A 186,646-nucleotide genomic window follows, 5' to 3' on the forward strand; every position below is an offset into this window, starting at 1 on the left:
CCAGCGTCTTCTACCGGGCCCGCGTCCACTTCGGCTTGTCGGGTGCCCTGGCCGTGTCCGTCACGCGCGGCACGACCCAGGTCGGCTCGGCGCCGGCCCTGCCGTACACGTACATCGCGGGCAGCGAACTGGAAGTTCGCGTGAGGCTCGTCGGGCACACCGTGCAGATGCGAGTGTGGCCCGTCGGCCAGCCGGAGCCGGTGGACTGGACCCACACGGTCACGATCACCACGGACACGATCGCCGCCGGCGAACTCGGCCTCACCGCGTCGGCGTTCAACGGCAACACCAACACGGCACCCGAGATCCGCTTCGACAACTTCGAGGTCGTCACGCCGCAGCTCGCGACGGTGACCCGCTCCGTGAACGGCGTCGTCAAGGCGCACTCGGCGGGCGCCGCGGTGGCGCTCGCCCACCCGATGCGCACCGCGCTCTGACCAGAATGGAGGGGCCATGCCGATCCTGGCAGGCCAGATCGTCACCGCGGGCCAGCTCGACCGGATGCAGCCCACGCCGTACAGCGCGGAGTGCACCGCGGCCCTCAACGGCACGACGTCGTACCAGCCGATCCCCGGACTCACGATCACCCTCGCGACCGAGACGGCGGGCGCCAGATACACGGCGAGCGGCGTGTTCGATTGCAGCGTCACCACGGTCCACGCTGCGAATCTCATGGTCGGAAAGTTGCAGGTCAACGGCACCGACCAGTCCGGGCTCGCGATTCACGCGATGGACACCCTGGACCGGGACACGGTCGCGATGTCCTGGTCCGGGACCCTGGGCGCCGCGGGGACGCAGACGTGCACCCTGCTCGGCGTCATCAACGCGACTGGTGGCGCCGGCTTGTTCCACGTGAACAGCCGACTCGAAGTCGTGATCTACGAGATCACCTGACCCCACGCCTTTCCCCTCTTCAGCCCCTCGCCGTCTGGCCTGGGGCTTTCTCGTGTGCCCTGGAGGCTCCCGTGCCGCTTGTCACCCGCGCCCAACTGGGCTGGCCTGCCTCTGCGGCAGCCACCCAGACGTCCACCCGAGGCGTGAAGATCCACTACGAAGGAACGGCGGTCTCGGCCAAGCTCGTCGACGACCACCAGCTGTGCCTCGCCGAGTGGAAGAACATCCGCCGCGCGCACCTCGCCGACAAGACGCAGGGCTACTCGGACGTGGCGTACAACTACGCCGCCTGCGTCCACGGCTACCTGATGGAGGGCCGCGGGCTGCGGCGCCGGACCGGCGCCAACGGCAACGCGACGCTCAACCGCGACCACTTCGCGATCGTCGCGCTCATCGGCTCGAAGGGGCTCACGCAGCCCACGGACGCCCTGCTGCACGCGCTCCGCGACGGCATCGAGCTGCTGCGCGAGCACGGCGCCGGCCAGGAGGTGAAGGGCCACCGGGACGGGTACGCGACTGCCTGCCCCGGCGGCCCGCTGTACGACTGGGTGGAGCGCGGCGCCCCGCGGCCCGGCGGGAGCGACCCCGTACCGCCGTCGAAGCCGGCGCCCGGGACGAAGCCGGCTCCGCGGCCGACGGTCGACCTCTCCAAGCTGATCGCCGCCGCAAAGTCGGACCCGCCGAAGAAGGGCACCCCCGTCAGCTACTACGGCACCAAGACCGTGGAGAGCGCCCTCGTCGCCGAGCGGCTGTTGGCCCGGGAGCTGGCGGACGGCCATTTCGGCAAGGCCACCATCAAGGCGTACGCGGCGTGGCAGCGAAAGCTCGGCTACAAGGGCGCCGACGCCGACGGTGTGCCCGGCGCCGCCTCACTGAAGAAGCTCGGCGACCGCCGCGGCTTCACCGTCACCCCCTGACCTGATCGGAGAACCCCCCATGTCTCGACTCGTCCTCGACACGATCGAACGCACCGCCGGCACGTACGTCGTCGCCCTCCTTGGGCTGCTGCTCGCCGACGGCTTCGACCTCACCAACCTGTCTGCGCTCAAGGCCGCGGCGATCGCGGCGATTCCGGCGGGCCTGTCGGTGCTGAAGGCCGCCGTCGGCACGGCCATCGGCGATCAGTCGACGGTCGGTTGGATACCGCGGAGGCGCGGGTGACGCCGGCTGAGTCGACGCAGGTGGCGGTCGAGCTGGAACGGATGCGCGGCACCCTCGAAGCTGGCTTCGCTCGGGTGGACGGCTCGCTCGCGCTGCTGGTGCAGCGGTCGGATCAGACGGATCAGCGGCTCGCGGACCACGAGGCGCGGCTGGATGCGCTGGAGAAGAGCAGGTGGCCGCTGCCGAGCATCATGGCCCTGGCGGGTGTCGGCGCTCTCGTCGTCGCGTTCTGGCAGACCATCGGCCGGTGAACCTCAACTGCCCCCGCTCACCCCCTTCGTGGGGCGGGCGGGGGCATCTTCGTCGTCCTCAGCCTCTTACGACTCACGCACCAGAGCGGGGAGACCCTTATCACATAACGGGGCGATCGACGCGCGTAGTTGGCACTCGGTGACATCAACTGACACGGGCAACCATGGATTGCCAGAGGACTGGAAGGGACTGCACGGGACTGGTGATACCCCGTGCCATCTGCATGTATGACTGAGGGTCAGGGTGCTGCCCTATGCTCATTGGTCATGGCCGCCTTCGAACTGAAGGTGCCAGAAACAAGCCCGCCGCGGGATCAGTCCCCGCGGCGGTTTGATCAAGACCAAGGAGGTCGCAACTCCATGGCGCAACCGCAAGGTAACAACTATCTACCCGACCCCGCTAGTGGGGGGTCTAGTCCATTCGATCGAATCATGCTCGTCGACCACAACGGCGAGGAGCGCTGGTCCGCACGGGATCTCCAGCAGCTGATCGGATACAGCAAGTGGCAGGAGTTCGAGAAGGTCATCGCCAAGGCCAAGCTGGCGCTGACGAACAGCGACCTGGACCCGCGCGATCACTTTACGGGCGCCCGTAAAGTGATTCCCGGGGGTCGGTGGGGGCGCCAAGAGGTATCGGACTACCGGCTTACCCGCTTCGGCGCGTACCAGGTGGCGCTGGCCGGCGACGCTTCCAAGCCGGAGGTCGCCTTGGCCAAGACGTACTTCACCGTGAAGACCCGTGATGCCGAGCTTGCGCAGCTGCCCTCTACCGACGTGCAGTCCGCGGAGGGGATCCTCGCGCTCGCCGAGAAGTACGTCGAGGCGGCACGGGAGTTGGTGAGCACCAAGAAGGAGCTGGCGATCGCGGCCCCGAAGGCGGGGAAGTGGGACGACTTCTGCAACTCCGAGGGCCTGATCGACATGGCTGCTGCGGCGAAGGCTCTCACGAAGCTGACAGGCGGGCTGGGGCGCACCAAGTTCATGGATCTGTTGCGCCGCGAGGAGGTTCGCTTCCTTCAGGTCCAGAACCCTCGCTTGCCGTACGAGAGCCACGTCAAGGCAGGCCGGGCTGAGGTCAAGCTGGTCGAGGCCGGATACCAGTGGGTTGAGCAGACGTTCTTGACCCCGAAGGGGTTGGACTGGCTGGCGGACAAGCTCCGTTCGAAGGGTCAGACGGCGGCCTGACGGCTGCCACCCTCGTGTCCCCGTCTGCCCCCGAGTGGGGTGGGCGGGGGCTTCTTTTGCATGAGCCTCCCCGGCTCGTTCCCAGCGTGAGAGGGTGGGAGCTATCCCTCTCCAGGGACGCTCCCGGGCCTACGGGTCCGAGTCGGGGGTGATGACCCGCGGAGCAGCTGGCGGGCCCACCTCTCCAAGGGCCCGCCAGTACTTACGCCTTGATCACGTCGGTGGTCGGCGCCCCGCCTGCTGCGGGGGTGGTTCCGTTCAGAAGCCGCTCCACGGAGGTTCGGGCGGGCAGGCCCCGCCGTCGCGGGGATGTGCTGGCCGCGCTGCGTGAGGCCGTGGCCAAGGCGGGTCAAGGGGGGCATCGTCGTCAACCCCATCGTGACCGAATCATTCATATGAGCGGCGCGCCGCACCCCGCCCCGGCCACGGGCGGTTAGCGATGGTGAAGACAAAGGTCAGGGAGCGCCGCACTGTTGTCCGACTCGTCTTGCCGGATCTGACGGGCAGCAGCGCGACGGCTCCCCTTCCATCGGAGGTCGCCTGATGCTTTCCCCCGAAAACCCGCCTTCGCAGACGGGTCGCTTCACCTTGCAAGCCCCGACAGAAGCCGCGCTAGCTTCGACGGGGCCCGGCGCCTGGGTGGCCTTGATGGCCATCGCCGAGATGCCGCCTCTGCCGGCGCTGGGCCTGGCACTGTTGATGGTCGCTGGCCTGCGTGTGGTCTTGCTGCCGCCGTCGGTCTGGGTGTGGGTGTGGAGGCGCCTGCGTCGTAGGTAGTTCACGCCGCTACTCCCTCCCGTCGAGTCTGCCCGTCGTCCCCCTGGGCGGCGGGCAGGCTGTACGCCGCCCCACAAGTGCTACATCGGTAAACTACCGACGCTAGCCGGCTGTAGTATTCAACAGGTTGAATACGACACACCTGGCGAACGATCGAATTGGCCCGGCGGCCACGCCTATTCACTCTTACGGGTGTGTCGACCACTGCGTCACGTGACGCGGTGGCCTCGTGTCAGCAGCTACTCACGTGAGTAGGTGCCGACTACTCACGTGAGTAGCTGCCGGTCCTAGGAACGTTCCGAGGATGGCCTACGCCGCGTCGTATTGGTGTTCCCTTCCGCCCCGCCACTCGATCATGTCCGAGTCCGCTGCGACGGCGGCTTCGCCGTGCTCCAGGCCGGCGCGGCGTAGGAACTCGCTCAGGTCCTCGTCGGAGTAGGCCACGCCCAGGATCTCCCCGCGCACGGTGACCCGGCGCCCGCCGCTGGGCGACGGCCGGTGGACGACGATCGGTGCGGCCATACGTCCAGGGTGCGCCCGGCCGGCTCGCGTGGCACCCCGGGGCGGTCAGCCCTCGGCGTCCTCGGCGGGGTGCCGCACCAGCTTCTTGAGCGCCTTCTCGACCTCGTACCGCGGCTGCCCGCTGTCCGTGGCGTGCGCGGTGATCGCGGCCTGCACCGCGGTGGCGGTGGGGATCGTGAGGGCGCCGGCCTGGATCTCGGTCCACGCCTGCTGCTCCAGCTTCACCAGTTCGCCCGTGAGTTCGATATCAGCCACGGCGAGGATCCTACGAGAGCCGCAGGTGGTGCAGCATCATGAGCCCGGCCACAGCGGAGGCCGACCGGATCTCGCCGCGCCCCACCAACTCGGGGACGCGTGCCAGCGGTACCCACTCCCGACGGGCGGACTCGAAGGCGTCCTCGGGGTGGCCGATGTAGGTCGCGCCCTCCGCCCAGTAGACGCGGTGGTGTGAGGTGGAGATGCCCGGCATGGGGTCGACGGCCAACAGCAGCCGCATGGGGCCTGGCCGCCAGCCCGTCTCCTCCTCGAACTCCCGCGCCGCAGCCGCCGCCGGGTCCTCACCCTCTCCGGTACCGCCAGACGGCAACTCCCAGCCCCACGCGCCGGTGATGAACCGGTGGCGCCATAGGAGCAGCACCTCGTTGTCCGCGTTGACGACCGCCGCGACGGCGACGGGCCTCAGGCGGATGACGGTGTGGTCAAGGTGTTGCCCGTCGGGCAGCTCAACGTCCGCCATGTTCACCCGCACCCAGCGGTTCTCGTACACGGTGCGCTCGGACAGGGCTCGCCACTCGGACACGGGACCGCCTTTCCTCGGGTCCCCTCATCCCACCACGCCTCCTACATCGGGATGCGCAGGGTGTCGTCGATCCTCGTCACCACGTCTGTCGTGGCGTGGCTGCGTACTCCGGCGAGGGTCCGACGGAGCTTGAGCAGCCGGTCCCGCAGGCGGCGCGACTCGACGCCTTCCATCCCGTCGAGCATCGTCGTTGCAGTGTCCGCGGCCCGCTCGGGTTCGCGGGCGCGGATCTGGCAGTCCGCGAGTGTGGCAAGTCGGTGGATCCGGCCCCGTTCGTGAGTCTGCACGGCGACGGCTTCGGCTGCGTAGGTCTGGGCGGCCCGCATGTCGCCGAGCCGCATGAGGGTATCCGCCAAGTTGGTTTCCAGCAGGCCGGCTTGCACGTAGCTCGTCTCGGCCGGCTCGACCTCGCGCCGGATCAGGCCGGCCGCGCGCTCGGCAAGGCTCATCGCCCGGTGCGCCGACGCCTGGTCGCCCATCCTGCTGTACGCCTTGGCCTGCATCGCGTACAGGTCGCACGCGAGCGCGTGGGAGATCGCGGACCCAGCAGTGCGTAGTCCGGCTTCGGCGAACGCAACGGCCTGCCGGTGCTCGGACAGGAACAGGGACTGGTTCACCAGCAGCGCTATCACGTACCCGCCGAACGCCCGGTCGCCGCTGGCCTTGGCGAGCCGTAGCGCCTGGTGGAAGTAGCGCTGCGCGAGCCCTTGTGCGTCGGAGTCGTACGCGCAGATCCCGGCGACGGCCACCAGTCCGCCGGTGGCGCGGTGTAGTTCGCGCCCTGTGGTGTCGCTGTACGAGCCGCGTAGCAGCGGCGCCGTCTCGGAGTTGAGGAACCCCAACACCCGCGATCGCGTGGCGACGCCGCCAGCCTTCCGGTACATCTGCTCGTAGTGCGTGCGTGCGGTGCGTAGAGTGCCGACGTCGCCGAGGCCGACACGGATGGTGCCTGCGCGGGAGACGTCGGTGTCCTCGGGCGGGTTCTCCCATTCCCAGACGGGTCCGACGGCAGGCAGTCCTGTGATCACGGGGGCCTCCTGGACGTCCCGTCGGTGCTGTGCGTCGCCGCGCCACATCGCGGTAGACCGTTCGATGAAGCCACCCAGAGGGGTGGAGGCTGGGGCAGCGGACGCGTTGCCCATGCCGATGTCGTCGAGGCTGAGGGTGCGTCCAACGCGGGCGCCAAGGATCTCGCAGATAGCCTCGGGTACGTGGCCGCGGGGGCGTTGGCCCTTCAGCCACCGGATGACGCTGGAGTGGTCGTACGACGCCGAGGTCCCGCGAGCGCGTAGGGCCTTGTTGACGCGGGTGGCGAGGCCGACGCGGCTCATGCCTGCCTCGTCGAGAAGGGAGTCGAGGAGGGTGTTGGCATCCATTGCGTTCCCTGTGTCGATCGGTGCACCGAGCGTAGCGGTGACCTACTCACACAGTGTGTGAAACCACCAACGCGGCTCGCACACCCCACACACTGCCGCGCAACCTTGATCACTCCCTACGGTCGTGGAACTGCTTCAGCCCACCCTTGGGAGCCCCCCGATGAAGCTCACCCCCATCCCCGCCGATGTGCTGCCGGCGTCGCAGAAGTGGCCGCCGTGCACGTGCGGGCGGCCCGTCTGCCCCGACCGGTCGGCCCCCGACGACAGCGGCAGCGACTCGGCCACGCTCGCCGAGGTGCGAGCCCGCACCCGCGAGGTCAACCGCGCGCCGCGGCGGCCCGCGTGAGCAGCGTGGCCGGCGACGTGGTCGACCTCGGCGCAGTGTGCGGCAGGTGCGGCACGAGCCGCGGCGTCACCGTCGTCGCCACCACGCCCACCAGCTCCGGCCCCGACCACCCCGTGTACGGCTGCGCCCAGCACGCCGTCGAGGTCACCGACCGCGCGGCGGAGGCGCTGGCGAACACCGAGGCACTGGCCCACCTGCACCGCCTCGGAGCCGACCATGGCTGACCCCATCGCCGCGACCCTCGTGGACATCAGCCGCGACGTGCGCCTGGCCGCCGCCCTCGGCCTGAGCCAGCCGGCGGCCGACATCATCGAAGCGCTCCGCGAGCGGCTGCGGTCGTACATCACCATGCTCGCCGTCCCCGCGGAGGAGTACGGCCGCAGCCGCAGCGGCGAGTGGTACGGGAGCCACATCCTCGACTGCATCGCGAACGCCCGCACGGCCGCGACCGGCAACATCCCCCCGGACATGACCCCCGACGAGGAACTGCTGCTCCTGGCCGAGTTCACCAAGACCCTGCTGCTGTACGCGGGGCGCTCGAAGCAGGGCACTTGATCTCCGGCTGCCGGTGTGGCGGTCCTCGCCGGCAGCCGGGCACCACCACCCCGCAGATGAACTCCGTGTGTCGGCCCGAGCGTGGGGACTCGCACCGCTGGCACACGGGCTCCACGGCCCCGGCCCTACCCAAATCCCCCGCGGCAGGGCCGGGGTCCCCTACCCCCCGATTGTCAGGAGGCACTGATGCGTGATCCTGCTCGCCACCGCCGGACCCGGTGGCGCCGTACCCGGCCCGGGCGGCACACCGCCGAGTACCTGGCCGCCGTCCCGCCGTCGCCGCCCTTCGCCCCCAGCCCGTGGACGCGGCCCTGGACCGGGCCGACGAAGGAGGAGGCGAAGGCCGTCTTCGCCGAGCAGGCCGCGCGGCGATCCCGCCGGCAGCTCGTCATCGCCCCGCACGGCCTACCCCGGGGGAGCTCGGCGTGATGATCCTGATCCCCGTCGGCCGCACGAAGCTGACCGCGACCGACGTCACGACGTGCGAGGCATGCTGGCGCAAGCCCGTCGCCGTCGTCCGCACCAGCCCCCGCGGGCGCGACCTGCTGTGCGTCCCGTGTGCCACGGAGCACAACCCGGTGCGCGTCCTGCTGTTCCCGCCGCTCGGGGTCTACGGCCTCACCGAGCGGATGGTGGAGGCGGGGAAGCACAGCAAGCCGACTCCGCAGATGCCGCCGGATCCGGGCCCGCACCTGCCACGCCCGGCACCGACACCTACACCGGGCCTGCCCCCGGTGTAGGCGCTACTCGGGTGCGTTGCCGACGCGCACCAGGTCTTCGAGGGGTACACCGATGGCGTCGGCGATGAGGATCAGCGAGTCCAAGAGGGCACTGCTGTGCCCCTGCTCGATGCGGTTGTACGTCGCCCTGTCCATCCCGGTGGTGAGCGCGACTCGCTCCTGGGTGAGGTCTCGGTGGAGGCGTGCCGCGCGGATCTGGTCGCCGATGGCGCGGCGGCGGTCGATGACCCAGGCGGGGGGTGGGGTGGAGCGTGGCACCTGTCCACGCTCGGTGGACCATGATCAAAAAACTGTAGGGCAGACCCTACATTGTTTGATCTTGGCGGGGTGTGGGCATTGGCATGCGGAACCCCCCGCCGCAGACGGAGCAGCGGAGGACTCTCGCGCGAGGTCACCCGCTCAGATGGCGGACCCGCCGCTCCGGTCGCCCCGAGGGGTACGCCCCCTCGGGGCGACGTTGCTTTCGCGTCGACCTTGCAAGGAATTTAGACCAAGCGCCTTTCCTTAGATTGGTGCGGAGCGACCAGGCGAAACGCCAGGTCAGCACATCGCTAATGCCCGCACGCCTTCTAAGCGCTTGGCCGCAGGTTCGAGTCCTGCCGGGGGCGCCACTGGTGCCCTCCCTTACGGGAGGGCGTTTTTGCTGGTCAGACGCGATTAGTGGGCATGGCGAAGCCCCCACGGGCGACATAGGAGAACGACGGGCCCGCGCCGCGCCGCCATGGGTGGCGGGCGGGTAACGGGGGTCAGTCGTCGGCGTCGTGGGGGCTTCCGCATGCAGTGGGCGCGGGGCTAGCGGGCGGGGTCGGGGCCCGCCCGGAGGGTTAGCGCTCGGGGTGGAGCAGGCCGCGTTCGTACGCCTTCGCGAGGCGCTGGGGCACCCGGTAGACGACGCCGTCGATCGTCACCGGCACCAGTTGGGGGACGGTCGCCTTCCATTGGGCGCGGCGGTGGCGGGTGTTGCTGCGGGACGTCTTGCGCTTGGGGACGGCCATGGGGGCTCCTTCGGTGTGGTGCCGCCCGGGGCGGCGGGGGGACGTGCTGGCTACCAGGACGACTTGGTGACTCCCGGGAGGAACCCGGCGTGCGCCTGCTGGCGCATCCGTACGCGGGAGAGCCCGAAGGCGCGCAGATGGCCGCGGGGGCGGCCGTCGACGCTGTCCCGGTTGCGGACGCGGGTGGCGCTGGCGTCGCGCGGTTGACGGCGCAGTTCGGTCAGGGCGGCGTCGCGGTCGGCCGGGGTGGAGGTCGGGCGGCGGATGATCTCCTTGAGTTCGGCCCGGCGGGCGGCGTACCGCGCCACGACCTCCTTGCGCTTCTCGTTCCGCGCGATCTTGCTCTTCTTCGCCATCAGACCTTCCCTCCCCGTGCGCGGATCCGGGCCACGGCGGCTTCGACGCCGATCGCGTCCACCGTCTTGATCGCCTTGGTGCTCAGCACCAGGCGGACGTACCGCCGCTCGCTGGGCAGCCAGTAGCGCTTGCGCTGGACGTTCGGGTCGAAGCGGCGCGAGGTGCGCCGGTGGGAGTGGGAGATCGAGTTGCCGAAGCCGGGCTGGGCGCCGGTCAGTTGGCAGTGGGTGGACATGGGCGGGTGCTGCCCCTCTCGCCGGGAGTGTTACTGGTAATGAAAACCATTGCCATATACTACCCCCATGGCACGCAACGAGCTCCGTCCGGTCATCAAGCTCCGCTCCACCGCGGGCACCGGATTCACCTACGTGACGCGCAAGAACCGTCGCAACGACCCCGACCGGCTGGTCCTGCGCAAGTTCGACCCAGTCGTCCGCCGGCACGTCCTCTTCCGCGAAGAGCGCTGACCCGCGGCCCCCGACCCACCCAGCTACCGAAGGACCCTGCCGTGAAGCCTGGAATCCACCCCGCCTACGGGCCCGTCGTCTTCCGCGACTCGGCCTCCGGGGTCGCCTTCCTCACCCGCTCCACCATGACCAGCGAGAAGACCGTCGTCTGGGAGGACGGCAACACCTACCCGGTGGTCGACGTGGAGATCTCGTCGGCGAGCCACCCCTTCTACACGGGCAACGCCCGCGTCGTGGACACCGCCGGCCGCGTCGAGCGGTTCGAGCGCCGATACGGAGCACGTTGATGGAGCGAGCACACCGTCTGCCCGTCGCGATCGTCGCCGGACTGCACTCCGAAGCCCGCAGGGAGGTCGTCGAGCACCTGTTGCGCAGCGTCCCGGGGAGCGCGGCCCTGCACCACGACCTGACCGCGGCGCCGGACCGCACCGTCCTGCGGACCGTTCGCGACGCTTCCGGCGTCGTCTCCCGCGCGAAGACCCCGCTGGTCAACGACTGCGCGTGCTGCGCGCTGCGCGAGGACCTGGTACCCGAGTTGGAACGGCTCGCGGACGGCGGCACGGCCCGGCTCGCCGTCGTCGAGCTGTGGGACTCGGTCGAGCCCAAGGCGATGGCGGAGGTCATCGCCGCGTGCGGCGCGGACCGGCTGCTGGTGACGAGCGTGATCACGGCCGTGGACCCGGTCCTCGTCCTGCCGTACCTCGGCAACGGCGACGACCTGGCCGAGGTCGGACTGGCTGCCGCCCCCACGGACGGACGGACCGTCGGCGACACCTGGGCCCGGCAGTTGGAGTACGCACCGGTGCTCGCCGTCGTCGACAACGCCGAGGCCGACGACGAGGACCGCGCGCTCCTCGCCCAACTGCACCCCACCGCACGGCGCGTTCCGGCGCGTTCGCTCGAACTCGTCGGCGCCGCGCTCGCCGGGTTCGACGTCGAGGCCACCGCAGCGGCCCAGCACCCCGCGTGCGCGCTGCTGCCGCAGGACGCGGACGAGGCCGGCGTCACCACGTTCGTCTGGCACCGGCGGCGGCCGTTCCATCCGGAACGGCTGTACGACGCGCTGGAGGACCTGTGCTGCGCGGCGGCGCGCAGCCGCGGGCGCTTCTGGCTCGCGGACCGCCCGGACACGCTGCTCGCGTGGGACGCGGCGGGCGGGGCGCTGTGCGTGGAGAGCGCCGGCCCGTGGCTGGCCTCGTTGCCGGACGCGGCGTGGGAGATGGTGCCCGCGGTGCGGCGCGCCGCGGCGGCGCTCGACTGGCACCCCGACCACGGCGACTGCTGCCAGCACCTCGTCTTCACCTCGCCCGGCCTCGACCGGGACGGGCTGGAGCGGCTCCTCGACTCCTGTCTGCTGACGGACGCGGAGTACGCGTCGGGGCGGGACGCGTGGAAGGAGTTGCCCGCGGCCTTCGACGCGCTCCTCGACGCCGCCTGAGCCGGCGCCCCTTCACCCACACCCCCGCAAGGAGAGAGACCATGACCCGTCGCCCCCACCCCCGCAAGCCCGCCGGCGCCCGCCCCAATCCGCTCGACACGGCCGGCATCACGTACGTCGACTACAAGGACACCGACCTGCTCCGACGGTTCATCTCCGACCGCGGCAAGATCCGCAGCCGTCGCGTCACCCGTGTGACGGTCCGGCAGCAGCGGGCCATCGCCGCCGCCGTCAAGAACGCGCGCGAGATGGCCCTGCTGCCGTACGCCGGCCGCTGACGGGTGGGTTACGGCTCGGAGTGCAGCGGGACGTGGTTGGCGCGGATGAGGCGGGCGCCGGCCACGCGGAGCGCGAGGTTGCGCAAGGGAGTGGGGAGGTTGCGGGCGCGGTCGCGGCGGTGGTTCTGGGCCAGGACCCAGTGGACGCGTGCGGCACGGCGGAGCCTGTAGGCGGCCAGGACGTCTGCGACGCGGTCCGCGGTCGGCGGCGACGCCGCACCGGTGACGAGTTCGGCGAGGAACTCGGCGAGGACGACGACGTCTTCGAGGGCCATGGCACCGCCCTGGGCCATGCTGGGCGAGCAGGCGTGCGCCGCATCGCCGATGAGGACCGTACGGGGGCGGGCCCAGGAGGTCGCGTCGACCTCGTACAGCGGGGCCATGTGCGCGTCGGCGCCCTGGGCGAGCAGGTCCGGCACCGGGCCGGTGAAGTCGGCGAAGCGGTCGCGCCAGTCCCCCACGGGTGACGCGGGGGTCGCGCTGTTGACGTCGGCGTAGCAATAGGCTCGGCCGCAGCCAATGGGGACGGTCAGGAAGGTACGGCCGCCGGGCCCGAGGCGGGCGGTCCACGCGGTGGCGGTGGCGGGGCCGCTCGCGTGGTCGGCGAGGAAGCGCCAGCAGATCTGCCCGAGGAAACGGGGAGCGGGGCGGGGGAAGGCGCTGTGGCGTACGGCGGAGTTGACGCCGTCGGCGCCGACGACCAGGTCGTACGTCTGCCGGCGGCCGTCCGAGAACGTGACGGTGCCGTCCGGTGCCGCGTGTTGCACGGCCACGCCGGTGCGTACGGCGTCGGGGGCGACGGCCGCGCGCAGGAGGGCGTGCAGGTCCTGGCGGCTGAGGGCGCAGCAGTGTCCGACCCGGCCCCAGACGTCGCCGACGCGGTAGCCGGTGAGGGGGCGTCCGCGGTGGTCGAGGACGCGCTGGTGGGTGACGGGGTGGGCGCGTTCGGCCAGGGCGGGGCCGTAGCCGAGGCGGGTCAGGGCGCGGACGGCGTTGGCGGGCAGGTAGAGGCCGGCGCCGGCGCTGCGGAGCCGCACGTCGCGTTCGACGACCTCGACGCGGATGCCGTGGTCTGCGAGGGCACGGGCGAGGGCGAGTCCGGCGATGCCCGCGCCGGCGATGAGGATGCGGAAGTCGGTCATGGCGCGATCCGAGGTCGTGTCGGCCGGTCGGCCCGCGCACCGGGCACGGACCGGGCGCGGGCCGACAAGCGGAGTGGCGAGCGGAGTGACGAGCGGAGTGACGAGCGGAGTGACGAGCGGGGTGGCGTACAGCGGTGTACAAGGGTGGGTTCCACGTTCCCGTAACACCGGCTCCGTACGCGGGAGCCGTGCCGTCGCGCCGAACGGGGGCGGCCACGGCGCCGTTGTCAGTGGCAGCGCCTACGGTGGACTTGGTCGAACTCGAAGCACCCGCACCGCACCAGTCGTACAGCAGCGCCCGCACACCACCACGGGGGAACCATGTCCGCGAGCCACGTCGTCGTGCCGGAGCACGCACTGCACCCGTCGATCGTCCACGCGCCCACGCGGCGGGCGCTCAACCGTGGTGCGGGGCTGCGCGGGCACGGGCTGGTCAGCTTCCATCCGCTCGCCGCGCCGGTGGCTCCGACGGTCCGCGAGCACCTGATCGCGCTCGGCGGGGATCCCGATGCGCTGGACGGGGAGTTGGCGGAGCTGGTCCTGCTGGGCCACCTGGTGGTGGAGGGGGACCCGGAGGGCGAGGAGGTCGTCCTCGACGGGGCGACCGGCCGTGTGCACAGCATGTGGCTGTACGAGAAGTCTCCCGGCTCGGCGGAGGTCTTCCCGCTCGCCCCCTCCGTCGACGCGCTGCTTCGGTTCCTGGCCGCGGTGGACGACTTCCGGGGCAGAAAAGGGCAGTTCGCCGCGTTGGCGGGGCGGGTGGGGCCCGAGGCGGTGCGGGAGGCCGAGGCGCTGCTCATGGGGGTGTTCGCCGAGGAGGAGTGGGGCGAGGACGGCTGGGGGCCGGCCGAGCCCCCGTCGGACGGGGAGCACGCGATACCGGCGTTCTGGCGGATCGCGGCGACGATCCGTCCGCTGGGGCTGATCGCCGGCGCGGGGCGCGGGCTGGCGCTGGACCTGCCGGCGGGGCTGCTGGAGGAGGCGTTCGGGGCGGACGAGGTGGTGCGGCTGGCGGACGACCGGCTGCCGCCGGCGCTGGTGCACGGGCCGACCCGACGGTTCCTGACCGAGGTCGGGCTGCCGGCCGACGGGATCATGTTCTCCGGGCCGGCGGACGGGCCTTTGCCGACCGTTTCGGACGACCGCCACGCGGCCGGCGGCGGGCCGCTGCCGGCCGACGCGGAGCACCTGATCGTGCTCGGCGGGCTGGTCCACGACTTCGAGGTGCTGCTCGACGGCCGCAGCGGTGCGGTGTTCTACGCGCAGGTCGGCAGCGCCGACGTCGTCCCGGTGAACGCCGACGTGTCGACGCTGGCGTTCACCCTGTGGCTGCACCAGTGCGAGCGCGAGTTGAACGAGGAGCACGACTTCACGCAGGACTTCTACCACCCCCTTGCCGACACCTTGGTCGAGGTCCTGGCCTCGGTCGACCCGGTCGCCTGTCTGCCGGCCGCAGGCCCGGACGACTTCCGGTACTGGCCGGAGGTCTTCCACGACGAGGCGGGCGGGGTGCTGTGAGTTCGGGCCGGCAGCGCCACGGGACGTAGCCGCCGTTTCCCCGCGCCCCTGTTTCGCTGCCCCCGTCACCCACCCTTCGGGCTGAGTCGAGCCCAGCAAGAGCCTTAAGACAGAGACCTACGCCCGGGTTCGCCAGAGGTCGCGGAGGAGGGCGATCTCGGCCATGTGGTGGATGAATTCGAGGTTGCTCCCGGTCAGGACGGAGGCGTACGGGTCGTCGGGTGCGGAGCCGTAGGGGTACTGGCAGAAGCCGACGGTGTCGAGTTGCTCGTCGGTCACGGTGGCCACGCCCGCGCGCCAGCGGTCGATCGTCGCCCAGAACTGCTCGACCGCCACGTCGGCGGAGGGGCTGAAGTCGACCATCTGTTTGGGGTCCTGGCTCCGCTCGCCGAAGGTCCACTCCCATTCGCCGGCGAAGCAGTAGTGCAGATGGCCCAGGCGCCAGGCGATCGTGGTGATCGGTGCGTTGTCCGGGGGCGGCGGGCCGACGTGGGCGAGGACCTGTTCGATCCGTTCGACGCTGACGCTCCAGTCCTCGGCGATCTTCGCGACCGTCATGCCGTCGGCGACCTGCCGGGCGACCTCGGCGTACTCGCTCGCCGGGATGTCCGGCGCGCCCTGGTCGAGCAGCCACTCCCCCGGTCCGAACGCCCTGGGCGTCGTCGCCTCGGCCCGGCGTCGGATGGACCAGCAGTGGGGCGCCGGCTCCCATAGGTACTCCTCGTCGCCGAGCCCCGCCAGCCGTACTTCCGCCATCTCCCTGGCCTGGTCGAACTGTTCCAGCAGCAAGCCCAGGCGGTCCATCCGCACGTGCCCGTCCCCCATGTCCGGCTCCCTTCGCGCCCGCGCGCCTCGCGGGCTCGTCTCCAGCGCAAGCTAACGGGCCGCCCCGGCCGGGCGCGACGGCTTTCCGTGCCCGTGCCCGTGCCCGCCGGCGCCGCCGTGCCGGGCCGGGACGCGCCCGGAGCCGTACGCGTACGATCGATCGGCCCGGTTCGGCCAGCCAGCCATCTATCCATCCGGCCATCCGTCCGCCGTACGAGGAGTGCTTCTGGTGAGCGTCGCCGTCCCGTCGCCCCGCGCCGCCGCCGGGCCGCTGTCGATCCAGCGGCTCACCCGCACCGAGGACGGCGAGCAGTTGCACGGTCTGCTGTGGCGGGCGGGGCCGGGCTGGCGGATGATCAGCAGCGCCGTGCTCGGCGGGGGCCTGGGCGAGCGCTCCTGGGTCCTCAACGCCCAGGTCGCCCACGGCTACCGACGCACCGACCCGGACGCCCACCTCGCCGACTTGGCCGACGCCGCGGGGGCACTCGGGCCTGGGGTCGGGCTCATGACGGCCGCCGACGTCAGCGCGTACGGGCACGGGCACGACGGCGGGGTCGACGCGGTCGCCACCGCGGGGCTCCGGGTCCGAGGATGGGCCGCCGCCCCGGACGCCGAACCGTCCACCACCCGGGCCGGTGCCGGCACCATCAACGTGGTCGTCGCGCTGCCCGTCGCCCTGACCGACGCCGCCCTGGTGAACGCGGTCGCCACGGCCACCGAAGCCAAGGTCCAGGCCCTGCTGGACGCCGGTTACGACTGCTCCGGCACGCCCACCGACGCCGTCTGCGTCGCCGCCCGCACCCCCCGCCCCGGCGCGGAGGTCCACCCCTTCGCCGGCCCCCGCTCGCTGTGGGGCGCCCGCCTGGCGCGGGCCGTGCACGAGGCCGTACGGACGTCCGTGCCGGCGCCGTGCCGCCCACCAGACGCCGCTGACCTGCGAAGCCCCACAAGCGCTCCGTGACGCGTGTTATACTCCCCGGGAAGATCATCATGTAGTCGAGGAGTGACAGACGTGTTGGTGGGTGAAGACGACATCTCCGGGTGATACCCGGATCTGACGGCCACCGGCCGATGCTTGGGAGCATCGCCGAGAGTGGCCCCTCAGTCGTCTCCCTTTCCCTCCTCTCTGCCGAGGCGGCAGCCCTCCGTGCGCGCTGTGCCGACCTCCGCACCGTCTCTTTCGAGGTGGCTCCATGTCTGTGTCTTCTGTTGCGCCTTCCGCTTCTGCTTCCGTCGTCTGCTCGAACCTGTCCTTCGCCTGGCCGGACGACACCCCGGTCTTCGAGGACCTGTCCTTCAGCGTGGGCCCCGGCCGTACGGGACTCGTCGCGCCCAACGGCGCCGGCAAGAGCACCCTGCTGAAGCTGATCGCCGGCGAGTTGCGGCCGGTCGCCGGCTCGGTGTCCGTCAACGGCACGCTGGGTTACCTGCCGCAGAGCCTGCCGCTGACCGCCGACCTCACCGTGGCCCAGGTCCTGGGCGTGGACGCGGTGATCCGGGCCCTGGACGCCGTCGAGTCCGGTGACGTGGCCGAGGAGCACTTCGCGACCATCGGCGACGACTGGGACATCGAGGAGCGCACCCGCGTCCAACTCGACCGGCTCGGCCTCGACGACCTCGCCCTGGACCGCGGCCTCGGCACGCTCAGCGGCGGCCAGGTCGTCTCGCTCGGGCTCGCGGCCCAGCTGATCCGCAACCCCGACGTGCTGCTGCTGGACGAGCCGACGAACAACCTCGACCTTGACGCGCGCCACAAGCTGTACGACGTGTTGGAGGGCTGGCAGGGCTGTCTGCTGCTGGTCAGCCACGACCGGGTGCTGCTGGACCGCATGGAGCGCATCGCCGAGCTCGGCGGCGGCGAACTGCGCCTCTACGGAGGGAACTTCACCGAGTACGAGGCGGCGGTGCGCGCCGAGCAGGAGGTCGCCGAGAAGAACGTGCGCAACGCGGAGCAGGAACTCAAGCGCGAGAAGCGGGAGATGCAGCAGGCCCGGGAGCGCGCCGAGCGCCGGGCGAGCAACGCCGCGCGCAACCTCAAGAACGCCGGCCTGCCGCGCATCTTCGCCGGCAACATGAAGCGGGGCGCGCAGGAGTCCGCCGGCCGGGCCGGGCAGATGCACTCGTCCCGGGTGGTCGAGGCGAAGGCCAGGCTGGACGAGGCGGGCCGGGCGCTCCGCGACGAGCAGCGCATCACGCTGGACCTGCCGGACACCGACGTGCCCGCCGGCCGCACGCTGTTCCTCGGCGAGGGCATGCAGGCCCGGCTCGGCGAGCGGGCCGCGTTCGGCGAAGCCGGCGTCGACCTGACGGTCAGGGGGCCCGAGCGCATCGCGCTGACCGGCCCCAACGGCGCGGGCAAGACCACGCTGATGCGGCTGATCAGCGGGGACCTGGCGCTGGACGGCGGGGATGTGCGGCGGGCGGACGGCCGGATCGCGTACCTCTCGCAGCGGCTGGACCTGCTGGCGGCGGACCGTACGGTCGCGGAGAACTTCGCCGCGTTCGCCCCGAGCCGTCCGGAGTCCGAGCGGATGAACCTGCTCGCGCGCTTCCTCTTCCGGGGCGCCCGGGCGCATCTGCCGGTGGGGGTGCTCTCCGGCGGGGAGCGGCTGCGGGCCACGCTGGCGTGCGTGCTGTGCGCCGAGCCGGCGCCGCAGTTGCTGCTCCTGGACGAGCCGACGAACAACCTCGACCTGGTGAGCGTGGGGCAGTTGGAGGGCGCGCTGGCATCGTACCGGGGTGCGTTCGTGGTGGTCAGCCACGACGAGCGGTTCCTCGCGCAGATCGGCGTGGACCGTTGGCTGCGGCTGGCCGACGGGAAGCTCGCGGAGACGGGGGCGGCGCAGGTGTGACCCGCTGACGTGTCGATGACCGGGCCCGCCCGAGGCCGTTGCCGCCCGCGGGCCGAGCGAACGATCACGTTGGACGGACACCACCATGCCGCAACCCGCCCTGCTCGCCCATGACCTCGTACGCGTCCTCGCCGGCCGGCGCGTGCTCGACGGCGTGAGCCTCACCGCGTCCCCCGGTCACCGCATCGGCCTGATCGGGGAGAACGGAGTCGGCAAGTCGACTCTGCTGCGTCTGCTCGCGGGGGTGGACGAACCCGAGTCCGGCAGCGTCGTCCGCCCCGCCGACGTGGGCTTCCTCCGTCAGGAGGTGTCGTACGAAGCGTCCTGGACGATCGCCGACGTACTCGCCGACGCGCTGCGGGAGGCCCGTGCGGACCTCGCCGAACTGGCGCGGCTGAGCGAGGAGATCGCCCTGGTACCGGAGGACGCGCCGGGCCACGCGGAGCTGCTCGACGCGTACGGCCGACGACTGGAGCGGGCCCAGGAGCGGGACGCCTGGGACGCCGACCGGCGCGCCGGCCTCGTCCTCGAAGGGCTCGGCCTGGGCGCTGTGGACCGCGTCCGGCGGGTGGATTCGCTCTCCGGTGGGCAGCGCGGGCGACTGGCGCTGGCCGCGCTGCTGGTGCGGCGGCCGTCGGCGCTGTTGCTGGACGAGCCGACGAACCACCTGGACGACGACGCCGCCGCGTTCTTGGAGGAGCAGGTGCGGGGGCTGCCGGGCGCCGTGGTGCTGGCCAGCCACGACCGGGCCTTCTTGGACGCGGTGTGCACGGACGTCGTCGATCTGGACCCGGCCGTCGAAGGGCCGGTGCGCTACGGCGGCAACTACAGCGCCTATCTCGCGCAGAAGCGGGCCGAGCGGATGCGCTGGGAGCGGCGGTACGCCGAGGAGCAGGAGGAGTTGGTCGCGCTGCGCCGCTCGGTCGGCGTCACCGCGCGGCTCGTCGCGCCGGACCGGGAGCGCCGGGACAACGAGAAGATGGGGTACGACTTCCGCGCCGACCGGGTGCAGAAGCAGATCTCGCGGCGGGTGCGCAACGCGGCGCGCAGGCTGGACGAGTTGACGCGTACGCAGGTCGACGAGCCGCCGGAGCCGCTGCGGCTACGGCGTACCGAGTTGGCCGCGGAGGCGGTACCTGACCCCGCAGCCGAGGCGGACCGACCGTTGGTGGCGCTGCGCGACGTACGGGTGCCGGGCCGGCTGGCCGTACCGCACCTGGAGGTGTCGTCGACGGAACGCCTGCTGGTGACCGGCGGCAACGGGGCGGGGAAGTCGACGCTGCTCGCCGTGCTCGCGGGCCGGCTCGCGGCGGACGGCGACGTGCGGCGCCGGGACGGGCTGACGGTGGGGCTGCTGGCGCAGGACACCGTGTTCGAGCGGCCGGAGCGGACCGTACGGGACACCTATCTGCGCTCGCTCGGTGCGGAACGGGCGGAGGCGGTGCCCCTCGGTTCGCTGGGGCTGGTGCACCCGGCGGACCTGGCCAAGCCGGTGGGGCACCTGTCGGTCGGGCAGCGGCGCCGGCTGGCGCTGGCGCTGCTGGTGGCCCGTCCGCCGGCGCTCCTGCTCCTGGACGAGCCCACCAACCACCTGTCGCCGAGGCTCTGCGACGAGTTGGAGGCGGCGCTGGGCAGCGGGCCGGGGGCGATCGTCGTGGCCAGCCACGACAGGTGGCTGCGCCGCCGCTGGCAGGGGCGGGAGCTGCGGATGGCGGCGGTGCGGGTGTAGGGGTGCGGGTACGGCGCGGTCGGGTCGGCGTGGGCTCAGTTCGTACGGTCCGCCCTGAGCTGGCGCTTGAGGACCTTGCCGACGGGAGACAGGGGCAGCGCCGCGGCGAACTCCACCGTGCGCGGCGCCTTGTACCCGGCGATGCGCTGCTTGGCGTGGGCGCGGATGCCGTCCTCGGTCGCGTCGGCGCCGGGCCGCAGCACCACGACGGCGTGCACGCGCTCGCCCCACTCGGCGTCGGGCAGGCCGATGACGGCGCAGGACGCGACCGCGGGATGGGTGTCGATCGCGGCCTCGACCTCCGCCGAGTACACGTTCTCCCCACCCGTGATGATCATGTCCTTGATGCGGTCGACGACGAAGAGGTAGCCGGCCTCGTCCAGGTAGCCGGCGTCACCGGTGTGCAGCCAGCCGTCGCGCAGGGCGGCGGCGGTCTCCTCGGGGCGGTTCCAGTAGCCGGGGGTGACGTTGTCGCCGCGGCAGACGACCTCCCCGGTCCGGCCGCGTTCGACCTCCCGACCGTCCGGCCCGACGACCTTGACCTCGCAGTGCGGGGCGGCGCGCCCGGCCGAGCGCAGTAGCCGGCCGCCCGTGCGGTGGTCGGCGGCGCTGAGCTGGGTGACGACGGCGGTCTCCGTCATCCCGTACGCCTGGCTGAACTCGCCCTGCGGGAAGACCTCCATGGCGCGCTTGAGCAGCGGTTCGGGCATGGGCGACGCGCCGTAGCCGATGGTGCGGACGCTGCTGAGGTCGCGGTGGGCGGTGTCGGGGTGGTCCAGCAGCATCCGCAGCATGGTGGGGACCACGGAGAGCGCGGTGATGCGGTGCCGCTCGACGGCGGCGAGCAGCGCTTCGGGGGTGAACTTGGGCAGGAAGACGTGGCTGCCGCCGAGGACGTTCTGTCCCATCCAGCCCACGAGGGCGGCGATGTGGAACATGGGGCCGGCGACGAGGGAGGGGCCGCCCGTGAGGGGTGGCCTGCGCACGACGAGTCCGCCGAGGGTGGAGGTCATCAGTCCGCGGTGGGTGACCATCACGCCCTTGGGCCGGCCGGTGGTGCCGCCGGTGTAGAGGAGGGCGGCGAGGGAGGTGTCGCCGGTGCGGGTGTCCGGGGCGGGGGCGGCGGATGCGATCAGCTCCTCGTAGTCGATCGCCCCGTCGACCGGGACTTCGCCGGTGCCGGCGCCCTCATGTTCGTCCCGGCAGTGGATCAGCAGGCGCAGTCGGGGGCAGCGTTCGCGCAGGGCGGGCACGAGGGCGGCGAAGGCGTCGTCCACCAGCAGGACCGCGGCGCCGGCGTCGTCGAGCGCGAAGGCGATCTCGTCCGCGCTCCAGCGGATGTTGACCGGGTTGGCGACGGCGCCGAGCCACCAGGCCGCGTAGAACGCCTCGTGGTAGCGGTCCGAGTTCAGGGCGAGGACCGCGATCCGCTCGCCGGGCTCGACCCCCCGTCCGCGCAGCCCGCCCGCGAGCCGGGCGACCCGGTCCGCCACCTCCCGCACCGAGCGAACGCGCTCCCCGCAGATGGTCGCGGGCTCGTCGGGACGCTGCTGCACGGCGCGGTGCAGCGACTGGGTGAGATACACGGGGACCGCCATTCGTCGAGTTAGGCGATATTCACGATCGAAGAGCCCTCCCCGGACTGTCAATAGTCGCGCTACCGCTACGTCGACACTTAGCCGGTTCACGATACCCTAGGCAGTTAGCCAACATTTACTTATGCTGCGCTGGTAGCCATGTCGTCTTACCCGTGGAACGGAGGTCGGGATGCGGGAGACCGTCCCTGCCGAAGCTCGGAGCCTGACCGGATTCCTCAGCCTGGAGCGCTTGGACCGCGACCTCTTCCGGGGTTGGTGCCACGAGGGGCTGCCGCTGCGCGCCTTCGGCGGACAGGTCGCGGCCCAGGCCCTCACCGCCGCCGGCGGCACGGTGGGCGGCGGCGGGTCGCAGCCGGGCGTGCACTCGCTGCACGGGTACTTCCTGCGCGGCGGCGATCCGGCCCGGCCGATCGTGTACTCCGTGGAGCGGCTGCGCGACGGCCGCACCTTCTTCTCCCGCCGGGTCACCGCCCTCCAGAACGGCGAGGTGATCTTCACGCTCTCCGCGTCGTTCAAGTCGGTGGAGAGCGGCTACGACCGCCAGCCCGCGATGCCGGCGACGCCCGACCCCGACGCCGTACCGGACCTCTTCGAGCTGTGGGCGCAGACCTCCCCCGCCGACTTCGAGCAGCTGGTCTTCCCCTACGCCCTGGAGGTGCGGCGGCTGCCGGAACCCGCGGAGCCGACGACGCCGGGGCTGACCGAGCAGAAGCTGTGGATCCGGGCCACCGATCCGCTGGGGGACGATCCGCTGCTGCACGCCTGCGCCCTGGCGTACGCGTCGGACCTGCTGCTCGCGCCGACGGCGGCGCTGTGGCTGGAGCGTCCGCGCCCGCTGCGGGAGGAGCCGTCGTCGGTCTTCATGACCTCCCTGGACCACGCCATTTGGTACCACCGGCCGTTCCGGGCCGACGAGTGGCTGCTGTTCTCCCAGCGCAGCCCGTCGGCGACGGACGGCCGGGGGCTCGCCTTCGCTGACGTGTGGGGCCACGACGGGCGGCTGATCGCCCACGTCGTCCAAGAGGCGGTGCTGCGGCCGGCGGGGCCTTCTCGCTGACCGGCCCGGGCCGGGCCGGAGCGGACCGGACCGGAGCGGGGGAAGGGCCGTGGGCGGAAGGGCCGTGGGCGAATGCACCCACGGCCCGTTCGCCGTTCGCCCCGCCCCGCCCCGTGCCGCGTGCGCCGTGCACCGCTCAGGAGGCGGTCGCGAGCTCGGACCCATCCAGCACTCGATGAGGTCCGGGGAGAGGGGAGCGTGCCGTGCACGCATCACCACCTCAAGGCCCAACGCGCCCGTCGCGTCACCCGATCGATGGATTTTCGGAGTAGTGCTATGAGCGGTGGGCAGCCCGTTGCGGAAGACAGAAGCATCCGAAGGGTGGGGGCGGGGCGATGACGCAGGAGCATCAGGAGCAGCAGGAGGCCGGGACGGGCGCGGGCCGGCGTTCCGAGGAGGCGGTCCTGGCGGTGGCCGGGGCCGTGGACCTGGTGCTCGAACAGGCCGAGGGGGCGTTACGCCGGGTGCGTGCCCTGCTGAGCAGATCCGACCTCCTCGACCTGGCGGGCGACGTGCGCGACGACCTGGTGGCCCGCGGGCGCAACAGCGGCCTGGGGCCGGCCCGCGCCCCCTCGTCCGTACCGCAGGCGGGGTTCGCCACCTTGGGCGAGCCGCACATGGAGCTGCTGGCGCGGCGCGTACGGCTGCGCGAGGCGCGGGCCGCGCGCGGCGCGACGCCCACCGCCGCACCCGAGGGCACCGGCGGATGACCGCGACCGCGACGGGCGGTGCCAGCGCGGGCGGCGCCGGCGTACGGCTCGGCGGCCCGGCCTCGACTGCGGTTCCGCTGAGCGCGCTGAAAGCGCGGGTCGATCACGAACTGAGCGTGTTCGCCCGGGACGAGACGGCCCTGTTGGAGGCGATCGACCCCGAGCTCAAGCCGCTCGGCGACCAGCTCCGTTCGATCGTGTCCCGCGGCAAGCGGCTCCGTGCCGCGTTCTGCTACTGGGGCTGGCGGGCCGCCGGCCGGGACGACGGCGACGACGTCGTACGGGCCGCGGCGGCGATGGAACTGGTGCACGCGGCGGCCGTCGTGCACGACGACATCATCGACCACAGCGCGGTGCGCCACGGCCTGCCGACCGCGCACCGGGCGCTGGCGCCGCCCCGGAAGCACTGGCCGGCCGGCCCCGGGCGGGCCGGTGCCGGCCGGGCGTCCGCCGGGCGTGCCCTCGCGCTGCTCACCGGTGACCTGCTGATCTCCTGGGCCGGGCAGCTCTTCACCGAGTGCGGGCTGCCGAGCGCGTATCTGAACCGGGCCCGCCCCCTGTGGGCGACGCTCGCCCGCGAGCTGGTCGCCGGGGAGTGCCTGGAGGTGCTGCGCACCCGCCCGGGCGTCGACGACGCCGCGGACCCGGGTGACTCCCTCCAGATCGTCCGGTACAAGACGGCGAAGTACACCGTGGAACACCCCCTCCACATCGGCGCCCTCCTCGGCGGCGCGCCGCCCGCGCTGCTGGAGACGTTCACGGCCTACGGCGTACCCCTCGGCGAGGCGTTCCAGCTGCGGGACGACCTGCTCGGGGTGTTCGGCGCGCCGGACTCCACCGGCAAGTCGAACCTCGACGACATCGACGGCGCCCGGCCGACGGTGCTGCTGGCGCTGATGAAGCAGCTGGCGACGGAGGCCGAACGGCGGGAGCTGCGGCTGTTGTTGGAGCGCAGGCCGGGCGCGGGGGCGGAGCGGCTCGACCGGTTCCGGGAGCTGGCCGAGCGCACCGGGGCCCGCCGCGAGGTGGAGGACCTGATCGCCGCGCGCGCCGAGGCGGCGGCCGAGGTCGTGGACGCGGCGCTGGTGGCGGGGCGGCTCGCCCCGCACGTCGCCGCGGCCCTGCACGAACTGGCCCGCCACTGCCTGGCCCGGGCCGCCTGACCGCGCCCGGCACCCGAGTTCGTACGAATCGAGAGGAAGCGTGCGCCATGAACTCCACCGGAGCGGAACAGCCGGGTAGGGAACAGACGTCAGGAGCCGGGCGGGTGGCAGGAGCCGGGGCCGAGAGCGGGGCCGGGGCCGTCCCTGCGTACACGGACGAATCCCTCGACGCGCTGCGCCTGGTCGGCGACGAGCTCGCGGACGCCACGGTCGCGGAGCTCTTCGAGCGCGGCGAGATGGGAAAGTTCAACACCCTCATGCGCTGGTTCTCCACCGCCGGACAGGACCTCCCCGAGGGGCTGCCCGACGTGGCCCGCGAGTACCTCGAAGCGACCGCGATGCCGCCCTCCTGGGTGGACTGGGGCGAGATGGAGCGGGCCAGACTCTTCTTCATCGACAACAACGTCCACGTGTCGACGGCGCTCTCCTTCGCCTCGATGCCCGCCTGCTACGCGGTCCCGCACGTGGCGAAGCTGCTGAGCGCGACGCATTCGCTGGAGTACCCCTCCCGGCGCATGGCGGAGACCGGGCAGTTCACCGTCTACCTCATGCAGTCCAACTCCTTCGAGGCCGGCAGCCGCTTCATCCCGGCCGCGCAGAAGGTCCGGCTGCTGCACGCGTCGATCCGCCACCACCTGCGGCGCGAGGGCCGTTGGGACGTGGCGAACCTGGGCGTGCCGATCTGTCTGGAGGACATGATCGGCGGCCAGGTCGCGTTCTCCCTCACCGTCCTGGACTGTCTGCACCGGCTCGGCATCCACATGTCGAACGAGGGCGCCGACGCGTACTACTACGCCTGGCGGGTCGTGGGCGCGATGCTCGGCATCGACCTGGCCCACATGCCGAAGGACCTCGACGAGGCGAGGCTCTTCGGCGATCTGTACCTCACCCGGCACATGGGCCCTTCGGAGGAGGGCGTCCGCCTCACCCGTCAACTCATCGACCTCTACGAGGAGGTCGTCCCCGGCACGGTCTTCGACCCGGTCGTCCCGGCGATGATCCGCTACCTCGTCGGGGACACCGTCGCCGACTGGCTGGACGTCCCCCGCTCCGCGGTGTGGGACTCCGCGATCCGCGCCGCGCCCGCGCTGCTGGGGGTGTTGGAGACCCTGGAGGACCGCTCCCCGCTGGCCGCCTGGGCGCTCGACCGCATCGGCCACTACACCAGCATCTTCGAGCTGAGTTCGCTGACGCGGGGGCGGGTGATGCAGTACGCCATCCCTGAGCAGTTGAAGAACGAGTACGGGGTCACATCGGCGAAGCCCCGGCTGGACCGCTGGAGCCCTCCGCCGCTGACCCCCACCGGGGCCACGCCGTCCTGAGGGCTTCAGGGCTTCAGGGCTTCAGGGCTTCAGGGCTTCAGGGCTTCAGGGCTTCAGGACGATCTTCCCGGAGACGCTGCCCTGCTCGCTGTCGGCGTGCGCGCGGGGCGCCTGGGCCAGCGGCAGCACCTCCGCGACCGGGACCCGCAGCCGCCCCTCGGCGGCGAGGCGCGCGTGGGCCGCGAGTTGGTCCACGCTGCGCTCGGCCCTCGACGAGTAGGTGACCCCGTACTTCGCCGCGTCCGGGTCGGCGATGGTCACGATGCGTTCGGCGGTGCCGCCGCGCAGCTCGATGGAGTCGGGGAGCGCCCCCTTGCCCGCGGTGTCGAGCACCGCGTCCACCCCGTCGGGGGCGACCGCGCGGACCCGGTCCACCAGGCCGTCGCCGTACACCACCGGCGTCACGCCGAGGGCCCGCAGCGCGGGGTGGCGGGCAGCGGACGCGGTGCCGATCACCCGGGCGCCGCGGGAGAGCGCCAGCTGCACGGCCGCCGTGCCGACGCTGCCCGAAGCGCCGTGGATGAGGACCGTCTCCCCCGCTTCCAGGTGCAGCAGGTCGAGGGTGCGCTGGGCGGTCTCGGCGGCCGTGCTGAGGGCCGCGGCCTCCTCGAAGGAGAGCCCTTCCGGCTTGGGCACGGCGACGGTGGCCAGGGCGTAGGGCGCGTATCCGCCGGTGTCGGTGAAGCCGAACGCCTCGTCGCCGACGGCGAGATGGGTCACGCCCTCACCGACCTCGTCGACGACGCCGGCCGCTTCGACGCCGGGGACCTGGGGCAGTGGGGTGGTGAACACGCCCTGGAGGGAGCCGCTGCGGACCTTGTGGTCGTACGGGTTGACGGCGGCGGCGACCACCCGCAGCCGGACCTGGCCGGGGCCGGCGTGCGGCTCTTCGACCTCCCGCAGCCGCAGCACCTCGGGTCCGCCGAACTCCTCGTACTGGATCGCTTCCACCGCTGCCGCCCTCTCCCGTCGCCGTTTGACTGGTCAGGGTAGGCCGCGGCGCCGCCGCTGGCGGGGCGGAGCGCTTCCCTCTGCGGCGCCCGGCACCCGAACGGAGGAGGAACGAGGCGGGGCAGGGGGGCGTGGGCAGGGGGGCGTGGGCACCCGGCCCCGAACGGCTCGCCTACCCTGGCGGGATGCGCACACGACCGGGAGGCGGCACGCCGTGACACGACGACGCACCGGGGCGGGGGCGATCGGCCTCGCGTGCCTGCTGGCCCTGACCGCCGGGTGCAGCACCGCGCCATCGAACGCGGACGCGTCGAAGCCGTCGGACGCGTCCGGCTCCGCCTCGCCCGTCACCACCTCCACGGCGCTGCGGGCCGAGGAGGCGCGGACGGCCTTCGAGGAGTACGCCGAGGTAAACGCCGCCGCCGACGCCGCACTGGACGACACCGCGATCGCCCGCGTCCAGACGGGCGCGCTGCTGCGGGAGTCGCTGGCGGAGTACGCGATCGCCCGCAAGGCGCAGCGGAAGGTGCCCGTCACCTCGTTCACCCGGCCCACTTTCCTCCTGCCGTCCGGGAAGGCCGACGCGTATCCCCGGTGGTTCGCCTCGGTCAGCAAGTGGCTTGGCCGCGAGGACGACCGCCAGTCCGCGCTGCACTACTTCGTGCAGGAGGAGAAGGGCGGCCCGTGGCGGGCCGCCGCGTCGTCGTGGGTGGTGACCGACCCGGGCGCGGGCCGTCCGCCCGCCGCGCCGCCGAAGGTCTCCACGGGCAAGGTGCGGACCAAGCCCCCGGTGCTGCCGACGCTGGACCGCGCGGCGACGGGCACGGTCCGGCTGTCGTCCCGGGCGTCCGAAGCCCGCGCCGCGTGCCGGGACTTCGCGGCGCGCCTGAGCTTCACGGTCCCCGACGGCCGCGCCGCCGACGGCCGCTTCGCCGCCGGGCCGTTCACCGACGACCTGGTGTCGTACGCCAACGGGCTCGCCGACGACGCCCTGGAGCGCAGCTACGCCTACCGGGCGCAGAAGGAACTCGAACCGCCGGTGTTCCGGCTGTCCACGGGCGGCTCACTGGTGCCGTGCACCCTGACCCGCGAGCACCGGGTGACCGGCCGCGACGGCGCCGCGGTGGTGTTCGACGAGGGCTCCGACACCGACGTGCTGCTGGGTGGCGGCGGGCGGCGGTGGGGGCGGGTGACGGAGGTGAGCAGCGTGAACGCGGTGATTTCGGTGCCGGCGGGTAGGGGCGCGCCGGCGACGGTCGTCTCCTGCGACTGCTACGACCCGCAGACGGTCTCGGCCACCGGCCACCCCTAGGACGTGCCCGCGGTTCCACCAGCGCCTGCTGTGGACGGCGCCGCCGTAACCCTGCGGGAGCGTTGGTCTCCACCGGCCGGTGGCAGGCTGTTCGCGCAGTTCCACCCCTATGCCCAGAGGGCATGGGGGACCCCCAGAGCCCCCAGATGCCCTCGCCGTTTCCCTGCGGGAGTCATGCCCCTGCGGCCCGTCTGTGGCTGTTCGCGCAGTTCCCCGCGCCCCTGTTTCGCTCAGCCCGTCATTTGTCTGCGGGCTCAGCGAAGGTTGTTAGGGGCGCTGGGGTCCCCCCACGCGCCCTGGGCGTAGGGGGCGGAACTGCGCGACAAGCCCACCACCGGGCCGCAGGGGCATGACTTCCGCAGGGGCAACGCAGCCGGGGTGGGGTGTAGTGGGCTACACCAGTAATAGGCCAGCCAGGCGGATCGTTCGGAGTGGGCGTTCGCCGTTGACTTGTCCTCGTCACAGCAACACGAGAGGGCAGGGCACATGACATCGGTCTGGCATCCGACCGCACACCAGGGGAACACCGGGACCGCCGCCGCCATGCGGCTGGAGGCGGTGACCAAGACGTACGGCTCCGGTGAGCAGGCCGTCACCGCCCTCAACGACGTCTCGCTCGCCCTGCCGCGCGGCAGCTTCACCGCCGTCATGGGGCCCTCCGGCTCCGGCAAGAGCACCTTCCTGCACTGCCTCGCCGGCCTCGACCGGCCCACCTCCGGCCGGGTGTACCTCGGCGACACGGAGCTGTCGGGGCTGAAGGAGGCCGCGCTGACGGCGGTGCGCCGGGAGCGCATCGGCTACGTCTTCCAGGCGTACAACCTGATGGCCGCGCTCACCGTGCAGCAGAACGTGACGCTGGTGCCGCGGCTGGCGAACAAGCCCGTCGACCGCGCCTGGCTGCGGGAGGTCCTGGAGCGCGTCGGCATGCACGGGCACGTCGACCGCAAGCCCGGGCAGCTCTCCGGCGGTCAGCAGCAGCGCGTGGCGATCGCCCGGGCGCTGGTGACCCGGCCGGACGCGCTGCTCGCCGACGAGCCGACGGGCGCCCTGGACTCCCGCACCAGCCAGGAGGTGCTGCGACTGTTCCGGCAGATCGTCGACGAGACCGGGCAGACGGTCCTGATGGTCACCCACGACCCGGTCGCCGCCTCCTACGCGGACTCGGTGGTCTTCCTCGCGGACGGCCGGCCGGCCGGCGAGCTGCACCGGCCGTCGGCGGAGCAGGTCGCGGAGCGCATGACCCACCTCGGGAACTGGTGAGGGGCGCCGTGTTCGACATCGCGTGGAGCAGCATCAAGCACCGCACGGGCGGATTCCTCGGGGCGTTCGTCGCCCTCTTCTTCGGCTCGGCCGTGGTCACGGCCTGCGGAATCCTGCTGGTGTCCGGACTGACGTCGGGAATCCCGCCCGAGCGGTACGCGGCGGCGGCCGTCATGGTCGGCGGCGAGCAGTCGAAGCCCGTCAAGGAGGACTTCGACCCGGTGCACGCGGAGCGGGCGACCGTCCCGGCCGACCTCGTCGACGAGGTCGCCGCCGTGCCGGGGGTGAAGTCGGCCGTCGGCGAGCGCACGATCGCGCTGAGCGCGGCGGACGGCCGGGGCGAGCCGGTGGGCCTGGCCGATCCGCTGTACGGGCACGGCTGGTCGTCGGCCGTCCTCGGGCCCGTTGAGCTGCGCACGGGCGCGGCGCCGCGCACCGACCGGCAGGTCGTCGTGGACGAGGAGGTGGCGCGCGCCGGCGGGCTGGAGGTCGGCGACACGGTGCGCATCGCGGTGGGGACGACCCCGGCGTCGTATGAGGTCACCGGCGTCGTCGCGGGACTGGACCGGCAGGCGTCGGTGTTCTTCACGGACGGGCGGGCGAAGGAGCTGTCGCCGCGGGCCGACCGGCTGACCGCGATCGGAGTGTTCGCCGATGCCGGCGTGGACGCGGGCGCACTCGCGGACCGGATCGCGAAGGCGGTCCCCGGCACGGACGTCTACACCGGGGACCGGATCGGTGACCTGGAGTTCTTGGACGTGGGGCAGTCCCGCGGCTTCCTGGTGGGGCTGTCCGCCGCCTTCGGCGGCACCGCGCTCGGCGTCGTCATCTTCGTGATCGCCTCCACGCTGGGGTTGAGCGTGCAGCAGCGCCGCCGGGAGCTGGCGATGCTGCGGGCCGTCGCCGCGACGCCCCGCCAGGTGCACAAGATGATCGGCAGCGAGACGTGGCTGGTGTCGGTGGTCGGCGCGTCGCTGGGCACCGGTCTCGGCTTCGTGGTCGCCGATTGGCTGCACGGGGCGTACGCCGACGTCGGCGCGCTGCCGGCCGACTTCGAGCTGTCGTACAACCCGCTGCCGGCGCTGGCGTCCGTGGTGCTGTGCGTGCTCGGCGCCCGGCTCGCCGGGTACGTCGCGGCGCGGCGGGTGGCCCGCATCAAGCCGGTGGAGGCGTTGGGCGAGTCCCTGGTGGAGGCGCCGGAGCTGGGGCGGGGTCGCTGGATCTCCGGCCTCGTGCTGATCGCGCTCGGTCTGGTGGTGTCGATCGTGGTGCCGTTGCTGATCCCCGGCGAGTTGGCGATCGCGGGCGCCGCGGGCGCCCTGATGGTGCTGATGATCGGCAGTGCGCTGATCGGTCCGGTGCTGGTGCGGGCGGTGGCGCGGCTGATGGGGCCGCTGCTGACCCGTTCGCGGGTGAGCGGCTACCTGGCCGCCGCCAACAGCACCGCGAACACCCGGCGGCTGAGCGGCGCGGTCGTGCCGCTGGCGCTGGGCGCGGCGATGGCGCTGCTCCAGGTCTCCATCCTCACCACCACGCAGGAGGAGGCGAAGGAGCAGGTCGCGGACGGAGTGGTGGCGGAGTGGGTGCTCACCCCGGCCGGCCCCGGCCTGTCGCCGGAGCTGGTGCAGAAGGTGCGCGAGATACCCGGCGTCACCGCCGCCACCCCGGTGGCCCGCTCCCAGGTGATGCTGGACTACCAGGAGATCGACCAGATGGTGACCCGGCAGTTCGGTGCGCAGGGGCTCGACCCGGCGGACCTGGACCGGACGCTCGACCTCGACGTGCGGGAGGGCGGTCTGGAGCGGCTGACGGGCGACACGATCGCGCTGAGCAGGACGGCCGCCGGGACGACCGGTCTCGACGTCGGCGACACCGCGGAGGTCTACCTCGGCGACGGCACGCCCAAGAAGCTGCGGGTGGTGGCGATGTACGGGAAGGGGCTCGGCTTCGGCGACGTGACGCTCCCCCACGACCTGCTGACCCGGCACACCACGGACGGCCTGGACGCGGCGCTGCTGGTGGCCGCGGACGGAGGGCGCCCGGCGGAGGTGTCCGCGGCGCTCGACGAACTCGCCGCGGACACCCCGGCGCTGCGGGTGGAGCGGCCCGGCGACTTCGCGGCGGCGCAGGAGGACGCGCAGAACGACCAGTCGATGACGAATCTGATCGCCAACGCGGTGCTGCTGCTGTACGTGCTGATCGCGGTCGTCAACACGCTGGTGATGGCGACGACGGCGCGGAGCCGGGAGTTCGCGATGCTGCGGCTGATCGGGACCACGGCCCGGCAGACGCGCCGGATGATGTTCATGGAGTCGTGGGTCGTGGTGGCCACGGCCCTCGCGGCGGGCGCGCTGATCGCGGTGCCGCCGATGGTGGGCGTGAGCCTGGCGATGACGGAGCAGCCGTTGCCGTACGTGCCGCCGCTGGTGTGGGTGGCGATCGGCGGGTTCGTGGCGGTGCTGGGCTGGTTGTCGATCAGCCTGCCGACGCGGGCGGCGCTGCGGCGGGCGCCGGTGGAGGCGGCGACCACCAGGGACTGAGGGCGTACGAGAGCACCGGGCCGCCCCCGCGCGACGGGGGCGGCCCGGTGCTTTCCCATGTCACGCACCTCGCATGTCGCGTACTTCGCGCGTCGCGTACTGGTCAGCTACGTGGCGGCGCGGTCATGTGGTGGAGCTGGACGGCGAGTTCAGGTACGTGAGGACGGCCAGCACCCGTCGGTGTCCGCTGTCGCTCTGCGGCGGCAGGCCGAGCTTCAGGAAGACGTTGCCGATGTGCTTGCTCACCGAGCGCTCGGTGACGCAGAGCGTGGTCGCGATGGTGGTGTTGTCCCGTCCCTCGGCCATCAGGTGCAGCACCTCGCGCTCGCGCGGGGTGAGCAGGTCGATCGGGTCGTCGCGGCGGCGGGACATCAGCTCCGTGACGACCTCGGGGTCCAGGGCCATGCCGCCGGCCGCGACCCGTTCGAGGGCGTCCAGGAACTCGTCCACCCGCCCCACCCGGTCCTTGAGCAGATAGCCGACCCCGGCGACGTCGTCCCCGAGGAGTTCGGCGGCGTACGTCTCCTCCACGTACTGCGACAGCACGAGGACGGGCAGGCCGCGGACCTCCCGGCGGGCCTGCAGCGCGGCGCGCAGCCCCTCGTCGCGGAAGCCCGGCGGCATCCGCACGTCCAGGACTGCGACGTCCGGGCGGTGTTCGAGGAGCGCGGGCAGGACCTCCGGGCCGGTGGCCGCGACCGCCACCACCTCGTGGCCCGCCGACGTCAACAGCAGGACGAGGCCCTCCCGCAGGAGGGCGTTGTCCTCGGCGATCACCACACGCACGGCAGCTCCACTTCGATCACGGTCGGCCCCCCGGTGGGGCTGGAAACGTCCACGGTCCCGTCGAGCGCGGCGACCCGGCGGCGGATGCCGACCAGCCCGCTGCCGCCGCGCTCGTCGGCGCCGCCGCGGCCCTCGTCCCGTACGAGGACGGCCAGGCCGCGGGGCGTACGGGCGAGGCGTACGGCGGCGACGGGCGAACCGCTGTGCTTGGCGGCGTTGGTGAGGGCTTCGGCGACGACGAAGTACGCGGCGGCTTCGACGGCGGCGGGGGCGCGGACGCCCGCCCGGCCGCCGTTCGAGGCGTCCGGCCCGTCCGCCGGCGTCTCCAGGCCCTCGTCGGTGACGGTCACAGCGAGGCCGCTGCCGGCCGCGAGGGCGCGGACCGCGCCGACCAGCCCGCGGTCGGTGAGGATCGGCGGATGGATGCCGCGCACCACGTGCCGCAGCTCCGCCAGCGCCTCCTCGGCCTGGTCCTGGGCGTCGTCCAGCAGCCGGCGGGCCAGGTCGGGATCGCTGTCGTACGCGCGGCGGGCCATGCCGACCCGCATGGAGAGCGCGACGAGCCGGGCCTGGGTGCCGTCGTGCAGGTCCCGCTCGATGCGGCGCAGTTCGGCGCCGTGCGCGGCGACGGCGCCGGCCCGCGTCTCGGTCAGCTGCTCGACGCGCCGGGAGAGTTCGGCGGCGCGGCGCGCCTCGGGCGAGGGGGCGAGGAGGGCGCGGGACCAGGAGGCGTCGAAGGCGGCGAGGCGTTCGATCAGCGGCAGGACGTACGGGCGGCGGCCCAGGGTGCCGCTCCAGAAGCCGTCGACCATCAGGCCGAAGTACCAGAGCACGATCAGCGCGACGAACACCACCCAGCCGAAGACGGCGTGGAGGGCGAGCCAGCTCAGGTCGCGGTAGGTGCCGGGGTCCTTGAGCGCGGTGCGCAGCCGGGCGGGCAGCGGGCCGGTGATCGGCGGGTACGCCTCGTCGATCGGTTCGCCGGTCGCCTCGGCCACCATGCGCCGCTTGACGCCGGCGATGCGCCGCTGGAGGAGCACGGTCTCGGGCAGGGCGCCGGCGCCGAGCAGCACGGCCGTGCCGATGACGGTGAAGACGAGGACGGGGAGGTAGAGGAGCGTGACGAAGGACAGAGCGACGGTCTTGCCCAGCTGGATCGTCGCCCGGAACGCCCGGCCCACCGTCTCCTCCACGCCGACCAGGTTAAACGACCGGTCGGGGGCGGGGCGCGGGCGGCACCGGGGGTGGAGCGGGCTCCACCCCGGTCCGGGGTGCGGCCCCCCTGGCACCGGACGCGGGCGCGGAGGCATCGTTGGATCAGCCCCGTCGGGGCTCGTCCGTGCTGCGTAGAAAGGCCCCCTGATGAAGCCCGTGCTCTGGTTCCTGGTCTCCGCCGGGCTCGCCGTCAGTTTCGTGAACGACTTCGTGCTCGACGGCTGGCTGCGCAACGCGGTGGACATCGGCGGCTCGGCGGTGGCGCTGGTCGCCGGTGTGACGCTGTACCTGACCCGTACGCGTAAGCAGTGACGCGGCGGAGCGAGGGCGAGGCGGGGCTAGGGGGCCGGGCGGGGCTAGGGGGCCGGGCGGAAACGCGGAAGGCTCCCTTCCCTGCACGGGGAACAGGGAAGGGAGCCCTCTAGGGCCTAGTGGGGGAAGCGTTGCCGCTAAAGGCCCTGCGGGCCGCCCACGGTCCTGGGGATGGTGTCCCGTGGGCGACGATCGGGGTGCGCGGACGTCCGGGGCCGTCCGGGTGGGGCCGGGACCTCCGCGCACCGGTTCGGGTGGCCGGGTCGAGTGCTCGGCCTACGGCGCGCGGTCGTCCTCCGCCCTGCCCTCGCGGCGGGCGGCGGCGGACCTGGCCCGCTCGTCGGCCCGTTCGGCGGCGTGGGCCACCGGGTCCTGGGGCGCCGTCAGGAACTGGTGCAGCGACTTCAGGAACAGGAACAGGGTGTCCTCGCCCGGTGGGTCGGAGGCCGACCGGTAGTCCATCCGGTGGCCGAGCCCCTGGCCGTGGCCGTCGGCGTCGCGCCGGTCGACCGCAGCGCGGTCCGGAACCCGCTGGTCGTGCTCCTGGCGCAGCCCGCACTGTTCCATCGGGCACTGCGGCGGGACCTCGTGGTCGCACAGGTGTAAGGCGTCGGCCAGGGCCGTTTTCAGGGGGCGTTTCACCGTCGCGTCCCTTCGCCGTACGCCTGCACGGCCCAGTCGTCCTCCGGGCCCCAGTGGTTGGGCCGGTCGCCCTGGCCGCGGTGCTGCTGCTGCGGGGCGGGGCCGTGCGGTTCCTGCGGTGGGTGGGCGTCGTACGGGGGTTGCTCCGACGCCTGCTGCGGCGCGTAGTGCTGGTGCTGGGTGTGCTGCGTGTGTTGTTGGTGTTGCTGGTGCTGGTGCTGGTGCTGGGTGTGCTGCTGCGAGTGCTGCGGAGCGTGCGGGTACTGCTGGTGTTGCTGGTGCTGCCCATGGCTCTGGTGGGGGATGTGCACGTGGGACTGCGCCTGCTGGGGTATGTGCCCGGTGCGTCCGTACGCCTGCTGGTGCTGGCGGCCGTGCTGCGTGCCGTGGGCCGCGGGACCGTGTGCGTACCCCTGTCCCATGCCGTGCTGGTACTGGAAGCCCGGCTGGGCCGGTGGGACGTACGGTCGGAAGGTCTCCGGCTGCGGCGGCTGGCCGTACTCCCCCATGGGCTGGTCGAACTCGACCGTGTCGCGGCGTTGGGGGTCGCCCCCGCCGACCGTCTGGTGTCCGACAGCCCGCTGACCGACGGCCTGCTGACCGACGGCCGGTGCAGCGACTCCTACGAGTACTTCTTCGCGGTGCTGGTCGGCCCCGTCGGTCTTCTCGGCGTCGGCGGTGGTGGTCGACGCGTCCTTCGGCTGGGCTTCGACGCCCGGGAGCAGCAGCTCCACCTCCTCGGCCCCGGCCTTGCGGCGCTGGTCCGCCCACTCCTCCAACTGCGCCTGGCACGCCATGTCGAGGTGCGAGATGCCGCGTGCGTCGATGACCACCCGGCTCTTGTCGGCGACGGACCCGAGCGCTTCGATCAGCTTGGGCAGTCGCAGGAAGGTCGCGTTCCCCTTCAGTTCGAGCCGGGCCGAGTCGCCGTCGGTGGTCTTGCGGATCGTCATGTGCGACATGCGCACGGCCGTGAGGACGACCGCGATGGCCAGCCCGCCGATGACGCCTTCGAGGAGGTTGGTCGCCACGATCGCGCCGGTGGTGACGAACATGACCAGGCCCTCGCCGCGGTCCTTCTTCCACATCTTCACGAAGGACGGCGGGTTGAAGAGCTTCCACCCCGCGTGCAGCAGGACACCGGCGAGTACGGCGATGGGGATCATGCCCAGCAGGCCGGGCAGCAGCAGGCCGAAGCCGAGGAGCCAGACGCCGTGCAGGATGCGGGAGATCTTGGTCTTGGCGCCGGCGTTGACGTTCGCCGCGCTGCGCACGATGACCGCGGTCAGCGGCATGGCGCCCAGCACGCCCGAGGCTGTGTTGCCGACGCCCTGGGCGAACAGCTCCTTGTTGTACTGCGTGCGCGGCCCGGTGTGCATCCGGTCCACGGCCGCCGCGCTGAACAGGCTCTCCGCCGAGGCGATGATGGTGAAGGTGACCACCATCATCAGCACCTTGGGGTCGCCGAGCCCGGAGATGTCGCTGACACCTGGAACGTTGACGGCGTCCAGCATGTTGCCGAACGCGACCTTCTTCACGTCGAACCAGGGCAGGGCGGCGAGGATGCTGCCGAGCAGCACGGCCACCAGCGGCGCCGGCACCTTGCTCAGCGGCTTGGGCATCTTGTACCAGACGAAGCAGATGACGACGGCCATGGCGCCGATGAGGAACGCACCGCTCTTGGCCGCGTCTCCGATGACGTCCTTCGCCAGTTCGGGCAGGTGCATGAAGTTCTTGGGTGCCGTGCCGTGCTGCTTGGAGTCCACCAGCGCGTAGATCTGCCCGAGGATCAGGGGGACGCCGATGCCGGCGAGCATGCCCTGGACCACCGAGAGCGAGATGGACTGGAAGACCCGGCCCATCTTCAGCGTGGCGAGGATCATCTGGAGGATGCCGCTGGCGAGGACGACCGGGCCCAGCATGCCCGTGCCGTGCTCGGTGACGAACTCCAGGCAGAGGACGGCGAGCCCGGCCGCGGGTCCACTGACCTGGAGGCTGCTGCCGGGCAGGAAGCCGACGACGAGTCCGCCGATGATGCCCGTGATGATGCCGAGGGCGACGGGGACGCCCGAGGCAGCCGCGACGCCGATGCACAGGGGCAGGGCGACGAGGAAGACGACGATCGAGGCCATGAAGTCGGCACCGAGGGAACCCGATGCCGGCGGGGATTTCAGGGTGCTCGCCGGGGGAAGGCCACTACTCCTTCGCGCGTGCCGCCCCGCACCGGGGCGAGTGCGTTCAGTAGACACAGTGTTCCTTTCGCCGCACCCGGGGCCGGGCGTCGGGAGGCGGTGCTCCCGGAGGGTCCGATTCCGGCGGTCGAGTGCGAGTGGGGGGTGTGAGATCCGGGTGGGCTCGCCCGGGCGTCAGTTGCGGTGGAACACTCCGTGGATCTCGTCGAGCTCCAGCACTTCGGCCGTGTCGACGCGGTAGTACCAGCCGTGCAGCTTCAACCGGCCGGAGTCCAGCGCCGCGCGGACGCTGGGGTAGTCGCGCAGGGTCTCCAGCTGGGCCATGACGTGGCGCTGGACGAATTTGGCGAGCGTCCCGTCGTCTGGTGGCGTGCCGAGCATCGGGGCGAGCGCCGGCCGGGCGTGGGACACCCACTGGGAGACGCAGGGCAGTTGGGTCAGGTCCTGGTCGTTGGCGAGGGCGCCGACCGCGCCGCAGTGGGAGTGCCCGCAGACCACGATGTCGCGGACCTTCAGCACCTCCACCGCGTACTCGATCGTGGCGGCCTCGGCGGACTCGCGCTCGGGCACGTAAGGGGGGATGATGTTGCCGGCGTTGCGCAGCTCGAAGACCTCGCCGGGGACCGCGCCCGTGATCAGGGCCGGGATCACCCGGGAGTCGGAGCAGCTGATGAAGAGGGTGCCGGGCGTCTGGCCGGCGGCGAACTTGCGGAAGGTCTCGCTCTCGGGGGCCACACGGTGGCGGAAGTTCCGTGCATTGGTGAGCAGTCGCTTCATGTCACGCTCCTCGCAGAGCCCAGCCGCTCGCCCGGGGCGGGCACGGCACGGGGGGCACACGCCCGCCGGGGCAGCTGGGACGGCTGAGACATCCGGGGGTGAATGTCTTGGCCGTGAAGCATGCGCCCACGTCATGAGTCATCCGTGAGATCAGGGTGAGAGAGTTCTCACCAGCGGGATGAGAATTTGACAACGATGTCAGGTGGGTGGTCGGGCCCGGTGACGGGCAGCCGACCCTTGCCGCGGCGCGGATGCGTCCCTGCGGCTGACGGGGTGGTTCCGGGAGCGTCGGCACGGGGGCCGGAAGGGGCCTATGCCGGTCCGTCTGCGGGGCTTGGCCCGCACTGGATCCGGCCAACCGGCACGTGCAGATGGTCCGTTGAGCGTACGTACTTGAGGTGGGGCTGGGGTGTTGCAGGTCTGGCTGGTTTGACTGGTCTGGCTGGTCTGGCTGGGGTGTTGCTTGTGGTGACTTGTGGTGACTCGTTACGGCTGAGCGTACGGCTGGACGTGTCGACCGGTGGACGGACCGGTCGTACGGCTACGGCTCAGGCCCGCAGGCGGTACCCGACCCCGCGGATGGTCTCCACCCGGTCCGGCCCCAGCTTGCGCCGCAGGTAGCGCACGTACACGTCCACGATGTTCGACCCGGGGTCGTAGTCGAAGCCCCAGACCCGACTGAGCAGTTGTTCCCGCGTCAGCACCTGGTCCGGGTTGCGCAGGAAGACCTCCGCCAGCGCGAACTCGCGCGCCGACAATTCGGCCACCCGCCCCTCCACGTGCACCCGGCGCGTGCGCAGGTCCAGCACCAGGTCGCCGACGCGGAGCACGGACGCCTCGGGGCCGCCCTCGCCGCGCAGCCTCAGCCGCACCCTGGCCAACAGCTCCTCGAAGGCGAAGGGCTTGGAGATGTAGTCGTCCGCACCCCCCTCCAGCCCGGCGACCACGTCCGAGACGCTGTCGCGCGCGGTGAGGATGACGACGGGGAGCGTCACCCGCAGCTCGCGCAGCTTGCGCAGCACGGTGAGTCCGTCGACCGCGGGCAGCCCGAGGTCGAGGATCATCAGGTCGCAGTCGCCGGCGCGCGCGTGCTCGTAGGCGGAAAGGCCGTCACTGACGACTGCCGTCACGAACCCGTTGCTCCGCAGTCCCTTTTCGACGAAGGAGGCGATTCCGGCCTCGTCCTCCGCTATCAGAATCCGTTGCATGGTGTCCTCTCTGCCAGGGGAAGTACGCCGGTAGGTCCAGTACGAAACGGGCCCCGCCCGTGTCTGCGTCCTCCACCCACGCGGTGCCGCCGTGGGCCTGGGCGATCTCGCGCACGATGGCCAGCCCCAGGCCGATTCCGGTGCCTGCCTGGTCGGGTGAGGTGACGCGGCCGGCCTGGACGAACCGGCCGAAGATCCGTTCGCGGTCCACGGGGCCCACCCCGGGTCCGGTGTCGCGCACCCAGAGCAGGATCCGGCCCTCGCGGACCGCCGACCCCATCTCGATGAGGTCGCCGTCCAGGGTGTGGCGGACCGCGTTCGCCGCCAGCTGGATCAGGCCCTGGGTCAGGCGTTGGCCGTCGACGAGGACCGTGGCCTCCGAGACCGCCGCGACGCGCCAGTGGCGGTCGCCCAGCGCCCGCGCCTTGGCGACGACGTCCACGATCAGATCGGTCAGATTGGTCTCGCCGACCGTCAGGAAGTCCGGTCGCTCGGCCTTGGCAAGGAGCAGCAGGTCGTCGACGATGCGGCTCATCCGGTCGAGTTCGTCGACCACCAGCGCCCGGGTGACGTCCCACTCCATGGCCCAGTCGCCGGCGCCGTTCTCCATCAGCTCCAGGTGGCCGCGTACGACGGTGATGGGGGTGCGCAGTTCGTGCCCCACCTCGTCGAGGAACCTCCGCTGGGTGGTGAAGGCCCGCTCCAACCGGTCGAGCATGTTGTTGAAGGTGTGCGCGAGGGCGGCGACGTCGTCGTCACCGCGCACGTCGAGACGCTGGGTGAGGTCCGACTCGCCGATCCGGGCGGCGGTCTGCCGCACCAGTCGGACCGGGGCGAGGATCCGGCCGGCCACCAGCCAACTGGCGAGCCCGGCGCAGATCAGTGCGCCGAAGCCGGTGGCGAGGAGCATCTTGGCGACTTCCCGCTCCTCGTGGAGTTGGCGGTCGCGGAACTCCAGGACGACCAGCCTGACGTCGCGGGTGTCACCGGCGACCTTCACCGGCACGACGCCGTAACGCACCTTGCCCACGGACGAGTCCAGCCAGCCCTCGGCCGTCTCGCTGCTGCTCTTCACGGACGACAGCAGCTTGATCACGGCGGGATCGCTGTCCAGCCGTACGGGTGGTTCGGAGGCGCTGCGCAGGTGAGCCCGGCCGTCGACGATGCTGAAGAACGTCTCGTCGCGGTTGGGGATGTTCTCGCGCAGGAACTCGCGCAGCAGGGACGCGCCGTCGGTGTAGGGCTCGCCGTTGGGCTGCACCCTGGTCTGGGCGAAGGTGCGCAGCCGCGTCGCCTCCCACTTCAGCCGGGCGTCGACCTGTTCGTCGAGTTGGGCCTGCCAGACGACCGTGATGCCGACGATGGGCGCGGCGAGGGCCGCTCCCACCAGGAGCAGCATCCAGCCGACGATGCGGGAGCGCGCACTGGCCGTACGCCGTCGCACGATCAGTCCTCGCCTTCTTCATCGTCGTCGCCGCCCCGGCCGAGGCGTCGGTGGCTCCAGAAGCTGCCGCCGGTGCCGTCGGGTGTGTCGTCGCCGTCGTCACCGCCGGCGCCGTCGTCGTCGTCACCGTCGTCACCGCCTCCGGGGACCGGGATGCCGGGGATGCCGGGGCCGTTGTCGTCGCTGCGGGGCGGTGCGATCGGGGGCACCGGCTTGCCGCCCGGGGGTCTGGCCGAGGTCGGTGGCGGTTGTCTGTTCGGCGGCGCGTACGAGGACGGCGCGCGGGAGGGGGTGGCGGGCGACGTTTCGCGGGCGCCCGACGGCTTGCCGCGGGAGGTCGCCGACGGCAGGGGGGCCGGGGTTTCGGGTTCGTCCGTGTAGGTGTTCTGCACGATCACCACGGGGCCGAGGTCTAATGGATCGGCCTCACCGATCCACACACGTCCCGCCACCATGCCGGCGCCTGCGAACGCAGCCACCGCCGTGATCACCAGATTGGCCTTCCGCAGTCTCATGCGGAGAGTGTGCGTCCTAGATCGAACAGGTGAGTGAAAGAGGAGAGCATTCTCATTTCCCGCCCTGGGCTCGGCTTTCACAGGAAGGGAAGGATCTGTTCCGGGGGTGCGGCCGGGGGTCGTGCCGAGCGGTGTGGTATGGGGGCCGCCGGCGGGGCGGGGCGCAGCTGCTCCTCGGCGGCTGCTCCGGCGCCGTTTCCCGAAGGGGAGTACGTCCGCGAGGACGGAACGGAAGGACAAGCTCCCTCACCTTCTTCCTGGGACCGGTGGGACTGGGGTGGTCGTCGGGAAGTACGGTGCGACGTCCCCGAAGTTTCAAGAGAAGGCAAAGTGCGGGCTTTTGCCCACGATCACCGCGGCCCGCGGTCACGGTCAGCGGCGCCGAGGTCACGGCCCGCGGTCCGGCAGGTACGGCCTGCGGTTCAGGCGGTACGACCCAGAGTTCAGGAGGTCGGGTCGCCTGTTTCGGGAGGTAGGGCCGCGTGGCTCGGGAGGTACGGCGGCACGGTTCGGGAGATTCAGCCGCGACGGGGCATGCGGCACGGTGCACGGAGCCGAACGCCGTTGTCCCGGCGGAAGGCCACCCGGTAGGAAGGGGGCCATGACCGTACTCGGCGCTGTCTTTCGCCCCCAACTCCCTCCGGAACGCCTACGCCCCCTCGCCCGGGCCGCCGACGCGGCCGGGCTCGACGAACTGTGGCTCTGGGAGGACTGCTTCCTGGAGAGCGGCATCGCCACCGCGTCCGCCGCCCTGGCCTGGACCGAACGGCTGCGCGTGGGCATCGGGTTGCTCCCCGTCCCGCTGCGCAACGTCGCGCTCACCGCCATGGAAGTGGCGACCTTGGACCGCCTCTTCCCCGGCCGACTGGTCCTCGGCGTCGGCCACGGCCTCCAGTCGTGGATGGGCCAGGTCGGCGCGCGGGTGGAATCCCCGCTCACCCTGCTCCACGAGTACCTGGACGCCCTGCGCGCCCTGCTGCGCGGGGAACGGGTGACCACCCGGGGCCGGTACGTCTCGCTGGACGCCGTCGCCCTCGACTGGCCGCCCGCCGTCGCCCCGGTCGTGTACGCCGGCGCGCTCGGCCCCCGCACGGTGCGGCTGACGGGCGAGGCGGCCGACGGCACCGTCCTCGACGCGAGCGTGTCGGCGGACGGACTGCGCCGGGCCCGGGCACTGATCGAGGAGGGCCGGGCGGCGGCGGGCCGCCCGAGCGCCGAACACCACCCGGTGGTGGTCTATCTGCACGCGGCCACCGGCCCCGGCGCGGCCGACCGGCTCCAGGCCGAACTGGACCGCTGGGACGTGGACCCCACCGGACTCGGCGTCGCCGGTGACGCCGCCGCCGTCGCGGAGGCCGTGCAGCGCCTCGCGGAGGCCGGCGCGGACACGGTCGTCCTCCAGCCGACGGCCGACGAACCCGACCCCGAGGGCTTCCTGCGGTTCACCGCCGAGGAGGTGCGCCCGCTGGTCCCGCGCTGATCGACGCGCCTTGGCCGGTGCGGGTCGACACAGCAGCCCGACCCGCACGCCGCGGCCCCACGAACCGCCGCCCGCCCCGCTCCCCTACGGCCGCCCGCACCGCCCGCGCCCCGCGGACACCTCACAGCACCCGGCGCCGCACCAGCAGCGCCAATACCGCGACGCCCGGCAACAACGGCAGCCACACCGTCAGGAAGCGGAATCCGATGACGGTGGCCGTCGCCACCACCAACGGCGCCCCGACCATCACGAGCGCGAACGCCAACGCCGGCTCCACGGAACCGATCCCACCGGGCGTCGGCACCAGCCCGGCCGCAATGCTCGCGGTCAGATAGGCGATCACGAGGTGCGGCCAGGGCACCCCGAGGCCGACGGCCGCCGCGACGCATATCAGCACCCCCGACTGGAGCAGGGGGAACGCCAGCGCCCCGCCCCACAGCGCCGCGGTCCGGGCGGGCATCCGGTGCAGCGTCCGGGCGTCCAGCAGCGCCGTCCGCAAGAACCGCACCACGCCCTTCCGCAGCCGTCGCGCCACCAGCAACAGCACGGTGACAGCAGCGGCCACCACCGCCAACACCAACGCCCCCACCAACACCGCCTGCCCGGGCGGCACCAGCGTCGGCAGCTCCAACGCTTCGGGGAACACCAGCACCAGCGCCAGCAACAACCCTGCCCGGGCGACCCCCTTGACGAGGCTGTAGAGCCCGAGCGCGGCGGTGGAACGGTCCAACGGCACCCCGCAGCCTCGCAGGAATCGCAGGGTCACCAGATGCGCCCCGATCCCGGCGGGCAACAGCTGATTGGCCGAGCCGGCGGCGAACTGGGTCGCCACCAGCCGCCCCGCGGGGAGGCGTTCGACGACGGTGCCCTGCCGCACGAAGGACGACGCCACCGACCACAGCCCCGTCACGATCCCGCCCAGAACCAGCCAACCGGGATGCGCGTCCTTGAGCAGCCCGACGCCCGAGGAGACGACGGACCAGTTCTCGACGGTCCAGTACGCGAGCAGCGCGAACGGCACCACGCACATCAACTGCCGCAGCGGCAGCCGCCCGAGCCCCGACGACGCCCGTCGGCCCTTGGCCCCGGGTGCGCCGGCGACCTCGGATGAGGGCTCGGACTCCGACAGGGGCTCGGAGATCACCAACCTCCCCACCGTCCTTCCCACTCCCAGCGCGTCCCTGGTGTCCGCGCGGACTCATGAACCACAACGGACGTCGCACCGTTTCGGTTCGCAGAAGCTGTCCCCTACACGCAACAACTTCATGCCGGGGTGCCCGCACTCATACTCAGGCATCTCCATGAACGCCTACTCATGGAGCGAGTAGTCACACGGATGCCCGGCCCCCTGCCGCGCCGCCAAGCTGCCCTTATGACCAGGACCAAGGGCCTCAAGAAGGCGCAGTGGGCGGCGATGCGGCTGCTGCTGGGCACGGTGGGGCGGCTCAGCGAAGGCGTCCGCATCGGCTACCGGCACGGCTTCGACAGCGGATCGATGCTCGACCACGTCTACGTCAACAAGGCGCAGGGCAGTCTCGGCATCGGTCGTGTCATCGACCGTTGCTATCTCAACGCCGTGGGCTGGCGGGCCATCCGCGCCCGCCGCGAACTCCTCAAGGACGTGCTGCGCAAGGAGATCGCCGACCGCGGCGGCCGGGCCACCGTCCTGGACGTCGCCTCGGGACCCGGTCGCTACCTCCAGGACCTGGTGGCGGAGTACCCCGAGGGCGCCCTGCGGGTCGAGTGCCGGGACCTCGACCGCGCCGGGCTCTCCCAGGGCGAGCGCCAAGCCGCGCAGCGAGGGCTGACGGGCATCGCCTTCACCCACGGCGACGCCCTCGCCCCGAAGCCGCTCGCCGACGGTGCCCCGGACGTGATCGTCGTCTCCGGCCTCTACGAACTGCTCCTGGAGGACGATGCGATCGCGGCCTCCGTCGAGCGGCTGCGCGGCCTGCTCGCGCCGGGCGGCGTCCTGGTCTTCACCACCCAGACCCGGCACCCCCAGTTGGAGTTCATCGCGAACGTGCTCCCCAACCGCGAGGGCGTGCTGTGGGTGATGAAGTGCCGCCCGGTCGAGCAGGCGGAGCGCTGGGCCCGCGACGCCGGTTTCGCCGAGATCGCCAGCCGCCGGGAGTCGGTGGGGCTGTTCACCGTCACCACGGCGCGCGGCTGAGCGTCAGCCCTCCTGCCAGCTCCCTCTTCCGACTCCGGGCGATGGCAGTGATGCGTCGAAACATGGTGAATCCCCCTTCACTCTGTGACTTCGACTTGCTTCGGGCCTACTTCGACTCGCTCGAACTGATGTGAACTGATGTGAACTGACATGAACTGACTTCGCTTGTTTTCACCTGACTTCACTTGGCTTAGCTTGACTTCGCTTGACCGGACTTGACTGTGAGTGAGATTCGAGCGACGTCGATTTCACCCGCTGTCACAATGGTGTCCCGTCGAAGCCGTCAACCAACGCGAGTGGCAATGACTCGCCACACCTCGATCAGACCCTTGTCACGTTGTGCAGTCGTGTGCATACATGGAGTTGCCCACGGTTTCGAGGGGACGACCGTGTGGCCGACAAGGAATGGCGGGGGATGATGTGCCATGTCGGTGGCGGTGGTTCCGAGTTCCGCGCTCGGACGGAAGGTGTTGTCGGGACCGGTCCTGCGGGAGTCGTCAGGACAGTCGAGGCAGCAGGTGCAGCAGATACAGCAGGCGCGGGGCGTCACCCGCGTCCTCGGGGTCAACCGCGTGCGGGCGGCCCTCGCGGGCCTGGTGCATTCGGCGCGCCAGGAGTTGCTGAGCTTTGACGACCCGGTGAGCCAGGACGGCGAGGGCGCTCCCGAGCCGTTCCTGAAACTCGGCGGTCAGGGGGACGCCGCGGGGTGCCGGTCCACGGCCCGGCCCGCCCGGGTGCGGCGGATCGCGCCTCGGCACGGGCTGTCGCAGCTCCGGGAAGCGGGCCGCTGCCTCGGGGAGACCCGGGTGACGGACTCGATCCCGTTCTCGATAATCGTCGCCGACCGCTCGGTCGCCGCGGTCCCGCTCGACCTCGACCTGCACGACAACGGCGTTCTGCTGATCCGCGATCCGGTCCTCGTGCATGCCCTGGTCCGTACGCACCAGGCGTGGTGGGAGACGGGTGACGACCCCGCCCGGCAAGCGCGCCCGCCGGGTGCACCCGCGCATCTGCGACCGGTGCTTGAGGCGATACTGGCGGGCCTCACGGACGACGCGGCAGCGGCCCGGCTCAACATGTCCGGGCGCACCTACAGCCGTCGCGTGGGCGAGTTGATGAACGCCCTCGGCACGTCGAGCCGCTTCCGGGCGGGAGTGGAAGCGGCTCGACGCGGCTGGGTCTAAGGCGTGTCACCGGCAGGGCGGGCTGGAGGAGGGCGGGCGCCCCCTGGGTTTCCCTAGGACACGATGTCCTTGCGGGCGAAGGTGCGGAAGGCGAGGGCGAAGAGCACCAGGGCGTAGGAGATCGACACCGCGGCGCCCTTGGCCATCCCGCTCCACTCCAGCTGCGGCTGCAGCGCGTCTATCCAGGCGAACTGCCAGTGAGCGGGAAGCACCTCGCGCCACGCCCCGAGGGCGGTGACCGCGTCGAGGACGTTGCCGACGATCGTCAGTCCGACCGCTCCGCCGACCGCGCCCAGCGGGGCGTCCGTCTTGGTCGACAGCCAGAAGGCGAGCCCCGCGGTGACCAGTTGGGAGACGAAGATGAAGAGGAGGACGACCCCCAGTCGCGGCAGCGTCTCGGTGGTGGCGAGGGAGCCGCCGGTGGGGAGCTTCAGCGGTCCCCAGCCGTATGCGAAGGTGCCCGCGACCAGGGCCACCAGCGGCAACAGCACCATCGCGGCGGCGCTGAAGCCGAGCGCCACGACCAGCTTCGACCACAGCAGCCGTGCGCGGGGGACCGGCGCGGCCAGCAGATAGCGAAGGGAGGACCAGTTGGCCTCGGAGGCGACGGTGTCCCCGTGGAACAGCGCCACCGGCACCACCAGCAGGAAGCCCGCGGAGACGAAGAGACACGTCGCGGCGAAGTTCGCGGCCGAGGCGGTGGCGGTGTCCATGAGGGTGATCCGGTCGTTCCCCTCGCCGCCGGGGGTGCCGATAGCGAAGGCGACGATGAGCACCAGCGGCAGCGCACCGAGGACGGCGGCCATCACCATCGTCCGACGGCGCTTGAGTTGCCGTACGGCCTCGACGCGCACCGGCAGGGTGCGTCCGGCCCGGTAGCCGGGCGCCGACACGGGGTGCTGGGCCAGCCCGCTCATGCGGAACCTCCGATCAGGGTGAGGAAGGCGTCCTCCAGGCGGCGGTGGGGGCCGACTCCGGTGAGCGGCACGTCCAGCCGGACGAGTTCACCGATCAGCGCGGTGGTGGTGACGCCGTCGAGGCGGACCAGTAGCCCCTCGTCGACGCGTACGGCGGAGCGGACCCCGGGCAGGGCGTCGATCTTCTCCACCAGGGGGTCGGACACCTCGCCCGCGGTGGTGACGAGCAGGGTGTCGCTCTCGCCGGTGATCTCCGCGACCGGGCCGGCCTGCACCAGCCGGCCGCGGTCCATGACCACGAGGTGGGTGCAGGACTGTTCGACCTCGGAAAGGAGGTGGCTGGAGACGATCACCGTGCGGCCTCCGGCCGCGTACCGGATCATCACGTCCCGCATCTCGCGGATCTGCGGCGGGTCGAGCCCGTTCGTCGGCTCGTCGAGGATCAGCAGGTCCGGCAGGCCCAACATGGCCTGGGCGATGGCGAGGCGCTGGCGCATGCCCTGGGAGTAGGTGCGCACGGCGCGGGCGAGCGCCTCGCCGAGGCCGGCGATCTCCAGCGCCTCGTCGATGTGGGCGTCATCAGCGGGTCGTCCGGTCGCACGCCAGTACAGCTCCAGGTTCTCCCGCCCCGAGAGGTGCGGGAGGAAGCCGGCGCCCTCGACGAAGGCGCCGACGCGGGAGAGGACGGGCGCGCCGGGCCGGATGGCGTGGCCGAAGACTCGGATCTCGCCCTCGTCGGGCCGGATGAGGCCCATGAGCATCCGGAGGGTGGTGGTCTTGCCTGCGCCGTTGGGGCCGAGCAGTCCGAGGACCTGGCCCTTCTCCACGCGGAAGGACAGTTCCCGTACGGCGTAGCGGTCGCTGGACTTGGCGTACCGCTTGCTGAGGCCGGTGATCTCCAGTGGGACGTCGGCTAGTTCGGGAGCGGGTGCCGGGGCGATGGCGCGTCGGCGGGCGGTCAGCAGCAGGGCGGCGGCGATCAGCGCGGCGGCGCTCGGCAGGGCCCAGGTCCACCAGGGCAGCCCGGCTGCCTGGGTCCGCACGGCCGGAGCCGTGGGGACGCTCAGCGTCGCGGAGTCCACAGCGGAGTTCGCCGCGGGCTTCGCCGCCGGGTTCGCGGTGGAATTCGTCGCCGGGTTCGCTGAGTTCGCCGTGGAGGTCGCGGGCTTCGCGTCACCGCCGGCGAGGGCGACGGTGTAGGTGGCGGGGGCGGTCGGTGAGGCGTAGCCGAGGTCGGTGGCGGAGAGCACCAGCCGCAGCCGGTGGCCGGCGTCGACCTGGTGGTCCACGGCGGGCAGGGTCAGCTCGACCTCTTTGCCCTCGGTGGCGCCCTCGACCCGGACGGGGGCGACGAGTTGGGAGGGCAGGACCTGGGTGCGGCCGTCGGGCCCGACGTCGTACACCTTCGCGAAGAGGACGGCCTCGCCGGTCGTGGAGGTGACCTTGACGCGGACGGTCGGCGCGCCGGTGATCTGGAGGGTCCGGGTCAGCGGCGCGGAGTCGAAGCGGGCGTGTTGGCCGGGGAAGTCGAGGGAGAAGCCGACGCCGACGAAGGAGAGCTGGCCGAGTCCGCCGCTGAGCCCGGGGACGGCGGAGAGCGCGGGCGGGCTGGCGCCGGCCGGGTTGGCGAAGGTCTGCGGCGGGCCGGAGAGCGCGATGGGCTCGGGGCCGTTGCGCAGGCCGGGGTAGCGGCCGGCGGTCGCGCCGCGCAGCAGGGCCTGGCCGTCGGTGGAGTCGATGCCTCCGGTGCGGCTGACCCGGAAGGCGGGGCCGGTTCCGGTGCCCTCGTCGCGCTTGAGGTGGCGGTCGAACCAGTCGGTGACGCGCTGCTCTACGCGGTCGCTCTCGCCGTCGCCGCCGTCGTGGCCGCCGGCGATCCAGTCGACGGCGACGGGGGCGCCGTTGGCCCTGATCCGTTCGGCCATGGCGTCGGCGTGGTCGAGGGGGAAGAGGGAGTCCGACTGGCCCTGCACGATCAGCGTGGGCACCTTGATCCGGTCGCCGACGGCGGACGGGCTGCGGGCCGCCAACAGGTCACGGGCGGCGGCGTCGGGCTTGCCGCTGGTGGCGACCCGTTCGTACAGGGCGCAGATCTCGGGTTGGAAGCGTCCGCACACAGCGCTTTCGCCCGGTTTCGCCGCCGCGCCGGTGGCGCCGGAGCCCGCGCCCGGGGGCCGGTCGGGTTCGGTCGCCGGCGGCGTCACGGGAGTCGAGGGAGCCGAGGGAGAGGCCCCGTCGGGTGCCTCGAAGGACCCGGTGGAGAAGAAGATGCCGGCCCACAGCTTCTTGAAGACGCCGTCGGGGAAGAGCGCGTCGGCGAGGTTCCAGTAGGTGATCGCCGGGGCGATGGCGTCGACGCGTCGGTCGTGGCCGGCGGCGAGCAGGGCGCTCGCCCCGCCGTAGGAGGCCCCGGCCACGCCGACGCGCGGGTCCCCGTCCGCGTCCTGGAGGACCTCGGGCCGGTCGGCGAGCCAGTCGACGAGCCGGGAGACGTCCTTGATCTCGTACGCGGGGTCGTTGAGACCGATCTTCCCGGTGGACTTGCCGAAGCCGCGGGCGGACCAGGTCAGCACGGCGTAGCCGTCGCGGGCGAGCTCCTCGGCCTGGGCGCGTACGTCGTCCTTGCTGCCGCCGAAGCCGTGGCCGAGGAGGACGGCCGGCCGGCGCGCGCCCCGGTCCCCCGCCGTGAAGTACGAGGTGTCGATCTGCGCCCCCGGCATCTGCCGGGTCCCGTCCTCGCGGTGCACGACCGGGCCCGAGTCGTCGGCGACCGCGGTCCAGGTGCCCGCGCCGGCGAGGGCGACGAGCGCCGCTCCGCCCGCGAGCCATCGGCCGCGCCGACCGGGCCGGGGAAGTCGGATCTTCATGGGGAAACCCTAAGCGGAAGCCCCGCGGTCCCTCCGCCCCCGTCAGTGGGAGCCGGTCAGCCTCCCAGGGAAGTACGCGGACCGCCCCGCGTACACCAGCGGTGGTACGGGGCGCTCCGCGCGCCTCCCTCGTCGCGCGCGCCCGGGAGGCCGTGCGCCGATGGCCGACCGGTCAGTTGTTGCGCGGGAAGCCCAGGTCGACGCCCGAGTGCGGCTCCGAGGGGTCCGGCCAGCGGGTCGTGACGACCTTGCCGCGGGTGTAGAAGTGCACGCCGTCGTTGCCGTAGATGTGGTGGTCGCCGAAGAGCGAGTCCTTCCAGCCGCCGAAGGAGTGGTACCCGACGGGCACCGGGATCGGGACGTTCACCCCGACCATGCCCGCCTGGACCTCCAGTTGGAAGCGGCGGGCCGCGCCGCCGTCCCGGGTGAAGATCGCGGTGCCGTTGCCGTACGGGGACGCGTTGATCAGCGCCACGCCCTCCTCGTACGTCGCCGCGCGCAGCACGCACAGCACCGGTCCGAAGATCTCGTCCCGGTAGGCGTCGGAGTCGGTGGAGACCCGGTCGAGCAGGGACAGCCCGATCCAGTGCCCCTCCTCGTACCCCTCGACGGTGTACCCGGTGCCGTCGAGGACCACCTCGGCGCCCTGCGCCGCAGCGCCCGTCACGTAGGAGGCGACCTTGTCCCGGTGCGCCCTGGTGATCAGCGGCCCCATCTCCGAGGACGGGTCGTCGCCCGGCCCGATCTTGACCTTCTCGGCGCGCTCGCGGATCTTCTCGACGAGTTCGTCGGCGACGGAGTCGAGCGCCACCACCGCGGAGATCGCCATGCAGCGCTCGCCCGCGGAGCCGTACGCCGCCGAGACCGCCGCGTCCGCCGCGGCGTCCAGGTCCGCGTCCGGCAGCACCAGCATGTGGTTCTTCGCACCGCCGAGCGCTTGGACGCGCTTGCCGTTCGCCGAGGCGGTGGTGTGGATGTAGCGGGCGATCGGGGTCGATCCGACGAAGGAGACCGCGGCCACGTCGGGGTGCGCCAGCAGGGCGTCCACGGCGACCTTGTCGCCGTGGACCACGTTCAGCACGCCGTCCGGAAGCCCCGCCTCCGCGGCGAGTTCGGCGAGCAGGTTCGCCGCCGACGGGTCCTTCTCGCTCGGCTTGAGGACGAAGGTGTTGCCGCACGCGATGGCCAGCGGGAACATCCACATCGGCACCATCGCGGGGAAGTTGAACGGGGTGATGCCGGCGACGACCCCGAGCGACTGGCGGATCGCGGCGACGTCGACCCGGTTGGAGACCTGCGTCGACAACTCACCCTTGAGCTGGCCGGGGATCCCGCAGGCCAGCTCGACGATCTCCAGTCCGCGCGCCACCTCGCCGAGCGCGTCGGAGTGCACCTTGCCGTGCTCGGCGGTGATCAGCGCGGCGATCTCGTCGCGCCGGGCGTCCAGCAGGGCGCGGTAGCGGAAGAGGACCGCGGTGCGCTGGGCGAGCGAGGAGGTGCCCCAGGTCGCGTACGCCTCCTTGGCCGCGGCGACCGCGGCCCCGACCTCGTCCGCGGAGGCCAGCGCGACGCGCGTGGTGACGGCGCCGGTCGCGGGGTCGGTGACCTCGCCCCAGGTGCCGGACGCGCCCTCGACGGTCTTGCCACCGATCCAGTGGTTGACGGTCTTCGTCATGACGAAAGGCTCCTTCACGAGTGTCGGCGCACGGGCCGGGCGGGTCGCGTACGGGCGGGCCGGACGGACGGCGGCCCACGGGTGGTACGGCCGCTCAGCTGCACGCAGGTGCAGGTGCGGGGACGCACCGGCGTACGGACGCGCAGGTCACAGATGCCGACGCCGGGCCCTGACCTGCCGCTCGTACTCCTCCCGGGCCTTGATCGCGGACGGGCGGTCCGCCGTCTGGGCCACGGGAACATCCCACCACGCCTGCGCCGGGGGCGCGCCCGACACAGTGTCTGCCGTTTCGGTCTCCACGTAGACACCTGTGGGCACGTCCGACCAGCGCGCTTCGGCCAGTGCTTCCCGCAGGTCGTGGACGGTGCGGGCGCGGATCACCCGCAGTCCGAGCGAGGCCGCGTTCGCCGCGAGGTCCACCGGGAGCGGGGCGCCGGTGTACGTCCCGTCCGCGGCGCGCAGTCGGTACGCCGTGCCGAAGCGCTCCGCGCCGACGGCCTCGGACAGCCCGCCGATCGACGCGTATCCGTGGTTCTGCAGGATCACCACCTTGATGGGGACGTTCTCCTGGACGGCGGTGACGATCTCGGTGGGGTTCATCAGGTACGTGCCGTCCCCGACCAGCGCCCACACGGGCCGGCCCGGTGCCGCCAGCGCGACGCCGATGGCGGCGGGGATCTCGTAGCCCATGCAGGAGTAGCCGTACTCGACGTGGTACTGGTCGCTGGAGCGCGCCCGCCACAGCTTGTGCAGGTCGCCGGGGAGGGACCCGGCCGCGTTGATCAGGATGTCGTCCTCGGTGACCAGCGCGTCCAGGGCGCCGAGCACCTGGGCCTGGGTGGGGCGCAGGTCCGCCTCGCCGGGCCGGCCCGGTTCGTACGCCGCGTCCACCAGGCGCTCCCAGCGCTCCTTGCCCTCACCGTACTCCCGCGCGTACGCGTCCGGGACCCGGAAGCCGGGGTGCCGGGCCGCGACGTCCTCGGTCAGCTCGACGAGCGCGGCCCTGGCGTCGGCGACCACCGACAGCCCGGCCATCTTGTGGGCGTCGAAGGAGGTGACGTTGAGGTTCAGGAAGCGGACCGCGGGGTTCTGGAAGAGGGTGGACGACGCCGTGGTGAAGTCCGACCAGCGCGTGCCGACGCCGACGACCAGGTCGGCGGTGCGCGCCAGGTCATTGGCGGCGGCGGTGCCGGTGTGGCCGATCGCGCCCACGTCGCAGGGGTGGTCGTACGGCAGGGAGCCCTTGCCTGCCTGGGTGGACGCGACGGGGACGCCGGTCGCGTCGACGAACGCCGCCAGCGCCTCCTCGGCTTCGCTGTGGTGGACGCCGCCGCCGGCGACGAGCAGCGGGCGGCGGGCCGAGGTCACCGCGTGCACCGCGGAGTCGAGGTCGCGGCGGTCGGGCCGGGGGCGGGTCACCCGCCACACCCGGTCGGCGAAGAAGTCCTCGGGCCAGTCGTACGCCTCGGTCTGGACGTCCTGCGGCAGGGCGAGGGTGACGGCGCCCGTCTCGGCCGGGTCGGCGAGGACGCGCATGGCCTGGAGCGCGGCCGGAATCAGCGCTTCCGGGCGGGTGACGCGGTCGAAGTGGCGGGAGACCGGGCGCAGTGCGTCGTTGACGGACACATCGCCCGCGTGCGCCGACTCCAGCTGCTGGAGCACCGGGTCGGCGGGCCGGGTGGCGAAGACGTCGCCGGGGAGCAGCAGCACCGGCAGTCGGTTGATCGTCGCCAGCGCCGCGCCCGTGACCAGGTTCGTCGCGCCCGGACCGATGGAGGTGGTGACGGCGTGGGCGGAGAGGCGGCGCGACTGGCGGGCGTAGCCGACGGCGGCGTGCACCATGGCCTGTTCGTTGCGCCCCTGGTAGTACGGCATGGGGGCGGCGGGGCCGGTGCCGGACTCGACGAGGGCCTGGCCGATACCGGCGACGTTCCCGTGGCCGAAGATGCCCCAGGTGGCCGCGATCAGGCGCTGGCGGCGGCCGTCGCGCTCGGTGTGCTGGTGGGCGAGGAAGGCGACGAGCGCTTGGGCGACGGTGAGCCGACGGGTGGTCATCGGGGTCCTTCCTGGGGCCGGGGCGGTGTCTGGTCGGGGTGCGCGGGGCTCGCGGACGGCGTGTGGCCCGCGGACGGCGTGGGGTGCACGGGACTTGCGGGGTGCGCTGGCTCCGGCCCGTACAACGGCAGTCGTGGGTCCACCGGCTGCTGCGGCCACGTCTCCCGGATCCAGCCGTGGTCGGGGTGGTCGCAGATCAGCCACTCCCGCTCGGGACCGGGGCCGGCCATCACGTTCAGGTAGTACATGTCGCGGCCGGGCGCGGCGATGGACGGGCCGTGCCAGCCGTCGGGGATCAGCACGACGTCACCGGTGCGGACCTCGGCCAGGACGTCCGTGCCGCCGGCCCGGGAGGGCGAGACCCGGTGGTAGCCGAGCCCGTCGTCGGCGATCTCGAAGTAGTAGACCTCCTCCAACTCCGACTCGACGCCGGGCCGGTGTACGTCGTGCTTGTGCGGCGGGTACGACGACCAGTTGCCGCCGGGGGTCAGCACCTCCACCGCGATCAGCCGGTCGCATGCGAACGTGTCGGCCGCGGCGAAGTTGTTCACCTGACGCGAGCACGTGCCGGAGCCGCGCAGCTCGACCGGTACCTCCGGCGCGGGGCCGTAGCGAGCGGGGAGTCGACGCTCGCACTTCGCTCCTGCCAGCGCGAAGCGGCCTCCCGCACCGGAGGCGATCTGTGCGTGGGCATCGCGGGGGACGTACGCGAAGTCGGTGACCCCGCTGAAGACGCCTTCCCTGCCCAGCAGTTCGAAAAACTCACCGTCGACCTCGACGGTGCACCCGCCCTGGAGCGGAAGGACGATCCACTCGCTGTCCCCGGTGGCGAGGTGGTGCACCGCTCCGGGGGCGAGCTCCAGCACGCGCACGGCGGCGTGACCCCAGCCGGCGTGCTCGGGGTCGATCCGCAGGGCGTACGGACCGTCGGCGGCGCTGCCCGCCGGCACGTACGACCGCCGGGTCGGTGCGTCGTCCTGTGTGCCCATCGTTCTCCCCACTCTCCCTCATCGCACTGACAACGGGCCCGGGGCCCAGGAGTCCGGGCCCGTCGCCTCCCGGCCCCGCCGGGTCTCGCCGGGCCCTGGCGCGCCCTACAGCAGTCCTACCGCGGTGTCGACGGCCTTGGCGACGTCCCCGTCCACCGGGTAGAGCAACGAGCGTCCCACCACCAGCCCCTGCACTGTCGGCAGTTGCAGGGCGGTGCGCCACTTCTCGTACGCGCCGTCCTGGTCGTCGCCGATCTCGCCGCCGAGGATCACCGCGGGCAGCGTCGAGGTCTGCATCACCGCGGCCATGTCGCCGGGGTCGTCGGTGACCGGGACCTTCAGCCAGGTGTACGCGGAGGTGCCGGCGAGTCCGGACGCGATGGCTATCGAACGGGTGACGGCCTCGGCGCTCAGGTCGGTGCGCAGCCGACCGTCCACCCGGTGGCAGATGAACGGTTCGACGAAGACGGGCAGTCGGCGCTCCGCCATCTCGTCGACGGCGCGGGCGGTGGCGTGCAGGGTGTCCAGGGAGCCGGGGTCCTGGTAGTCGATGCGCAGCAGCAGCTTGCCGGCGTCGAAGCCGAGTCGGGCCAGGTCCTGGGCACGGTGTCCGGTGAAGCGGTCGTCGAGTTCGAAGGCGGCGCCGGCGAGCCCTCCGCGGTTCATGGAGCCGATGACGACCTTCTCGTCGAGCGCGCCGAGCAGGAGCAGGTCGTCGAGGATGTCGGCGGTGGCGAGTACGCCGTCGACGCCGGGGCGGGACAGTGCCAGGCAGAGCCGTTCGAGCAGGTCGAGGCGGTTGGCCATGGCCAGGCGGCGGTCGCCGACGGCGAGCGCTCCGCGGGCGGGGTGGTCGGCCGCGACGATCATCAACCGGCCGCTCTCGCCGACGAGTCGGGGCCGCCGGTGGCGGCGGTGCGCCGCTTCGGCGACGGCTTCGGGGTGGCGGGTGCGGATCCCGACGAGTTCGCCGATGGACACGCGGCTCACGACAGGGCTCCGGGGGCGGTCTCGGGGGTGGCGTCTGGCGCGGTTGCGTCGGCTGTGGAGTCGGTGCGGGGGTCGGGTGCGGCTGGGGCTGCTGGGGCTGGCGGGGCTGGCGGGGGCGTGGGAGACGGCGGGACCGGGCCGCCGGCGAGGACCTGCTCGACCTCGTCCCGGTACGGCATGGCGCTGGAACAGGCGAGGCGGGCGGCGACGATGGCTCCGGCTGCGTTGGCGTACCGCATCACCCGCTCCAGCGGCCAGCCGGCGAGCAGTCCGTGGCAGAGCGCTCCGCCGAACGCGTCACCCGCCCCGAGGCCGTTGACCACCTCGACGGGGACGGGCGGGACCTGGGCGCGGGTGCCGTCGCGGTGGAGCGCCAGCACGCCCTCGGGGCCCTGTTTGACGACGGCGAGTTCGACGCCGGCGGCCAGCAGCGCTCGGGCGGCGGCTTCGGGAGCACGCTCCCCCGTGGCGATCTCGCACTCGTCGAGGTTGCCGACGGCCACGGTGGCGAAGCGCAGCGCCTCCCGGTAGTAGGGGCGGGCCGCCTCGGGGTCGCGCCAGAACATCGGCCGCCAGTCGAGGTCGAAGACGGTGGTGGCGGCGCGGTTCCGGTGGGCGAGCGCGGTCTGGGTGGCGCCGCGGCTGGGCTCGGCGCACAGCCCGGTGCCGGTCATCCAGAAGACGCGGGCCTCGGCGATCGCGTCCAGGTCCAACTCGTCGGCGCGGATCTCCAGATCGGGCGCCTTGGGCCGACGGTAGAAGTAGAGCGGGAAGTCGTCCGGCGGGAAGATCTCGCAGAAGGTGACCGGGGTGGGGTGGTCGGCCACCGGGGTCACCCAGCGGTCGTCCACGCCGAACTCGCACAGCGCCTGGTGGAGGTAGTCGCCGAAGGGATCCGCCCCGGTGCGGGTGACGACGGCGGCGCGACGGCCGAGACGGGCGGCGCCGACGGCGACGTTGCTGGCCGAGCCGCCGAGGAACTTCCCGAAGACGTCGACCTGCGCCAGTGGGACCCCGGTCCGCAGCGGATACAGGTCGACCCCGATCCGGCCCATGGTGATCACGTCGTACGGCTGGGGGTCGTACGGCTGAGGCATGCGCGTCCCTTCGGTCCTTCGGTTCGGCGCGGGGCTCCCACCAGGTCTATTGGCTTTCCCGAACCCTGTCAACATTTTGTCCTGACATTCGGACGAAGGCTTGACACCCTTCCGAACCGGCCGGAAAGCTCGATGGCATGACGCCCCGCGCCTCGTCCCCCGCCGCTCCCCTCAGCCGCATCCGGGTCGGCTCGGCCCCCGACTCCTGGGGCGTGTGGTTCCCCGACGACCCCCGACAGGTCCCCTGGCAGCGCTTCCTCGACGAGGTCGCCGACGCGGGCTACGAGTGGATCGAACTCGGCCCGTACGGCTATCTGCCCACCGACCCCGCCGTGCTCGGCGCGGAGACCGGGCGCCGCGGGCTGAAGGTCTCGGCGGGCACGGTCTTCACCGGGCTGCATCACGGCCCCGCGGTCTGGGACCGGACCTGGGAGCACGTCTCGGCCATCGCGGCGCTCGCCCGGGACACGGGCGCCCGCCACCTCGTCGTGATCCCGGCCTTCTGGCGGGACGACAAGACGGGAAGGGTACTGGAGGACAGCACCCTGACCGCAGCGCAATGGCGGGACCTGACCGGTCAGACGGAACGGCTGAGCCGTGAGGTGCGCGAGCGGTACGGGCTGCGGATCGTGGTCCACCCGCACGCGGACACCCACATCGACGGCGAGGAGAACGTCGCCCGCTTCCTCGACGGCACCGACCCGGAGCTGGTCTCGCTCTGCCTGGACACCGGGCACTACGCCTACTGCGGCGGCGACAGCGTCAAGCTGATCGAGACGTACGGCGAACGACTCGGCTACCTCCACCTCAAGCAGGTCGACCCCGCGGTGCTGGCCGGAGTCGTCGCGGAGGACCTGCCCTTCGGCCCGGCCGTGGCGCGCGGCGTGATGTGCGAGCCGCCCACCGGGGTGCCCGCCCTGGAACCCGTCCTGGCCGCGGCCCAGGCCCTCGACATCGACCTGTTCGCCATCGTCGAGCAGGACATGTACCCCTGCCCACCGGACAAACCCCTACCGATCGCCCGAAGGACCCGGCAATTCCTGCGCTCTTGCGGGGCCTGACACCCAAGTGCCTTATCTGGCAGGGTTGTCAGATGCTCATCACACATGTCCCGATTACGCGGGTCTTCCGTCACAGCTGATCAACATCACCGCCCTTCCCCTCCTCTTCGACCGGCTCCAGGCGCCAGGCTCAGTGATCGACAGGCGTTTCCGCCGCAGGTCCCTCACGGTCCCCCAACCGTGACTGCGGCCACGCAAGGAGGTGCCACTCAGATGTCGGACAGAAGGCTCTGGTCGTACAAGGAGATCGCCGCTCACATCCGGGTCCAACCGGACACCGTCCGCTCCTACCGCAAGCACGGACATCTCCCGCCCCCCGACCTCGTCGAGGCCGGAAAGCCCTATTGGTACGCCGACACCATCCGTGCCTGGGTGGCCAACCGCCCGGGCAACAGGGGTCGCCGCTGACCGTGCGTCGTCCTGGGTCCCGCACTTCGACCAGGGGTGCGGGACCTCCGCACGTCATATTGGATTGCCGAACGCTTCCCGCGCTTTCGACAATGCCCCCATGAACGCCACCTCCGGTTTCTCCCTCAAACCGACCCTGCACGGGGAACGGGTCACGCTCCGCCCCTTCACCGAAGCCGACGTCCCCACGATGATCGAGATCCTGGGCGATCGCGACGTCCTCCACTTCACCGGGGCTCCCGAGGACGACGAGACGGCGGACGCAGCCCTGCGCGCCTGGTACACCTCCCGCAACGACCAGTCCGACCGCCTCGACCTCGCGGTCGTGAACCGGGCGAACGGCGAGGTCGTCGGCGAGGTCGTCCTCCACGAGTGGGACCCGGCCAACCAGAACTGCCGCTTCCGCACCCTGATCGGCCCCAAGGGGCGCGATCGCGGCCTCGGCACCGAGGCCACCCGGCTGATCGTCGGCCACGGCTTCACCCACGTCGGCCTCCACCGGATCGCGCTGAGCGTCTTCGACTTCAACCCCCGCGCCCGCCGCGTCTACGAGAAGGTCGGGTTCGTCGCCGAGGGGGTCGAGCGCGAGGTGCTGCGCCATCGAGGAGAGTGGGTGAACGCCACCGCGATGTCGATGCTGGCCAGCGAGTGGGCCGCCCGCGCCGACGCCTGATCAGACCAGACCAGATCTGCCCTGGCCTGCTTGGCCTGTCCTGGCCTGGCTGGCCGGCCCCGGGTGCGTTCGCTGGTGCTGGTACCACCGGCACTGCCCCGGGGCTACCGCTCCGGCCTTCGAAACCCGCCCCGGGAACCCGGGAGCTCAGGTCCGCGTCGTGTCCACCGCGTCCCGGGCGGCCTCGGCAGCGGCCTCGTCGCTGGCCCCTGTCCCCGCCGCTACGGGCGGGGCGGGCGGTATCTCCCCCTCACTGAGCCCGAACCGCTCGTGGAACCTCCGCAGCGGCGCCGGCGCCCACCACGTACGCACCCCGGTGAGCTTCATCACCGACGGCACCAACAGCCCGCGGACCACCATCGCGTCCATCAACACCGCCACCGCGAGCCCCAGGCCCAGCATCTTGGTGTTGGTGATCCGGGAGGTGCCGATGGCGACCATCACCACGGCGAGGATCAGCGCGGCTGCGGTGATCAGCCCTCCGGTGCGCTGGAGCCCGAAGCGGATGGCGTGCTCGTGGTCATGCGTGCGGTCGTACTCCTCCTTGATGCGGGAGAGCAGGAAGACGCCGTAGTCCATGGAGAGGCCGAAGGCGACGCAGAACATCAGCACGGGCAGATTCGCCTCGATGTCCCCGGTCGACGTGAAGCCGAGCAGCCCGGACAGATGGCCGTCCTGGAAGACCCAGACCACGGCGCCGAACATGGCCGTGAGGCTGAGGCCGTTGAGCAGGACCGCCTGGAGGGGGATCAGCACGCTGCCGGTCAGCAGGAACACCAGGAGCAGCGTCACCACGACGATGAACGCGAGGGCGAGCGGCAGCTCACCCGCGATCGCCGCCTTGGAGTCCTCCAGGACGGCCGCACGGCCCGTCACGGACGTCTCGAACGGGGCCGGGACGTCACGGATCTCGTGCACCAGGCTCTGGGCCCCCTGCCCCACCGCCTCGCCCTTGGGCTGGACGGTGAAGTACGCAGCGCTGCCGGAGGTGATCGGTCCGTCCACCCGCAGCACTGCGGGAAGCGCGGCGACCCGGTCGCGGTACGCGGCGTACTGCTCGGCACTCACGCCGCCCGCACCGGCGGAGTCGGCGGAGTCACCGGCTTCCGCGAAGATCTCGATGCCGCCGTCCGGGCTGCCGGGGAAGCCGTCCCTGATGTGCTGCTGCACCACGTGCGACTCTGCGGACGACGGCAACTGGCGGTAGTCCGGCGTACCGAACTTGACGCCCAGGAAGGGCAGCCCCAGCAGGACCAGGGCGGTGACCGTGGTGAAGGCGAAGAGCGGGGCGCGGCGCATCACCAGATCGGCCAGCCGCGCCCAGCCGCCCCTGGCCTCCCGGGAGCCCTCGCCCCCGGGCCGCTCGGCACGACCGCGGCGGCGCCGGAACAGGGCGCGCAGGTCGAGGGAGTTGATCCGGTCACCCAGCAACATCAGGGCGGCCGGGAGCAGGACGAGCGCCGCCACGGCGGCCAAGGCGACCACGGCGATGCCCGCGTAGGCGAAGGAGCGCAGGAAGTACTGCGGGAAGACGAGCATGGCGGCGAGGGAGACCGCGACCGTGAGGGCGGAGAACAAGACGGTGCGCCCGGCCGTGCGCAGGGTGGCGCCGACCGCGTCCCTCACCTCGGCTCCGGTGGCCAGTTCCTCGCGGAAGCGGCGCACGATGAACAGGGCGTAGTCAATGGCGAGGCCGAGGCCGAGCGCTGTGGTGAGGTTCTGCGCGAAGACGGAGACGTCGGTGAACTCGGTGATGCCGCGCAACACCGCGTTCGTCCCCAGAATGGCGACGATGCCGACGCCCAGTGGCAACAGCGCGGCGATCACGCTGCCGAAGACCAGGATCAACAGCAGCAGCGTGATCGGCAGGGCGATCAACTCCGCCCGCAACAGGTCGTCCTGGATGATCGTCGTCATCTCGTGGTTCACGGCGACGGGACCGCCGATGGAGACCTCCACCGGGCCGTGCTCGCCACGGAAGGTGTCCCAGATCCGCTCCAGCGTCCGGGTGGCGGCATTCTCGTCCCCCAGGATCCGGGCGACGATCAGCGCCTCATGGCCCTCCTCGGAGCGCAGCGCGGGTGACGGGCTCTGCCAGTACGACCCCACGACCGTGACGTCGTCCTCGGCGGACAGGAGCTCGGTGAGCCGCCGCCCTTCGGCGGCCACAGCCTCGCCGTCAACGCTCTGCCGGCCTGCGTCGACGAGCAGGAGGAGATTGGGCTGGGACTCGGGGAACTCCCGCTCCAGCGCCTTGGTGGCGTAGGCAGATTCGGCACCGGGGTCCTCCCATCCGCCACTGCCCATGCGATCCGCGACGCCACTGCCGGCGAAGACGGCGAGCACCGTGACCACGAGAGCGGCTAACAACGCCAGGCGTGGTCGTGCGGTGACGAGTCGGGTCCATCGCCCGAGCGCGAGCTTCTCCTGCTCGGGGCGCGAGCTTTGCACCCCGGACGAGCGGTTGACTTCGGACATCGTGCGGTGTCCCCTTCACCGTGGCCCGTGCGTACACCGCGAGAGCGCGCGCACGGGGCGATCGTCACCAATGCACGACAAACACGAGTGGTCGCTCGCATTAGCGTGAAGACTAGAATGCGAGTGAGCGCTCGCGTTTGTCAACCGCATCGAAAAGCTGGGGATATCAGTGCCAGAGCCGAGAAGGCGGGAGTCGACAGGCCCGAACCCCGCCGCACCCACGGAAGCCGCCGGGGCACCCGCGCCCGACGGCGCGTCCGACAGACCCCCGCCCGAAACACCCACACCCGAGACACCCGCGCCTGGCACACCCGCGTCCGACCCGCCGGCGCCTGACACGCCCACGCCCGGCCCGCCCGCCAAGCCGCGCCGCCGACAGGCCCGGGGGGAGCGCCGAATCGCGCAGCTCCTGGACGCCGCAGCCAAGGTCTTCTGCACCTCCGGCTACACAAGCGCCAGCACCAATGCCATCGCCCGCGAGGCGGGCGTCTCGCCCGGCACGCTCTACCAGTTCTTCCCGAACAAGGAAGCCATCGCCATCGAACTCGGCGGCCGGCTACTCGAAGACTGGCACCGGTCCCACGGCGCGGCACTGGAGGCGACCAGCCTCGACCTCCCGTTCGACCAAATGCTGGACGCGGTACTGGACCCGCTGTTCGCGTTCAACTACGAGAACCCGGCCTTCGCGGTCCTGATCCACGGCCCAGGCGCGCCCGGCCAGATCACCCAGGAGTTCGAGGCGATCCACGCGAGCCTGCTGACCCGCCTGGAGGGCGTCATCAGCAGCTACCTCCCCGACGCGCCGCCCGCACAGCTCACCCTCATCGCGAACACCAGCTTCGCGATCTTCAAGGCGGGCCTGGACCTCGTCCTCACGCACGAGGGGACAGAGCGCGAGGCGTACGCGACGGAGGTCAAGCGGGCGATGTATCGCTACCTGGAACCACTCTTCCCCGAGGACCACACCGAATCCTGCGCCTCCTTCCATACCCCCTAGGGGTATAGTATGGTGAGCATCGCGAGCGCGGGAGTCGACAGGGCTCCCGCAATGCCCGGTATGCCACGAATGCTGCTCACGCCCCACGAGGAGAACGCCATGACCGCTCAGTCCGACATCGAGATCGTCGAGACCTCCGCCTCCAGCTGCTGCGGTGGCAGCTCCTGCGGCACGGGCGCGAAGGAGGCCGCGACCGAGGGCGCGGTAACGACCGTCTACAAGGTCACCGGAATGACCTGCGGCCACTGCGAGGGCGCCATCGCCGGCGAGATCTCCGCCATCGCCGGCGTGACCTCGGTCTCGGCCGTCGCCTCGACCGGCCTGGTCACCGTGGTGTCCGAGGCCGCCCTCGACGAGGAGGCCGTACGCGCCGCGGTGGACGAGGCCGGTTACGAGCTGACCGGCACGGCCTGAGCCCCGCCGACACGCCGCCAGCATCACCCACTAGATCACCAGGGCCGTACGGAGGCAGCTTCCACCGCTTCCGTACGGCCCTGGCGCACCTCCGGACCACCCCGCAGCACGCGCCGGGGGCCCGGCCGACCGACCGGCCGTCCGACATGCCGGACACGGGGATACGTGATCCGTCTCTCATCTGGCGCGTCCGACGGGACTCCGCAACGCCGTCCGGCGAGCGCCGAAAGCTGCCACAAACGATCATGAATGCAAGCATTGCCGCAGCTCAGAACCGTGATCGATAATGCACCCGATAGGGGTGCACGGCGCTCCCCCATAGGGGTAGCCACGGCCCGCGCTCCGCGCCTCAGCTACACCCGAGGCACAAGACCTTCACAAAGAGACCTAGATCACAGATATTGAGGGGTAACCATTGAGGCTCCTCGCGGGTCTAAATGGACGATGCCGAGAACGTCTTGGGGGACGTTCATGGGTTGTCTTGGGGGACATCCCAGGCAAGCGTTGGCCGGGGCACGTGCCCGGGGAGCTTTGAGCGGCCCTCCCGTGCGTACGTACCCCGGCAGACCGCGTGAGCAACTGCGGTTGCAGACGCCCGGCCGGATCCCGTGGGGGGAATCCGCTCCGGGGATATGGGAAGCGCCCCACTCGCCGACCCGTGGGGGGATCGGCGGTGGGGCGCTTCCGTTCGCCTGGGCGCCCCGTGGCGGGCGCTCGGACTGGTCAGCCGGTCAGCGGGCCTCGACCGGGACGAAGTCGCGCAGGACCTCGCCGGTGTAGATCTGCCGCGGACGGCCGATGCGGGAGCCCGGCTCCTTGATCATCTCGTGCCACTGGGCGATCCAGCCGGGGAGCCGGCCGAGCGCGAAGAGCACGGTGAACATCTCGGTCGGGAAGCCCATGGCCCGGTAGATCAGGCCGGTGTAGAAGTCGACGTTCGGGTAGAGCTTGCGCTCAACGAAGTAGTCGTCGGCGAGGGCGTGCTCTTCGAGCTTGAGGGCGATGTCCAGCAGCTCGTCGGACTTGCCGAGGGCCGACAGGACGTCGTGCGCCGCCGCCTTGATGATCTTCGCCCGGGGGTCGAAGTTCTTGTAGACGCGGTGCCCGAAGCCCATGAGCTTCACGCCGTCTTCCTTGTTCTTCACCTTGCGGATGAAGGAGTCGACGTCGCCGCCGGACTGCTGGATGCCCTCCAGCATCTCCAGCACCGACTGGTTGGCGCCACCGTGCAGTGGGCCCCAGAGCGCGGAGATGCCCGCGGAGATGGAGGCGAACATGTTCGCCTGTGAGGAGCCCACCAGGCGGACCGTGGACGTCGAGCAGTTCTGCTCGTGGTCCGCGTGCAGGATCAGCAGCTTGTCGAGCGCGGCGACGACGACCGGGTCGAGGTCGTACTCCTGCGCGGGGACCGAGAAGGTCATGCGCAGGAAGTTCTCCACGTAGCCGAGGTCGTTCCGCGGGTAGACGAAGGGGTGCCCGATCGACTTCTTGTACGCGTACGCCGCGATCGTGGGCAGCTTGGCCAGCAGCCGGATCGTGGAGAGGTCGCGCTGCTTCTCGTCGAAGGGGTTGTGGCTGTCCTGGTAGAACGTGGACAGGGCGCTGACCACGGAGGACAGCATGGCCATCGGGTGGGCGTCGCGCGGGAAGCCGTCGAAGAACCGTTTGACGTCCTCGTGCAGCAGGGTGTGCTGGGTGATCTCGTTCTTGAACGCGGCCAGCTCGTCGACGGTCGGGAGTTCCCCGTTGATGAGCAGGTAGGCCACCTCAAGGAAGGTGGAGCGCTCGGCCAGCTGCTCGATGGGGTAGCCGCGGTAGCGCAGGATGCCCTGCTCGCCGTCGAGGTAGGTGATCGCGGACTTGTAGGCGGCCGTGTTGCCGTAGCCGCTGTCCAGGGTCACGAGACCCGTCTGGGCCCGGAGCTTCCCGATGTCGAAGCCCTTGTCACCGACGGTGCTCTCGACCACCGGGTAGGTGTACTCACCGTCCGCGTACCGCAGTACTACAGAGTTGTCGCTCACGTCATCCCTCACCGACGTAGTGCCTCTTCTTCGAGGTGCCCTGACTGTCTCTACCATCCCCCATTTGGCGCATGAGAGTGCACTCGGGGTCGACCATTGGGCCCGTTGGCGGCACTCAGTGCCGCCAACCTGCTCATCCTGCCCCGTTCGCCCGGATTCCGGAAGTCGGGGTGTCATTTCCCACCCCACCTGGGCGAGCGGTCCCCCGGGCGGGCGAGCCGCGCCCGGATCAGCCTCCGGCGAGCCGATGGTCCAGCGCGGTGAAGCGTCTGCCTGCGGAAACCGTGCGCACGGCCTGCCCGATGGCCCGACGGGACCCGACCAGCACGACCAACTTCTTCGCCCGGGTCACCGCCGTGTAGAGGAGGTTGCGCTGGAGCATCATCCACGCACCGGTGGTGACTGGGATCACCACGGCGGGGTATTCACTCCCCTGTGAACGGTGGATGGTCACCGCGTACGCATGTGCCAATTCGTCCAGTTCGTCGAAGTCGTAGGGCACTTCCTCGTCTTCGTCGGTGAGCACCGTCAGACGCTGTTCCTCCAGGTGGAGGGAGGTGACCACGCCGACGGTGCCGTTGAAGACGCCGTTCTCGCCCTTCTCGTAGTTGTTGCGGATCTGGGTGACCTTGTCGCCGACGCGGAAGACCCGGCCGCCGAAACGCTTCTCGGCCACGTCCGGACGGGCGGGCGTGACGGCCTGCTGGAGCAGCCCGTTGAGCGCGCCGGCGCCCGCGGGACCCCGGTGCATCGGAGCCAATACCTGCACGTCCCGCCGCGGATCAAGGCGAAATTTGGCCGGAATTCTGTGTGCAGCTACATCAACGGTGACCTTGCCCGCCTCCTCCGTGTCCTCGACGACGAAGTGGAAGAAGTCCGGCAGGCCGGTGGTGATGGGCGGTACGCCGGAATTGATCCGGTGGGCGTTGGTGACGACGCCGGACTGCTGCGCCTGGCGGAAGATCCGGGTCAACCGGACGTTCGGCACGGGGCCGCCGTCGGCGAGCAGGTCCCGCAGCACCTCGCCGGCGCCGACGCTGGGGAGCTGGTCCACGTCGCCCACCAGCAACAGGTGCGCTCCGGGGGCGACGGCCTTCACCAGCTTGTTGGCGAGGAGCAGGTCGAGCATGGACGCCTCGTCCACCACGACCAGGTCCGCGTCCAGCGGTCGGTCGCGGTCGTACGCCGCGTCTCCGCCGGGCTTCAGCTCCAGGAGGCGGTGCACCGTGGACGCCTCGGCACCGGTGAGCTCGGAGAGCCGCTTGGCCGCCCGGCCCGTGGGCGCGGCCAGCACGACCTTGGCCTTCTTCGCCCGGGCCAGCTCCACCACCGAACGGACGGTGAACGACTTGCCGCACCCCGGGCCGCCCGTCAGCACCGCCACCCGGCTGGTGAGCGCGAGGCGCACGGCGGCCTCCTGCTCGGGCGCCAACTTCGCGCCCGTCCGGTCCGCGAGCCAGGCCAGCGCCTTGTCCCAGGCGACGTCCTGGAAGCCCGGCATCCGGTCGTCGGAGGCCCGCAGCAGCCGCTGCACCTGGGCCGCCAGCGACAGCTCGGCGCGGTGGAAGGGGACCAGGTACACCGCGGTGACCGATTCGGCGCCATCGGGGGACGGCACCTGTTCTCGCACGACCCCTTCCTCTTCCGCCGCCAGCTCCGCGAGGCAGTCGATCACGAGGCCGGTGTCGACCTGGAGCAGCTTCACGGCGTCGGCGATCAGCTGCTCCTCGGGCAGGAAGCAGTGGCCCTGGTCGGTGGATTGCGACAGCGCGTACTGGAGGCCGGCCTTGACGCGCTCCGGGCTGTCGTGCGGTATGCCCACGGCCTGGGCGATCTTGTCCGCGGTGAGGAACCCGATGCCCCAGACGTCCGCGGCGAGGCGGTACGGCTGGTTCTTCACGACGGAGATCGACGCGTCCTCGTACTTCTTGTAGATGCGGACCGCGATGGAGGTGGAGACGCCCACGCCCTGGAGGAAGACCATGACCTCCTTGATGGCCTTCTGCTCCTCCCACGCGGTGCCGATGAGCTTGGTGCGCTTGGGGCCGAGGCCGGGGACCTCGATGAGGCGGGCGGGCTCGCCCTCGATGACGTCGAGGGTGTCGATGCCGAAGTGGTCGACGATCCGCTCGGCGATGCGCGGGCCGATGCCCTTGATCAGGCCCGAGCCGAGATAGCGGCGGATGCCCTGGACCGTGGCGGGCAGCACCGTCGTGTAGTTCTCCACGGTGAACTGCTTGCCGTACTGCGGGTGGGAGCCCCAACGGCCTTCCATCCGCAGGGACTCGCCCGGCTGCGCGCCGAGCAGCGAGCCGACCACAGTGAGCAGATCGCCGGAGCCACGGCCGGTGTCGACGCGGGCGACCGTGTATCCGTTCTCCTCATTGGCGTAGGTGATCCGCTCAAGGACCCCTTCGACCACCGAAAGATTGGACATGCCACGACGCTACCGCCACGGTCCGACACTCCGAGCGGCCTGTGGAAAACCCTCTCACCCCCCCGCCTGTGGATAACTCGGGGGTCGTCGGGCTCTCGTGCCTATCGTGGTGACACGGGCTCGCACCATCGCAGCCCGGGTCGAGACAGGTCGTGATCACGGGCGTGCTCATCGGACGTGGTCACCAGGCATGGTCACCGGGCGTGCTCCACGAAGCGGCGGGCGGTCTCGATCAGGACGTCCATGCCGTCGCGCGCCCACAGTTCGTCGTTGAACAGCTCGACTTCGATCGGCCCTCGGTAGCCGGCGGCGTCCACCCTGCGCCGCCACTGCCGCAGGTCGATGCAGCCGTCGCCGAGCTGGCCCCGGCCGGTGAGGACGCCCTTGGGCAAAGGCGTCGTCCAGTCGGCCAGTTGGAAGGCGTGGATGCGGCCGGCGGCCCCCGCCCGCACGACCGCAGCGGCTGCCGTGTCGTCCCACCAGACGTGGTAGGTGTCCACGACCACCCCAACCTGGTGGGGCGGGAAGCGCTCGGCGATGTCGAGTGCCTGCGTGAGCGTGGAGATCGCGCACCGGTCGGCCGCGTACATCGGATGGAGAGGTTCCAGAGCGAGGCGCACACCGCGCTCGCCGGCGTAGGAGGTGAGTTCATGCAGTGCATCGGAGATCCGTTCCCGGGCGCCCGGGAGGTCCTTGCTGCCCGTCGGCAGCCCCCCGGAGACCAGTACCAGGGTGTCCGTGCCGAGGGTCGCGGCCTCGTCGACGGCCGCCCGGTTGTCGTCCAGGGCCCGGGAGCGTTCCGCCGGGTCGGCGGCGGTGAAGAAGCCGCCGCGGCACAGGCTGGTGACGGCGAGCCCGGCGTCACCGAGGAGTTTCGCCGCCGCGGTCAGCCCGTGTGCGTGCACCGGGGCGCGCCACAGGCCGACGCCCGGGATGCCGAGGCGGGCGCAGCCGTCGAGGAGTTCGGGGAGGGAGAGTTGCTTCACGGTCATCTGGTTGATGCTGAAGCGGCTGAGGTCCGCTGGTGGTGCGCCCGCGTCGCGGGGCATGGTGTCGGTCATGGTTCAGGCTCCGTACGCGACGTCGACTCCGTACACATCGAGCAGGGACGCCATCCGGGCTTCGGCCAGCTCCGGGTCGGGGAAGAGGCCGAGTCCGTCGGCGAGTTCGTAGGCCCGCGCGAGGTGGGGCAGCGAGCGGGCGGACTGGAGTCCGCCGAGCATGGAGAAGTGGCTCTGGTGACCGGCGAGCCAGGCCAACAGCACGATTCCGGTCTTGTAGTGGCGGGTGGGCGGTTCGAAGAGGTGGCGGGCGAGGGTGACGGTGGGGTCGAGCAGCGCACGGAAGGCGTCGGTCCCGGTCGCGTCGAGGGCGCGTACGGCTTCCGCGGCCAGCGGACCCAGCGGGTCGAAGACGCCGAGCAGGGCGTCGCTGTGGCCGTGCTCGTCGCCGGCGATCAGCTCTGGATAGTGGAAGTCGTCGCCCGTGTAGCAGCGCACGCCGGGTGGCAGCCGTCGGCGCAGCGCGACTTCCCGGCCTGCGTCGAGAAGCGAGATCTTCACGCCGTCGACCTTGTCCGGGTGGGCGTGGACGACGTCGAGGAAGGTGTCGGTGGCCGCGTCCAGGTCGTCGCTGCCCCAGTAGCCTTCGAGCGCCGGGTCGAACATCGGCCCGAGCCAGTGCAGGATCACCGGGCGGGCGGACTGGCGCAGCAAGTGCCCGTAGAGGTCCCGATAGTCGTCGGGGGTGCGGGCGGTGGCCGCGAGGGCGCGGGAGGCCATCAGCACCGCCCGGGCGCCGGTGTCCTCGACGAGGGCGAGTTGCTCCTCGTAGGCGCGGCGGACGGCGGGGAGCGTGGCCGGGCCGGTGAGTTGGTCCGTGCCGACTCCGCAGACGACGGTTCCGCCGACGGACCGGGCCTCGGCAGTGGAGCGGCGGATCAGTTCGGCGGCGGTCGGCCAGTCCAGGCCCGTGCCCCGTTGAGCCGTGTCCATGGCTTCGGCAACGCCCAGCCCGTACGACCACAGGTGCCGGCGGAAGGCGAGGGTGGCGTCCCAGTCCACCGCGGAGCGGGGACCCCGTCCGGCGGTGCTCCCTGCGACGGGCGGACCTGCGTGGGCTTCGGGGTGGGTCCCCGAGTGGGGGTCGGCGCACGGGTCGGCCACGACGTGGGCCGCCGCGAAGACGGTGCGGGAGGCCGGCGGGGCTGGCCGGGGCGCAAGTCGCAGGGGCTGGGCCCGCGGTGCGTAGGAGCGCAGCGTCCCGTCCTGGCCCGGCAGTCGGATGGTCACAGTGCGAGCTCCGGCACTTCGACGCGTCGGCCCTCCGTGGAGGAGCGCAGACCCAGCTCCGCCAGTTGTACGCCGCGGGCGCCGGCGAGCAGGTCCCAGTGGTACGGCGTGCCGCGGGCGACGTGGCGCAGGAAGAGCTCCCACTGCGCCTTGAAGCCGTTCTCGTACTCCTGGTTGTCCGGGATCTCCTGCCACTGGTCGCGGAAGGACGCGCCCGCGGGGAGGTCGGGGTTCCAGACCGGTTTGGGGGTGGCCGAGCGGTGCTGGGCGCGGCAGCGGCGAAGACCCGCGACGGCGGAGCCGTGCGTGCCGTCCACTTGGAACTCCACCAGTTCGTCCCGCATCACCCGCACCGCCCAGGACGAGTTGATCTGGGCGACGGCGCCGCCGGCGAGCTGGAAGACCGCGTACACGGCGTCGTCGGCGGTCGCCGGGTAGGGCTTGCCGCGCTCGTCCCAGCGCTGCGGCACGTGGGTCGTGGCGTGCGCGTAGACGCTCGTGGCCCGGCCGAAGAGGTCGTCCAGGACGTAGGCCCAGTGGGGGAACATGTCGAGGGTGATCCCGCCACCGTCCTCGCTGCGGTAGTTCCACGACGGGCGTTGGGCCTCCTGCCAGTCGCCTTCGAACACCCAGTAGCCGAACTCCCCGCGCACGGAGAGGACGTCGCCGAAGAAGCCGCCGTCGACCAGGCGCTTCAGCTTCAGCAGCCCCGGCAGGAAGATCTTGTCCTGGACCACTCCGTGGCGGATGCCGGCGGCGTCCGCGAGGCGGGCCAGTTCCAGGGCGCTCGCGAGGTCGGGGGCGGTCGGCTTCTCCGTGTAGACGTGCTTGCCCGCGGCGATGGCCCGGCGCAGCGCGGGTACGCGGGCGGAGGTGGCCTGGGCGTCGAAGTAGACCTCGACGCCGTCGTCGGCGAGGACGGCGTCGAGGTCGGTGGTCCAGTGCGGGATGCCGTGCCGCTCAGCGATGGCGCGGAGCGCGGGGGCACGGCGGCCGACGAGGACGGGCTCGGGAAACAGGACCTCGCCGTCGCCCAGGTCAAGACCGCCCTGGTCGCGCAGGGCGAGCAGCGAACGCACGAGGTGCTGCCGGTAGCCCATCCGCCCGGTGACGCCGTTCACGGCGATCCGCACTGTCCGTTGTGTCACGAAAATGCCTCCAGGCTGACGTCGGGCGGCGTACTCGAAACAGCGATAGCAAGCGCTTTCTAAAGTGGTATGACGCTAGCCTGCGCACAGCGGCCGGACAAGGGCCGTGGCCGATCTCCCCAGGAGGAAAGCGATGACAGTCACCCTGACGGATGTCGCCGCGCGCGCCCGGGTGTCCCCGGCCACCGTGTCCCGGGTGCTCAACGGCAACTACCCGGTCGCGGCGTCGACGCGGGCGCGGGTGTTGCAGGCCGTGGAGGAGTTGGACTACGTACTGAACGGGCCGGCGAGTTCGCTCGCCGCCGCGACGTCCGACCTGGTCGGGATCCTGGTCAACGACATCGCCGACCCGTTCTTCGGGATCATGGCCGGGGCGGCACAGACCGAGATAGGCGGGCAGGAGGGCTCGGGTCGCGCGGGCGGCGAGAAGCTGGTCGTCGTCTGCAACACCGGGGGCTCCCCCGAGCGGGAGCTGACGTATCTGACGCTGCTTCAGCGGCAGCGGGCGGCGGGGGTGGTCCTCACGGGTGGCGCGTTGGAGGATCCGGAGCACATTGCGGCGATGTCCGCGAAGTTGGGGCGGTTGGCGGAGGCGGGGACGAGAGTGGTGCTGTGCGGACGGCCGCCGATGCCGCCGATGCCGACGGGGTCGGCGGGGGTCGGTTCGGGTGCAGTTACCGGTGCCGGGGCCGGTTCGGGGGACGATGCCGTGCTCGCCGCGCTCACCTTCGACAACCGCGGCGGGGCGCGGCGGCTCACCGAGCACCTGCTGGCGCTCGGGCACCGGCGGATCGGGTACGTGGCCGGGCCGACCGAACGCACGACGACGCGACATCGGCTGGAGGGGCACCGGGCGGCGTTGGCGGAGGCGCGGGAGGTGGGGGTTGCGGGCGTGGGTGATGTGGCGGAGCAGGAGCGGTTGACGGTCCACGGGCCGTACTCCAGGAGTTCCGGGTACGACGCGACGTTGGAGTTGCTGCGGCGGGCGCCGGACCTCACGGCGGTCGTGGCCGCGAACGACACGGTCGCGTTGGGGGCGTGTGCGGCGCTGCGGGACCAGGGGTTGCGGATTCCGGCGGACGTGTCGGTGGCGGGCTTCGACGACCTGCCGTTCTCGATCGATGCGGTGCCAGCGCTGACGACCGTGCGGTTGCCGCTGTTCGAGGCGGGGGCGCGGGCGGGGCGGTTGGCGATGGGGCGGGAGGATCCGCCGCCGGGGGGTATCGCGACGATCGAGGCGGAGGTGATGGCGCGAGCGTCTACGGCTCCGCCGGGGCGGGGGTAGGGGTGTGACCTGGCTGGCCCCGCCTGGCCTAGCGATCCCGGGCTGTCCCAGGCTGGACGCGGCCTTGGCAAGTCGGGGAAGGGTGGGGTGACTGGCCGTTTCGCGGGGCGGTGGGGTTGAGCGCGCAGTTCCCCGCGCCCCTGAACAACCGCGCTCGCGCCGTACGCGGAAGATCGACCGGCGACTGCGGGACCGTCGGACGTCTCGCGCAGTTCCCCGCGCCCCCAAGCAACCGCGCCCCACCCCCGTACGCGCAACACCAACCAGCGAACGCGGGACGGTGGGGTAGCTCGCGTAGCGACCCGACGCTCCCGAACAAGCGCACCCCCGCCGCAGGCGAAAGTGGGGCGGGGGGGTCAGTGGATGATGGAGACGATTTGGCAGATGGCTTCGGCCAGGTCGCGGTTGCCTTCGAGGGTGACGTCGGGGGTGGTCAGTGCCGCTGTCGGGTGAATGGCGCGGGTGCACAGGCGCCATGCCGTTTCCGGGGGCATGGTGACGCGCGCGGCCGGGCGGCCGGTCGGCGGCTGCGCCAGGGACCAGCGCTCGGCGGTGGCGGTGGCGGTCCACGTCGTCGACATCGCGGCTGCGTCGACGGCGAGTTGCACCTGGGTGCCGATGGGGGCGGACACCGTGCGCAGGGTGTGCGGCAGGGCGCGCGCGAAGGTGTCCAGTACGAGGGCGAGCGGGCCCGGCGCCGGGTCGGTGGCCTGGCCGGTGGCGTGGCGGATCTGCTGACGGTGCGTCCAGAACTCGGTGAACTCCCGGGCGCAGTCCAGCCACATCGGCGCCGCGTCGATCCCGGCCCAGGACACACCCAGCGCGGGCGCATCGAGGTCCGTCGCCGCGAAGAAGTCGTTCACCTGGCCGCCGACCAGTTCCAGGGTGTCGACGAGCGCGGCGGGGCTGACCCGGGCGTACGCGTCGACCCACTCCTGGTTGATGCGGTGGATAAACGCCTCAAGGCTCTCGCCCGGCGCGAAGGCGGGGCCCTCCTGGTGGCCGTCGCGGTCGCGGGCCAGCCGGCCGTAGCAGTCGCCGAGGAGGTGTGCGGCGAGGTCGCGCACGGTCCAGCCCGGGACGGCTTCCGCCCGCCAATCCGCGGGCCGCAGCGCGCGCAGGGTCGCGATCAGCGCACGGTGCTCGGGGGCGAAGAAGGGGCGGGCGTCGATCGGAGGACCGAGCCAGGACGTGTCCTTGGGCTGCGACGGCATGCGCTCCAGCGTGACAGCAGCGGGTGCGAGGGGCGATCGGATTTCGCCCGTACGACATTCGCCCATACGACCCGGCTCACACGCCCCCGGCCCGTACGACCCGGCCCGCACGACCCGGCCCGTACGACCCCGGCACACTCGTGGGCGCCTACGCATTGCCGGCCCGCACCCTCGCGCGTACCTTTGACTGAGTCAAAGGTAATCGAACGCGTGGGGTGGCACGGTGATCCAGGAGATGCGGGCGTTCAACCGCTTCTACACGAATCTGATCGGTGCGTTGGACTACAGCAAGCACCTGTACACGCCCTACACCCTCACCGAGTCCCGGGTCCTCTACGAGCTGGCGCACAGCCCTCGTACGGACGCCGCCGACCTGCGGGCCGAGCTGTCGTTGGACGCCGGGTACTTGAGCCGGTTGCTCGGGAAGTTCGAGCGCGCCGGGCTCGTGGCGCGCGCGCCCTCGCGCCAGGACTCCCGGCGGCAGCGGATCACGCTGACCCCGAAGGGGCTCCAGGCCGCCGGGCTGCTGGACGAGCGGTCGCGGGAGGCCGTCGGCGCGCTGGTCGCGAAGGTGCCGGCCGGGGAGCGGGACGAGTTGGTCGCGGCGCTGCGGACGGTGCGCAGGACCCTGGGGCGCACCCGGCCCGCCGCGCACGACGGGCCGCTGCTGCGGGAGCCCCGGCCGGGCGAGTTGGGCTGGGTGGTGGCCCGGCACGGTGCGCTGTACGCGGCCGAGTACGGCTGGAACGCGGACTTCGAGGCGCTGGTCGCCCGGATCGTCGCCGACCACGTGCAGGACCGGGACCCGCGGCTGGAGCGGACGTGGATCGCGGAGCTGGCGGGGCGCCCGGTCGGTACGGTGATGTGCGTACGGGACGAGGCGCCCGGCACCGCGCGGCTGCGGCTGCTGCTCGTGGAGCCGGAGGCGCGCGGGTACGGGCTCGGGGAGCTGCTGGTGCGGGCGGTGGTGGACTTCGCGCGGGATGCGGGGTACCGCGAGCTGGTGCTGTGGACCAACGACGTGCTCGCCGGGGCCCGTCGGATCTATGAAAAGGTCGGCTTCACGCTCGTCGCCGAGCAGCCGCACCGCTCGTTCGGAGCGGACCTGGTCGGCCAGGACTGGCGGCTGCCACTCCACCCCGACCCCGACCCCGACCCCGAGCCCCACCTCGACCCCGACGCGAACGCGAACGCCGAGCAGGCGCGGGAGGACGTGAGATGACCGCCGCCGAACGCCCCGGGCCCCGGTTCGCCTTCTCCACCCTCGGCGTGCCGGGCATGCCCCTGCGCGACGTCGCCGCGCTCGCCGTCGACACCGGGTACCAGGGCGTCGAGCTGCGCGCCCACCCCGAGGAGCCGGCGCACGTGGCGCTGGACGGCCGGGAACGGGCCGCCGCGGCGCGGGAGTTCCGGCGCGCGGGCGTCGCGGTGCTCTCCGTCTGCGGTTACGCGAAGGTCGCGGCGCCCGGCCCCGACGCACCCGTACGGGACGAGGTCGTACGCCTGCTGGAGCTGGCCCGGGACCTGGGTGCGCCGTACGTGCGGGTGTTCCCCGGAGCCGGCGCGGAGACCGAGCCCGCCGACACCGACGCGAACGCTGGCACCGACACCGACACCGACACCGCCGCGGCCCGCCGGCTCCGGGCGCTCGTGCCCGCCGCCGCCGACCTCGGCGTACGGATCCTGTTGGAGACGCATGACTCGCACCGTACGGGCGCGGCCGTCGCCCGGATCGTGGGCGCCGTCGACCGTCCGCAGGTGGGTGCGATCTGGGACGTGGTGCACCCCTGGCTGGAGCACGAGCCGCCGGCCGCCGCGCACGCCGCGCTCGCGCCGCACCTCGGTTACGTCCAGGTCAAGGACGTGGCGTCGCGCGAGGACCTGGCGCCGCTGCCGCTGGGCGCCGGTGTGCTCCCGCTCGCGCAGTGCCTCGCCGTGCTCACCCGGCCGACGTGGCTGAGCTGGGAGTACGAGAAGCGCTGGCATCCTGCGGCGACGGAGCTGCCGGAGCTGTTGACACCGGGGCGGGAGCACTTGAGCCACCTGCTCGCGGCAGCGAGGTGAGGGCGATCCCGCCGACGAGCAGCACGGCGGCGGCCCAGCCGAGCGCGGTGACGCGCTCGCCGAGGAGCAGCGCGGCGGACGACATGCCGAAGACGGGGACGAGCAGCGAGAAGGGGGCGACGGACGACGCCGGGTAGCGGCGCAGCAGGTGGCCCCAGGCCCCGAAGCCGAAGACGGTGGTGACCCAGGCGACGTACACCAGGACGCCGAGGCCGGTCCAGTCCAGTCCGCGCACGGCGGCCAGGCCGGCCTGCGGGCCCTCGAAGAGGAGGGAGAGGGCGAGCAGCGGCAGCACCGGCACGGTGGAGACCCACACCATGAAGTTCAGGGCGTCGGGCGGGGCGGCCTTGCGGGTGAGCACGTTGGACATGCCCCAGCAGGCCGCGGCTGCGATCACCAGGACGAAGGCGAGCACCGGCCCGGAGGCGCCTTCGTTGACCGCGGCCAGCGCGATGCCGCACAGCGCGACGGCCATGCCGACGACGCGCTGCCGGCCCGGGCGCTCGCCGAGGACGGCCGCGGCGATCAGCGCGGTGAAGACGGCCTGGATCTGAAGGACGAGCGAGGACAGACCGGCCGGCATGCCCTGGTCCATGCCGATGAACAGCAGCCCGAACTTCGCGACGCCGAGCGCCAGCCCCACCCCGACGATCCACTTCCAGGCGACCTTGGGGCGGCCCACCAGGAACACCGCGGGCAGCGCGGCGACCAGGAAGCGCAGGGCGGAGAAGAGCAGCGGCGGGAAGTGGTCGAGGCCGACTTCGATGATGACGAAGTTGACGCCCCACACCGCGGTGACGAGGACGGCGAGGGCTATGTGGGCGGGGCGCATGAGGTGAGGATGACCCGACCCAACCATGTAGCACCAGCGCCGATTCCTTCATGGTGGGATTCAGTTCTGCTAATGATTGAATGGACGACGTCGAAGACGGCCCGGCGGCGAGACCGCAGGGCCGCAGATCTCCAGCGAGGAGCCCGCCGTGCTCGACCTCGGACGACTCCGCGCCCTGCACGCGGTCGCGGTGCACGGCTCTGTCGCGGCGGCGGCCAGCGCGCTCGGCTACACCCCCTCCGCGGTCTCCCAGCAGATCACCAAGTTGGAGCGGGAGACCCGTACGACGCTGCTCGAACGGCGCGGCCGGGGCGTCGCGCTCACCGACGAGGCCCGGCACCTCGCCGCCACCGCACAGGAGTTGCTGGCGATCGTGGAGCGCGCCGAGACGGTGTTGGAGGAGCGGAAGGGGAAGCCGAGCGGGCGGCTGACGATCGCGGCGTTCGCCTCGGCGGCGCGCGGGCTGCTGCCGGGGGTGCTGGCGGAGTTGGAGCGCGCCCACCCCGGCCTGGACGCCCGGCTCAGCGAGGTCGATCCGCATCTGTCGGTCGACCTGGTGGCGCGGGGCCTGACCGACGTCGCGGTGGCGCACGACTGGGACATCGCGCCGCTGCCCGCACCGGAGGGCGTGGACCAGGCGGTGATCGGGGACGACCTGTGCGACCTGCTGGTGCCCGAGGGCCATCGGCTCGCCGGGCGGCGGGCGGTGCGGCGGGAGGAGTTGCCGGGCGAGCGGTGGATCTGCCAGCCGCCGGGCACGGTCTGCCACGACTGGTTGGTTCGTACGCTGCGGGCGACGGGCCACCAACCGGACCTGGTGCACCAGGCGGAGGAGAACCACACGCAGGTCGCCCTGGTGGCGGCGGGGCTGGGCATCGCGATGATGCCCCGGCTGGGGCGCGGGGCGCTGCCGCCGGGCGTGGTGGCGGTGGCGTTGGACCCGATGCCGCGGCGGAGGCTGTACGCGCTGTGGCGTACGGGTGCGGCCCGTCGGCCGGCGATCACGACGACCGTGACGACCCTTCAGGAGCGGTTCCGCGCGCACTGCGCGACGGGCTCCGAACACCCGCGGGAGCAGGCCCTTTAGGGAACCCCGAGCCCCCGCCCTCAGCCCTTCCCTCAGCCCTTCCCTCAGCCCTCCCCCAGACCTTCCTTCGCCCCTCCCCCACCCCCTCCCCGCTCCCCCTCAAGGACCGCTCCAATGGTCCGAACCATTGATCAATAGGTCCACACCACCTCATCCACACAACATCCACAACTTTCACAATCTTCGCCAGCGGGCCCGCCACCACCCCGGTGACCATTGATTTTTTACTCGCGGGTCTTATTGCCCTCCCATCACATTGGCAGTTAGTTTCAGCTCCGTTCGATCGTTTCTGGACGTTTCCTTCAACTCCTTTGCCAGTTAGGCCGGAAGGAGCACCCCCATGCACGACCAGAACCAGCCCTCGCGCCAGGTGTCCAGGCGCACCCTGCTCGCCGCGACCGCCGTCGCCACGGCCGCCGTGACCGCCGGCGCCGCACCGGCGGTCGCGGCGGGAGAGCGACACAGACCGGATCGCGACGCCCGGCTCAAGAAGCTCATCGCGAAGATGAGCCTGGAGCAGAAGGTCGGCCAGCTCTTCGTGCACTGGGTGTCGGGCAACGACGCCCACAACCCCGCGCCCAGGGACGCCGAGGAGAACCTCAAGCGCACGGGCGTGCGCACGCCCGCCGAGATCGTGAAGAAGTTCCACCTCGGCGGGGTCATCTACTTCGGCTGGTCCAACAACGTCAGCAACCCCCGCCAGCTCGGCGGCATGACGAACGACCTGCAGACCGCGACGCTCAGCCAGTCCGGCTCCGTACCGCTGCTGCTCTCCATCGACCAGGAGCACGGCGGCATCGTCACCCGGGTCGGCCTGCCGGCGACGCAGCTCCCGGGCGCGATGGCGCTGGGCGCGGGCGGCTCCCGCAGCGACACCCGCACCGCCGCGTACATCGCCGGCACCGAGTTGGCCGCGATGGGCATCTACCAGAACTACGCCCCGGTCGCCGACGTCAACGTCAACCCGGCCAACCCGGTCATCGGCGTCCGCTCCTTCGGCTCCGACCCCAACGCGGCGGCCCGACTGGTCGCGGCCCAGGTCAGCGGCTACCAGGGCGCCGGAGTCTCGGCCTGTGCCAAGCACTTCCCCGGCCACGGCGACACCGCCACCGACAGCCACACCGGTCTGCCGCTGATCAACCACACCCGAGCCGAGTGGGACAAGCTGGACGCCCCGCCGTTCCGGTCCGCCATCAAGGCCGGCATCGACTCGATCATGACGGCGCACATCCAGGTCCCCGCGCTGGACCCGAGCAACGACCCGGCCACCCTGTCGCGCCCCATCATCACCGGCATCCTCCGCCAGGAGATGGGCTTCGACGGCGTCATCGTCACCGACGCCCTCAACATGGAGGGCGTGCGCACCAAGTACGGCGACGACCGCGTCCCGGTGCTCGCGCTGAAGGCCGGCGTCGACCAGCTGCTGTTCCCGTACGACCTGCCGGTGGCGTGGAACGCGGTCGTGAAGGCGGTCAAGGACGGCGAACTCACCGAGGCCCGCCTCGATGAATCGATCCTGCGCATCCTGCGGATGAAGGAGAAGGTGGGCCTGCTCAAGGACCCGTACGTCTCCCTCAGCCGGCTCGACCGGGTCGTCGGCAACCGCAAGCACCGGGCCGCCGCCGACAAGATCACCGAGCGGACCACGACCCTGCTGGTCAACGAGGACGAGCTGCTGCCGCTGAGCAAGCGCCGGCACAAGAACCTGTTGGTCGTCGGCGTGGACCCGGTCTCGCCCACCTTCACCGACCGGCCGGCGACGACCGTGGTGTCCGAGACGCTGAAGTCTCTCGGCTTCGCCACCACCGCCGTCGGATACGCCAACAACGCCGCGATCACCCCGGCCGCGATCGAGGCCGCCGTCGCCTCGGCCGCCGGCAAGAACGCGATCGTGGTGCTGACCTCGAACCTGGGCGCGACCAGCAACCAACGCACCCTCGTCACCCGGCTGGTGGCGACCGGCGTCCCGGTGGTGCTGCTCTCGCTGCGCAACCCGTACGACGTCGCGTACACGCCGGGCGTCGCCGCCGCCGTCTCCTCGTACGGCTGGACCGAGGTCGAGGTGCGCGCCGCGACCCGGGTCATCGCCGGCCGGGTGGAGCCGGAGGGCCGACTGCCGGTGCCCGTGCAGCGCGCGGACGACCCGAGCAAGGTGCTGTTCCCGGTCGGCCACGGGCTGTCGTTCGACGACTGACGCCGGCCGCCCGAAACCGGCAGGACGTCAGAGCCAGGGGGCCGTGCCCGTCGCGTACGCGCGACCGGCACGGCCCCCGTGCTCCTTCACCGGCTGCCAACTACGGCCGCAGGCCCTGCTTCCGCTCCACGTCCTGCTTGTCGAGCTTCTTGTCGAACTTCGTCAGCGGCTTCGCCTTCGACTCGTCCTGCTGGACCGTGGCCGGGGCCACGCCCGCCCACTTCAGGATCGACGCGGTCGCGGCGGCCCGCTGCTCCGCCGGCAGCCCGGCGACGTTCGCACCGTGGTTGCCGCCCGGCACGGTGTAGACGTACGAGTCCTTCGCGCCCTTGCCCAGGCGGAACGGCTCGGCGCTCCACGGGTCGTTGCCGCCGTTGACGAACATCATCTGCCGGGCGTTGCGGCTCACCCAGCGGTCGACGTCCTTCATGGCGTTCTTCTGGAACCGCATCGGGATGTCGCGCGGCACGAAGTTCCGCGGCGGCTGGTAGCCGTACCGGCTCAGCCCGTTCAGGTGCGGCTGCTCGATGTCCGGCGAACCGAGCTGCGTACCGGCCTGGTAGTAGTACGGCGTGTACGGCGCGAGCCCCTGGTCCGTGTAGAACGCGAAGCCCGACACGGAGTCGATGGAGTCCCACAGCTCCTGGTCGGTCGCGGTCTTCGCCACCGGGATGGCGTCGCACGCGGCCACCTGGCCGTACTGCCAGAACGCCCAGGTGTAGTCGAGGACGACCGCTTCGAACGCCCGGTCCTGCGAACCGATGGTGTTGAAGGTGTAGCTGTTCTCCTGCGCGAACTTCGCGTACTTCTCGTTCAGCGCGTCCCGGCGCACCAGGGCCTCGCGCTGCACGTTGTTCAGCCGGTCGCGGCACTCCTTGGTGCCGACGTTCGCGAGGAAGCGGTCGTACGCCGAGTCCTCGTCGTTGCGGACGTCGTTGGGCGCCACGTACGCGACGACGCCGTCCATGTCCCGCGGGTAGAAGCGCTCGTAGTAGGTGGCGGTCATGCCGCCCTTGGAGCCGCCCGTGGAGATCCACTTCTTGTCGTAGATCTTCTTCAGCGCGGTGTGGATGCGGTGCTGGTCGCTGGCGGCCTGCCAGATGTCGAGCTTGGACCAGTCCGCCGGGTCGGGTCTCGACGGGCTGAAGAACCGGTACTCCATGGAGACCTGGTTGCCGTCGACGATCGCCGTGGGCTCGCTGCGGCGCGGGCTGGTGTTCAGCCCGTAGCCGGAGGTGAAGAAGACCGTGGGCCGGCTGGTGTCCTTGTGCAGCAGGGTGATGCGCTGCTGGAAGGTGCCCTTGCGCGGGTTCCGGTGGTCCACGGGTTGGGTGTAGTTGAGGACGAAGAACCGGTACCCGGGGTACGGCTTCTCCTCGATCAGGCTCATGCCCGGTATGGCCAGGATCCGGTCTTTGATGTCGGCGGTCGCCGGTGTTCCGGTCGCACCGGTCGCGGGCTCGGCGGCGGTGGCCGCACCTGCCGTCGCGCCGGTCGCACTCACGGTGCCGATGAGCAACGCGAGAGACAGCACTCCCCTGAGCGCCTTACGCATGAACCCTCCCCATGGAATCTTCGTGGGTCGCGGTGAACCTAGCGGTGCGCACCCCCGCACCGCCAGACCCCAACGCACATGACCTGGGAGAACTTCACCGCCCCGATCACCCGTCGACCGCTGTTGACGGCTCTTCAGATTGCAGTCGGGAAGGGAACCAGCACAGGATTCAGCACAGGATCCAGCCCGTCGCGCCGCCGGCGCCGGCGACCGAACCAGAGGCCCGTACGCAGCGGTTGTGTGCGTACGCGGACAGCGGGCCTGCACGGCGGGTGTAGCTGCCGCGGTCGGTCACGGTCCGGCCGCCGCGGGACTGGAGGGACACGGACATCGCGCGCCGCGGGCCGGGCGCCTTGGCGAGGGTGACGGCGCAGGCGTACCGCGCGTTCTTGTAGACCCTCAACTCGCCCGTGCGGAACCGGACCGACTTGACGAGCCGTCCGGTGCACAGGGCGTTCGCCCTGACCGTGTCGTCGGCGGGGGCGGCGCGCGCCGGGGACGCGGCGGGTGCGGCCGATGCGGGTGCGACGCCGGGGCCGGAGAGGACCAGCGCGGTGGCCGCGACGAGCGCGGCGACGGCGTACGTCGCGGTCCGCGCCCAGGGGCCGGGGCGGCGGCCCCGGCCGGCCGGGTGCAGCCCTCTTGCGGTGGACTCCGTGAACCTCGGCACTGCCGTTCTCCCCTCGCCCCGTGCGGCACGTTCGTACGTGCCCCGTATGTGCTTACGACGCGCGGGGCGGGGCGGGCGGTTGTCGGCTCGACGCGCGGAATGCGTAAAGATGCGGCGAGAGCGACGCTTTGCGGCTGAGGCCGTGGCCGGTAAAGGTGCCGCGCGCTTCCCTGTGCCTCTGGAGGCAGCCGCCGTTTCCCCGCGGGAGCGTTTGGTCTCTACCGGCCGGTGGTGGGCTTGTCGCGCAGTTCCGCCCCCTGTGCCCTGCGGGCACGGGGGCCCCAGCGCCCCTGTTTCGCTGCCCCTGTCATTTACCTGCGGGCTGGTGCAGGGGGTTTTAGGGGCGCGGAACTGCGCGACAGGCCCACCACCGGGCCGCGGACGCAACGACACGGCCCGCCGCACGGCGAAGCGGCGCTACAGCACCGCGGCGGGTACCCGCTCGCCCTCGCCGCGGTCGTCGTCTTCGCCGATGAAGGTGCGCCACAAGGTGGCGTACCGGCCGTCCCTGGCGAGGAGTTCGTCGTGGGTGCCGTCCTCGGCGACCCGGCCGTCGGCCATCACGACGACCCGGTCCGCGCGCGCCGCCGTGGTGAGGCGGTGGGCGACCACGAGCGTGGTGCGCCGGCCCGTGAGCCGGTCGGTGGCCTGGTTGACCTGCGCCTCGGTGGCGAGGTCGAGTGCGGCCGTGGCCTCGTCGAGCAGCAGGACGTCCGGGTCGACGAGTTCGGCCCGGGCCAGCGCGATCAGCTGCCGCTGACCGGCCGAGAGGTTGCGCCCTCGCTCGGCCACCTCGTGGAGGTAACCGCCCTCCAGGGTGGCGATCATGTCGTGGGCGCCGACCGCGCGGGCCGCGGCCTCGACCTCGGCGTCACCGGCGCCCGGCCGGCCGTACGCGATCGCGTCCCGGACCGTGCCGGCGAAGAGGTACGCCTCCTGGGGCACCACGCCCAACCGGCGCCGGTACGCGGTCATGTCCAGCTCGCGCAGGTCGACGCCGTCCGCGGTGACCCGGCCGCGCGTCGGGTCGTAGAACCGCGCGACCAGCTTGACCAGGGTCGACTTGCCCGCGCCGGTCTCGCCGACGAAGGCGACCGTCTGCCCGGCCGGTATGCGCAGGTCTATCCCGCTCAGCGCCTGCTCGGGCTGGTCCTCGGACTTGTAGCCGAAGTCGACTCCCTCGAAGGCGATCTCGCCCTTGAGCTGACGCACCTTCGTCGGCCGCTGCGCGGCGGTGGTCGACGGCTTCTCCTCCAACAGCTCCTGGATGCGTCCGAGCGAGACCGCCGCCTGCTGGTAGCCGTCGAAGACCTGCGACAGCTGCTGCACAGGGGCGAAGAAGAGGTCGATGTAGAGGAGGTAGGCGACGAGGGCGCCGGTGGTGAGGGTGCCCGCGTCGATCCGGTGCGCACCGACGATCAGCACCGCCGCCGCGGCGACCGTCGCGAGCAGCTGCACGAAGGGGAAGTAGATCGATATCAGCCACTGGCCGCGGATGCGGGCCCGGCGGTAGCCGTCGCTGCCGGCCACGTACCGCGCGTTGCCGTGCGCCTCGCGGCGGAACGCCTGCACGATCCGCAGCCCGGAGACGGACTCCTGGAGGTCGGCGTTGACGACGCTGACCCGCTCCCGGGCCAGTTCGTACGCCTTCACGCTCTCCCGGCGGAAGAAGTACGTGCCGACGACCAGCAGCGGCAGGGTGGCGAAGACGACCAGCGCGAGCGAGGCGTCGATCACGATCAGCGCCACCAGCACGCCGAAGAAGGTGACCACCGAGACGAACGCGGTGACCAGGCCGGTCTGGAGGAAGGTGGAGAGCGCGTCGACGTCGGTGGTCATCCGCGTCATGATCCGACCGGTCAGTTCGCGCTCGTAGTAGTCCAGCCCGAGGCGCTGGAGCTGGGCGAAGATCCGCAGCCGTACCGAGTACAGCACGCGCTCGCCCGTGCGGCCCGTCATCCGGACCTCGCCCATCTGGGCCGCCCACTGCACCAGCACGGCGACGAGGGCGAACGCGGAGGCGGCCCAGACGGCGCCCAGCGCCGCCTGCTCCACGCCCTGGTCGATGCCGTGCCGGATCAGTACGGGCAGCAGCAGGCCCATGCCGGCGTCGATCGCCACCAGCAGCAGGCTCAGCAGCAGCGGCGCGCCGAAGCCGCTGAGCACCAGGCGCAGTCCGCGCCGGGAGGGGTCGGGGCGGGTGGCCCGCTCCTCGTCCACGGCCGGAACGTCATCGGCCGGGGGCAGCGCCGCGACCTTCGCCAGCAGCTCGGGGGTGGCGTCCGGGGCCGGCGCGGGGGTCGCGTCGCCGCGCACCCACAGCCGTGGGGTGATGCCGCGCTCGGCGTCGTACTCGTATTCGTAGTCGGCGCGTTCGTAGTCGGCGCGGACGGTGCGCTCCTCGCCGTCCGGGTCCGGCTCGCCCTCCAGGGCGGGTGCGTGGCCCGGCGAGACGCCGCCGAGCTCTTCGGGGTCCGTGAGCAGCGAGCGGTAGCGCGCGGAGCGGGCGACCAGCTCGTCGTGGGTGCCGATGTCGGTCAGCCGGCCGCCGTCGAGGACCGCGATGCGGTCGGCGAGGTTGAGGGTGGAGCGGCGGTGGGCGATCAGCAGGGTGGTGCGCCCGGCCATCACCGAGCGCAGCGCCTCGTGGATCTCGTGCTCGACGCGGGCGTCCACCGCGGAGGTGGCGTCGTCGAGGAGGAGCAGCCGGGGGTCGGTGAGGATGGCGCGGGCGAGCGCGATGCGCTGGCGCTGACCGCCGGAGAGGGTGAGGCCGTGCTCGCCGACCTTGGTGTCGTAGCCGTCGGGCAGTTCGGCGATGAAACGGTCCGCCTGGGCGGAGCGGGCGGCCCGCTCGACCTCTTCGTCCGTGGCGTCCGGGCGGCCGTACGCGATGTTGGCGCGGACGGTCTCGGAGAAGAGGAAGCTGTCCTCCGGGACGAGGCCGATGGCGGCCCGCAGGGAGGACAGGGTCAGCTCGCGGACGTCGTACCCGCCGACGAGGACCGCGCCGCCGGTGACGTCGTAGAACCGGGGCAGCAGCAGGGACACGGTGGACTTGCCGCTGCCGGAGGCGCCGACGACGGCGACGGTCTCGCCCTCGCCGATGGTCAGCGAGAAGTCGTCCAGGACGGGCGCCTTCCCCTCGGCGGTGTCGTAGCCGAAGGTGACCGAGTCGAATTCGACGGTCGCGGGGGCGTCCGCGGGCAGTTCGATCGTGCCGTCGTTCATCGAGGGCTCGGTGTCGATCAGCTGGAGGACGCGCTCGGCGCCGGCGCGCGCCTGCTGGGCGACGGTGAGGACCATGGCGAGCATCCGCACGGGGCCGATGAGCTGGGCGAGGTAGGCGGAGAAGGCGACGAAGGTGCCGAGGGTGATCTCGCCGCGGGTGGCGAGCCAGCCGCCGACGGCCAGCATGGCGACCTGGCCGAGGGCCGGGATCGACTGGAGGGCGGGGGTGTAGCGGGAGTTCAGCTTGATGGTGCGCAGCCGGCCGGCGAAGAGCCTGCGGCCCGCGTCGCGCAGCTTGCCGGACTCCTGGTCCTCCTGGCCGAAGCCCTTGACGACCCGTACGCCCGATATCGCGCCGTCGACGACGCCGGCGACCTCGGCGGCCTGGCTCTGGGCGTACCAGGTGGAGGGGTGGAGCCGGGACCGGCTGCGCTGGGCGACCCACCACAGGGCGGGGCCGACGGCGAGGGCGATCAGGGTGAGCGGCAGTGACAGCCACGCCATGATCACCAGTGAGATCAGGAACAGCATGAAGTTCCCGATGGTCATCGGGAGCATGAAGAGCAGGCTCTGGATGAGCTGGAGATCGGTGGTGGCGCGGCCGACGACCTGGCCGGTGGAGAGCTCGTCCTGACGGCGGCCGTCGAGGCGGGTGATCGTCGCGTACATCTCGGTGCGCAGGTCGTGCTGGACGTCGAGCGCGAGCCGTCCGCCGTAGTAGCGGCGGACGTAGGTGAGGGCGTACACGAGGACGGCGGCGGCGATCAGCAGGCCGGTCCAGGTGGCGAGGGAGCCGGTGCCGGAGCCGCCCTCGCCGATGACGTCGTCGATGACGACCTTGGTGATGAGCGGGATGAGCGCCATGACGGCCATGCCGCCGAGGGAGGAGCCGAGGGCCAGGGCGAGGGCGAGGGGGTAGCGGCGGGCGTACGCGTAGAGGCGCCGGGCCCAGCCGGGGTTCTCGGGGTGTCCAGGGTTCTCGGAGCTCGCAGGCTGCTCGGGGTGCCCAGGGCCCCCTGAGCCCGCAGGCTGCTCGGGCTTCTCGGGCTTCTCGGTGTTCGCGGGGGGCTCTGTGGCCTCTGTGGCCTCTGCGGGCCCTGTGGGCTTTCTGGTCACACCAGACCCGTTCGTACCGCTGACCTCACTGCCCCCGCCGAGCCCGGCCTGCCTCGGCCGGGGCTCCTGCGCGTCGTGCGCCTCCTGGGCCGCCGCCACGTCGTGCCTCCCGTTCGGTTCTCTTCCGCCGCAAGACACCAACGCGCCGGGGCGCGGATTTCATCCCGCCGCAACAATTCGTCACGCGGGGTGAGGAATCGTCGCGGCGGGACGGGCGCCGAACGGAAGCCGAACGGGAGGGCGGTGCGTCAGCGAGTGGCCGGGATCGCGTCCTGCGCGGGCCGCTCGGGGGTGGCCGGAATCGACTCGTACGGAACGGTCGTGGGCTCCACGACGGCGCTGCGGGACGAGACCGACGGGCTCACCGTCTTGTGGATCGCCCGGGAGACGGCCTGGATCGTGTCGACGCCCTCGTTCATGTTCCGGTTGTTGTGGGTGAGGACGACGATCGAGTAGTCGTGGCCCTTGCCGGTGAAGGCGCCGATGCTGTGGACGCGCCAGCCGTAGCTGTCGCGCGGCAGCCAGCCGTTCTTGACCTGCACGGTCGCGGTGGAGGGCGCGCCCGCGGGGGTGCCCCAGCGCTGCGACGACACGACGGAACGCATCATGCGCAGGGCGTAGTTGCGCGAGGAGTCCGTGAGCACGGCGTTCTTCTTGGTCAGGTGCGTGAGCAGCCGCTGCTGGTCACGCGCGGTGATCTGGGTCAGCCCCCAGTAGCCGTTCTTGCCCGGCACGGTCTGCGTCATCCCGGCGGCGGTGAGGAAGCGCTGCACCTTGGTGGTGCCGAGCTGCTTCCACAGCGCGCTGGTGGAGTCGTTGTCCGACTTGGTGATCATCGCGTGGGTGAGGTTCTGCTCCCGGGTGGTCAGGGAGCGCCCGGCCCGTCCGGCGTCGTGCAGCAGCGCGCCGAGCACGGTGGCCTTCACGATGCTCGCGGAGTCGAACTTCTGCGACATCCGCAGGGTGCAGTTGGTGCCGCCGGTGTTGTCGGTCAGGTATATCGCGGTGGTCGACCTCCGGTTCTTGAGGGCCGCGTTGATGTCCTTCGTGAGCTGGGCGGCCACCCCGGCCTTCTTGGACGTGCAGCTGACCTGCGGGGTCGCCGCGGCGGCGGGCGTGGCCGACAGGAGGGTCGGCAGCAGCGCGGCGGCGGTGAAGGTGGCGGTGGCGAGTACGGCGCGGCGGCGGGTGCGGCTGCCTGTGCCGGTGTGGGTGTGGGTGTGGGTGATCAAGGTTCCATCCCCCCATGGTGGAAACGTGTGGTGCGGCGTTGTCACGCTCGACGACTGATCGTCGGATGAGACGACTAACGGCGGGGCGGATGGTTGCGTTGGGGGGCGGGCGGGAGGGGAAGCGTTACACGGCGAAGACATTCGGGGGGCGGTGTTTGTGGGGGTGGGTGGGGCTGTGGTAGCGGGGTGACCTGCGGGCCCGTCTGTGGCTTGTCGCGCAGTTCCTCCCCCTGTGCCCTGCGGGCACGGGGGGACCCCCAGCGCCCCTGACCGACCCGCCGTACCCCTGCGGACGAATTGGTCTCTGCAGGCGCACCGTGGCTGTTCGCGCAGTTCCCCGCGCCCCTAAAACCCCCCGCCGTAGCCCAGCGGGCTACGGCGGGTAGCAGGGGCGTTCGGCTACGCGTGCGTCGGGGCGAACATGTGGAGGACCGCGGGGAGGAGGACCAGCGAGGGGCCCGGGGTCGACAGGGCGCGGGACAGGTCCGCGGCCAGATCCTCGGGGGTCGTGCGGACCGCGGGGACGCCGAAGGACTCCGCGAGCGCCACGAAGTCCGGCCGGGCCAGCTCCGTCGCCGTCGCCTCCCCGAACGCGTCCGTCATGTACTCCCGCAGGATCCCGTAGCCCCCGTCGTCCACGATCAGCCACGTCACCGGCAGGTCGTACTGCCGCGCCGTGGCCAGCTCCGCGATCGAGTACATCGCGCCGCCGTCGCCGGAGACCGCGAGCACCGGCCGCGACGGGTCCACGGACGCGGCGCCGAGCGCGGCCGGGAAGGCGTAGCCGAGGCCGCCCGCGCCCTGTGCGGAGTGCATCGTGTTCGGCCGGCGGGCGTCGAACGCGGACCACGCCCAGTACGCCAGGATCGTCATGTCCCAGAAGCTGGGCGACGCGTCCGGCAGGGCCTCGCGCACCGAGGCCAGCACCTGCTGCTCCAGCGTGCGGCCCTGGCCGTCGATCCGCTCCCGCACCTGTGCGAGGACCTCGCGCACCCGCTGCGGCGCGGTGGGGTCGGGGCGCTCCGGCACGGTCTCCAGCAGCGCGGCGAGCGCGGTGCGGGCGTCCGCGTGGATGCCGATGCCGGGGTGGTTGGACTCCAGCTTCCCGGCGTCCGCCTCGATCTGGACCACCCGGCCGCGGGGCGCGAAGGTGTGGTAGTTCGAGGAGAGTTCGCCGAGGCCCGAGCCGACGACGAGGAGGACGTCGGCGTCTTCGAGGAAGTCGGTGGTGTGCCGGTCCTCCAGCCAGGACTGGAGGGACAGCGGGTGCTCCCAGGGGAACGCGCCCTTGCCGCCGAAGGTGGTGACGACGGGTGCGTTGACGCGCTCGGCGAGCGCCAGCAGCTTGCCGGACGCGTCGGAGCGCACCACCCCGCCGCCGGCGATGATCGCCGGGCGCTTCGCCCCCGCCAGCAGATGGGCGGCGAGCGCGGTCAGTTCGGGGCGCGGCACGAGGTCGTCCGGGGTGGCGTCCATCGCGGTCACCACCGGCAGCACGGTCTCGGCCAGCAGCACGTCCTGCGGGATCTCCACCCACACCGGCCCGTGCGGGGCGGTGAGCGCGGAGCGCCAGGCCGCGGCGATCGCGGAGGGGATCTGCGAGGCCGTACGGGCGGTGTGCACGGACTTCACGACGTCCCGGAACGACGCCTGCTGGTCGCGCAGTTCGTGCAGATAGCCGTGGCGGCCACCGCCGAGCCCGGCGGCCGGGACCTGGCTGCCGATGGCGAGCACGGGCGCGGAGGCCGCCGCCGCCTCCTGGAGCGCGGCGAGCGACATCAGTGCGCCGGGGCCGGTGGAGAGCAGCAGCGGGGCGACCTGGCCGGTGATCCGGCCGTACGCGTCGGCGGCGAAGCCCGCGTTGTTCTCGACGCGCAGCCCGACGTACGAGAGCGACGAGCGGCGCAGGGCGTCGAACATGCCGAGGGCGTGCTGCCCGGGCAGCCCGAAGACGGTGGTCGCGCCGAGGCCGGCGAGGGTCTCGATGACGAGGTCGCCGCCGTTGCGTCCGGCCGGAGGGTTGAGGGCGGCCTCGGTCTGCTGCGGCGTGGGCTTGAGCACCACGTCGTGGTCGTGGGTCACTTCGCGGCCCTTCCGGCGGCGATCTGGCGGGCCATGATCGTGGTGAGTTCGTACGCCGTGTGGGACGCGGCCACGGAGGTGATCTCGGCGTGGTCGTACGCCGGCGCGACCTCGACGACGTCGGCGGAGACGAGGTTGCAGGAGGCCAGCCCGCGCAGGATCTCCAGCAGTTCGCGGGAGGTCATGCCGCCCGCCTCGGGGGTGCCGGTGCCGGGGGCGTGCGCCGGGTCGAGGCAGTCGATGTCGATGGATATGTACAGCGGGCGGTCGCCGATGCGCTGGCGGAGCTGGTCGGCGACCTCGTCCGCGCCGCGCCGGTACACGTCGGCCGAGGTGACGATGCCGAAGCCCATCTTCTCGTCGTCGCTGAGGTCCTGCTTGCCGTACAGCGGGCCGCGGGTACCGACGTGGGAGAGCGCGGAGGTGTCGAGGATGCCCTCCTCGACGGCCCGGCGGAACGGCGTGCCGTGGGTGTACTCCGCGCCGAAGTAGGTGTCCCAGGTGTCGAGGTGCGCGTCGAAGTGGAGCAGGGCGACCGGGCCGTGCTTCTTGGCGACGGAGCGCAGCAGCGGCAGCGCGATGGTGTGGTCGCCGCCCAGCGTCATCAGCCGTGCACCGGTGCCGAGCAGGTCGTCCGCCGCGGCCTCGACGCTCTCCACCGCCTCGTTGATGTTGAACGGGTTGGCCGCGATGTCACCGGCGTCCGCGACCTGCGCGAGCGCGAAGGGCGAGGCGTCCTGCGCCGGGTTGTAGGGGCGCAGCAGTCGGGACGCCTCGCGGATCGCGTTGCCGCCGAAGCGCGCGCCGGGCCGGTAGGACACCCCGGCGTCGAAGGGGACGCCGACGACGGCGACGTCCGCGCTGCCGACCTCGTCGAGCCGGGGCAGCCGGGCGAAGGTGGCCGGGCCCGCGTAGCGGGGGACGCGGGAGGAGTCGATGGGGCCGCGCGGCTGCTCGGGGCGGTCGCTGCTACTCATGGCCGTGTTCATACCGGTTTGCCTACTTTCCTACGCTTCTTTGCGTCTCGTCGCTTTCCGCCGCTGCCGTTCGACAGTATCCGGCGGGGGCGGGCCCCTCGGGGCGGAGGGTCAGACCTTGGCTGCCGCGCTGCGGTCGGCCCCGCCGTCGGGGCCGTCGGAGCCGTCGGCCGTCTCGTCGTCGCCGCCGCGGCCCGCGAGCCGCTCCCGCCAGTTCGCGAGCACGGCCGCGTCGGTGGGCTTGGTCAGCAGGCTGACGACGAGGTACGCGGCGAGCGAGGACAGCAGGCCGTAGTAGACGGGCTCGGTGGCGAGGATGCCGTACGACCACATCAGCCCGATCACGGCCAGCCCGCCGACGACGACCGCGGCGAGCGCGCCCTGCACGGTGCCGCGCTTCCACAGCAGTCCGCCGAGGATCGGCACCAACAGCCCGCCGACGAGCAGGTTGTAGGCCACGGTCAGCGCTTCGACGACGTCGTTGAGGGCGATCGCGATGGCGACCACGGCGACGCCCATGATCAGGATGAACATCCGGTTGCCCTTGACCTCGTCGTGCCCGTCCTCGGGCGCGGAGCGGTTGGTCAGCCCGCGCAGCCGGGACCAGATGTCGTTGTTGGCGACCGTGGCGCAGGCGATCAGCGCGCCGGACGAGGTGGACATCACCGCGGCGAGGGCGGCGGCCAGCACCAGCCCGCGCACGCCCATGGGCAGTTCGTCCTTGACGATCAGCGCGAAGGCGTCGTCGGGGTTGGCCAGGTTGGGGTAGAGCACCTTGGCCGCGACGCCGACGATCGCCCCGGCCAGCGCGTACACCAGGCAGTACGTACCGGCGGCGGCGCCGCCCCAGCGGGCGACCTTGTCGCTGCGCGCGGTGAAGACCCGCTGCCAGATGTCCTGTCCGATCAGCATGCCGAAGGTGTAGATCAGCACGTACGTGAAGATCGTCTCGCCGCCGATGCCCAGCGGTTCGAAGTAGTCCGACGGCAGTTCGGCCTTCATCTCGCTCCAGCCGCCCGCCTTGACGACGGCGATCGGCAGCAGGAGCAGCAGCACGCCGATCGTCTTGACGACGAACTGCACCATGTCGGTGAGGGTGATCGACCACATCCCGCCGAGGGTGGAGTAGGCGACCACGATCGCACCGCCCAGGACGATCGAGACGGTCCGGTTCACGTCGAAGAGGACGTCGAAGATCGTCGCGTAGGCGATGGTGGAGGTGACCGCGAGCATCAGCGTGTACGCCCACATCACCACGCCCGAGATGACCCCGGCCCGGCCGCCGTAGCGCAGGTCCAGCATCTCCGAGACGGTGTACACCTTCAGCCGGGCGATGCGCGCGGAGAACAGCAGGGAGAGCGCGAGGAGGCCGAAGCCGATGGTGAGGACCATCCAGGCGCCGGAGATGCCGTGCTTGTAGCCCAGGCCGACGCCCCCGATGGTGGACGCGCCGCCGAGGACGATCGCGGCCATGGTGCCCGAGTACATCCAGGGGCCGAGCCGGCGCCCCGCGACCAGGAACTCGCTCTTGGACTTGGCGCGGCGCATGCCCCACCAACCCATGCCGAGCATGCCGGCCAGATAGACGACGATCACCGCGTAGTCGACAGCCATCGCTCTCCCTCCCACCCTTCCCGGGGCCTGCTGAGGGCCGCGGCCCACGCGCTGGCGTTTCGTTCGACCCCTGACGGTAGGTGGCCGGAAAGCAACCATGAAGTGTACGTTTCATCCATTCTTGACGTCATCGATGGATGGAACGTCCATGCCGGATGCCCCTTCGAGCACCCCCGCCGCAACCGTCCCCGCCGCAACCGTCCCCGCGGCAACCGTCCCCGCGGCTCCCGCGGCTCCCGCGGCCACCGCGGCACCGCCCACCCCGCCCGTCCCGCTGAGCGCCCTGCTGGCCCGGGAGGACCTCGGGCTGCGCCAGATCGCCGGCCCCGGCCCGGCGTCCGGGCCTGAGCTGGTCGATCCGGTGGTGCACTGGGTGCACACCTCCGAGATGGCCGATCCGTATCCCTACCTCCTCGGCGGTGAGCTGCTGCTGAGCGCGGGCGTGCAGCTGAAGGACCCGGACGCGTACGTCGCCCGGCTCGTCGAAGCGGGGGCCGCGGCCCTCGGCTTCGGGCTGGCCCCGGTGCACGACACGGTCCCCGAAGCCCTGGTCGCCGCCTGCGACCGGCGCGGGGTGCCGCTGATCGAGGTGCCGCCGCAGACCACGTTCACCGCCGTGGCCCGCGCCGTGTGGCGGCTGATGGCCGAAGCCCGCCACCACGAGCTGCGCCGGATCTCCCGGGCCCAACAGGGCCTCGCGACCGCCGCCGCCCGCCCCGACCCGGTGCCCGCCGTCCTCGGCCAACTCGCCGGCCGCCTCGGCGGTTGGGCGGTGCTGCTGTCCGCCGACGGCGGTGAGCCCGCGAGCGCGGGGCGGGCCCCGTCGCCGCAGGTGCGGCAGGCGCTGGCGCGGCTGGCGGGCGTGGTGCGCGGCGGCCCCGGGGAGCGGGAGGCCGGCGCCCCGGTCGCCTCCGCGTCCGACACCGCCGACGGGACCCACCTGTGCGCGTACGCACTCGGCGGCGGCCAGGGGCCCGCCGGGCACGTCGGGCTCGTTCTCGGGTTGGCCGCGCCGCGGCGCGAGGCCGGCGACCACACCATCGCCGGGGTGGCGGTGGTGCTGCTGTCCCTGCTGACCGCACCGCACCAAGGGGTCGACGGCACGGGCCGGGACGCCGCGCTGACCCGGCTGCTGCTGGGCGCCGACCCGGCGCGCACGGCCGCCGAACTGGGCGGCGAGCGGTGGACGGTGGTGCACGCCCGCGCCGGGCGCGGCCCGACGCCGTTCACCGCGTCCGCGCTCGGCGCCGCCCTCGGCAGCGCCCTGGTGGAGACGGCGCCGGACGGGTCCGTACGCCTCCTGCTGCCGGGCCCGGCGCGGGACGTGCCGGCCCAGCCGGGGTGGGTGCTCGGGGTCAGCGAGCCCGTCGGGCCCGCGGAACTCGCCCTCGCCGACACCCAGGCGGCCCGGGCCCTGGCCCGCGCCCAGGCCGCGCACCTGCCGCTGGTCACCCATCGACGCGGCTCGCTGTCCGCACTGCTCGCACCGGACGAACTGGCCGCCCACGCCCGGCTGCGGCTGGCGCCGCTGGCCGACGCGCCCGCGCTGCGCGAAACCCTGCGCACCTGGCTGTCGCTGCACGGCGGCTGGGACCGCACGGCCGCGGCGATGGGAGTCCACCGCAACACCGTCCGCCAGCGGATCGCCCGCTGCGCGGCGCTGCTCGGGGATGACCTGGACGACCCGGACGTCCGCATGGAGCTCTGGTTCGCCCTACGAAGCCCGACTTGACCCGGGCGCCCTCGCCGTGCGGCGGGGGCGCGTCCAAACGACCGCGGGGCGTGGGGGCCGGCCCACGCCCAGAAGACACTCCGCTCCCGTCGGAGCCAGGCGCGGGAGTGTCTGGACAGGCCGGGTAACCAACCAGTAACTTCGAACATCTGAGCAACCGCTTAGCCATTCGACCGAGCACGGCAGGCCAGCGCAGACCAGAGGAGGCGTTCGTGCGCCGCAGCGTGTACAACGAGGACCACGAGGCGTTCCGGAAGACCATCCGCGCCTTCATCGAGGCCGAGGTCGTCCCGGTGTACGACCAGTGGTACGAGGCCGGCCAGGCGCCGCGCGACTTCTACCACAAGCTCGGCGAGCTGGGCGTCTTCGGCATCGAGGTGCCCGAGGAGTACGGCGGCGCCGGCGAGACGTCGTTCAAGTTCCAGGCGATCATCTCCGAGGAGACCGCCCGCGCCGGCGTCTCCTTCGGCGGCTCCGGGGTGCACGTCGCGCTCTGTCTGCCGTATCTGATGGCGTACGGCTCCGACGAGCAGAAGCAGCGCTGGCTGCCCGACTTCGCGACCGGCGCCGCGATGTACGCGATCGCGATGACCGAGCCCGGCACCGGCTCGGACCTCGCGGGCATGAAGACCACCGCCAAGCTCTCCGCAGACGGCACGCACTACGTCCTGAACGGCGCGAAGACCTTCATCACCGGCGGCGTCCACGCGGACCGCGTCATCGTCTGCGCCCGCACCGCCCCGCCGAGCGCCGAGGACCGCCGCCACGGCATCTCGCTCTTCGTCGTGGACACCTCGCTGCCGGGGTACGCGGTCGGCCGCAAGCTCGACAAGCTGGGCCTGAAGACCTCGGACACCGCCGAGTTGTCCTTCACCGACGTGCGCGTCCCGGCCGAGGACCTGCTGGGCGAGGAGCACAAGGGCTTCTCCTACCTGGGGCAGAACCTCCCGCAGGAGCGGCTGGCCATCGCCGTCGGGGCGTACTCGCAGGCGTCGGCCGCGATCCGGTTCACCCAGGCGTACGTCTCGGACCGCACGGTGTTCGGCAAGCCGGTCGCCTCCTTCCAGAACAGCAAGTTCGAACTCGCCGCCTGCAAGGCCGAGGTGGACGCGGCCGAGGCGGTCGTCGACCGCGCGCTGGAGGCGCACGACGCGGGCGAGCTGACGGCCGCGGAAGCCGCGTCGGCCAAGCTGTTCTGCACCGAGGTCGCCCACCGGGTGATCGACCGCTGTCTGCAACTGCACGGGGGCTACGGCTACATGAACGAGTACCCGATCGCCCGGCTCTACGCCGACAACCGCGTCAACCGCATCTACGGCGGCACCAGCGAGGTCATGAAGTCGATCATCGCCAAGTCGATGGGGCTGTAGGGCGCGCAGCCCCCACTTCGGGCGCCCGGTCGACCGCTCCGGCCGGGCGCTCGCCGCTGCTGCCGTCAGACGGGTCAGACCGGTCAGACCGGCAGGCCCGCCGCGTCCAGCAGGAAGTCCGTCATCGGCTCGTAGAACCGCGGGTCGGTGACGTGGTCGTCGAGCGGCACCGTCACCTGGAGGGTGCCCTCCGCCTCGCCGATGAACAGCGCGGGGTCGTTGCTGTCGGCGTACCCCACCGCGTCGATGCCGCGCTGGCCCGCGCAGCCCGCCCAGCCGTGGTCGGCGACGACGAGGTCGGGGCGCGGCTCGCCGTCGCGCTCCAGGCCGTCGAGGATCGCGGCCATCGGCGCCGGGGAGTGGGTGTGCCACAGGCTCGCGCCGCGCTCCAGCACGGCCACGCCCCCGAACTGGAACACCATGCACTCGTCGGCCGTCAGGCCGCCGGGGATCGCGACGACCTCGCAGCCGGCCGCGCGCACGGCGTCGGCGGTGCGGCGGTGGACCTCCAGGAGGCCGCCGGGGTGCCCGGTGGCGAAGAGGACCCGCTCCCGGCCGGCGACGGCCTTGCGCAGCCGGGCGGCCATCCGCTCCAGCGCGGCCACGGTCAGCTCGGGGTCAATGGTGTCCTGGCCGACCCGGTGCTCCGGGTCGTCGCTGACGCCGCAGCGCTCGGCCATCACCGCCAGCACGTCCTGCTCGTCCGTCCAGCGGTCGCCCAGCTCCAGGCCCAGCCAGTAGTGGCGGTCGCCGTTGGCCAGCGCGCGGTAGTGGGAGAGGTTGTTGTCGCGCGGGGTGGCGACGTCGCCGGCGATACGGGTGCGGACAAGGTGGTCGACGAGGGCGGCACGGCTGGGTATCGGCATGGCCCCATTGTGCCGGCCCGGGCCCGCCTCGGCCGGTGATCTCCGTCGCCTTCTCGGCCGCCTTCCGGGCAGCCGCCTGGCTGCGGCACCGCTGGCCCGGGGCGCGCAGGGGCGTGCGCGGCGCGTCGGTGTCAGGGAGTGAGCGACGCGAACGCGCCGTGCGCAAGGCGCCGCAGCAACGTTTCCGTACGCGCCCTGGCCGGCAGCCCGTCGGCCTGGGAGCCGAGGTGCGGAGTGGAGTTCAGCAGGCCGAACACCGCGTGGACCGCGGCCCGCGCCTCCACCTCGGGCACGTCGGGGTGCAGCTCGCGCACCGCCGTCACCCACAGCTCCACGTACTGCCGCTGGAGCTGGCGCACCAGCTTGCGGTCGCTCTCGCGCAGCCGGTCCAGCTCGCGGTCGTGCAGCGTGATCAGCGGACGGTCGTCGAGCGCGAAGTCGATGTGGCCGTCGATCAGGGATGCGAGCAGCGCCCCCGGGTCCTCGGCTGCCTCCTCGACCCGCAGCCGGCCGCCGCTGAGCAGCCGCTCGCTGATGCCGACGAGCAGTTCGGCGAGCATCGCCTCCTTGCCCGGGAAGTGGCGGTACAGCCCCGGACCGCTGATGCCGACGGCCGCCCCTATCTCGTCCACGCCGACGCCGTGGAAGCCGCGCTCGGCGAAGAGCCGCGCGGCCTCTTTGAGGATCTGCTCGCGGCGGGTGGGCGCGTCCGTCCTGGTGCTCATGGAAAGTGATTCTAGACAACCTCGTTAGCGATCGTTAACCTGAAAGGAGTGTTAACGCTCATTAACCGACGTCGCTCGACGTCAGCCGATGCCAGCGGACGTCGCTCGACGTCAGCCGACGTCAACCGATGCCGCCCGGGCGAAGGAGCGCGATCCGATGGGGTTCGATGCGATGGGGTTCGACCCGATGCCGCAGGCACCCGTGCTGACCAGCGCCGCGGACCCGGCGTCCGCCGCCTGGCAGGCCAACGAGGCGGCGCACCGGGACCTCGCCGACGACCTGCGGGCCCGGCTCGCCGCGGCCCGGCTCGGCGGCGGCGAGAAGGCCCGCGCCCGGCACGTCTCCCGCGGCAAGCTGCTCCCCCGCGACCGGGTCGACGCCCTGCTGGACGCGGGCTCCCCCTTCCTGGAGCTGGCCCCGCTCGCCGCCCACGGGATGTACGGGGACCAGGCCCCGGCCGCCGGCGTCATCGCCGGCATCGGCCGCGTCAGCGGGCGCGAGACCGTGATCGTCGCCAATGACGCCACCGTCAAGGGCGGGACGTACTACCCCATGACGGTCAAGAAGCATCTGCGCGCCCAGGAGATCGCCCTGGAGAACCGCCTCCCGTGCGTCTACCTGGTGGACTCCGGCGGCGCCTTCCTGCCGATGCAGGACGAGGTCTTCCCCGACCGCGAGCACTTCGGCCGGATCTTCTACAACCAGGCGCGGATGTCCGGCGCGGGCATCCCGCAGATCGCCGCCGTCCTCGGCTCCTGCACGGCCGGCGGGGCGTACGTGCCCGCGATGAGCGACGAGGCCGTGATCGTACGGAACCAGGGCACGATCTTCCTCGGCGGCCCGCCGCTGGTGAAGGCCGCCACCGGCGAGGTCGTCACCGCCGAGGAGCTGGGCGGCGGCGAGGTGCACTCCAGGATCTCCGGCGTCACCGACCACCTCGCCGAGGACGACGCGCACGCGCTGCGGATCGTCCGGACGATCGCGGCGACGCTGCCCCGCCGCGGCCCGCTCCCCTGGTCCGTCGCGCCGGTGGACGAGCCCAAGGTGGACCCGGCCGGGCTGTACGGCGCGGTGCCGGCCGATCCGCGCACCCCGTACGACGTCCGGGAGGTGATCGCCCGGATCGCGGACGCGTCCCGCTTCGCCGAGTTCAAGGCCGAGTTCGGCCAGACCCTGGTCACCGGCTTCGCCCGGATCCACGGCCACCCCGTCGGCATCGTGGCGAACAACGGCATCCTGTTCGCCGAGTCCGCCCAGAAGGGGGCGCACTTCATCGAGCTGTGCGACCAGCGCGGCATCCCCCTGCTGTTCCTGCAGAACATCTCCGGCTTCATGGTCGGCAAGGACTACGAGCACGGCGGGATCGCCAAGCACGGCGCGAAGATGGTCACCGCCGTGGCCTGCACCCGCGTCCCCAAACTCACCGTCGTCATCGGCGGCTCGTACGGCGCGGGGAACTACTCGATGTGCGGCCGGGCCTACTCCCCCCGCTTCCTGTGGATGTGGCCGAACGCCAAGATCTCCGTGATGGGCGGCGAGCAGGCCGCGTCCGTGCTCGCCACCGTCAAGCGGGACCAGTTGGAAGCGCGCGGCGAGCCCTGGTCCGTCGAGGAGGAGGACGCCTTCAAGGCCCCCGTACGGGCGCAGTACGAGCAGCAGGGCAACGCCTACTACGCGACGGCGCGGCTGTGGGACGACGGGGTGATCGACCCCTTGGAGACCCGTCAGGTGCTGGGGCTCGCCCTGACGGCCTGCGCCAATGCGCCACTGCCGGCGAAGGACGCGTCGGCGCCCGGCTTCGGCGTCTTCCGGATGTGAACGGAACGCTCCGGATGCGCACGGGACGAGGGACGGACGAGGGACAGGGGACGACGACGATGTTCAACACGGTCCTGGTGGCCAATCGCGGCGAGATCGCGGTCCGCGTCATCCGCACCCTGCGGGCCCTGGGGGTCCGCTCGGTCGCCGTCTTCAGCGACGCGGACGCCGACGCCCGGCACGTGCGGGAGGCGGACACCGCGGTCCGCATCGGCCCGGCGCCCGCCGCCGAGAGCTACCTCAGCGCCGAACGGCTGCTCGACGCCGCGGCCCGCACCGGCGCCGAAGCGGTCCACCCCGGCTACGGCTTCCTCGCCGAGAACGCGGCGTTCGCCCGGGCCTGCGCCGATGCCGGACTCGTCTTCATCGGCCCGCCCGCCCCGGCGATCTCCCTCATGGGCGACAAGATCCGCGCCAAGGAGACCGTGCTGGCCGCCGGGGTGCCGGTGGTGCCGGGCTCCTCGGGCGCGGGGCTGACGGACGACCAACTCGCCGAGGCGGCCCGTCGGATCGGCATGCCGGTGCTGCTCAAGCCGTCCGCGGGCGGCGGCGGCAAGGGCATGCGGCTGACCCGTCTGGAGTCGGCGCTCCGGGACGAGATCGCGGCGGCCCGGCGCGAGGCGCGCGCCTCCTTCGGCGACGACACCCTCCTCGTCGAGCGCTGGATCGACACCCCGCGCCACATCGAGGTCCAGGTCCTGGCGGACGCCCACGGAAACGTCGTCCACCTCGGCGAGCGCGAGTGCTCCCTCCAGCGTCGCCACCAGAAGGTCATCGAGGAGGCGCCGTCGGTCCTGCTGGACGAGGCCACCCGGGCGGCGATGGGCGAGGCGGCCGTGCAGGCGGCCCGCTCCTGCGGCTACGTCGGCGCGGGCACGGTCGAGTTCATCGTCCCCGGCACCGACCTCACGCAGTACTACTTCATGGAGATGAACACCCGCCTCCAGGTCGAGCACCCCGTCACCGAGTTGGTCTGCGGCCTGGACCTGGTGGAGTGGCAGCTGCGGATCGCGGCCGGCGAGCCCCTGCCGTACGGACAGGACGACGTCCGGCTCACCGGCCACGCCATAGAGGCCCGGATCTGCGCCGAGGACCCGGCGCGCGGCTTCCTGCCCGCCGGCGGCACCGTCCGCGCGCTGCACGAGCCGCAGGGCTCCGGGGTGCGCACGGACTCCGGGCTGAGCGTGGGCACCGAGGTGTCCAGCCTGTACGACCCGATGCTGTCCAAGGTCATCGCGTACGGCCCCGACCGCGCCACCGCCCTGCGCCGGCTGCGCGCCGCGCTCGCCGAGACGGTCACCCTCGGCGTCCCGACGAACGCCGGCTTCCTGCGCCGGCTGCTGGGCCACCCGGACGTCGTCGCGGGCGCGTTGGACACCGGCCTGGTGGAGCGGGAGGCCGACGGGCTGGTGGAGCGGGAGGTGCCCGTCGAGGTGTACGCGGCAGCGGCGGCCGTCCGCCGGGCCGCGCTCGCCCCCGCACCGGAGCGGGGCGGCTGGACGGACCCCTTCGCCCGGCCGGACGGCTGGCGCCTCGGCGGGGCGCCGGCGCCGCTCGCGTTCCCGCTGCGCGTACCGGGGCACGAGCCGGTGACGTTCGAGGCGCCGGCGTCCGCGACCGTCACCGCCGACCGGGTCACCGTGACGCTCGACGGCGTCGTGCACGCCTTCCACCGGGCGGCCGACTGGCTCGGTCGGGACGGCGACTCCTGGCACGTGCAGGACCACGACCCGGTCGCCGCCGCGCTCTCTTCCGCGGCCCACGCGGGCGCGGACAGCCTGGCCGCGCCGATGCCGGGCACGGTCACGGTGGTCAAGGTGGCCGTTGGGGACCGGGTGGCCGCGGGCCAGAGCCTGCTGGTCGTCGAGGCGATGAAGATGGAGCACGTCATCGCCGCGCCGCACGCCGGGAGGGTCACCGAACTGGACGTCACCCCCGGGACGACCGTCGCCATGGACCAACTGCTGGCCGTGGTCGCCCCGGACGAATCCGATGCCGAGACCGCGGCCGATTCCGCGGCCGATTCCGCGGCCGAGAGCGGCGAGCAGAGCACGGAGGCGAGCGATGGACGTTGACGGGCTGCCGATGGAGTTCCCGGCGCAGGACCTGCCGCCCCGGGTGCGGATCCACGAGGTCGGCCCCCGCGACGGCCTCCAGAACGAGAAGGCGGTCATCCCCACCGAGGTGAAGGCGGAGTTCGTGCACCGCCTCGCCGACGCCGGACTGACCACGGTCGAGGCGACCAGCTTCGTGCGCCCCGAGTGGGTGCCCCAACTGGCCGACGCGGAGAAGCTCTTCCCCCGGGTCACCGATCTGAAGGGCGTCGCCCTGCCCGTCCTCGTACCGAACGAACGCGGTTTCGACCGGGCCGTGGCGCTGGGCGCCCGCCGGATCGCCGTCTTCGGCTCGGCGACGGAGACCTTCGCCCGCAAGAACCTGAACCGGACCGTCGCCGAGTCCCTGGCGATGTTCGAGCCGGTCGTGGCGCGCGCCAAGGCCGACAAGATCCACGTCCGCGGCTATCTGTCGATGTGCTTCGGCGACCCCTGGGAGGGGCCGGTTCCGGTGCACCAGGTGGTGAAGGTCGCCCGACGGCTGCGGGAGCTGGGCTGTGACGAGATCTCGCTGGGCGACACGATCGGCGTCGCCACCCCCGGGCACGTCCTGGACCTGTTGGCCCAGCTGAACGAGGAGGGCGTGCCCACCTCCGCGCTCGCCGTCCACTTCCACGACACCTACGGCCAGGCCCTGGCCAACACGTTCGCCGCGCTGGAGCACGGCGTGACCACCGTCGACGCCTCCGCGGGCGGCCTCGGCGGCTGCCCGTACGCGAAGAGCGCCACGGGCAACCTCGCCACCGAAGACCTCGTGTGGATGCTGCACGGCCTCGGCATCGAGACCGGGGTCGACCTCGGCCGGCTCACCGCCACCAGCGTGTGGATGGCCGAGCAGCTGGGCCGCCCCAGCCCCTCCCGCACCGTTCGCGCCCTCTCCCACAAGGAGTGACCATGTCCCTTGACCACCGGCTCACCCCCGAGCACGAGGAACTCCGCCGCACGGTCGAGGACTTCGCGCACACCGTGATGGCCCCGAAGATCGGCGATCTGTACGAGCGCCACGAGTTCCCCTACGAGATCGTGCGCGAGATGGGCCGCATGGGCCTGTTCGGGCTGCCCTTCCCCGAGGAGTACGGCGGCATGGGCGGCGACTACCTCGCCCTCGGCATCGTCCTGGAGGAGCTGGCGCGCGTCGACTCCTCCGTGGCGATCACGCTGGAGGCCGCGGTGTCGCTGGGCGCGATGCCGGTGTACCGCTTCGGCACGGAGGAGCAGAAGCAGCAGTGGCTGCCGCGGCTGTGCTCCGGCGAGTTGCTGGGCGCGTTCGGGCTCACCGAGCCCGAAGGCGGCTCCGACGCGGGCGGCACCAGGACCACGGCGGTGCGCGACGAGGCGGCCGGCGAGTGGGTGATCAACGGCTCCAAGTGCTTCATCACCAACGCCGGCACGGACATCACGGGCCTGGTGACGGTCACCGCGGTCACCGGTCGGACGCCCGACGGCAAGCCCCTGATCTCGTCGATCATCGTCCCGTCCGGCACGCCGGGCTTCTCGTTCGCCCCCGCGTACTCCAAGGTCGGCTGGAACGCCTCGGACACCCGAGAGCTGTCCTTCGACGACGTCCGCGTGCCGCTGGGGAACCTGCTCGGCGAGGAGGGCCGGGGGTACGCGCAGTTCCTCCGCATCCTGGACGAGGGCCGGATCGCGATCTCCGCGCTCGCGACGGGGCTGGCGCAGGGGTGCGTGGACGAGTCCGTGAAGTACGCGAAGGAGCGGCACGCCTTCGGGCGCCCCATCGGCGCGAACCAGGCGATCCAGTTCAAGATCGCGGACATGGAGATGCGGGCGCACATGGCCCGCGTGGGCTGGCGCGACGCGGCGTCGCGGCTGGTGCGGGGCGAGTCCTTCAAGAAGGAGGCGGCGTTGGCGAAGCTGTACTCGTCGACGGTGGCGGTGGACAACGCGCGGGAGGCGACGCAGATTCATGGGGGCTACGGCTTCATGAACGAGTATCCGGTGGCCCGGATGTGGCGGGACTCGAAGATCCTGGAGATCGGCGAGGGGACGAGCGAGGTCCAACGCATGCTGATCGCCCGCGAGCTGGGCCTCACGAGCTAGCTCGCGCCCTGCCCTCTGCGGGGCGCGCTGCCCCCCTGCGGCTGCGTTGCCCCGGCGCGCCCATGCCTCGCACGCCGTGCCCCTGCGGCTACGTTGCCCGAGCGCGCCCCTAAAAGCCCCTCGCCGTATCCCCGCGGGAGCGCTCATCACTGCGGCCTGGTGGTCGGCCGTCTTCGTCTCGTGTAACGGCGAGTGGTCAAGGGGCGCTGGGCCTACCCCTGTGCCCGCAGGGCGCAGGGGTAGGAACGCGCGACAAGCCAGCCGCCGGGGCGCACAGCGCGCCCGCACGGGCACGCGGCCAGCAAGAGGTCAGGTTAGGCTAACCTGACCTGGGCGGGGCGCTCGCCCGGGGTTCATCGACGCACCCAACGGGAGAGGCCGCCCTCATGACCCAGCCACCCCCCTTCCGCTTCTTCCCCCTCCGCGTCGCGGCGACCAAGCAGCTCGGCCCCTCCCTCATCCGCGTCACCTTCGAGGGCTTCCCGCGCCAGCGGCTCGACGACTTCGAGGCCGGCGGGCGCGACCAGTCGCTCTCCCTCTTCCTCCCGCACCCCGGGCAGGACGGCCCCATCGTGCCCCTGGAGGCCGGCGGCGACGAAGGCGACGGCAGCGCGATATTCGCCGCCTGGCGGGCGCTGCCGGAGCACGTGCGCGCGGTCATGCGCTCGTACACCGTGCGCGCCCAGCGCGACCGCGCCGACGGCACGCGCGAGTTCGACATCGACTTCGCGGTGCACGAGGACGGCGGCCCCGCCTGCCGCTGGGCGGCCCAAGCGGAGCCGGGGCAGCGGGCGATGGTGCTGGGCCCGGCCGTCGCGGACAACACCTCCGTGCGCTTCCGCCCGCCCCACGGCACGGACTGGACGCTGATCTGGGGCGACGAGACGGCGCTGCCCGCCGTCGCGGCGATCCTCGAATGGCTGCCGCCGGGGCTGCCCGCCAAGGTGTGGCTGGAGGTGCCGCACGCCGCGGACCGGATCGAGTTGAAGACGGACGCACAGGTGGAGGTCGTCTGGCTGGTGCGGGACGAGGGCGCGCCCTCCGCCGTGGCGGCCGTCGCCGCCGCCGAGTTCCCGAGCGGGACCCCGTACGCCTGGATCGCCGGCGAGTCCGGCGGCGTAAAGGCGCTCCGGCGCCATCTGGTGGGCGAGCGGGGCATCGACCGGCGCAAGGTGACCTTCGTCGGGTACTGGCGTCGCGGCATCAGCGAGGACGGGCTGCGGGAGGAGCCGGCCGGCGCCGACGAGGGCTGAGACCCGGCGCCGGCACCGCCGGGACACACACGCCCCACGCACACCATCCCCACCTTTCAAACCTCTCTTCCCTCACACCCCCACATCACCCATGAGCTTTCGGCCAATTAGTGGCCGATCCACGGTGGGGCGGTCTTGCACGGCCCCCCACGGGCATGCATGCCCCGCCGGTCCGCGACAAACGGCGCGTCCGGGCGCACTTCGATGCGCCCGAGCGCGACGGCGTACGCGCCCCCGCCCCACCCCGCGCGGCCCCACCGCGCGCCATGCGCGACAACCGGTCAAACGGCATGTGAACAACGCCATAACCAGCGCAGCAGATCGGATCCGGAGCGCAATTTCCCGGAATGGTTAGGTTAGGCTAACCTTCCCTGCGTCGCCCTCGTCCCCACTCCTGTCCTGAGGCGACCCAAGTCCCCGCATCCGGGAGGACATTGCATGCGCTCGCACCTGCTCAATGACGTAACGGCGGAGAGCTACCGGCGCTCCGTGACCGAAGGAGTCGAGCGGGTGGCGAACCGACTCGCCACAACCCGGCAGCCGTTCACCGGAGTCACCGTCGACCAACTCGCACCGACGATCTCCGCGATCGACCTCGACCAGCCCCTGGGCGACGCCTCCGCCGCCCTGGACGAGCTGGACCGGGTGTACCTCCGGGACGCCGTCTACTTCCACCACCCCCGCTACCTCGGGCACCTGAACTGCCCGGTCGTCATCCCCGCCGTCCTCGGCGAGGCCGTGCTCTCCGCCGTGAACTCCTCCCTCGACACCTGGGACCAGAGCGCGGGCGGCACCCTCATCGAGCGCCGGCTGGTCGACTGGACGGCCGGCCGCATCGGGCTCGGCGACGCGGCCGACGGGGTGTTCACCAGCGGCGGCACCCAGTCCAACCTCCAGGCGCTGCTGCTGGCCCGCGAGGAGGCCAAGACCAGCGAGCTGCACCGGTTGCGCATCTTCACCTCCGAGTGCAGCCACTTCAGCGTCCAGAAGTCGGCGAAACTGCTGGGCCTGGGCCAGGACGCGGTCGTCGCCCTGCCCACCGACCGCGACCGCCGGATGCAGACGCTGGCGCTGGCCGGCGAGTTGGAGCGCTGCCAGCGCGAGGGCTCGATACCCATGGCGATCGTGGCCACCGCCGGCACGACCGACTTCGGGTCGATCGACCCGCTGCCCGAGATCGCAGAGCTCGCCGAGCGGTACGGGGCCTGGATGCACGTGGACGCGGCGTACGGCTGCGGGCTGCTCGCCTCCCCCGCCCGCCGCCACCTCCTCGACGGCATCGAGCACGCGGACTCCGTCACGGTCGACTACCACAAGTCCTTCTTCCAGCCGGTGAGTTCGTCCGCGGTGCTGGTGCGCGACGGGGCGACGCTGCGCCACGCCACGTACCACGCGGACTACCTCAACCCCCGGCGGACGGTGGAGGAGAAGATTCCGAACCAGGTCGACAAGTCGCTCCAGACCACGCGCCGGTTCGACGCCCTCAAACTGTGGATGACGCTGCGCGTGATGGGTGCCGACGGCGTCGGCGGCCTCTTCGACGAGGTCTGCGACCTGGCCGAGGCCGGCTGGCAGACGCTCGCCGGCGACCCCCGCTACGACGTCGTCGTCCGCCCGCAGCTGTCCACCCTCGTCTTCCGCTACGTGCCCGAGGCCGTCACCAGCCCCGCCCTGATCGACCGGGCCAACCTCTACGCCCGCAAGGCGCTGTTCGCCTCCGGGGAGGCCGTGGTCGCCGGCACCAAGGTCGACGGCCGCCAGTACCTGAAGTTCACCCTGCTCAACCCCGAGACGACGGTCGACGACATCGCCGCCGTGCTCGATCTGATCGCCGGCCACGCCGAGCAGTACCTGGGAGAGAACCTTGTCCACGCCTCTTGAGCCGCCCCTCGAACCGGCCGCCGAACCCGCCGCGGAACGGGCCGTCGAACCGTACGACTTCATCGGCGTCGGCCTCGGCCCGTTCAACCTGGGTCTCGCCTGCCTCACCGAACCGATCGAGGAGCTGAACGGCCTCTTCCTGGAGTCCAAGCCGGACTTCGAGTGGCACTCGGGCATGTTCCTCGAAGGCGCCCACCTCCAGACGCCGTTCATGTCGGACCTGGTCACCCTGGCCGACCCGACCTCGCCGTACTCCTTCCTCAACTACCTCAAGCAGTGCGGCCGGCTGTACTCCTTCTACATCCGGGAGAACTTCTACCCGCTGCGCACGGAGTACAACGACTACTGCCGCTGGGCCGCCGCCCAACTCGGCTGCGTGCGCTTCAACACCACGGTCACCCGCATCGAGCACGCGGACGGCCTCTACCGGGTGCACACCGCGGACGGCTCCGTGCTGCCCGCCCGCCGCATCGTGCTGGGCACCGGCACCCCGCCGTACGTCCCCGAGTCCTGCCGCGACCTCGGCGGCGACTACCTGCACAACTCCCGGTACGTGCACCACAAGGAAGCGCTCCAGGCCAAGGAGTCGATCACGCTCGTCGGCAGCGGCCAGAGCGCCGCGGAGATCTACTACGACCTGCTCTCCGAGATCGACGTCCACGGCTACCGGCTGAACTGGGTCACCCGCTCCCCGCGCTTCTTCCCGCTCGAGTACACCAAGCTGACGCTGGAGATGACCTCCCCGGAGTACATCGACTACTACCACGGGCTGCCGGAGGAGACCCGCTACCGGCTGGAGTCCCAGCAGAAGGGCCTGTTCAAGGGGATCGACGGCGATCTGATCGACGCCATCTTCGACCTGCTGTACCAGAAGAACCTCAAGGGCCCGGTGCCCACCCGACTGCTCACCAACTCCGCCCTCAACGGCGCGAGCTACGACGAGGAGTCCGGCACGTACGCCCTCGGCCTGCGCCAGGAGGAGCAGGGCAAGGACTACGAGCTGCGCACCGAGGGCCTGATCCTGGCCACCGGCTACAAGTACGAGCCGCCGGCCTTCCTCGCACCGCTGCACGACCGCATCCGCTGGGACGGCAAGGGCCGTTTCGACGTCGCCCGGAACTACTCGATCGACACCGTCGGACGCGAGATCTTCCTCCAGAACGCGGGCGTGCACACGCACTCGATCACCTCGCCCGACCTGGGCATGGGTGCGTACCGCAATGCCTACATCATCGGCGAAATGCTCGGCTCCGAGTACTACGCCGTGGAGAAGACGATCGCGTTCCAGGAGTTCTCGGTATGACCGCCCCCCGCCCGCTGGGATTCACCGTACGACCGCTCGACCCCCGCACCGACGCCGAGTTGGTGCACGGCTGGGTCACCCACCCCAAAGCCGGGTTCTGGCTGATGTCCGACTTCGAGCTCCAGGACGTCGAGCGGGAGTACACCGCGATCACGGCGAGCGAGCACCACCACGCCTTCATCGGGCACGGCGCGGACGGCGAGCCCGCCTTCCTGATGGAGCGGTACGACCCGGCGCACGTCGAGCTGGTGGGTCTGTACGACCACCGGCCCGGCGACGTCGGCATGCACTTCCTCGTCGCGCCGACCGACACCCCGGTGCACGGCTTCACCCGGGCCGTGATCACCGCCGTCATGCACGCCCTGTTCGCCGATCCGGCGACCGAACGCGTGGTCGTCGAGCCCGACGTCGGCAATGCGGCGGTGCACGCGCTCAACTCGTACGTCGGCTTCGAGGTCGCCGGCCGGATCAGCAAGCCGGAGAAGGACGCCTACCTCAGCTTCTGCACCCGGGCGTCCTTCAAGGACAGCGCCGCGGTCGCGGCCGGACGGGCGGTGGCCCGATGACCGCCGCCGACGCAGTGGCGCACCTGACGCCCGAGCTGTGGGAGCACGCCAACCGGCTGCTGGTGCGCAAGGCGCTCGCGGAGTTCGCCCACGAGCGGCTGCTGACCCCCGAGCCGGTCGGCGACGGCCCCGGCGCGCCCGGGGACGCGGGCGCCTACCGGGTGGCCAGCGACGACGCGGGCACCGAGTACCGCTTCACCGCCCGCCGCTTCGCCCTGGACCACTGGCACGTGGACGCCGACTCCCTCACCCGCCACCGCGACGGCGCCGAACTGCCTTTGGACGCACTCGACTTCTGCATCGAGCTGCGCGGGGCGCTCGGGCTGCGCGACGAGATCCTGCCGGTGTACCTGGAGGAGATCTCCTCCACGCTGGCCGGCACGGCGTACAAGCTCGCCAAGCCGGCGGTGACCGCGGCACAGCTGGCCGCGGCCGACTTCCAGGCCATCGAGACCGGGATGACCGAGGGCCACCCCTGCTTCGTCGCCAACAACGGCCGCCTCGGCTTCGGCGTCCACGAATACCTGTCGTACGCCCCGGAGGCGGCCAGCGAGATCCGGCTGATCTGGCTCGCCGCCCGCCGGGACCACGCCACCTTCACCTCCGGCGCCGACCTGGACTACGACACCCTGGTCCACGACGAGCTCGGCGAAGGCGCCCTCGCCCGGTTCGCCGGGCGGATGAAGGAACTCGGGCTCGACCTGGCCGACTACTACCTGCTGCCGGTGCACCCCTGGCAGTGGTGGAACAAACTCTCCGTCAGCTTCGCCGGCGAGGTCGCCCAGCAGCGCCTGGTCTTCCTCGGCCCCGGGGACGACGAGTACCTGGCCCAGCAGTCCATCCGGACCTTCTTCAACACCAGCGCCCCGCACAAGCACTACGTGAAGACCTCGCTGTCGGTCCTCAACATGGGCTTCATGCGCGGACTCTCGGCGGCGTACATGAAGGCCACCCCGGCGATCAACGACTGGCTCGCGGCGCTGATCGACCGGGACGAGGTGCTGCGCGCCAGCCGCTTCTCGATCATCCGCGAGCACGCGGCCGTCGGCTACCACCACCGGCAGTACGAGCGGGCGACCGACCGCCACTCCGCGTACCGCAAGATGCTGGCGGCGCTGTGGCGGGAGAGCCCGGTGCCCGCGCTTGCGCCCGGCGAACGCCTCGCCACCATGGCGTCGCTGCTGCACACGGACCGCGCCGGGGCGTCGTTCGTCGGCGCGCTGATCGACGCGTCGGGGCTCGCGCCCACCGCGTGGCTGCGCGGCTACCTGGACGCGTACCTCACGCCCGTGCTGCACAGCTTCTACGCGTACGACCTGGTCTTCATGCCGCACGGCGAGAACGTGATCCTGGTCCTCGGGCCCGACGGGGCGGTGCGGCGCACGGTCTTCAAGGACATCGCGGAGGAGATCGCGGTGCTGGACCCGGACGCGGTGCTGCCGCCGACGGTGGAGCGCATCCGCGCCGACGTCCCCGACGCGATGAAGCTGCTGTCGATCTTCACGGACGTCTTCGACTGCTTCTTCCGCTTCCTGGCGGCGACGCTGGTGGCCGAGGGGCTGATGACGGAGGACGCCTTCTGGCGGACCGTCGCGGAGTGCGTGCGCGGGTACCAGGAGGCCGTGCCGCACCTGGCGGACAAGTTCGCCGAGTACGACCTGTTCGCGCCCGAGTTCGCGCTCTCCTGCCTCAACCGGCTCCAGCTGCGCGACAACCGGCAGATGCTCGACCTCGCGGACCCCTCCGGCGCGCTCCAACTCGTCGGCACGCTCCGCAACCCCTTGGCCGAGCCGGCCGCATAGAGCCGGGCGGGCACCCCCGAACACGGTCCCTCGGGGGTGCCCGTCCCCTTTTCTCCGCGTTTCTCCGCGTTTCTCCGCGCTAGGAAACGTTCTCGTCGGCCGCCCACTCCACCTTCGGGGACGGGTGGTACGCGATGCCCAGCGCGGTCAGTCGCCTGCCCTGGTCCACCAGTCGCTCGTGGAAACCCTCCCAGGGCAGGTCACCGCGCGACCAGCCCTTCTCCGCCGCGCTCAGCAGCCGGGGGAAGGCCATCGACTCCAACTCGGCGTTGGTGGCGAGCGTCTCGGTCCACAGCGGCGCCTCGACCCCGAGGACCGCATCCGCCGGCACGCCCTCGTCGGCGAGGTACGTCGCCGGGTCCCAGTCGTAGGAGCGGTCGACCTCCACCAGACCGGCCCACTGCAACCCGAGTGCGAAGTCCGCGTCGTACTTCATGTCGAGGTAGGCGCGGTCCGCCGGGGACAGGATCAGCCGTGCGCCGGCGCGCACCGCCGCCGCCACCTGCGCGCGCTCCTCCTGCTTCGTCTCGTCCGTGCCCCAGTACTGCACCCAGGCGCCGTCGGCCACCTCCGTGCCCGTGACCTGGTGCCAGGCAACGACCTCCTTGCCGTGCCGCGCCACCGACTCCTGCGCCTTCGCCATGATCGCGGCGTAGTCCTCGGCGCTGGTGTTGTCGGCCTCGTCGCCGCCGATGTGGAGGCGGGCCCCGGGGGTGATCGCGGCGATCTCGCGGATCACGTCGTCCATGAAGTCGTACGTCACCGGCTTGTCGGCGCACAGCGAGCTGAAGCCGACCTCGGTGCCGGTGTACAGCGGCCGGGCCTCGCCGTCGGGGTTCAGCTCGGCGTACGAGGCCAGTGCGGCGTTGGTGTGGCCCGGGACGTCGATCTCGGGGATGACCTCCATGTGGCGGGCGGCGGCGTACTCCACCAGCTCCCGGTACTGCTCCTTGGTGTAGAAGCCGCCGGTGCCGGCCACGGAGGTCGAGCCGCCGACGGCGGTGAGCTGCGGCCAGGAGTCGACGGCGATGCGCCAGCCCTGGTCGTCCGTGAGGTGCAGATGGAGCGTGTTGATCTTGTAGAGGGCGAGTTGGTCCACATAGCGCTTGACCTGCTCGACGGTGAAGAAGTGCCGGGAGACGTCGAGCATGGCGCCGCGGTACGGATAGCGCGGCACGTCGGTGATCGTGCCGCCGGGCACGGTCCACGGCCCCGGCTGCACGGCGTCCGCCTCCACGGCGTGCGGCAGCAGTTGGCGCAGCGTCTGCACGCCGTGGAAGAGGCCGGCCGGCTCGCGGGCCGTCAGCAGGACGCCGTCCCCGGTGGACTCCAGCCGGTAGCCCTCATCGCCCAGTTCGCCCGCGGCGGCGTCCAGGCGCAGTTGCACGCCGTCGGCGCCGGAGCCCGGGGTCACCGGCAGCGGGTACCCGGTGGACGGCCGCAGGAGCGCGGCGAGCTGCTCGCCCACGGCGCGCACCTCCGGCGCGTCGTCGATCCGGATCGCGGTGGCGGAGGTGATCGTGTACGGAGTGCCGCCCGGCCGTACGGATGAGGGCGCGGGAACGACGTTCCCGAGGGCGGACACGGGGACGGGATCGGAGTCGGGCGACCGGAGGTTCGTCCGGGACACACTCACGGGCTGGTTCCCTTCAACAGACGTCGAGCCTCGCGCCATCGTCCCCGACTCGGCCATCCAGGTCTAGACCAAGCGTGGTCCATCGCGACCCACGGCGCCCGCGGCTTGGCCGTCCGCCCCGTGCGGGGGTGGAACAATCTCCTTCATGGCCATGGCGGAAATCATCCAGAAGGACGGCACCTGGACCTTCGACGGGGACACCGTCCGCATCGTCCCGGGCGCCGACAAGGGCGTCGGCCTGCTGCGCAGGACGCTGGGCGAGCTGGCGGTGCCGCTGGAGGCCGTGGCCGGGGCGTCGTTCGAGCCGGGCCGGAAGTCCGGACGCCTGCGCCTACGGCTGCGCAGCGGCGCCGATCCGCTCCTCCAGCTCACCGGGGGCCGGCTGCGGGACGGTTCGGCCCCGTACGCGCTCACCGTGGACAACGACCGCAGCGGGGTCGCCGAGTACTTCGTGGACGAGCTGCGCAACGCCCTGGTCATCGAGCAGATCGGCGCCGAGTCGACACGGCGCTATCTGCTGCCGGGGCCGGCGCTGCCGATCAGCGCGAGCGCCGGGGACGGCACCGTCGACTTCGACGGCGAGCAGATCCGGCTCAGCTGGAACTGGAAGACGGAGGAGTCCAAGGCGTCCGGCGGACCCCGCACCGTCGACCTCGCCGACGTGCAGTCCGTCGAGTGGCAGCCGTCGGGCGGCCTGGAGAACGGCTTCCTGCGCTTCGCCGTCGCCAAGGACCGCTCCGTCACGCCGGCCAAGTACGACCCGTACGCGGTCGACCTGTGGGGCTTTCGCAAGGACCCGCTGATGGCGCTGGTGGGCGCGGCCGTGGTGGCGCGGCTACCGCATCCGTACGCGCCCGTCGACGAGCCCGCCGCCGTACCCGCGGCGCACCCCGTCCCCGCCCTGACGAAGCCGGCCGCCCCTCAGGCACCGCCCGCGGCTGCGCCCGGCGGCGGGGACGACGGCGACGAGACGGACGCGCTGCTGCGCAGGCTGCGCGAGCTGGGCGAGCTGCACCGGACCGGCATACTCACGGACGACGAGTTCAGCACCGCCAAGCAGGCCCTGCTCAAGCGCCTGTGACCCACCCCACAGCGCACTGATACACCCGCCTGCCGTGGATTCCGAAGAATCCTGCCCGGAATCGGGCAGGATTCTTGCATTCGAACGTATCGACCCCCCAGTATCTACGGGTGCTCGAACACCGTCAGCCCGGTCGTCCGTCATCCTCCGCGCCGCGGGCCGTGCAGCCCGCGCACGCGCACGACGACCTCATAGACCACCTCGTCCGCAGCACCGCGCTCCAGCGCGGTGAGGCGGTGCGGGTGGTGCTGGACGTGCTGGCGTACTTCGACGAGAAGACGGAGACCTACGTCCGCCGCCGCCACCGCGAACTTCAGTCGGCGGGCCTGGCGAACTCGGAGATCTTCGAGCGGATCGCCGCCGAACTGCCGCACCGCGCGGTCGCACCGCCGGAGCTCTCGCTCCGCCAGCTGCGCCGCATGGTCTACGGCTGACGACGGCGTCGCCGACCGGCGCCTGCGGCGCCACCGGGCAGCGACCCGAAGATCTCCCACCTATGGAGGGGAAGAACCTTTATGTGCGGAATTGTCGGATACATCGGCAAGCGTGACGTGGCACCGCTGCTGCTGGAGGGCCTGCAGCGGCTGGAGTACCGGGGCTACGACTCCGCGGGCCTGGTGATCACCAGCCCCAAGGCCGCCGGCCTGAAGATGGTCAAGGCCAAGGGTCGGGTGCGCGACCTGGAGGCCCGGGTGCCCAAGCGGTTCGCCGGCACCACCGGCATCGCACACACCCGCTGGGCCACCCACGGCGCCCCCAGCGACGAGAACGCCCACCCGCACCTCTCCCTCGACGAGAAGGTCGCCGTCGTCCACAACGGCATCATCGACAACGCGGCCGAACTGCGCGCCCGGCTGGAGGCCGAGGGCGTCGTCTTCGCCTCGGAGACCGACACCGAGGTGCTCACCCACCTGATCGCGCGCTCCGCCGCCGAGACGCTGGAGGAGAAGGTCCGGCACGCCCTCAAGGTCGTCGAGGGCACCTACGGCATCGCCGTGATGCACGCCGACTTCACCGACCGCATCGTGGTCGCCCGCAACGGCTCCCCGGTCGTCCTCGGCATCGGCGAGAAGGAGATGTTCGTCGCCTCCGACGTCGCCGCCCTGGTCGCCCACACCCGGCAGGTCGTCACCCTCGACGACGGCGAGATGGCCACCCTCAAGGCCGACGACTTCCGCACCTACACCACCGAGGGCTCGACCACCACGGCCACGCCCACCACGGTGGAGTGGGAGGCCGAGTCGTACGACATGGGCGGCCACGACACGTACATGCACAAGGAGATCTGCGAGCAGGCGGACGCGGTGGACCGCGTGCTGCGCGGCCGGATCGACGACCGGTTCTCCACCGTGCACCTCGGCGGCCTCAACCTGGACGCCCGCGAGGCCCGCTCCATCCGCCGGGTCAAGATCCTCGGCTGCGGCACCTCGTACCACGCGGGCATGATCGGCGCCGGGCTCATCGAGTCGCTGGCCCGCATCCCCGCGGACGCCGAGCCCGCCTCCGAGTTCCGCTACCGCAACCCGGTCGTCGACCCGGACACCCTGTACGTCGCGGTCTCCCAGTCCGGCGAGACGTACGACGTGCTCGCCGCCGTCCAGGAGCTCAAGCGCAAGGGCGCCCGGGTGCTGGGCGTGGTGAACGTGGTGGGCTCGGCGATCGCGCGCGAGGCCGACGGCGGCGTGTACGTCCACGCCGGGCCGGAGGTCTGCGTGGTGTCGACGAAGTGCTTCACCAACACCGTCGTCGCCTTCGCGCTCCTCGCGCTCCACCTCGGCCGGATCCGCGACCTGTCGGTCTCCGAGGGCAAGCGGATCATCGAGGGCCTGCGCCGGCTGCCGGAGCAGATCGCCGAGATCCTGCAGTCCGAGGACGACGTCAAGAAGCTCGCCGAGGAGTACGCCGGGGCGCAGTCGATGATGTTCATCGGACGGGTCCGCGGCTATCCGGTGGCCCTGGAGGCGTCCTTGAAGCTCAAGGAGATCTCCTACATCCACGCCGAGGCGTACCCGGCCTCCGAGCTCAAGCACGGGCCGCTGGCACTGATCGAGCCCGCGCTGCCGACGGTGGCGATCGTCCCCGACGACGACCTGCTGGAGAAGAACAGGGCCGCGCTGGAGGAGATCAAGGCCCGCAGCGGTCGCATCCTCGCCGTGGCCCACCGCGAGCAGGAGAAGGCCGACCACACCGTCGTCGTGCCGAAGAACGAGCCCGAGTTGGACCCGATCCTGATGGGCATCCCGCTCCAGCTCTTCGCGTACCACACCGCGCTGGCCATGGGCCGGGACATCGACAAGCCGCGCAACCTGGCGAAGTCCGTCACCGTGGAGTGACACCCGTGGGCGCCGCGCGGGGGAGGGACACAGCCGTTCCCCCGCGCGTCGCCACCGTGTCGCGCGGGGGAACGTCAGCAGCCGGTGCGTGCGACCGACCAGCACCGGCCTGCGCCCGCTCGGCCGGTGGCCGTCACTCCCCGACCGGCGGCGCGTGCGGCGGGAGGACGCCCGTTCCTCACCGCGCCGTACGCGGTCGTCCGGCGGCGGCCTCCCGTTCCGTCCTGTGGAGTTGTCGCGGGCGAGACGACGGCCCGGCGACCGCTATGTACCCTCCACCAGCGCACGACGCACCTCTACGCACCAGTAGAGTTCCGGGATCTTCCGGCGAACCACGCCTCGTACGGGGTCAGTTGACCCCGTGTCACGCGGCGCGGGCCGGGGTCAGGGTCAGGGGATGACGACGACGGGCCGCTGCGCCCGGCGGGCGAGCCGGCCGGCCACCGAGCCGAAGATGCGTCCGACGATGCCGTGCGTCGAGCCCACCACGATGGCGTCGGCGGAGTACTCCCGGCCGACCTCCTCCAACTCGTGGCAGATGTCGCCACCGCGCTCCACCAGGATCCACGGCACCTCGGTGAGGTAGTCGGCGCAGGCCAACTCCAGGCCCAACACCTCGGTGCGGTGGTCGGGGACGTCGACGAAGACGGGGGGCTCGCAGCCCGCCCAGACCGTGGTGGGCAGCCGGTTCGCCACGTGGACGATGATCAGGCCGGAGCCGGAGCGACGCGCCATCCCGATCGCGTACGCCAGCGCCCGCTCGCTGGAGGTCGACCCGTCGAAGCCGACGACGACTCCGTGCCGGAAGGCCGGATCGCAGGAATGGCGTGCCTCTTCAGCCGCTTGCAGATCCGACAGGGGGTCGGCTACCTGCTTGCGGTCCGCGGGTTCGGGGATCTCGTGACCGGCCATCGGTGTCTCGGCGAAGGAGTCCTCAGTGGGAGGGGAGAACAAGTGGACAGACTTTGACGGTGCTGTGTCCGGGAATCATCTTCCCTGGCCCATACCCGCAAGGGTACGGCGACACTCCTCTCATGCCCAGAGGTGACCGCCCCAATCGGGCAGTTCCAGGGAGCATGCCTCAGGGCCTTCGGGTTGGCAATGCCATGTGGCGTCTACAGCGGTCTAGACACCTGGCGGCGTTCGAGTCGTCCCGTCGGGCGGCCGAGATGTGGTGCATCCACGTCCGCACTGGTCACGTGGGGGAGCCCGGTGAACGCGGGGGGTGACCGTTCGGGTGCCGTCCAAGTGGTCGAGGTGTTCCGAGCCGCAGTGACCGGAAGGCAGCGGTCCTCGTTGGCACCTCGGTCACTCCGCAGCCCAGAGGGAGCTTCCGTGCCCGCGCACTCGTCCGCCGCCGCGTCCTGCACCGCCGATCGCAGCGCCTCCCGGCCCGCCTCCGGCGCCGGGCCCGGGGACGCCGAAGCGCCCCGACGGGACCCCGTGCCGCCGTGCACCTGCCCCTCCCCCGGTGCTCCCGGCACGGCCGCCGACCCGGCCGGCGAAGTGGTCCGCTGGGCGGCCTTCAGCTGCCTGCTCGTCCCGGTCGTGCTCGTGGTGTACGGGGCGTCCGTCGGCGGCGCGACCGCCGTCGCACTGGGGCTCGCCGCGGTCACCGCGGCCTGTCGGATGCTGTTGCGGCACTCCGAGCGCAACGCGGCGCGGGCGCGGGAGGGCGAGCCGCCGGCGTCGCGCCACCGGCGCTCGGCGAAGGAAGAGGGCGCCCCGGCGCGCGGCGGCGTGGAACGTACCCCCGGCGGCTGAGTTCAGCCGCCGTCGTCGCACGGCCACACCCGTATAGTTTCAGCCAACTTCGCACCACCCCCGACCCCTTGGGCAAATGGCCCGAGAACCCCCTTGTCACCAGGCAGGGAAGCGTCTTCGACAGCCGTCGCACCCTACGTGGACGGGCCATGCACGTGAGGCGCACTTCCCTGCGGGGCTTGCAGATGGAACGCTTCGTGATCGAATGCTTCGCGCCAAGTTCCCAGGCAGACATAGCGGGGCATGACGAACTTGTCTCGTCGGTGCCACGGGACGCAGTAGATTCGATCATGAGTATCGAAGGCCCGGGTACTCGGGCAAAACCGAGGGGAAAAGTGCAGGAGCGAACGGCCCGGAAAGAACGGGGAGACGCGAACACCGAGGGGGGCTTAGCGTCATGAGTCAGGACTCCGCCGCACCGGAGGCAGCACGAAAGCTCTCCGGGCGTCGGCGCCGTGAAGTCGTCGCCGTACTGCTGTTCAGCGGCGGCCCCATCTTTGAGAGTTCCATACCGCTTTCGGTGTTCGGGATTGACCGCCAGGACGCCGGAGTACCTCGCTATCGACTGCTCGTCTGCGCAGGCGAAGAGGGTCCGTTGCGGACCACGGGCGGTCTTGAGCTGACCGCACCGTACGGTCTCGAAGCGATCGGTCGCGCGGGCACGGTCGTGGTGCCGGCCTGGCGGTCGATCACCTCTCCGCCGCCGCCCGAGGCGCTGGAAGCGCTGCGCCGCGCACACGAGGAGGGCGCCCGCATAGTCGGACTGTGCACGGGAGCCTTCGTGCTCGCCGCCGCCGGTCTGCTGGACGGCCGCCCGGCGACCACGCACTGGATGTACGCGCCCACGCTGGCGAAGCGGTACCCGTCAGTGCACGTCGATCCGCGCGAGCTCTTCGTCGACGACGGCGATGTGCTCACCTCCGCCGGAACGGCGGCCGGAATCGATCTCTGTTTGCACATCGTGCGTACGGATCACGGCACGGAGGCCGCCGGTGCGCTCGCGCGCAGGCTGGTCGTACCGCCCCGGCGCAGCGGTGGGCAGGAGCGCTATCTGGACAGGTCTTTACCAGAGGAAATCGGGTCGGACCCGCTGGCCGAGGTCGTCTCGTGGGCGCTGGAGCACCTTCACGAACAGTTCGACGTGGAGACCCTGGCGGCCCGGGCGTACATGAGCCGGCGCACCTTCGACCGGCGATTCCGCTCACTGACCGGCAGTGCGCCGCTCCAGTGGTTGATCACCCAGCGGGTGCTCCAGGCCCAGCGGCTGCTGGAGACCTCGGACTACTCGGTCGACGAGGTGGCGGGCCGCTGCGGCTTCCGCTCCCCCGTCGCGCTGCGCGGCCACTTCCGGCGCCAGCTGGGCTCGTCCCCGGCGGCCTACCGCGCCGCGTACCGGGTGCGTCGCCCCCAGGGCGACTCCGCGCCGCCCGCGGTCGAATCGGTGGTACCGGTCCAGGCCCGGCGCGCGTCGGGTCCGGGCGGCCCGGGTGGACCCCCGCCCGAGCTGGGGAAACCTCCGACGGGGGCGTACGTGCCAGGTCCGGGACGTCCCAGTCTGCCCGGCCAGCGGAGTGCGCCATAAAGTGGACGCATGAACGACCGCATGGTGTGGATCGACTGCGAGATGACCGGGCTCTCGCTGGCGGACGACGCACTCATTGAGGTGGCCGCGCTGGTCACCGACTCGGAACTGAACGTGCTCGGCGAAGGGGTGGACATCGTCGTCCGCCCGCCGGACGCGGCGCTGGAGTCCATGCCCGAGGTGGTGCGGCAGATGCACACCGCCTCGGGCCTCCTCGACGAGCTGGCGGGCGGCACCACGCTCGCCGACGCCGAGGCGCAGGTCCTGGCGTACGTGCGCGAGCACGTCAAGGAGCCCCGCAAGGCCCCGCTCTGCGGGAACTCGGTCGGCACGGACCGCGGCTTCCTGGCCCGGGACATGGCGGCGCTGGAGCAGTACCTCCACTACCGGATCGTCGACGTCTCCTCCGTGAAGGAGCTGGCGCGGCGCTGGTACCCGAGGGCGTACTTCAACAGCCCGGAGAAGAACGGCAACCACCGGGCGCTGGCGGACATCCGCGAGTCGATCGCGGAGCTGCGGTACTACCGCGAGGCGGTCTTCGTGCCGCAGCCCGGCCCGGACTCCGAGACGGCGAAGGCGATCGCGGCGAAGCACGTGGTGCCGGCGGACGGACACTAGGTCGCATCGCCGACGCATCGCCGTCGGGGCCCTTCGGGGCCCCGACGCCGGGTTCCCGGAAACCGTGGCGCGAGCACCCTCCGGAACCCTGTACACTTTTTCTCGGCCGGTCGGGAAAACGACCGGTCATGGTGGGTGTAGCTCAGCTGGTAGAGCACCTGGTTGTGGTCCAGGATGCCGCGGGTTCGAGTCCCGTCACTCACCCTGATTGATCAAGGGCCCCGGTCGCGAGACCGGGGCCCTTGGCGTTGTGCCCAAAGGGCCCCGGGTCGGGTCCGAGGGCCGGAGGGTCGGAGGGCCGGGCGCGAGGGTCGGGTCCGAGGCGGCAGGCACCAAAAAGCGCGCGTCCCGGTCGGATGTGGGGGGTGGGGCCGACCGGGACGCGCGGGTGGGGGGTGTGGTGCTGGTGGATCTTGTGACCGCGCCGGTGGGGCGGCGAGGTGAAGAGCACGTTAGCGACTCGTAAACCGGCATCCGGGGCACATCGGACCGCGGGCGGGGTTTTTAGGACCGCCTTAAGGGCAGCATCGGCTTCAGTTAACCTACGGGCGCCGACGGGCGCCCGGACGGGGCGGGGCGGCTCAGACGTCGCCGCGGACCCGGCGTCCCGCTGCGATCAGGGTACGCCGGCGGTCCGGGCCGCGATGACCGCGGCGGCGCTCCTCGGCGGCGCCCGGGGCCGTGCCGAGGCCGATCCAGATGCGGACCTCCGTGCCGCCCAGGACCGAGCTGCCGATGCGCACGTCCCCGCCGGTGGACTCGGCGACCCGGCGCACGATGTCCAGGCCAAGGCCGGTTGAGCCGTCGCGGGCGCCGCTGTTGCCGCGGGCGAGCGCGGCTGCGGGGTCGGCGATGCCGGGGCCCGCGTCGGAGACCAGCACGATGACCGCGTCCTCGCCGTTGTGCACGTCGACGGAGAAGGCCGTGCCCTCCGACGTGTGGCGGAAGACGTTGCCCAGCAGGGCGTCGAGGGCCGCGGCCAGTTCGGGGCGGGCGACCGGGATCCGCACCGGGCGGTCGACGCCGGCGACCCGCACTTTGCGGCCCTCGTCCTCGGCGAGCGCGGACCAGAAGTCCATCCGCTCGCGGACGACTTCGGAGACGTCGCAGCCGGCGCCCGGGCCGACCGCCGTGGTCTGCGGCTTCGCCTCGCGGGCAGTGCGGATGATGATGTCGACCTCCCGCTCCAACTGCTCGACGGCGGCCCGGGTCTGCTCGGCGGCGGGCCCGTCACCGAGCGAGGCCGCGTTCAGCCGCAGCACGGTGAGGGGGGTGCGCAGCCGGTGGGAGAGGTCGGCGGCCATCTCGCGCTCGTTGGCCAGCAGTTGGACCACCTGGTCGGCCATCGCGTTGAAGGCGATCGCGGCGGACCGCAGCTCCGTGGGGCCCTCCTCCGGCACCCGCGCGCCCAGCCGGCCCTCGCCCAACTCGTGCGCGGCGCCGGCGAGCCGCTGCGCGGAGCGGACCATCCGCACGCCGAGGCGGTCGGCGACCGCGACGGAGCCGACGATCAGCGCGAGGCCGACGCCGGCGAGCATCAGCCACGCGGTGACCACGCCCGTACTGGTCTCGCTGGTGGGGACGAAGACCTCGACGACCGCGATCCTGCCGTCCTTGATGATGGTCGGCTGGAGGAGCACGAACCCGCCGGTGACCTGGGTGGTGGCGGCGCGGCGCAGGCGCTGGACGAGTTCCTGGTCGGCCTCGCCGGCCCGCTGCGTACCGATGTCCACGGGGCCGTCGCCGTCGCGGCCGGCCGGGATGTGCACCGACATCCGGCCCGCGGCGCCCGTCTGCGTGGCCTGGACCGCGACCTCCAGCGGGGCGCGCTCGGTGGTGATCGACAGGGTGGGGACGATGGCGGCGGCCTGGCGTTCCGCGTTGGTGAGCGCCCGATCCTGCGCCATCTCCTTGATCACCAGTCCCAGCGGTACGGCGAAGGCGACCACGACCATCACGGTGACGGCCAGTGCGACCTTGACCAGCGCCCATCTCATCTCTGATGACCTCGTTGGTGTTCTGTATGTCCGGTGGGGGGTTCGAGCTTCACTCCGACGCCGCGGAGCGTGTGCAGATAGCGCGGTCGGGCCGCCGTCTCGCCGAGCTTGCGCCGTAGCCAGCTCAGGTGGACGTCGATGGTCTGGTCGTCGCCGTAGCTCTGCTGCCAGACCTGGGCGAGCAGTTCCTTGCGGGGCACGACGACGCCGGGCCGGCCGGCGAGGAAGGTCAACAGGTCGAACTCACGGCGGGTCAGATCGAGGGGGGAGCCGTCGAGTTCGGCCTGGCGGCGCAGCGGATCGATGGAGAGTCCGCCCACCTGGATCACACGTGACGGCGGGTCCTCCCCGGCCGCGGCGCGGGATCGCCGCAGCACGGCCGCCATCCTTGCGGACAGATGCTCCACGGAGAAGGGTTTCGTGAGGTAGTCGTCGGCGCCGTCGTTCAACAGCCGTACGATCTCGGCCTCGTCGTCCCGCGCGGTGGCGATGATCACCGGTACGTCGGTGATGCCGCGCAGCATCTTCAGCGCCTCGGAGCCGTCCAGATCGGGCAGTCCGAGATCGAGAATGACCACGTCGAACCGGAAATGAGCAACCTCGCGCAGCGCCTCCAGGGCCGTGCCGACGCTGCGCACCGTGTGGGTCGCCTCGGTCAGGTGCCGGATCAGAGCGGAGCGCACGAACTGGTCGTCCTCGACCACGAGCACACTTGCCATGGGGCGCACCGTACGCCATACGGAGTACTCGCGGACCCACCCGAGTGACCGTTCGCGCAGTCGTTCACCACCGGGCCAAGGAAGTTGACGACCGCGTGATATGCGGAGCAGGCCGATCCTCTTGGGGACACGGATGGGGTGTGTGGTGCAGTATGGCCCCGATGCGTAGAGGACTTGTACATGCCATTGCGTGGTCGCTGTCCACCGGAGCAGCGGTCACGCTGACGTGGTGGGGCGTGCACACGGTGATGTCCGGGACCGCTTACGACCGCCCGCGCGCCGTGCCCATCAACGCCGGGGACGCCCCCACCACGCAGGCGAAGCCCCGCGTCTCCAGCACGCATCGGCCCCCGCCCACGTCCTCGGCGCAGGAGCCGGCGGACGGGAAGGGCGAGGCGGACGCGGGGAAGTCGCCGGGCACGCGGCCGGCGAAGGACCGCGGCCCCTCGGCCCAGCCGAGCGACGACCAGCCGGCCGGGCTGCGGCCGTCCACCGCGTCCGACGCCCCGGCGGCGAAGCCGTCCGGGGAGGTCCGGGGCGAGACGGTCGAGGGCGGCCGGGCGGTGTTCGTGCTGCACGAGGCTTCGGCGGAGCTGGAGTTGGCGACGCCCAACCCGGACTGGCAGGTGCAGGTCTACCGGGACACGACCTGGATCCGGGTCGTGTTCACCAAGGACGGCCGGGAACAGTCGGTGTTCTGCGTGTGGAACGCGGGCCCGCCGAAGATCGAGTTCTACAACTCGCCCTGACGGACGGTCTTCTGTTCCGGCTCAGCGGAAGGCGTCGGGGGGCGGCGCGGGCGAGGGTCGGGCGCCGGCGTCGGTGACCGGGGCGGCGCCCCCGGTGAAGTCGAGGAGGGTACGGCCGTGTTCGACCCGCCCCGGATGCGGATCGCTCGCCACCCGGCGGGTCAGCTCCGCGATCGGCAGCTCGCCGTCCGCGCCCACCAGTACCGCGTTGCCGAAGCGCCGCCCGCGGAGGACGACCGGGTCGGCGGCGAGCGCGCACTCGGCGAAAGCGGCGGCGACGGTGGCGACTTGGGCGCGCAGATGGGCCAGCGGCGGGCCGTCGGTGAGGTTGGCCGCGTACCAGCCCCCGGGCGCCAGCACCCGACGGACCTCGCCGAGGAACTCCACGCTGGTGAGGTGCGCCGGGGTGCGGGCGCCGCTGAAGACGTCCGCGATCACCAGGTCGGCCCAGGCGTCCGGCAGCTTGCCCAGCGCGGCGCGGGCGTCCGCGGTCCGCACCCGGATCCGCGCCTTCGGATCCCACGGCAGGTGCGTGCGGACGAACTGGACCAGCCCCTGGTCCACCTCGACGACCTGCTGCGTGGAGCGGGGCCGGGTGGCGGCGACGTACCGGGCGAGGGTGCACGCGCCGCCACCCAGGTGCAGTACGCGCACCGGCCGGCCCGGCGGGGCCACCAGGTCGGCCACGTGCCCCAGGCGCCGCTGGTACGCGAAGGACAGGTGCGTCGGGTCGGCCAGGTCGACGTGGGACTGCGGCGCTCCGTCCACCAGCAGCGTCCAGGCGCGCGAGCGCTCCGGGTCCGGCACCAGCTCCGCCGTACCGCCGTCCACCCGGGCGGTCACGGATTCGTCCCCGCGCCGCCGAACGCTCTTCGCCACCCGCCCATTATCGGCACCGAAGAAGCGTTTCGCCCGATGGGGGCGGGGGGTGCGGTGCGGGGGCCTCAGTTACAGCGGTCGGCGGCCTCGATCAACCGGGCCGCCTCGCCGAGGGCCGCCCGCAGCGCCGCCGGGTCGGTGACCTCCTCCCCGCCGCCGGGCGGCAGCAGCCACCTGCGGTCGCAGGCCGGGGCGGCGGCCCTGTCCCTGTCCCTGTCCCTGTCCCGGTGCCCGGGAAGGCGCGGCTGCACCCCCTCGGTCCTGGTACACGCGCTGCCCGGCACGTCCCAGTCCCCGGCCGTACCGGACGGCACCAGGAAACCGAGGGTGTCGCAGTCGCCGTCGTGCAGGACGGGACCGACCGCGGGAGCGGCGGTGCGCCGCAGGATGTCGACTGCTTCGAGGCCCTGTCGGGTCGGGACGGTCACCAGATCGCACGGCTCCTGGTCGCTGACGACCGCCACGGGCTCTCGCGTGCCGCCGTCGACGCCGGTCTCCAACAAGGGGATCCCCTCCTCGCTCACCACGAGACACGGATTGCGCCTCCAAGAGGTTCAACGCCCGGGAGCGTCAAGGGCTACGGCAACACTCCGCCGCAAAGGATGGCACTTCATGGCAGATCCCGGGGGAGTTATCGCCTTTAAGGTCAGGATTGCGGTCAAACCCCCGGCGAAACCGGTGTCGCAGCCGGTACGTTCATGCCTCGCCGGGAACACGGCTGCACCAGAGAGGGCTCGGCCATGGCGTCGTCGTCACGGGCATCGCGGGCGGTTCCCAACCTCGCCTTCCGGCGGTTGCGCGGCAGTCGCTCCCCCGGTGAATTCGCTGCGGCCGTGCGCAAGGCGGCCCGGGAGATCGGCGAGCAGGTCTCGTGCGACGCCCGTTACATCGGACGCGTGGAGGCCGGCGAGATCCGCTGCCCGAACTACGCGTACGAACGGGTGTTCCGGCACATGTTCCCCGGGCTCGACCTGACGGACCTCGGCTTCACGGCCAGGGAGCGGGTACGGGGCGGTGGGCGCGCCCCCGCGCGGCCCGACGCCCCCCGGAGCGCGACCGGCACCACGGCGGACCCCGTGGGCGAGGCCGCGGCCGAAGGCACTGCCGACAGCACTGACGACAGCATGAACGACGAGGAGAGCGACGTGTTGCGTCGCGCATTCATGACGGGCGGCTCCGCCACGGTGGCAGCCGCCTCCTTCGGACTCGGGCTCGGCGCCGTACTGAGCGCCCTGCCCGAGCCGGGCACCGGGCCCACGGGCCGGCGCATCGGCGACGGCGAGGTCCTCGCCGTCGAGGAGGCCGTACGACGGATCCGACTGCTGGACGACCGGCACGGCGCGGACGGGCTGTACCAGCGCGCCGCGCAGCCGTTGCGGGCGGCGTACGTCCTGTTGGACGCCGGCCTGACCGCGCGCAGTTCGACGATCGACCGGCTCCAGTCCGGCGCGGGCGAACTCGCGCTCTCCGTGGGCTGGCTGGCCCACGACTCGGGCCGGGTGGCCGACGCCCGTTCGCACTACGCGGAGGCGCTTGCGACGGCGCGGATGGCCGGGGACGCGGCGCTGGAGGCGCACGCCTTCTCCAACGCGTCCTTCCTGGCGCGGGACGCCGGGCGGCACCGGGAGGCGGTGCGCTGCGCCCAGGCCGGCCAGCGCGCCGCGGACGGCCTGGGCTCGCCGCGGCTGCTGTCCCTGCTGGCGCTGCGCGAGGCGGGCGGGTGGGCGGGGCTCGGCGACCGCTCGGGCTGCGAGCAGTCCCTGAGCCGGGCCCACACCCACTACGCCCGCGGCGACTCGGCGACGGACCCCGAGTGGATGTCCTTCTTCGGCGAACCGGAGTTGGAGTTCCTCCAGGCGCAGTGCTGGGCCCGGTTGGGGGTGTGGCCGCGGGCCGTCCACCACGCGCGGCGCGCGGCGGAGCTCCAGGACCACCGCTTCACCCGCAACCTCGCGCTCTACCGGGCCGAACTCGCCACGTCGCTGGCGCACGGCGGTGCGCACGACGAGGCGGCGGCGGCGGGGCACGGGGTGCTGGACCTCCTCGACGGGGTGCACTCGTCGCGGATCCAGTCGATGGTGACGACGACGGCGACGGCGTTGGACCCGCATCGGGGGGCGGAGGGGGTGCCGGGGTTCCTGGCGCGCTGCGAGGACCTCCTGCCGCGCGCGTGATGCCCGTGGGCCCGGCCAGGATGGACCCGGGCCCACGGGCGCCCAACCGATGGGGCTCGTGGTCCCCGTCCGGTGCGCCCGTCTGCGGCCCGGTGATGGGCTTGTCGCGCAGTTCCTCGCGCCCCTGACACACCCGCCGCAACCCTGCGGGAGCGTCGGTCCCTGCCGGCCGGTGGTGTGTTGCTCGCGCAGTTCCTCGCGCCCCTGACACACCCGCCGCAACCCTGCGGGAGCATCGGTCACCGCGGCCCGGTGGGTGGCTTGTCGCGCAGTTCCCCGCGCCCCTGTTTCGCTGCCCCAGACGGTTGTCTGCGGGGTATCCATAGCCGGTCGCGTCGCTCTCCCCTACGCCCGGAGGGCGTGGGGTTTCAGGGGCGCGGGGAACTGCGCGGGCAACCACAGTGCACCCGCGGAGACCGGTGCTCCCGCAGGGGAAACGGCGAGGCTGTCAGGGGCGCTGGGGGGTCCCCACGCCCCTGGGCGTAGGGGGCGGAACTGCGCGACAAGCCACCCACCGGGCAGCGGAGGCCAACGCTCCCGCGGAGCAACGGCGGGTGTGTCAGGGGCGCCTGGCCCCAAGGACCTCTGGTGGGTGGGGGCTACATGGTGCGGAGGGGGACTCGGTGGGAGGACCATTTGTCCCACGTGGACATCATCGCCTCCCAGCCGTCGGGGAACTTCACCTGCACTCCCAACTGCACCGGCTCCGTCGACGGATGGTCGTCCAGGAGGTCGGAGACGCCCGCCCGGCACACCACGACGCAGGCGTGGCGGTGGCGCGAGGCGAGGACGCACAGGCGGCCCGTCTCCAGGTGGAACGCGGTCGCGTCGGGGCGGCCCGAGAGCGGGTGCAGCACGACCGTGAGGTCGAACTCGCGGCCCTGGAGGCGGTTCGCGGTGTCCACCGTGACGTCGTGGACGCCGAGTTCGGCGAGGGCCGCACGGATCGCCGCCGCCTGGTCGCGGTGGGCCGTCCCGACGGCGATCCGGTCCGCCGTGACGGGCGTCGGCTCGGCCCCCAGCGTGCTCGTCGCGGCGCCCCCGCGGTCCAGCGCGCGCCGCACCACGCGGGCCACGGCCCGCACCGCCTCGGGGTCGGTACGGGGCGTGTGCCGCGCCGGCAGCTCCAGCAGGCCCCAGCCGGACGCCGCGGCCTCGTCGACGACCCGGTCGTACGACGAGCCGTCGGAGCGCACCGCGAAGGACAGGACGCGGTCTTCGGGGCCCGTGCCGCTGCGGAAGGGGGTGTACGGGTAGAACGCGTCGGAGACCAGCGGTGCCGCGGACGCCGGCAGCCGCCAGGACACCGGCAGCCGGTGCTGCGGCAGGTCCGGGTTGTGCGACAGCAGGGTGGACACCGCGCTGGCGGAGGGGTCGTACGACAGCCCCGCCCACTGGTCGGCACCGACGACGGCGAACGGGTCGAGCTGCCCCGGATCGCCCACGAACAGGGCGCGTTCGAAGAGCCCGGCGACGGCGAGGAGCGCGTCGGAGCGCATTTGGTACGCCTCGTCGACGATGGCGTGCGACCAGGGCTCGACGCCCCGCACGTGCGCCCACTTCGCAGCCGTGGAGATCACCACGTGCTGGCCGACGAGGTCTGCCGCCTTCGCCGACTTCCGTACGGACGGCAGGTCGTCCAGCGCCTTGTCGTACGGGTCGGGGTCGCTGCTGTGTAGGCGGCCGACGGGCAGTTCGGGGTCTTTCTCGGCGAGCCTGAGCACCAGGTCGTCGACCTGGGCGTTGGTCTGGGCGATCACCATCAGGGGGCGGCCGGCCGCGGCCAGCTCCCGGGCGGCGCGGACCACGAGGGTGGACTTGCCGGCGCCGGGCGGGGAGTCCACGACGACGCCGCGGCTGGTGCCGTGCAGGGTGTCGGCGAGGATGGCGTCGGTGGCGCGGGCGGCTGCCGCGGCCGGGTCGAATGTCCCGCCGGGGACGGCGTCCGAGGGAGCGGCTCCCGGGATGCGGGGCGGGCCGGGAAGGATCGTCACAGGATGTCCTCCGGGGTCACGGGATCCGGGTCCTCCGCGGACGCGGACGGCGGGCCGCCGTGCGTCCACGGCGTGTCTTCCGGCTCGGGCAGTTTGGGGCCGCCGCGCTGGTCGTGCTCGAAGAGGGTCCAGGCGATCCGGTCGCCCTTCTCCGGCACGGACCCCTCCGCCGGCTCCTTGGCGCGGCCCATGCGGTCCAACAGCCGCAGCACGAGCGCGCCGTCGGGCTCCTGGCGTACGAACTCGGCCGACTGCGGCTTGCCGTCGAGCGAGCGGTACGTCTTCACGCGCTCGCCCAGGTGGGGGCGGTCGTCGGTGCGGACGGTGACCAGCGGGCGGGGCGCGGGGCGCTTCGACTCCGACCAGGCCATGACGACTTCGGTGACCTCGCAGGTGAACGCCTCGCCGGTGAGCCGGCGGCCGGCGAGCACCAGGGGGTCGTCCAGGGCTTCTTGCGCCTCCAGCTCCGCCTGGGCGGTCTCGCGGGTGGCCAGCTTGCGGGCGGCGGTCACGGCGTCGTCGCGGCGCGGCTGGGGCGGCTCGCCGGCGCGCACCCGGTCGCGGTGGGCGGTGAAGGACCAGCGGTCGCGCGTCCAGCGGTCGGTGACCCTGGCCCCATCGGGCAGTTGGCGCAGCAGGTCCAGGGCGTGCCACACGGCGTCCCAGGTGGGCTTCAGCTGGGTCGCCAGCAGTCGGCGGATCTCCCCTTCGGCGACGGAGAGTTCGCCGAGCCAGCCTTCCGCGTGGGCGCCCTCCTCTGCGGCGGCCAGCCGAAGGCGCAGCCGGTCGTAGCTCTCGACGGCGGGGGCGAGGAGGCGGTTGTCGAAGGCGGGATCGGTCGCCGGGCCGGCGGGCGGGCAGAGCAACTGCCCCTGCTCGTCCCGGCCCAACTCGGCGCGGAGCGCGGCGTCCGCGCCCGACTCCCCCGCCGGCGGGTCGATCCAGGCGAGCAGCGCGCCCAGGTGCTGGTCCTCCAGGGAGGACTGGCCGGTGGCCCAGTGGCGGTTCAGCAGGTCGGTGGCGGCCAGCAGCAGCGACGACCCGGGGACCCGGGCCCGCTCCCCGTAGTGCGTGAACCAGCGGCCGAGCAGCGGTACGCGCGGGGGCGCCGGGTAGGGCGCGTCGGGGTCCTGCTCGGAGGTGCGGCGAAAGCGCATGGAGCGCCCGAGGAGCCGGACGAACTCGACGCCGGCGCGGCCGGGTACGACGATCTGGGGCGCGTCGGCGCACAGCTCGGCCTCGACGGTGGTCCGCTTGCCGGTCTCGGGGTCGGTCGCGGCGCGCTCGATCAGCTCGACGTCGTCGGCGTAGGCGTCGAGGAGGGGCAGGACGACGTCGGCGAGTTCGGCGAGGAACGCGAACCTCAGCTCCCGGTCGCGCGGCTGCGCCACGGTCAGCAGCCGGGGCGCGTCCCGGTCGGTCCCGACGAGCGCCCCGAGCGGCGCACCGGCCTCGCCCGCGGTCGTCAACGGCACGAGGACGAGCGGCCGGTCCGCCAGGTGCCGGTGCCGCACGGTCACCAGCGGCTGGGCCCGCCCGGACTCGACGGCTTCGAGCCGCGCGAGGGTGGTGATCAGGCTCATGAGTCCCCTTCGGACGCGCGGCGGTCGGTGCCGGAGCGGAGCTGCGGACCGCCCCCGTCGGGCGAACCGTTCCCATCGGGCGGCGCGGAGACCGCCCGGCCTTCGCGCCGCGCGCCGGGCACGCCGGCCGTCGACAGCGCGTCCGCGCGCAGCGCAGCCGCGCGGCGCAGGGCGGCGACCGCCGGGTCGGTCGGGTCGCCCGAGTGGCCGCGGGCCGCGGAAAGGACCGCGTCGACGGTGGTCAGACCGCCCAGCTCGCCGCGGACGGAGCGGCCGAGCGATTCGACGGCGCCCTCGCAGCGGGCCCGTTCGCGGCAGTGGAAGGCCAGCTCGCAGGAGGAGAGGCACTCGGGGGCGTACGCGGCGGGGACGCCGGCGACCGCGGCCGTCAGCTCGGCCGGGCCGCGGTCCAGGTCGAAGGTCGTGCCGTCGGGGAGGGCGGCGGCGATGTCCTCGATGCGGGTGAGGCGGGAGAGCTGGCGGCGGGTGACGGCCACCTGCTTGCGGACGTCGACCGCGGACCCGGTGGGGAGGTTCGAGAAGTCCTTGGGGCAGACCAGCAGCACGCTGTGGGCGACCTGGGCGCCGGGGGTGCGGGCCGCGGCTCGTTCCAGCGCGAGCACGTACACCGCGGCCTGGCGGGCGGCGGCGCCGACCTTCGCGGCGTCGGCGGCGGCGTCGATCATCGGGAACGACTTGATCTCGACGACCGTCCACCGCCCGTCGGGGTGGACGACGACCGCGTCCGGCTCCAAATAGGCGGGGGAGCCGGCGATCTCCAGGGCGAGCAGGGGGTGGCGCAGCAGGGTCCACTCGGCGACGGAGGTCGCCTCGCGCAGGGCGAGGGCGGTGCGGGCCGCGCGCCCCTCCGGGCCGGCCGCGGTGAGGTCGGGCAGTCGGAAGGCACCGCCTGCCCCGCCGTCCCCGCCGTCCTCGACTCCGAGGAGCTTCATCAGCGCGGCGCCGCCGTCCGAGGTGACCCGCGCCTCGAAGGCGTTGCCGCGCATGAACGCGAACTGGGACTGGCCGTAGCCGGACGGCGAACCGAGGGCGGCGGCCAGCGCGGTCTTGTCCACCCCGGCGCCGTCCAGCAGCGCGCGCCGCTCGCAGCCGGGGTTGGCCGCGAGGGCGGCGAGGGCTCGGGCGTCCAGCGGTTTGGGCCGTGCGGCGGGGCCGCGCAGCTCAGCGAGCCGCTGCCGGAGTGCTGTCGCCGGCTCCCGCGGAGGGGCCTGCCGCGGTGGTCCGCTGTCCAGGGATTCGCTCACCCGTGGAAGTCTGGCACCCCGCACCGACAATCGGGGATCCGGTGCCGTCGGCGGCGCCGGCGGATGTCCCGTCCGACGGTGGGGAGTTCTGCGGCTCGCGGGACGGCTGGGGCCTCCCAACGGCCCCGCTGCCCGCTGCGTTCCCCTTCGCCTGCTGCCCGTCGGCCGCCTCGGCATCTTCAGACGCACCGGCAGCGCCACCGGCGACGACGGACGCGCCGCGCGTACGGCCCTGGATCCGGTCCAGTGCGCGCAGCGCGGGGCGCGTCAGCAGCAGGCCCAGGCCCATCACCGCGGCACCGGCGACGGCGTCGAGGAAGTAGTGGTTCGCGGTGCCCATCACGACGATCGTGGTCACCAGCGGGTACGCCACGCCCAGCCAGCGCAGCAGCGGGGTGCGCCCGTGGCGCCAGAGCATCACGCCGCACCACAGCGACCAGCCGACGTGCAGGCTGGGCATCGCCGCGTACTGGTTGGTCAGATTGCCCATGCCGCGCGGTGCGCTCGCCTCGCCGCCCCACCAGCCGTACGAGCTGTACTGGGCCATGGTGTCGACGAAGCCGTGCGTCGCGTCCAGCAGCCGGGGCGGGCAGGTCGGCATCAGCGTGAAGCCGACGAGCCCGAGGAGCGTCGAGATCATCAGCCAGGCGCGGGCCGCGCGGTAGCGCAGCGGGCGGCGGCGGAAGAGCCAGACGAGGATGACGGGCGTCACCAGGTAGTGGAGCGACGCGTAGATGAAGTCCGCGGGGATGCCGATGGCGGGGACCTCGGTGAAGAGGTCGTTCAGCGGGGTTTCGAAGTCCAGGTAGAGCGCCTTCTCGGCCCGGAGTATCGCCAGGCCGTTGTCGACCGCGGTCGACACGTCACCGCGGGCCACCAGTCGACCGGCCGAGTACGCGCAGTAGACCACCGCGAGCAGCAGTAGCTCGGCCCACCAGCGTGGCCGGTGGCGAGCCGTGATGTACGACATGCGTAGGTTTCCCCCCTCATGCTCCGGTCGGTCGGTGGCCACCGGTCAACCGTACGGTGTAAGGGGCGGCGCTCAGTCGGTTGGGGCCGACTTCCGGAGTGACGCCCCCAGTGTCCCTCAGGTTGCGTCCGGGCCGCTGCGCGTTCACGTGTACGACGAGTACCTGTCGGGTGCACGATGATGAGAGGCCACCACCGAACCTCAGGGGGCTTCGCACCATGGCACCACGCGTCCTGCTCGTCCGACACGGCCAGACCGAATGGTCCCGGCTCGGCAAGCACACCGGTCGTACGGACATTCCGCTGCTGGAAGAGGGGCGGCGCGGGGCGAAGCTGCTGGGCGAGCGGCTGCGCCGGGCCCCCTGGGAGGGGCTGCCGGACGTGGAGGTCCGCACCAGCCCGCTGGCCCGGGCTTCGGAGACCTGCGAATTGGCCGGATTCGGCGACCGGGCGACGCCCTGGGACGCGCTGATGGAGTGGGACTACGGCGCGTACGAGGGCCGTACGACCCCGGAGATCCAGGCGGACGGGCGGCCCGACTGGGTCATCTGGCGCGACGGCGTCATGGGCGGGGAGACGCTGGCGGACGTCACGGCGCGCGCGGACGAGGTCGTGGCGTGGGCCCGCTCGGCGGATCGGGACGTGCTCCTCTTCGCGCACGGGCACGTGCTGCGGGTGCTGTGCGCCCGCTGGCTGGGCTTCGACGCGGCGTTCGCGGCGCGCATCCACCTCGCCCCGACGTCGCTGTCCCTGCTGGGCTGGGCGTACGGGGAGCCGGCGCTGGTCCGCCTGAACGACATCGCGCACCTGGAGGACCAGGCGTAAGCGCCGACCGGTCCTCTTGCGGAGGGCGGGAGAATGGAGCGGTCGCGAGCGGGACGGTGCACGCCCCCTCGCGGTGCGCTCCGCACGCCGCCCGGACCCGAAGGAAGTGCCATGACGGAACACCCGCAGCCACGCAAGCCGCGGCCCGCCGCGCTGCTGTTCGAGCCTGCGGAGGTGGCCGCCGACCAGGAGCACTTCTTCGACCTGGAGTCGATGGACGACCCGCGGGAGCTGCTGGCGCGGGCGACCGAGCTGACGCTGGCGTTCCGGGCGGCGACGGACCGGGCGGTGGAGTACCAGGCGCTGGCCGCGGCCCAGCTCGCCGATCCGCGGCGGTTCGACCGGCTGACGCCGGCGGACATCGCGGAGCGGGCGGGGTGGACCGAGGACTACGCGAAGAAGATGATCGAGTTCGGGCGGGGCCTGCGCAACGGCACGCCGTAGCGCCCCGCCCGCCCCATGCGGCCCGGCCCCAACGTCCGGGCCCGCGCCGCGCCCCCTCAGCCGCTCGCCGTTTCCTTGCGGAGCGTTGACTCCCGCGGCCCGGTGGGGCTTGTTCGCGCAGTTCCGCGCGCCCCCAAACACCCCCATCTGCCCCTGCGGGCTCATTCGTCTCCACCGGCCGGTGGTGGGCTTGTCGCGCAGTTCCTCCCCCTGTGCCCTGCGGGCACGGGGGCACCCCCACCTACGCCCTGAGGGCGTGGGGGGACCCCCAGCGCCACCGGTTTCGCTTCCCCCGTCCTATGTCTGCGGGCAGGGTGTTCAGGAGCGCTGGGGGTCCCCCCCAGGGCGTAGGAAACCGCGGGCACGTCATAAGGGCGCGCGTGGACGCGAACGTACGGGCTAGTGGGGCGGCACCTTAGCGAACATCCGGGCGAATCTGCCCGGGAACTTCACATCTGGCATATGCCGGGGCGGCACGATACCTCGCGTCGCGCCACGCTGTCCCCGCTTTGGGGACACTCTGGAACCATGCGATCACAACCGGTAGACGTAGGTGCCATGAGTGCTTCGCTGCGAGACGACCACGACCTGCTGCTCTCCGTCGGCGACGAGGAGCGCCCGACGGATCTGTTCTCCCTCCTGAAGGAGGAGCGCAGGCACCACGTCGCCCAGGTCACCACGCAGGGTGCCGCCTGGCTCGCCTCTGCAGGAACGTATCCGCGCTCCCTGCTCACGCGCTGGGAGAGCCGACCGTCAGCCCCCGCGGTGCTGCCCTGCGGCACGGTCTTCGACGTCGTGAACGTGCCCGCCGTCTTCGGGCGGCAGATGCTGGACCGCCTCTGGGAGGAGGGCCCCGGCTCGGGGCCCGTCGCCGCCCACCGAGGCCGGATGCTGCTCTTCGCCGCGCCCGGCACCGCCTGCCGGCTGCCCGCCCTGCTGGCGTGGGAGGAGTGGGGCGCCGCCGTGCCGCCACTGCTGTACCACGGGACCGGGGACGCGGTGACGGTCCCGCCGCTCGTGGCGGGGGACGACGCGACGGAGGGCTCCGCTCCGCGCTGGCTGGTCGCCCCCGGGACCCGACATCCCTGGCTGCCCGGGCCCGACGTGCTGCTGTGGGCGTGCGTCCGCGCGGCCCGCTCCGCCGCCGCCCCCGGCCTGCGGACATCGATTTCTCCTCCCGCCGACCCGGGTGCTAATGTCTACGACGTCAGCAGGCGCCGCTAGCTCAGTTGGTTAGAGCAGCTGACTCTTAATCAGCGGGTCCGGGGTTCGAGTCCCTGGCGGCGCACAGACGGAAGAAGCCCCTCGCGACAGCGGGGGGCTTCTTCGTGCTGCACCCCCGGCTAGCCGGGGGTGACCTTCACCGTCCACGCGCCCGTCGCCGTCCGGTCCGTCACCTCGATCCGGGTCCGCTCCCCCGACGCCCCGGCGAGAGTGAACGTTTCGCCGACGCCCAGCGGCGCATCGGCCAGCCGCGGGTAGACCGACCGGTCCCAGCACGCGTCGGTGTCCGGGTGGGTGTCGACCACCTCCACCGGACCCCCGCCGGACGCCGTGTCCGCGTCGATCCGGTAGAGCAGTACGCCCTCCGTACAGGTCGACCGGTCGTTGCCGACGGCGCCGCGCGCCTCGATCGCGAGGGCCGAGCCCGCGCCGGTGCGCACGACCACCAGCCGAGTGCCGAGGCCCCCGCCCGGCGCGGGCTCCGCGCCGACCGGCTCCAGGGTGATCAGCTCGGGCCGGGTGACGCAGCGCACGTCGCGGTCGGCCAGCCAGCCCAGCTTCCACTTGTGCCAGGCGAAGAGGTCGGGGGCCATGCCGAACTGGCTGCCCATGACGTCCCAGTCCCCGACGTGGGTGTCCCAGTCGCCCTTGCCGTCCACCGGCCGGTGGTAGAGGTCGGGCAGGTCGAAGACGTGCCCGGTCTCGTGGGCCAGCACGTTGCGGTCCGGCGGGTGCTGCTCGAAGACCGTGACGACGCGTCTGAGCTCGACCCCGTCATAGGTGAGCGGGCGCTCGAAGTTGACGACCTTGGTCGCGTCGGAGTCCACGCCCGGGGCGTCCGGGTCGGCGACCAGGTAGACCACGTCGTACCGGGAGAAGTCGACCTGTCGGTCCGCGGCGTCGAGCGCGTCCCGCAGGTACGCCCGCCGCAGGGCCGGCTCCCAGTCACGGCTTATGTCGTACGCCGACGACGGCTTCGGCATCCGCACCCAGCCGCGCTGCGCCTTCGCCCGCAGGCTGAACCGGCCGTAGGAGGCGCGCTCGAAGAAGGCGCTGGTCGAGGGGAAGTGGTCGGCGGCGAGTTCGGCGGGGGTGGTGCGCGGGGTGGAGTCCGGGAAGGACAGGAAGACCATCACCGCGTCCAGGTCCCCCGTGGGCCGGGGGTAGGAGTCGTTCCAGGTGTCGAGGCCCAGCGAGTGGTGCGCCTGGGTGCGCGGGAGGGCGCAGGAGTCCGACGACGTCTTGGCGACGGCGGGGCCGGCCACCAGCGAGGTCGCGGCCAGCGCCATCAGGGAGGTGAGGGCGGCGGCTGCGCTGCGCGCGCGGCGCCGCTCCCCGCCGCCGTCACCTCCGCCACCGCCACCGCCACCGTCGCCGCTTCCGCTCCCGGGGCGGTGCCGGCCGCGTCCTCCGCCGGAGCCGCCCCGTCCGCCGGGGCCGGGCCCGCGCCGACCGCCCGACCGGCGCCGCCGTTCCCGTACGCCTCCGCTGACCCAGGTGAACCCTTCAAGACCACCGGGCCCACGAGTCTCGTCGCCGCGCGCAGAGAGCTCAGGAGGCTCGGAGCACTCAGAGAACTCAGAGAACTCAGTGAACTCGGGAAGCTCAGAGAGCTCGGGGAACTCCCGTCCCACCAGATCCGCCGGGACCCGACAGTCGAACATTCGGCCGCCCGGCACTCCCCCGGGCGGACCCGGGGATGACTGCTGACGCTCCACGTCGACCTCCGGCTGCGGAATGGGGGCACCTCGACGACCACTTTGTGGTGATTTCAAGGCGTACGACCAGTTCCGCTGCCCCAGTCGGGTGACCGGCCCGAAACCGGTCCGAAACCGACCCGAGACCGGAGCGCCCCCGAACCGGCGCCGCGGCGCCCCGAGGGCCACGGAGAAGACACGGTCCGGTCAGCGCGGGATCAGAACGACACTTAAGGATGCTCCAGGTCGGGCAGACTTACGCAGAAACGATCTGTCAAAGTGCGCCGACGACCGACGCCCCAGTGGCGGAGGTGGAACGGCCGACAGGCCAGCCTCTATGATCGGCACACTTTCCCGGTCCGTTTCCTGAGCTTTCCTCGGCTTTTTCAGCACTTTCCCTGAGCTCTCTCGGTTTCCCCGGCTTCATCCGATCTCTGACTCTTTCCGACCACATCCACGACACAACTGCACTGCGGGAGTGAATGCGGTGAGCGGATCCCCCGAAGGAACAGGGCCCGGACGGGAGTACCGGACCGCGTTCGACGCGGCCCCCCTCCCGATGGCGGTCGTCGGGCCCGACGGCCACGTCGTCGGCGCCAACCCCGCCTTCGCCGGACTCGTCGGTCGCGACCCGGTCGGCGCACGCGCCGCCGACCTCACCGACCTGGCGTCCGACCGCCGCATCTGGCAGGCGTACCGCGACGTGCTGCGCCGGCGGCGCCCCCGACTGCGCTGTACGCGCCGGCTGAAGCACCCCGACGGGCGGGTGCTGTGGGTGGACGTCGACCTCACCCCGCTGCCCGGCGGCGAGCGCACCGCTCTGCTGTGCGTCACCGACGTCAGCGACCGGCGCGAACTGCGCGCCCGGGTGCGCCATCTGGAGATGCACGACGCGGTGACCCGGCTGCCGAACCGCGCGCTGTTCTTCGAACGGCTCACGACCGCCCTGGAGTCCGCCGCGTACGACCGCAACTCCACCGGACGGATCGGGCTCCTGTACCTGGACGTGGACGGGTTCAAGGCGGTCAACGACGCACTGGGACACGGCACGGGCGATCGGCTGCTGACCGCCGTCGCGGCCCGGCTCACCGAGTGCACGGCCCGCGTCGAGCCACCGCGCTGCGGCGGCGGCCATCTGGTGGCCCGGCTCGGCGGCGACGAATTCGCCGTGCTCGTGGAGGAGTCGACGGGCACGGAGCAGCTGTCCGACCTCGCCCGGTGCGTGCTCGCCGCGCTCCAGCGGCCGTTCGAGCTGGACGGACAGCAACTCTCGGTGACCGCATCCATCGGGGTGGTGGAGCGGGCCGCGGCCGGGACGACGGCGACGGGGCTGATGCAGGCCGCGGACACCACGCTGTACTGGGCGAAGGAGGACGGCAAGGCCCGGTGGACCCTCTTCGACCCGGAGCGCAACGCCCACCGGCTGACCCGGCAGGCGCTGTCGTCCTCGCTGCGCCCGGCTGTGGAGCGCGGCGAGTTCGTGGTGGAGTACCAGCCGCTGGTGGGGCTCGCGGACGGGGTGGTGCACGGCGTGGAGGCGCTGGTGCGCTGGCACCACCCGCAGTTCGGGACCCTGGCGCCGAATCGGTTCATCTCGATTGCCGAAGAGGACGGCTCCATCGTGCAGTTGGGGCGGTACGTGCTGCGGACGGCCTGTCGGCAGGCGCGCCGGTGGCAGGTGGACCACCCGGGGAGCCGGCCGCTGGTGATGAGCGTCAACGTGGCCGTGCGGCAGGTCTGGGACTCCGACCTGGTGTCGGACGTGGCGGACATCCTGGCGGAGACGGGGCTGCCGGCGCACCTGTTGCAGTTGGAGCTGACGGAGTCGGCCGTGATGGGCTCGGCGGGCCGGCCGCTCCAGGCGCTGCAGAACCTCAGCGACATGGGGGTGCGGATCGCCATCGACGACTTCGGCACGGGGTATTCGAACCTCGCGTACCTCAGTCGGCTGCCGGTGTCGGTGCTGAAGCTCGACGGGTCGTTCGTCCGGGCCTTCCAGGACGAGGCGCCGCCGAACCCGGCGGACGAGACGATCGTGGAGGCGCTGGTGCAGTTGGCGCACCGGCTGGGGCTGACGGTGACGGCGGAGTGCGTGGAGACGGCGGGGCAGGCGGATCGGCTGCGGCGGATCGGGTGTGACACGGGGCAGGGGTGGCACTACGCGAAGGCGCTGCCGCCGGAGGGCATTGCGGAGATGATCGCCCTCCCCGCGCTTCGGGCGTAGCCCGCAGCGCGCCCCCGTCTGCGGGTCGGCCCCCGCCGGCCCCGACGGCCAAGCGCCGTAGCACTAAAGCTTGTCTGCCACCTGCGGACCGTGCGTGGCTGTTCGCGCAGGGAAACGGCGGGGGCGTCCCGGAGCAGAGCGTGAGCAATGGGTACCGCCCCCGCCCGGGAAAAACTCCGGGCGGGGGCGGTGTTGTGGGGGGAATGCAGTGGCTCTCGGGGGGTGGTGCCTACGCGGTGGTTAGCTGTGGGGGGTCACCGCGTAGGCACCCGGGGTTCAGCAGGGACCCTGGTCGCGCCAGACTCCCCACTCGCCGCCGGTGCCCGGCTCGCTGCCCTGGGTCCACCACTGGGCCTTGTAGGAACGGCCCTTGTGGGAGACGACGGCACCGGCGTTGTAGACGTCGGCAGCCGCCCAGGGGGTGCCGCAGGCGGGGCTGGGCGACGGGTTCGGGTTGCTCGGCGAGGGGTTGGGGTTGCTCGGCGTCGGCGACGGGGTGGGCCGCACGCTCTCGCCGACCGCGGCGACGACGTCGTTCAGCAGCTTGGTCTGCTCGTCCAGGCCGATGAGGGAGTACATCATCGCCCCGCCCAGGCCCTTGCTCTTGGCGTACGCGGCGCGGGCGTCGATGGCCCGCTTGTCGAGCCCGGTGAAGAACTCACCGTCCTTGTAGAAGTACGCGGCCTTGGCCTCGTCGTCCCAGAAGGTGGTCGCCGGGTTGTCGACGATGCCGCCGAGCTCCTTGTAGTTGGCGATGCCGGCCGCCTGGCTCAGCGGACGCGGGGCGCTGCCGCCGTTGGCGGACTGGGCCAGCCCGTTCTTCGCGCCGGCCGGGACGTTCTTCCAGCCGCGGTAGTACATCTCGTAGCCGAGGGTCAGCTTGTTCGCCGGGAAGCCGCCGGCGATGCCGTAGGCGGGGCTGCCGTCGATCCAGGCGCGGACCGCGTTGTCGACCGAGTACTTCTCGGTGCCCGGCGCGATCGGGTTGGTCGGGTCGGACGGCGGCGAGTACAGCGGCGACTGGTGGTAGGTCGGGCCGGTGGAGTTCCAGGCGCCGTGCATGTCGTACGTCATGATGTTCGCGTAGTCGAGGTACGCGCCCACCTTGTCCGTCTCGATGTGCTTGATCTTGTCCTGGCCGGCCGGCATCGCCGCGGTCAGCAGGTACTTCTTGCCGCCGTTGGCCGTGCCGTACTCGTCGAGCTGCTTGCGGAACTCGGCGAGCAGCAGGGTGAAGTTGGCCTTGTCCTCGGGGCCGTAGTGGTTGCCGAGGTGGCCGCCGTTCGAGCCGGGGTACTCCCAGTCGATGTCGATGCCGTCGAAGATGCCGGCAGCGGTGCCCGGGCCGCCGTAGCCGTCGGCCTTCGGCACGTCTCCGGTGATGTACTGCTTGATGCAGGAGGAGACGAACTTCTTCCGGCTGGCGTCGGTCTTGGCCGCGTCGTGGAAGTACTTGGAGTACGTCCAGCCGCCCAGCGAGATGTTGATCTTCAGGTGGGGGTGCTTGGCCTTCAACTTCTTGAACTGGTTGAAGACGCCCGCGATGGGCTGGTCCCACTTGTCGCCGACGCCGTCGACGCTGTCCGCGGCCGAGAAGGTCTTCTGGTAGTCGGCGTACGAGTCGCCCGCGCCGTCGCCGGCGTTGGGGTTGTTGTCGTCGCCGGCCGCCTTGTTGGCCTGGAAGCAGGTCAGCTCGGTCGGGTGGATGTTGCCGAACGAGTAGTTGATGACGTCCAGCTTCTTGGCGATGCCGCGGGTGTCCAGGTGCTTGGGGTAGAAGGCGTTGCCGTACACGCTCCACTGGTCGTAGTACGCGATCTTCACCCCGGCGCTGCCGGGCGCGGCGGCCGTCGCCTGGGCGGGCGTGCTGGCGTTGCCCGTCGCGGCGAAGCCGGCGAGGACGCCGGCGGCCACGGCCGCCGTCGTCACCGCTGCGATCAGGGGTCTGCGGGAGCGCACGAACTGCCTCCGTGTGTGGGGGGAACTGGTGGGGGTGCGGACCCGTTGTGTGCAACACGGGCCGGAGAAAGAGATAGCGATCCGGCCAGCGTCGCGTCAATGGTCTCGACCAACTTCCAGCGAAGAAGGACTAGACCAATTTCATGGAAAAAGCCCTCGTCAGAGCGTTGCGATGAGAAAGATGAAAGAGTTCTCACCGTCACTGACGAGTGCTTTAACCACGTTTTAAGGATGAGTTAAGGGCCGAGTTAACTGATCTCGGGGACCGTTCAGCGATGAACCATCCGAGGGCGCCCCTCGGCCCGTCCGGACGCCCCTCGGCTCACGGCCGGGGCGGAAGCGGCCCTTCCGGCAACCCGTAGGCGTCCGCGATGAGTTCGTACGAGCGCAGCCGCGCCCCCTCGCCGTGCACGTTCGCGGTGATCATCAACTCGTCGGCGCCGGTGCGCTTCTGGAGGGCGTCGAGCCCGTCCCGTACGGCGTCGGGCGTGCCGTGCACGATGTTCGCCAGCCAGTCGTCGACGAACTCCCGCTCCAGGGCGGTGAAGCGGTGCGACTCGGCCTGCTCGGGGGTCGGCATCAGCCCCGGGCGCCCGGTGCGCAACCGCAGCATCGCCAGCGCGCCCGTGAGCACCTCGCGGCGGGCCTCCGCCTCGTCCTGCGAGGCCAGCGCGGCCACCCCGATCAGCGCGTACGGCGCGTCGAGCACGGCGGACGGGCGGAAGGACTGCCGGTAGAGCTCCAGCGCGGGGACGGTGTTCCGCGCCGAGAAGTGGTGCGCGAAGGCGAAGGGCAGACCGAGCGCGCCGGCGAGCCGGGCGCTGAAGCCGGAGGAGCCGAGCAGCCAGAGCGGGGGCCGGCCGGCGGGCCCCTGGACGGGTCCTGGCACGGCGTGGATCCGGGCGTAGGGATGCCCGTCGGGGAAGTCGTCGTCGAGGAACCGGGTCAACTCGGCGAGCTGCTGCGGGAAGTCCTCCGCGCCCTCGCCCGCCCGCGCGGTGCGCCGCAGGGCGGCGGCGGTCCCGCCGTCCGTGCCGGGTGCCCGCCCGAGGCCGAGGTCGATCCGCCCCGGCGCCAGCGCTTCCAAGGTGCCGAACTGCTCGGCGATCACCAGCGGCGCGTGATTGGGCAGCATCACCCCGCCGGATCCGAGCCGGACGGTGGAGGTGTGCGCGGCGAGGTGGGCGAGGATCACGGCCGGGGACGAGGAGGCGACGCCCGGCATGGAGTGGTGTTCGGCGACCCAGTGCCGGTGGAAGCCCCGCGCTTCGGCGAGCTTCGCGAGGGACACGCTGGTGCGCAGGGCGTCGCTCGCGGTGCGGCCCTCACCTACCGTGACCAGGTCGAGTACGGACAACGGCACCGGCGCGGCTCCCAGCGCCGTGCCCCTGACGGGGTCGCCCCCGGAGGTCTCCTGCCTTGTGTGGTCCACCGGTTCAGCCCTTCGTGCGCGGACGAGCAACGTACAACAGGGCGACAACAGGAGGGTTCCTCCGGTTATTCCCGGGCCGCGCCGGGGTTTCGTCGCGAAGCCGCCCGCATACCTGCATGCCTTTCGGGTAGCCGCGCGGGCATGGCTCGACCACAGGAGAGAACCAGACACGGCACGACCGGGAACACCACCCGCACCACGGCTGGCGAGGAGCCACCCGGACGACGGATAGGACGCCGCTCGCTGCTGGCCGGCGCCGCCGCGATAGGCACCCTGGGCGCACTCGGCGCGACCACGGCGTGCAGCCGCGTGTCCACCGCCGGCGAGGCCGGCGGCGGTGGGCTGCTGGAGCAGCTGCGGGCGAAGGGGACCGTACGCCTCGGCCTCGCCGGCGAGCAGCCGTACGGCTACATCGGCACGGACGGCAAGATGACCGGGTCCGCCCCGGCGGTCGCCCGTCGCGTCTTCGAGGAGCTGGGCGTCGAGGACGTGCAGCCCTTCCCCACCGAGTTCGGCTCGCTGATCACCGGCCTGAACTCGCTCCAGTTCGACGTCGTCGGCGCCGGGATGTTCATCACGCCCGTCCGCTGCGAGCAGGTGATCTTCTCGGACCCGGAGTACCAGTCGGTCAGCGGCTTCCTGGTGCCCAAGGGCAACCCGAAGGACCTGCACAGCTTCGAGGACGTCGCGAAGTCCGGTGCCAGGTTCTCCACCGCGGTCGGGTACGCGGAGATCGAGTACGCCAAAGAGGCCGGGATCAAGAACATCACGACCCTGCCGGACCAGCTCGCCGGCCGCCTCGCGGTCGAGCAGGGCCGGGCCGACGTCTTCGCCGGCACGATCGTGGCCGTGCGCAACGTCGCCAAGAGCAGCAGCCGGGTCGAGGCTTCCGCGGAGGTCACCCCGTACGTGAAGGGCGAACCGGTGATCGACGTCGGCGGCTTCGCCTTCCGCACCCCGGAGACGGACCTGCGGGACGCCTTCAACCGGGAGCTGCACAAGCTGAAGCGCAGCGGTGAGCTGCTGGAGCTGATGCGGCCCTTCGGCTTCGGCGAGAAGCAGATGACCACGATCCGGGCGAAGGAGAGGTGCGCGCCATGAGCGACATCACCCCCGGCCTGTGGGAACTCCTGCTCAAGGGCGTGTGGATCACCGTTCAGCTCACCGTCGCCAGTGCGGCCCTGTCCGCGCTCGTCGCCCTCGCCGTCGGGTTGGCGCGCACGCACCGGCTGTGGATCGTCCGCTTCGTCGCCGGCGCCTACTTCGAGGTCTTCCGGGGCACGTCGGCGCTGATCCTGATGTTCTGGATCTTCTTCGTGCTCCCGATGGGCTTCGGCTGGCAGCTCGTCCCGATGTGGGCGGCGATCCTGTCGCTGGGCCTGACGTACGGGGCGTACGGCTCCGAGGTCGTGCGGGGCGCGGTGGCGGCCGTCGCCGCCGGGCAGCGGGAGGCGGGCGTCGCGCTCGGCTTCACCCCGGCCCAGCAGCTGCGCAAGATCGTGCTGCCGCAGGCGTGGCCGGAGATGATCCCGCCCTTCAACAACCTGCTGGTCGAGCTGTTGAAGGGGACCGCCCTGGTGTCGGTGATGGGCGTGGCCGACATCGCGTTCGGGGCGTCGCTGGTGCGCAACGCGACCGGTGACAGCGCGCCCGTGTACACGGTCGTCCTGCTCATGTACTTCGTCCTGGCGTTCGTGCTCACCCGCGGCATGCGGGCGCTGGAGCGGCAGGCCAAGGCGGGGCTCGGCAAGGACGTCGAGCCCTCCCTCGCGGCCCGCGCACTGGCGCGCCGCCGGGTGCGGGCGACGGCGGGAGGTGAGGGCTGATGGAGTGGGACTGGTCCGCGGTGGGCGACTTCATGCCGCGGTTCTGGGACGGGCTGTGGGTCACCCTCCAGGCCCTGGTGTTCGGTGCGCTGCTGGCGTTCGCGCTGGGTCTGGTGTGGGCGCTGGCGCAGCGCTCGCCGTACCGCGCGGTGCGCTGGCCGGTGTCGGCGGTGACCGAGTTCGTCCGCAACACCCCGCTGCTGGTGCAGCTGTTCTTCCTCTACTACGTCCTGCCGGAGTGGGGACTCACGCTCTCCGCGATGGTGACCGGGGTGGTGGGCCTCGGGCTGCACTACTCCACGTACACGGCCGAGGTGTACCGCGCCGGCATCGACGGCGTCCCGGTGGGCCAGTGGGAGGCCGCGACCGCACTCAGCTTGTCGCGCTCGCGCACCTGGGGGACGGTGATCCTGCCGCAGGCCGTGCGGCGGGTGGCCCCCGCCCTCGGCAACTACGTGATCGCGATGCTCAAGGACACTCCGATGATCTTCGTGATCGGGGTGATGGAGATGCTCGGGCAGGCGCGTCAGTTCTCCGCCGAGACCTTCCTGACGGTGGAGGCGTTCACGGTCGTGGGCGTCGCCTTCATCGTCATCTCCTACCCGGCATCCCTCCTCATGCGAGCATTGGAGCGTCGTCTTGTCCACTGACAGCACCCTCGCCAAGCCCCCCGCCGAGCCGCAGGTCGAGGACCTGATCCGGTTCGACGGCGTCACCAAGCGGTTCGGGTCCCGCACGGTCCTGGACTCCCTGGACCTGTCGGTCCACCCCGGCAAGCACGTCACCCTCATCGGGCCCTCCGGATCGGGCAAGACAACGATCCTGCGGCTGCTGATGACCCTGCTGAAACCCGACGAGGGCACGATCAAGGTCGGCGGTCGGCACCTGTGTCACGAGGAGCGGGGAGGCAGACTCGTGCCCGCGGGCGACAAGCACGTCCGCGAGGTCGCCAAGGACATCGGCATGGTCTTCCAGCAGTTCAACCTCTTCCCGCACATGAAGGTGCTGCGGAACATCACCGAAGCGCCGATGCACGTCCTCGGGCTCTCCCGGGACGAGGCGGAGGAGCGCGGACGCGAACTGCTGGAGCTGGTGGGGCTCGGCTCGTACACGGACAGTTACCCCAGTCGGCTCTCCGGCGGCCAGCAGCAGCGGGTGGCGATCGCCCGCGCGCTGGCGATGCGGCCCAAGGTGCTGCTGCTGGACGAGGTGACCTCGGCGCTCGACCCGGAGCTGGTGGCCGGAGTGCTGGACCTGCTGCGGGACATCGCCCGGAGCACGGACGTGACGATGGTCTGCGTCACGCACGAGATGAGCTTCGCGCGGGACGTGTCCGACTGCGTGATGATGTTCGACGAGGGGCGGGTGTTGGAATTCGGCCACCCCGACAAGATCTTCAGTGCGCCTGAGCACGATCGGACCAGGGAGTTTTTGAGCGCCATCCTGTAGAACACCTGCACGAACGTCCGCCCCGCCCGCACGCTGGACCATTCCTCTGGCATATGCCAAGCACATGAGCCCCAGCGTGTGGGGGTGACGGACATCAGCATTCTGGCCAACGGGCGTACTTGTGGCGGCTCTTGACCGCTATCGTGGTAAAGGAAGCTTGCGGTGACGACCTGCTAGGGGGAGACCGTGGCGCTCAAGCCCGAGCCGGCTGTGTCATTCCAGTCGGTCCAGTACGTGCTGCGCGTACTGGAGACGATCTCCAGGCACACCGGCGGTGTCACCGAGGAGCAGATCGCCCGCGAGACCGGCCTGCCACCGGCGCACCTCGCGCCCATGCTGGACATGCTCCGCAGCGAGGGCTACGCGGAGCTGGTCACCGACGGTGCGTACGGCATCGGCGACTCCCTCGTCCTGCTCGGCTCCGGCCACGAGCGCCAGCGCGCGATCGAGGAGAAGGTCCAGGCCACGCTGACCGAGCTGCGCGACTCGGTGGGCGCGGCGGTGTACGTGAGCCGGTACATCGACGGCGAGGTCCGGATCACCCAGTACGCGGACGGTCCGCTGACGCCCAAGGTGAACGAGTACGTGGACTTCCGCTTTGCCGCGCATGCGAGTGCCGTGGGGAAGTGCCTGCTCACGCAGCTCGACCGGGACGGTCGGCGGGACCACCTGTCCCGGCACAAGATCACCCGGTTCACGTCGCGGACGATCACCAGCGAACAGCTGCTCTTCTCGAAGCTGGACAGCCAGCCGGCGACGGTGCCGGTGCTGGACCTCCAGGAGTACGCGGTGGGGACGGTGTGCGCGGCGGTGCCGCTGACTGCGGGGGCGGCGGTGGGGTGCCTGGCGCTGTCGATGCCGGTGGAGCATGCGCATCGGTTGCGGTCGGCGGCGGATGCGCTGAATCGCAGCGCGGCGCCGATGGCTCTCTCGCTCACCTTGTGACCGCGAGCCGCGCTCGGGGCCCGGGCCCGTGACACCGCCGCCGTTTCCCTGCGGGAGCGCTGGCCGCTGTGGCTGGGGCCCTGACACCGCCGCCGTTTCCCTGCGGGGTGCGTTGGTCTCCGCGGCCCGGTGGTGGGTTGCTCGCGCAGTTCCCCGCGCCCCTGATTCGCTGCCCCCGTCATTCGCCTGCGGGCTAGGGCAGGGGGTTTAGGGGCGCTGGGGGTCCCCCTATGCCCTCAGGGCATAGGGGGCGGAACTGCGCGACAAGCCACAGACTGCCCGCAGGGACCAACGCACCCCGCAGGGAAACGGCGGAAACGTCAGGGCGGGAGGGCACCAGCCGCGGGGGCTCGTGGTGCAGCGCACTCCATTGGAGCAGGTAGTATTTTTCTCGTCAGGCGCCGCTAGCTCAGTTGGTTAGAGCAGCTGACTCTTAATCAGCGGGTCCGGGGTTCGAGTCCCTGGCGGCGCACATGCGCGTACGAGGCGTTCCGGGGCACCCCGGGGCGCCTCGAATGCGTTTGCGGGGGCACGCGTGCCGGGGTTCTCTGGAGGTGGTCACCTCGTCGGACCGAACCCGGAACGGAGGCGACGATGACCGCCGAAGAGAACATGCGGCTGATGCAGACCCTCGACGACGCGTGGAACGCCCAGGACTGGGACACCTTCGAGGCCCGCCACTCACCCGACACGATCGTCCGCTGGCCCGGTCAGAGCGAGCCGACCCGGGGGCGTGGCGACCACCGGGCCGAGGCGGTGGAGTTCTACAAGACGTTCCCGGACAACCGCGTGGGGAACCGGCCGTACAAAGTGCTCGTAGGGCAGGGCGAGTGGACCTGTTCCGTCGCCCGGTTCACGGGGACGATGACCGGGCCCATGAAGGGGCCCGGCGGGGAGATCCCGCCGACCGGGCGCGCCTTCGACGTGGACTTCTGCACCGTGGCGCGCTGGGTGGACGGCCGGATCGTGGAGGAGAACCTCTTCTACGACCTGGTCGGGCTGATGCAGCAGATCGGCCTCAACGACTGAGGGCGACCGCGTCAGCGCTCCAGCAGCTCCGCCCGACCCTGCTCCTCGAAGCGGGCCCGTAGCGCTTCGACGTCCGCCCCGGTGAGTCTGCGGTACGCGCACTCCCCCGGCGGGCGCCACCACACCGGGTCGGCGCAGCGAAAGCCCTCCCGGCGCAGCGCAGCGCGGTGGATCTTGTTGGTCGCGGTGACGGGCAGCTCCGCGCCGACCCGGACGAAGCGGGGTGCCATCTTCGTCCCCAGGTCGGGCTGGGCGGCGAGGAACGCGGCGAACGCCCCGGGGTCGAAGTCGGGCGCCGCGAGCGCGACCATCACCTCGTCGCCTGCGACCGGGTCGGGCACCGCGTACACCGCCACCGCCGCGGCCGGCGGGAAGCGGGCCAGGATGCCCTCGATCACCGCGGCGGCCAGGTTCTCGCTGTCGACGCGCAGCCGGTCGTCGGCGCGGCCGGCGAAGTAGAAGAAGCCGTCGGCGTCGCGGAAGAACAGGTCCCCGGTCCAGTACCAGCCGCCGCGGCGGCGGGCCGCGTCCGCCTCCGGGTGGCGCCAGTAGCCCTCGAAGGGGTTGGGGGCGCGGTTCACGAGTTCGCCGATCGCCTCGGCGCCGTTCAGCAGTCGGCCGGCGGGGTCGAACCGGGCGGTGGCGCGCTCCGCGCCGGTCGCGGGGTCGACGACCGCGAGGTCGCTGCCGGCGCTCGGCCGGCCGATGGCGCCGGGCGGGGTGTCGGGGGTGCGCTGGACGGCCGCCCCGCCCTCGGAGGACCCGTACCCCTCCACGAGCCGTACGCCGAAGCGGGCCTCGAAGCGGGCCGCGTCGACCGCGCCGGCCTCGGTGCCGAAGCCGAGCCGGAGCCGGTGCGTCCGGTCGTCCGGCCGTTCGGGGGTGGCCAGCAGGTATTGGACGGCCCGGCCCACGTAGGTGAAGTAGGTGGCGTCGAAGGCGCGTACGTCGTCGAGGAAGCCGGACGCGGAGAAGCGCTCGCGCAGCGCCACCGATGCCCCCGCCACCAGCGCCGGCGCCCAGTCGGCGAGCACGGCGTTGCCGTGGAACATCGGCATGCAGACGTAGTGGACGTCGTCGGGGCGCACGGCGAAACGGTCGGCGAGCGCCGCGCCGGCCGCGGCCAGCCGGCCCTGGCTGCAGATCGCCGCCTTGGGCGCGCCCGTCGAGCCGGAGGTGAAGTACAGCAGCAGCCTGCTGCGGGGGTCGACGGGCGACAGCGCGGGCACGTCGTCGGGGACGGCGTCCGCGTAGTCGGCGAGCAGGTCCTCGTACGCGTCGGCGTCGGTCACCAGCACCCGGATCCCCGGCAGGTCGAGCCCGTCGAGGAGGGGGAGGTGGGCTCGCTGGGTGAGCAGCAGCCGGCACTCGGTGTGCGTGACGTCGCGGGCCAACTCGGCGCCGCGCCTGGTGGGGTTGACGCCCGCGACGGCGGCCCCGGCGAGGGCCGCCGCGCCGAGCCACAGGGGGTACTCCACGGTGTTGTCGAGCAGCACCCCGACGTGCGGCTGCGCTCCTCGCGGCAGGAGGTCCGCGAGGAGCGCAGCGCGCGCTGCGGCGCCGGCGGCGACCTGGTGGTGGCTGAGGACCCGGCCCCGGGTCCTCAGCCCCACCCGTCGGTCACCCCACTGGCGCCGGACGAGCTCCGCGACCGTCGTGGCCGCGTCCGTGCGTGCGTCCGTCATGGCGCCGCACGGTAGCTGACTTCACGTCAGAACTTAACGTCCGAGCAGGCGTAGAACGCGTTCGGGGTGTCGTGGACGTTCCACACCGCGACGATCACGTGCTTGCCGGAGCGCTGCGGCAGGGTGCCGGTGTGCGAGAACTGGAACGGCGGCTGCTGACCGCCGTAGGGCACCGTGAGGAACGGCTGGGACTCCAGATTGGCCCTGGTGATCTTGGAGTTGGGGTTCCAACCCTGCTTGGTGATGTAGTACTTGAACTCGCTGGTGCGGTGCGGCGCCGTGAAGCGCCAGTTGAACGTGAAGCTGCCCGAGTTGACCTGCGTGGCCGGCCAGGCGCCGCCCCGCGGGTCGTCGAGCTGGGAGAACCCGGCGTTGCCGCCGGAGCAGATGGTGCCGTCGGCGGGCCCCGCGGACGGGAAGCCCTTCTGGCCCTCGACGCTCTGCGGCTCGTACTGGATCGAGCCGCAGCCCTTCACCGTGCCGTTGGCACAGAGCTTCTGCCGGCTGATCGGGGACTCGGTGTAACCGTGGCTGTTCGCGCTGCCCGTGGCCAGGACGGTGGCACCGGTCACCAGGAGACCGACGGCGGCGGTTGCGAATTTCCTGCGCATGCTTTGCTCCAGGGAACGTGGGGGAGTTCGGTGAGGCTTTGCGGCACGCGTGCTGTGTGGGGGGTGGGGCTGTGGGGGGTGGTGTGGGGGAATTCCGTGGGGGGAACGACGCTCCTTTGCGCCAATTCAGGTCTAGACCAACACCCAATGTATTGACCAGAGTTCATCATGTCTAGACCTTCCCGCGACTCCCCCGTCCCTTCGCCGTCACCTTCGTTTATCGGGCCGATCACCTTTCCCGCCAGGGAAGCCATGCCTAAGCTCGCGCATCCCCTTCGTCACCCGGCCCTTTCCTCCCGCCGCGCACACCAAGGGAGTTGTCGCAACGGCGCGACCCAACCGGCCGCGAGCAGCGGAATTCATGATTCCAGGGGCGTGGACCGGCCGGTGTAGAAGGCGACCGTGAGGTCCTTCACGAGCGCCTTGCGCTCGTAGTCGTCGAGCTCCACGAGCCCGCGCGAGGTCAGCCGGGTGACGGTGTCGTCGACCGCGTCCACCACCGAGGTCAGCACGGTGTCCCGGTGCTTGGCGTCGATCGCCGCGACCCGGCGGCGCTGCATGGCGGCGGCGACCTCGGGGGCGTACTCGATCGTCGTCGGCTGTGCGGAGAAGACCCGGATGCCGACCGGGGCGCACTCCTTCGCCAGCATCCCGGTGAGCGCGTCGCCGAGCGCGTCCGCGTCCCGCAGGCTGGGCGCACCGGCGGGGCGCAACTGGCCGGCGCCCGGCGCGAGGGCGACCGAGGGGGCGTCCACCGGCAGCCGGGAGACCACCCGCGCCATCGCCGACTCCACCTGTTCGCCCAGGTAGGCCTCGTGGTCCTCGACCCCGAGGAGCGCCTTCGCGGTGTCCTCCACCCGCCACACCACCAGCACCACCACGCGCAGCGCGGTGCCGTCCGCGTCCACCGCCGGCATCGGCTCGCTGCGCCAGTGCCGCAGCCGTACGTCCACCCGGCGGCGCAGCAGCAGCGGGCTCAGCCACATCAGCCCGGTGCGCCGCACGCTGCCGCGGTACTCGCCGAAGAGCGTGAGGACGTACGCGTAGCCGACCCGGCCGCGCGCGATGCCGCCGAGGGTGAAGACCGCGAGCGCGAGCCCGAGCACGATCAGGCCCCACAGGTCGAGCCCCATCCCGGCGTACGGGGCGGGGGCTGTCCCCAGCAGCCGGGTGAGCACCGCGGGCAGCACCCCCGTGCCCCACAGCACCGCACCGATCCCGGCGAGTGCGCACGCCCCCGCGATCACCCCGGTCCAGCCGGGCAGCACGGGGCCGGCACGCTCGACGAGTTCGGGGTCGACCAGCGGCGCGGCGCGCCGGGGCGGCGGCTGCGGGGCGGCGGCGGGCTTGCGGACGCCCACGCGGGGCTGTTCGCCGGTGCCCTGACGCCGTGACACCACCGCGGGGCGCAGCGGGACCGGCCCGGCGGAGCCGGCCGGGAACTCGTCGCGGAACAGCAGGTGCACCGGGATCTCGCAGGTCGCCTCGGGGGCGATGACGGGGGTGTGCCGCGGTGCGTCGGGCCCCTCCGGCTCCGATGTGGTGGTGCTCATGGTGGTGCCGCCTCCGCTGTGGTGTGCGCGTTGTAGTGGGTACCGGGGCCGTCAGCCGGCGAAGAGTCGACGCCAGGTGTCCGGGCCCGGGTAGCCGTCGGCCGCGGCGCCGCGCCAGCCCTGGGCGAGTTGGAACGCCTCGACGTTGCGCCGGTCCGCCTCGCCCCAGACGGGGCCGGGGCCGGTGGCGTAGTGGCGGCCGAAGCCCCGCTTGACCAGCTGCTGGCCGAGCCGGGTGACGTGCGGACCGGACTGGCCGGGCCGGAAGGCGCCGGGGCCCGGGTACGGGGGCACCACGGCGGCGCCCGACGCGGGCGCGGGCGCCGCGTCGGTGGCGGGGATGTTCTTGCCCTTGCCGGTGACGAGCAGGTTCCAGGTCTTGGCGCCGGGGATGCCGTCGGCCGCCGAACCGCGCCAGCCCTGGGCGCGCTGGAACGCCTGGGTGGCCTTGCGGTCCGCCTCGCCCCAGCGCGGCCCCGGCCCCGTGGCGTAGAACTTCTTCCCGCCCCGCTTGACCAGCATCTGCCCCAGTCGCGTGATGTGCTTGTTGCTCTTGCCCGGGCCGAAGTACTGGGCGCCGGGGAAGGCGTCGGCGGTCGTGGGCCCGGTGGTGACCTGGCCGGTCAGGCCCTTGAAGCGATAGGCCACGTACTTGCCGGAGTTGTTCCAGTACGCCATGGGCGTGGACTGCTTGCGGGTGGCCGGCTTCGTCTGCTCGTACGCCACGTAGTGGGTGCGGGTGTGGTCGGTCCAGCCGCCGAAGATGGTGACGTGGGAGCCCTTGGTGGGGTTCGCCGGGTTGTGGAAGAGCAGGATGTCGCCCGGCTGGAGGTCGCTGCGGCTGATCTTGGTGGCGAACTTGGCGAGGCTGCCGGTCCACTCGTTGGTGGCCAGCCCCCAGGCCATCGAGACGTACCCCGAGCAGTCCTGCCGGTAGCCGTCCTTCCAGTACTTGGACATGCTGTACGGGACCTTGGCGCTCACCCACGTCTTCGCGCGCTTGATGATCTCCGTGCGGGTGGTCTTGCGGACCTCCGGGACGGCGGGGGTCCCGGACGGGCCGGGCAGCGGCCGGCCGTGGAGCGCGCCGGGGCCGCCCTGTTCGTTGGCCCGGTCGCCGGCGCCCCGCGCGGCGGCCTCCGGGGCGCGCTCGGGCCGCAGGCCGGGCGCGGCCTGCGCCTCGACGGCGCCCGCCGCGCTCGCGCCGCCCCCGCTGAGCACCACTCCGGCCGCGGTGACCAGCACGAGCGCACGGCGGCAGCCGTGGGCCGCGGGGTGCCCGCCGGCCGCGAGGACCCGGCGGCGCTCGACGCACCCCGGGCAGTCGCAGTCGGGGGCGGGCTCGTACTCCTGGAAGACCGGCGCCGTCATCAGCTGTCCCCTCCGCACGTGTGTGTCGGTCGTTCGGGGGCGCGCGCAGCGTGCACTCCTCGGCATTCCAGGGCGCCCCAGTTGTCCTAGGTGAGTGCAGTTTGACCCATAAAAGGGACAAAACGACCATCCGACAGGCCGGGAGGCGGGACGGAACGGATATTGGTTCGGAGCACCCTTCGACGTCCGGTAGAGTTTTCCAGGTCAGCAGGCGCCGCTAGCTCAGTTGGTTAGAGCAGCTGACTCTTAATCAGCGGGTCCGGGGTTCGAGTCCCTGGCGGCGCACGCACCACGAGGCCCCCTCGCCCACGGCGAGGGGGCCTCGGTCGTTCGCCGACGGTTGACCCGCGGGCCCGGTCCGGCCCACAGTGGCAGGGCGGACCGGCGCACCCCCGTCCCGGTCCGCGGCGCGCTCGACCATCCCCCTCCTCCCGTACGGTGCCGGGCTTCTCCCGCAGCCCGTGCCCCGCGGTCGAGGACCGGCCCGGCCGACGGCTCCCCCGAGCAATCGGGCATCGGCCGGGTCAGGTCGCGGGGCGCGCCCGCTCAGTACGTCGGAGCGAACGCGCTCAGGGCTTCGGGGGGCGCGTGCCCGTGAGGTACGCGGAGACCAGCACCCGGGACGCGCAGTCCTCGCCACCGCAGGTGACCAACCGCAGCTCCGCCCGGCCGGGGCGGCGCGGCTGTGCGGCCTCCCGCTCGTCGTACCGCCCGCGGGCGGTGACCCGTACGTCGTCGATGGTGAACTCCGCGACCGAGCCGTCGGCCCGGACCACCCGCACCCGCTGGCCCGTACGCGCCGCGCCCAGGTCCTTGAAGGCGGCCGGCGCGCTGCGGGCGTCCACCGGGCCGAGCAGCAGGGAGACGCCCGGGGCGCCCGGCCCCGGCCCGCCCGGGCCGTGCCAGGCGACGATCCGCGGCGGAGCGCTCGCCGCGGCGCGGTCGAACGATCCGCGCAGCGCCACCGGCGCGGCCAGCGCCAGCGAGGGGATCTCCACCCGGGCGGGCTCCGCCGGCGGCACCGGGGGGTGCGCCGGCGGCAGTTCGACGCCGAGGGGGCGGCCGACGGCGGCGACGTCGCCGGTGGTGGGCGCGGAGGTGGAGACCGGGCCGCCGGCCACCTCGCGGGCGCAGAGCCAGAGCCCGAGCAGGAGCAGCGCCCAGGCCGCACCCATGACGAGCCGGCCCACCCCGCGCTCGGGCGGGCGGGCGGCGTTCGGCTGGGCCGTTGCGGCGCCTTCGCCGGTACGGGTGCCGCTGCTGCTTCCGCCGGGGCCTTCTGGGGCCGCGGGGTCAGCGGTGTACATGGCCGTCGGCGTCGGGGCGGCGACGGCGGCGCGCGCCCCGCAGGGTGACGACGACCGCGGCGACGCCGGCGAGGACGAACCCGACGACGGTGTGCGGCGTGCTGGGGCCGGTGTTCTCGCTGCGGGGGTGCTCCGTGGCCAGGCCCTCGGCGGTGGGCGCGGGCGGCGCCGGGGCGGCGAGCGGGGCGGACGCGGGCGGCGGGGTGTCGTGGGCGTGGACCACCTGGCCGGCGGCGGGCTCCGCGGGCGCCAGGACGAGCACGGCGGGCGCGGTGGCCAGGGCGGCGGCCACCCCCGCCGTACGGAGAGCGATCACTGCTGGACGCATGGTGAGACCTCCTGCTAACGCAAGGCTCACGCGCGGCGTCCCGTTCCGCATCCGCAGCGGCCGGTCAGACCCGGGCACCCCGCGCTGACGTGCGCGGACGCGGGGTGTTCGGGTGACCGGCCCTCGGCTGAGACGCGGTCGACTCAGATGCGGACCGCTCAGATGCGGTCGGCTCAGATGCGGTCGGCTCAGATGCGGTCGACGAGGTCCGCGATCGAGTCGACGATCGTGGACGGCCGGAAGGGGTAACGGTCCACGTCCGGCGGGGTCGTGACGCCGGTGAGCACGAGGAAGGTCTCCATGCCCGCCTCCAGACCGGCCAGCACGTCGGTGTCCATCCGGTCCCCGATCATCGCGCTGGTCTCGGAGTGCGCGCCGATCGCGTTCAGCCCGGTCCGCATCATCAGCGGGTTCGGCTTGCCCGCGAAGTACGGGTCCTTCCCGGTCGCCTTGGTGATCAGCGCGGCGACCGAGCCGGCGGCCGGCAGCGGGCCCTCGGTCGACGGGCCGGTCTCGTCGGGGTTGGTGCAGATGAACCGGGCGCCGCCGTTGATCAGCCGGATCGCCTTCGTCAGCGCCTCGAAGCTGTACGTACGCGTCTCGCCGAGGACCACGTAGTCCGGGTCGTGGTCGGTCAGGACGTACCCGATGTCGTGCAGGGCGGTGGTGAGGCCGGCCTCGCCGATGACGTACGCCGTGCCGCCGGGCCGCTGGTCGTCGAGGAAGCGGGCGGTGGCGAGCGCGGAGGTCCAGATGTTCCCGACCGGGACGTCCAGGCCCATGCGGGCGAGCCGGGCGTGCAGGTCGCGGGCGGTGTAGATGGAGTTGTTCGTCAGGACGAGGAAGGGCTTGCCGGTGTCCCGGAGCTTCGTGATGAAGGCGTCGGCGCCCGGGATCGGCACGCCCTCGTGGATCAGGACGCCGTCCATGTCGGTCAGCCAGGACTCGATCGGCTTGCGCTCTGCCATCAACGGGGCTCCTGCCGTGCGTGGGTACGCGGGTGCGTGGTGTGCGGGGTGCGGACTGCATGGTGCGTGGTGCGTCGTGCCGGAGGCACGGCGCTGTGGCACCCCGACGCCAACAGCCTAATCAGGAACGCGCGCGTACGTTCGGTTCGAGATCACCGTCTCGCCCTGCGGAACGCCCGGGTGAGCAGCATCAGCGCACAGCCCGCGACCGTGAACGTACCGAGGGCGGCGACGAGGCGGAGCGTGGCGGAGGTGCCGGTGGTGGCGAGTTCGTCCGCGGAGACGGAGGCGCCCGAGCCGCGGTCCTCCAGCACGGCGAAGCGGTAGTCGTCGGACGCGCCGACCCAGTCGCCGTCGTCGCCGCGCCGCTGCACGACGGCGGCGTTCACGGTGACCTGGTTGGGCGGGGTGTCCGCGCTGAGCGCGAGCCTGACCTTGACGGTGAGCGTGGCGCGGGCGGCGACCGCGTACCCGCCGTCCTTCGCGCGCTGGGTGCCGAGCACTCCCACGACCTCGTCCTCGTCCGTGGTGTCCAGCGGTGCGGTGCGCCAGCGGGCGGCGCGGTCGTCGTAGAACTCCAGCGTCATCCGGGCCGGGGTGAGCCCCCGGTCGCGGGCCGCGAACACGACGACGGGGTGGACCTCGCGGCACTCCCGGTCGGTGGTGTTGGTCAGGTCCACGGACCACTGCTCGAAGCCGCGGCCCGGGGAGTGGACGGTGGGGCCACCGTGGATGCGGGTGTCGACGGGGAAGTCGGCGGATGCGGCGGAGCCGCAGCCGCGGGGGAGGCGGTCGGCCGCGGTCGCGGTGGGCGCGGCGGAGACGGCGCCGCCGAGGACGGCGACCGCGGCGACGGTGACGCCGACGGCCCCGACGACCGTGCCGACGCCGGCGAGGAGAGCGGTGCGGGGGCGCATGGTGGGGGCCTTTCGGGGGCGTGGCGGCCGACCCTGCCATGTGAGGGGGCGGGGGGTTGGTTGCCGGGGCGGCGCGGCCCCGTTTCCCCCCGCGGATTGCCCTCCATCGGCGGTACGCCTTCGCCTGCGGCGGGCTCTGCTGAAGTGACGTCACGTTTCCTCGCGACCTGAGGCCCGACCTCCTCACGCAAGCGTCGCCCTCTGCGGCCCGGCGGTGGGCTGCTCGCGCAGTTCCGCCCCCGGTGCCCTGCGGGCACAGGGGGGGGACCCCCAGCGCCCCTGATTCGCTGCCCCCGTCATTCGTCTGCCGGCTAAGGGCAGGGGGTTAGGGGCACAGGGGGCGGAACTGCGCGACCAACCACAACGTGCCCGCAGAGGCTGATGCTCCCGTAGGGCTACGGCGGGAGTGCCAGGGGCGCGGGGAACTGCGCGACGAGCCCACCGCCGGGCCGGAGAGGCTGAACTTGCCCGGCAGGGCTACGGCGGGAGCGCCAGGGGCGGTGGGGAACTGCGCGACAAGCCACAGACTGCCCGCAGAGGCTGAACTTGCCCGGCAGGGCTACGGCGGGAGTGCCAGGGGCGGTGGGGAACTGCGCGACGAGCCCACCACCGGGCCGGAGAGGCTGAACTTGCCCGCGGGGGCTATGGCGAGGGTGCCAGGGGCGCGGGGAACTGCGCGACAAGCCACAGACTGCCCGCAGAGGCTGAACTTGCCCGGCAGGGCTATGGCGGGGGTGCCAGGGGCGGTGGGGACCCCCACCGCCCCTGGGCGTAGGGGGCGGAACTGCGCGAGCAGCCACGCAGCAGGCGCGCACTGCTACGCACCCCGCGGGTGTCAGGGCGCGGGCTCTGAAGGTGGCTCGGGGCGCGGCGGCATGCGCAGCATTGCCGACACTCGGTCGACGTCGCCCCGCTCGCCCACCGGCAGCGGCGCCCCCACACCCGCCCGCATCGCCGTCGCGTCCGCCAGCAGGCGGGCCGCCTCCCGCAGGCGGCCCGCCAGGGCGTGGGCTCCGGCGAGGCCCTCCGTCGCGAGGGCGATCGCGCGCGGGTCGCCGGTGTCGCGGGCCGCGGCGAGGCCCTCGGTGTGGAGCGCCAACGCGGCCTCCGCGTCCCCCCGCAGCTCCGCCACGAACCCCAGCTCCGCCAGGATCAGCGCCGTGCCGTTCGCCGCGTCGAACTGCCGGTTCCAGTCGAGCCAGCGCCGCAGGTACCCCGTCGCGACGTCCAGTCGGCCCTGCCGTCGCGCGCTGAGCGCCAGCCCGATCTCGGCGGACTCCTCGGCGGGGCGGTCGCCCTGCTCGACGGCGAGCCGCCGGCCGCGTTCGTGGTACTCGTCGGCCCGTGCGTGGTCCCCGGTCAGCAGGGCGATCCGGCCCAGCTCCGACCAGCGCAGCGAGGCGTCCGTCCACAGGCCCAGGTCCTCGGCGATCACCAGCGCGGCGCGGTGCAGCCGGGCGGACTCCCGGTAGTCGCCCTCGATCTCGGCGAGCCGGCCGAGGACGGCCATCGCCTGGAGCTGGCCCCAGCGGTCGCCGGCGCGCCGGAAGAGGGCGAGGCTCTCCTCGCTGTCGCGGCGGGAGCCGGCGAGGTCCCCGCACACGTGCGCCTGGGTGCCGCGCGTGCTCAACCCCGCGGCGAGGACCCAGGGGTCCGCCAGCGCCCGGGCCTCGGTCAGGACCCGTTCCAGCAGGGTCTGGCCCACCAGGCGGTCGGCGAACCGGGTGGCGGCGTAGCAGAGCAGCCAGCCCGCGCGGATGCGTTCGCGGGGGTCGGCGACGGCCTCGTACGAGGCGAGGATGTCGACGCCGTGCCGGTCCGGGCTCTCGGGCGCGCCGGTGAGCAGGGCGAAGCCGGTCCGCCACGCCCGGATCCCGGAGCCGGCGGCGGCGTCGTCGCTGTCGTCGCCGCCGTCGTACGACGGACCGTCCAGCAGCTCCGCGGCGGCGCGCAGTTGGCGTCCGGCCTCGGTGAGCCGGCCGCGCAGGAACCAGTACCAGACCATCGCGCGCACCAGACGGCGCATCAGCTCTGCGTCGCCGTCCGCGCCGGCGCTGTCGAGCGCTGCGCGGACGTTGGCGGACTCCGCGTCGAGGCGCCGCAGCCAGCGCTGTTGCCCTTCGCCGCGCAGGTGGGCGTCCGCCTCCTCGGCGAACCGCGCGTAGTACTGGGCGTGGGCGCGGCGCACCCGGTCGTACTCGGTGGCCCGCAGGCGCTCCAGGCAGTACGCCGAGACCGACTCCAGCAGCCGGTACCTGGCTGTCCCGTCCGGCTCGTGGGAGACGAGCACGAGGGACCGGTCCACCAGGCGGCCGAGGAGGTCCACGACCTCCGCGGGCCGCACGCCGTCGCCGGCGCAGACGGCCTCCGCGGCGGGCAGGGCGCAGCCGTCGGAGTGGACGGCGATGCGGCGCAGCACCAGTTGCTCCGCGGCGGTCAGCAGCTCCCAGCTCCAGTCGATCACCGCGCGCAGGGTCTGCTGCCGTGCGGGGGCGCCGCGCCGTCCGCCGGTCAGCAGCCGGAACCGGTCGTCGAGCCGGTCGGCGAGTTCGGCCGCGCCGAGGACCCGCATCCGGGTGGACGCCAGCTCCAGGGCGAGCGGGATGCCGTCGAGCCGGCGGCAGATGGCGGCCACGGCGCGGGCGTTGTCGTCGGTGAGGGCGAAGCCGGGCGACTGGGCGGCAGCCCGTTCGAGGAAGAGCCGTACGGCGCTGGATCGCCGCAGCTCGGCGGGGTCGGGGGTGGCCGAAGGCGCGGGCGGCAGGTCCAGCGGCGGCACGGGCCACAGCCGTTCGCCGGCGACGTCCAGCGGCTCCTGGCTGGTGGCGAGGACGTGGACGTCCGGCGCGCCCCGCAGCAGGGCCCGGGCCAGGCCCGCCGCCGCGTCGACGACGTGTTCGCAGTTGTCGAGTACGAGCAGCAGGCGCTGGCCGCGCAGGGTGTCGACGAGCCGTTCGACGGGGGTGCGGGCGCGGGGGGCGGGTCCGGCGTCGTCCCGTACGCCCAGGGTGGCGGCGACGGCCTCGGCGAGTGCGTCGTAGGAGGCGTCGGGCCCGGTGGCGGCCTGGGCGGGGAAGGCGTGCGCCGCCAGCTCCACCAGCCAGACGCCGTCCCGGAAGTCGCCGGGGGCGCTGGAGTCGCCGGGCTCTCCGTGCTCGGTGGGGTCCGCGGAGAGCTTGGCGGCGACTTCCAACGCGAGTCGCGTCTTGCCGACCCCGCCCGGCCCCGTGAGGGTCACCAGCCGCCCGGCCCGCACCAGTTCGCGGACCTCTTCCACGGCTTCCGCCCGGCCGACCAGCGAGGTGACCGAGGCGGGGAGGTTGGTGCGCGGGCGCGGCGTCGTCACGGGGGCGGGCGCGGGGACGGGCGCGGCCAGCAGCGCCGGGTCCTGCCGGAGGATCTCCCGTTGCAGCGCCACCAGTTCGGGCCCGGGCGCGAGCCCCAGTTCCTCGTCCAGCCGGCGCCTTAACTCCTGGAAGCCGTCCAGCGCTTCGCTGGGCCGGCCGGCGCCGTACAGCGCACGCATGTGCGCGGCGCGCAGACGCTCCCGCAGCGGGTACCGCTCCACCAGGTCGCCCAACTCGGCGGCGAGCGGCCGGTGGTCGCCCACGTCGAGCCGGGCTTCGGCCTGTTCCTCGACCGCCAGCAGGCGCTCTTCCTCCAGGCGGGCGACGGCGGCGCGCGCGAAGGGCTCGTCGACGAAGTCGGCGAAGGCGGGCCCGCGCCACAGGGCCAGCGCATCGGTGAGGAGCGCGGTGCGCTCCTTGGGGTCGCGGGTCGTCCGGGCCTGCGCGGTGAGCGCGGTGAAGCGGGCGGCGTCCACGGCGTCGTCGGCCGTCTCCAACGCGTAGCCGATGGCGCGGCGTACGACGAGTGCCCGGCCGCCGGCCCCGGCGAGCACCCGGCGCAGCCGGGACACCAGGGTCTGGAGCGCCCCGGTGGGGTTGGCGGGCGGCGCGTCCCCCCACAGCTCGTCCACGAGGCGGTCGGCGCCGACCGCCCGCCCGGGCGCGGTGAGCAGTGCGGCGAGCAGCATGCGGACCTTGGCCTCCGGCACCGCCACGAGCTGACCGTCGACCGACCAGACCGCCAACGGACCCAGTACCCCGAAACGCATGAGGTCAACGGTACGACGTGGCCGCGGGTCGGGCCGCGTCGCCGGTACGTCCCCGGGGCGGTGCCGGTGCCGCGAGCGGACCGCAAGCGGACCGCCAGAAGACCGCGAGCCAGGGCCCGCAGGCTACGGGTGCCGGTGCGAACCGGGCGGGCGCCACCCGCACCTCACCCCTCTGTTCTCGGACCGATCCGACCAGGAGTTCACAGATGAGCAAGTACGCAGGGAAGAAGGCCGTCGTCACCGGTGGTACGCACGGGATGGGGCTGGCCATCGTCAAGGGGCTGGTGGCCGGGGGCGCCGACGTGGTGCTCACGGGCCGCAACGAGAAGAAGATCGAGGAGGCGCGCAGCGAGCTGCCGGCGGGCTCGACGCACGTCGTGCGCTCCGACGCGGCGAGCATGGCCGACATCAACGCCCTCGCGGACGTCGCGCAGCGCGAACTCGGCCGGGTCGACTATCTCTTCGTCAACCACGGCATAGCCGAGGTGCAGCTCCTCGGAGAGGTCACGGAGGACTCCTGGGACCGGACGTTCGCGATCAACACCAAGGGCGCGTTCTTCACGGTGCAGAGCCTCTTGCCGCTGCTGAACGACGGCGGGGCGATCGTCTTCACCACGGTGGCCAACGACCTGATCTTCCCGGGCGTGACCGCGTACACCGGCTCGAAGGAGGCCGTGACCGCCATCGCCCACGCCATGGCGGCGGAGCTGCTGCCGCGCCGCATCCGGGTCAACTCGGTGGCGCCCGGCTACATCAAGACCCCGACGATGGGCGTGGCCGGGATGACGGACGAGGAGCGCCGCGACTTCGAGAAGCAGGGCGACCAGTCGACCCCGCTGGGGCGGATGGGCACGGCGGAGGAGGTGGCTGCGGCGGCGCTGTTCCTGGCGGCGGACGCGACGTTCACGACGGCGGTGGAACTGGCGGTCGACGGCGGCTTCGCACAGGGCCTCAACGGCCCCGAGCACTGATCCGACGCTCGCCCCGGCCCTCGGGTGGGCCGCCCCCGGGCCGGGGTGAGTCGACGTGGTGGACGCACCCCGCTCCGCCCTGCGACCACCGCACCAGGTCCATCCCCTGCGCCCGGGGAAGGTGAGGGCGCGCTTCAGTCGACGGACCCTGCGGACAGGTCCGGCGACTTGCGGGTTCGCTCTGCCAGCCAGCCCGCCATGGCCCGTACGCCGAGGCCGATGGCGCGCTCGTCCGGGGCGAAGTCGGGGTAGTGCGGGTAACTGCGGGTGATGGGGACGCCGGGAGCGCGGATGCCGAGGAAGGTGAACGTGCCGGGGAGGCGGTCCAGGAAGAGGGCGAAGTCCTCGCCGCTGAAGGGCGGGAAGGCGGCATGGAGCTCGGTCACCGCGCCCCGGCCGAGTGTGCGGCGCAGGTGGTGGGCGAGCGTGCGGCCGTCGCGCTCCGGGCAGACCATGGCGGGGAACGGCTCGGCGGGAAAGCTCACGCTGGCACCTGCGTACGACGTGGCCAGGCGACGGATGTCCGCGCGCACCTCCAGGTACCGCTCCTGTGGCCAACAGCGGTAGGACACGCTCACCTTGGCCCCCTCCGCTCGGGGCCGGAGGGCCACGAACCGGGCCAGCGGCCCGTTGGGCGTCCGGGCGTCGGCGACGAGCCGCTCCAGGTCCGCGGGAGTCTGCGGCGGTGCCACCGTTGCGAGCGCGCCGATCTCGGCGGCCAGCCGTCGCGCGGCGGCGGGCGCGTCCGGCCCTGAGAGCGTCACTTCCGCCTTGTCCTGCCCCGGCATCCCGTAGCCCGCGGTCACGGCGAACCGGCCGACGGGGAACGGTCCGCAGTGCAGCGCGTGGATCTCCTCCACGTGAGTGCGCTCCAGCACGCCCGCGTCGATCATCGCCCGGGCGCCGGACAGGGTCTCCTCGGCGGGCTGGAAGAGGAAGACCACCGTTCCGCTCAGTTGCTGCCGCAGCCGCGCCAGGACCTGGGCAACGCCGAGGGCCACCGCGGTGTGGACGTCGTGTCCGCAGAGATGGGCCGGCGCCGGGCCGCCGCCGACGATGTCCTTCGGCGGCACCGCGTCCATGTCCGCCCGGTAGGCGACGGTCCGGCCCGGACGCGAACCCCGCAGCACCCCGACGACGCCATGACCGCCCACCCCGGTGGTGACGTCCAGCCCCGCCACCCGCAGCTCCCGGGCCACCACACCGGCCGTGCGCTGCTCCTGGCCAGGCCCCTCGGGATGTCGGTGGATGTCCCGCCGCAGCTCAATCAACCCCTGTTCCAGACGCACCACCTCGGTGTCCACCGCCTCTTGCACCCAAGGTCGGCCCCACTCTCCGGCGACGCCCCTCCCCGCGGCTCCCCACACCATTGCCGCACCGGCTCCCGCCGCACCGGCCAGCAGGGTGCGGCGCGCGGGAAAGCGCTCTACGGGACGACTCACTGTTTCCCCTCCGAGGTCCTTGAGGTGGCCTTCCGGGGACCTGACGGGCCGTCGGCTTTCGACGCTGCGCGTCCGGACCGCCGCCGTAAGGTGAGTGGAAGACCTGCATGCGCCACGATCGCCGCCCGGACATGCCCTTGCCCATCCGGCAGGCCACCACTAGGTGGGTGGGGACAGCCCCAGCACGGAGACCTTCCCGGCCACAGCACCGGGCCCCTTCTCGTCGAACGAGCCGGATGAGTGGGGTCCCCCGTGCCCGCAGGGCACAGGGGAAGTGCCGTAGCTGTCGTCGCGCGCCCGCCAGGGACGACGGGACAGCCTTTAGGGCCTGCCGCCGAAGACCGGGGCCAGGACCAGTTCCGCCGCGCCCCTCGCCACCAGGTGCGCGCCGCCGGAGGCCAGCGCCGTGGGGATGCGGGCGCGCGCGGCCACCTCGCGTACGAACAGCTCGGGGGACGCGGCCACCGTACGGCCGCCCAGCAGCACCCGGTCGATGTCCAGCAGCGCCACCAGGTTCGCCGCTCCGGTGCCGAGGACGCGGGCCGCTTCCGCGACGTCCCCGCGGGCCACCGCCGCCAGGCACAGCGCCTCGATGCAGCCGCGCCGGCCGCAGGCGCACCGCGGGCCGTTCAACTTGATGACCTGGTGGCCGAACTCGCCCGCGCCGGTGCGCGCGCCCCGGTGGACCGCGCCGTCGAGGACCAGGCCGGCGCCCAGGCCGGTGCCGAGGTGGAGGTAGGCGAAGGAGTCGCCGGGCCCGGCCGGCAGGCCGAGCGCCGCCGCGTTGGTGTCCTTGTCGAGGACCGTCGGCATCGCCAGCCGCGCGGCGAACGCGTCCCTGAGCGGATGGCCGTCCCACTCGGGGAAGCCGGTGATCCGGCCGGTCACCCCGGCCGCGTGGTCGAGCGGGCCGGGCAGCCCGATGCCGACGCCGAGCACCTGGCAGCTCCCGCCGCTGCCGCCCGGGCAGCCGCGCCCCGCCGTCGGCCGGGCGGCCAGCTCCGCCGAGAGCAGCGCTTCCACCTCGCCCGCCGCCGTCTCCACCACCGCGTCCGCGCCCGCGCCCAGGTCGAGGGGGGCCGTGCGGGACGCGGTCACCGAGCCGTACAGGTCCAGCAGCACCACCGTCAGCTCGTCGCGGTCCAGGTGCAGTCCGACGGCGTGCCGCGCGTCCGGCACCAGGCGCAGCACGGTCCGCGGCTTGCCGCCGGTGGCGACGCGCCGGCCCGCGTCGACGACCAGGCCGTCCGCCCGCAGCCGTCCGACGATCTTGCTGACGGCCTGCGGCGTGAGCCCGGTCCGCTCGGCGAGGTCGAGCCGGCTGAGGCCGGCCTCCCCGGCGCCGCGCAGCAGGTCCAGCACGAGGGCCGCGTTGTGCCCGCGCAGCACCGGCAGGTTGGCGCCCTCCTGCGATCCGCTCCGGCCGCCCCCGCCTGCGCCCAGGCCCAGGCCGCTGCTTCTCCTCATGGCGCTCATGGCGCCATTCTGCCGTGCGCTTGCGCTTTGGCAACAGCGTTGTTTAAGTAGCTCCATGAGCAGCCCCACGAGCGGTTCCCCGACCGGCTCCGCGACGGGCGCCGGCGCTCCCCTGGCCGTGGGGCTCGTCGGTTACGGCCTCGCGGGCTCCGTCTTCCACGCCCCGCTGATCGCCGCCACCCCCGGGCTCGTACTCGACACGGTCGTCACCTCCGATCCGGCCCGCGGGGACCAGGCGCGCACCGAGCACCCGGGCGTGCGGATCGCCGCGACGCCCGACGAGCTGTGGCAGCGCGCGGACGAGTTGGACCTGGTCGTCATCGCCTCCCCCAACCGCACCCACGTCCCCCTGGCCACCGCCGCGTTGCGCGCCTCGCTCGCGGTCGTCGTGGACAAGCCGGTCGCCGGGACCGCCGCCGAGGCGCGTGACCTCGCCGCCCTCGCGGCCGAGCGCGGCCTGCTGTTCTCCGTCTTCCACAACCGCCGCTGGGACAACGACTTCCGCACCGTCGCCCGGGTCGTCGAAAGCGGTGACCTCGGGGTGGTGCAGCGCTTCGAGTCCCGCTTCGAGCGCTGGCGGCCCCGCCCCAAGGGCGGCTGGCGCGAGTCCGGCGACCCGCAGGAGATCGGCGGCCTGCTGTACGACCTCGGCAGCCACGTCGTCGACCAGGCCCTGGTGCTGTTCGGGCCGGTCGTGCGGGTGTACGCGGAGTCCGACGTGCGCCGCGCCGGCGCCGAGGCCGACGACGACACCTTCTTCGCTCTCACCCACGCCAATGGAGTCCGCTCCCACCTGTGGGTCAGCGCCACCGCCGCGCAGCTCGGCCCCCGCTTCCGGGTGCAGGGCTCGCGCGCCGGCTTCGTGAAGTACGGCCTGGACCCCCAGGAGGCCGATCTGCGGGCGGGCCGGCGGCCGGTGGCGGGCGAGCCGTGGGGCGTGGAGGACGAGGCGCTGTGGGGCCGGTTCGGCGCCGGCGAGCCCCCGGCGAGCGGCGGTGGCCGCCCCGTGCCGACGCTGCCGGGGGACTACCCCGCGTACTACGAACTCGTCGCGCACGCCCTGCGCACGGGCACTGCGCCGCCGGTCACCGGCGAGCAGGCGGCGGCGACCCTGGCCATCCTGGAAGCGGCCCGCCGTTCCGCCCGCGAGGGCACCACCGTGGAGGTGTCGTCCACATGACCCACCCCGCTCCGTCCGAAACCGACGCCGACGCCCACGCCTCAAGCGAGGCCGGACCCGACACCACAGCCGGTCCCGCAGCCGCCGTCCCGCCCACCGTCGAAGAGCTGGCCGCCCAGGAGCAGCGCCTCACACTGCCCCGCTTCACCCACACCGACGCCTGGGCGCTCGGCAATCTGCTGGTGGAGATGGCGCGGCTGCGCGAGGCGCCCGTGGCGATCGACATCCGGCGCGGACGGCAGCAGCTCTTCCACGCCGCGCTGCCGGGCTCCAGCGCCGACAACGACGCGTGGATCGACCGCAAGCGCCGGGTGGTGGAGCGCTACGGCGAGAGCTCCCTCCTCGTCGGCGCCCGGCACCGCGAGCGCGGCACCACCTTCGAGGAGTCCGCCCGACTGGCCCCGGACCGCTACGCCGCGCACGGCGGCTCGTTCCCGATCGCGGTGGAGGGCGCGGGGGTGGTCGGGGCGGTGACGGTCTCGGGACTGCCGCAGCTCGCGGACCACGCGCTGGTGGTGGAGGCGCTGGAGCGGTTCGCGTCGACGGCGCACGGCGCACCGGGCGTCTAGTGCGTCTAGTGCGTCTAGGGAGCGTCCTGTCTACGGGCTACGCGTCGCCGAAGGTCTGACGCTGCCGGCCCAGGCCCGTCACCTCCAGCTCCACCACGTCACCCGCCTTCAAATACGGACCGTCGGGGCTCGCGAGGGCCACCCCCGCCGGCGTCCCCGTGTTGATCACGTCACCCGGGTAGAGGGTCATGAAGCGGCTGACGTAGCGGACGACGTCGGCGACGGGGAAGATCTGGTCCGCGGTCGAGCCGTCCTGCTTGAGCTCGCCGTTCACCCACAACCGCAGCTGGAGCGCCTGCGGGTCCGGCACCTCGTCCGTCGTGACCAGCCACGGCCCGAGCGGGTTGAAGGTCTCGCAGTTCTTGCCCTTGTCCCAGGTGCCGCCGCGCTCCAACTGGTACTCACGCTCGGACACGTCGTGCGCGACGGCGTACCCGGCGACGTACGACAGCGGGTCCTCGTCGTCGCCGACGTAGCGCGCGGTGCGGCCGATGACGACCGCGAGTTCGACCTCCCAGTCGGTCTTGCGGCTCCCCCGCGGCACGAGGACGGTGTCGTACGGACCGACGACCGTGTCCGCCGCCTTCAGGAAGACCACCGGCTCGGCCGGCGGCTCCGCGCCGATCTCCGCGGCGTGGCCGTGGTAGTTCAGCCCGATGCACACGACCTTCCCGATCCGGGCCAACGGCGGCCCGACGCGCACTCCTTGCGGGACGTCCAGCAGGGGCAGCACCCCGGCGCCGGCGGCGGCGCGGATCCGGTCGAGCGCGAAGGCGTCGGCGAGGAGGTCCCCGTCGACGTCGTCGACGAGTCCCGTCAGGTCACGCAGGGTCGTACCGTCCTGGTCGAGCAGGGCGGGACGCTCGGCGCCCGGCGCTCCGACGCGCAACAGCTTCATGTGGTCTCTCCCGGGTCGAGCCTGGTTCCGTGTGAGCCCGGACGACGGACGGCGGCCATCGCAGGTTCGATTTTCGTCCGATCCTCCAAGACCCCCACCCACCCGGCAAGACCCCGTTCACCTACTGGGACGGCCTCCCGAGGGGTCATCGGCGCGCCCCGGGGCCCACTCCCCTGCTACCGCCGCTCCACCACCCGCAACTTCCCCCACACGATCAACCGGTACTTCGAGCTGAACTCGGGCGTGCACGTCGTCAGCGTCAGATAGCGGCCCGGTTCCGCATAGCCGACCCCGGGCCGCACCAGCGAGCGCGGCACCGGGCGGATCACCCCCACGTCCCCCGGCGACGTCCGCGGAAGCGTCTTGTCCACCTCGTAGACGTACACTGCGTCCCGCGTCTCGATGCGGACGTCGTCACCGGGCCGCAGCCTGTTCACGTAACGGAAGGGCTCGCCGTGCGTGTTGCGGTGGCCTGCGAGGGCGAGGTTCCCCGGCTGCCCGGGGCGCGCGGTGCCGGGGTACTGACCCACGTACCCCTTGTCCAGCACTCCGCGCTTGGCGACGCCCTCCGCGACGGGTGCGGTCACCCCGAGACGGGGAATGCGGATCACGGCGTACGCCCGGTCCCAGCGGGGCGTACGCCCGGCGTCGGCACCCGCGCCACCGTCACCGCCGCCGCCATCGCCACCGGGCGACACACGAGACGCACCAGCCCCAGAGGACCCAGCGGACCCAGCGGACGCGTCAGGCTCCTCAGGCGTACCGGAAGCGTCAGGAACACCAGGCGCGCCAGCCGCACCCGGCCCCGCCTCGTCCCACTCCCGCTCCAGCGCCGTCACGGCCCGCTCCGCACCGGCCTTGGCCTGCCGGTTCGTCCACCACAGCTGGTGGACGACGAGCAGCAGGACCACGACGCCGAACGTGACCGCGGCCTCCGCGCCGACCCACAGCGCCCCGGCGACCCGCGCGCGACGGCGCCGCCCGCGCCCCTGAACGACGACGGGCAACCGTTCGCGCCGCTCCGGCCGTCTCCGCACGGGCGCACCATAAGCCGCCGCCCCGCAACCCACCAGAGCCGTGCGCACCGCGACGCACCCGCCGGAGCCGGGGGCCGGGCCGCTCGCCGTACGGCAGTACGGTGTCCACCATGCGCCCCGACACGCCTGCCGACCACGTCGCCGAAGCCGAACGTCTGCTGCGCACCGCGACGCAGTACCCGGAAGACCACGAACCCCTGCTGCTGCGGGCCGCGGCCCATCTCGAACTGGCCGGCGACCGCGAGTACGCCTCCACCCTCTACGACCGGCTCATCGCCTCCGGCACGGAACGCCCCCACCTGGTCAAGGCGCTGCAAGCCGCCAACCTGTGGGAGTACGGCCACGAGGCCGAGGCCCGCGCCCTGATCGCCGGCATCCGCACCGCCGCCCCCGTCACCCCCGCCCCCTGGGAGGTGATCGCCGAGACGCTGGAGGCCCACGACGAACTGGAGGCGTCCCACGACTGCTTCACCACGGCGCTCTCCCTGCTGCTGACGCCCGGGGACGAGGAGGTCCCCTACGAGACGCAGTCCCTGCTGATCGGCCGCCACCGCGTCCGCCGACTGCTGGGCCTGGCGCACGACGCCCGGGACGTCCTCGCCGACAAGGTGCACGCCGCCGACGCCGAGATCTCGCTGGACGAGCTGCACGACCCCAACCGGCTGTGGGCCCTCGGCTCCGACAACCCCGCCGAGCTGCGCGCCGAGATCGCCCGGCTCCGCTCCGAGCTGGGCTCCTACCGCTCGGCGCTGTCGCGCCCCTTCCCGGTCGCGGTGCTCCACTGGCCGAAGGGGGAGTTCGACGAGCTGCTGACCGGGTATCCGCAGCTCGTCGTCGAGTACCCCTCGCACGTCGAGCACCTCGCCGCGATCGAGGGCGCGCTGCGCGACCTGGCGGCCACCGGGACGGCCAACCTCGGGGTCGTCACGGCGACGGTCCCCTCGTACGAGGCGTTCGCCGCCTCCGAACAGTCCTCCCCCGCCTCCACCGACCTCCTCCCCCAGTACGCCACCACCCTCGCGGCCCGCGGACGGGCCCTGCCGTGGCCGCCGGCGAAGGGCGCGGCGTGCTGGTGCGGCTCGGGCGCGACCTACCGGGAGTGCCACGGCGGGCCGACTTCGGGCACCTCTCCTGCCCGGGGCTGACGAACCGACACATCACGACTCGGCATCATCTGAGGCCCCGGTACCCCGATCCGCCGTCCGGAACGCCATGATCAGCCCACTCAGATCGGTTCTGTCGGCCTTGGGGGGCACATGTCTCCGATATATGCGCGTGGGCGCATCGCGCTAACCACTGCCGGAGTCGTCGTCGTGTTGGGAACGGCCGTCGGCTGCGGATCGGAAACGAAGGACAAGGAAGGGGCCAGCCCGGGAAGCTCCGGCGTGACCGCCCAGACCTCCCAGGCTGCGGGCTCCGGTCAGGGGAGCTTGCTGCTGCGCAACGACGAGGTCAGCGCGCGCACCGCCAAGGAGACGGTGGTGAAGGTCTTGGACAACGACGCCGCCGCCCTCGCGGACGGGACCGGCAAGGACCTGAACGCGGCGTTCGCCCAGGGAGAGGTGGAGCTCACCGTGGAGAGCGGGCCCGGCAGCGGCTCCGCCCAGGTGAAGGACGGGGCGATCGTCTACACGTCGAACGCCGACTACGAGGGCGAAGACCTGATCAACTACCGGGTGCACTTCAAGGGCGCGAAGGACGACATGAGCGCCAGCGCCGCGCTGCGCATCACGGTCAACCCGTAGGCGGTCGTCCCCTTGCGCAAGTAGCCCCGGGCGGGGCAGGGCCTCTGGTTTGGCCCCGCCCCGCCCGGGGCTCGGGAGTGCCGCACTCCCGGTGGCCGCGCGCCGCGGGGGATGAGACGTTCGGCCGCCGGGAATGGGCGCCCGCGGCGTCCGGAGGGACAGTTCCGAGCGCCGCAGTTCACGAGGGGCGGAAGTCGCCCCGGAATACGAGGAGAGCGGGCAGCCGATTTCTCGCTTCGAATCAACTCGAAGGAACTCGAACGAACTCGAATCGGCCGGCTCTCACTCGATCTCTTTCGGCCACTAGGGCGCTTCTGACGGATCAGGCTGGGTGAGGGAGCGGGGTCTGGTGCCGTGGATCTCAAGGCGGAGGAGGGAGTCAATGCGTTGGGGGTCCCACCGTGCCCGCAGGGCACAGGGGGCCATGGGCGACCGACGACAACGCGGAGAGGCGCGGTGCCAGGGCACGCGAGCCCAGCAAGATCCGTCAGAAGCGTCCTAAGGCCGTCACTCCGCCTTCTTGACCAGTTTTCCGTCCGATGCGATCGCGAACCACTCGTCGTCCAGGCCCTGCCCGTTCACGTCCCCGGGCGCCGTGTCCCCGACGTAGTAGTACAGCGGCCAGTCCCCGTACACCGCCTGCTCCGCGCCCTCCTCCAGCTTCGTCTCCGTCAGCAGGGACGCCTCGGTGCCCGGGCCGGCGGCGATGTCTCGGGCGGTGGTCAGGGCCGGCCAGACGGCGACGCAGTCGGCGTCGCAATTGCTCGCGCCCGGCTTGTCCTTGGTGAACCCGTAGAGCGTACGGCCCTTGTCGTCGACGAGGATCCGGCCCACGGACGAGTCGGCGACCTGGACGGTCGAGAAGCCCGCGGGCTTCGCCGGCGTGGTCACCCCCGTCGCGCCCTTGCCCTTGCCGTCGCCGGCGGACGGCGAATCGTCGGAGCCCCCACAGGCGGTCAGGGTCAGCAGGGCGAGGGTGGCCGCCGCGGCGGCCCTTGCGAACGTGGCGGAGCGTTTGCTGCGCATGGTGGATCCCCCGGCTCGATGGTGTTCGGGTCTGCCAGGTAATACGGCCCCTACTGACCAACGGTTCAATCGGCATCGACGATTCTCTGCTGAACCGGCTGTCCCCCGGACGCGTTCTTCCCCACTACCGGCCATCGGGGCCGGTGCCCAAGGGGAGGGACCAGAACAAAGCAGAAGCGATTTCTCGCCGTAACGGCCAGCGCAGTGGTGCTCGGTGTCTCGGGCGTGGCCCCCGCGTTCGCGAACGGCGACGAGCACAGCGGCCACGGCACCAGCGCGAGCAGCGACCACGGCGCCGGCGCCGGCGAGGCCACCGTGTTCGGCAAGCCCGCCAAGGGGCGCTCGGTCAGCTTCGTGGCCAAGCTCTCCGGCGCGAACGAGGTGCCCGTGCCCCGCGGCCCCGCCGTGAACGATCCCGACGCCGCCGCCCTCGCCCACGTAACGGTGAAGGGCGACCGGGTCACCTACTCGCTCCAGTGGAAGAACGTCGTGCCCGGCCTCGGCCACATCCACCAGGGCAAGTCCGGACAGAACGGCCCGGTGAAGGTGGGGCTCTTCGGGACCGCGATGCCGGACTCGGTGCACTCAGCGGCGGGCCAGGTCGCCCTGACGGACGCCAAGCTCGCGCAGGAGATCCGGACCAACCCCGCCGGCTTCTACGTGAACCTGCACAGCGCCGAGTTTCCGGGCGGAGCGGTCCGCGGCCAGCTCTTCCGCTGACCCCCGGCCAACACGACCAACCCGACCGACCGACCGACTGGCGGGCTGGCTGACTGACTGACTGACTGGCTGACCTGATCGACGACGACGCGCATCCGCCCGGCCTCCTCGAAGCGGCCGAGCGGATGCGCGTCAACAGCGCGATCCGACCCCGGTCACCCGCCCAGGCCGTGCACCACCGTGTAGATCGCCAACCCCGCCAGCGCGCCCACCACGGTGCCGTTGATCCGGATGAACTGGAGGTCCCGCCCGATGTGCGCCTCGATCTTCCGGGAGGTGTGCTCCGCGTCCCAGCCGGCGACCGTGTCCGAGATCAGCGAGGTGATCTCGCCCCGGTAGGTCGTCACCACGTAGACCGCGGCGCCCTCGATCCAGCCGTCCAGCTTCGACTGCAACCGCTCGTCCGTCGCCAGCCGACGGCCGAGGGAGAGCAGGGACGCACGGGCCCGAAGCCGCAGCTCGCTGCGGTCGTCGTCCGCCGCCGAGATGATCATGGCCCGTACGGACGACCAGGCCGAGGCGATCACGTCCTGCACCTCCTCGCGGGAGAGCAGGTCGGACTTCATCCGCTCCACCCGCGCCCGGGTGTCCGTGTCCGACTGGAGGTCGGCGGCGAAGTCCGCGAGGAAGCGGTCGATCGCGCCGCGCGCGGGGTGGTCCGGCATGTCCCGCACCTCGGTGACGAAGCGCAGCAGCTCCCTGTAGACCCGCTCGCCGATCTTGCGGTCCACGAACCTGGGGGTCCAGCCCGGCGCCCCGCCCTCGATGGCGTCCATCACCGAGTCCGAGTGCTGCACCAGCCACTCCTGGGCGCGGGTGCAGACCAGGTCGACGGCGCGGTGGTGGGCCCCGTCGGCGACGACCTTCTCCAGGGTCTTGCCGACGCCGGGGGCGATCTCCACCGCATTCGCCCGGCGCGTGATGGCCTCGCCGACGACGGCCTGGACATCGGCGTCCCGCAGCACCGTGAGCGCACCGCGCAGGGCGGTGGACAGCTCCGCGGTGACCCGGTCGGCGTGGGCCGGCTCCGCCAGCCAGGCCCCGAGCCGCGCGCCGATGCCGAGGGAGCGCAGCCGGGCGCGCACCACGTCCTCCGAGAGGAAGTTCTCCCCGACGAAGGAGCCGAGCGAGGCGCCGAGCTGGTCCTTCTTGTTCGGAATGATCGCGGTGTGCGGAATGGGGACGCCGAGGGGGTGGCGGAAGAGCGCGGTGACCGCGAACCAGTCGGCGAGGGCGCCGACCATGCCGGCCTCCGCCGCTGCTGCCACGTATCCCGCCCAGGGGCCGGCGCCTTCGTTCTTCGCCCAGGTGGCGAGGGCGAAGACGAGCGCGACGAAGAGCAGCAGCCCGGTGGCGAACCGCTTCATCCGGCGCACGCCGCGCTGCTTCTCGGCGTCCGCCTCCGTGTACGCGAAGGACGGCAACCCCATCCGCGCCCTGCCCCGCCCGGCCGCCGGCGCAGCCGCCCCGGCCCGGGGCGTGCCTTCCGGGTGATCCCGGTCCGTGCTGTTCATCCTGCTCCACCCGTCCGCGCGCAGCCCGTACGCATTGTCCCTATCTCAGGGACTCCCGGGACGCATCCCGAGTTCCCGTACGACCCCCCTTCCACCTGGCGAGTTCTCGCCAGGAGGGCCGGGGCGGGTGGACTCAGCCCAGTTCCCGCGGGTCGTCGCCCTTGTGCAGCCGGCCGTGCCGCTTGGCCTGCTCGCGCTCCGCCTTCAGCCGCTGGCGCTCCGCCTTGGTGCGCTTGCGGCGCACGCCCACCCCGCCCATGAGGGCGAAGCCGGTGATGCGCACCCGCGGCGCGGCCGGGTCCGGCAGGGCCTCGTCGCTGCCGGACTCGTCGAAGCCGCCCATGAAGCCGAAGCCGTTGACGTCCACGTTCAGCTCCGGCGGCACGATCACGTCGATGCCGCCCATCAGGGCGAAGCAGCGGATGACGACCTCCCGGTCCTCGAAGTGCGCCTCCCTGAGGTCCAGCTCGCCGCCGCCCATGATCGTGTACGCGTTGAAGGAGCGGGGCGCCGTCCAGCGGCCCCGTCGGGAGAAGCCGCCCCACATGGCGAAGGCGACCTTCGAGGTGGCCAGGCCGCCGATGCGGTCGGCCCAGCGCACCGGGCGGTCCCCGGTGGTCGCGACCGGGGCCGCGGACGGCGACTCGATCGTGGTGCCCGGCGGCGGCAGATCGCTGACGAGTGGTTCCAGCTCGCCGTGGGTGCGCGCCCGGTAGGTGGCGTCGAGGCGGTCGTTGAACTCCTCCATCGTGAGCCGGCCTTCCGCCACCGCCTCGCGGAGGCGCTCGGCGATCCGTTCCCGCTCGGAGTCGGAGGCTCTCATCTCAGGGAGTTCACTCATACGGGGAAGGATAGTCAGCGTCCCAGGTCGCGCCCCGGCCCGAGCACGCTCCGGGTCCGCACCGCCCCGCCCCGCCCCGGGTCGGGGCCGCTCCGGCCCGCTCGCCGTGCGTTTCGATCACGCCCCGGGCCGGTCCGCGTACATCCGGGCGATGACCGCCTCGATGTCGGGCTCCCGCACCGACAGGTCGACCACCGGGTACCGCTCCGCGAGCGCGGCCACCAGCGGCGCCGCCGACTGGCCGGCGGGGAAGGCCAGCCACTGCCGCGGCCCCTCCACCTTCACCGTGCGCGCCAGCTCCAGGTCGAGCGGCGGCAGCTCGCGCTCCAGGTCGACCACGAGGGTGCGTTCGCTCTCCCCCACCTCGTGGAGCCCGGTGAGCGCCCCGTCGTACATCAGCCGCCCGTGGTCGATGACCATCACCCGGCGGCACAGCTGCTCGATGTCGGTGAGGTCGTGCGTGGTCAGCAGGACCGTGGTGCCGCGCTCGGCGTTCAGCTCGCGCAGGAACTCCCGCACCCTCGCCTTGGAGACCACGTCGAGGCCGATCGTCGGCTCGTCGAGGTACAGCACCTCCGGGTCGTGCAGCAGCGCCGCCGCGATGTCGCCGCGCATCCGCTGCCCCAGGGAGAGCTGACGCACCGGCACGTCCAGCAGCTCCCCGAGCTCCAGCAGCTCCACGCAGCGGTCCAGGTTCTCGCGGTAGCGCCGGTCGGGGATCCGGTACATCCGGTGCATCAGCCGGTACGAGTCCGCCAGCGGCAGGTCCCACCACAGGGTGGTGCGCTGTCCGAAGACCACGCCGATCCGCCGCGCCAGCCGGGTCCGCTCCCGCGACGGGTCGACCCCGGCGACCCGCAGCCGGCCGCCGCTGGGCGTGAGGATGCCGGTGAGCATCTTGATCGTGGTGGACTTGCCGGCGCCGTTCGGGCCGATGTAGCCGACCACCTCGCCGCGCCGCACCCGGAAGGTGAGCCCGTCGACGGCGCGCACCTGCCGCTTCTCCCGGCGCAGCAGCCCCACCCGCCGGCGTACGTCGAAGACCTTCTCGACGCCGTCCACCTCGATCACGTCCGGGGCCTCGACGAGGTCCGGCGCCTTCGGCGCCGCGGTGTCAGCGGTCACGACGGGTCAACTCCCTGTGCTGCGGTACGAACGGAGGCCCACCCGCCACGCCGCCCCGGCCAGCGCACAGCACCCGGCGGCGACCACGGGCGGTGCGAAGGCCAGCCACTGCGGCACGTCGAGCGGATAGGGCCGGCCCAGGACGTACAGCCCGGGCAGCCAGTTCACGAAGGCCAGCGGTACGACGAAGGTCACCCCGCGCACCAGGTCGCGGGCGAAGACCGTCGGCGGGTACTGGAGCAGGGTGTTCCCGCCGTAGGTGAAGGCGTGCTGCACCTGGGCCGCGTCCTGGGCGAAGAACTGGAAGGCGGCGCCGGCCACGAAGACGCAGCCGAAGATCACCGCACCGCTCAGCAGCATCATCGGCACCATGAGCACCTTCACCGGCGTCCAGTCGACGGTGGCGTCGACGGAGTACAGGCCGTAGCCGAGGACGAGCCCGCCCTGGGTGATCCGGCCGAGTCGGCGCAGCGCGAAGCGGTCGGCGGCGAGCTGCACCAGCACGGGCGCGGGGCGCACCAGCAGGGTGTCCAGCGTGCCGTCGCGCACCCGCCGCCCCACCCGCTCCACGGAGCCGAGGAGCAGGTCGGTGATGCCGAACGCGGTGCAGGCGATCCCGTACAGGAAGGCGATCTCCCCGAGGTCGTAGCCGCCGAGCACGTCGACGTGGGAGAACATCAGCACGATGGTGAGGAAGTCGAAGCCGGTGACGGCGAAGCTCGCCAGCACCGTCATCACGAAGGACGCCCGGTAGGCCATGGTGGAGCGGATCCACATGGCGGTGATCAGCCCGTAGGCGCGCGTCCCCTCCCACAGGGCGCCGCTGTGGCGCACGGTCGGCTCAGCCACCCTGCACCACCACCCGGCGCACCGCCGCCGACTGGAGCAGCCGTCCGGCGACCAGCAGCACCGCGGCCCAGCCGAGCTGGAACGCGTACGCCGCAAGCAGTCCGCTGCCGGTGCGCTCGCCGAGCAGGACGTCGGCCGGGACCTGGAGCACGGACGACCAGGGCAGCGCCCGGGCGATCTCGCCGAGGGCGCCGGGGAAGACGTTCAGCGGCAGCAGCATCCCGGAGAAGAACAGCCCCGTGAGCATCCCGAGCTGCAGGATGCCCGTGCCGTCCAGGAGCCAGAACGCCAGCAGGGCGAGGACGTAGCGGATGGCGAAGCCGACGACGAGTCCGAGGAGGACGGCGAGGAGGAAGGCGAGCCAGGTCAGCGGGGAGGCGGGCAGCGCCAGCTCGAAGACGAGCGCGCCGCAGGCGAGCGGGACGACGCCGCGGCCCAGCAGTTGGAAGCAGGCGCGGCCCAGGTCGGCGGCGAGCCACCACAGCTGGAGGTCGGCGGGGCGGTAGAGGTCGATCGCGACGTCGCCGGTGCGGATGCGTTCGACCAGTTCGTCCTCGAAGCCGCCGCCCATCAGCGCGCCGGCCGCCAGCAGCGCCTGCCCGAGCCAGACGTAGGTGAGGGCCTGGGCGACGTCGTACCCGCCGAGTTGGGGACGCTCGTCCCACAGGGCCATGTAGGTGTAGGCCAGGATGAAGCCGAAGACCGTGTTGGTGAAGACGCCCGCCGCGGTCGCGATCCGGTACGTCGCGTACCGGCGGAACCACCCGACGGCGACGACTCCGTACAGGCGCACGTCCGTTTCCCTCCCCCTGCACGTCTCGTTGTTCCCCTGGAAGCACCAAAGCGCAGGAGCCTAGTACGGATCCCCGCGCCCGCGCGATCGATTTGTTGGACACCGTGACGCGCGGGGGTCCAGGGGATGTCTGACCGAAAAGTGCAGTATGTGCCTATGAGCGAGCAGCCACCGCAGCAGGGGTGGATCCCCCGGGACGAGACCGCGGTCGCTCCGGCGGCCACCGCTGCCGCCGGCGGCGGCGGCGCGGGACGGCGCGGCTCCGGTCCACGCCGCAGGCGGACGGGGTGGCGCCGGCTGGTCCCCTCCTGGCGCATGGTGCTGGGCGGGGTGCTGATCGCGGCGGGGCTGGTCGTCGGCGGTTTCGTCGCCGGCTACGCACTGGTCCACATCCCGCCCGCGAACGCCATGGCCACCGCGCAGTCCAACGTCTACCTGTACGCGGACGGCACCCAGCTCGCCCGGGACGGCGAGGTCAACCGGGAGAGCGTGCCGCTGTCCCAGGTCCCGCTGAGCGTCCAGCGGGCCGTGCTCGCCGCCGAGGACCGCAACTTCCACACGGACCGCGCCGTCGACCCGAAGGCGATGGTCCGGGGCGCCTGGAACACCCTGACCGGCAAGGGCAAGCAGTCCGGGTCCACGATCACGCAGCAATACGTGAAGAACTACTACCTGGGCCAGGAACAGACGATCTCGCGGAAGTGGAAGGAGTTCTTCATCGCAATCAAGCTGGGTCGCGAGCAGAGCAAGAGCGAGATCCTCCAGGGCTATCTGAACACCAGTTACTTCGGGCGCAACGCGTACGGCGTGCAGGCCGCGGCCCAGGCGTACTACGGCAGGGACGCCGCCGACCTGACCACCGCTCAGGGCGCCTACCTGGCGTCGCTGCTGAACGCCCCCAGCGCCTTCGACGTCACCACCCATCCGGAGAACCGGTCCGCCGCGCTGGCGCGGTGGGAGTACACCCTCGACGGCATGGTGAAGAAGGGCTGGCTGAGCGCGGCCGAGCGGGCGTCGACGGCCTTCCCGGCCCCGCAGAGCGCGAAGCCCGCGACGGGACTGTCCGGGCAGCGGGGCTACGTGGTGCAGGCGGTCGAGGAGCACCTGACGGGCCACGGGATCGTGGACGAGAAGACCCTGGCGGCCGGCGGCTTCCGGATCACCACCACCCTCCAGCGGACGAAGCAGGACGCGTTCGTCGAGGCCGTGGACGACCAGGTGCTCTCCCGGCTCTCCCCCGACCGGCGCAAGGCCGACCGCAACGTGCGCGTCGGCGGCGCGGCCATCGACCCGGCGACGGGCACGGTGGTCGCGATGTACGGCGGGGTGGACTACACCCGGCAGTACGTCAACAACGCCACCCGCCGCGACTACCAGGTGGGCTCCACCTTCAAACCGTTCGTCCTCGCCACCGCGCTCGACATCGGCGCCCGCACCCAGGACGGCCGGCCCGTCACCCCGAACACCGTGTACGACGGCACGAACGAGCGCGCCGTGCAGGGCTGGAGCGGCGCGCGGTACGCCCCGGAGAACGAGGACGGGAAGTCGTACGGTCCGATCACCGTGCAGACCGCCACCGACAAGTCCGTGAACGCGGTGTACGCGCAGTTGGCGATGGACGTGGGGCCGGCGGACGTCAAGCGCACCGCGATCGCGCTGGGCCTCCCGGCGAACACTCCCGACCTGTCGTCGTCGCCGTCCATCGCGCTGGGCGCGGCGACGGCGAGCGTGCTGGACGTGACGCAGGCGTACGCCACCCTCGCCAACCACGGGCGGCACGGCGCGTACACCATCGTCGCGAAGGTGGCCCGCGGCGGCGTGGACGTGGAACTGCCGGCGGCGGACGTCGAACAGGTCGTCAGCCGGGCCGCCGCGGACACCACGACGGCGGTGCTCCAGGGCGTCGTGGAGGGCGGCACGGGCACGGCGGCGCAGTCGGCGGGCCGGCCGGCGGCCGGCAAGACGGGCACCGCGGAGGAGGACAAGGCGGCGTGGTTCGCCGGGTACACCCCCCAACTGGCGACCGTGGTCGCGCTGATGGGCCAGGACCCGGAGTCGGGCGTGCAGAAGCCGCTGTACGGGGCGATGGGGCTGCCGCGGGTCAGCGGCGGCGGGGCGCCGGCGCGGATCTGGGGGCAGTTCACCGGGGAGGCGCTGGGCGGGGCGGAGATCCTGGGGTTCGACCTGGAGGGGTCGGGGCCGGGGTCGGGCACGGGGGACGAGGGCTCGCCGTCGGCGTCGTCGTCCGCGTCGGACGCGCAGACGCCGTCGTCCGCGGCGCCGTCGACGGGCGAGTCCGTCGGCGCGACCGGTTCCCCCGGCGCACCGACCGGCCCATCGGACCCGGTGCCGCCCGCGCCGTCGGTGGACGTGCCGTCCGAGGCGCCGCTGGGCGACCTGGGGACGGTGCAGTTGCCGGGCCCGCCGGACGGGGTGCTCAGGGACGACGACGGGGGCGGGCCGGGGGCGACGGACGGAGGCACGGGCCTCCTGCCGAGTACCCGTGCCTCACGTCGTGCGCCCTGACGGGCGGTCGCCTCACGGCGCGCGTCAGTGGCCGGAGGTCGCCTTCAGGCCGACGACGGCGACGAGGAGCAGGGACACGAAGAAGATCCGCGCCGCGGTCACGGGCTCGTTGAGCGCCACCATGCCGACGATCGCGGCACCGGCCGCACCGATGCCGACCCAGACGCCGTAGGCGGTGCCGATGGGCAGGGTCTTGGTGGCCTGGGCAAGCAGGATCATGCTCGCGACGATGCCGAGTCCGGTGAAGACGCTGGGCCAGAGCTTGGTGAAGCCCTCCGTGAACTTCATCCCGATCGACCAGCCGACTTCGAGTATTCCGGCGACGATCAAAAGGACCCATGCCATGACGGCACCTCCGAGACGCTTGAGCTTCTGCAGGGGTGCGTCGTCTTTGCGGAAACCCGGTACGGCGCGTCTCGTCGGGCGTGCCCCAGCTTAACAAACGGGGGCCGTTCCCCCTGGTGAGCTGCCTCACCACCCTGCGGGCAGCGCCGCCGTACTTGTCTGCGGCCCGGTGGTGGGCATGTCACGGCACGCCGCAGACGAGCCGCAGGGAAACGGCGCGGAGTCCAGGCCCGCCGCGAAGCTACAGGTAGAGGCCCGTGGTGTCTTCCGAGCCCTGGAAGCGGTCCGCCGCGACCGCGTGCAGGTCGCGCTCGCGCATCAGCACGTACGCCACCCCCCGCACCTCGACCTCCGCCCGGTCCTCCGGGTCGTACAGCACCCGGTCGCCGGTCTCCACCGTCCGGACGTTCTGGCCGATCGCGACGACCTCCGCCCACGCGAGCCGCCGGCCCACCGCCGCGGTCGCCGGGATCACGATGCCGCCGGTGGAGCGCCGCTCCCCCTCCGGGATGTCGGTGCGCACCAGCACGCGGTCGTGCAGCATCCGAATGGGGAGCTTGTCGTGCTGGGCCTGGTGCCGGGACGACGGCTGGGTGTTCTGTTCATGGCTATTGGCGCTCACGCGTGGAAACCTACCTGCCCCGGCGCCGTCGTGGCGCCACGAGCCGGGCCCGCACCCGGATCAGCCCTTGTGCTTGCGGGCGGAGACCGCGAGCAGCCCCACCAGCCCGACGGCGACCGCCGCCACCGGCAGCAACCGCTCCAGCCGCGGCGAGCCGTCCTCCGCGACGAACTTGGCGCGGACGTCCCAGCAGACGCGCTGCACCGCGTCGAGCGCCCGGCCCTTCGCCTGGTCCACCTGTGACGCCACCTTCGCCTTGGCGTCGCCGACGATCGTCTTCGGGTGCACCCGCACCCCGATCTCGTCCAGCGTCTCGGCAAGCTGCTCGCGCCTGCGGACGATGTCCGCCTCGATCTGCGCAGGGGTCCTGGCGTCCGACACCGCGCCGCCTCCGTGGTTGTTCCGGTAGTCCTTCCTCGACAGTCTGTCAGCTCGGCGGCGCCCGCACCCCACGGCACCCCCATTACGCTCGACGGCGTACAGCACGCACGCCTTCCGAGGAGAGTCCGATACCCATGAGCGAGCGCCTCCAGACCGGCGACACCGCCCCCGACTTCACCCTGCCCGACGCCGACGGGAACGACGTCTCGCTCTCGGCGCACCGGGGCCGCAAGGTCATCGTCTACTTCTACCCGGCCGCGCTGACCCCGGGCTGCACCAAGCAGGCGTGCGACTTCACGGACAACCTCCAGCTGCTGGCGGACGCGGGCTACGACGTCATCGGCGTCTCCCCGGACAAGCCGGAGAAGCTGGCGAAGTTCCGCGAGAAGGAGGACCTGAAGGTCACGCTGGTCGGCGACCCGTCGAAGGAGGTCCTCACCGCGTACGGCGCCTTCGGCGAGAAGAAGCTGTACGGGAAGACCGTCACCGGCGTCATCCGTTCGACCGTGGTCGTGGACGAGGAGGGCAAGGTGGAGCGGGCCCTGTACAACGTGAAGGCCACCGGTCACGTCGCCAAGATCATCAAGGATCTGGGGGTCTGACGCCCGAACGGACGGACGCGCACAGCCAGTAGAGTGGGCGCGTTGGGCCCGTACCCCAGCTGGCTAGAGGGCGCCGGTTTAGGTCCGGTGTGTCGTGGGTTCGAGTCCCACCGGGCCCACGCGCAAGGGCGCGGCTCCCCGAGCGGGGGCCGCGCCCTTGCGCGTACTGCCGGGGTTGACCCGCAGGTCAGGACACCAGCTCGCGCACGACCGGCACCAGCGCGCGGAACGCCTTGCCGCGGTGGCTGATCGCGTTCTTCTCCGCCGGGGTGAGCTCCGCGCAGGTGCGGTCCATGCCCTCGGGCTGGAGGATCGGGTCGTAGCCGAAGCCGTTGGTGCCGGCGGGGACGTGCCGCAGGGTGCCGAGCAGCCGGCCCTCGACGACGCGTTCGGTGCCGTCGGGCAGGGCGAGGGCCGCGGCGCAGAAGAAGTGGGCGCCGCGGTGCTCGGCGGAGATGTCGGAGAGCTGGGCGAGCAGCAGGTCGAGGTTGGCGGCGTCGTCGCCGTGGGTGCCGGCCCAGCGGGCGGAGAAGATGCCGGGGGCGCCGCCGAGGACGTCGACGCACAGGCCCGAGTCGTCGGCGATCGCCGGCAGGCCGGTGGCGCGGGCCAGGGCGTGCGCCTTCAGCAGGGCGTTCTCGGCGAAGGTGACGCCGGTCTCCTTGACGTCGGGGACCTCGGGGTAGGCATCGGTGCCGACGAGGGCGTGCGGGAGCTCCGCGTCGGCGAGGATGGCCCTGAGTTCGGTGATCTTCCCGGCGTTGCGGGTGGCGAGGACGATGCGGGTCATGCCCCGATTATCGGTCGGCCCGTCCCCGGCTCCGTCACCGGGCCGGGGCTTGGGGACGATGGCCGGTCACGGTGAGCAGACCTTGCCGATCTCCTTGGCCGCGTCCGTGACCGGGCCCAGCTCGACGTTCGTGTCGCCGTTCTCGATGGACGTGCGGATGTTGTCGACGCCGCCGTTGAGGTCCTTGACGGCCTTGCTGAGGTCGGCGTTGTCCGTCTTGTCGGAGAGCTCGTCGAGCTCCTTCTCGATGGAGTCCAGGGCCTCGCGCGTCTTGGTGGGGTCCTCCGCTGCGGAGGAGATCGCCGTCTGGAGGTTGTCGACGCTGCTGGCGATCGAGTCGGCGGTCTCGACGCAGTCGAGCGCCTTGTCGATGGCGCTGCACCCCACGGCGACCGGCACGGTCAGAGCGATGGCGGCGAGCGTCAGTGCGATGCGGCGGCGCGCGGTCATGGGCGGTCCTCCCCCGGCCCCGGGGGCCATCCCCGGCTGGCCGGGCGCGCGGTGGGTACCGCGCGCCCGTGTCCCAGATGACGCCGCCCCGTACGACATTGGTTGCTCGCACGTCCGGGGCCGCGCTGCGGGGGAGCTACTCGGTGCTCTCCAGGGCCGCGCGCTGGAGCGCGGCGAGGTCGGCGCAGCCCGCGGTGGCCAGGTCGAGGAGGGCGTTGAGCTCCTTGCGGTCGAAGGGCTCGGCCTCGGCGGTGCCCTGGACCTCGACGAAGCGGCCGTCGCCGGTGCAGACGACGTTCATGTCGGTGTCGGCGCGCACGTCCTCCTCGTAGCGGAGGTCGAGCAGGGGGGTGCCGTCGACGATGCCGACGGAGACGGCGCTCACGGTGTCCACGAGGGGGCGGCGCCCGGCGCGGATCAGCTTCTTGCCCTGCGCCCAGGCGACGGCGTCGGCGAGGGCGACGTACGCACCGGTGATCGCGGCGGTGCGGGTGCCGCCGTCGGCCTGGAGGACGTCGCAGTCGAGGACGACGGTGTTCTCGCCCAGCGCCTTGGTGTCGACGACGGCGCGCAGCGAACGGCCGATGAGCCGGCTGATCTCGTGGGTGCGTCCGCCGATCTTGCCGCGTACGGACTCCCGGTCGCCGCGGGTGTTGGTGGCGCGCGGCAGCATGGAGTACTCGGCGGTGACCCAGCCCTCGCCGCTGCCCTTGCGCCAGCGCGGCACCCCTTCGGTCACGGACGCGGTGCACAGGACCCTGGTGTCGCCGAAGGAGACGAGGACGGAGCCCTCGGCGTGCTTGCTCCATCCGCGTTCGATGGTGACCGGGCGGAGCTGTTCGGCGGTGCGGCCGTCGATGCGAGACATGGTCAGGAGCCTATCGGCAGTACGACGCGGCCCGAGCCGGCGCCCACCCCTGCCCGGGTGCGTACGGGATCGCGGACGCTTACGGGGTCGCGGGCGCGGGTGGCCGGTGCGCGGGTGGCCGGTGTCTTGGCGTGGGCATGCGTGAGGGCCCCGCCCTGACCGGCTGCGGGGCCCCTCGCGTGCGTACCCTGAGCCCCTTGTCCGGGGCCCGGGCTCACATCATGTCTTCGATCTCCGCGGCGATGGGGTCGGCGTCGGTGCCGATGACGACCTGGATCGCGGTGCCCATCTTGACGACGCCGTGGGCGCCGGCGGCCTTGAGCGCGGCCTCGTCGACGAGGCCGGCGTCGGCGACCTCGGTGCGGAGGCGGGTGATGCAGCCCTCGACCTCTTCGATGTTGTCGATCCCACCCAGCCCGGCGACGATCTTCTCAGCCTTCGTGGCCATCTCTTCTCCCTGGTGTTGCCCGGGGCCCGGCACGGGCTCCCGGTGCTGCCTCGGCCCGCGATCGGCCGCTTCGTCACGGTAACGCACGGTTGGCCCATCTTCACGGGCGCGTGGTCACCCCGTACCCAATGATGACGATCACGGCGCTCCGCGACCGTGGTGCAACTGGTCTACACCAGTCTGCGACAACTGCCAAACCAGGGCCGGGTCCGGCCGAGCCAGGGAGGAAGTGTCGATGGCGTCCGCGAACCCCGCAGCACGGTCGCAGCCCACGCAGCCGTGGCGGAGCCGCCTCTACCAAGGGCTCCAGAAGATGGGGCGCAGCCTCCAACTCCCCATCGCCGTACTGCCCGCGGCGGGCATCCTCAACCGTCTCGGCCAGCCCGGGATCTTCGGGGCCGAGGGCCTCGGTTGGGACGCGGTCGCCAAGGTGATGGCGGGCGCCGGCGGCGCACTGCTCGATCCGGAGCTGGGGCTGCCGCTGCTGTTCTGCGTCGGGGTCGCGATCGGGATGGCGAAGAAGTCGGACGGCTCGACGGCGCTGGCCGCGGTCGCGGGCTTCCTCGTCTACCACGGCGTGCTGCGGCAGTTCCCGATCGACTGCACGCCGGGGTCGGCGAACGTGGGGGCGGGCTGCCGGGCCGCGGACGGGACGTTCTCCCTCTTCATGTACCAGAACCCGGGGGTGTTCGGCGGGATCGTGATGGGCCTGCTGTCCGCCTTCTTCTGGCAGCGCTACCACCGCACCAAGCTGGTGGACTGGCTGGGCTTCTTCAACGGCCGCCGACTGGTGCCGATCATCATGTCCTTCGTCGCGATCGCCTTCGCGGCGCTGTGCCTGTGGATCTGGCCGCCGATCGGCACCGGGCTCGAACACTTCAGTGACTGGCTGGTGGGGCTCGGGGCCTGGGGCTCGGGCATCTTCGGCCTGGCGAACCGGGCGCTGCTGGTCATCGGGCTGCACCAGTTCCTCAACGTGCCGATCTGGTTCCAGCTCGGCAGCTACACCAAGCCGGACGGCACCGTGGTGCACGGCGACATCACCATGTTCCTGGCCGGCGACCCGAACGCCGGCCAGTTCACCAGCGGGTTCTTCCCGATCATGATGTTCGCGCTGCCCGCCGCCGCGCTTGCGATCACCCACAGCGCCTTCCCGCACCGGCGCAAGGAGGTCGGCGGGCTGATGCTGTCCGTCGCCCTGACCTCGTTCGTCACCGGGATCACCGAGCCGATCGAGTACTCGTTCCTCTTCGTGGCGCCGGCGCTGTACGCGATCCACGCGGTGCTCACGGGTGCGTCTATGGCGGTGACCTGGGCGCTCGGCGTGCACGACGGCTTCAGCTTCTCGGCCGGCCTGATCGACTACGTCATCAACTGGAGCCTGGCCACGAAACCGTGGCTGATCATCCCCATCGGGCTCTGCTTCGCCGTGGTCTACTACGTCCTCTTCCGCTTCGCGATCACCAAGTTCAACCTGCCCACCCCCGGCCGGGAGCCGGAGGAGCTGGCGGAACGGCTGGAAGAGGACAACGTCAAATAGCAACGTCACACGGCACGGGCCGCGTTCGCGGCAGCCTGGAGGGCCCTCGGGACGACGTCCCCGAGGGCCCTCTTGCCTGAATTGTTACCTATGTTCCACGCCACAGAATTCGAAGGTTCCTTATCTATCCCTGACCCGTTCGGCCGTGCTACAACAGGTCTAAACCACTGACTGGTTTAGACCACGCGGCCTCCTGCTGTGCCGTGCGGCCCTTTCTGTGATCCCCAAGACGTCGCCCTCCCCCCAGATTCGTCCCCCGGGCGACGCCTGCCTTCCTGGAGGATGTACATGTCCACGGCTAGCGCCGCTCCCGCGGCCCAGAAGAAGAAGGGCGCGGGTGCGATGGCTGTCATGCAGCGCATCGGCCGCAGCCTGATGCTCCCGGTCGCCGTGCTGCCGGCCGCCGCGCTGCTGGTCCGGTTCGGACAGCCCGACATGCTCGGGCGCGAGTCGTTCCCCGAGCTGCTGCAGAAGATCGCCGGATACATGTCGGCCGGCGGCAACGCGCTGCTCGACAACATGCCGCTGCTGTTCGCCGTGGGCATCGCCATCGGCTTCGCGAAGAAGTCGGACGGCTCGACCGCGCTCGCCGCCGTCGTGGGCTACCTCGTCTTCAAGAACGTCCTCGCGCAGTTCACCGACGACAACCTGCCGCAGATCGCGAAGGTCGTCGACGGCAAGATAGTCATGCAGGACGCCCCGGTGGACGCCAAGGTCCTCGGCGGCGTGGTGATGGGCATCGTGGTCGCCCTGCTCTACCAGCGCTTCTACCGCACCAAGCTGCCCGACTGGGCCGGCTTCTTCGGCGGCCGTCGCCTGGTCCCGATCCTCTCCGCCTTCGCGGGCCTGCTCATCGCGATCGTCTTCGGTCTGATCTGGCCGGTCCTCGGCACCGGTCTGCACAACTTCGGCGAGTGGCTGGTCGGCTCCGGCGCGGCGGGCGCGGGCATCTTCGGCGTCGCCAACCGTGCGCTGATCCCCGTCGGCATGCACCACCTGCTGAACTCCTTCCCGTGGCTCCAGGCCGGCGAGTACGAGGGCAAGAGCGGCGACATCGCCCGCTTCCTGGCCGGCGACCCCGAGGCCGGCCAGTTCATGACCGGCTTCTTCCCGATCATGATGTTCGCGCTGCCCGCCGCGTGTCTGGCGATCGTGCACTGCGCCCGCCCCGAGCGCCGCAAGGTCGTCGGCGGCATGATGTTCTCGCTCGCGCTGACCTCGTTCGTCACCGGCGTCACCGAGCCCATCGAGTTCACCTTCATGTTCATCGCGCCGGTGCTGTACGCGGTCCACGCGGTGCTCACCGGTGTCTCCATGGCCCTGACCTGGGCACTGGGCATGCGGGACGGCTTCGGCTTCTCCGCCGGCGCGATCGACTTCCTGCTGAACCTGGGCATCGCGTCCAACCCGTGGGGCCTGGCGCTGGTCGGCCTCTGCTTCGGCGCCGTGTACTACGTCGTCTTCCGCTTCGCGATCACCAAGTTCAACCTGCCGACCCCGGGCCGGGAGTCGGACGAGGAGCTCGCGGAGCTCCAGAAGGCGGAGGCCAAGTAGGCCGCCGCTGCGTGACACGAGGCCGTGGCCCCCGGGTTCTCCCCCGGGGGCCACGGCCTCGTTCCGTACGTGTCAGACCTCAGACCCACGCGTCAGACCGTGTACGTGCGACCCGTCGCCGCCAGCTCCACCGGGCCGTCGTACACCGCGCGCGCGTCCGCCGCGTTCCGCTCGCCGTCCGTCCACGGCGGGATGTGCGTCAGCACCAGCCGCCCCGCGCCGGCGCGCCGCGCGTGCTCACCGGCCTCGCGGCCGTTGAGGTGCAGCCCGGGGATGTCCTCCTTGCCGTACGTGAAGGACGCCTCGCACAGGAAGAGGTCCGCCCCCTCCGCCAGCTCGTGCAGCGGCTCGCAGACCCCGGTGTCCCCGGAGTACGCCAGCGTCCGCCCGCCGTGCTCCAACCGGATGCCGTACGCCTCCACCGGATGGGCCACCCGCTCCGTGCGCACCGAGAACGGGCCGATGTCGAAGCTGCCCGGCTTCAGCGTGTGGAAGTCGAAGACCTCGCTCATCGAGGACGCGGAAGGGGTGTCCGCGTACGCCGTGGTCAGACGGTGTTCCGTGCCCTCGGGGCCGTACACGGGCAGCGGGTCGCAGCGACCGCCGTCGTGGCGGTAGTAGCGGGCGACGAAGTAGCCGCACATGTCGATGCAGTGGTCGGCGTGCAGATGGCTGAGGAAGATCGCGTCGAGGTCGTACAGACCGATGTGGCGCTGCAGCTCGCCCAGGGCGCCGTTGCCCATGTCGAGGAGCAGCCGGAAGCCGTCGGCCTCGACGAGGTAGCTCGAACAGGCCGATTCCACGGACGGGAACGACCCCGAGCAGCCGACGACGGTGAGCTTCATGGAGCTGTGACCTCCGTGGACGGGGAGGGTGGCGGTGGCTGGGTCGTGCGGTCCGTCGAGCGTAAAGCGCAAAACCGGCGCCCGCTCCTCCAGGGCGGGGCGTTGTGGGGGAACTCACCTGCCCTGTCACCGATTCGGCGGGCGCGCGGCGCACGGGCCGGCGCACGCAGGTCGTGCGGGGTGCGGGGCCCGTCGGTACGGTCGAGGGGTGAACTCGTCGTGGTGGTTCGTCCTGGGCGGACTGGTGGTGGTGCTGGCGCTCGTCGTGGCGGTGGTGGACGCGCGCGGCCGGGCGCCGGCGCGCCGCCCCGCGCGGGGTCGACCGCCGGTTCGGCCGCCCGGGCGACCCGTGCCGCGGCTTCCGGCCCGCCCGAAGCCGGGTGATATCTGGTGGGCGGACGTCCCGTACGAGGACGGCCCGGGGTCGAAGGACCGCCCGTGTCTGGTGCTGTCGGTACGGGCCGGCCGGGCGCGCGTCGCGAAGATCACCACCCGCGGCGACGGGTTGCGGCCCGGGGTGATCCCGCTGCCGCCGGGGACGGTGGGCGACGCGCAGGATCGCCCGAGCTTCTTGGAGACGGACGAGGTGCGCGTGGTCCGGCTGGCGGCGTTCCGCCGCCGCGCGGGCGTCCTCCCGCGCGCCTTGTGGCCCCGCGTCCCCGACCTGCGCGCCTAGCCCCTGCGGGTTTCCCTGCGGGATGCTTAGGTCCGCGGATGCGCCGTGGCCGCTCGCGCCCCTGACGACCCCGCGGTTCCCCTGCGGGACGGTTCGGTCTCTGCGGCCCGGTGGTCGGTTGCTCGCGCAGTTCCCCGCGCCCCTAAATGCCCTCCCGCCGTAGCCGCACAGGAGCACTTACCACTGCAGACCGGTGGTCGGTTGCTCGCGCAGTTCCCCGCGCCCCTAAAAGCCCTCCCGCCGTAGCCCCACGGGAGCACTTACCACTGCGGACCGGTGGTCGGTTGCTCGCGCAGTTCCCCGCGCCCCTAAAAGCCCTCCCGCCGTAGCCCCACGGGAGCACTTACC

163 protein-coding genes, 5 tRNA genes, 2 pseudogenes and 1 riboswitch are annotated in these 186,646 nt (G+C 72.3%); of the genes and pseudogenes, 85 read left to right on the top strand and 85 right to left on the bottom strand.

The features are described 5' to 3' along the window. The 6 genes and pseudogenes from ABZ842_RS09400 to ABZ842_RS09425 form a co-directional block, all read left to right on the top strand. Nucleotides 1-437: pseudogene (locus ABZ842_RS09400) on the top strand (hypothetical protein); the annotation flags it as partial. Nucleotides 438-453: 16 nt separating this feature from the next. Further along, a complete protein-coding gene (locus ABZ842_RS09405; RefSeq protein WP_361534374.1) occupies nucleotides 454-894 on the top strand; it encodes a hypothetical protein in 441 nt (146 codons plus the stop codon). A 71-nt stretch (nucleotides 895-965) separates the two neighbouring features. Continuing rightward, nucleotides 966-1,811, top strand: a complete 846-nt coding sequence (locus ABZ842_RS09410; RefSeq protein WP_361534377.1) for an N-acetylmuramoyl-L-alanine amidase — start codon at nucleotides 966-968, stop codon at nucleotides 1,809-1,811. A 19-nt stretch (nucleotides 1,812-1,830) separates the two neighbouring features. Continuing rightward, a complete protein-coding gene (locus tag ABZ842_RS09415) occupies nucleotides 1,831-2,055 on the top strand; it encodes a holin (protein ID WP_361534380.1) in 225 nt (74 codons plus the stop codon). A gap of 41 nt (nucleotides 2,056-2,096) precedes the next feature. Next, a complete protein-coding gene (locus tag ABZ842_RS09420) occupies nucleotides 2,097-2,306 on the top strand; it encodes a hypothetical protein (protein ID WP_361535109.1) in 210 nt (69 codons plus the stop codon). Nucleotides 2,307-2,738: 432 nt separating this feature from the next. After that, complete coding sequence (locus ABZ842_RS09425; RefSeq protein ID WP_361534383.1) at nucleotides 2,739-3,491, top strand: phage antirepressor KilAC domain-containing protein; 753 nt, start codon at nucleotides 2,739-2,741, stop codon at nucleotides 3,489-3,491. Nucleotides 3,492-4,577: 1,086 nt separating this feature from the next. Here the strand turns inward: ABZ842_RS09425 and ABZ842_RS09430 are convergent. Genes ABZ842_RS09430 through ABZ842_RS09445 form a run of 4 tightly spaced genes read right to left on the bottom strand, consistent with a single transcriptional unit; the run spans nucleotide 4,578 to nucleotide 6,965 of the window. Further along, nucleotides 4,578-4,790: a hypothetical protein gene (locus ABZ842_RS09430; RefSeq protein WP_361534386.1), complete on the bottom strand. Its 213-nt coding sequence runs from the start codon at nucleotides 4,788-4,790 to the stop codon at nucleotides 4,578-4,580. 45 nt (nucleotides 4,791-4,835) lie between these two features. Next, entirely contained in the window at nucleotides 4,836-5,045 is a 210-nt protein-coding gene (locus ABZ842_RS09435) for a hypothetical protein (RefSeq protein WP_361534389.1), read from the bottom strand. Between the two features lie 10 nt (nucleotides 5,046-5,055). Next, the gene (locus tag ABZ842_RS09440; RefSeq protein ID WP_361534392.1) at nucleotides 5,056-5,589 is read right to left on the bottom strand and encodes an NUDIX domain-containing protein; all 534 of its coding nucleotides are present in this window, start codon (nucleotides 5,587-5,589) and stop codon (nucleotides 5,056-5,058) included. 41 nt (nucleotides 5,590-5,630) lie between these two features. After that, nucleotides 5,631-6,965: a transcriptional regulator gene (locus tag ABZ842_RS09445; RefSeq protein ID WP_361534395.1), complete on the bottom strand. Its 1,335-nt coding sequence runs from the start codon at nucleotides 6,963-6,965 to the stop codon at nucleotides 5,631-5,633. 160 nt (nucleotides 6,966-7,125) lie between these two features. On the opposite strand from ABZ842_RS09445, the gene ABZ842_RS09450 reads away from it, so the two are divergent. The 5 genes from ABZ842_RS09450 (at nucleotide 7,126) to ABZ842_RS09470 (ending at nucleotide 8,606) form a co-directional block, all read left to right on the top strand. Continuing rightward, complete coding sequence (locus ABZ842_RS09450; RefSeq protein ID WP_361534398.1) at nucleotides 7,126-7,311, top strand: hypothetical protein; 186 nt, start codon at nucleotides 7,126-7,128, stop codon at nucleotides 7,309-7,311. After that, on the top strand, nucleotides 7,308-7,535 hold the full coding sequence (locus ABZ842_RS09455; protein WP_361534401.1) for a hypothetical protein: 228 nt from the start codon (nucleotides 7,308-7,310) through the stop codon (nucleotides 7,533-7,535). Before ABZ842_RS09450 ends, ABZ842_RS09455 begins: the two co-directional genes overlap by 4 nt. After that, nucleotides 7,528-7,866, top strand: coding sequence for a hypothetical protein (locus ABZ842_RS09460; RefSeq protein WP_361534404.1), 339 nt, complete (start codon nucleotides 7,528-7,530; stop codon nucleotides 7,864-7,866). The genes ABZ842_RS09455 and ABZ842_RS09460 overlap by 8 nt, the downstream gene beginning before the upstream one ends. Before the next feature lie 186 nt (nucleotides 7,867-8,052). Then, on the top strand, nucleotides 8,053-8,295 hold the full coding sequence (locus tag ABZ842_RS09465) for a hypothetical protein (protein ID WP_361534407.1): 243 nt from the start codon (nucleotides 8,053-8,055) through the stop codon (nucleotides 8,293-8,295). After that, a complete protein-coding gene (locus ABZ842_RS09470; protein WP_361535112.1) occupies nucleotides 8,295-8,606 on the top strand; it encodes a hypothetical protein in 312 nt (103 codons plus the stop codon). The genes ABZ842_RS09465 and ABZ842_RS09470 overlap by 1 nt, the downstream gene beginning before the upstream one ends. Before the next feature lie 3 nt (nucleotides 8,607-8,609). Here the strand turns inward: ABZ842_RS09470 and ABZ842_RS09475 are convergent, their stop codons facing one another. From ABZ842_RS09475 to rpmB, 4 genes are all read right to left on the bottom strand, one after another. Beyond that, nucleotides 8,610-8,864 (bottom strand): helix-turn-helix transcriptional regulator, encoded by a 255-nt coding sequence (locus ABZ842_RS09475; RefSeq protein ID WP_361534410.1) that lies wholly within the window; start codon nucleotides 8,862-8,864, stop codon nucleotides 8,610-8,612. A 566-nt stretch (nucleotides 8,865-9,430) separates the two neighbouring features. Beyond that, the gene (gene rpmF, locus ABZ842_RS09480) at nucleotides 9,431-9,601 is read right to left on the bottom strand and encodes a 50S ribosomal protein L32 (RefSeq protein ID WP_361534413.1); all 171 of its coding nucleotides are present in this window, start codon (nucleotides 9,599-9,601) and stop codon (nucleotides 9,431-9,433) included. 50 nt (nucleotides 9,602-9,651) lie between these two features. Further along, nucleotides 9,652-9,957, bottom strand: a complete 306-nt coding sequence (gene rpsN, locus ABZ842_RS09485) for a 30S ribosomal protein S14 (RefSeq protein ID WP_361534416.1) — start codon at nucleotides 9,955-9,957, stop codon at nucleotides 9,652-9,654. Further along, the gene (gene rpmB, locus ABZ842_RS09490) at nucleotides 9,957-10,193 is read right to left on the bottom strand and encodes a 50S ribosomal protein L28 (RefSeq protein ID WP_361534419.1); all 237 of its coding nucleotides are present in this window, start codon (nucleotides 10,191-10,193) and stop codon (nucleotides 9,957-9,959) included. The genes rpsN and rpmB overlap by 1 nt, the downstream gene beginning before the upstream one ends. Before the next feature lie 67 nt (nucleotides 10,194-10,260). On the opposite strand from rpmB, the gene rpmG reads away from it, so the two are divergent. Genes rpmG through rpsR form a run of 4 tightly spaced genes read left to right on the top strand, consistent with a single transcriptional unit; the run spans nucleotide 10,261 to nucleotide 12,141 of the window. Continuing rightward, entirely contained in the window at nucleotides 10,261-10,425 is a 165-nt protein-coding gene (gene rpmG / locus ABZ842_RS09495) for a 50S ribosomal protein L33 (protein ID WP_361534422.1), read from the top strand. A gap of 41 nt (nucleotides 10,426-10,466) precedes the next feature. After that, the gene (locus ABZ842_RS09500; protein ID WP_361534425.1) at nucleotides 10,467-10,712 is read left to right on the top strand and encodes a type B 50S ribosomal protein L31; all 246 of its coding nucleotides are present in this window, start codon (nucleotides 10,467-10,469) and stop codon (nucleotides 10,710-10,712) included. After that, entirely contained in the window at nucleotides 10,712-11,863 is a 1,152-nt protein-coding gene (locus tag ABZ842_RS09505) for a GTP-binding protein (RefSeq protein WP_361534428.1), read from the top strand. The genes ABZ842_RS09500 and ABZ842_RS09505 overlap by 1 nt, the downstream gene beginning before the upstream one ends. A 41-nt stretch (nucleotides 11,864-11,904) precedes the next feature. Beyond that, a complete protein-coding gene (gene rpsR, locus ABZ842_RS09510; RefSeq protein ID WP_361534431.1) occupies nucleotides 11,905-12,141 on the top strand; it encodes a 30S ribosomal protein S18 in 237 nt (78 codons plus the stop codon). A gap of 8 nt (nucleotides 12,142-12,149) precedes the next feature. Here the strand turns inward: rpsR and ABZ842_RS09515 are convergent, their stop codons facing one another. Continuing rightward, nucleotides 12,150-13,283: an FAD-dependent monooxygenase gene (locus ABZ842_RS09515; RefSeq protein ID WP_361534434.1), complete on the bottom strand. Its 1,134-nt coding sequence runs from the start codon at nucleotides 13,281-13,283 to the stop codon at nucleotides 12,150-12,152. Nucleotides 13,284-13,604: 321 nt separating this feature from the next. Between ABZ842_RS09515 and ABZ842_RS09520 the strand changes: the two genes are divergently transcribed. Next, entirely contained in the window at nucleotides 13,605-14,801 is a 1,197-nt protein-coding gene (locus ABZ842_RS09520; protein ID WP_361534437.1) for an SUKH-4 family immunity protein, read from the top strand. A 117-nt stretch (nucleotides 14,802-14,918) separates the two neighbouring features. On the opposite strand, the gene ABZ842_RS09525 is transcribed toward ABZ842_RS09520, so the two are convergent. After that, nucleotides 14,919-15,626 carry a DinB family protein gene (locus ABZ842_RS09525; RefSeq protein WP_361534440.1) on the bottom strand — a complete coding sequence of 236 codons (708 nt, stop codon included), beginning with the start codon at nucleotides 15,624-15,626 and terminating at the stop codon, nucleotides 14,919-14,921. Between the two features lie 229 nt (nucleotides 15,627-15,855). On the opposite strand from ABZ842_RS09525, the gene ABZ842_RS09530 reads away from it, so the two are divergent. From ABZ842_RS09530 to ABZ842_RS09540, 3 genes are all read left to right on the top strand, one after another. Further along, a complete protein-coding gene (locus ABZ842_RS09530) occupies nucleotides 15,856-16,587 on the top strand; it encodes an adenosylcobinamide amidohydrolase (protein WP_361534443.1) in 732 nt (243 codons plus the stop codon). A gap of 232 nt (nucleotides 16,588-16,819) precedes the next feature. Continuing rightward, nucleotides 16,820-18,478 carry an ABC-F family ATP-binding cassette domain-containing protein gene (locus ABZ842_RS09535; RefSeq protein ID WP_361534446.1) on the top strand — a complete coding sequence of 553 codons (1,659 nt, stop codon included), beginning with the start codon at nucleotides 16,820-16,822 and terminating at the stop codon, nucleotides 18,476-18,478. Between the two features lie 85 nt (nucleotides 18,479-18,563). Continuing rightward, nucleotides 18,564-20,207 (top strand): ABC-F family ATP-binding cassette domain-containing protein, encoded by a 1,644-nt coding sequence (locus ABZ842_RS09540; protein WP_361534449.1) that lies wholly within the window; start codon nucleotides 18,564-18,566, stop codon nucleotides 20,205-20,207. A 35-nt stretch (nucleotides 20,208-20,242) separates the two neighbouring features. Here the strand turns inward: ABZ842_RS09540 and ABZ842_RS09545 are convergent, their stop codons facing one another. Further along, complete coding sequence (locus ABZ842_RS09545; RefSeq protein ID WP_361534452.1) at nucleotides 20,243-21,805, bottom strand: long-chain fatty acid--CoA ligase; 1,563 nt, start codon at nucleotides 21,803-21,805, stop codon at nucleotides 20,243-20,245. 169 nt (nucleotides 21,806-21,974) lie between these two features. Here ABZ842_RS09545 and ABZ842_RS09550 point away from each other — a divergent pair, with 169 nt between their 5' ends. The 4 genes from ABZ842_RS09550 to ABZ842_RS09565 all read left to right on the top strand — a co-directional run bounded on the left by ABZ842_RS09550 (nucleotide 21,975) and on the right by ABZ842_RS09565 (nucleotide 26,057). Beyond that, on the top strand, nucleotides 21,975-22,862 hold the full coding sequence (locus ABZ842_RS09550; protein ID WP_361534455.1) for an acyl-CoA thioesterase II: 888 nt from the start codon (nucleotides 21,975-21,977) through the stop codon (nucleotides 22,860-22,862). Nucleotides 22,863-23,197: 335 nt separating this feature from the next. Further along, the gene (locus ABZ842_RS09555) at nucleotides 23,198-23,572 is read left to right on the top strand and encodes a hypothetical protein (RefSeq protein ID WP_361534458.1); all 375 of its coding nucleotides are present in this window, start codon (nucleotides 23,198-23,200) and stop codon (nucleotides 23,570-23,572) included. Then, nucleotides 23,569-24,735: a polyprenyl synthetase family protein gene (locus ABZ842_RS09560; RefSeq protein WP_361534461.1), complete on the top strand. Its 1,167-nt coding sequence runs from the start codon at nucleotides 23,569-23,571 to the stop codon at nucleotides 24,733-24,735. Before ABZ842_RS09555 ends, ABZ842_RS09560 begins: the two co-directional genes overlap by 4 nt. 104 nt (nucleotides 24,736-24,839) lie before the next feature. Further along, nucleotides 24,840-26,057 carry an oxygenase MpaB family protein gene (locus tag ABZ842_RS09565; RefSeq protein WP_361534464.1) on the top strand — a complete coding sequence of 406 codons (1,218 nt, stop codon included), beginning with the start codon at nucleotides 24,840-24,842 and terminating at the stop codon, nucleotides 26,055-26,057. 45 nt (nucleotides 26,058-26,102) lie between these two features. Here the strand turns inward: ABZ842_RS09565 and ABZ842_RS09570 are convergent, their stop codons facing one another. Then, on the bottom strand, nucleotides 26,103-27,008 hold the full coding sequence (locus ABZ842_RS09570) for an NADP-dependent oxidoreductase (protein ID WP_361534467.1): 906 nt from the start codon (nucleotides 27,006-27,008) through the stop codon (nucleotides 26,103-26,105). 214 nt (nucleotides 27,009-27,222) lie between these two features. Between ABZ842_RS09570 and ABZ842_RS09575 the strand changes: the two genes are divergently transcribed. The 3 genes from ABZ842_RS09575 to ABZ842_RS09585 all read left to right on the top strand — a co-directional run bounded on the left by ABZ842_RS09575 (nucleotide 27,223) and on the right by ABZ842_RS09585 (nucleotide 32,120). Further along, nucleotides 27,223-28,320 (top strand): hypothetical protein, encoded by a 1,098-nt coding sequence (locus tag ABZ842_RS09575; RefSeq protein WP_361534470.1) that lies wholly within the window; start codon nucleotides 27,223-27,225, stop codon nucleotides 28,318-28,320. Between the two features lie 486 nt (nucleotides 28,321-28,806). Continuing rightward, complete coding sequence (locus tag ABZ842_RS09580; protein WP_361534473.1) at nucleotides 28,807-29,580, top strand: ABC transporter ATP-binding protein; 774 nt, start codon at nucleotides 28,807-28,809, stop codon at nucleotides 29,578-29,580. Between the two features lie 8 nt (nucleotides 29,581-29,588). Further along, nucleotides 29,589-32,120, top strand: a complete 2,532-nt coding sequence (locus ABZ842_RS09585; protein WP_361534476.1) for an FtsX-like permease family protein — start codon at nucleotides 29,589-29,591, stop codon at nucleotides 32,118-32,120. A 123-nt stretch (nucleotides 32,121-32,243) separates the two neighbouring features. Here the strand turns inward: ABZ842_RS09585 and ABZ842_RS09590 are convergent, their stop codons facing one another. Further along, nucleotides 32,244-32,906, bottom strand: a complete 663-nt coding sequence (locus tag ABZ842_RS09590) for a response regulator transcription factor (RefSeq protein ID WP_361534479.1) — start codon at nucleotides 32,904-32,906, stop codon at nucleotides 32,244-32,246. Beyond that, nucleotides 32,894-34,099 (bottom strand): sensor domain-containing protein, encoded by a 1,206-nt coding sequence (locus tag ABZ842_RS09595; RefSeq protein WP_361534482.1) that lies wholly within the window; start codon nucleotides 34,097-34,099, stop codon nucleotides 32,894-32,896. Before ABZ842_RS09595 ends, ABZ842_RS09590 begins: the two co-directional genes overlap by 13 nt. A 169-nt stretch (nucleotides 34,100-34,268) precedes the next feature. Here ABZ842_RS09595 and ABZ842_RS09600 point away from each other — a divergent pair, with 169 nt between their 5' ends. Further along, nucleotides 34,269-34,433: a hypothetical protein gene (locus ABZ842_RS09600; RefSeq protein ID WP_361534485.1), complete on the top strand. Its 165-nt coding sequence runs from the start codon at nucleotides 34,269-34,271 to the stop codon at nucleotides 34,431-34,433. Nucleotides 34,434-34,709: 276 nt separating this feature from the next. On the opposite strand, the gene ABZ842_RS09605 is transcribed toward ABZ842_RS09600, so the two are convergent. The 6 genes from ABZ842_RS09605 to ABZ842_RS09630 all read right to left on the bottom strand — a co-directional run bounded on the left by ABZ842_RS09605 (nucleotide 34,710) and on the right by ABZ842_RS09630 (nucleotide 41,211). Further along, a complete protein-coding gene (locus ABZ842_RS09605) occupies nucleotides 34,710-35,075 on the bottom strand; it encodes a hypothetical protein (protein WP_361534488.1) in 366 nt (121 codons plus the stop codon). Beyond that, nucleotides 35,072-37,207 carry a SulP family inorganic anion transporter gene (locus ABZ842_RS09610; RefSeq protein ID WP_361534491.1) on the bottom strand — a complete coding sequence of 712 codons (2,136 nt, stop codon included), beginning with the start codon at nucleotides 37,205-37,207 and terminating at the stop codon, nucleotides 35,072-35,074. Before ABZ842_RS09610 ends, ABZ842_RS09605 begins: the two co-directional genes overlap by 4 nt. A gap of 234 nt (nucleotides 37,208-37,441) precedes the next feature. Further along, nucleotides 37,442-38,044 (bottom strand): carbonic anhydrase, encoded by a 603-nt coding sequence (locus tag ABZ842_RS09615; protein WP_361534494.1) that lies wholly within the window; start codon nucleotides 38,042-38,044, stop codon nucleotides 37,442-37,444. Nucleotides 38,045-38,592: 548 nt separating this feature from the next. Continuing rightward, nucleotides 38,593-39,252, bottom strand: a complete 660-nt coding sequence (locus tag ABZ842_RS09620; protein WP_361534497.1) for a response regulator transcription factor — start codon at nucleotides 39,250-39,252, stop codon at nucleotides 38,593-38,595. After that, the gene (locus ABZ842_RS09625) at nucleotides 39,155-40,651 is read right to left on the bottom strand and encodes a HAMP domain-containing sensor histidine kinase (RefSeq protein WP_361535115.1); all 1,497 of its coding nucleotides are present in this window, start codon (nucleotides 40,649-40,651) and stop codon (nucleotides 39,155-39,157) included. Before ABZ842_RS09625 ends, ABZ842_RS09620 begins: the two co-directional genes overlap by 98 nt. A gap of 47 nt (nucleotides 40,652-40,698) precedes the next feature. Then, the gene (locus ABZ842_RS09630; protein WP_361534500.1) at nucleotides 40,699-41,211 is read right to left on the bottom strand and encodes a hypothetical protein; all 513 of its coding nucleotides are present in this window, start codon (nucleotides 41,209-41,211) and stop codon (nucleotides 40,699-40,701) included. 601 nt (nucleotides 41,212-41,812) lie between these two features. Between ABZ842_RS09630 and ABZ842_RS09635 the strand changes: the two genes are divergently transcribed. Further along, a complete protein-coding gene (locus ABZ842_RS09635; RefSeq protein WP_361534503.1) occupies nucleotides 41,813-42,691 on the top strand; it encodes an LLM class flavin-dependent oxidoreductase in 879 nt (292 codons plus the stop codon). Nucleotides 42,692-42,812: 121 nt separating this feature from the next. Here ABZ842_RS09635 and ABZ842_RS09640 read toward each other — a convergent pair whose 3' ends face one another. Continuing rightward, nucleotides 42,813-43,835: a lysylphosphatidylglycerol synthase transmembrane domain-containing protein gene (locus tag ABZ842_RS09640; protein ID WP_361534506.1), complete on the bottom strand. Its 1,023-nt coding sequence runs from the start codon at nucleotides 43,833-43,835 to the stop codon at nucleotides 42,813-42,815. 228 nt (nucleotides 43,836-44,063) lie between these two features. On the opposite strand from ABZ842_RS09640, the gene ABZ842_RS09645 reads away from it, so the two are divergent. After that, nucleotides 44,064-44,864 carry a class I SAM-dependent methyltransferase family protein gene (locus ABZ842_RS09645; RefSeq protein ID WP_361534509.1) on the top strand — a complete coding sequence of 267 codons (801 nt, stop codon included), beginning with the start codon at nucleotides 44,064-44,066 and terminating at the stop codon, nucleotides 44,862-44,864. Between the two features lie 518 nt (nucleotides 44,865-45,382). After that, nucleotides 45,383-46,048, top strand: coding sequence for a DNA-binding response regulator (locus ABZ842_RS09650; protein WP_361534512.1), 666 nt, complete (start codon nucleotides 45,383-45,385; stop codon nucleotides 46,046-46,048). Between the two features lie 53 nt (nucleotides 46,049-46,101). On the opposite strand, the gene ABZ842_RS09655 is transcribed toward ABZ842_RS09650, so the two are convergent. From ABZ842_RS09655 to iolC, 7 genes are all read right to left on the bottom strand, one after another. Continuing rightward, on the bottom strand, nucleotides 46,102-46,965 hold the full coding sequence (locus ABZ842_RS09655; RefSeq protein WP_361534515.1) for an ABC transporter permease: 864 nt from the start codon (nucleotides 46,963-46,965) through the stop codon (nucleotides 46,102-46,104). Next, nucleotides 46,962-49,832 (bottom strand): alpha/beta fold hydrolase, encoded by a 2,871-nt coding sequence (locus ABZ842_RS09660; protein WP_361534518.1) that lies wholly within the window; start codon nucleotides 49,830-49,832, stop codon nucleotides 46,962-46,964. Before ABZ842_RS09660 ends, ABZ842_RS09655 begins: the two co-directional genes overlap by 4 nt. Nucleotides 49,833-50,004: 172 nt before the next feature. Beyond that, nucleotides 50,005-51,507, bottom strand: a complete 1,503-nt coding sequence (mmsA, locus tag ABZ842_RS09665; protein ID WP_361534521.1) for a CoA-acylating methylmalonate-semialdehyde dehydrogenase — start codon at nucleotides 51,505-51,507, stop codon at nucleotides 50,005-50,007. Between the two features lie 147 nt (nucleotides 51,508-51,654). Further along, on the bottom strand, nucleotides 51,655-53,562 hold the full coding sequence (gene iolD / locus ABZ842_RS09670; protein ID WP_361534525.1) for a 3D-(3,5/4)-trihydroxycyclohexane-1,2-dione acylhydrolase (decyclizing): 1,908 nt from the start codon (nucleotides 53,560-53,562) through the stop codon (nucleotides 51,655-51,657). Further along, nucleotides 53,559-54,551 carry a 5-deoxy-glucuronate isomerase gene (gene iolB / locus ABZ842_RS09675; protein WP_361534528.1) on the bottom strand — a complete coding sequence of 331 codons (993 nt, stop codon included), beginning with the start codon at nucleotides 54,549-54,551 and terminating at the stop codon, nucleotides 53,559-53,561. The genes iolD and iolB overlap by 4 nt, the downstream gene beginning before the upstream one ends. A 105-nt stretch (nucleotides 54,552-54,656) precedes the next feature. Then, entirely contained in the window at nucleotides 54,657-55,541 is an 885-nt protein-coding gene (locus ABZ842_RS09680) for a deoxyribose-phosphate aldolase (protein WP_361534531.1), read from the bottom strand. Next, nucleotides 55,538-56,638, bottom strand: a complete 1,101-nt coding sequence (gene iolC / locus ABZ842_RS09685) for a 5-dehydro-2-deoxygluconokinase (protein WP_361534534.1) — start codon at nucleotides 56,636-56,638, stop codon at nucleotides 55,538-55,540. The genes ABZ842_RS09680 and iolC overlap by 4 nt, the downstream gene beginning before the upstream one ends. 137 nt (nucleotides 56,639-56,775) lie before the next feature. Here iolC and ABZ842_RS09690 point away from each other — a divergent pair, with 137 nt between their 5' ends. The 3 genes from ABZ842_RS09690 to ABZ842_RS09700 all read left to right on the top strand — a co-directional run bounded on the left by ABZ842_RS09690 (nucleotide 56,776) and on the right by ABZ842_RS09700 (nucleotide 58,780). Continuing rightward, entirely contained in the window at nucleotides 56,776-57,699 is a 924-nt protein-coding gene (locus ABZ842_RS09690) for a sugar phosphate isomerase/epimerase (protein WP_361534537.1), read from the top strand. A gap of 213 nt (nucleotides 57,700-57,912) precedes the next feature. Then, nucleotides 57,913-58,107: a MerR family transcriptional regulator gene (locus tag ABZ842_RS09695; RefSeq protein WP_361534541.1), complete on the top strand. Its 195-nt coding sequence runs from the start codon at nucleotides 57,913-57,915 to the stop codon at nucleotides 58,105-58,107. 100 nt (nucleotides 58,108-58,207) lie between these two features. Next, nucleotides 58,208-58,780 carry a GNAT family protein gene (locus ABZ842_RS09700; protein WP_361534544.1) on the top strand — a complete coding sequence of 191 codons (573 nt, stop codon included), beginning with the start codon at nucleotides 58,208-58,210 and terminating at the stop codon, nucleotides 58,778-58,780. 147 nt (nucleotides 58,781-58,927) lie between these two features. Here ABZ842_RS09700 and ABZ842_RS09705 read toward each other — a convergent pair whose 3' ends face one another. Continuing rightward, complete coding sequence (locus tag ABZ842_RS09705) at nucleotides 58,928-61,258, bottom strand: MMPL family transporter (protein WP_361534547.1); 2,331 nt, start codon at nucleotides 61,256-61,258, stop codon at nucleotides 58,928-58,930. Between the two features lie 397 nt (nucleotides 61,259-61,655). On the opposite strand from ABZ842_RS09705, the gene ABZ842_RS09710 reads away from it, so the two are divergent. Both ABZ842_RS09710 and ABZ842_RS09715 read left to right on the top strand, forming a co-directional pair. Next, nucleotides 61,656-62,255, top strand: a complete 600-nt coding sequence (locus ABZ842_RS09710) for a TetR/AcrR family transcriptional regulator (protein ID WP_361535119.1) — start codon at nucleotides 61,656-61,658, stop codon at nucleotides 62,253-62,255. Between the two features lie 99 nt (nucleotides 62,256-62,354). Further along, nucleotides 62,355-62,669 carry a cation transporter gene (locus ABZ842_RS09715; RefSeq protein ID WP_361534550.1) on the top strand — a complete coding sequence of 105 codons (315 nt, stop codon included), beginning with the start codon at nucleotides 62,355-62,357 and terminating at the stop codon, nucleotides 62,667-62,669. A 731-nt stretch (nucleotides 62,670-63,400) separates the two neighbouring features. Here the strand turns inward: ABZ842_RS09715 and ABZ842_RS09720 are convergent. The 5 genes from ABZ842_RS09720 to ABZ842_RS09740 form a co-directional block, all read right to left on the bottom strand. Beyond that, nucleotides 63,401-64,690: a citrate synthase gene (locus ABZ842_RS09720; RefSeq protein WP_361534553.1), complete on the bottom strand. Its 1,290-nt coding sequence runs from the start codon at nucleotides 64,688-64,690 to the stop codon at nucleotides 63,401-63,403. Nucleotides 64,691-64,919: 229 nt separating this feature from the next. Next, nucleotides 64,920-67,127, bottom strand: coding sequence for an ATP-dependent RecD-like DNA helicase (locus tag ABZ842_RS09725; RefSeq protein ID WP_361534556.1), 2,208 nt, complete (start codon nucleotides 67,125-67,127; stop codon nucleotides 64,920-64,922). 194 nt (nucleotides 67,128-67,321) lie between these two features. Continuing rightward, complete coding sequence (locus ABZ842_RS09730; RefSeq protein WP_361534559.1) at nucleotides 67,322-68,188, bottom strand: sugar phosphate isomerase/epimerase family protein; 867 nt, start codon at nucleotides 68,186-68,188, stop codon at nucleotides 67,322-67,324. Nucleotides 68,189-68,191: 3 nt separating this feature from the next. Next, entirely contained in the window at nucleotides 68,192-69,418 is a 1,227-nt protein-coding gene (locus ABZ842_RS09735; RefSeq protein ID WP_361534562.1) for a dihydrodipicolinate synthase family protein, read from the bottom strand. After that, nucleotides 69,415-70,566, bottom strand: a complete 1,152-nt coding sequence (locus ABZ842_RS09740) for a Gfo/Idh/MocA family oxidoreductase (protein WP_361534565.1) — start codon at nucleotides 70,564-70,566, stop codon at nucleotides 69,415-69,417. The genes ABZ842_RS09735 and ABZ842_RS09740 overlap by 4 nt, the downstream gene beginning before the upstream one ends. A gap of 133 nt (nucleotides 70,567-70,699) precedes the next feature. Here ABZ842_RS09740 and ABZ842_RS09745 point away from each other — a divergent pair, with 133 nt between their 5' ends. Continuing rightward, a complete protein-coding gene (locus tag ABZ842_RS09745) occupies nucleotides 70,700-71,851 on the top strand; it encodes a LacI family DNA-binding transcriptional regulator (RefSeq protein ID WP_361534568.1) in 1,152 nt (383 codons plus the stop codon). A gap of 356 nt (nucleotides 71,852-72,207) precedes the next feature. Here ABZ842_RS09745 and ABZ842_RS09750 read toward each other — a convergent pair whose 3' ends face one another. Continuing rightward, nucleotides 72,208-73,065: a maleylpyruvate isomerase family mycothiol-dependent enzyme gene (locus ABZ842_RS09750; RefSeq protein WP_361534571.1), complete on the bottom strand. Its 858-nt coding sequence runs from the start codon at nucleotides 73,063-73,065 to the stop codon at nucleotides 72,208-72,210. A 235-nt stretch (nucleotides 73,066-73,300) separates the two neighbouring features. Here ABZ842_RS09750 and ABZ842_RS09755 point away from each other — a divergent pair, with 235 nt between their 5' ends. Both ABZ842_RS09755 and ABZ842_RS09760 read left to right on the top strand, forming a co-directional pair. Next, the gene (locus ABZ842_RS09755) at nucleotides 73,301-74,287 is read left to right on the top strand and encodes a helix-turn-helix domain-containing GNAT family N-acetyltransferase (RefSeq protein ID WP_361535122.1); all 987 of its coding nucleotides are present in this window, start codon (nucleotides 73,301-73,303) and stop codon (nucleotides 74,285-74,287) included. Further along, nucleotides 74,284-75,102, top strand: a pseudogene (locus ABZ842_RS09760) (sugar phosphate isomerase/epimerase family protein); the annotation flags it as partial. The gene ABZ842_RS09755 and the pseudogene ABZ842_RS09760, both read left to right, overlap by 4 nt. Here the strand turns inward: ABZ842_RS09760 and ABZ842_RS09765 are convergent. Further along, nucleotides 75,005-75,961, bottom strand: a complete 957-nt coding sequence (locus tag ABZ842_RS09765; RefSeq protein WP_361534574.1) for an EamA family transporter — start codon at nucleotides 75,959-75,961, stop codon at nucleotides 75,005-75,007. The pseudogene ABZ842_RS09760 and the gene ABZ842_RS09765 overlap by 98 nt on opposite strands. Before the next feature lie 148 nt (nucleotides 75,962-76,109). On the opposite strand from ABZ842_RS09765, the gene ABZ842_RS09770 reads away from it, so the two are divergent. Then, nucleotides 76,110-77,048: a LysR substrate-binding domain-containing protein gene (locus ABZ842_RS09770; protein WP_361534577.1), complete on the top strand. Its 939-nt coding sequence runs from the start codon at nucleotides 76,110-76,112 to the stop codon at nucleotides 77,046-77,048. Between the two features lie 340 nt (nucleotides 77,049-77,388). Continuing rightward, entirely contained in the window at nucleotides 77,389-79,242 is a 1,854-nt protein-coding gene (locus ABZ842_RS09775) for a glycoside hydrolase family 3 protein (RefSeq protein WP_361534580.1), read from the top strand. A 100-nt stretch (nucleotides 79,243-79,342) separates the two neighbouring features. On the opposite strand, the gene ABZ842_RS09780 is transcribed toward ABZ842_RS09775, so the two are convergent. The 7 genes from ABZ842_RS09780 to ABZ842_RS09810 all read right to left on the bottom strand — a co-directional run bounded on the left by ABZ842_RS09780 (nucleotide 79,343) and on the right by ABZ842_RS09810 (nucleotide 91,719). After that, nucleotides 79,343-80,797, bottom strand: a complete 1,455-nt coding sequence (locus tag ABZ842_RS09780; protein ID WP_361534583.1) for a S28 family serine protease — start codon at nucleotides 80,795-80,797, stop codon at nucleotides 79,343-79,345. Nucleotides 80,798-80,966: 169 nt separating this feature from the next. Further along, on the bottom strand, nucleotides 80,967-81,467 hold the full coding sequence (locus tag ABZ842_RS09785; protein ID WP_361534586.1) for a hypothetical protein: 501 nt from the start codon (nucleotides 81,465-81,467) through the stop codon (nucleotides 80,967-80,969). 417 nt (nucleotides 81,468-81,884) lie between these two features. Then, nucleotides 81,885-85,913, bottom strand: a complete 4,029-nt coding sequence (locus tag ABZ842_RS09790; protein ID WP_361534589.1) for an ABC transporter transmembrane domain-containing protein — start codon at nucleotides 85,911-85,913, stop codon at nucleotides 81,885-81,887. Between the two features lie 149 nt (nucleotides 85,914-86,062). Continuing rightward, nucleotides 86,063-86,956 (bottom strand): serine hydrolase, encoded by an 894-nt coding sequence (locus tag ABZ842_RS09795; protein ID WP_361535125.1) that lies wholly within the window; start codon nucleotides 86,954-86,956, stop codon nucleotides 86,063-86,065. 489 nt (nucleotides 86,957-87,445) lie between these two features. Then, complete coding sequence (locus ABZ842_RS09800) at nucleotides 87,446-89,128, bottom strand: thiamine pyrophosphate-binding protein (protein ID WP_361534592.1); 1,683 nt, start codon at nucleotides 89,126-89,128, stop codon at nucleotides 87,446-87,448. Then, nucleotides 89,125-90,105, bottom strand: coding sequence for an agmatinase (gene speB / locus ABZ842_RS09805; protein ID WP_361534595.1), 981 nt, complete (start codon nucleotides 90,103-90,105; stop codon nucleotides 89,125-89,127). Before speB ends, ABZ842_RS09800 begins: the two co-directional genes overlap by 4 nt. A 111-nt stretch (nucleotides 90,106-90,216) precedes the next feature. Continuing rightward, nucleotides 90,217-91,719 carry a sodium:solute symporter gene (locus ABZ842_RS09810; RefSeq protein WP_361534598.1) on the bottom strand — a complete coding sequence of 501 codons (1,503 nt, stop codon included), beginning with the start codon at nucleotides 91,717-91,719 and terminating at the stop codon, nucleotides 90,217-90,219. 148 nt (nucleotides 91,720-91,867) lie between these two features. On the opposite strand from ABZ842_RS09810, the gene ABZ842_RS09815 reads away from it, so the two are divergent. Together ABZ842_RS09815 and ABZ842_RS09820 are read left to right on the top strand one after the other, a co-directional pair. After that, entirely contained in the window at nucleotides 91,868-93,451 is a 1,584-nt protein-coding gene (locus ABZ842_RS09815) for a PucR family transcriptional regulator (protein ID WP_361534601.1), read from the top strand. Nucleotides 93,452-93,663: 212 nt separating this feature from the next. Further along, on the top strand, nucleotides 93,664-94,821 hold the full coding sequence (locus ABZ842_RS09820; RefSeq protein WP_361534604.1) for an acyl-CoA dehydrogenase family protein: 1,158 nt from the start codon (nucleotides 93,664-93,666) through the stop codon (nucleotides 94,819-94,821). An 83-nt stretch (nucleotides 94,822-94,904) separates the two neighbouring features. Here the strand turns inward: ABZ842_RS09820 and ABZ842_RS09825 are convergent, their stop codons facing one another. Together ABZ842_RS09825 and ABZ842_RS09830 are read right to left on the bottom strand one after the other, a co-directional pair. After that, nucleotides 94,905-95,687, bottom strand: a complete 783-nt coding sequence (locus ABZ842_RS09825; protein ID WP_361534607.1) for a phosphatase — start codon at nucleotides 95,685-95,687, stop codon at nucleotides 94,905-94,907. A gap of 131 nt (nucleotides 95,688-95,818) precedes the next feature. Further along, nucleotides 95,819-96,412: a TetR/AcrR family transcriptional regulator gene (locus ABZ842_RS09830; RefSeq protein WP_361534610.1), complete on the bottom strand. Its 594-nt coding sequence runs from the start codon at nucleotides 96,410-96,412 to the stop codon at nucleotides 95,819-95,821. Nucleotides 96,413-96,599: 187 nt separating this feature from the next. Here ABZ842_RS09830 and ABZ842_RS09835 point away from each other — a divergent pair, with 187 nt between their 5' ends. The 9 genes from ABZ842_RS09835 to ABZ842_RS09875 all read left to right on the top strand — a co-directional run bounded on the left by ABZ842_RS09835 (nucleotide 96,600) and on the right by ABZ842_RS09875 (nucleotide 109,211). Continuing rightward, the gene (locus ABZ842_RS09835) at nucleotides 96,600-98,231 is read left to right on the top strand and encodes a carboxyl transferase domain-containing protein (protein ID WP_361535128.1); all 1,632 of its coding nucleotides are present in this window, start codon (nucleotides 96,600-96,602) and stop codon (nucleotides 98,229-98,231) included. Nucleotides 98,232-98,290: 59 nt separating this feature from the next. Beyond that, a complete protein-coding gene (locus tag ABZ842_RS09840) occupies nucleotides 98,291-100,306 on the top strand; it encodes a biotin carboxylase N-terminal domain-containing protein (RefSeq protein ID WP_361535131.1) in 2,016 nt (671 codons plus the stop codon). Further along, nucleotides 100,296-101,237, top strand: a complete 942-nt coding sequence (locus ABZ842_RS09845; RefSeq protein ID WP_361534613.1) for a hydroxymethylglutaryl-CoA lyase — start codon at nucleotides 100,296-100,298, stop codon at nucleotides 101,235-101,237. Before ABZ842_RS09840 ends, ABZ842_RS09845 begins: the two co-directional genes overlap by 11 nt. A 2-nt stretch (nucleotides 101,238-101,239) precedes the next feature. Then, nucleotides 101,240-102,406 carry an acyl-CoA dehydrogenase family protein gene (locus tag ABZ842_RS09850; RefSeq protein ID WP_361534616.1) on the top strand — a complete coding sequence of 389 codons (1,167 nt, stop codon included), beginning with the start codon at nucleotides 101,240-101,242 and terminating at the stop codon, nucleotides 102,404-102,406. A gap of 386 nt (nucleotides 102,407-102,792) precedes the next feature. Continuing rightward, the gene (locus tag ABZ842_RS09855; RefSeq protein WP_361534619.1) at nucleotides 102,793-103,659 is read left to right on the top strand and encodes a siderophore-interacting protein; all 867 of its coding nucleotides are present in this window, start codon (nucleotides 102,793-102,795) and stop codon (nucleotides 103,657-103,659) included. A gap of 438 nt (nucleotides 103,660-104,097) precedes the next feature. Next, nucleotides 104,098-105,540, top strand: a complete 1,443-nt coding sequence (locus ABZ842_RS09860) for an aspartate aminotransferase family protein (protein WP_361534622.1) — start codon at nucleotides 104,098-104,100, stop codon at nucleotides 105,538-105,540. Nucleotides 105,541-105,601: 61 nt separating this feature from the next. After that, complete coding sequence (locus ABZ842_RS09865) at nucleotides 105,602-106,843, top strand: SidA/IucD/PvdA family monooxygenase (RefSeq protein WP_361535134.1); 1,242 nt, start codon at nucleotides 105,602-105,604, stop codon at nucleotides 106,841-106,843. Further along, nucleotides 106,840-107,409, top strand: coding sequence for a GNAT family N-acetyltransferase (locus ABZ842_RS09870; protein ID WP_361534625.1), 570 nt, complete (start codon nucleotides 106,840-106,842; stop codon nucleotides 107,407-107,409). Before ABZ842_RS09865 ends, ABZ842_RS09870 begins: the two co-directional genes overlap by 4 nt. Further along, a complete protein-coding gene (locus ABZ842_RS09875; RefSeq protein ID WP_361534628.1) occupies nucleotides 107,406-109,211 on the top strand; it encodes an IucA/IucC family siderophore biosynthesis protein in 1,806 nt (601 codons plus the stop codon). The genes ABZ842_RS09870 and ABZ842_RS09875 overlap by 4 nt, the downstream gene beginning before the upstream one ends. 79 nt (nucleotides 109,212-109,290) lie before the next feature. Here the strand turns inward: ABZ842_RS09875 and ABZ842_RS09880 are convergent, their stop codons facing one another. Then, nucleotides 109,291-110,847: a beta-N-acetylhexosaminidase gene (locus ABZ842_RS09880; RefSeq protein WP_361534631.1), complete on the bottom strand. Its 1,557-nt coding sequence runs from the start codon at nucleotides 110,845-110,847 to the stop codon at nucleotides 109,291-109,293. Between the two features lie 151 nt (nucleotides 110,848-110,998). On the opposite strand from ABZ842_RS09880, the gene ABZ842_RS09885 reads away from it, so the two are divergent. From ABZ842_RS09885 to glmS, 3 genes are all read left to right on the top strand, one after another. Then, a complete protein-coding gene (locus tag ABZ842_RS09885; RefSeq protein ID WP_361535137.1) occupies nucleotides 110,999-111,928 on the top strand; it encodes a DUF4429 domain-containing protein in 930 nt (309 codons plus the stop codon). A gap of 161 nt (nucleotides 111,929-112,089) precedes the next feature. Next, entirely contained in the window at nucleotides 112,090-112,362 is a 273-nt protein-coding gene (locus tag ABZ842_RS09890; protein ID WP_361535140.1) for a hypothetical protein, read from the top strand. A gap of 81 nt (nucleotides 112,363-112,443) precedes the next feature. Next, the gene (gene glmS, locus ABZ842_RS09895; protein ID WP_361534634.1) at nucleotides 112,444-114,261 is read left to right on the top strand and encodes a glutamine--fructose-6-phosphate transaminase (isomerizing); all 1,818 of its coding nucleotides are present in this window, start codon (nucleotides 112,444-112,446) and stop codon (nucleotides 114,259-114,261) included. Nucleotides 114,262-114,651: 390 nt separating this feature from the next. Here glmS and ABZ842_RS09900 read toward each other — a convergent pair whose 3' ends face one another. Continuing rightward, nucleotides 114,652-115,173, bottom strand: coding sequence for a universal stress protein (locus tag ABZ842_RS09900; RefSeq protein ID WP_361535143.1), 522 nt, complete (start codon nucleotides 115,171-115,173; stop codon nucleotides 114,652-114,654). Nucleotides 115,174-115,596: 423 nt separating this feature from the next. Here ABZ842_RS09900 and ABZ842_RS09905 point away from each other — a divergent pair, with 423 nt between their 5' ends. The 4 genes from ABZ842_RS09905 to ABZ842_RS09920 all read left to right on the top strand — a co-directional run bounded on the left by ABZ842_RS09905 (nucleotide 115,597) and on the right by ABZ842_RS09920 (nucleotide 118,429). After that, nucleotides 115,597-116,025, top strand: a complete 429-nt coding sequence (locus ABZ842_RS09905) for a hypothetical protein (protein WP_361534637.1) — start codon at nucleotides 115,597-115,599, stop codon at nucleotides 116,023-116,025. A gap of 397 nt (nucleotides 116,026-116,422) precedes the next feature. Beyond that, the gene (locus ABZ842_RS09910; protein ID WP_361534640.1) at nucleotides 116,423-117,607 is read left to right on the top strand and encodes a helix-turn-helix domain-containing protein; all 1,185 of its coding nucleotides are present in this window, start codon (nucleotides 116,423-116,425) and stop codon (nucleotides 117,605-117,607) included. Between the two features lie 9 nt (nucleotides 117,608-117,616). Next, the gene (gene orn, locus ABZ842_RS09915; protein ID WP_361534643.1) at nucleotides 117,617-118,225 is read left to right on the top strand and encodes an oligoribonuclease; all 609 of its coding nucleotides are present in this window, start codon (nucleotides 117,617-117,619) and stop codon (nucleotides 118,223-118,225) included. A gap of 131 nt (nucleotides 118,226-118,356) precedes the next feature. Next, nucleotides 118,357-118,429: transfer RNA gene (locus tag ABZ842_RS09920), tRNA-His, on the top strand. Between the two features lie 377 nt (nucleotides 118,430-118,806). Here the strand turns inward: ABZ842_RS09920 and ABZ842_RS09925 are convergent. Both ABZ842_RS09925 and ABZ842_RS09930 read right to left on the bottom strand, forming a co-directional pair. Continuing rightward, nucleotides 118,807-120,222 (bottom strand): HAMP domain-containing sensor histidine kinase, encoded by a 1,416-nt coding sequence (locus ABZ842_RS09925; protein ID WP_361534646.1) that lies wholly within the window; start codon nucleotides 120,220-120,222, stop codon nucleotides 118,807-118,809. Continuing rightward, complete coding sequence (locus ABZ842_RS09930) at nucleotides 120,219-120,941, bottom strand: response regulator transcription factor (protein ID WP_361534649.1); 723 nt, start codon at nucleotides 120,939-120,941, stop codon at nucleotides 120,219-120,221. The genes ABZ842_RS09925 and ABZ842_RS09930 overlap by 4 nt, the downstream gene beginning before the upstream one ends. A gap of 161 nt (nucleotides 120,942-121,102) precedes the next feature. Here ABZ842_RS09930 and ABZ842_RS09935 point away from each other — a divergent pair, with 161 nt between their 5' ends. Next, entirely contained in the window at nucleotides 121,103-121,690 is a 588-nt protein-coding gene (locus ABZ842_RS09935) for a hypothetical protein (protein WP_361534652.1), read from the top strand. A gap of 21 nt (nucleotides 121,691-121,711) precedes the next feature. Here ABZ842_RS09935 and ABZ842_RS09940 read toward each other — a convergent pair whose 3' ends face one another. Continuing rightward, on the bottom strand, nucleotides 121,712-122,569 hold the full coding sequence (locus ABZ842_RS09940) for a fused MFS/spermidine synthase (RefSeq protein ID WP_361534655.1): 858 nt from the start codon (nucleotides 122,567-122,569) through the stop codon (nucleotides 121,712-121,714). Nucleotides 122,570-122,634: 65 nt separating this feature from the next. Next, the gene (locus tag ABZ842_RS09945) at nucleotides 122,635-123,072 is read right to left on the bottom strand and encodes a hypothetical protein (RefSeq protein ID WP_361534658.1); all 438 of its coding nucleotides are present in this window, start codon (nucleotides 123,070-123,072) and stop codon (nucleotides 122,635-122,637) included. A 237-nt stretch (nucleotides 123,073-123,309) separates the two neighbouring features. Between ABZ842_RS09945 and ABZ842_RS09950 the strand changes: the two genes are divergently transcribed. Next, complete coding sequence (locus ABZ842_RS09950; protein WP_361534661.1) at nucleotides 123,310-124,743, top strand: tetratricopeptide repeat protein; 1,434 nt, start codon at nucleotides 123,310-123,312, stop codon at nucleotides 124,741-124,743. A gap of 599 nt (nucleotides 124,744-125,342) precedes the next feature. Here ABZ842_RS09950 and ABZ842_RS09955 read toward each other — a convergent pair. Genes ABZ842_RS09955 through ABZ842_RS09970 form a run of 4 tightly spaced genes read right to left on the bottom strand, consistent with a single transcriptional unit; the run spans nucleotide 125,343 to nucleotide 130,555 of the window. Continuing rightward, nucleotides 125,343-126,710: an AAA domain-containing protein gene (locus tag ABZ842_RS09955; protein WP_361535146.1), complete on the bottom strand. Its 1,368-nt coding sequence runs from the start codon at nucleotides 126,708-126,710 to the stop codon at nucleotides 125,343-125,345. Between the two features lie 23 nt (nucleotides 126,711-126,733). Then, entirely contained in the window at nucleotides 126,734-128,320 is a 1,587-nt protein-coding gene (locus tag ABZ842_RS09960; protein ID WP_361534664.1) for a hypothetical protein, read from the bottom strand. Beyond that, a complete protein-coding gene (locus ABZ842_RS09965) occupies nucleotides 128,317-129,585 on the bottom strand; it encodes a hypothetical protein (protein ID WP_361534667.1) in 1,269 nt (422 codons plus the stop codon). Before ABZ842_RS09965 ends, ABZ842_RS09960 begins: the two co-directional genes overlap by 4 nt. Next, complete coding sequence (locus tag ABZ842_RS09970) at nucleotides 129,503-130,555, bottom strand: phosphatase PAP2 family protein (RefSeq protein ID WP_361534670.1); 1,053 nt, start codon at nucleotides 130,553-130,555, stop codon at nucleotides 129,503-129,505. Before ABZ842_RS09970 ends, ABZ842_RS09965 begins: the two co-directional genes overlap by 83 nt. Nucleotides 130,556-130,773: 218 nt before the next feature. On the opposite strand from ABZ842_RS09970, the gene ABZ842_RS09975 reads away from it, so the two are divergent. The 4 genes from ABZ842_RS09975 to ABZ842_RS09990 all read left to right on the top strand — a co-directional run bounded on the left by ABZ842_RS09975 (nucleotide 130,774) and on the right by ABZ842_RS09990 (nucleotide 133,111). After that, nucleotides 130,774-131,379 carry a histidine phosphatase family protein gene (locus ABZ842_RS09975; protein ID WP_361534673.1) on the top strand — a complete coding sequence of 202 codons (606 nt, stop codon included), beginning with the start codon at nucleotides 130,774-130,776 and terminating at the stop codon, nucleotides 131,377-131,379. 111 nt (nucleotides 131,380-131,490) lie between these two features. Beyond that, complete coding sequence (locus ABZ842_RS09980) at nucleotides 131,491-131,823, top strand: hypothetical protein (protein WP_361534676.1); 333 nt, start codon at nucleotides 131,491-131,493, stop codon at nucleotides 131,821-131,823. A 558-nt stretch (nucleotides 131,824-132,381) separates the two neighbouring features. Beyond that, nucleotides 132,382-133,047, top strand: a complete 666-nt coding sequence (locus ABZ842_RS09985; protein WP_361534679.1) for a bifunctional DNA primase/polymerase — start codon at nucleotides 132,382-132,384, stop codon at nucleotides 133,045-133,047. Further along, a tRNA-Lys gene (locus tag ABZ842_RS09990) sits at nucleotides 133,038-133,111 on the top strand. The genes ABZ842_RS09985 and ABZ842_RS09990 overlap by 10 nt, the downstream gene beginning before the upstream one ends. A gap of 55 nt (nucleotides 133,112-133,166) precedes the next feature. Here the strand turns inward: ABZ842_RS09990 and ABZ842_RS09995 are convergent. Continuing rightward, nucleotides 133,167-134,336, bottom strand: a complete 1,170-nt coding sequence (locus ABZ842_RS09995; protein WP_361534682.1) for a M6 family metalloprotease domain-containing protein — start codon at nucleotides 134,334-134,336, stop codon at nucleotides 133,167-133,169. Nucleotides 134,337-135,231: 895 nt separating this feature from the next. Here ABZ842_RS09995 and ABZ842_RS10000 point away from each other — a divergent pair. Beyond that, nucleotides 135,232-136,968 (top strand): EAL domain-containing protein, encoded by a 1,737-nt coding sequence (locus ABZ842_RS10000; RefSeq protein ID WP_361534685.1) that lies wholly within the window; start codon nucleotides 135,232-135,234, stop codon nucleotides 136,966-136,968. 276 nt (nucleotides 136,969-137,244) lie between these two features. Here the strand turns inward: ABZ842_RS10000 and ABZ842_RS10005 are convergent, their stop codons facing one another. Both ABZ842_RS10005 and ABZ842_RS10010 read right to left on the bottom strand, forming a co-directional pair. Next, on the bottom strand, nucleotides 137,245-138,927 hold the full coding sequence (locus ABZ842_RS10005) for a glycosyl hydrolase family 18 protein (RefSeq protein WP_361534688.1): 1,683 nt from the start codon (nucleotides 138,925-138,927) through the stop codon (nucleotides 137,245-137,247). 322 nt (nucleotides 138,928-139,249) lie between these two features. Continuing rightward, nucleotides 139,250-140,359 (bottom strand): LLM class flavin-dependent oxidoreductase, encoded by a 1,110-nt coding sequence (locus tag ABZ842_RS10010; RefSeq protein WP_361534691.1) that lies wholly within the window; start codon nucleotides 140,357-140,359, stop codon nucleotides 139,250-139,252. Nucleotides 140,360-140,668: 309 nt separating this feature from the next. On the opposite strand from ABZ842_RS10010, the gene ehuB reads away from it, so the two are divergent. The 7 genes from ehuB to ABZ842_RS10045 all read left to right on the top strand — a co-directional run bounded on the left by ehuB (nucleotide 140,669) and on the right by ABZ842_RS10045 (nucleotide 145,608). Then, complete coding sequence (ehuB, locus tag ABZ842_RS10015) at nucleotides 140,669-141,460, top strand: ectoine/hydroxyectoine ABC transporter substrate-binding protein EhuB (protein ID WP_361535149.1); 792 nt, start codon at nucleotides 140,669-140,671, stop codon at nucleotides 141,458-141,460. Next, nucleotides 141,457-142,185, top strand: coding sequence for an ectoine/hydroxyectoine ABC transporter permease subunit EhuC (ehuC, locus tag ABZ842_RS10020; RefSeq protein ID WP_361534694.1), 729 nt, complete (start codon nucleotides 141,457-141,459; stop codon nucleotides 142,183-142,185). Before ehuB ends, ehuC begins: the two co-directional genes overlap by 4 nt. Next, nucleotides 142,185-142,835: an ectoine/hydroxyectoine ABC transporter permease subunit EhuD gene (gene ehuD / locus ABZ842_RS10025; protein WP_361534697.1), complete on the top strand. Its 651-nt coding sequence runs from the start codon at nucleotides 142,185-142,187 to the stop codon at nucleotides 142,833-142,835. Before ehuC ends, ehuD begins: the two co-directional genes overlap by 1 nt. Further along, entirely contained in the window at nucleotides 142,825-143,634 is an 810-nt protein-coding gene (gene ehuA / locus ABZ842_RS10030) for an ectoine/hydroxyectoine ABC transporter ATP-binding protein EhuA (protein ID WP_361534700.1), read from the top strand. Before ehuD ends, ehuA begins: the two co-directional genes overlap by 11 nt. A 186-nt stretch (nucleotides 143,635-143,820) precedes the next feature. Further along, the gene (locus ABZ842_RS10035; RefSeq protein WP_361534703.1) at nucleotides 143,821-144,579 is read left to right on the top strand and encodes an IclR family transcriptional regulator C-terminal domain-containing protein; all 759 of its coding nucleotides are present in this window, start codon (nucleotides 143,821-143,823) and stop codon (nucleotides 144,577-144,579) included. A gap of 398 nt (nucleotides 144,580-144,977) precedes the next feature. Further along, nucleotides 144,978-145,051 (top strand) — tRNA-Lys (locus ABZ842_RS10040). A 122-nt stretch (nucleotides 145,052-145,173) separates the two neighbouring features. Continuing rightward, nucleotides 145,174-145,608 carry an ester cyclase gene (locus ABZ842_RS10045; protein ID WP_361534706.1) on the top strand — a complete coding sequence of 145 codons (435 nt, stop codon included), beginning with the start codon at nucleotides 145,174-145,176 and terminating at the stop codon, nucleotides 145,606-145,608. A gap of 11 nt (nucleotides 145,609-145,619) precedes the next feature. On the opposite strand, the gene ABZ842_RS10050 is transcribed toward ABZ842_RS10045, so the two are convergent. From ABZ842_RS10050 to ABZ842_RS10065, 4 genes are all read right to left on the bottom strand, one after another. Further along, entirely contained in the window at nucleotides 145,620-147,293 is a 1,674-nt protein-coding gene (locus ABZ842_RS10050; RefSeq protein WP_361534709.1) for an AMP-binding protein, read from the bottom strand. 26 nt (nucleotides 147,294-147,319) lie between these two features. After that, nucleotides 147,320-147,904, bottom strand: a complete 585-nt coding sequence (locus tag ABZ842_RS10055; protein WP_361534712.1) for a lytic polysaccharide monooxygenase — start codon at nucleotides 147,902-147,904, stop codon at nucleotides 147,320-147,322. Nucleotides 147,905-148,263: 359 nt separating this feature from the next. Then, nucleotides 148,264-149,457, bottom strand: a complete 1,194-nt coding sequence (locus ABZ842_RS10060; RefSeq protein ID WP_361534715.1) for an SPFH domain-containing protein — start codon at nucleotides 149,455-149,457, stop codon at nucleotides 148,264-148,266. A 51-nt stretch (nucleotides 149,458-149,508) separates the two neighbouring features. Next, on the bottom strand, nucleotides 149,509-150,828 hold the full coding sequence (locus ABZ842_RS10065) for a peptidoglycan-binding protein (RefSeq protein WP_361534718.1): 1,320 nt from the start codon (nucleotides 150,826-150,828) through the stop codon (nucleotides 149,509-149,511). 211 nt (nucleotides 150,829-151,039) lie between these two features. Here ABZ842_RS10065 and ABZ842_RS10070 point away from each other — a divergent pair. Further along, a tRNA-Lys gene (locus ABZ842_RS10070) sits at nucleotides 151,040-151,113 on the top strand. 284 nt (nucleotides 151,114-151,397) lie between these two features. Here ABZ842_RS10070 and ABZ842_RS10075 read toward each other — a convergent pair. From ABZ842_RS10075 to ABZ842_RS10095, 5 genes are all read right to left on the bottom strand, one after another. After that, on the bottom strand, nucleotides 151,398-152,135 hold the full coding sequence (locus ABZ842_RS10075; protein ID WP_361534721.1) for a class F sortase: 738 nt from the start codon (nucleotides 152,133-152,135) through the stop codon (nucleotides 151,398-151,400). Beyond that, nucleotides 152,122-152,463, bottom strand: coding sequence for a hypothetical protein (locus ABZ842_RS10080; RefSeq protein WP_361534724.1), 342 nt, complete (start codon nucleotides 152,461-152,463; stop codon nucleotides 152,122-152,124). The genes ABZ842_RS10075 and ABZ842_RS10080 overlap by 14 nt, the downstream gene beginning before the upstream one ends. 188 nt (nucleotides 152,464-152,651) lie before the next feature. After that, entirely contained in the window at nucleotides 152,652-153,431 is a 780-nt protein-coding gene (locus ABZ842_RS10085; RefSeq protein ID WP_361534727.1) for an HAD-IIA family hydrolase, read from the bottom strand. Nucleotides 153,432-153,583: 152 nt separating this feature from the next. Further along, nucleotides 153,584-154,348 carry a hypothetical protein gene (locus ABZ842_RS10090; protein WP_361534730.1) on the bottom strand — a complete coding sequence of 255 codons (765 nt, stop codon included), beginning with the start codon at nucleotides 154,346-154,348 and terminating at the stop codon, nucleotides 153,584-153,586. Between the two features lie 835 nt (nucleotides 154,349-155,183). Further along, the gene (locus ABZ842_RS10095; RefSeq protein ID WP_361534733.1) at nucleotides 155,184-158,465 is read right to left on the bottom strand and encodes a BTAD domain-containing putative transcriptional regulator; all 3,282 of its coding nucleotides are present in this window, start codon (nucleotides 158,463-158,465) and stop codon (nucleotides 155,184-155,186) included. 206 nt (nucleotides 158,466-158,671) lie between these two features. On the opposite strand from ABZ842_RS10095, the gene ABZ842_RS10100 reads away from it, so the two are divergent. After that, nucleotides 158,672-159,436: an SDR family oxidoreductase gene (locus ABZ842_RS10100; protein ID WP_361534736.1), complete on the top strand. Its 765-nt coding sequence runs from the start codon at nucleotides 158,672-158,674 to the stop codon at nucleotides 159,434-159,436. A gap of 134 nt (nucleotides 159,437-159,570) precedes the next feature. Here ABZ842_RS10100 and ABZ842_RS10105 read toward each other — a convergent pair whose 3' ends face one another. After that, nucleotides 159,571-160,806 carry a M20/M25/M40 family metallo-hydrolase gene (locus ABZ842_RS10105; protein WP_361535152.1) on the bottom strand — a complete coding sequence of 412 codons (1,236 nt, stop codon included), beginning with the start codon at nucleotides 160,804-160,806 and terminating at the stop codon, nucleotides 159,571-159,573. Nucleotides 160,807-161,199: 393 nt separating this feature from the next. Continuing rightward, on the bottom strand, nucleotides 161,200-162,345 hold the full coding sequence (locus ABZ842_RS10110) for an ROK family transcriptional regulator (RefSeq protein ID WP_361535155.1): 1,146 nt from the start codon (nucleotides 162,343-162,345) through the stop codon (nucleotides 161,200-161,202). 64 nt (nucleotides 162,346-162,409) lie between these two features. Here ABZ842_RS10110 and ABZ842_RS10115 point away from each other — a divergent pair, with 64 nt between their 5' ends. Together ABZ842_RS10115 and ABZ842_RS10120 are read left to right on the top strand one after the other, a co-directional pair. After that, nucleotides 162,410-163,534: a Gfo/Idh/MocA family oxidoreductase gene (locus tag ABZ842_RS10115; protein WP_361534739.1), complete on the top strand. Its 1,125-nt coding sequence runs from the start codon at nucleotides 162,410-162,412 to the stop codon at nucleotides 163,532-163,534. Further along, the gene (locus ABZ842_RS10120; RefSeq protein ID WP_361534742.1) at nucleotides 163,531-164,103 is read left to right on the top strand and encodes a heme-degrading domain-containing protein; all 573 of its coding nucleotides are present in this window, start codon (nucleotides 163,531-163,533) and stop codon (nucleotides 164,101-164,103) included. Before ABZ842_RS10115 ends, ABZ842_RS10120 begins: the two co-directional genes overlap by 4 nt. Nucleotides 164,104-164,140: 37 nt before the next feature. Here the strand turns inward: ABZ842_RS10120 and ABZ842_RS10125 are convergent, their stop codons facing one another. Continuing rightward, nucleotides 164,141-165,001 carry a fumarylacetoacetate hydrolase family protein gene (locus ABZ842_RS10125; RefSeq protein ID WP_361534745.1) on the bottom strand — a complete coding sequence of 287 codons (861 nt, stop codon included), beginning with the start codon at nucleotides 164,999-165,001 and terminating at the stop codon, nucleotides 164,141-164,143. A 176-nt stretch (nucleotides 165,002-165,177) separates the two neighbouring features. Then, nucleotides 165,178-166,038, bottom strand: a complete 861-nt coding sequence (locus ABZ842_RS10130; RefSeq protein WP_361534748.1) for a class E sortase — start codon at nucleotides 166,036-166,038, stop codon at nucleotides 165,178-165,180. 110 nt (nucleotides 166,039-166,148) lie between these two features. Here ABZ842_RS10130 and ABZ842_RS10135 point away from each other — a divergent pair, with 110 nt between their 5' ends. Both ABZ842_RS10135 and ABZ842_RS10140 read left to right on the top strand, forming a co-directional pair. Then, nucleotides 166,149-167,183: an SEC-C domain-containing protein gene (locus ABZ842_RS10135; protein WP_361534751.1), complete on the top strand. Its 1,035-nt coding sequence runs from the start codon at nucleotides 166,149-166,151 to the stop codon at nucleotides 167,181-167,183. Nucleotides 167,184-167,423: 240 nt separating this feature from the next. Further along, nucleotides 167,424-167,783, top strand: a complete 360-nt coding sequence (locus ABZ842_RS10140) for an Ig-like domain-containing protein (RefSeq protein WP_361534754.1) — start codon at nucleotides 167,424-167,426, stop codon at nucleotides 167,781-167,783. A gap of 507 nt (nucleotides 167,784-168,290) precedes the next feature. On the opposite strand, the gene ABZ842_RS10145 is transcribed toward ABZ842_RS10140, so the two are convergent. Then, a complete protein-coding gene (locus tag ABZ842_RS10145) occupies nucleotides 168,291-168,809 on the bottom strand; it encodes a hypothetical protein (RefSeq protein ID WP_361534757.1) in 519 nt (172 codons plus the stop codon). A 225-nt stretch (nucleotides 168,810-169,034) separates the two neighbouring features. Here ABZ842_RS10145 and ABZ842_RS10150 point away from each other — a divergent pair, with 225 nt between their 5' ends. After that, nucleotides 169,035-169,529 (top strand): CHRD domain-containing protein, encoded by a 495-nt coding sequence (locus ABZ842_RS10150; RefSeq protein WP_361534760.1) that lies wholly within the window; start codon nucleotides 169,035-169,037, stop codon nucleotides 169,527-169,529. A gap of 155 nt (nucleotides 169,530-169,684) precedes the next feature. Here the strand turns inward: ABZ842_RS10150 and ABZ842_RS10155 are convergent, their stop codons facing one another. From ABZ842_RS10155 to ABZ842_RS10175, 5 genes are all read right to left on the bottom strand, one after another. Then, nucleotides 169,685-170,959 carry a DUF445 domain-containing protein gene (locus tag ABZ842_RS10155; RefSeq protein WP_361535158.1) on the bottom strand — a complete coding sequence of 425 codons (1,275 nt, stop codon included), beginning with the start codon at nucleotides 170,957-170,959 and terminating at the stop codon, nucleotides 169,685-169,687. A 217-nt stretch (nucleotides 170,960-171,176) separates the two neighbouring features. Beyond that, nucleotides 171,177-171,866: a DUF1707 domain-containing protein gene (locus tag ABZ842_RS10160; protein ID WP_361535161.1), complete on the bottom strand. Its 690-nt coding sequence runs from the start codon at nucleotides 171,864-171,866 to the stop codon at nucleotides 171,177-171,179. 135 nt (nucleotides 171,867-172,001) lie between these two features. After that, nucleotides 172,002-173,009: an ATP-binding cassette domain-containing protein gene (locus tag ABZ842_RS10165; protein ID WP_361534763.1), complete on the bottom strand. Its 1,008-nt coding sequence runs from the start codon at nucleotides 173,007-173,009 to the stop codon at nucleotides 172,002-172,004. Between the two features lie 6 nt (nucleotides 173,010-173,015). After that, entirely contained in the window at nucleotides 173,016-173,858 is an 843-nt protein-coding gene (locus ABZ842_RS10170) for an ABC transporter permease (RefSeq protein ID WP_361534766.1), read from the bottom strand. Continuing rightward, complete coding sequence (locus ABZ842_RS10175; protein ID WP_361534769.1) at nucleotides 173,851-174,651, bottom strand: ABC-2 family transporter protein; 801 nt, start codon at nucleotides 174,649-174,651, stop codon at nucleotides 173,851-173,853. The genes ABZ842_RS10170 and ABZ842_RS10175 overlap by 8 nt, the downstream gene beginning before the upstream one ends. Nucleotides 174,652-174,807: 156 nt before the next feature. Here ABZ842_RS10175 and ABZ842_RS10180 point away from each other — a divergent pair, with 156 nt between their 5' ends. Continuing rightward, nucleotides 174,808-177,177, top strand: a complete 2,370-nt coding sequence (locus ABZ842_RS10180) for a transglycosylase domain-containing protein (RefSeq protein ID WP_361534772.1) — start codon at nucleotides 174,808-174,810, stop codon at nucleotides 177,175-177,177. Between the two features lie 24 nt (nucleotides 177,178-177,201). On the opposite strand, the gene ABZ842_RS10185 is transcribed toward ABZ842_RS10180, so the two are convergent. The 3 genes from ABZ842_RS10185 to ABZ842_RS10195 all read right to left on the bottom strand — a co-directional run bounded on the left by ABZ842_RS10185 (nucleotide 177,202) and on the right by ABZ842_RS10195 (nucleotide 178,525). Further along, entirely contained in the window at nucleotides 177,202-177,522 is a 321-nt protein-coding gene (locus ABZ842_RS10185; RefSeq protein WP_361534775.1) for a multidrug efflux SMR transporter, read from the bottom strand. 34 nt (nucleotides 177,523-177,556) lie between these two features. Then, a riboswitch (guanidine-III (ykkC-III) riboswitch) is annotated at nucleotides 177,557-177,632 on the bottom strand. A 131-nt stretch (nucleotides 177,633-177,763) separates the two neighbouring features. Further along, nucleotides 177,764-178,066 (bottom strand): co-chaperone GroES, encoded by a 303-nt coding sequence (locus ABZ842_RS10190; RefSeq protein WP_361535164.1) that lies wholly within the window; start codon nucleotides 178,064-178,066, stop codon nucleotides 177,764-177,766. Between the two features lie 138 nt (nucleotides 178,067-178,204). After that, the gene (locus tag ABZ842_RS10195) at nucleotides 178,205-178,525 is read right to left on the bottom strand and encodes a DUF3618 domain-containing protein (protein WP_361534778.1); all 321 of its coding nucleotides are present in this window, start codon (nucleotides 178,523-178,525) and stop codon (nucleotides 178,205-178,207) included. Between the two features lie 134 nt (nucleotides 178,526-178,659). Between ABZ842_RS10195 and bcp the strand changes: the two genes are divergently transcribed. Together bcp and ABZ842_RS10205 are read left to right on the top strand one after the other, a co-directional pair. Beyond that, on the top strand, nucleotides 178,660-179,127 hold the full coding sequence (gene bcp, locus ABZ842_RS10200; protein WP_361534781.1) for a thioredoxin-dependent thiol peroxidase: 468 nt from the start codon (nucleotides 178,660-178,662) through the stop codon (nucleotides 179,125-179,127). 44 nt (nucleotides 179,128-179,171) lie between these two features. Next, nucleotides 179,172-179,246 (top strand) — tRNA-Leu (locus ABZ842_RS10205). 68 nt (nucleotides 179,247-179,314) lie between these two features. On the opposite strand, the gene rdgB is transcribed toward ABZ842_RS10205, so the two are convergent. The 4 genes from rdgB to ABZ842_RS10225 all read right to left on the bottom strand — a co-directional run bounded on the left by rdgB (nucleotide 179,315) and on the right by ABZ842_RS10225 (nucleotide 181,683). Beyond that, the gene (gene rdgB / locus ABZ842_RS10210; RefSeq protein WP_361534784.1) at nucleotides 179,315-179,917 is read right to left on the bottom strand and encodes an RdgB/HAM1 family non-canonical purine NTP pyrophosphatase; all 603 of its coding nucleotides are present in this window, start codon (nucleotides 179,915-179,917) and stop codon (nucleotides 179,315-179,317) included. Between the two features lie 66 nt (nucleotides 179,918-179,983). Beyond that, entirely contained in the window at nucleotides 179,984-180,367 is a 384-nt protein-coding gene (locus tag ABZ842_RS10215) for a hypothetical protein (protein ID WP_361534787.1), read from the bottom strand. Nucleotides 180,368-180,503: 136 nt separating this feature from the next. Beyond that, entirely contained in the window at nucleotides 180,504-181,235 is a 732-nt protein-coding gene (gene rph, locus ABZ842_RS10220; protein WP_361534790.1) for a ribonuclease PH, read from the bottom strand. A gap of 214 nt (nucleotides 181,236-181,449) precedes the next feature. Further along, nucleotides 181,450-181,683, bottom strand: coding sequence for a PTS glucose/sucrose transporter subunit IIB (locus ABZ842_RS10225; RefSeq protein ID WP_361534793.1), 234 nt, complete (start codon nucleotides 181,681-181,683; stop codon nucleotides 181,450-181,452). A gap of 235 nt (nucleotides 181,684-181,918) precedes the next feature. Between ABZ842_RS10225 and ABZ842_RS10230 the strand changes: the two genes are divergently transcribed. Both ABZ842_RS10230 and ABZ842_RS10235 read left to right on the top strand, forming a co-directional pair. Further along, nucleotides 181,919-183,223, top strand: coding sequence for a PTS transporter subunit EIIC (locus ABZ842_RS10230; RefSeq protein ID WP_361534796.1), 1,305 nt, complete (start codon nucleotides 181,919-181,921; stop codon nucleotides 183,221-183,223). A gap of 288 nt (nucleotides 183,224-183,511) precedes the next feature. Beyond that, on the top strand, nucleotides 183,512-184,777 hold the full coding sequence (locus ABZ842_RS10235) for a PTS transporter subunit EIIC (protein ID WP_361534799.1): 1,266 nt from the start codon (nucleotides 183,512-183,514) through the stop codon (nucleotides 184,775-184,777). Between the two features lie 92 nt (nucleotides 184,778-184,869). On the opposite strand, the gene ABZ842_RS10240 is transcribed toward ABZ842_RS10235, so the two are convergent. Next, complete coding sequence (locus ABZ842_RS10240; protein WP_361534802.1) at nucleotides 184,870-185,622, bottom strand: MBL fold metallo-hydrolase; 753 nt, start codon at nucleotides 185,620-185,622, stop codon at nucleotides 184,870-184,872. Between the two features lie 208 nt (nucleotides 185,623-185,830). Between ABZ842_RS10240 and ABZ842_RS10245 the strand changes: the two genes are divergently transcribed. After that, the gene (locus tag ABZ842_RS10245) at nucleotides 185,831-186,298 is read left to right on the top strand and encodes a type II toxin-antitoxin system PemK/MazF family toxin (RefSeq protein WP_361534805.1); all 468 of its coding nucleotides are present in this window, start codon (nucleotides 185,831-185,833) and stop codon (nucleotides 186,296-186,298) included. Nucleotides 186,299-186,646: the final 348 nt, after the last annotated feature.

Source organism: Streptomyces sp. NPDC047315 (genome assembly GCF_040643215.1).
Lineage (GTDB): Bacteria > Actinomycetota > Actinomycetes > Streptomycetales > Streptomycetaceae > Streptomyces.

Bases quoted from the DNA above. Each gene is read 5' to 3' on its own strand.
- ABZ842_RS09405 (WP_361534374.1), top strand. From the start codon at position 454: ATGCCGATCCTGGCAGGCCAGATCGTCACCGCGGGCCAGCTCGACCGG.
- ABZ842_RS09415 (WP_361534380.1), top strand. From the start codon at position 1,831: ATGTCTCGACTCGTCCTCGACACGATCGAACGCACCGCCGGCACGTAC.
- ABZ842_RS09420 (WP_361535109.1), top strand. From the start codon at position 2,097: ATGCGCGGCACCCTCGAAGCTGGCTTCGCTCGGGTGGACGGCTCGCTC.
- ABZ842_RS09425 (WP_361534383.1), top strand. From the start codon at position 2,739: ATGCTCGTCGACCACAACGGCGAGGAGCGCTGGTCCGCACGGGATCTC.
- ABZ842_RS09430 (WP_361534386.1), bottom strand. From the start codon at position 4,790: ATGGCCGCACCGATCGTCGTCCACCGGCCGTCGCCCAGCGGCGGGCGC.
- ABZ842_RS09445 (WP_361534395.1), bottom strand. From the start codon at position 6,965: ATGGATGCCAACACCCTCCTCGACTCCCTTCTCGACGAGGCAGGCATG.
- ABZ842_RS09450 (WP_361534398.1), top strand. From the start codon at position 7,126: ATGAAGCTCACCCCCATCCCCGCCGATGTGCTGCCGGCGTCGCAGAAG.
- ABZ842_RS09460 (WP_361534404.1), top strand. From the start codon at position 7,528: ATGGCTGACCCCATCGCCGCGACCCTCGTGGACATCAGCCGCGACGTG.
- ABZ842_RS09465 (WP_361534407.1), top strand. From the start codon at position 8,053: ATGCGTGATCCTGCTCGCCACCGCCGGACCCGGTGGCGCCGTACCCGG.
- ABZ842_RS09470 (WP_361535112.1), top strand. From the start codon at position 8,295: ATGATCCTGATCCCCGTCGGCCGCACGAAGCTGACCGCGACCGACGTC.
- rpmF (WP_361534413.1), bottom strand. From the start codon at position 9,601: ATGGCCGTCCCCAAGCGCAAGACGTCCCGCAGCAACACCCGCCACCGC.
- rpsN (WP_361534416.1), bottom strand. From the start codon at position 9,957: ATGGCGAAGAAGAGCAAGATCGCGCGGAACGAGAAGCGCAAGGAGGTC.
- rpmB (WP_361534419.1), bottom strand. From the start codon at position 10,193: ATGTCCACCCACTGCCAACTGACCGGCGCCCAGCCCGGCTTCGGCAAC.
- rpmG (WP_361534422.1), top strand. From the start codon at position 10,261: ATGGCACGCAACGAGCTCCGTCCGGTCATCAAGCTCCGCTCCACCGCG.
- ABZ842_RS09505 (WP_361534428.1), top strand. From the start codon at position 10,712: ATGGAGCGAGCACACCGTCTGCCCGTCGCGATCGTCGCCGGACTGCAC.
- rpsR (WP_361534431.1), top strand. From the start codon at position 11,905: ATGACCCGTCGCCCCCACCCCCGCAAGCCCGCCGGCGCCCGCCCCAAT.
- ABZ842_RS09515 (WP_361534434.1), bottom strand. From the start codon at position 13,283: ATGACCGACTTCCGCATCCTCATCGCCGGCGCGGGCATCGCCGGACTC.
- ABZ842_RS09520 (WP_361534437.1), top strand. From the start codon at position 13,605: ATGTCCGCGAGCCACGTCGTCGTGCCGGAGCACGCACTGCACCCGTCG.
- ABZ842_RS09525 (WP_361534440.1), bottom strand. From the start codon at position 15,626: ATGGGGGACGGGCACGTGCGGATGGACCGCCTGGGCTTGCTGCTGGAA.
- ABZ842_RS09535 (WP_361534446.1), top strand. From the start codon at position 16,820: ATGTCTGTGTCTTCTGTTGCGCCTTCCGCTTCTGCTTCCGTCGTCTGC.
- ABZ842_RS09540 (WP_361534449.1), top strand. From the start codon at position 18,564: ATGCCGCAACCCGCCCTGCTCGCCCATGACCTCGTACGCGTCCTCGCC.
- ABZ842_RS09545 (WP_361534452.1), bottom strand. From the start codon at position 21,805: ATGGCGGTCCCCGTGTATCTCACCCAGTCGCTGCACCGCGCCGTGCAG.
- ABZ842_RS09550 (WP_361534455.1), top strand. From the start codon at position 21,975: ATGCGGGAGACCGTCCCTGCCGAAGCTCGGAGCCTGACCGGATTCCTC.
- ABZ842_RS09555 (WP_361534458.1), top strand. From the start codon at position 23,198: ATGACGCAGGAGCATCAGGAGCAGCAGGAGGCCGGGACGGGCGCGGGC.
- ABZ842_RS09560 (WP_361534461.1), top strand. From the start codon at position 23,569: ATGACCGCGACCGCGACGGGCGGTGCCAGCGCGGGCGGCGCCGGCGTA.
- ABZ842_RS09580 (WP_361534473.1), top strand. From the start codon at position 28,807: ATGACATCGGTCTGGCATCCGACCGCACACCAGGGGAACACCGGGACC.
- ABZ842_RS09600 (WP_361534485.1), top strand. From the start codon at position 34,269: ATGAAGCCCGTGCTCTGGTTCCTGGTCTCCGCCGGGCTCGCCGTCAGT.
- ABZ842_RS09610 (WP_361534491.1), bottom strand. From the start codon at position 37,207: ATGGCCTCGATCGTCGTCTTCCTCGTCGCCCTGCCCCTGTGCATCGGC.
- ABZ842_RS09615 (WP_361534494.1), bottom strand. From the start codon at position 38,044: ATGAAGCGACTGCTCACCAATGCACGGAACTTCCGCCACCGTGTGGCC.
- ABZ842_RS09620 (WP_361534497.1), bottom strand. From the start codon at position 39,252: ATGCAACGGATTCTGATAGCGGAGGACGAGGCCGGAATCGCCTCCTTC.
- ABZ842_RS09625 (WP_361535115.1), bottom strand. From the start codon at position 40,651: ATGCTGCTCCTGGTGGGAGCGGCCCTCGCCGCGCCCATCGTCGGCATC.
- ABZ842_RS09630 (WP_361534500.1), bottom strand. From the start codon at position 41,211: ATGAGACTGCGGAAGGCCAATCTGGTGATCACGGCGGTGGCTGCGTTC.
- ABZ842_RS09635 (WP_361534503.1), top strand. From the start codon at position 41,813: ATGACCGTACTCGGCGCTGTCTTTCGCCCCCAACTCCCTCCGGAACGC.
- ABZ842_RS09645 (WP_361534509.1), top strand. From the start codon at position 44,064: ATGACCAGGACCAAGGGCCTCAAGAAGGCGCAGTGGGCGGCGATGCGG.
- ABZ842_RS09655 (WP_361534515.1), bottom strand. From the start codon at position 46,965: ATGAGCGGGCTGGCCCAGCACCCCGTGTCGGCGCCCGGCTACCGGGCC.
- ABZ842_RS09660 (WP_361534518.1), bottom strand. From the start codon at position 49,832: ATGAAGATCCGACTTCCCCGGCCCGGTCGGCGCGGCCGATGGCTCGCG.
- mmsA (WP_361534521.1), bottom strand. From the start codon at position 51,507: ATGACGAAGACCGTCAACCACTGGATCGGTGGCAAGACCGTCGAGGGC.
- iolD (WP_361534525.1), bottom strand. From the start codon at position 53,562: ATGACCACCCGTCGGCTCACCGTCGCCCAAGCGCTCGTCGCCTTCCTC.
- iolB (WP_361534528.1), bottom strand. From the start codon at position 54,551: ATGGGCACACAGGACGACGCACCGACCCGGCGGTCGTACGTGCCGGCG.
- iolC (WP_361534534.1), bottom strand. From the start codon at position 56,638: ATGCCTCAGCCGTACGACCCCCAGCCGTACGACGTGATCACCATGGGC.
- ABZ842_RS09690 (WP_361534537.1), top strand. From the start codon at position 56,776: ATGACGCCCCGCGCCTCGTCCCCCGCCGCTCCCCTCAGCCGCATCCGG.
- ABZ842_RS09695 (WP_361534541.1), top strand. From the start codon at position 57,913: ATGTCGGACAGAAGGCTCTGGTCGTACAAGGAGATCGCCGCTCACATC.
- ABZ842_RS09700 (WP_361534544.1), top strand. From the start codon at position 58,208: ATGAACGCCACCTCCGGTTTCTCCCTCAAACCGACCCTGCACGGGGAA.
- ABZ842_RS09705 (WP_361534547.1), bottom strand. From the start codon at position 61,258: ATGTCCGAAGTCAACCGCTCGTCCGGGGTGCAAAGCTCGCGCCCCGAG.
- ABZ842_RS09715 (WP_361534550.1), top strand. From the start codon at position 62,355: ATGACCGCTCAGTCCGACATCGAGATCGTCGAGACCTCCGCCTCCAGC.
- ABZ842_RS09725 (WP_361534556.1), bottom strand. From the start codon at position 67,127: ATGTCCAATCTTTCGGTGGTCGAAGGGGTCCTTGAGCGGATCACCTAC.
- ABZ842_RS09730 (WP_361534559.1), bottom strand. From the start codon at position 68,188: ATGACCGACACCATGCCCCGCGACGCGGGCGCACCACCAGCGGACCTC.
- ABZ842_RS09745 (WP_361534568.1), top strand. From the start codon at position 70,700: ATGACAGTCACCCTGACGGATGTCGCCGCGCGCGCCCGGGTGTCCCCG.
- ABZ842_RS09750 (WP_361534571.1), bottom strand. From the start codon at position 73,065: ATGCCGTCGCAGCCCAAGGACACGTCCTGGCTCGGTCCTCCGATCGAC.
- ABZ842_RS09755 (WP_361535122.1), top strand. From the start codon at position 73,301: ATGCGGGCGTTCAACCGCTTCTACACGAATCTGATCGGTGCGTTGGAC.
- ABZ842_RS09765 (WP_361534574.1), bottom strand. From the start codon at position 75,961: ATGCGCCCCGCCCACATAGCCCTCGCCGTCCTCGTCACCGCGGTGTGG.
- ABZ842_RS09775 (WP_361534580.1), top strand. From the start codon at position 77,389: ATGCACGACCAGAACCAGCCCTCGCGCCAGGTGTCCAGGCGCACCCTG.
- ABZ842_RS09780 (WP_361534583.1), bottom strand. From the start codon at position 80,797: ATGCGTAAGGCGCTCAGGGGAGTGCTGTCTCTCGCGTTGCTCATCGGC.
- speB (WP_361534595.1), bottom strand. From the start codon at position 90,105: ATGAGTAGCAGCGACCGCCCCGAGCAGCCGCGCGGCCCCATCGACTCC.
- ABZ842_RS09810 (WP_361534598.1), bottom strand. From the start codon at position 91,719: ATGGCTGTCGACTACGCGGTGATCGTCGTCTATCTGGCCGGCATGCTC.
- ABZ842_RS09815 (WP_361534601.1), top strand. From the start codon at position 91,868: ATGCCGGATGCCCCTTCGAGCACCCCCGCCGCAACCGTCCCCGCCGCA.
- ABZ842_RS09825 (WP_361534607.1), bottom strand. From the start codon at position 95,687: ATGCCGATACCCAGCCGTGCCGCCCTCGTCGACCACCTTGTCCGCACC.
- ABZ842_RS09830 (WP_361534610.1), bottom strand. From the start codon at position 96,412: ATGAGCACCAGGACGGACGCGCCCACCCGCCGCGAGCAGATCCTCAAA.
- ABZ842_RS09835 (WP_361535128.1), top strand. From the start codon at position 96,600: ATGCCGCAGGCACCCGTGCTGACCAGCGCCGCGGACCCGGCGTCCGCC.
- ABZ842_RS09840 (WP_361535131.1), top strand. From the start codon at position 98,291: ATGTTCAACACGGTCCTGGTGGCCAATCGCGGCGAGATCGCGGTCCGC.
- ABZ842_RS09845 (WP_361534613.1), top strand. From the start codon at position 100,296: ATGGACGTTGACGGGCTGCCGATGGAGTTCCCGGCGCAGGACCTGCCG.
- ABZ842_RS09850 (WP_361534616.1), top strand. From the start codon at position 101,240: ATGTCCCTTGACCACCGGCTCACCCCCGAGCACGAGGAACTCCGCCGC.
- ABZ842_RS09855 (WP_361534619.1), top strand. From the start codon at position 102,793: ATGACCCAGCCACCCCCCTTCCGCTTCTTCCCCCTCCGCGTCGCGGCG.
- ABZ842_RS09860 (WP_361534622.1), top strand. From the start codon at position 104,098: ATGCGCTCGCACCTGCTCAATGACGTAACGGCGGAGAGCTACCGGCGC.
- ABZ842_RS09870 (WP_361534625.1), top strand. From the start codon at position 106,840: ATGACCGCCCCCCGCCCGCTGGGATTCACCGTACGACCGCTCGACCCC.
- ABZ842_RS09875 (WP_361534628.1), top strand. From the start codon at position 107,406: ATGACCGCCGCCGACGCAGTGGCGCACCTGACGCCCGAGCTGTGGGAG.
- ABZ842_RS09885 (WP_361535137.1), top strand. From the start codon at position 110,999: ATGGCGGAAATCATCCAGAAGGACGGCACCTGGACCTTCGACGGGGAC.
- glmS (WP_361534634.1), top strand. From the start codon at position 112,444: ATGTGCGGAATTGTCGGATACATCGGCAAGCGTGACGTGGCACCGCTG.
- ABZ842_RS09900 (WP_361535143.1), bottom strand. From the start codon at position 115,173: ATGGCCGGTCACGAGATCCCCGAACCCGCGGACCGCAAGCAGGTAGCC.
- ABZ842_RS09910 (WP_361534640.1), top strand. From the start codon at position 116,423: ATGAGTCAGGACTCCGCCGCACCGGAGGCAGCACGAAAGCTCTCCGGG.
- orn (WP_361534643.1), top strand. From the start codon at position 117,617: ATGAACGACCGCATGGTGTGGATCGACTGCGAGATGACCGGGCTCTCG.
- ABZ842_RS09925 (WP_361534646.1), bottom strand. From the start codon at position 120,222: ATGAGATGGGCGCTGGTCAAGGTCGCACTGGCCGTCACCGTGATGGTC.
- ABZ842_RS09930 (WP_361534649.1), bottom strand. From the start codon at position 120,941: ATGGCAAGTGTGCTCGTGGTCGAGGACGACCAGTTCGTGCGCTCCGCT.
- ABZ842_RS09935 (WP_361534652.1), top strand. From the start codon at position 121,103: ATGCGTAGAGGACTTGTACATGCCATTGCGTGGTCGCTGTCCACCGGA.
- ABZ842_RS09950 (WP_361534661.1), top strand. From the start codon at position 123,310: ATGGCGTCGTCGTCACGGGCATCGCGGGCGGTTCCCAACCTCGCCTTC.
- ABZ842_RS09960 (WP_361534664.1), bottom strand. From the start codon at position 128,320: ATGAGCCTGATCACCACCCTCGCGCGGCTCGAAGCCGTCGAGTCCGGG.
- ABZ842_RS09970 (WP_361534670.1), bottom strand. From the start codon at position 130,555: ATGTCGTACATCACGGCTCGCCACCGGCCACGCTGGTGGGCCGAGCTA.
- ABZ842_RS09975 (WP_361534673.1), top strand. From the start codon at position 130,774: ATGGCACCACGCGTCCTGCTCGTCCGACACGGCCAGACCGAATGGTCC.
- ABZ842_RS09980 (WP_361534676.1), top strand. From the start codon at position 131,491: ATGACGGAACACCCGCAGCCACGCAAGCCGCGGCCCGCCGCGCTGCTG.
- ABZ842_RS09985 (WP_361534679.1), top strand. From the start codon at position 132,382: ATGAGTGCTTCGCTGCGAGACGACCACGACCTGCTGCTCTCCGTCGGC.
- ABZ842_RS09995 (WP_361534682.1), bottom strand. From the start codon at position 134,336: ATGGCGCTGGCCGCGACCTCGCTGGTGGCCGGCCCCGCCGTCGCCAAG.
- ehuC (WP_361534694.1), top strand. From the start codon at position 141,457: ATGAGCGACATCACCCCCGGCCTGTGGGAACTCCTGCTCAAGGGCGTG.
- ehuD (WP_361534697.1), top strand. From the start codon at position 142,185: ATGGAGTGGGACTGGTCCGCGGTGGGCGACTTCATGCCGCGGTTCTGG.
- ABZ842_RS10045 (WP_361534706.1), top strand. From the start codon at position 145,174: ATGACCGCCGAAGAGAACATGCGGCTGATGCAGACCCTCGACGACGCG.
- ABZ842_RS10050 (WP_361534709.1), bottom strand. From the start codon at position 147,293: ATGACGGACGCACGCACGGACGCGGCCACGACGGTCGCGGAGCTCGTC.
- ABZ842_RS10055 (WP_361534712.1), bottom strand. From the start codon at position 147,904: ATGCGCAGGAAATTCGCAACCGCCGCCGTCGGTCTCCTGGTGACCGGT.
- ABZ842_RS10060 (WP_361534715.1), bottom strand. From the start codon at position 149,457: ATGAGCACCACCACATCGGAGCCGGAGGGGCCCGACGCACCGCGGCAC.
- ABZ842_RS10065 (WP_361534718.1), bottom strand. From the start codon at position 150,828: ATGACGGCGCCGGTCTTCCAGGAGTACGAGCCCGCCCCCGACTGCGAC.
- ABZ842_RS10075 (WP_361534721.1), bottom strand. From the start codon at position 152,135: ATGTACACCGCTGACCCCGCGGCCCCAGAAGGCCCCGGCGGAAGCAGC.
- ABZ842_RS10080 (WP_361534724.1), bottom strand. From the start codon at position 152,463: ATGCGTCCAGCAGTGATCGCTCTCCGTACGGCGGGGGTGGCCGCCGCC.
- ABZ842_RS10085 (WP_361534727.1), bottom strand. From the start codon at position 153,431: ATGGCAGAGCGCAAGCCGATCGAGTCCTGGCTGACCGACATGGACGGC.
- ABZ842_RS10090 (WP_361534730.1), bottom strand. From the start codon at position 154,348: ATGCGCCCCCGCACCGCTCTCCTCGCCGGCGTCGGCACGGTCGTCGGG.
- ABZ842_RS10095 (WP_361534733.1), bottom strand. From the start codon at position 158,465: ATGCGTTTCGGGGTACTGGGTCCGTTGGCGGTCTGGTCGGTCGACGGT.
- ABZ842_RS10100 (WP_361534736.1), top strand. From the start codon at position 158,672: ATGAGCAAGTACGCAGGGAAGAAGGCCGTCGTCACCGGTGGTACGCAC.
- ABZ842_RS10105 (WP_361535152.1), bottom strand. From the start codon at position 160,806: ATGGTGTGGGGAGCCGCGGGGAGGGGCGTCGCCGGAGAGTGGGGCCGA.
- ABZ842_RS10110 (WP_361535155.1), bottom strand. From the start codon at position 162,345: ATGAGGAGAAGCAGCGGCCTGGGCCTGGGCGCAGGCGGGGGCGGCCGG.
- ABZ842_RS10115 (WP_361534739.1), top strand. From the start codon at position 162,410: ATGAGCAGCCCCACGAGCGGTTCCCCGACCGGCTCCGCGACGGGCGCC.
- ABZ842_RS10120 (WP_361534742.1), top strand. From the start codon at position 163,531: ATGACCCACCCCGCTCCGTCCGAAACCGACGCCGACGCCCACGCCTCA.
- ABZ842_RS10125 (WP_361534745.1), bottom strand. From the start codon at position 165,001: ATGAAGCTGTTGCGCGTCGGAGCGCCGGGCGCCGAGCGTCCCGCCCTG.
- ABZ842_RS10135 (WP_361534751.1), top strand. From the start codon at position 166,149: ATGCGCCCCGACACGCCTGCCGACCACGTCGCCGAAGCCGAACGTCTG.
- ABZ842_RS10145 (WP_361534757.1), bottom strand. From the start codon at position 168,809: ATGCGCAGCAAACGCTCCGCCACGTTCGCAAGGGCCGCCGCGGCGGCC.
- ABZ842_RS10155 (WP_361535158.1), bottom strand. From the start codon at position 170,959: ATGGGGTTGCCGTCCTTCGCGTACACGGAGGCGGACGCCGAGAAGCAG.
- ABZ842_RS10160 (WP_361535161.1), bottom strand. From the start codon at position 171,866: ATGAGAGCCTCCGACTCCGAGCGGGAACGGATCGCCGAGCGCCTCCGC.
- ABZ842_RS10180 (WP_361534772.1), top strand. From the start codon at position 174,808: ATGAGCGAGCAGCCACCGCAGCAGGGGTGGATCCCCCGGGACGAGACC.
- ABZ842_RS10185 (WP_361534775.1), bottom strand. From the start codon at position 177,522: ATGGCATGGGTCCTTTTGATCGTCGCCGGAATACTCGAAGTCGGCTGG.
- ABZ842_RS10190 (WP_361535164.1), bottom strand. From the start codon at position 178,066: ATGCTGCACGACCGCGTGCTGGTGCGCACCGACATCCCGGAGGGGGAG.
- bcp (WP_361534781.1), top strand. From the start codon at position 178,660: ATGAGCGAGCGCCTCCAGACCGGCGACACCGCCCCCGACTTCACCCTG.
- rdgB (WP_361534784.1), bottom strand. From the start codon at position 179,917: ATGACCCGCATCGTCCTCGCCACCCGCAACGCCGGGAAGATCACCGAA.
- ABZ842_RS10215 (WP_361534787.1), bottom strand. From the start codon at position 180,367: ATGACCGCGCGCCGCCGCATCGCACTGACGCTCGCCGCCATCGCTCTG.
- rph (WP_361534790.1), bottom strand. From the start codon at position 181,235: ATGTCTCGCATCGACGGCCGCACCGCCGAACAGCTCCGCCCGGTCACC.
- ABZ842_RS10225 (WP_361534793.1), bottom strand. From the start codon at position 181,683: ATGGCCACGAAGGCTGAGAAGATCGTCGCCGGGCTGGGTGGGATCGAC.
- ABZ842_RS10230 (WP_361534796.1), top strand. From the start codon at position 181,919: ATGGCGTCCGCGAACCCCGCAGCACGGTCGCAGCCCACGCAGCCGTGG.
- ABZ842_RS10235 (WP_361534799.1), top strand. From the start codon at position 183,512: ATGTCCACGGCTAGCGCCGCTCCCGCGGCCCAGAAGAAGAAGGGCGCG.
- ABZ842_RS10240 (WP_361534802.1), bottom strand. From the start codon at position 185,622: ATGAAGCTCACCGTCGTCGGCTGCTCGGGGTCGTTCCCGTCCGTGGAA.